207 protein-coding genes and 11 tRNA genes (2 of these 218 only partly in view) are annotated in these 225202 nt (G+C 66.9%); 106 read left to right on the top strand and 112 right to left on the bottom strand.

Annotated features, from left to right (window positions below; genetic code table 11):
• Positions 1–4250, top strand: the 3' end of a protein-coding gene (locus ACFWZ1_RS08840) for a putative Ig domain-containing protein (protein WP_439666131.1). Its footprint begins 9154 nt before the window's first position; only the last 4250 of its 13404 coding nucleotides appear in the window; the start codon falls outside the window, past its left edge; the stop codon is at positions 4248–4250.
• Positions 4240–4782, top strand: coding sequence for a hypothetical protein (locus ACFWZ1_RS08835; protein WP_439666130.1), 543 nt, complete (start codon positions 4240–4242; stop codon positions 4780–4782). The genes ACFWZ1_RS08840 and ACFWZ1_RS08835 overlap by 11 nt, the downstream gene beginning before the upstream one ends.
• A gap of 676 nt (positions 4783–5458) precedes the next feature.
• On the opposite strand, the gene ACFWZ1_RS08830 is transcribed toward ACFWZ1_RS08835, so the two are convergent.
• Complete coding sequence (locus tag ACFWZ1_RS08830) at positions 5459–5917, bottom strand: transposase (RefSeq protein WP_439666129.1); 459 nt, start codon at positions 5915–5917, stop codon at positions 5459–5461.
• A 290-nt stretch (positions 5918–6207) separates the two neighbouring features.
• Between ACFWZ1_RS08830 and ACFWZ1_RS08825 the strand changes: the two genes are divergently transcribed.
• The 27 genes from ACFWZ1_RS08825 (at position 6208) to ACFWZ1_RS08695 (ending at position 26940) form a co-directional block, all read left to right on the top strand.
• Positions 6208–6927 carry a transposase gene (locus ACFWZ1_RS08825; RefSeq protein WP_439666128.1) on the top strand — a complete coding sequence of 240 codons (720 nt, stop codon included), beginning with the start codon at positions 6208–6210 and terminating at the stop codon, positions 6925–6927.
• A gap of 170 nt (positions 6928–7097) precedes the next feature.
• Positions 7098–8228, top strand: coding sequence for a tetratricopeptide repeat protein (locus tag ACFWZ1_RS08820; RefSeq protein ID WP_439666127.1), 1131 nt, complete (start codon positions 7098–7100; stop codon positions 8226–8228).
• Between the two features lie 20 nt (positions 8229–8248).
• Positions 8249–8512, top strand: coding sequence for a flagellar biosynthetic protein FliQ (locus ACFWZ1_RS08815; protein ID WP_439666126.1), 264 nt, complete (start codon positions 8249–8251; stop codon positions 8510–8512).
• 2 nt (positions 8513–8514) lie between these two features.
• Positions 8515–9276, top strand: a complete 762-nt coding sequence (locus ACFWZ1_RS08810) for a flagellar biosynthetic protein FliR (RefSeq protein ID WP_439666125.1) — start codon at positions 8515–8517, stop codon at positions 9274–9276.
• 4 nt (positions 9277–9280) lie between these two features.
• Entirely contained in the window at positions 9281–10354 is a 1074-nt protein-coding gene (locus tag ACFWZ1_RS08805) for an EscU/YscU/HrcU family type III secretion system export apparatus switch protein (RefSeq protein ID WP_439666124.1), read from the top strand.
• The gene (gene flhA, locus ACFWZ1_RS08800) at positions 10351–12414 is read left to right on the top strand and encodes a flagellar biosynthesis protein FlhA (protein WP_439666123.1); all 2064 of its coding nucleotides are present in this window, start codon (positions 10351–10353) and stop codon (positions 12412–12414) included. The genes ACFWZ1_RS08805 and flhA overlap by 4 nt, the downstream gene beginning before the upstream one ends.
• 16 nt (positions 12415–12430) lie before the next feature.
• Positions 12431–13105 carry a flagellar hook-basal body protein gene (locus tag ACFWZ1_RS08795; RefSeq protein WP_439666122.1) on the top strand — a complete coding sequence of 225 codons (675 nt, stop codon included), beginning with the start codon at positions 12431–12433 and terminating at the stop codon, positions 13103–13105.
• A 10-nt stretch (positions 13106–13115) separates the two neighbouring features.
• The gene (locus tag ACFWZ1_RS08790) at positions 13116–13883 is read left to right on the top strand and encodes a flagellar hook-basal body protein (RefSeq protein ID WP_439666121.1); all 768 of its coding nucleotides are present in this window, start codon (positions 13116–13118) and stop codon (positions 13881–13883) included.
• Between the two features lie 20 nt (positions 13884–13903).
• A complete protein-coding gene (gene flgA / locus ACFWZ1_RS08785; RefSeq protein WP_439666120.1) occupies positions 13904–14593 on the top strand; it encodes a flagellar basal body P-ring formation chaperone FlgA in 690 nt (229 codons plus the stop codon).
• 28 nt (positions 14594–14621) lie between these two features.
• The gene (locus ACFWZ1_RS08780) at positions 14622–15173 is read left to right on the top strand and encodes a flagellar basal body L-ring protein FlgH (protein ID WP_439666119.1); all 552 of its coding nucleotides are present in this window, start codon (positions 14622–14624) and stop codon (positions 15171–15173) included.
• Complete coding sequence (locus ACFWZ1_RS08775; protein ID WP_439666118.1) at positions 15170–16288, top strand: flagellar basal body P-ring protein FlgI; 1119 nt, start codon at positions 15170–15172, stop codon at positions 16286–16288. The genes ACFWZ1_RS08780 and ACFWZ1_RS08775 overlap by 4 nt, the downstream gene beginning before the upstream one ends.
• 11 nt (positions 16289–16299) lie before the next feature.
• Positions 16300–16662: a hypothetical protein gene (locus ACFWZ1_RS08770; protein ID WP_439666117.1), complete on the top strand. Its 363-nt coding sequence runs from the start codon at positions 16300–16302 to the stop codon at positions 16660–16662.
• A gap of 5 nt (positions 16663–16667) precedes the next feature.
• A complete protein-coding gene (locus tag ACFWZ1_RS08765) occupies positions 16668–17039 on the top strand; it encodes a flagellar basal body rod protein FlgC (protein WP_439666116.1) in 372 nt (123 codons plus the stop codon).
• Positions 17036–17329, top strand: a complete 294-nt coding sequence (gene fliE, locus ACFWZ1_RS08760) for a flagellar hook-basal body complex protein FliE (RefSeq protein ID WP_439666115.1) — start codon at positions 17036–17038, stop codon at positions 17327–17329. Before ACFWZ1_RS08765 ends, fliE begins: the two co-directional genes overlap by 4 nt.
• 12 nt (positions 17330–17341) lie before the next feature.
• Positions 17342–18721 carry a flagellar basal-body MS-ring/collar protein FliF gene (fliF, locus tag ACFWZ1_RS08755; protein ID WP_439666114.1) on the top strand — a complete coding sequence of 460 codons (1380 nt, stop codon included), beginning with the start codon at positions 17342–17344 and terminating at the stop codon, positions 18719–18721.
• Entirely contained in the window at positions 18718–19167 is a 450-nt protein-coding gene (locus ACFWZ1_RS08750) for a hypothetical protein (RefSeq protein WP_439666113.1), read from the top strand. The genes fliF and ACFWZ1_RS08750 overlap by 4 nt, the downstream gene beginning before the upstream one ends.
• On the top strand, positions 19167–19817 hold the full coding sequence (locus tag ACFWZ1_RS08745; protein WP_439666112.1) for a FliH/SctL family protein: 651 nt from the start codon (positions 19167–19169) through the stop codon (positions 19815–19817). The genes ACFWZ1_RS08750 and ACFWZ1_RS08745 overlap by 1 nt, the downstream gene beginning before the upstream one ends.
• Positions 19814–21142, top strand: a complete 1329-nt coding sequence (locus ACFWZ1_RS08740; RefSeq protein ID WP_439666111.1) for a FliI/YscN family ATPase — start codon at positions 19814–19816, stop codon at positions 21140–21142. Before ACFWZ1_RS08745 ends, ACFWZ1_RS08740 begins: the two co-directional genes overlap by 4 nt.
• On the top strand, positions 21139–21591 hold the full coding sequence (locus ACFWZ1_RS08735) for a hypothetical protein (RefSeq protein ID WP_439666110.1): 453 nt from the start codon (positions 21139–21141) through the stop codon (positions 21589–21591). The genes ACFWZ1_RS08740 and ACFWZ1_RS08735 overlap by 4 nt, the downstream gene beginning before the upstream one ends.
• Positions 21588–22433, top strand: coding sequence for a hypothetical protein (locus tag ACFWZ1_RS08730; protein WP_439666109.1), 846 nt, complete (start codon positions 21588–21590; stop codon positions 22431–22433). The genes ACFWZ1_RS08735 and ACFWZ1_RS08730 overlap by 4 nt, the downstream gene beginning before the upstream one ends.
• Complete coding sequence (locus tag ACFWZ1_RS08725; RefSeq protein WP_439666108.1) at positions 22433–22855, top strand: flagellar hook capping FlgD N-terminal domain-containing protein; 423 nt, start codon at positions 22433–22435, stop codon at positions 22853–22855. The genes ACFWZ1_RS08730 and ACFWZ1_RS08725 overlap by 1 nt, the downstream gene beginning before the upstream one ends.
• Before the next feature lie 11 nt (positions 22856–22866).
• Complete coding sequence (gene flgF / locus ACFWZ1_RS08720; RefSeq protein ID WP_439666107.1) at positions 22867–24030, top strand: flagellar basal-body rod protein FlgF; 1164 nt, start codon at positions 22867–22869, stop codon at positions 24028–24030.
• A gap of 1 nt (position 24031) precedes the next feature.
• Complete coding sequence (locus ACFWZ1_RS08715; protein WP_439666106.1) at positions 24032–24802, top strand: FliM/FliN family flagellar motor switch protein; 771 nt, start codon at positions 24032–24034, stop codon at positions 24800–24802.
• Positions 24799–25113: a FliM/FliN family flagellar motor switch protein gene (locus tag ACFWZ1_RS08710; protein WP_439666105.1), complete on the top strand. Its 315-nt coding sequence runs from the start codon at positions 24799–24801 to the stop codon at positions 25111–25113. The genes ACFWZ1_RS08715 and ACFWZ1_RS08710 overlap by 4 nt, the downstream gene beginning before the upstream one ends.
• Positions 25110–25490: a hypothetical protein gene (locus tag ACFWZ1_RS08705; protein ID WP_439666104.1), complete on the top strand. Its 381-nt coding sequence runs from the start codon at positions 25110–25112 to the stop codon at positions 25488–25490. The genes ACFWZ1_RS08710 and ACFWZ1_RS08705 overlap by 4 nt, the downstream gene beginning before the upstream one ends.
• Before the next feature lie 37 nt (positions 25491–25527).
• On the top strand, positions 25528–26235 hold the full coding sequence (gene fliP / locus ACFWZ1_RS08700) for a flagellar type III secretion system pore protein FliP (protein ID WP_439666103.1): 708 nt from the start codon (positions 25528–25530) through the stop codon (positions 26233–26235).
• Between the two features lie 15 nt (positions 26236–26250).
• Positions 26251–26940 (top strand): sigma-70 family RNA polymerase sigma factor, encoded by a 690-nt coding sequence (locus tag ACFWZ1_RS08695; RefSeq protein WP_439666102.1) that lies wholly within the window; start codon positions 26251–26253, stop codon positions 26938–26940.
• 291 nt (positions 26941–27231) lie between these two features.
• Here ACFWZ1_RS08695 and ACFWZ1_RS08690 read toward each other — a convergent pair whose 3' ends face one another.
• From ACFWZ1_RS08690 to ACFWZ1_RS08580, 23 genes are all read right to left on the bottom strand, one after another.
• Positions 27232–28860, bottom strand: coding sequence for an esterase/lipase family protein (locus ACFWZ1_RS08690; protein WP_439666101.1), 1629 nt, complete (start codon positions 28858–28860; stop codon positions 27232–27234).
• 23 nt (positions 28861–28883) lie between these two features.
• Complete coding sequence (locus tag ACFWZ1_RS08685) at positions 28884–30401, bottom strand: DUF6519 domain-containing protein (protein WP_439666100.1); 1518 nt, start codon at positions 30399–30401, stop codon at positions 28884–28886.
• Positions 30402–30411: 10 nt separating this feature from the next.
• Complete coding sequence (locus ACFWZ1_RS08680) at positions 30412–32655, bottom strand: hypothetical protein (RefSeq protein WP_439666099.1); 2244 nt, start codon at positions 32653–32655, stop codon at positions 30412–30414.
• Positions 32652–35750 (bottom strand): putative baseplate assembly protein, encoded by a 3099-nt coding sequence (locus ACFWZ1_RS08675; protein WP_439666098.1) that lies wholly within the window; start codon positions 35748–35750, stop codon positions 32652–32654. The genes ACFWZ1_RS08680 and ACFWZ1_RS08675 overlap by 4 nt, the downstream gene beginning before the upstream one ends.
• Complete coding sequence (locus ACFWZ1_RS08670; RefSeq protein WP_439666097.1) at positions 35747–38587, bottom strand: putative baseplate assembly protein; 2841 nt, start codon at positions 38585–38587, stop codon at positions 35747–35749. The genes ACFWZ1_RS08675 and ACFWZ1_RS08670 overlap by 4 nt, the downstream gene beginning before the upstream one ends.
• Positions 38584–38943 (bottom strand): GPW/gp25 family protein, encoded by a 360-nt coding sequence (locus ACFWZ1_RS08665; RefSeq protein ID WP_231325598.1) that lies wholly within the window; start codon positions 38941–38943, stop codon positions 38584–38586. The genes ACFWZ1_RS08670 and ACFWZ1_RS08665 overlap by 4 nt, the downstream gene beginning before the upstream one ends.
• 9 nt (positions 38944–38952) lie before the next feature.
• Positions 38953–39276 (bottom strand): hypothetical protein, encoded by a 324-nt coding sequence (locus ACFWZ1_RS08660; RefSeq protein WP_231325596.1) that lies wholly within the window; start codon positions 39274–39276, stop codon positions 38953–38955.
• Positions 39277–39287: 11 nt separating this feature from the next.
• Complete coding sequence (locus ACFWZ1_RS08655) at positions 39288–39794, bottom strand: phage baseplate assembly protein V (RefSeq protein WP_439666096.1); 507 nt, start codon at positions 39792–39794, stop codon at positions 39288–39290.
• The gene (locus ACFWZ1_RS08650) at positions 39791–40927 is read right to left on the bottom strand and encodes a hypothetical protein (RefSeq protein WP_439666095.1); all 1137 of its coding nucleotides are present in this window, start codon (positions 40925–40927) and stop codon (positions 39791–39793) included. The genes ACFWZ1_RS08655 and ACFWZ1_RS08650 overlap by 4 nt, the downstream gene beginning before the upstream one ends.
• Positions 40920–41240 carry a LysM domain-containing protein gene (locus ACFWZ1_RS08645; RefSeq protein WP_439666094.1) on the bottom strand — a complete coding sequence of 107 codons (321 nt, stop codon included), beginning with the start codon at positions 41238–41240 and terminating at the stop codon, positions 40920–40922. Before ACFWZ1_RS08645 ends, ACFWZ1_RS08650 begins: the two co-directional genes overlap by 8 nt.
• Positions 41240–41899, bottom strand: a complete 660-nt coding sequence (locus ACFWZ1_RS08640; protein ID WP_439666093.1) for a hypothetical protein — start codon at positions 41897–41899, stop codon at positions 41240–41242. Before ACFWZ1_RS08640 ends, ACFWZ1_RS08645 begins: the two co-directional genes overlap by 1 nt.
• Entirely contained in the window at positions 41896–42603 is a 708-nt protein-coding gene (locus tag ACFWZ1_RS08635; RefSeq protein ID WP_439666092.1) for a hypothetical protein, read from the bottom strand. The genes ACFWZ1_RS08640 and ACFWZ1_RS08635 overlap by 4 nt, the downstream gene beginning before the upstream one ends.
• Before the next feature lie 227 nt (positions 42604–42830).
• On the bottom strand, positions 42831–43589 hold the full coding sequence (locus ACFWZ1_RS08630; RefSeq protein WP_439666091.1) for a CHAP domain-containing protein: 759 nt from the start codon (positions 43587–43589) through the stop codon (positions 42831–42833).
• Positions 43590–43759: 170 nt separating this feature from the next.
• A complete protein-coding gene (locus ACFWZ1_RS08625; protein WP_439666090.1) occupies positions 43760–45187 on the bottom strand; it encodes an eCIS core domain-containing protein in 1428 nt (475 codons plus the stop codon).
• Positions 45188–45426: 239 nt separating this feature from the next.
• Positions 45427–45714, bottom strand: coding sequence for a hypothetical protein (locus ACFWZ1_RS08620; RefSeq protein WP_439666089.1), 288 nt, complete (start codon positions 45712–45714; stop codon positions 45427–45429).
• On the bottom strand, positions 45711–47873 hold the full coding sequence (locus ACFWZ1_RS08615; RefSeq protein WP_439666088.1) for an AAA family ATPase: 2163 nt from the start codon (positions 47871–47873) through the stop codon (positions 45711–45713). The genes ACFWZ1_RS08620 and ACFWZ1_RS08615 overlap by 4 nt, the downstream gene beginning before the upstream one ends.
• Positions 47870–49105: a DUF4255 domain-containing protein gene (locus ACFWZ1_RS08610; protein ID WP_439666087.1), complete on the bottom strand. Its 1236-nt coding sequence runs from the start codon at positions 49103–49105 to the stop codon at positions 47870–47872. Before ACFWZ1_RS08610 ends, ACFWZ1_RS08615 begins: the two co-directional genes overlap by 4 nt.
• The gene (locus ACFWZ1_RS08605) at positions 49102–49851 is read right to left on the bottom strand and encodes a hypothetical protein (RefSeq protein WP_439666086.1); all 750 of its coding nucleotides are present in this window, start codon (positions 49849–49851) and stop codon (positions 49102–49104) included. The genes ACFWZ1_RS08610 and ACFWZ1_RS08605 overlap by 4 nt, the downstream gene beginning before the upstream one ends.
• A complete protein-coding gene (locus tag ACFWZ1_RS08600; protein WP_439666085.1) occupies positions 49848–50582 on the bottom strand; it encodes a hypothetical protein in 735 nt (244 codons plus the stop codon). Before ACFWZ1_RS08600 ends, ACFWZ1_RS08605 begins: the two co-directional genes overlap by 4 nt.
• Before the next feature lie 5 nt (positions 50583–50587).
• Positions 50588–51115: a phage tail protein gene (locus tag ACFWZ1_RS08595; protein WP_231325572.1), complete on the bottom strand. Its 528-nt coding sequence runs from the start codon at positions 51113–51115 to the stop codon at positions 50588–50590.
• A 10-nt stretch (positions 51116–51125) separates the two neighbouring features.
• Complete coding sequence (locus ACFWZ1_RS08590) at positions 51126–52652, bottom strand: phage tail sheath family protein (RefSeq protein ID WP_439666084.1); 1527 nt, start codon at positions 52650–52652, stop codon at positions 51126–51128.
• A 24-nt stretch (positions 52653–52676) separates the two neighbouring features.
• Positions 52677–52946, bottom strand: coding sequence for a hypothetical protein (locus ACFWZ1_RS08585; protein ID WP_231325568.1), 270 nt, complete (start codon positions 52944–52946; stop codon positions 52677–52679).
• Between the two features lie 178 nt (positions 52947–53124).
• Complete coding sequence (locus tag ACFWZ1_RS08580; RefSeq protein WP_439666083.1) at positions 53125–54231, bottom strand: sigma 54-interacting transcriptional regulator; 1107 nt, start codon at positions 54229–54231, stop codon at positions 53125–53127.
• Between the two features lie 90 nt (positions 54232–54321).
• Here ACFWZ1_RS08580 and ACFWZ1_RS08575 point away from each other — a divergent pair, with 90 nt between their 5' ends.
• Positions 54322–54516 (top strand): hypothetical protein, encoded by a 195-nt coding sequence (locus tag ACFWZ1_RS08575; protein ID WP_231325565.1) that lies wholly within the window; start codon positions 54322–54324, stop codon positions 54514–54516.
• Positions 54517–54611: 95 nt separating this feature from the next.
• Here the strand turns inward: ACFWZ1_RS08575 and ACFWZ1_RS08570 are convergent, their stop codons facing one another.
• From ACFWZ1_RS08570 to ACFWZ1_RS08550, 5 genes are all read right to left on the bottom strand, one after another.
• Entirely contained in the window at positions 54612–55259 is a 648-nt protein-coding gene (locus tag ACFWZ1_RS08570; protein ID WP_439666082.1) for an FMN-binding negative transcriptional regulator, read from the bottom strand.
• Positions 55260–55373: 114 nt separating this feature from the next.
• Entirely contained in the window at positions 55374–56318 is a 945-nt protein-coding gene (zipA, locus tag ACFWZ1_RS08565; protein ID WP_439666081.1) for a cell division protein ZipA, read from the bottom strand.
• Positions 56319–56328: 10 nt separating this feature from the next.
• Positions 56329–59829, bottom strand: coding sequence for a chromosome segregation protein SMC (gene smc / locus ACFWZ1_RS08560; protein WP_439666080.1), 3501 nt, complete (start codon positions 59827–59829; stop codon positions 56329–56331).
• 135 nt (positions 59830–59964) lie between these two features.
• Positions 59965–60210 carry a BolA family protein gene (locus tag ACFWZ1_RS08555; RefSeq protein ID WP_231325968.1) on the bottom strand — a complete coding sequence of 82 codons (246 nt, stop codon included), beginning with the start codon at positions 60208–60210 and terminating at the stop codon, positions 59965–59967.
• A 5-nt stretch (positions 60211–60215) separates the two neighbouring features.
• Positions 60216–60515 (bottom strand): YciI family protein, encoded by a 300-nt coding sequence (locus ACFWZ1_RS08550; protein WP_439666079.1) that lies wholly within the window; start codon positions 60513–60515, stop codon positions 60216–60218.
• 186 nt (positions 60516–60701) lie between these two features.
• Here ACFWZ1_RS08550 and ACFWZ1_RS08545 point away from each other — a divergent pair, with 186 nt between their 5' ends.
• The gene (locus tag ACFWZ1_RS08545) at positions 60702–61340 is read left to right on the top strand and encodes a YidC/Oxa1 family membrane protein insertase (protein ID WP_439666078.1); all 639 of its coding nucleotides are present in this window, start codon (positions 60702–60704) and stop codon (positions 61338–61340) included.
• Between the two features lie 126 nt (positions 61341–61466).
• Here ACFWZ1_RS08545 and lysS read toward each other — a convergent pair whose 3' ends face one another.
• From lysS to ACFWZ1_RS08515, 6 genes are all read right to left on the bottom strand, one after another.
• Entirely contained in the window at positions 61467–62978 is a 1512-nt protein-coding gene (gene lysS / locus ACFWZ1_RS08540; protein ID WP_439666077.1) for a lysine--tRNA ligase, read from the bottom strand.
• A gap of 89 nt (positions 62979–63067) precedes the next feature.
• Entirely contained in the window at positions 63068–63379 is a 312-nt protein-coding gene (locus ACFWZ1_RS08535) for a hypothetical protein (protein ID WP_439666076.1), read from the bottom strand.
• A 24-nt stretch (positions 63380–63403) separates the two neighbouring features.
• Positions 63404–64529, bottom strand: a protein-coding gene (gene prfB, locus ACFWZ1_RS08530) for a peptide chain release factor 2 (RefSeq protein ID WP_231325550.1) whose coding sequence is annotated in 2 segments (ribosomal slippage) — positions 63404–64453 and positions 64455–64529 — 1125 coding nt in all. Because the reading frame shifts where the segments join, the coding sequence is not laid out codon by codon here.
• Between the two features lie 109 nt (positions 64530–64638).
• A complete protein-coding gene (locus tag ACFWZ1_RS08525; protein ID WP_439666075.1) occupies positions 64639–65874 on the bottom strand; it encodes a hypothetical protein in 1236 nt (411 codons plus the stop codon).
• Positions 65871–68204, bottom strand: a complete 2334-nt coding sequence (locus ACFWZ1_RS08520) for a putative bifunctional diguanylate cyclase/phosphodiesterase (RefSeq protein WP_231325546.1) — start codon at positions 68202–68204, stop codon at positions 65871–65873. Before ACFWZ1_RS08520 ends, ACFWZ1_RS08525 begins: the two co-directional genes overlap by 4 nt.
• Before the next feature lie 4 nt (positions 68205–68208).
• Complete coding sequence (locus ACFWZ1_RS08515; RefSeq protein ID WP_231325545.1) at positions 68209–68853, bottom strand: methylamine utilization protein; 645 nt, start codon at positions 68851–68853, stop codon at positions 68209–68211.
• A 167-nt stretch (positions 68854–69020) separates the two neighbouring features.
• On the opposite strand from ACFWZ1_RS08515, the gene ACFWZ1_RS08510 reads away from it, so the two are divergent.
• From ACFWZ1_RS08510 to ACFWZ1_RS08495, 4 genes are all read left to right on the top strand, one after another.
• The gene (locus ACFWZ1_RS08510) at positions 69021–69722 is read left to right on the top strand and encodes a pirin family protein (protein WP_231325543.1); all 702 of its coding nucleotides are present in this window, start codon (positions 69021–69023) and stop codon (positions 69720–69722) included.
• Between the two features lie 59 nt (positions 69723–69781).
• The gene (locus ACFWZ1_RS08505) at positions 69782–70708 is read left to right on the top strand and encodes a formate/nitrite transporter family protein (protein WP_439666074.1); all 927 of its coding nucleotides are present in this window, start codon (positions 69782–69784) and stop codon (positions 70706–70708) included.
• Between the two features lie 4 nt (positions 70709–70712).
• Positions 70713–71447 carry a 2OG-Fe(II) oxygenase gene (locus ACFWZ1_RS08500; protein ID WP_439666073.1) on the top strand — a complete coding sequence of 245 codons (735 nt, stop codon included), beginning with the start codon at positions 70713–70715 and terminating at the stop codon, positions 71445–71447.
• Between the two features lie 624 nt (positions 71448–72071).
• A complete protein-coding gene (locus tag ACFWZ1_RS08495) occupies positions 72072–72506 on the top strand; it encodes a cell wall hydrolase (protein ID WP_231325538.1) in 435 nt (144 codons plus the stop codon).
• Between the two features lie 69 nt (positions 72507–72575).
• On the opposite strand, the gene ACFWZ1_RS08490 is transcribed toward ACFWZ1_RS08495, so the two are convergent.
• Positions 72576–73061 carry a glycine zipper 2TM domain-containing protein gene (locus tag ACFWZ1_RS08490; protein WP_231325536.1) on the bottom strand — a complete coding sequence of 162 codons (486 nt, stop codon included), beginning with the start codon at positions 73059–73061 and terminating at the stop codon, positions 72576–72578.
• 78 nt (positions 73062–73139) lie between these two features.
• Positions 73140–73724 carry a glycine zipper 2TM domain-containing protein gene (locus ACFWZ1_RS08485; RefSeq protein WP_231325534.1) on the bottom strand — a complete coding sequence of 195 codons (585 nt, stop codon included), beginning with the start codon at positions 73722–73724 and terminating at the stop codon, positions 73140–73142.
• A 138-nt stretch (positions 73725–73862) separates the two neighbouring features.
• On the opposite strand from ACFWZ1_RS08485, the gene ACFWZ1_RS08480 reads away from it, so the two are divergent.
• The 21 genes from ACFWZ1_RS08480 (at position 73863) to ACFWZ1_RS08380 (ending at position 91833) form a co-directional block, all read left to right on the top strand.
• Positions 73863–74681 carry a TatD family hydrolase gene (locus tag ACFWZ1_RS08480; protein WP_439666072.1) on the top strand — a complete coding sequence of 273 codons (819 nt, stop codon included), beginning with the start codon at positions 73863–73865 and terminating at the stop codon, positions 74679–74681.
• Between the two features lie 109 nt (positions 74682–74790).
• Entirely contained in the window at positions 74791–75327 is a 537-nt protein-coding gene (locus tag ACFWZ1_RS08475; protein WP_439666071.1) for a MarR family winged helix-turn-helix transcriptional regulator, read from the top strand.
• Positions 75324–76799: an efflux transporter outer membrane subunit gene (locus tag ACFWZ1_RS08470; protein ID WP_439666070.1), complete on the top strand. Its 1476-nt coding sequence runs from the start codon at positions 75324–75326 to the stop codon at positions 76797–76799. The genes ACFWZ1_RS08475 and ACFWZ1_RS08470 overlap by 4 nt, the downstream gene beginning before the upstream one ends.
• On the top strand, positions 76786–77982 hold the full coding sequence (locus tag ACFWZ1_RS08465; protein ID WP_439666069.1) for an HlyD family secretion protein: 1197 nt from the start codon (positions 76786–76788) through the stop codon (positions 77980–77982). Before ACFWZ1_RS08470 ends, ACFWZ1_RS08465 begins: the two co-directional genes overlap by 14 nt.
• Positions 77983–77999: 17 nt before the next feature.
• The gene (locus tag ACFWZ1_RS08460) at positions 78000–79553 is read left to right on the top strand and encodes a DHA2 family efflux MFS transporter permease subunit (RefSeq protein ID WP_439666068.1); all 1554 of its coding nucleotides are present in this window, start codon (positions 78000–78002) and stop codon (positions 79551–79553) included.
• 88 nt (positions 79554–79641) lie between these two features.
• Entirely contained in the window at positions 79642–80118 is a 477-nt protein-coding gene (gene phaR, locus ACFWZ1_RS08455; protein ID WP_209623227.1) for a polyhydroxyalkanoate synthesis repressor PhaR, read from the top strand.
• 303 nt (positions 80119–80421) lie between these two features.
• Positions 80422–81822, top strand: a complete 1401-nt coding sequence (locus ACFWZ1_RS08450; protein WP_439666067.1) for an FAD-dependent oxidoreductase — start codon at positions 80422–80424, stop codon at positions 81820–81822.
• Complete coding sequence (locus ACFWZ1_RS08445; protein WP_439666066.1) at positions 81815–82219, top strand: DUF3293 domain-containing protein; 405 nt, start codon at positions 81815–81817, stop codon at positions 82217–82219. Before ACFWZ1_RS08450 ends, ACFWZ1_RS08445 begins: the two co-directional genes overlap by 8 nt.
• A gap of 158 nt (positions 82220–82377) precedes the next feature.
• On the top strand, positions 82378–83010 hold the full coding sequence (ccmA, locus tag ACFWZ1_RS08440; RefSeq protein WP_231325518.1) for a cytochrome c biogenesis heme-transporting ATPase CcmA: 633 nt from the start codon (positions 82378–82380) through the stop codon (positions 83008–83010).
• A gap of 36 nt (positions 83011–83046) precedes the next feature.
• The gene (gene ccmB / locus ACFWZ1_RS08435) at positions 83047–83733 is read left to right on the top strand and encodes a heme exporter protein CcmB (RefSeq protein ID WP_231325516.1); all 687 of its coding nucleotides are present in this window, start codon (positions 83047–83049) and stop codon (positions 83731–83733) included.
• A 4-nt stretch (positions 83734–83737) separates the two neighbouring features.
• Complete coding sequence (locus tag ACFWZ1_RS08430) at positions 83738–84508, top strand: heme ABC transporter permease (protein ID WP_231325514.1); 771 nt, start codon at positions 83738–83740, stop codon at positions 84506–84508.
• Complete coding sequence (gene ccmD, locus ACFWZ1_RS08425) at positions 84505–84699, top strand: heme exporter protein CcmD (RefSeq protein WP_231325512.1); 195 nt, start codon at positions 84505–84507, stop codon at positions 84697–84699. The genes ACFWZ1_RS08430 and ccmD overlap by 4 nt, the downstream gene beginning before the upstream one ends.
• Positions 84696–85154: a cytochrome c maturation protein CcmE gene (ccmE, locus tag ACFWZ1_RS08420; protein ID WP_439666065.1), complete on the top strand. Its 459-nt coding sequence runs from the start codon at positions 84696–84698 to the stop codon at positions 85152–85154. The genes ccmD and ccmE overlap by 4 nt, the downstream gene beginning before the upstream one ends.
• Entirely contained in the window at positions 85151–87127 is a 1977-nt protein-coding gene (locus tag ACFWZ1_RS08415) for a heme lyase CcmF/NrfE family subunit (protein ID WP_439666064.1), read from the top strand. The genes ccmE and ACFWZ1_RS08415 overlap by 4 nt, the downstream gene beginning before the upstream one ends.
• Positions 87124–87666: a DsbE family thiol:disulfide interchange protein gene (locus tag ACFWZ1_RS08410; RefSeq protein WP_439666063.1), complete on the top strand. Its 543-nt coding sequence runs from the start codon at positions 87124–87126 to the stop codon at positions 87664–87666. Before ACFWZ1_RS08415 ends, ACFWZ1_RS08410 begins: the two co-directional genes overlap by 4 nt.
• Positions 87663–88184: a cytochrome c-type biogenesis protein gene (locus tag ACFWZ1_RS08405; protein WP_439666062.1), complete on the top strand. Its 522-nt coding sequence runs from the start codon at positions 87663–87665 to the stop codon at positions 88182–88184. The genes ACFWZ1_RS08410 and ACFWZ1_RS08405 overlap by 4 nt, the downstream gene beginning before the upstream one ends.
• Complete coding sequence (locus tag ACFWZ1_RS08400; RefSeq protein ID WP_439666061.1) at positions 88181–89212, top strand: tetratricopeptide repeat protein; 1032 nt, start codon at positions 88181–88183, stop codon at positions 89210–89212. Before ACFWZ1_RS08405 ends, ACFWZ1_RS08400 begins: the two co-directional genes overlap by 4 nt.
• Complete coding sequence (gene metX / locus ACFWZ1_RS08395; RefSeq protein ID WP_439666060.1) at positions 89209–90339, top strand: homoserine O-acetyltransferase MetX; 1131 nt, start codon at positions 89209–89211, stop codon at positions 90337–90339. Before ACFWZ1_RS08400 ends, metX begins: the two co-directional genes overlap by 4 nt.
• 76 nt (positions 90340–90415) lie before the next feature.
• Positions 90416–90997: a cysteine dioxygenase gene (locus ACFWZ1_RS08390; protein WP_439666059.1), complete on the top strand. Its 582-nt coding sequence runs from the start codon at positions 90416–90418 to the stop codon at positions 90995–90997.
• 24 nt (positions 90998–91021) lie between these two features.
• Positions 91022–91107 (top strand) — tRNA-Leu (locus tag ACFWZ1_RS08385).
• Between the two features lie 237 nt (positions 91108–91344).
• Positions 91345–91833 (top strand): hypothetical protein, encoded by a 489-nt coding sequence (locus ACFWZ1_RS08380; RefSeq protein WP_439666058.1) that lies wholly within the window; start codon positions 91345–91347, stop codon positions 91831–91833.
• A 40-nt stretch (positions 91834–91873) separates the two neighbouring features.
• Here ACFWZ1_RS08380 and ACFWZ1_RS08375 read toward each other — a convergent pair whose 3' ends face one another.
• The 4 genes from ACFWZ1_RS08375 to ACFWZ1_RS08360 form a co-directional block, all read right to left on the bottom strand.
• Entirely contained in the window at positions 91874–93436 is a 1563-nt protein-coding gene (locus ACFWZ1_RS08375) for an MASE1 domain-containing protein (protein ID WP_439666057.1), read from the bottom strand.
• A 190-nt stretch (positions 93437–93626) separates the two neighbouring features.
• A complete protein-coding gene (locus ACFWZ1_RS08370) occupies positions 93627–94001 on the bottom strand; it encodes a response regulator (RefSeq protein ID WP_439666056.1) in 375 nt (124 codons plus the stop codon).
• Between the two features lie 8 nt (positions 94002–94009).
• Complete coding sequence (locus ACFWZ1_RS08365) at positions 94010–94252, bottom strand: DUF2188 domain-containing protein (protein WP_231325494.1); 243 nt, start codon at positions 94250–94252, stop codon at positions 94010–94012.
• 167 nt (positions 94253–94419) lie between these two features.
• The gene (locus ACFWZ1_RS08360) at positions 94420–96360 is read right to left on the bottom strand and encodes an SUMF1/EgtB/PvdO family nonheme iron enzyme (protein ID WP_439666055.1); all 1941 of its coding nucleotides are present in this window, start codon (positions 96358–96360) and stop codon (positions 94420–94422) included.
• Between the two features lie 115 nt (positions 96361–96475).
• On the opposite strand from ACFWZ1_RS08360, the gene ACFWZ1_RS08355 reads away from it, so the two are divergent.
• Positions 96476–97591, top strand: a complete 1116-nt coding sequence (locus ACFWZ1_RS08355) for a ribonuclease D (protein ID WP_439666054.1) — start codon at positions 96476–96478, stop codon at positions 97589–97591.
• 57 nt (positions 97592–97648) lie between these two features.
• Positions 97649–97724, top strand: a tRNA-Ala gene (locus ACFWZ1_RS08350).
• 64 nt (positions 97725–97788) lie between these two features.
• Here the strand turns inward: ACFWZ1_RS08350 and ACFWZ1_RS08345 are convergent.
• Positions 97789–97962 (bottom strand): hypothetical protein, encoded by a 174-nt coding sequence (locus ACFWZ1_RS08345; protein ID WP_231325488.1) that lies wholly within the window; start codon positions 97960–97962, stop codon positions 97789–97791.
• Positions 97963–98043: 81 nt separating this feature from the next.
• Positions 98044–99660, bottom strand: a complete 1617-nt coding sequence (locus ACFWZ1_RS08340; protein ID WP_439666053.1) for an alpha-glucosidase family protein — start codon at positions 99658–99660, stop codon at positions 98044–98046.
• A 398-nt stretch (positions 99661–100058) separates the two neighbouring features.
• Here ACFWZ1_RS08340 and ACFWZ1_RS08335 point away from each other — a divergent pair, with 398 nt between their 5' ends.
• From ACFWZ1_RS08335 to ACFWZ1_RS08305, 7 genes are all read left to right on the top strand, one after another.
• Complete coding sequence (locus ACFWZ1_RS08335) at positions 100059–102887, top strand: TonB-dependent receptor (RefSeq protein ID WP_439666052.1); 2829 nt, start codon at positions 100059–100061, stop codon at positions 102885–102887.
• A gap of 101 nt (positions 102888–102988) precedes the next feature.
• Positions 102989–104542 (top strand): alpha-amylase family glycosyl hydrolase, encoded by a 1554-nt coding sequence (locus tag ACFWZ1_RS08330; protein WP_439666051.1) that lies wholly within the window; start codon positions 102989–102991, stop codon positions 104540–104542.
• Positions 104543–104829: 287 nt separating this feature from the next.
• A complete protein-coding gene (locus tag ACFWZ1_RS08325; RefSeq protein WP_439666050.1) occupies positions 104830–107166 on the top strand; it encodes a glycoside hydrolase family 31 protein in 2337 nt (778 codons plus the stop codon).
• 107 nt (positions 107167–107273) lie between these two features.
• Entirely contained in the window at positions 107274–109445 is a 2172-nt protein-coding gene (locus tag ACFWZ1_RS08320) for a Six-hairpin glycosidase-like protein (RefSeq protein ID WP_439666049.1), read from the top strand.
• Between the two features lie 101 nt (positions 109446–109546).
• The gene (locus tag ACFWZ1_RS08315; protein ID WP_439666048.1) at positions 109547–111037 is read left to right on the top strand and encodes an MFS transporter; all 1491 of its coding nucleotides are present in this window, start codon (positions 109547–109549) and stop codon (positions 111035–111037) included.
• Positions 111038–111133: 96 nt separating this feature from the next.
• Positions 111134–112804 (top strand): alpha-amylase family glycosyl hydrolase, encoded by a 1671-nt coding sequence (locus tag ACFWZ1_RS08310; protein WP_439666047.1) that lies wholly within the window; start codon positions 111134–111136, stop codon positions 112802–112804.
• Entirely contained in the window at positions 112797–113732 is a 936-nt protein-coding gene (locus ACFWZ1_RS08305) for an alpha/beta hydrolase (protein WP_439666046.1), read from the top strand. Before ACFWZ1_RS08310 ends, ACFWZ1_RS08305 begins: the two co-directional genes overlap by 8 nt.
• A gap of 66 nt (positions 113733–113798) precedes the next feature.
• Here the strand turns inward: ACFWZ1_RS08305 and ACFWZ1_RS08300 are convergent, their stop codons facing one another.
• Positions 113799–114866, bottom strand: a complete 1068-nt coding sequence (locus ACFWZ1_RS08300; RefSeq protein ID WP_439666045.1) for a LacI family DNA-binding transcriptional regulator — start codon at positions 114864–114866, stop codon at positions 113799–113801.
• A 119-nt stretch (positions 114867–114985) separates the two neighbouring features.
• Here ACFWZ1_RS08300 and ACFWZ1_RS08295 point away from each other — a divergent pair, with 119 nt between their 5' ends.
• Positions 114986–116413: a sugar porter family MFS transporter gene (locus ACFWZ1_RS08295; protein WP_439666044.1), complete on the top strand. Its 1428-nt coding sequence runs from the start codon at positions 114986–114988 to the stop codon at positions 116411–116413.
• 64 nt (positions 116414–116477) lie between these two features.
• Here ACFWZ1_RS08295 and ACFWZ1_RS08290 read toward each other — a convergent pair whose 3' ends face one another.
• Both ACFWZ1_RS08290 and ACFWZ1_RS08285 read right to left on the bottom strand, forming a co-directional pair.
• On the bottom strand, positions 116478–118958 hold the full coding sequence (locus ACFWZ1_RS08290) for a glucose/quinate/shikimate family membrane-bound PQQ-dependent dehydrogenase (RefSeq protein WP_439666043.1): 2481 nt from the start codon (positions 118956–118958) through the stop codon (positions 116478–116480).
• Positions 118959–119234: 276 nt separating this feature from the next.
• Positions 119235–119311, bottom strand: a tRNA-Arg gene (locus ACFWZ1_RS08285).
• 251 nt (positions 119312–119562) lie between these two features.
• On the opposite strand from ACFWZ1_RS08285, the gene amaB reads away from it, so the two are divergent.
• The 5 genes from amaB to murB all read left to right on the top strand — a co-directional run bounded on the left by amaB (position 119563) and on the right by murB (position 124450).
• Positions 119563–121098 carry an L-piperidine-6-carboxylate dehydrogenase gene (amaB, locus tag ACFWZ1_RS08280; protein WP_231325465.1) on the top strand — a complete coding sequence of 512 codons (1536 nt, stop codon included), beginning with the start codon at positions 119563–119565 and terminating at the stop codon, positions 121096–121098.
• Positions 121099–121310: 212 nt separating this feature from the next.
• Positions 121311–121613 (top strand): DUF4190 domain-containing protein, encoded by a 303-nt coding sequence (locus tag ACFWZ1_RS08275; RefSeq protein ID WP_231325463.1) that lies wholly within the window; start codon positions 121311–121313, stop codon positions 121611–121613.
• A 1-nt stretch (position 121614) separates the two neighbouring features.
• Positions 121615–122379, top strand: a complete 765-nt coding sequence (locus tag ACFWZ1_RS08270) for an SDR family NAD(P)-dependent oxidoreductase (RefSeq protein WP_439666042.1) — start codon at positions 121615–121617, stop codon at positions 122377–122379.
• 3 nt (positions 122380–122382) lie between these two features.
• The gene (locus ACFWZ1_RS08265; RefSeq protein ID WP_439666041.1) at positions 122383–123420 is read left to right on the top strand and encodes a quinone-dependent dihydroorotate dehydrogenase; all 1038 of its coding nucleotides are present in this window, start codon (positions 122383–122385) and stop codon (positions 123418–123420) included.
• Between the two features lie 10 nt (positions 123421–123430).
• A complete protein-coding gene (gene murB / locus ACFWZ1_RS08260) occupies positions 123431–124450 on the top strand; it encodes a UDP-N-acetylmuramate dehydrogenase (RefSeq protein WP_439666886.1) in 1020 nt (339 codons plus the stop codon).
• Positions 124451–124516: 66 nt separating this feature from the next.
• On the opposite strand, the gene ACFWZ1_RS08255 is transcribed toward murB, so the two are convergent.
• Both ACFWZ1_RS08255 and ACFWZ1_RS08250 read right to left on the bottom strand, forming a co-directional pair.
• The gene (locus ACFWZ1_RS08255) at positions 124517–125272 is read right to left on the bottom strand and encodes a Bax inhibitor-1/YccA family protein (RefSeq protein WP_439666040.1); all 756 of its coding nucleotides are present in this window, start codon (positions 125270–125272) and stop codon (positions 124517–124519) included.
• A gap of 46 nt (positions 125273–125318) precedes the next feature.
• Positions 125319–126563 carry an MFS transporter gene (locus ACFWZ1_RS08250; RefSeq protein ID WP_439666039.1) on the bottom strand — a complete coding sequence of 415 codons (1245 nt, stop codon included), beginning with the start codon at positions 126561–126563 and terminating at the stop codon, positions 125319–125321.
• Between the two features lie 704 nt (positions 126564–127267).
• Here ACFWZ1_RS08250 and ACFWZ1_RS08245 point away from each other — a divergent pair.
• The 3 genes from ACFWZ1_RS08245 to ACFWZ1_RS08235 all read left to right on the top strand — a co-directional run bounded on the left by ACFWZ1_RS08245 (position 127268) and on the right by ACFWZ1_RS08235 (position 130978).
• A complete protein-coding gene (locus tag ACFWZ1_RS08245; RefSeq protein WP_439666038.1) occupies positions 127268–129655 on the top strand; it encodes a DUF3772 domain-containing protein in 2388 nt (795 codons plus the stop codon).
• Between the two features lie 16 nt (positions 129656–129671).
• Positions 129672–130487 carry a helix-turn-helix domain-containing protein gene (locus tag ACFWZ1_RS08240; protein ID WP_439666037.1) on the top strand — a complete coding sequence of 272 codons (816 nt, stop codon included), beginning with the start codon at positions 129672–129674 and terminating at the stop codon, positions 130485–130487.
• A gap of 74 nt (positions 130488–130561) precedes the next feature.
• Positions 130562–130978 carry a VOC family protein gene (locus ACFWZ1_RS08235; protein WP_439666036.1) on the top strand — a complete coding sequence of 139 codons (417 nt, stop codon included), beginning with the start codon at positions 130562–130564 and terminating at the stop codon, positions 130976–130978.
• A 47-nt stretch (positions 130979–131025) separates the two neighbouring features.
• On the opposite strand, the gene ACFWZ1_RS08230 is transcribed toward ACFWZ1_RS08235, so the two are convergent.
• From ACFWZ1_RS08230 to ACFWZ1_RS08220, 3 genes are all read right to left on the bottom strand, one after another.
• On the bottom strand, positions 131026–132657 hold the full coding sequence (locus ACFWZ1_RS08230; protein WP_439666035.1) for an alpha/beta hydrolase: 1632 nt from the start codon (positions 132655–132657) through the stop codon (positions 131026–131028).
• Between the two features lie 193 nt (positions 132658–132850).
• Positions 132851–134533 carry a serine hydrolase gene (locus ACFWZ1_RS08225; protein WP_439666034.1) on the bottom strand — a complete coding sequence of 561 codons (1683 nt, stop codon included), beginning with the start codon at positions 134531–134533 and terminating at the stop codon, positions 132851–132853.
• Between the two features lie 29 nt (positions 134534–134562).
• Positions 134563–135588: a hypothetical protein gene (locus tag ACFWZ1_RS08220; RefSeq protein ID WP_439666033.1), complete on the bottom strand. Its 1026-nt coding sequence runs from the start codon at positions 135586–135588 to the stop codon at positions 134563–134565.
• Between the two features lie 140 nt (positions 135589–135728).
• On the opposite strand from ACFWZ1_RS08220, the gene ACFWZ1_RS08215 reads away from it, so the two are divergent.
• The 4 genes from ACFWZ1_RS08215 to msrA all read left to right on the top strand — a co-directional run bounded on the left by ACFWZ1_RS08215 (position 135729) and on the right by msrA (position 138215).
• Positions 135729–136553 carry a DUF72 domain-containing protein gene (locus ACFWZ1_RS08215; protein ID WP_231325447.1) on the top strand — a complete coding sequence of 275 codons (825 nt, stop codon included), beginning with the start codon at positions 135729–135731 and terminating at the stop codon, positions 136551–136553.
• A 113-nt stretch (positions 136554–136666) separates the two neighbouring features.
• Positions 136667–137053: a PRC-barrel domain-containing protein gene (locus tag ACFWZ1_RS08210; RefSeq protein ID WP_231325445.1), complete on the top strand. Its 387-nt coding sequence runs from the start codon at positions 136667–136669 to the stop codon at positions 137051–137053.
• A gap of 100 nt (positions 137054–137153) precedes the next feature.
• A complete protein-coding gene (locus tag ACFWZ1_RS08205; protein WP_231325443.1) occupies positions 137154–137366 on the top strand; it encodes an RNA-binding S4 domain-containing protein in 213 nt (70 codons plus the stop codon).
• Positions 137367–137516: 150 nt separating this feature from the next.
• Complete coding sequence (gene msrA, locus ACFWZ1_RS08200) at positions 137517–138215, top strand: peptide-methionine (S)-S-oxide reductase MsrA (RefSeq protein WP_231325441.1); 699 nt, start codon at positions 137517–137519, stop codon at positions 138213–138215.
• A gap of 117 nt (positions 138216–138332) precedes the next feature.
• On the opposite strand, the gene ACFWZ1_RS08195 is transcribed toward msrA, so the two are convergent.
• The 5 genes from ACFWZ1_RS08195 to ACFWZ1_RS08175 all read right to left on the bottom strand — a co-directional run bounded on the left by ACFWZ1_RS08195 (position 138333) and on the right by ACFWZ1_RS08175 (position 145525).
• Positions 138333–141056, bottom strand: coding sequence for a putative bifunctional diguanylate cyclase/phosphodiesterase (locus ACFWZ1_RS08195; RefSeq protein ID WP_439666032.1), 2724 nt, complete (start codon positions 141054–141056; stop codon positions 138333–138335).
• A gap of 86 nt (positions 141057–141142) precedes the next feature.
• Positions 141143–141919, bottom strand: a complete 777-nt coding sequence (locus ACFWZ1_RS08190; protein WP_439666031.1) for a TenA family transcriptional regulator — start codon at positions 141917–141919, stop codon at positions 141143–141145.
• A 250-nt stretch (positions 141920–142169) separates the two neighbouring features.
• Positions 142170–143678: an MFS transporter gene (locus tag ACFWZ1_RS08185; protein ID WP_439666030.1), complete on the bottom strand. Its 1509-nt coding sequence runs from the start codon at positions 143676–143678 to the stop codon at positions 142170–142172.
• Between the two features lie 510 nt (positions 143679–144188).
• Complete coding sequence (locus ACFWZ1_RS08180) at positions 144189–144611, bottom strand: VOC family protein (protein WP_231325432.1); 423 nt, start codon at positions 144609–144611, stop codon at positions 144189–144191.
• 104 nt (positions 144612–144715) lie between these two features.
• Entirely contained in the window at positions 144716–145525 is an 810-nt protein-coding gene (locus ACFWZ1_RS08175; protein WP_439666029.1) for an N-acetylmuramoyl-L-alanine amidase, read from the bottom strand.
• Positions 145526–145699: 174 nt separating this feature from the next.
• On the opposite strand from ACFWZ1_RS08175, the gene ACFWZ1_RS08170 reads away from it, so the two are divergent.
• The 3 genes from ACFWZ1_RS08170 to ACFWZ1_RS08160 all read left to right on the top strand — a co-directional run bounded on the left by ACFWZ1_RS08170 (position 145700) and on the right by ACFWZ1_RS08160 (position 149693).
• Positions 145700–147949, top strand: coding sequence for a penicillin acylase family protein (locus ACFWZ1_RS08170; protein ID WP_439666028.1), 2250 nt, complete (start codon positions 145700–145702; stop codon positions 147947–147949).
• An 81-nt stretch (positions 147950–148030) separates the two neighbouring features.
• Positions 148031–148690: a DsbA family oxidoreductase gene (locus ACFWZ1_RS08165; protein ID WP_439666027.1), complete on the top strand. Its 660-nt coding sequence runs from the start codon at positions 148031–148033 to the stop codon at positions 148688–148690.
• Positions 148691–148856: 166 nt separating this feature from the next.
• Complete coding sequence (locus ACFWZ1_RS08160) at positions 148857–149693, top strand: alpha/beta hydrolase-fold protein (protein ID WP_439666026.1); 837 nt, start codon at positions 148857–148859, stop codon at positions 149691–149693.
• Here ACFWZ1_RS08160 and ACFWZ1_RS08155 read toward each other — a convergent pair.
• The 5 genes from ACFWZ1_RS08155 to ACFWZ1_RS08135 form a co-directional block, all read right to left on the bottom strand.
• Positions 149690–150394: a glutathione S-transferase N-terminal domain-containing protein gene (locus ACFWZ1_RS08155; protein WP_439666025.1), complete on the bottom strand. Its 705-nt coding sequence runs from the start codon at positions 150392–150394 to the stop codon at positions 149690–149692. The two genes, ACFWZ1_RS08160 and ACFWZ1_RS08155, sit on opposite strands and share 4 nt — an antisense overlap.
• 169 nt (positions 150395–150563) lie before the next feature.
• Positions 150564–151514 (bottom strand): PLP-dependent cysteine synthase family protein, encoded by a 951-nt coding sequence (locus ACFWZ1_RS08150; protein ID WP_439666024.1) that lies wholly within the window; start codon positions 151512–151514, stop codon positions 150564–150566.
• Positions 151515–151519: 5 nt separating this feature from the next.
• Positions 151520–151870 carry a carboxymuconolactone decarboxylase family protein gene (locus tag ACFWZ1_RS08145; protein WP_439666023.1) on the bottom strand — a complete coding sequence of 117 codons (351 nt, stop codon included), beginning with the start codon at positions 151868–151870 and terminating at the stop codon, positions 151520–151522.
• Positions 151867–152043 (bottom strand): hypothetical protein, encoded by a 177-nt coding sequence (locus ACFWZ1_RS08140; protein ID WP_439666022.1) that lies wholly within the window; start codon positions 152041–152043, stop codon positions 151867–151869. The genes ACFWZ1_RS08145 and ACFWZ1_RS08140 overlap by 4 nt, the downstream gene beginning before the upstream one ends.
• Positions 152044–152246: 203 nt before the next feature.
• Positions 152247–152963 (bottom strand): hypothetical protein, encoded by a 717-nt coding sequence (locus tag ACFWZ1_RS08135; RefSeq protein ID WP_439666021.1) that lies wholly within the window; start codon positions 152961–152963, stop codon positions 152247–152249.
• 211 nt (positions 152964–153174) lie between these two features.
• Between ACFWZ1_RS08135 and ACFWZ1_RS08130 the strand changes: the two genes are divergently transcribed.
• On the top strand, positions 153175–153957 hold the full coding sequence (locus ACFWZ1_RS08130) for an enoyl-ACP reductase FabI (protein WP_231325415.1): 783 nt from the start codon (positions 153175–153177) through the stop codon (positions 153955–153957).
• A gap of 219 nt (positions 153958–154176) precedes the next feature.
• Here the strand turns inward: ACFWZ1_RS08130 and ACFWZ1_RS08125 are convergent, their stop codons facing one another.
• The 16 genes from ACFWZ1_RS08125 to rlmE all read right to left on the bottom strand — a co-directional run bounded on the left by ACFWZ1_RS08125 (position 154177) and on the right by rlmE (position 167071).
• Positions 154177–156084: a SurA N-terminal domain-containing protein gene (locus ACFWZ1_RS08125; protein ID WP_439666020.1), complete on the bottom strand. Its 1908-nt coding sequence runs from the start codon at positions 156082–156084 to the stop codon at positions 154177–154179.
• Positions 156085–156164: 80 nt separating this feature from the next.
• Positions 156165–156241 (bottom strand) — tRNA-Asp (locus ACFWZ1_RS08120).
• A 7-nt stretch (positions 156242–156248) separates the two neighbouring features.
• Positions 156249–156323, bottom strand: a tRNA-Val gene (locus ACFWZ1_RS08115).
• 21 nt (positions 156324–156344) lie between these two features.
• Positions 156345–156617, bottom strand: a complete 273-nt coding sequence (locus ACFWZ1_RS08110) for an HU family DNA-binding protein (protein ID WP_209623098.1) — start codon at positions 156615–156617, stop codon at positions 156345–156347.
• Between the two features lie 329 nt (positions 156618–156946).
• The gene (lon, locus tag ACFWZ1_RS08105; protein ID WP_231325411.1) at positions 156947–159451 is read right to left on the bottom strand and encodes an endopeptidase La; all 2505 of its coding nucleotides are present in this window, start codon (positions 159449–159451) and stop codon (positions 156947–156949) included.
• Positions 159452–159744: 293 nt separating this feature from the next.
• Positions 159745–161040, bottom strand: coding sequence for an ATP-dependent Clp protease ATP-binding subunit ClpX (clpX, locus tag ACFWZ1_RS08100; RefSeq protein WP_209623092.1), 1296 nt, complete (start codon positions 161038–161040; stop codon positions 159745–159747).
• A gap of 119 nt (positions 161041–161159) precedes the next feature.
• Complete coding sequence (gene clpP / locus ACFWZ1_RS08095; RefSeq protein ID WP_231325409.1) at positions 161160–161789, bottom strand: ATP-dependent Clp endopeptidase proteolytic subunit ClpP; 630 nt, start codon at positions 161787–161789, stop codon at positions 161160–161162.
• Positions 161790–161855: 66 nt separating this feature from the next.
• Complete coding sequence (gene tig, locus ACFWZ1_RS08090; RefSeq protein ID WP_439666019.1) at positions 161856–163148, bottom strand: trigger factor; 1293 nt, start codon at positions 163146–163148, stop codon at positions 161856–161858.
• Between the two features lie 66 nt (positions 163149–163214).
• Positions 163215–163300 (bottom strand) — tRNA-Leu (locus ACFWZ1_RS08085).
• A gap of 337 nt (positions 163301–163637) precedes the next feature.
• Positions 163638–163713, bottom strand: a tRNA-Lys gene (locus tag ACFWZ1_RS08080).
• A 15-nt stretch (positions 163714–163728) separates the two neighbouring features.
• A tRNA-His gene (locus ACFWZ1_RS08075) sits at positions 163729–163805 on the bottom strand.
• A gap of 19 nt (positions 163806–163824) precedes the next feature.
• A tRNA-Arg gene (locus ACFWZ1_RS08070) sits at positions 163825–163901 on the bottom strand.
• A gap of 22 nt (positions 163902–163923) precedes the next feature.
• Positions 163924–164000, bottom strand: a tRNA-Pro gene (locus ACFWZ1_RS08065).
• A 165-nt stretch (positions 164001–164165) separates the two neighbouring features.
• Positions 164166–164242 (bottom strand) — tRNA-Arg (locus tag ACFWZ1_RS08060).
• A 238-nt stretch (positions 164243–164480) separates the two neighbouring features.
• A complete protein-coding gene (gene ftsH, locus ACFWZ1_RS08055; protein ID WP_231325405.1) occupies positions 164481–166424 on the bottom strand; it encodes an ATP-dependent zinc metalloprotease FtsH in 1944 nt (647 codons plus the stop codon).
• Positions 166421–167071 (bottom strand): 23S rRNA (uridine(2552)-2'-O)-methyltransferase RlmE, encoded by a 651-nt coding sequence (gene rlmE, locus ACFWZ1_RS08050; protein WP_231325403.1) that lies wholly within the window; start codon positions 167069–167071, stop codon positions 166421–166423. Before rlmE ends, ftsH begins: the two co-directional genes overlap by 4 nt.
• A gap of 81 nt (positions 167072–167152) precedes the next feature.
• Between rlmE and yhbY the strand changes: the two genes are divergently transcribed.
• Together yhbY and ACFWZ1_RS08040 are read left to right on the top strand one after the other, a co-directional pair.
• On the top strand, positions 167153–167449 hold the full coding sequence (gene yhbY, locus ACFWZ1_RS08045; protein ID WP_439666018.1) for a ribosome assembly RNA-binding protein YhbY: 297 nt from the start codon (positions 167153–167155) through the stop codon (positions 167447–167449).
• Positions 167449–167838, top strand: a complete 390-nt coding sequence (locus ACFWZ1_RS08040) for an Mth938-like domain-containing protein (RefSeq protein WP_439666017.1) — start codon at positions 167449–167451, stop codon at positions 167836–167838. The genes yhbY and ACFWZ1_RS08040 overlap by 1 nt, the downstream gene beginning before the upstream one ends.
• A gap of 51 nt (positions 167839–167889) precedes the next feature.
• Here ACFWZ1_RS08040 and ACFWZ1_RS08035 read toward each other — a convergent pair whose 3' ends face one another.
• Genes ACFWZ1_RS08035 through surE form a run of 4 tightly spaced genes read right to left on the bottom strand, consistent with a single transcriptional unit; the run spans position 167890 to position 170903 of the window.
• Positions 167890–168732, bottom strand: a complete 843-nt coding sequence (locus ACFWZ1_RS08035) for a peptidoglycan DD-metalloendopeptidase family protein (protein ID WP_439666016.1) — start codon at positions 168730–168732, stop codon at positions 167890–167892.
• Positions 168733–168784: 52 nt separating this feature from the next.
• Positions 168785–169393, bottom strand: a complete 609-nt coding sequence (locus ACFWZ1_RS08030; RefSeq protein WP_439666015.1) for a YqaA family protein — start codon at positions 169391–169393, stop codon at positions 168785–168787.
• 32 nt (positions 169394–169425) lie between these two features.
• Positions 169426–170115, bottom strand: a complete 690-nt coding sequence (locus ACFWZ1_RS08025; protein WP_231325961.1) for a protein-L-isoaspartate(D-aspartate) O-methyltransferase — start codon at positions 170113–170115, stop codon at positions 169426–169428.
• Positions 170116–170123: 8 nt separating this feature from the next.
• On the bottom strand, positions 170124–170903 hold the full coding sequence (gene surE / locus ACFWZ1_RS08020; RefSeq protein ID WP_231325396.1) for a 5'/3'-nucleotidase SurE: 780 nt from the start codon (positions 170901–170903) through the stop codon (positions 170124–170126).
• Positions 170904–171074: 171 nt separating this feature from the next.
• Between surE and ACFWZ1_RS08015 the strand changes: the two genes are divergently transcribed.
• The gene (locus ACFWZ1_RS08015) at positions 171075–171626 is read left to right on the top strand and encodes a Smr/MutS family protein (protein ID WP_231325395.1); all 552 of its coding nucleotides are present in this window, start codon (positions 171075–171077) and stop codon (positions 171624–171626) included.
• 80 nt (positions 171627–171706) lie between these two features.
• Here ACFWZ1_RS08015 and truD read toward each other — a convergent pair whose 3' ends face one another.
• The 9 genes from truD to ACFWZ1_RS07970 form a co-directional block, all read right to left on the bottom strand.
• Entirely contained in the window at positions 171707–172714 is a 1008-nt protein-coding gene (gene truD / locus ACFWZ1_RS08010) for a tRNA pseudouridine(13) synthase TruD (protein WP_439666014.1), read from the bottom strand.
• A gap of 95 nt (positions 172715–172809) precedes the next feature.
• The gene (gene mgtE, locus ACFWZ1_RS08005; protein WP_231325394.1) at positions 172810–174195 is read right to left on the bottom strand and encodes a magnesium transporter; all 1386 of its coding nucleotides are present in this window, start codon (positions 174193–174195) and stop codon (positions 172810–172812) included.
• Positions 174192–174665, bottom strand: coding sequence for a 2-C-methyl-D-erythritol 2,4-cyclodiphosphate synthase (gene ispF, locus ACFWZ1_RS08000; protein WP_439666013.1), 474 nt, complete (start codon positions 174663–174665; stop codon positions 174192–174194). Before ispF ends, mgtE begins: the two co-directional genes overlap by 4 nt.
• The gene (gene ispD / locus ACFWZ1_RS07995) at positions 174656–175354 is read right to left on the bottom strand and encodes a 2-C-methyl-D-erythritol 4-phosphate cytidylyltransferase (RefSeq protein WP_439666012.1); all 699 of its coding nucleotides are present in this window, start codon (positions 175352–175354) and stop codon (positions 174656–174658) included. The genes ispF and ispD overlap by 10 nt, the downstream gene beginning before the upstream one ends.
• A gap of 1 nt (position 175355) precedes the next feature.
• The gene (gene ftsB / locus ACFWZ1_RS07990; protein WP_231325391.1) at positions 175356–175679 is read right to left on the bottom strand and encodes a cell division protein FtsB; all 324 of its coding nucleotides are present in this window, start codon (positions 175677–175679) and stop codon (positions 175356–175358) included.
• Between the two features lie 19 nt (positions 175680–175698).
• Complete coding sequence (eno, locus tag ACFWZ1_RS07985) at positions 175699–176997, bottom strand: phosphopyruvate hydratase (RefSeq protein ID WP_439666011.1); 1299 nt, start codon at positions 176995–176997, stop codon at positions 175699–175701.
• Positions 176998–177009: 12 nt separating this feature from the next.
• The gene (locus ACFWZ1_RS07980) at positions 177010–177231 is read right to left on the bottom strand and encodes a hypothetical protein (RefSeq protein ID WP_439666010.1); all 222 of its coding nucleotides are present in this window, start codon (positions 177229–177231) and stop codon (positions 177010–177012) included.
• 13 nt (positions 177232–177244) lie between these two features.
• Positions 177245–178078, bottom strand: coding sequence for a 3-deoxy-8-phosphooctulonate synthase (kdsA, locus tag ACFWZ1_RS07975; RefSeq protein WP_231325388.1), 834 nt, complete (start codon positions 178076–178078; stop codon positions 177245–177247).
• Positions 178079–178270: 192 nt separating this feature from the next.
• Entirely contained in the window at positions 178271–179944 is a 1674-nt protein-coding gene (locus ACFWZ1_RS07970; RefSeq protein ID WP_231325387.1) for a CTP synthase, read from the bottom strand.
• A 269-nt stretch (positions 179945–180213) separates the two neighbouring features.
• Here ACFWZ1_RS07970 and ACFWZ1_RS07965 point away from each other — a divergent pair, with 269 nt between their 5' ends.
• The 3 genes from ACFWZ1_RS07965 to ACFWZ1_RS07955 all read left to right on the top strand — a co-directional run bounded on the left by ACFWZ1_RS07965 (position 180214) and on the right by ACFWZ1_RS07955 (position 184828).
• A complete protein-coding gene (locus ACFWZ1_RS07965) occupies positions 180214–182013 on the top strand; it encodes an aminopeptidase P family protein (protein WP_439666009.1) in 1800 nt (599 codons plus the stop codon).
• A 196-nt stretch (positions 182014–182209) separates the two neighbouring features.
• Entirely contained in the window at positions 182210–184099 is a 1890-nt protein-coding gene (gene parE / locus ACFWZ1_RS07960; protein ID WP_439666008.1) for a DNA topoisomerase IV subunit B, read from the top strand.
• 201 nt (positions 184100–184300) lie between these two features.
• Positions 184301–184828, top strand: a complete 528-nt coding sequence (locus ACFWZ1_RS07955) for a 3-hydroxyanthranilate 3,4-dioxygenase (protein WP_439666007.1) — start codon at positions 184301–184303, stop codon at positions 184826–184828.
• Between the two features lie 16 nt (positions 184829–184844).
• On the opposite strand, the gene ACFWZ1_RS07950 is transcribed toward ACFWZ1_RS07955, so the two are convergent.
• Positions 184845–185390 (bottom strand): NUDIX hydrolase, encoded by a 546-nt coding sequence (locus tag ACFWZ1_RS07950; RefSeq protein WP_439666006.1) that lies wholly within the window; start codon positions 185388–185390, stop codon positions 184845–184847.
• Between the two features lie 161 nt (positions 185391–185551).
• On the opposite strand from ACFWZ1_RS07950, the gene ACFWZ1_RS07945 reads away from it, so the two are divergent.
• The gene (locus ACFWZ1_RS07945) at positions 185552–187036 is read left to right on the top strand and encodes an amino acid permease (protein ID WP_439666005.1); all 1485 of its coding nucleotides are present in this window, start codon (positions 185552–185554) and stop codon (positions 187034–187036) included.
• A 73-nt stretch (positions 187037–187109) separates the two neighbouring features.
• Complete coding sequence (locus ACFWZ1_RS07940) at positions 187110–188564, top strand: amino acid permease (protein ID WP_231325380.1); 1455 nt, start codon at positions 187110–187112, stop codon at positions 188562–188564.
• 476 nt (positions 188565–189040) lie between these two features.
• Here the strand turns inward: ACFWZ1_RS07940 and ACFWZ1_RS07935 are convergent, their stop codons facing one another.
• Positions 189041–189376, bottom strand: a complete 336-nt coding sequence (locus ACFWZ1_RS07935) for a high-potential iron-sulfur protein (protein WP_231325378.1) — start codon at positions 189374–189376, stop codon at positions 189041–189043.
• A 170-nt stretch (positions 189377–189546) separates the two neighbouring features.
• Here ACFWZ1_RS07935 and ACFWZ1_RS07930 point away from each other — a divergent pair, with 170 nt between their 5' ends.
• The 4 genes from ACFWZ1_RS07930 to ACFWZ1_RS07915 all read left to right on the top strand — a co-directional run bounded on the left by ACFWZ1_RS07930 (position 189547) and on the right by ACFWZ1_RS07915 (position 192559).
• Positions 189547–190182, top strand: coding sequence for a methylthioribulose 1-phosphate dehydratase (locus ACFWZ1_RS07930; protein WP_439666885.1), 636 nt, complete (start codon positions 189547–189549; stop codon positions 190180–190182).
• Positions 190179–190733, top strand: a complete 555-nt coding sequence (locus ACFWZ1_RS07925; RefSeq protein ID WP_231325374.1) for a 1,2-dihydroxy-3-keto-5-methylthiopentene dioxygenase — start codon at positions 190179–190181, stop codon at positions 190731–190733. The genes ACFWZ1_RS07930 and ACFWZ1_RS07925 overlap by 4 nt, the downstream gene beginning before the upstream one ends.
• A 114-nt stretch (positions 190734–190847) precedes the next feature.
• A complete protein-coding gene (gene mtnC / locus ACFWZ1_RS07920) occupies positions 190848–191534 on the top strand; it encodes an acireductone synthase (protein WP_231325372.1) in 687 nt (228 codons plus the stop codon).
• Positions 191535–191542: 8 nt separating this feature from the next.
• Complete coding sequence (locus tag ACFWZ1_RS07915) at positions 191543–192559, top strand: C13 family peptidase (RefSeq protein WP_439666004.1); 1017 nt, start codon at positions 191543–191545, stop codon at positions 192557–192559.
• Between the two features lie 104 nt (positions 192560–192663).
• Here the strand turns inward: ACFWZ1_RS07915 and hisIE are convergent, their stop codons facing one another.
• The 9 genes from hisIE to ACFWZ1_RS07870 form a co-directional block, all read right to left on the bottom strand.
• A complete protein-coding gene (gene hisIE / locus ACFWZ1_RS07910; protein ID WP_439666003.1) occupies positions 192664–193275 on the bottom strand; it encodes a bifunctional phosphoribosyl-AMP cyclohydrolase/phosphoribosyl-ATP diphosphatase HisIE in 612 nt (203 codons plus the stop codon).
• Entirely contained in the window at positions 193272–194066 is a 795-nt protein-coding gene (gene hisF / locus ACFWZ1_RS07905) for an imidazole glycerol phosphate synthase subunit HisF (RefSeq protein WP_439666002.1), read from the bottom strand. Before hisF ends, hisIE begins: the two co-directional genes overlap by 4 nt.
• Positions 194067–194121: 55 nt before the next feature.
• Positions 194122–194850 carry a HisA/HisF-related TIM barrel protein gene (locus ACFWZ1_RS07900; protein WP_439666001.1) on the bottom strand — a complete coding sequence of 243 codons (729 nt, stop codon included), beginning with the start codon at positions 194848–194850 and terminating at the stop codon, positions 194122–194124.
• Positions 194847–195452 (bottom strand): imidazole glycerol phosphate synthase subunit HisH, encoded by a 606-nt coding sequence (gene hisH / locus ACFWZ1_RS07895; protein ID WP_439666000.1) that lies wholly within the window; start codon positions 195450–195452, stop codon positions 194847–194849. Before hisH ends, ACFWZ1_RS07900 begins: the two co-directional genes overlap by 4 nt.
• 44 nt (positions 195453–195496) lie before the next feature.
• Positions 195497–196561 carry a bifunctional histidinol-phosphatase/imidazoleglycerol-phosphate dehydratase HisB gene (hisB, locus tag ACFWZ1_RS07890; protein WP_439665999.1) on the bottom strand — a complete coding sequence of 355 codons (1065 nt, stop codon included), beginning with the start codon at positions 196559–196561 and terminating at the stop codon, positions 195497–195499.
• A 91-nt stretch (positions 196562–196652) separates the two neighbouring features.
• A complete protein-coding gene (gene hisC / locus ACFWZ1_RS07885; RefSeq protein ID WP_439665998.1) occupies positions 196653–197711 on the bottom strand; it encodes a histidinol-phosphate transaminase in 1059 nt (352 codons plus the stop codon).
• On the bottom strand, positions 197708–199024 hold the full coding sequence (gene hisD / locus ACFWZ1_RS07880) for a histidinol dehydrogenase (protein ID WP_439665997.1): 1317 nt from the start codon (positions 199022–199024) through the stop codon (positions 197708–197710). Before hisD ends, hisC begins: the two co-directional genes overlap by 4 nt.
• Positions 199021–199917 (bottom strand): ATP phosphoribosyltransferase, encoded by an 897-nt coding sequence (gene hisG / locus ACFWZ1_RS07875; RefSeq protein WP_439665996.1) that lies wholly within the window; start codon positions 199915–199917, stop codon positions 199021–199023. The genes hisD and hisG overlap by 4 nt, the downstream gene beginning before the upstream one ends.
• Positions 199914–200246: a YerC/YecD family TrpR-related protein gene (locus tag ACFWZ1_RS07870; protein ID WP_209623028.1), complete on the bottom strand. Its 333-nt coding sequence runs from the start codon at positions 200244–200246 to the stop codon at positions 199914–199916. The genes hisG and ACFWZ1_RS07870 overlap by 4 nt, the downstream gene beginning before the upstream one ends.
• A 580-nt stretch (positions 200247–200826) precedes the next feature.
• Between ACFWZ1_RS07870 and ACFWZ1_RS07865 the strand changes: the two genes are divergently transcribed.
• The 12 genes from ACFWZ1_RS07865 to ACFWZ1_RS07810 all read left to right on the top strand — a co-directional run bounded on the left by ACFWZ1_RS07865 (position 200827) and on the right by ACFWZ1_RS07810 (position 213560).
• Positions 200827–201333 carry a toxin co-regulated pilus biosynthesis Q family protein gene (locus ACFWZ1_RS07865; protein WP_231325351.1) on the top strand — a complete coding sequence of 169 codons (507 nt, stop codon included), beginning with the start codon at positions 200827–200829 and terminating at the stop codon, positions 201331–201333.
• Positions 201333–202205, top strand: coding sequence for a virB8 family protein (locus ACFWZ1_RS07860; protein ID WP_231325350.1), 873 nt, complete (start codon positions 201333–201335; stop codon positions 202203–202205). Before ACFWZ1_RS07865 ends, ACFWZ1_RS07860 begins: the two co-directional genes overlap by 1 nt.
• Complete coding sequence (locus tag ACFWZ1_RS07855) at positions 202202–202969, top strand: TrbG/VirB9 family P-type conjugative transfer protein (RefSeq protein ID WP_425600827.1); 768 nt, start codon at positions 202202–202204, stop codon at positions 202967–202969. The genes ACFWZ1_RS07860 and ACFWZ1_RS07855 overlap by 4 nt, the downstream gene beginning before the upstream one ends.
• The gene (locus ACFWZ1_RS07850) at positions 202966–204150 is read left to right on the top strand and encodes a TrbI/VirB10 family protein (protein WP_439665995.1); all 1185 of its coding nucleotides are present in this window, start codon (positions 202966–202968) and stop codon (positions 204148–204150) included. The genes ACFWZ1_RS07855 and ACFWZ1_RS07850 overlap by 4 nt, the downstream gene beginning before the upstream one ends.
• 8 nt (positions 204151–204158) lie before the next feature.
• The gene (virB11, locus tag ACFWZ1_RS07845) at positions 204159–205208 is read left to right on the top strand and encodes a P-type DNA transfer ATPase VirB11 (RefSeq protein ID WP_439665994.1); all 1050 of its coding nucleotides are present in this window, start codon (positions 204159–204161) and stop codon (positions 205206–205208) included.
• Positions 205209–205224: 16 nt separating this feature from the next.
• Positions 205225–206034, top strand: coding sequence for a lytic transglycosylase domain-containing protein (locus tag ACFWZ1_RS07840; RefSeq protein ID WP_439665993.1), 810 nt, complete (start codon positions 205225–205227; stop codon positions 206032–206034).
• Positions 206015–206563, top strand: a complete 549-nt coding sequence (locus ACFWZ1_RS07835; RefSeq protein WP_439665992.1) for a TrbC/VirB2 family protein — start codon at positions 206015–206017, stop codon at positions 206561–206563. The genes ACFWZ1_RS07840 and ACFWZ1_RS07835 overlap by 20 nt, the downstream gene beginning before the upstream one ends.
• Positions 206556–206864: a type IV secretion system protein VirB3 gene (locus ACFWZ1_RS07830; protein WP_231325344.1), complete on the top strand. Its 309-nt coding sequence runs from the start codon at positions 206556–206558 to the stop codon at positions 206862–206864. Before ACFWZ1_RS07835 ends, ACFWZ1_RS07830 begins: the two co-directional genes overlap by 8 nt.
• Before the next feature lie 48 nt (positions 206865–206912).
• Positions 206913–209393, top strand: coding sequence for a VirB4 family type IV secretion/conjugal transfer ATPase (locus tag ACFWZ1_RS07825; RefSeq protein WP_439665991.1), 2481 nt, complete (start codon positions 206913–206915; stop codon positions 209391–209393).
• A gap of 29 nt (positions 209394–209422) precedes the next feature.
• Positions 209423–210217: a hypothetical protein gene (locus tag ACFWZ1_RS07820; RefSeq protein WP_439665990.1), complete on the top strand. Its 795-nt coding sequence runs from the start codon at positions 209423–209425 to the stop codon at positions 210215–210217.
• A gap of 68 nt (positions 210218–210285) precedes the next feature.
• A complete protein-coding gene (locus ACFWZ1_RS07815; RefSeq protein WP_439665989.1) occupies positions 210286–211410 on the top strand; it encodes a type IV secretion system protein in 1125 nt (374 codons plus the stop codon).
• Between the two features lie 428 nt (positions 211411–211838).
• Positions 211839–213560 carry a type IV secretory system conjugative DNA transfer family protein gene (locus ACFWZ1_RS07810; protein ID WP_439665988.1) on the top strand — a complete coding sequence of 574 codons (1722 nt, stop codon included), beginning with the start codon at positions 211839–211841 and terminating at the stop codon, positions 213558–213560.
• Here the strand turns inward: ACFWZ1_RS07810 and lpxK are convergent.
• From lpxK to sdhA, 11 genes are all read right to left on the bottom strand, one after another.
• Positions 213557–214543, bottom strand: a complete 987-nt coding sequence (gene lpxK, locus ACFWZ1_RS07805; RefSeq protein WP_439665987.1) for a tetraacyldisaccharide 4'-kinase — start codon at positions 214541–214543, stop codon at positions 213557–213559. The genes ACFWZ1_RS07810 and lpxK overlap by 4 nt on opposite strands.
• A 9-nt stretch (positions 214544–214552) precedes the next feature.
• Entirely contained in the window at positions 214553–216328 is a 1776-nt protein-coding gene (msbA, locus tag ACFWZ1_RS07800) for a lipid A export permease/ATP-binding protein MsbA (protein ID WP_439665986.1), read from the bottom strand.
• Positions 216325–216753, bottom strand: a complete 429-nt coding sequence (locus ACFWZ1_RS07795; RefSeq protein ID WP_231325330.1) for an ExbD/TolR family protein — start codon at positions 216751–216753, stop codon at positions 216325–216327. The genes msbA and ACFWZ1_RS07795 overlap by 4 nt, the downstream gene beginning before the upstream one ends.
• An 8-nt stretch (positions 216754–216761) precedes the next feature.
• Positions 216762–217418: a MotA/TolQ/ExbB proton channel family protein gene (locus ACFWZ1_RS07790; protein WP_231325329.1), complete on the bottom strand. Its 657-nt coding sequence runs from the start codon at positions 217416–217418 to the stop codon at positions 216762–216764.
• Between the two features lie 99 nt (positions 217419–217517).
• On the bottom strand, positions 217518–219824 hold the full coding sequence (locus tag ACFWZ1_RS07785) for a DNA internalization-related competence protein ComEC/Rec2 (protein ID WP_439665985.1): 2307 nt from the start codon (positions 219822–219824) through the stop codon (positions 217518–217520).
• A gap of 162 nt (positions 219825–219986) precedes the next feature.
• The gene (gene lolD / locus ACFWZ1_RS07780; protein WP_439665984.1) at positions 219987–220706 is read right to left on the bottom strand and encodes a lipoprotein-releasing ABC transporter ATP-binding protein LolD; all 720 of its coding nucleotides are present in this window, start codon (positions 220704–220706) and stop codon (positions 219987–219989) included.
• Entirely contained in the window at positions 220699–221943 is a 1245-nt protein-coding gene (locus ACFWZ1_RS07775) for a lipoprotein-releasing ABC transporter permease subunit (protein WP_439665983.1), read from the bottom strand. Before ACFWZ1_RS07775 ends, lolD begins: the two co-directional genes overlap by 8 nt.
• A 148-nt stretch (positions 221944–222091) precedes the next feature.
• Positions 222092–222517 (bottom strand): protein YgfX, encoded by a 426-nt coding sequence (locus tag ACFWZ1_RS07770; RefSeq protein WP_439665982.1) that lies wholly within the window; start codon positions 222515–222517, stop codon positions 222092–222094.
• Positions 222489–222728, bottom strand: coding sequence for a succinate dehydrogenase assembly factor 2 (locus ACFWZ1_RS07765; RefSeq protein ID WP_439665981.1), 240 nt, complete (start codon positions 222726–222728; stop codon positions 222489–222491). The genes ACFWZ1_RS07770 and ACFWZ1_RS07765 overlap by 29 nt, the downstream gene beginning before the upstream one ends.
• 232 nt (positions 222729–222960) lie before the next feature.
• Positions 222961–223740, bottom strand: a complete 780-nt coding sequence (locus tag ACFWZ1_RS07760; RefSeq protein ID WP_424682422.1) for a succinate dehydrogenase iron-sulfur subunit — start codon at positions 223738–223740, stop codon at positions 222961–222963.
• 23 nt (positions 223741–223763) lie between these two features.
• Positions 223764–225202, bottom strand: the 3' portion of a protein-coding gene (gene sdhA / locus ACFWZ1_RS07755) for a succinate dehydrogenase flavoprotein subunit (protein ID WP_439665980.1). 349 nt of this gene lie beyond the right edge of the window; the window shows 1439 of its 1788 coding nt (coding positions 350–1788); its start codon lies beyond the right edge, outside the window; the stop codon is at positions 223764–223766.

Genomic DNA, 225202 nt, shown 5'->3' with positions numbered 1-225202 from the left:
TCAGCTACAAGGCAACCGACAGCAAAGGCTTATCGACCACCAAAACGTTCACGATCACGGTGCAGGTGGCCACGCTGCCGCCGGTGTACCACGGGGGTTACACCAACAAGACCGGAACCATCGGCAAGTACCTGAGCATTCCGATGCCTACCGGTGCCTTCACCTCGCCCGGCGGACAGGCGATCACCTACACGGCCAAGGTGCTGATCCCGCAGCATCAACTGACCCAGCTCACCTCAGATCCGCTCATGGCAACCGCCATGACGGGCTCGTCCTCCCTGAAGGGGACGTCGTTCATGGCCAGTCCCTCCATGTTGCCCACCGGCGACACCATTACTGTGCCGGCGCAATGGGTCTCGATCAGCCGGGTGGGCCTGGCCATCAGCGCCAACGGCACGATCAGCGGTACGCCGAAGACGCTGGATTATCTCACCAACGAAATTACCGACACCTACAACCACGACCTCAGCTACCGGATCGAGGTCATTGCGACCAATTCATACGGCACCGCCACCGCGCAGTTCACCCTCAGTAACAGCGCCGGGACCTCGTCCATGATGGCGACCATGTCCACCTCGGACGACATGGCCGTCGCTGAACTCGATCCGGAAATGTCTCTCCAACAGGAATCGTCCGACCCGGGCTATTCGCCCGAGCTTGTGGCTGACGAGTCCCTTCTGGACGCAGATGCAGCGGAAGCCCAGCCCGTAACTGACGACTCCGAGACAGGCACCACGGACGCCGAGATGGCGCTATCGCCCATGATGCTCCCGCCTGACGACCCGGATGATCCGGGCACGGGTGGCGGCTCTACAGGTGGCGGCGGCACGGGTGGTACGGGAACGACGACGCCCACGAGCGCGGACATCGAGTCGTACTGGTTCACGTACGACGAGGACAACCGTGTCGAGATCTCGAACGGCTCGCTCGCTGGTGGCAGCATCGTTCTGACGAAGGATCCGACGTCCTACCGTCTCGCTTACGACGCCGCCGGCAACGCGACGTTGCGAACCATCCTGGACACATCAGGCACCGCTCTAACCCAGGAGTCCTTCTACAACCTCAGGAGCCAGCTGACTCAGGCCAATTATTCGGCCGCGAGCGGGACCTCCCGCGGCGTCGAGGAACTTCGCAGCTACGATGACGCGGGTCATCTTAGGGCGATCGAGCAGTTCTATGCCGCCGGCACCGAGATCGGCGGGTCCAACATGCCCTATTACAAGCGCGATCCGGATCTTGAGGCGGAAGGCGTGTACGACGGCACACCTGTCGGCCAAAAGCTGGCCTCGGCCACCATCTATCAATATGACCACAATGGCCATTTGAAGCAGCAGCAAAACTTTGGGCATGCTGCTTCATGGGATGGAACCGGGGCTTTGGCCACGCCCCCATCCACGCTGCCCGGGGTGAACGCGACTACTTGGGGCGGGATGACGCTACAGAACCAGGTCACCTACAAGACGGAAGCGGGAACCGTCGGGTCGGGTTACGACGCGGTGGGCAACGTCACCGACTACCAGTACTACGACGCCACGACAGGTCGGACCGACTTCTACCACGTCGATTACATGCTCAAGGATGGCTACCTCGAAAAGAGGACGACCAGCCACAGCAGCGATACCAACTACCAGCCCGCCACCGACACGAGCTATTACGACAACTTCGGCAACCGCATCGCCATCCTGCAGCACGTGGAGATGGCAAGCGGATCGATGGCCGATACCGGCCGAGCCTTCGCCTACGACGCGAACGGCCAGATCCTGCGCCGGAGCGACGGCACGGTCTCGGGCGGAACCTATATCCCGCAGGGTGGGGCAGGGATGACGTACTACGCCTACGTCAACGGCCAGCAGGTGGCCAATGTTGACGCGGGCGGCGGCATCCACGTGCTGGAGGGGCTGACGGCGTTCAGCAACAGCGAGACGGGTACGTCGGGGTATGTCACGCAGTTCGGCGACTCGCTGAAGAGTATCGCGCAGGCCCAGTACGGCAATGCGAGCCTGTGGTACGTGATCGCGCAGGCGAACGGGTTGTCGAGTGACGAGGACCTGGTGCCGGGGCAGTCGCTGACGATCCCGCAGGTGACTACGAGCAGCAACGACGCTACGACGTTCAAGCCGTATAACGCTTCGGAGGTCAGTGGTAGTACGACCCCACCGAGTGTGTATGCGCCGCCGCCTCCGCCGCCGAGTAGTCATCATTGCAACACGCTGGCGATGATTGTGATTATCGCGGTTGTCATAGTGGCGGCAGTCATGACGGCCGGTGCGGCTGCGGCTGCAATGGGTGCCACGGGGGCCGTGACCGGCGCGGGCGCGAGTGCTGCAGTCGTTTCGGGCACTGCTGCTGTTGGCGGTGCCGCAATGACGGGCGGCACGCTTGCTTTAGGAGCCGGATCGTTTGCCGCGGCCATCGGCAGCACGGCTACCGGCATGCTTGCCGCAGCGGCAGGCGGCTTCGTGGGCAGTATTGCGGGCCAGGTCGTGGGCGACGCTATGGGCGTATCCCATGGTGTTTCTTTGAAGCAAGCGCTCGGTTCAGGTCTCGCAGCAAGCATTACGGCGGGCTTGTCTGGCTACGTCAGCGGCGGATCAAATCTCGCTGCCCTTAAGGAAGCGGGCAATTACACTGCAATCGCCGAAATGGGAGCCGCCGGTAGCGTAGGCGGCTACCTTGGCAACAGGTTCGTCCATGAGCCCGCACATTTCAGCTGGGCTAACGTCGCGGCAGCAGCCATTTCGACGACCGCGACGGCGGCCATGGGCGTTCCCACTGCGCTGGAAACCCGATGGGGCACCACAGAAGCCGGTGACTATATGGCTAAAGTAGGTGGCAATCTCTTCGATGGGGCTGTCGAGAGTGAAACGGCACGTCTGCTGGGTGGTGACGCCAAAAACGGCAGACAGATCGTTGAGGATGCATTTGGGAATACGCTTGCCAACGCAACGATGGCAACAATCAACGGCTACCAGCACAGACAAGCTCACTCGGCTGCCGGGGGCGGGCTCACCTTCGATCCTGGATCAAAAATTCCTCTGGCGCGGTATTGGGTCGAGCCGGACGAGGATGATTATGTCGAAACACTGAGTACAGTCTCTGTGACTGCGGATCTCAAATCAGACCAGGCGCTACAAGACTCCCTAGCGACCTACGAGACGATCAGTGATCCCTCGTTGCCGAGGTCTGCGCAACCCTTGCCACGCCGTTTTGATGTTACGCAAAAGGGTTTCGAAAGAAACAGAGACACAATTGCCGAGCAAATAATTTACGATAAGGGGTGGCTAAATTATGGCAAGTCGCGCCAACAGGCCGGCGATCTTAAGGACCCTCATTCACTTCAGATGCTTAATGCACTGTGGAAATCCATGCCGTATGGTCGCCAGCTAAGCGTGAGCGAGGTATTGGCGCTCAATAATGCTACAAACGAAATGGGCGAACGTAATGGCTTTTTATTTGGGCCGGAGACCCCTAAGACGTTGGAGACTATCCAGGTAACGGCGCCCGTCCCCCTCGGCCTGCCGGAAGTCGAGATTGCTGCTATAGATGTGAAGTTGATTCCTGTCGAGATCGCAACAGCGAACGCAGGTGACAACAATACCCTCGCGGGTGGCGTCACGCTCCTGCAATACATTACATCTGCTCTACCGAGCTGGGGCGATGTTAACTTGGTTAGCAACGTTACAGGCGGCGTAACCGAAATTGCAGAGGCGTTTGCAAAAAAAGGCGCCTTGAATATCTCTTGGGCATCAAACAGTTCATTGTTCGGAAGTATGGTGGTGTCTGGCAACGGAAACTTACCGAACGGCATTTCGCCGCCAAGAATTACTTCTATCAGCCTTGGCTCCGAAGCCGCGCGTGATGCATCCATTTCTTTCAATGTTGGAAAATACGCGCCGCTTTTGGAGAAAGCGGGTCGATTCGCGGGCGGTGCAGGCATCGTTTCCGAATGGTTGTCAATGGACCACGATGACTCTCTTGATCAGGGGCACTTCTATCTCAGCGCTGGACTGACACTTGCTGGCTTTGCCTTTGAAGGACTCAGCCCTGTCGGGCTTGCCTTTGGCGTGGCGGATACGCTAGTGTCCTTTTACCATTACACGCCTCGCTATATTGGCCCAATTGGTGAAGATCAAAGCGGGTGGCGTGCGCTCTATTACAATGGAGACGATGTAGTCGTGAAGCATTTTTTGGACGCCAAGTCCGCCATCCAAGCGTTCCCGTGGCAATATGGCTCTGGTCATGGAATTTGACAATTTTGCTAGAAAAAAAATGTCATTTCTAATCCGGCCACTTTACTTCGTTTATGCTGCTTTTTCTTGGAGAGAAAAATCGCAGGTACACGACGACTTCTATGGATTTATGGGTCTTTTTTTCTTGGCGAGCACGGTTATTTCGGCCTTTGTTTTTGGATTAAAAATATTCGGGCTCGATTTGCCGGCTTTTTTTTCATCTTGTTGCTCATTCGGTCCAAAAATTCCTAGAAACCCTTTTTCCGATAGGGCTGCAGTTTCTGGGTGCGTTATAGTTCCGCTTGGCTTATTGTTGGCCTGGTGGCTGTCGGGGGTGGCAAAAAAAGACACTGCAAATTTTTCTTTTCTGAGTCGAGTGATGGAAAAGAAGATGGTTGCACTTATTTTTGTCTTTGCTTTTGTGGCGCTGGCCCCATATGCAGTGAATGGTGCTCCGGGCTCTTCTTGGGCAACCATCGGGTGGTATGGTGTTATATGGCTAGTACTTTGCTTCTGGCTTAGATTTCGCGAATATGGCGGAATTTCTGGGTAGGTGTGATGTTATGTCGTCAGCTGTCCGAATAGCCCTTCCCGCTAAAGGGGGGGCGAGCTAACGGGGTCAGGTTCACTTACCTGAGCTAGCTGAGGCGTGGCGGCCGGTGGGCATGGCGAATACCGGCGAGGCGGCGGGTCTTGCGAGGCGGCGGGTCTTGGCCTCGACCATGGCGCGGAAATCATCCCGGACCAACGCGCGCTGTTGTTGGAGATGGGCGCGGATGGCAACCAGGTCGTCGTCGGATAGTGTTTCGCGCAGCACAGCTGAAGGGGACGCAGCTAAAGGGCAGCTAAAGGGGACGGAACTAAAGGGGAGAACTAAGGGGACGGAGGGAATTAATGCAGCCCTGGACCGACTCAGCAGACAGAGCGCCTCCATCTCGTCCCCGCGCCAAAGGGGACGGGGGGTTAATTGCTGCCTCCCCCGCTCAGTAGACACAGAACCTTCGTCTTATCGTTGCAGGCGATCAATGTACTTCAAAAAACCAGGGTCCGAGTGCACTTTTCTGACGCTGGTCGGCCCGACAGCTTAAGCAGACAGGGAGCCTTCACTTCGCCGCTGCAAGCAATCAACGAGTGCCAGCCCCCTAAACTCCCAACCACACAAAAGGACTGGCAACCGTGCCAACCAATAAAAGGGGGCGTGGCTAATTAATCCTCACCCTTGCCACTCACTAGCCGCGGCCGCCCACGCGGCCGGCAGGCGGCAGGTCGCCCCAATGCGGTCTCCACCATCCGCCGGAAGCGCTCATCGCCAAGCGCACGCTCCTGGCTGGCGTAAACGCGCAGGCGTTGCAGGTCATCCGGTGCAATGCCGGCATCCAGCCATCGCTTATAGGCATCAGCCCGTTCCACGTGATCGCGCCCAAGGGCGAGGTAGAGCGGGTGAGGGGTGATGAGTGGGGGGCGCGTGCGCGGGCCAAGTGCGTATGCACGCTCGACCAGCGGTACTCCTCGGGGGGGGAGGCGACCATGGCCGCGCGTACCGGATTGAGCTCGATGTAGCGCATTACCGTCAGGAGGTAGCGCTCGCTCTGCACCAGGCACGACTTGAATCTTCCCTGCCAGAGGGCGCCGCAGCGCTTGTGCCTCGGATTGAATGCCTGCACGTGGGACTGGCCCACGCGGCCCATGGCGCTCGTTAGGTGGTCCGATTCCACTGTGGATGGAAATGCTGCGATACACCTATCAGCGAGAAACTCGGCGTCGGGTGGGCACCGACCTTTTTGTCCATATCGCGCTCTTGATCGATCCGCCTTCTGCCGAACCTAAACTTTTGCAGCTCGCGCCGGACTGGTCTTTCATTTCAAGCCACAGCAGCAAAACGGCTCGAAATGTGAGTCGCTGCAGGGCAGTTCATGTGGGTCGGGCCTTGAGGCGCGACCGTCCGACATCCAAAGGCCTTATGCCTCGCCAGCCACGCTTGGACATCGAAGGGATACCCCAGCATGTGATGCAAGTCGGCGCGGATGACGCTACGGTCTTCGAAAGTGCTGACGATTGCCGGTTCTATCTGGAACTATTGGGCGACGCGAGCCGCGCGGCTGGCTGCGATATCCACGCGTACGCGCTTGCTGCCTCGCGTGTGCAACTGCTGGTGACCGGTCGCGTGCCCGGCGCCGTGGCGCGAGTTATGCGACGAGTGGGCTTGACGTACGCGCGCTATGCAAACGCACGCATCGGCAAGCGTGGTGCCTGCTGGCGTGGTCGCTACCTGTCCTGCCCGGTGGGCGGCCATCGACACATCCTGCTCGCCTGCGGCCACGTCGAGCGAGGCGCGGGGCACCCTTCCTTCCAGGCCATGGATCAGTCCTGGTCCAGCCATGCGTGCAACGCGTATGGGGCGGACGATCGACTCGTCACCCCACATGCTGCGTACGCCGCGCTTGGCCCGAGCGATGGTGAACGCATGCATCGGTATCGGCAACTCGTCGAACGCAGCCGCGAGATCGACGAGGCCCTGGCCATGCACACGCGGCAGGGCAGGGCTTGGGGAAGCGGCGACTTCCTGCGGGAAATCGCCTCGACGTTTGGTGAGCAGGCGCCAGCGCGCCCCCCTGGACGACCGCGCAAGCGGCTTCTGGAGGTCGTTCCGCTGCCCGTCTTTTTCCTGTCCCCTTTTCTCTTGACAGGCTGCATGTAGTCGTCGAGACTTTATGAACAGGGTCCCGAATCGGCTGCTGCGGGCAACGCAGAGGGGCGGCCGGGACAGACAGGGGGGCGTTGGCCGGTGGGTAACGGCGCCATGGATCAGGCGACACCGCAGTGCGCGGCCGCAAGGGCGCGTGTGCGAGAAATACAGTGACGGATTACATGCCTGGGCTGGACCAACTCGAAGCCTTCCTTCGGAAGGACCCCACCAATACGGTGCTGGCTGCCGACCTGCTCGGCCAACTGCTGGCGGCCGGACACACGGAGCACGCGCTCGAGGTCATCGGAGATCTGCCGCCGGCTACGCGAGCGGACCATGGTGTGCTGTTCCTCGAGGCTCGTACGCTGTTGCAGTCCGGTCGGGCTGCCGCAGCAGCGGGCGTCCTGCGCAGTCTGCTCGCTCTGGGTACCGACGCCCCGGCGATCCATCACGACCTGGCCTACGCAGAATTCGCCCAAGGCCATTTCGATATCGCAGCCGAAGCCCTGCAGCCGGCGCTGCAAACCGATCCGCCGTTGCCGCAGGCCCAGCATCTGCAGGCACGTCTGCTCCATTGGCAAGGCCGCCTCGATGAGGCACTCGCGGGTATCGACGTTGCCTTGGCGCAGCGTCCCGGCGATGCGGAGGCCTGCGGCATCCGCGCTCTCGTGCTGCTCGACCTCGACCGTTTCGAGGAAGCAGGGCAGACCGCGCTGGCGGCACTGTCGCATGACCCGACCCAACTGGAGGCAGGCATTACTGCCGGCACACTGGCCTTGTGGAGCCAGCGCGTCGACGAAGCGATCGCCGTCTTCGGCGCGACCGCAAAGCGCCATCCGCAAGCGGGACGTGCGGTGGCCGGGCTGGGGCAGTCGTACATGCTGGGCGGCAATATTCCGGAAGCCTGCCGCCTGCTGGAAGGGGCGGTGGTGCGCATGCCGAGCCACATCGGTACCTGGCACGCGCTGGCGTGGTGCCAACTGCTGCTGGGAAATCTTGCGGGTGCGCAGGCGAGTTACGAAAAGGCCTTCGCGCTCGACCGTGGCTTCGGTGAAACCCATGGTGGATTCGCCGTCCTGCACGCCCTGCGCGGCGAGGTAGCAGAAGCCGAAGCGGCCATCGTCCGTGCGCGCCGACTCGACCCCACTGGCCGCAGCGCGGTCTACGCCCAGGCCTTGCTCCTGCTCGCCGACGGTCGCGACGCCGACGCGGCGGCGCTCGTGGCGCCGATCGTGACCCAGACTCCGGCCGCGCAGGAAACTGACCCACTGGAGTTCCTGCGTCGCCTGCGCGCGCAGATGACGGGCGCCTGAGAAAAGCCACCTCGACCGACATGGACGCCGATACCGCCATGCACCTGCTGGCGCAGACTTTGCTGACGGCAGCTAAGGTCTCCGCACCGATCCTGATCGCGACCCTGGTGGTGGGCGTGCTGATCTCGATCTTGCAGGTAGTGACTCAGATCCAGGAGATGACGCTCACCTTCATTCCCAAGCTGGTGGTGGTCGTTGTCGTGTTTCTGGGCCTGGGCGCCTGGATGATGTCGGTGATCGTGGCGTTCGCGCGCCAGATGATCGCCTCGGTGGCAGGGATGTAGCCGTGGCCGGACTCGAACTCACGCGCACCTGTTTCCTGCTTGCTACGGCGCGGTTCCTGCCGGTGCTGGCCGTGCCGGCGTTGACGCCGTTCGCCTTCGTGCCGGTGTTTGTGCGGCTCGCGCTGCTGCTGGCGCTGGCCTTGCTGACGGCAGGCGTGGCCCCCGTGCATGCGGGTCTGGCCGGCATGGACCAACCGATCGTTTTGGGCATGGCGCTGCTCGGGGAAATGGCCATGGGCCTGACGCTGGCGCTGGCGGTGATGCTGCCGGGCGCGGCCATCGGCATGGCGGCCAAGGTGGTCGATGTGCAGTCGGGCGCATCAGCGGTAAGCATTTTCAATCCGGCGGTCCGCACGATGGAGTCGATGACCGGAACGGCCATGCAATGGGTCGTGTCGCTGGTGTTCTTCTCGCTCGGACTGCACCTGTTCCTGCTGCGCTGGGTTCTGGCCTCCACGCACTTCGCGCCGTTGGGGAGCGCCGTTCTGGCGATCACCCCGGGCACCTTCGTGGGCCTGCTGGGCAGCCAGTTCCTGCTCGGCCTGGCAGTGGTGGCGCCGGTGATCCTCGGCCTGTTCGGCGTCGACCTTGCGGTGGCCTACGCCAGCCGCTCGATGCCGCAGGCCAATATCTATTTTGTCGCGTTGCCGCTGAAGATCGCGGCCGCGCTCCTGCTCCTCGCCGCCGATCTTCGTTACGCGCCCGAGCTGATCGGCCGGGTGTTCACGCAGGCTTTCGGCGCGATCTCGACCGGAGGGCCTTGACGCCATGTCCGAGAGCGAGCAGAGCAAGACCGAGCAGCCGACTCCATTCCGCCTGCAGGAAGCGCGCAAGCGCGGGCAAGTGCCGCGCAGCGCGGAGTTCGGCGGCACGCTGATCCTGCTGGCTTTCAGCGTGACGCTGGTCGTTACGGCCGGCCGGCTCGCCCGTGCCTGCGCCACCGCACTGCGCGACTGCCTGCAACTGGCTGGCAATGCGCCGGTGCCCGGGGGTGCACTGGCGCGCTGGATCGCCGCAGCGTTCGCGCCGGTGGGTCAGGCCCTGGTGCCGCTGGTACTGGCGATGGTGGTCGTGGCGGTAGCCGCCAATGTGCTGCAGACGGGTTTCGTGTTCAGCACGCATCCGCTCAAGCCTGATTTCACGCGCATGAACCCGGCGCAGGCGATCAAGCGCCTGTTCGGCATGCGCACGATGTGGGATCTGGCCAAGCTGGCCTTCAAGGTCAGCGCGCTGGCGCTGCTGGCCTGGTACGCCCTGGGCAAGCTGACGCTGATGGTGGGCTCGATGGCGCTGGCAAGCTCCATGCAGCTCCCGCGTCTGACCCTGACTGTGTTCAGCACGGTCGCCACCTGGCTCCTGGCGCTGATGGTGTTGCTCGCCGTGGTCGACGTGCTCTTCTCGCGAAGAGAATACTCGCGCAAGCTGCGCATGAGCCGTCGGGACATCAAGGACGAATCCAAGCGCCACGAGGGTGACCCGGCGATACGTTCCAAACGCCGTCGGCTGTCCGCCGAACTGCTCAAGCGCACGCGCGCGATCGGCCGCGTGGCCGAGGCCGATGTGGTGATGACCAATCCGACCCACTTGGCCGTGGCGCTGCGCTACCGGCCGAGCAGCATGCGTGCGCCGGTGGTGCTGGCCAAGGGCAGCGACCGCGTTGCCGCGCGCATGCGCAAGCTGGCCGAGCGCCACGGCGTGCCGATGCTGCGCTCGCCCGAACTTGCTCGCGCACTGTTCCGCGAGTGCGGGATCGACGAGCCGGTGCCGGCCGAACTGTTCAGCCAGTTGGCGCCCGTCTACCGCTGGCTCATGTCGCGTCCCGGCAACCGGATCCGCACATGACGCCGCTGCTGCGCCAACTGACCGCGGGCAAGCGCGACCTGGCGCTGGTGTTCGGCATGATCGGGATCCTGGTGATCCTGTTCACGCCGATCCCATCGCCGCTGCTCGACTTTTTGCTGGTGCTCAACTTCAGTGCGGCACTGCTCGTGCTGCTGATCACCTTCTTTACCGAGACGCCGCTGAGTTTCTCGACTTTCCCCTCGTTGTTGCTGATCACCACACTGTTCCGGCTCGCGCTGAACATCTCGGCCACGCGCCTGATCCTGGGCCACGGCGAGGCCGGGCGGGTGATCCACGCCATTGGTTCGTTCGTCGTGGCCGGCAACTACGTCATCGGGTTGGTGGTGTTCCTGATCCTGGTGGTGGTCCAGTACGTGGTGGTGACCAACGGTGCGCAGCGCGTCGCCGAGGTCGCGGCGCGCTTCGTCCTGGATTCGATGCCCGGCAAGCAGATGAGCATCGATGCCGACATGAACATGGGCCTCATCGACGAGCACGAGGCCCGCCGGCGCCGCGCCCAGATCGAGAAGGAAGCCAACTTCTACGGCGCGATGGACGGCGCGACCAAATTCGTCAAGGGCGATGCCATTGCCGGCATCGTGATCATGCTGATCGACATCGTCGGCGGCCTGACCGTCGGCATGGTCCAGCAGGGCATGAACTGGGGTGACGCGGCGCAACGGTACACGCTGCTGACCGTGGGCGACGGCATCGTCACGCAGATTCCCGCGCTGGTGATCGCGGTGGCCACCGGCATCATCATCACGCGCGCCGCCACCGACGCGCAGCTAGGCACCGAGATCGCGCGCCAGGTGCTGTCCAATTCGCGCACGCTCGCCATCGTCGCGGTGGCGCTGGGCGGCCTGCTGGTCCTGCCCGGTCTTCCGGCCTGGCCGGTTGCGGTGGTGCTGGCGGTGGTGGTGGCAGGGGCCTGGCTGGCTTCGCGCAACCGAGACAAGGAAGAAGCCGCACCGGAAGAGCTACCGGCGATACCCGTGAACCGCGAAGAGGATCTCTACCGGCTGCTGCAGGTCGACGCCATCGAACTGCGGATCGGTACCGCGCTGGCCGCCGGCTTCCGCGAGAAGTCGCTCGACGTGACCGAGCGCATCGCGCTGTTCCGCAAACAATTCGCACTCGACTACGGCTTCGTGATGCCACCCGTGCAGGTACGGCAGGATCGCCCGGTCGGCGAGCACGGCTACGAGATCCACCTGCAAGGTGCGCGGGCCGGGCAGGGCGAGCTGCGGCTGGACGCGCTGCTGGCCATCAACCCGGGCGGCAAGCGCGCGAAGCTGGAAGGACGCGAGACGCGCGATCCGGCTTATGGCCTTCCGGCGCTGTGGATCGATCCCGTGCAGCGCCAGTTCGCGCGCGGCGCCGGCTATACGCTGGTCGATCCGGAGACCGTGATGGTCACGCACCTCAGCGAGCTGATGAAGCGCCACGCGGCCGACCTGCTGACGCGTGCCGAGACCGAGCGACTGGTGCAGCGAGTGCGGGAAACGCAGGCCTCGCTGATCGATGAGCTGGTGCCGGGCGTGATGTCCTACACCGACATCCAAAAAGTGCTGCAGCAGCTGCTGCGCGAGCAGGTCAGCATCCGCAACATCGACACCGTCCTCGAAGTGCTGGTCGATGCCGGCAAGTCGACCAAGCAGGGCGACGAACTGGCTGAGCGGGTGCGCGAGCGGCTTGGCCCCGGCATTTGCCAGAAGCTCTGCAACGCGCAGGGCGAACTGCACGTGCTGACGCTCGCGCCGGACCTGGAGCGCGCCATCGTGGCAACCGTGCGCCAGCGCGAAGGCAGCGCGGTGCTGCTCAGCGACGCGGCGCAACTGGAGGCGTTGCTCTCGAGCCTCGCCAGGCAGGCCGAGGCCATGATGGGACGCAACCTGCTGCCGGTTCTGCTGTGCTCTGGCAGCATCCGCCGCCCGCTGCGCCAGCTGATCCAGCGCAGCCTGCCGCACGTGAGCGTGCTGGCGGTCAGCGAAGTGCCGACCCATGCGGTCGTGCGCGCGTTCGGCACGGTCGGCTCCAGTGTCCCGGTCGCGGCCTGAGCAGAGAAGGAGAACCATGGACACCACCATCGCAAGCATCACGCGCTACCTGGGTCAGGACGTCGACGCCCTCAATGTGGCCAGCCAGAACATCGCCAACCTGCGCACGCCGGGCTATCGCGCGCAGAAGCTGGCGCCCGACTTCAGTGGCGCGCTGGCCGGGCCGCGGGTGCGCCTGGACATGGGCAACGGCGCGATCGAGCAGACCGGCCGCCCGCTGGACGTGGCGTTGCGAGGCGCGGGCTTTTTCACGGTGGATGCCGGCGGCAGCACGCTGCTGTTGCGCGCGGGCCAGCTGGGCATCGACAGCCAGGGGCAATTGATCGATCCGGCCGGGCATCCTGTGCTCGGCCAGGGCGGGCCGATCACGCTCGGTCCCGCGGCGACCATCCGCGCGGACGGCTCGGTGGTCGACGGTGGGCGCGTAGTCGACCGCTTGCGCATCGTCGATGTCGCCCAGCCCGAGCAACTGCAGGACCTCGGCGGCGGCCTATACGCCTATGCCGGGCCGACGCGAGACTGGAACGGCACGTTGCATGTCGGCGCCCTCGAGCAGTCCAACGTCGACCCTGGCACCGAAATGGTCCGCCTGATGGAAATCACGCGCCACGCGCAATCGCTGCAACACGCGATGGAGGCCTACGACCAGGTGCTGCAGGCCGGCATCAACCACATCGGCGACAACGGCTGAAGGCACTCCCATGATCGACGCGCTCTATATCGCCGCCTCCGGGCTGCAGGGTTCGCAGACCCAGATCGACACCATTTCCAACAACATGGCGAACATGCAGACGCCGGGGTTCAAGCAGTCCCAGGTCAACTTCGCCAACGTGGCCGCGCTCTCGCCTGACCAGGTGCAGCAGGGCGCATCCACGGACGGGCAGGGCGCCGGCATCGAAGTGCTCGATACGCGTGCCGTGTTCACCGAGGGCGCCCTCGTCCAGAGCGGCAATCCGCTGGATCTGGCGATCCAGGGCCAAGGCTTCCTGGAAGCCATCGATGCCACCGGCAACCATGTCTACACCCGTGCCGGCCGGCTGCACGTGGATAACGAGGGTTACCTCGCCACGGTAGGCGGCAACCGGCTCGCGGACGGCATCCAGGTCCCGCCGGACGCACGCTCGGTGACGATCGGCCGCGACGGACGCATCACGGCGCTGCTCGGGAGCGATACGGAACCGACCGAGCTTGGCCAGATCCAGCTGGCGATGTTCGCATCGCCCGAAGGCCTCGAGCAGGTGGACGGCAACGCCTTCGTGCCGACCGAAAAGTCGGGCGATCCGACGCTCGGCCACCCGCAGGATGCCGGCTACGGGACCATCGCGCAGGGCATGGTCGAGCAGTCCAACGTCAACATGGTGCAGTCGATGACCTCGCTGGTGCTGGCGCAGCGCGCCTACCAGCTCAACGCCAGGGTGCTGCAGGCCGCGGACGAGATCCTGGACACGATCAATAATCTGCGCCGCTGATCGTTATGCGACTCCTGGTCATGCTCGCGCTGTTGCTGCTTGCCCCATTCCTGCCCGCCCATGCAGCGCAGCAGACGGTGGCCGCCGCGCGCGTGGTGGACGCGGCCAAGGCGGCCTTGCGAACGCTGCCATTGGAAGCTGGCACGCGGCTGGACTTGCAGGTGATCGGTACGCCGGCAGACATAGCGGCGCCGGCCGGGACGGTGCGGATCCAGGCCCGGCCGCCGTCCGGGCAGTGGCCACGATCGCGTGTGGCCGTCGCAGTCCGCGTATCGCTGCCGGGGCGCCGCGCGAAGACCGAGACCGTCTGGTTTGCGGTGCACGCCGAACGGTCTTTGGCCGTCTATGCGGCCGATACCGGACAGGGAACGCCCGTCGCGTCGTTGCAGACCCGCCAGGCGGAAGTGGATGTGGCACCGCTGCACGGGCGCCCGGCACATGCGCTGTCCACGCTGAAGGGGCAACGCCTGAGGCGTGCCGTGCTGGCGGGTGCACCCGTGCTGGAGGAGGACTTCGAGCCGATACCCGATGTCGAAGCCCGCCAGCAGGTGACGGTGCTGGTCCGCTATGGCGGGATCCACATGCTGACGCGTGGGACGGCGCTGGGCGCGGGTGACACAGGACAGATGGTGGCCATTCTTGCGACCGGCGCGGACAGTCCCGTGCAGGCAAGGGTGGCGGGCAAGGGAGTGGTCGAAATTGCGCGTTGAATCGTTCTTGCTTGCCGCACTAGCGGTGATGTCTGCCTCGCCTGCGGCGGCGCAGTCGCAGCCATCCGGCTCGATGATCCAGCCGGACAGCTACCGCTCGCTCACCGCCGATCGCCGGGCGCACGCCGTGGGCGACATGCTGACCGTCGTGGTGGTGGAGACGGCCCACGCCAGCGTCAGCGCCAACACCGACGGTTCGCACGACATGCAGTTGGCGGCGCAGGCGCGCACGCCGCGTGGGAACTACCCCTATGGCTTCGGCTTGGGCGGCTCCGACCAGGGCGAGGGCCTGACCTCGCGCGCCGGCACCCTGCAGGCGCAACTGGCGGTGCGGGTAACGGAGGTCGATTCCACCGGTCTGCTGCACGTGCGCGGGGAACAGTCGGTGACCATCAACGGCGAGCAGCAGCACATCGCGCTAAGCGGCTTGGTGCGGGAGGAAGACATCCTCGCCTCCAACCTGATCCCGTCCAACCGCATCAGCGATGCGCAGATCGAGTTCACCGGCCAGGGCGATGTGTCCGAAGCCCAGCGGCACGGTGCCATCTATCGCTTTCTCAAGTGGTTGAGGTTGCTGTGAGAGGCATCCGCATCATCGTTTTTCTTCTGGTCCTGCTGCCGCTGGTCGCCGCGGCGGACAACGCCGGCGTGCGCCTGAAGGACATCGCACGCATCCAGGGCGTGCGCGACAACGCGTTGACCGGCTACGGCATCGTGATCGGCCTGTCCGGCTCGGGCGATTCGTCCAAGAACCGTGTCACGGTCCAGTCGGTGGCGAACACGCTCAGCCATTACGGCATCAACGTGACACCGGACGACCTCTCCACCCGCAACGTCGCGGCAGTGATCGTCACGGCCACGCTGCCCGCGTTCGCCGAATCCGGGCAGAAGCTCGACGTGGAAGTCTCCTCATTGGGCGATGCGCGCAGCCTGACCGGCGGCATGCTGCTGCTCACGCCCCTGGAAGGTCCGGACGGCAAGCTCTATGCGCTGGCGCAAGGTCCGGTCTCGGTGGGGGGCTACGTCGTCGAATCGTTCGGCACCCTGGCGCAGAAGAATCATCCGACGGTCGGGCGCGTCCCCAACGGCGCCACGGTCGAGCGGGCGGCACCGCTTGGCCTGGGCGGCGATGCCGACAGCCTGGACGTGGTGCTCTACCAGCCGGACTTCACCACGGCCGAGCGGGTCGCCGAATCGCTCATGCAAAACATTCCCGGGGTCAGCGCCGTTGCGCAGGATGCGGGGAAGATCACGGTGCGCTTCCCGGGTGCGCCAGCGAACCTCGTACGCGCCATCGCGCAGATCGAGAGCGTGCCGGTGGTGCCCGACCAGGTCGCACGCGTGGTGGTCAACGAACGCACCGGCAGCGTGGTGGCCGGCGGCGACGTGCGCATCGGCGCGGTCTCGATCACCCAGGGCGACCTGCGCATCGAAGTGCAGACCGACTTCCTCGTTTCGCAGCCGGACGGCATCTACGGACGGCCGTCGCGGAGCATCGGCACGGCCGTGGTCCCGCAAAGCACGATCAAGGTCGACGAACCGCCAGCCCGTTCGGTCTCAATGCCCAGCGGGACCACCGTCACCGACCTGGTGGCGGCGCTGCACACGATCCACATCAACACGCAGGGTGTGATCAGCATCCTGCAATCGATCAAGGCCGCGGGCGCGCTGCGCGGCGAGCTGGTCATTCAGTAACAGGGGGAATCATGGACATCACTACCGAAGCGGTGCGCCTCGGCTTGGACTTGGCCCAGGTACGCGCGGAGATCGCCAGCACCAATATAGCCCGCGCCAACCTCCCGGGAGCCACGCTGCAACAGGCCGACTTCGCCGATGCGCTTGGTGCCCTGGGCGCCGCAGCCAGGGGCGATGCCGGGGCTGGAGCCCGCCTGCAGGCCATCTCGCAGGCGTCCTTGCGAGGGCAGGTCGAGCAGTCGGGCGCCGCAGACGCGGCGAGCCTGGATGATCAGGTGGCGGAACTGAGTACCCAGGGCCTGGCCTATCGCGCCCTGACAGACGGATTGAGCCGGCATTTCGCGCTCATGCAACTGGCCATCAGCGGGAAGTAAACGACATGAGCTACGACACCCTGTTTGCCGTCAGCCGAGCCGGTCTGGATTTCGAGCGCACACGGATCGAGAACGCCGCGCGCGACATCGCTATCGCCAATACGCCCATCGCGTCGGGCCAGGCAACCACCACCGGCCGGACTGGCGACTTCGGTGCGGCGCTGGGGCTGGCCGGGGGCCAGGAGCGGCTTGTGCGCGATCCGTCCAATCCGCTGGCCGACGCCAACGGCATGGTGCATTACCCCAAGGTCGACCTCGTCACGGAGATGGGCACGCTGGTCTCGGCCAGCCGTGGCTATGAGGCCAACCTGCGGGCGTTCAACACACTGCGGAACATGCTCGTGTCTGCACTCGAGATCGGCAAGGACCAGGCATGATCGACGCGATCGCTTCCGTATCCGGGGCGCTTCCCGCGCCCGAACTCGCGCCCCGTCCGATCGCCCCGACCGGCGATTTCTCCCGGCTGGTCGGTGAGGGCCTGGGCGCCCTCAACGACAGCCTCGGCGCCAGCGACCAGGCACTGCGATCGATGGCGGCGGGCGAAGCCATTCCGCTGCATGACGTGATGATCGCCATGGAGCGTGCGCGCCTGGACATGCAGTTCGCAGTGGAGGTGCGCAACCGCGTGGTCGAGGCTTACCAGCAGCTGACCCAGATGCAACTCTAAGCGGTGACCGACGTGTCTTCCTTTTTTTCCCAAATGACGGTTCGCGCGCGCTGGCTGTTCGCGCTCGGCCTGCTCGGCATTCTCGCCATCGTCGGGTTCGGCGCCTGGTGGGCGCTGGACCCGGGTTACGCCCCGCTCGCCAGCGACCTGCGGCCGGCGGACGCTTCGGAGATCGCCACCGCGTTGTCCGAATGGGGCATCCCCTACCGGTTCGAGGACGGCGACAAGACGGTGTTGGTTCCGCGCGAAAGCGTGTACTCGACCCGCATGAAGCTGGCCTCCGAAGGTATTCCGCGCGGCGGCAGCGTCGGCTTCGAGGCGTTCAAGGATTCCGATTACGGCGTCACAGAGTTCGCCCAGCGCATCAACTATCAGCGCGCGCTCCAGGGCGAACTCGAACGCACCATCGAGAGCATGCGCGAAGTGCGCTCGGCACGCGTGCACCTGACGATCCACCACGCCGGGTTGTTCGAACAGGACCAGGAAGGCTCGAAGGCCTCCGTCAGCCTCGCCCTGCGCGAAGGACAGAGACTCGGCACACGCCAGGTCGCCGGCATCCAGCGTCTGGTCGCCTCCGCCGTGGAAGGGCTCGATCCGTCGAACGTGACCCTGCTGGACGAGCAGGGCGCGGCGCTGTCGGGTGGTGCCGATGCACTGGCCGCCGGTTCGCTGGGCGATCGCGAGGACCAGGCCTCGCGGCTGGAGAGCTCGCTCCAGGCGCAGGCCTCGGCGCTGCTCGCCCGTGCGCTGCACCGCAAGGATTTCACTGTATCGGTGGCCGTGCAGCTCAACTACGATCGGGTCAAGCGGGTGGGCAACCGCGTGCTCGGCCAAGGCAAGGACGGGCACGGCGTACTGGTTCGCGAAAAGACCGATTCGAACCGGGGCAACGCCCAGGCGAACGCGGCTGGCAACCTCGCTTCCAGCCGGGAAGCCGAGTACGCGCACGGAACGGAGCAGGAGGAGATCGTGCAGGCGCCGGGTCGCGTCGAGCGGATCAGCGTCGGCATCGTGCTGCCGGCGAACGTCCCGGAAGCGCGCTTCCAGGAGTTGTCCGACGTGGTGGCCGCGGGTATCGGCCTGGATACCTCCCGCGGCGACCACGTCGAACTCACGACCGCCACGTCCCTCGCGCCAGCGGTGACGGCCGCGCCCCGTCCGGTGTCGGAGACCGCGGAGGCGCCGAGCACCCAGGCCGCCCGGCAAGTCGAGGCTGTGCGAACCACAGCCGGCAGCCTGGCCTACTGGATCGGTGGCGGCGCCACGGGCATCACCATCCTCCTGCTGTTGATGGCGTTGCGCCGGCCACAGCCGTCGCGGCTGACGGCGGCCGAGCGGCAAGAGACCCTGGCGCGCATCCGCCAATGGATCGAGGCGGAGAAGGCATCGTGAACAGCGACGGCATGCGGCAGGCCGCCGTCCTGATCGCCAGCCTGCATCCGCGCGACCGCGCGTGGATGCGGCGGCGTTTGCCGGGTGGCTGGTGGATCCGGCTCAAGCGCCTGTCCGATCAGGTGCGCGCACTCGGTTCGGTCGACGCGACCGTGTTGCGCGACGCGCTGCGCGAGACGCGCGACGCACGGCCGGAACCGCCTCCGCCCGACGTCCTGCTGGCGGGGCTGGATGGACTTTCACCGACATGGGTCGCGCGCACGCTGACGGCCTGCGCGCCGGATCATCGCGAGATGTACTTGTCCGGACGTTCGCCCGCCGACCAGGCCGCGGTCGAGCGCGCACTGCGCGAAGGCCCCGATTCGCTGCCGCCGAAGCTGGCGGCGACCCTGGCGCGGCTGGTCCGCCAGCGTGGCGAGCGCGCGGCGGCCGAGGAGACTCGCTGATGAGCGGGGTGCGCAAGATCGCGTCCGGGGCGATCGAGCTGGCGCAAGCCCCGCGGCCGCTCGAGCTCCGGCCGGCTGTCCCGGTGGCTCTCGTCGAGGCGCCATCTCCCGGATCTGATGAGGTTTACAGGCAAGCCTACCTCGAGGGCTTTACGGCCGGCGAGGAAGATGGCCGCAAGGAAGCCCAGCGCCAGGCCAGCGAATCGCTGAAGCGGCTCGAAGATGCGCTTGCCGAGACCGAAGCGGCCAAACAGCGCTGGCAGGAAGGGTTGCGCGATGCCGTAGAGCAGTTCGTGCGGACCACCCGGGACCAGGGCGAATCGGTGGAAAGGCTCGCCGCGGACTTGGCCGAGATCGCGGTGCGCCGGATCGTCGGACGCCTGCATGCCGAGCGCCGTGCGGTGGAGGCGGCGTGCCGTGAGACGCTGCGTGCGCTGCAGATCGAATTCGCCCAGGTACGCGTCAGCCCGGCCGACCGCGAGGCGTTCGCCGAGCTGCCGCCGGGCATCGAGCTGGTCGCCGACGCGGCGCTCGAGCCCGGCGACTGCGTGCTCCGTTCGCCGGCGGGCGACATCGAGGCAGGCCTTGCCACCCAACTGGCGCAACTGCGCCAGACCATGGCCGCCGCCTTGCTGGAGGAAGACGCGTGAACGCACGGGCGCAACGCCTGGTCGACGCCGTTGGGAGCGCAGCCTTGCGCGTGCATTGCGGGCGCGTCATGGCCTGCAACGGACTGGTGCTTGAGTCGCGCGGACCGGCCTGTTCGCTGGGCGACCTCTGTTCGGTCGAGCTGGCAGGGAGCGAGCCGCTCGATGCGCAAGTGATCGGCTTCCGCGATGAGCGCGTGCTGCTGATGCCGTTCGGCGATGCGCATGGCGTGTCCCCGGGCGCCCTCGTACGCGCCGCCGGCGGACGACGCGAGGTGCCGGTCTGCAAGGGGATGCTTGGGCGGGTGGTCGACGCGCTCGGACAGCCCATCGACGGCAAGGGTCCGGTGGCGTATGCCTCGCGAGTGCCGCTGCATCGCGCGCCGATCACGCCTTTGGAGCGCGCCGAGGTCGGCGACGTGCTCGAAACCGGCGTCCGCTCGATCGACGCGCTGGCCACGCTCGGCCGTGGCCAGCGCATGGGCATCTTTGCAGGCAGTGGCGTGGGCAAGAGCACCTTGCTCGGCATGCTGACGCGGCAGTCCAAGGCCGACGTGATCGTGGTCGCCATGGTCGGGGAGCGCGGCCGAGAGGTAGGCGACTTCATCGCCGAATCGCTCGGCGCCGAGGGCCTCTCGCGCGCCGTGGTGATGGCCGCCACCGCCGACCAGCCGCCGCTGTTGCGCATACACGCGGTCCACGCCGCCCACGCAACGGCCGAATACTTCCGCGACCAGGGGCTGGACGTGCTGCTGGTGGTCGATTCGATGACGCGTTTCGCCATGGCGCAACGCGAGATCGGCATCGCCGCCGGCGAGCCTCCGGCCTCGCGCGGCTATCCGCCTTCGGTGTTCAACTGGCTGCCGAAAATCCTGGAGCGCTGCGGCCGGCTGCGCAGTGGCGGTTCCATCACCGCGGTGTACACCGTGCTAGTGGAGGGCGACGACATGAACGAGCCCATCGCCGACCACATGCGCGCGATCCTGGATGGCCACATCGTGCTGACCCGCGAACTGGCCGACCGCGGCCACCTGCCCGCAGTGGACGTGCTGCGCAGCGTCAGCCGCTTGATGGGACGCCTGGCGACACCCGCGGAGCGAAACCTGGCGACACGTACCCGTGCGCTCCTGGCAACCTACGAGCGTTCGCGCGATTTGATCGGCATGGGTGCCTACCAGGCCGGACATGATGCGCTGCTGGACGACGCCGTGCGCGTGTTGCCGGAGCTCGAGCGCCTGTTGCGACAGAGCCCGGACGAGCACGACTCGCGAGAGCAATCGCTAGCGGCACTTGCGGCCATCGTAGGAACAGCGGAGGCCACCGCATGAAGGCCCGTGACGCCCGTACGCTTGCGCTGATGGCACGCGTGGCGCGGGTCCGCGAGATTCAGGCTAAACAATCGCTGGCCGAAGCCATCGGTGAGAAAAACGCACAGCTGGCGCGCGCCGACGAGGTACGGGCGCGCGCGGAGCGCTCCGACAAGGCGCTGCATGGCGCGGTCCACGGTCCGCTCGTGGATCTCGCGCGCCTGCCGCTTTGGCAGGCGTTGTCCTCACACGTACAGGCCGCCCTGGCGGACGAGAACGAGCAATTGCGCCAGCGCGAACACCAGGTGCTGGAACAGATCGGTGCTGCGGGAAAGCAGGCGCGCCACCGCGAACGCATCGAGGAGAAGGCCGCCGTGGCGACCGAGGGGCTCAGGCGGGCGCACGACGCCCGTCAGCTCGAGTTCGCCACCGACGCCTGGCTGGCCCGCCGCAACACGGAGGCTGCATGACGCGCATCGACCTGCACACGCCGCATCTGCCGCAGGTTCGGGCAGCGGAAAAGCCTGACGCCGACCGAGGCCATGGCGCAGACTTTCTCGACCATTTGCGGAGCGACAAGCCAGCCGTCGGCGAGCGAGGCAGCCGCCAGAATGCCGGAACGCCGCTCCCTGACAAGCCGCAAGCCAGTGCCGGGTCGGAGAACACGGTCACCCGGCCAAGCGACGCCACCGAAGAAGCGCTTACCGATGACGTCGGCGACGGCGCAACCGCGAAGGTGGACACGCCGTTGCACACTTTCCGGCATGCGCCGGTCACGATTGTCGACGCGGCGACCCGCGCCAGGCTATTCGAGCAGCACTGGTTCGCGAACGGCTACCTGTCCTTCCTCAGCGACACCGACCAACCTCGCGCGTCGACGGCAACCGGAGTGGCGGGCGCCACACCGAACGAAGCCTTCGCAGCCGCCACCACGTCCGAAGCCCTCACGCCGGTGCCATCGGCGCCCAGCGGTGAGCCACGCCGCACGGTGATGGCCCCCTGGCCCGTGGCGCTGGAAAGCCTGGCAAGTACAGCCGACGCCCCCTTGCACTCGATCGAGCGCCTGGCACGCACGCTGGGCCCGCTGGTAGCGGCGGATCAGCCATGGCCCGAGCGCCTGCTCCGCATGAGCCAGCGGCCGGGCGGCAAGGCGGCGATATGGGTACGTGACTACAAGCTGGCGCCGCACTTGGTTGAACCGCTGGTCGCCCACCTTCTGCGACTGGCCCGGCAGGACGGGGTAGCGCTGGAACGGGTGGTGGTCAACGGCACCATCGTCTGGCAGTCGGAATCAATCCAAGGAGAAATCTGATGGCCGTCGACGCAATCGGAAGCGTGCTGCAGACGCAGGACTCGGCCCTTCCCGCCAACTCGAAGATCAACGAACAGGATTTCATCAAGCTCTTCGTCAGCGAGCTGCAATACCAAGACCCGATGCAGCCGATGGACAACGGCCAGTTCCTCACCCAACTGGCGCAGTTTGTGGGCATCCAGCAACAACAGCAGACGGTGCAGGGTGTGAACAATCTGCTCGCGCTGTCGGCCAGCGGGCAATCGCTGGGACTGTTGAACCACACGATCCAGTTCGCCAGCCCGGATGGCATCACCGTGGCGACGGGCAGGGTGACCGCCATCCAGTTTGACGGGAGCGGTGCGTCGCTGTCGGTGGCGGTGTCCTCTTCCAACACGGTGACCGGCATACGCATGTCGCAGGTCCAGCAGATCACGCCCTGAGGAACCAGGCCATGTCATTGCAATCGCTCTACAACAGCCTCTCCGGCCTCTTCGCTTTCTCCAAGAGCCTGGACACGATCAGCAACAACATCTCCAACATGAATACGCCCGGGTTCCGCGGCAAGGATTCGTTCTTCGAGAACGTCATGGGCGACGCCGGGACGCGCATCGAGGGCACCGGTATCCGCACCGCCGAGGGGCAGATCGAGCAGACCGGCAACGCGACTGACATGGCGATCAACGGCGAGGGCCTGTTCATCCTGCGCGATCCCGCCACGGGCAAGTACTTCTACACGCGGGCCGGACAATTCCAGTTCGACGCGCAAGGCTACCTGGTCGACACGGTCAACCAGTATCACGTCCAGGGCATCGACGAGAACGGCAACCTTGCGGACATCAGTATCACCAAGCTGCGCACGCTGCCGGCCGAAGCCACGACTACCGTCAGCTTCACCGGCAACCTCTCGCCGCAGGACACCGACTTCACGATCGACAGCCTCACCGTCTACGACACCGACGGCAACACGCACACCTACAGCGCCGAGCTGACGAACAACGGCTCCGTCACTACAGGCAGCTGGAAGATCACCCTGCTCGATGCAGGTGGGCAGGCCGTGGCCAACGGCGAGATCCGCTTCGATTCGAACGGCACTATCCTGGCGGGCTTCAACACCATCACGGCGTCCCTTCCGGTCGCCGGCGGAACGCAGACGGTCACGCTGGATTTCGGCGCGGCCGGCACGCTCAGCGGCGCCACCAGTTACCCCGGGGTCGGTTCGAACTTGGTCGCGTCCCCAAAGGACGGCCATTCGGTCGTCGGAGTGGCCACATACTCGTTCGACGAGAACGGCGTATTGCAGTTGAAGTACACCAACCAGGAAACGCGCCAGGGGGCGCGCGTCGCCCTGGCTGCGTTCGCGGACGAAAGCTCGCTCGAACTACTCAATGGGCGCCTTTACGAAGTCGGTCCGGACCAGGAGCGGGAAATAGGCGGGGCAGGCGAGGGCCTGTTCGGCAAGATCACCGGCGGTAGCCTGGAGATGTCCAATGTGGACCTGACCCAGGAACTGGCCGACATGATCGTCATCCAGCGCGGGTACCAGGCCAACTCCCGCGTCATGACGGTCACCAACGACATGTTGCAGCAGCTGTATGACTCGACCCGCGGTGGCTGACATGGCGCTTCGCTTTGGCTGGATAGGCGACTCGCGTCGCGCCGCGTTGCGGACAAAGGTCGGCGCCTGCCTGCAGGCGTGGCGGGCTGATTGGTGTGTCGCTCACGACGACGGACCTGCCCACGTCGAGGAGGCACCGATCGTGCCGTATTCCCCGGACGAGGCTTTCGTTTTGCAGGCCGGAGCAGGCGCCGCCTGCGTGATGGTGGCTATCGCCAGGGACGAGCTCGTCCGACTCGGCAATTGGCTCGCCGGCGTACTGGAGAGTACCGCCGCGCTGTCGCAAGAGGTTGCCCGTGCCGCCCTGGAAGACCTCACCCGCCGCATTGGCGAACTGGCGGGGGAGGGTGAGGTGTGGGAGCACGGCCAGAGCGCTTGGCCGCAAAGCCTCAGCCGCGAGGAATTGGGCGCAGTCGGTTTGACCTTCAATGCCGGAAGCGTAGCGGTGACGCTGGCGCTGGCGCGCGACGCCGTCGACGTGGTCTGCCCGGCCGGACCCGCCGCGGCAGGTCCGGTGCTGCACGCCCGCGCGGATGCGGTTGACGTCTCCCCGGTTCGCCTGACGGCCGGGTTCGAGTTCGGAACGATCAGCATGCGCGAGCTTGCCGATCTGCGCGTGGGTGAGGTGCTCGTCGGTGAATGCCCGCTCGACACACCGGTCCGCGTGCTCGCACCCGGTCGGGTACCCCTTGGCCATGCCCGCATGGGACGTATCGGCGGCCGCCTGGCGGTCGCCTTGACTCAACATCCAACATCGCAGGAAAACGTATGACCGCCGCGACTCTCGTCGAAAACATCGAGTTGCCCGAACTGTCCGCCAAGGCGCAGGGGGAGGGCGCGCCCATGGCGCGTCGCGACCTTGCCTTGCTCGATCACGTGTCGGTGAAACTGGAAGTCGTTCTGGGTCAGGCCACCCTCACAGTCAAGGAGCTGTTCTCGCTGGAACAGGGCGATACGCTGGATCTGGAGACCGAACTCGACGCGCCCGTGCTGCTGCAGCTGAATGGCAAGTCGATCGGGCGGGGACATCTGGTCGCGGTCGGCGATCATTTCGGACTCAGGATCACAGAAGTCGCCGGATGAACGCATTCACCCGTTTGCCCGATGCCGCAGGTGTGATGGCAGCGCAGCCCATTCCCTATCGCACCGAGTCGCCCGTCACAGCGGGCCAGACGCTGTCGGTTTTCGGCATCACCATCGCAATGCTGGCGGCCGCGATAGGTGTGTTGCTGTGGACGCACAAGAGAGGCTGGCTGCAACGTTGGTCGATGTCGGTCGGCGTTGGCAAGCCCAGCCGGAGCGCACTCCGCGTTCTTGACCAGGCCCGGCTTGGGCATGCCTCGCACGCCTATGTGATCGACGTCGACGGCTCAAGGTTCGTGGTCGTGGAGTCGTCCAGGCACGTGAGCCTGCATTCGTTGCAGGAAGGAAGCGCAATCCCAGGGGAAGGGCATGAATAGGTATCCGCGCAAGGCGTGGCTGCTGATCGCGCTGGTCGTGCTCTCCATCGCGTTGCCAGCGGCCGCGCTGGCCGACCCGTTACAGGACATGTTGTCCAGGGCTTCATCTGACGATCTGTCGCCCGTGTTGCGATCATTTCTGCTGCTAACGCTTCTGTCCTTCGTCCCGCTGCTGCTGATCAGCATCACCTCGTTCACGCGGATCGTTGTGGTGCTTTCGCTCATCCGCAGTGCGCTGGGACTGCAGCAGACACCGCCCAACAGCGTGCTGGTGACCCTGGCGCTGTTCCTTACGTTGTTCACCATGTCGCCGGTACTGCAAGCCGCCAAGACCGGCGCGCTGGATCCCTACCTGCGCAAGGAAATCACCGTTCCCGTGGCACTAGAAAAGGGCTTTCAGCCGCTCAAGCTGTTCATGATCAGGCAGACGCGGAAGGATGATCTGCTGGCCGTCGCCAAGATGGCTGGCCATCCCGCGCCCCGCAGCATCGACGAGGTGTCGGCGCTGGAGCTCGTCCCGGCCTTCATGCTCAGCGAACTGCGCACGGCCTTCCAGATCGGCTTCGTGATCTTCCTGCCGTTTCTCCTGATCGATCTGGTGGTCGCGGCCATCCTGATGGCGTTGGGCATGATCATGGTTCCGCCCTCCACGGTAAGCCTGCCCCTCAAGATCCTGTTGTTCCTGCTCATCAACGGCTGGTCACTGGTCGCCCAGGCCCTGCTGGCGAGCTTTCACCCCGCGTGACGTATGCCACTTCCAGTGGACATTCCGGAAAAGGAACTCTGGCATCGCTGGACCGGGCAGCGGGAGCGGTGCGCGCGCGACGCTTTGATCCAGTTGCACGCTTCATGGGCGCGACTGGTCGCGAGAGACGTGTACCTGAAGGTCCGCATCCGCGACGCGGAATGGGCCGATTACGTACAGAACGCCACCATCGGCTTGATCGAATCCATCGACCGCTACGAGCCATGGCGTAGCGTCGATTTCCGGACGTATGCCCGTCATCGCGTCCGCGGTGCCGTCTTCAACGGATTGCGCCACCTCGCATCGGATTCGTTTGGCCAGCCTGGCCGGGTTCCCGAGGAGAGATCGGCCTCACTGAAAGGGGATGGTGAGTCCGATCCCTTGCAGGCCTTCGTGAGCTGGACCGTCGGCCTCGGCATTGGCCATCTGCTCGAGGTCGCCTCGCTTCCTGACGATCGTGACCGCCGCGGTGACCCGTATGCGGCAGCCGCACGGGACCAGTTGTCCGAACTTCTGCACGAGGCCATCGAACAGCTGCCCGAGCGGGAAAAACTGATCCTGACTATGCACTACCTCCAACACACCGCCTTCGTCGACATCGCATCCCATATGCAGCTCACGAAGGGGCGCATCTCCCAGATACACCGCCAGGCGATCGAGAAGCTGAGGGACCGCATGCGCATGCATGCGATGGCAGAGGACTGAGGTTTCCGTGCCTCCGGAACCAAATCGCGCGGTAGCGTTTGAGGTCGGTGATGGGTGTGCGGAAAGCCTTGAAGCCAACTTCAGGGAGCCATGCGCTGGCCGGATCTGGTGCAGTAGCGGGACCGACTTCGGGATGTCTGTGATCGACCCGGCGAAGAAGTGCGGAAGCCCAAAAGCGGTACAGGTCCGTGGGGCCTAGACGCGTCCCGGCCGCGCGGTGTGGACAAACACATGATTTTACATAATAGACATTATGCGCAATTAAAGATGCGCCAACGTGGCTTTGGCGGGTTATCCATCGTGCCCCATCGCCACCACCCCTCCTGGCGCTGGCGCGGCGCCCCAATCGTTCCAGGCGCTTACGTTGAACACCAGCGTGCCCGCGATGCCGGGATTGCTTGCGCTGGCGAAGCCGACTTCCAGTACGGCCTTGCCGTCGACCAGCGGCATCGGCTTGTAGTCGTCTTCGATGGGTGCGGCTGCCTGGCTTTGCCAGCGGTAACGCACTTTCCAGCTGTCGTCGGGTGTCGCGGGCGGCAGCAGTTCGACGATCAATGTGTCGCGGTAGAGGTAGCTGCCTTCGTAGTGCTGGTCGAGCCAGAGGATGCGGTCGACTTTGTAGTCCGGGACGCGCGCGCCGAAGGTGATGCTGTAGGAAAGCGATGCGCGGCTCTTGTCCACGCGCGAGCGGTTGGCGAGGAAGACGCTGGAGAGGTACACGGTCCGGCGTGCGTCGCCCGGCGCACCGGTGAGTTCCGCATGGCTGCGGCAGGCGACGGAGTCTTCTTCGGCCACGCGCCGGGTCAGGAACCAGGGTTTGCCCCGTGGGGAGGCCAGCACTTCGAACTGGTAAAGGGCGTCGACGTCCTTGCCCTGGATGGCCGGCGGAAGCGTCACCCGGTCTACCCGGGCGAAGATGTCGACCCGCACGTCGCCGAAGAGGAAGCGCGTGAGGTTCTGGTAGGCCTCTTCGCTGTTGACGATGCCGAAGAATCCCGAGTGGGAGCGGTAGGTGTAGGCGGTCGCCACCGGCGTTTCCATGCCGGTCCGGTCGATGTCGCACAGGCAGGCGTTCTCGATGCGCACCAGGCCGTCGCTGCCGTGTCCGGCGAACGTGCGCGACAGGCCCATGGCGGTGTGGTAGTCGCTGCGGTTGCTGCCGACCATGCAGAAGCACCGCCTTGCATCGAAGTCCTGTCCGTTCCGCAGATAGTCCGAGCGTCCCCTCTTCCGCAATGCCTCGTCGTAGCCGAACAGGCCCATCAGCTTGTCGCGGTTGAAGGTGTTCATGTCCCAGGCGCTGAGCCAGCTGGGCACGTTCATGCCGGCCATGTCGATGCCGTTGTGCGGCGTGGCGTAGGTGAAGAACTTGTCCACCGTCGCGCGTGCCTTGCCGTCGCCGAGGTCGGGGTTCTGCAGGAAGGCGCGGCAGACCAGGCCGCCCATCGAGTGCGCCACCAGATAGCAGCGGAAGTTTTCCGGGGGCATGCAGTTGAGCGCGTTGGCACAGACGTGGTCGCGCAGGCGCAGGATGAGGTCGGACAGGCCCTTGGCGAAGCGCTCCAGCGAGGGCGCCTGCTTGCCGCCCAGCAGCGGCGCGGTGTCGTCGTAATAGCGGTAGATGATGATCGAGGTGGGAGGAATCTGGCCTTCGTATCCGTCATCGAGGATATCCAGGCCATTCTCATAGACGTTGCTGTAGCCGAAGTCCTTCATCAGCCGCACCACCGGCGATTCGAACACGAATCGCTGCGCCGGCTTGGTGCGATCGGAAACGGCACGGTAGACCGTGGACCCTGCATTGAATCCGCAGAACGGGTCGGCGGCGGTTTCGTCCTTTTCGCCGTCGGTCATCGCGTAGCCGCGAACGTAGATGATCGGGTAGCGCGCCTTTTCCGGGTCTTGCGATGGGTTGGGCATGGGTGTGCTCCGCAGCGCGGCATTCAGGGTTCTCTGCGCGGTCTTCCCGCACGGTTGGGGGCAAGACGCCTGGTGTTGCCCTTGAGCAGTGCGCAGAGCGAGTCGAAGCGGCAGCAGCATTCGTGGTACGCGCCGTCGTCGCCGGTCGTGCCCAGTACCGCCCGGTGGTGCATGCCGCGGGATTTCATCGCGGCGGCCGTACCGGCGGTCTGCGGCCAGTCCAGCGTGCCGTTGCCACCGACGCGGGCGGGAATCAGCCAGTAATCGCCCGTGGCGTACTGGCCGCCCGGCTCGAAGGTGATCTGGATGCCGTCCTCCAGGTCGATCGCTTCGCCTTCGGCCAGCGCCACGGTGCCCTGCTCTGTCAGATCGTTGCGCTGGTCCCACCGGCGCAGCAGCGGATGGGCGTCGGCGCCCGGGAGATACGGGGCGAGGTTCTTCGGCACGGTGAGGGTGAGGATGCGGTTGGTCGCGTCGATCGCGCCCACCTGCAACAGCGGCAGTGCGCGCTGGGCCAGCGTGTAGCTGTCGTCGATCAGTTCGACCCAGTCGTTGACCGCAAGCCCCAGGCGCTGGTCGCGGCCCAGGTGGCCTAGCGTGACCGTGAGTTGTGCGCTGCCGTCGGCGTTCTGGCTGGAGGCTGCGCCAAGCACCGGGAAAATCACCGAACCGTTCTCGCGCGACCACTTGAAGCTGGCGCCGCCGGGTGCGTCCTCGCTGCCGGCGAGCCCGCCCTGGTGCACCTCGACCCGGTAAAGCTGGTTCTCGCAACCGCGATAGCGGGCGTCGGCGGCAATCACGCACGGGTCGCTGTCCGCTTCGACCGGCCCCAGTTGCGCACGCATGCGAGGCCAGGCGTAGGACGCGCGGGCACCGAGCACCTGACCGAGCAGCACGCACGGGTCATCCCCTGCCCGCTGTCCGCCAAGTCGATCGCTCAGCTTGTCGAGGTCGGCGAGCTGCTGCTTGCAGATCGCCTTTTCGGCGTCGGTCGCGGCAGCCTGCAAGCGCAGCTCGATGGCGGCGCGGGTGTCGTCCAGCGGCGCACCGACGTGTTCGGCATCGGTATCGAGCAGGCGCGCCTGCCAGATCACCTGGGAACGCGAGGCCGTGTCGACACCGTTCAACGCGATGTCGTTGACGCCGGGAGCTTCGAGCGAAGACAGGTGCCGCTCCCATACATCCAGGTACAGCGCGACGCTTGCCGGCGGGTCGTCGATCAGCCCGGCATCGGGTATCGGCGCGTGGGGTTGGGTCGCCAGGGTGCAGGTGCTTTCGTTCACGCAGAGGATACCGTCCACGTAGAAATGGCCGGCGGCCAGTTGCCAGTCCCCGGCATGCGCCTGCAGGGTGACCACGAAGCCGGAACCCGCTGCCCAGCACGGTCCGACAAGGTCCCTCGCCAGCGTGCGCAGCAGATCGAGCTGGATGCTTGCCTGTTCGTTCCAGTCCGCCTCCAGCAGCACCCTTCCCTGCTGCTGGAAAACCTGGCTGTAGTGCAGCGCGGGGTCGAAGGTGACGCGGGCGAAGTCGCCTTTCATGGTCGATCTCCTAATTGGCGTGGATGACGCCGGCGTCGCTGCCGGCGGGCACGCACTCCTGCAGGCGTGCCGCCGCATTTGCTTCCCGCTGCGGTTCGAACAGATCGTGGTAGACACCCATCGCCGAGCCGTCGGACGCACCGCGCCCGATCTCGTCGCAGCACGTATCGGCCAGGCGCAGGTAGTTCGGCGAGGGGTAGCGCGTGCTGCGGAACCGGGGGAGCACGCGCAGCACCTCGCGCTCGCGTTGCGACACCCCGGCCGCCGCCCAGGCCAGGTCCGGCTGGCAATGGAAGCGCTGCGGCGTACGCGATCCGCGCGGAACGAAGCAGAAGCGCACGCAACCAGCCTGTCGGCGCAACACGCGCAGCGGACTGGCGAAGATCGAGTCCTCGGCGAGTGCGATGCCGTGCGCCTGCACCTCGCCGATCACCGTGCAGCGCAGGAAGCTCGCCTCCACGTAGGCCACCGCCTCGTCCGGTGCGCCCAGGGCGACACGCTCCGGACCGGTGGCATCGAGGATGCTGTCGCACAACTGCACGGCCGGCGGCTCGCCGCGATGCACGGGACTCGTCACCGCGATGGCGCCAAGGATGCTGTGCTCGACGCGCAGTGAGGCGCGCGTGCCATCCAGCGTGATGCTTGGCTCGCCCGGGCGCTTGGGGTCGCAGTCGCAATGCAGCGCCCAGCCCGGTACCAGCGTGCAGTGGCGGATCAGCAGCTCGCACAGGTCCTCGTGTCCGGATCGCTCCTCGTCTTCCTCGGGCCCATGCACCTCGATGCCGCGGCCGACGATCAGCAGGCCGTCCAGCACCAGGCGGCTGCCGGCGCCGCCGCCGACGGAAAGCGCATCCGGCTGGCTGGCGCGCACGTCGAGCAGACGCAGCACCGGTCGCGTGCGCTCGGCGGCGCGCAGTTGGATCGCCTCGCCCGCGTCGAGCTGCAGGTCGAGGCGGCCCTCGTAGACGCCGCTCTCGGCCAGCTCGATGACCAGCGCGCGCAGGCCGGGCGTGGCGGTCCGCGCCTGCTTCCACGCATCGAGTGCGGCGGCGATGCTGGCGAAATGGCCGGGCGGCCAGACGACCGTGGCCGGGTCGCGGGCGGGCAAGGCGACATGCACGATGTAGCGCGTCGCGCCATCCGGTTCGGGCGTCACCCGCGCGTACTCGCCGCCGCCCAGGTTGGCCGCAAAGCCGTATTGATAGGACACCCACACCCCACGCTTGGGACGGTGGCCGGCGGGGAACATCATCCGGCCGCGCTCGGGATCGACCGCCACGCGACCGCGCGGGATCGGGTAGCGCCAGCCTGACAGATCGGCCGGGATCAGCGCCTCGCGCGGCACCGGCACGCCCTGCCCTTTCGCCGGCCAGTCGGGCGCGAAAATCTGCACGCTGCGACCGTCGCCGTAGAGGGCGTCGGAGACCTGGTCCCACCGCGCCGATGGACCGCGCTCGGCGAACCGGTAGCGACGCAGCGGTACCGGAAGGTTGTCTTCCTCGGCGATATGCGTCGGCACGGGCTCGGCCACGGGGCGCTGGAACAACGGCGTGTCGTTGCCCAGCACGCTGAAGCTGAAACAATGCGGTCCGCGCTCTTCCACGCAATAGGCCGGCGTGGTGGTGACGGGGTAGCTGCGCAGGCGGAAGGTGAACACGCCGACGTTGGGAATGTGGTGGCGGCCGCGTCGGCGCGGACTGGCCAGGCGGCGCAGATCGGGACTGTGCGCGCAGGTGTCGAAGGCGCCCTGCTCCCAGCCAAGCAACTGCAAGGCACCCGGGCTGCGCAGATCGGCGGTGCCGCCGCGCGAGGGGTGAGGGTGATCCAGGTGCTGCATCCGGCCGAGCAATCGCTGGAATTCGACCGCGCGCGCAGGCCAGCCGGCGGCGTTGCGCAGCAAGTCCTCCAGCAGCGACAGCGTGCCCTTGCGCCGGCGCGCGTCGATCGTGCCGGCCACGTCGGCGCGCGGCGCCAGCACCCGGCCCAGGGTCCCGGCGCACGTCGTGCCCTGCGGGTCCAGCGTCGCCGCTTCGGGCAACAGCGCGTAGCCCAGCAGGTCGCCGATGTACGGCACGACCCAGTCATCGCAGGTCTCGATGAACCAGTTGTCGTAGAGCCGGGCGATGTCCTGTTCCAGCACGTCCGCCTGGGCGCCGAGTACGCGCAGCAGGTCGCGCAGCGGATAGCCCGCGTCCGCGTCGCGCATGCGATAGATCGCGGGCAGCAGGTCGTAGAGCCGGTCCGGTGCGCTCATGGCGTGGCCTCCTGCAGCAGCAACGTGTCCGGCACGGCGGGCAGGAAGCAGGCAAGTTGTGCCGGCAAGGCCAGCCCATCGGTGCCGTAGCGCGCAGGCAAGGCCTGGATGCGTTGCATCAGCCGCGGCGCGTCGGGCGCCGATTTGTCTTCATCCTGTTCGAACGCCGCTTCGAGTGCGGCGGCGCTCAGGCTGTCGAAGGCATCCACGTCGATCCAGGCGACGCCGGAAATGGCCTGCAGGCACCCCACCACTTCGCTCAGGTACGCATCCTGGGCGAGCGCGCGCCGTTCGAAGCCGAAGCGGTCTAGCAACGCGCCACGCAGTTGCGGCTCCACGTCCACCCAGGCGTAGTCCGCCGCCAGCCCGACCCGCGCGCTCATGGTCAGCGCCAAGCGCTCGCGCACTGCGAGGCTTACCGGCAACGACGGGTCGCCGTAGCGCTGCAACGCCTGCAACAGGTTGCGGTAGAGGTCGGAGGTGGTTTCGACGGGCGCGTCGGCGGCGCCGGCGATGGTCACCAGCACGTGCGCGCCAAGCCGGGTGGCGACCGCCTTGCCCACGCCGCCGAACATGCGCGCGAAATCCGCGTAGTCCGGTACCGAGACCAGCCGGTCCAGCGCCCGCACCGCCAGCGGCACGTTGCCGCGTGCCTGGTCGCGCGTCTCCGCGTCGGCACCGCCGGAGGCGTGCAACGGGTTGATGACCTCCTTCACGCCCAGCGGCCGGGTGCCAAGCAGGCTGATCTGTCGCGCTTGCACATTGCCCGGCAGGCCGATGCCGTTGCGATAGCTCGCCACGACATTCTCGATGCCGGTGGGCAGTCGCGCACCGTGGATGCCGTCGCCGAACTGCACTCGGGTCTTGCCCTCGTCGTCGGTTGCGGTAACGAAACTGCGCGCGCGTGCGTCGGCAAAGGCCAGATTGTCGATCTCGTGCCACTGAAGCGCGTTGACGCGCACCACCAGCGTGCTCTGCACGCCATCGACGGTAGGCGCGGAGACGTAGGTCAAGGGCGGCTGCTTCAGCGCGAATACCTGCATCGCCGCCGCTCCATTGCCGCTGCCGAGCACCTCGTTGCGGGTCTCGCCATGGGTGGCACGCACCACGTTGGCGTACACCAGGACACCGTCGCGGCGATAGCGATAGGCCAAGCCCTGGTTGGCGAACACCAGCGTGCTGTGCACGGTATCGCCAGGGAGCCGGGTGTCCACGCCCTGCTCCACCGCAGTCAGCATCACCGCCTCGGCGGCGCGGACCGCGTCGGTGCCGGGGACATCGGTACGCTGGCCTTCGACGAGGATCCAGCGACCTGGCTTGAGCCCGTCCACGGCGGTATCGAGGGTCAGCCGCGTGGCCGTGTCCGCGCTGCTGCGTGGGCCGGCTTCGTCAGCGCCGACCTTGCCAACCGGCTCGTCGATCACCTGCTCCGCCAGCCGCAGCGGCTCGCTCTGCGCATGGACCTGGACGCTGCGCACCGCCGTCATCGATGGTGCCGGCCAGCTGTCCTCGTCGCCGGCGGCGGGATAGAGCGCGATGTCGGTGGTCTTGCCGCTGATGCCGTAATCGCTGCGCGGATGGATCTGCACGCTTCGCGCCTTCGCGACCAGCGGCACCTCGCCCGCGGACTGGATCACCAGGTAGCTGTCGGCCAGAACGCCCTCGTAGGCATTGTCCAGTTGTACGTGCCCGGATTGCTCATGCGCGGCCCAGTCGCCGTCCGGACGGGATATGTAAGGCACGCTGTCCCTGGTGGCGTCGTCGGTGTTGAGGCCCAGCCCCATAATGCGCGGCGCGTTGTAGCCGAACAGCGGCGCGGCCAGGCGCAGTGCATGGACGCCAGTGAGCGCAGGCGACGGCATGCCGCGCGGCACGCTGGTCCAGGCGCGATAGAAGCTGTCGGCCAGATGCGTGCGAAGGTTGACCAGCAGCTGCGGGCGGGCGTCGCTGGATGGCCCCAGTGCGCCGGCGATCGAGCGGTGCAGGTGGAGGCTGCTTGCCGGCTGTGGCGCGGGCTGCCGCGCCAGCGCTTCGATCAATGACCTGAAACTTCCGCCGCCCCGCGAGGGTGCCGGTGCATCGTCGCCCTGGGCGTGCGCAAGGTCGTCCCAGAACCGCATGCCGACCGGTTGCAGGGCCGGATCGAGATGCGCCACCGACAGCGGCCCTTCCCGCTTGTGGGCGGTGTACCAGCTCTCGGGCAAGCCCAGCAGGGCCTGGTTGCGGTAGGCGACCAGCTCGTCGCGCAACGCGGTGGCCTGGGTGGCCACGTCGCCCTCGTAGGCGCCGCTCTCGATGGTCGCGACGGCGACATGCGCCGCGGTGACGACCGCATGCGCCAGCTTGTCCAGCGGCTGCAGCAGCACGCGGCTGCGCGCGCTGGCCTGTTCCACTTCCAGCGACTGCACCCGCCGGATGGCCGGCACGCCGGCGGGAAGATCGCCGAACAGGAACAGCAGCAGGTCGTTGGGCTTGAGCTGGCTGGCGAGTGTGGCGATCCACAGCTCGGACAGGTCGGCAACGGTTTCGAGCGAGATCTCTTGCGGCCGCGTCAGGCGCGGACGCATGGCGTTCCATTCGTAGCGTGATTCCAGCGGCTCGGCGGTCTCGAAGGTCTGCATCTGCTCGCCGGGCGCGGGAATCGACTGCGCGCGGGCGCCAGCCGGGATGGTTACCGACGGCGAGTCCTTCTCGATGGTGTAGGCGAGGTACACGCTGGCGGCCACGCCAGGACGCAGGCGGTAGTCCACCAGGCGGCCAAGCTCCAGCACCGAGCGCCGTTCGGTGGCCGTGCGCAGGTAGCCCTCGTTGGCGATGCGCTCCTGGTAGAAGCTCAGCACGTCGGCGCCGATCGCCCAGGCGTCCAGCAACGCCAGCGCCGGATCGTCCGGCTCGCGGGTACGCAGTCTGGCCAACGCCGGGCGCGCGCCGTCGCTCAGGTCCATCTGCATGGTGGCGTGGAAGTCGGCCCAGCTGCCCACGCGATAGGCGAGGCTGGCGAGGCCGGGGCGGTTGTAGAGGGAACGCGGCGTGCGGGTGCCGGCGCCGCAACCGCAGGCGCAGGCATGCGAACCGCAGGCACTGCAGCAACTCATCGGCCACCTCCAAGAGTGAAGACGAGGGTTCCGCGGTCCGGATGGTCGGGGTCGTTGTCCAGCTGGGCGATCTCGCGGCCGCCCAGGTGAAGCACGCCATCGGCGGGCACCTCGCCCGACCGTCCACCCTGCATGCGCGCCAGCGTCCGGAGCTCCACGTGCGCCACGCCGGTGATCGCCTGCGCTTCGGCCATCAGCACGCTGGCGAAAACCGGTGCTCCCAGTTGCAATCGGTCGGGATGGAAAAAGCCGGGCGCACCATCGCGGCGCAAGCCCGCGCCGAAGCGGTCGGCAAGTTCCGCCTTGACGTGCGCGACGAGGAAATCCGGCAGCACGCAGACGAACAGATCTACGCGAAGCGGCACGTAACAGGCCGCGCGAACGGCCAGGTCGTGGCCGATGCGCCGATAGCGCTCGAGTTCGCCGGCGATGCGCGCGCCCAGTCCATCGGGCAGGGTCTCGCGGCCTCGCGGGTCGACCACCACATCGGCTTCGTACCAGCTGCCATTCCAGTCCAGGCTGGCTGCGGCGCCCTGCAGTTCCGGCGCGCGTCGGGCGAACATCGCGTAGTCGTCGGCGACGATGGCCCGCAACGGGTTGGCGCGGAACGCGCCAGGTGCATACAGCTTCACCTCGGCCAGGCTTTCCGCCGCCATGCCGCCGCTGGCCGGCAGCGGGTTGCGCGGATGCAGGCCGGCCGGCGCCTCGTCCGACTTGAACGCGAGCCACACGATGCTGTCCCGGCCAACATTGCCAGCCGGCCCGTTGCCCACGCGCACGGCGGCGCGGAAGAACTCGCCCGCCTGCGGCTGGCGCCCCAGCACGCCATCGCCGAAGCGCAGGTGCGCGGCGCCGTCGTCGTCGATCTCGACCACGAAATGACGATCGTCCGGGCCGCTTTGCAGCAGGTCGTGCCGAGCTTCCCAGCGGCACTGCGCCGAAGGCGTGCCGCCCACCAGCACGCCGGCCAGCGTGCCGCCATGGACGCGCAGCTGCGGCAGCGCCGATCGTGGGTCGCGCTCGAACAGGCGGCAGACAGGCGCCTGCGGGGGCAAGGGTTCGGCCCATGTCAGCGGTGCGCCAGGCACCACGTGGCCGGTGTCGGCCGGCACGCGTGTGGTGTCCTGCACTGCCCCTTCGCAACGGCAGCACGCGTACTGCGCAGTGCCGGGAACCAGCCAGCAATCCTCGACCAGCGCCTGGCAGCGTTGGCAGGCATCGGGCATGGCGGCCAGTTCGCCGGCCAGTCCGGGATAGTCGCCGTCGTTGGCGGAGGGTGCGCACAAAGGATCGCAACGGCATTGCCCGGCCACGTGTTCGCCGTGGTCGACCAGCAGCACGTTGCCACGCGCGAGGCTGACATCGTGCAGCCATGCGCAGTCGGGCGCCGGCTTGCGTACCGACAGGCACAGGTCGAACGGCAGCGCGTCGCAGGCGTCCCAGGCGACCTCCAGCAGCAGGCGGCCATCCAGCGGATCGACGTCGGGCTGCACCTGGGTCAGGCGCACCGCGTGCCGGTGCGTGGGATCGGCGTCGGCCGGGTTGCCGGTCCCCGGGCCCAGCACCTCCTCGAAGATCACCAAGTCATCGACGGCGAGCTTGAGTACGCGTTGCGGCTGCCCGGATGCAGCGGCAACGGCGTGGCGCGGGTCGGGCGGCGGGGCGTGGGCGGCGGAGTCCGGTCGCGCATCGGACGGCCGTCCATCGGACGACCGCGAATCGGCGCCGGGCCCGGATGCATCGGGTGACGACGCCTCGGAACCGGACTCGGCCTTCGCATCGAGCGGTGCATCGACCAGTGTGGCGCGGATGCTGCCCCGCGGCAGGCAGCACAGTTCGTCTCCCCACGTGTGCAGGCGGATCGCGCTGTGCGCCGCGACCACGAGCTGCGTGGCGGCACCGTCGCGCGGCATGGGTTCGAACACCAGCGCGCCTTGCCCGCGAGCCGTCTCCAGCTGCCGCGCGTCGATCGCGCCGGGTGCGACGTTGCCCTGCCCCGGCGGTGGCACCAGCAGGAGCAGCTGATCCAGTTGCAGCTCGACTTCGCCTTCGGCCAGCCCCAACGTCACCAGCGCGCGCGCGTTGCAGCCCTCGTGCATGCGGTAATCGACCAGTCGCGCATGCCGCCGCACCGAGATGCGCCGGCGCGCCGTGGCGAGGTAGGCCTCGGTGGCGACGGCGTCCTGGTAGTAGCTCAGATAGTCGGCGGTGTAGGCAAGCACCTCGACCAGCGCCATGCCGATGTCCGGAACGTGGCTTTCCTGCCAGGCGGGCATGTCCAGCGCCATGCGATCGAGGAACAACTGGCGGAAGCTGGCGTAGTCCTTGGCCAGGTAGTTGATCTCGGGCACGGGCGTCGGCGGCTGCACGCAGGGTGCCGGCGTGGCGCAATCGAGGTCTTTCGCGCAATCGAGCCTGAAGCGGAGCGAGGCGCACGCATACCGCGGGTCGAAGCCAGGGTACGCGCGCCAGTCCGACGGGTCGCTGCCGGAGGATGCATCGACCAGGCACAGGCAATACACCGTGTGGTCGCCTTCGCGGTCCAGCCGCACGCGCAAGCAGGCATCGTCGTGCATGTCCGGCTCGTGCTCTTCCTGTACGCTCAGCACGCGCAGGCCGGTGATGCGGTCGCCGCCGCTGACCCGCACGTTGGCCACCCCGATGTCGCCGGGGATGTCGCCGAACAGATGCACGCAGAGGGTGACGCCATCCTCGCCCGCTTCGATGTAGTCGATGCCGTTCAACGTGCCTGACAGGCGCAGCCGTTCGCGCCGCGCGGGAACGCTGCAGGACGGCGGCAGCGTGCAACTGATGCGGGCGGACGGGAGCGTGTTCATGGCAGGCTCCGCTCGAAACTGTCGCTGCGCGCCGCGCCGCTGGCGCGAACGGTGTAGCTGAGCTCCACGCGCAAGGTGGCGTCGTCGGTGCTCACCTGCAGCGTGCCGACGTCGATGACATCGCCCAGCCAGCGCTGCAGCGCCGCCTGCACGGTGAACTGCAACGCGGCAGCCAGCTCCGGGCTGTTCGGTGCGAACACCAGTTGCAGCAGGCCGCTGCCGAAGTCCGGGCGGTTCACGCGCTCACCCGGGCTGGTGAAAAGCAGTTGCTCGATCATGTCGCGCACATGCTCGTCGTCGCCTGTTTCCGCGCTCCGGCCACGGTTGTCGAACTGGAACGGATAGTCGATGTTCATGACCTCGCCTCACATCGCGGTGGCGCGCATCTGGCTGGCGACCACGAGCAACGGCGTGCCGGTGGGCACGCAGATCGCCTGGCTATCGAACAACAGCAACGGCTGCCCGTTGGAGGTGACCCGGGTGGCCGCGGTGACGAACTGCGCGCTCACGCAGGGTCCGTTCGCACCCGGTGGTGGCGGCAGCGCGCAGCCGACGATCAACCACGGCGCGGCGATCGTCACCGTCGGCTGGCCGCTGACCATCACGCGCGGGTTCGGCGTCGTCGGCTGCGCCTGCCCGGCGTGCGAACAGAGCACGCTGGCGCCGACATGGAGGACGAAGCCGGGCATCGTGCATCTCCCTACGTCACGACCAGCGCGCCGTTGTTGATGGTCACCGTCGGCCCGGCGAGCACGATGGTTGCGCCCTTGCCGTTGGAGATGGTGATGCCGATGTCGTTGACCAGGATCATCGCCCCGGTCGTGCTCTTGAGCAGGATGCCGCCGGTGGGTCCGGGCACGTCGCTGATCACCAGTGCGTTCTGCAGTCCGCTCTGCAACACGATGCTCGGGCTGGCCGGGTTGCCGGCCAGCGCCAGCGCCGGCACTTCGGCGGCGAGCCCCCAGAAGCCGCCGGTCCAGATGGGGTAATCCGGATCGCCCTGCTCGAACTCGATCCACACCCCGGCGCCGATCTGGGGCACCACCCAGCTGCCGCTCTGCTTGCCGGCGATCGGCACGCAGGGCATCGCCCAGCTCGAGGGAAGCAGGCCGGCCACGTCCGGCACCATCGCCTGGATGCGGCCGCGCTGTTCCGGATCCACGTTCTGGAGCACCGTACCGCGGTATTTGCCGAAGTAGGTTTTCATGCCGGCACCACCGGCAGCGTCGAGAGCAATCCCTTGCGCGACAGGCTGAAGCTCTGCTTGTACTCGCCGCGCTTGATCGTGTGGCGCACCTCGCTGACGTAGTGCAGGCCATCGAACGCGGGGCCGACGCCGCGCACACCTACCAGCTGCCGCGACCTGAGCACGCGACCGTAGCGGGTGACATCGAGCGTGCCGGTGCCGGTCACGGTATCGGCGGACCTCGCCGCCTCGGCCATGCCCAGCAGCATCGCCCGCAACGGCGAGTACTTCGCGGTCTCGGCAAGCGGATTGAACTTTTGGGGTGGCGGATCGAGCAGGCCCAGCGGCGGATTGAGCGGGCCGACGTCGGGGATCGGCAGCGGCAGCGGAACCTTGGTCTGCTCGTTCTGGATGTAGACCACCGGCAGGCTGCGCGCGTTTCCGTCGTAGGTGAAATTGAGGCTTTCCACGTTGCCGGCCGCGTCCATGTCCGCGTTCAACGCCGGCTGCGGGATGCCGATCTTCACCTTCGGCCCCCAGTAGGCCACGCTCATGCCAGGTGCCGGGCCGGGGTCCAGGTAGAAAACGTAGCCCACGCGCTGCGCCAGCAGACGCACGTAGTCCAGGTCGTTGCCCTGCTGGGTCGGTATGCGATGGGTCGGGATCGGCACGTCGATCGCCACGCTCGGCACGATCATCGGCACGATGCCCAGGAAGGCGTACTTGGCCAGGATCGCCAGCACGATCGCCTCGGCCGGCATCGCCGGATACGGCATGCCCTGGAGACCGGAGAATTCCAGTTTCTGCATCACCGTGGTCAGGTCATCGCCGGTGACCTGCAGCGTCGCGTGGCGCTGATCGGCGCCCGGCACGATCTGGGTGCGGGTCACCACGCCGTCGATCAGCACCTGTGGCATGCCGTTCAAGGTGACTACCAGGATCACCCGCAACAGCGGCACCACACCGCCGCCGCTCAGCAGGAACAGCGTGTGCAGCGGCGAGCGCACGCTCAGGGAAAATTGCAGGGTGAACGCGCCGGCCGCTTCGTCCGGCGCGACCACCTCGACCTGGGTCAGCGCGTCGAGCACGATCTGCGGCACCGGCACCGGCACCACCGGGCCGACCAGCAACGTCAGGTGCACGCCCTTAAGCATGCGGCACCCCCGGGATGCCTTCGGGCAAGGTGATGCGCAACGCCCGTCCGATCGTGCCGGTCAGTTCTTGCGGACGCAGCGCCCGGTTGGCATCGCACAGGCGCCAGAACTGTTCCGGATCGCCCAGGTATTGCGCGGCGATGGTGTCCAGCCGTTCGTTCTGCAGTACCCGGTGCCATTGCAGCGTGGCGTAGTTCTCGGGCGCCGGTACGAAGCGCCGCGTGAGGTAGAGCACCGGCGTGCCGTCGGCGCGCGTCCAGGTGGCGGTCGGCGTCAAAGCGTAGCGGCTGGTGGGCGGGAAGATCGTGTTCATCACGGCACTCCGACAACCCCCAGTGCGGACAGCGGCTGGCTGGCCGCGGTGCCGGCCAGGCGCTCCTTCTGCTGCAGGTAGTTCATGAACAGGGCGGCCGCCTTGTGGCCGGTGGGCACGTCGTTCACCGACAGCACGCGCAGCCCCAGGCTCACCTTGGCGCGGATCGGGTGCAGCGCCGTGTCGAAGGCCTCCTCGGTAATGCTGAACTCGGTGATGCGCACCGGCAGGATGCGCGTGGCGCTCCACACGAACAGCGCCAGCGGTGTTTCCATCGGCACGATCTCCAGCGTGCCGATCCGCGCCAGCGCGTCGTTGGCGTGCAGCTGTGCACTGGTCGGGTAGACCATCGTTTCCAGCGCAGCGAGCTGGGCGAACAGGCCGGACTGGGCGGTGCCGGCGTTCTGGTCCGGCGACTCGAGTTGATCGGTCGCGTCGATGTCCGCTTCCAGCTTCAGCGTTTCCACGGGCGGCCCCTTCAGCCGCAGCAGCTCGGAGCGGTCACCACCGTCGGCGCCCACGGGCTGCACCTGCAGCGAGCGGGTGAGCGAGTCGGGGTTGTACTGCAGTGCGATCACGCGCAGCACCGCCGAGCTGTCGGGGTCGATCAGCACGATGCCGCCCTTGAGGATGCGCGGTGAGCCGGGGAACCCGCTCATGGGCCACCTCCGTCGGGCCGTGGCGGAGCGCCTGCGTCGCCCTGCCCGCCCGAAGGCGGCTGCCCGCTTCCGCCGCTCGTCGCGGGAGCGAGATCGGACTTGGTCACGTCGACGATGGTGACGTCGTGCCCATCGACTTTGCCCTTGCGGAACTGCCGCCGGATGCTGTGCGTTCCAATCACCACGCCGTCATAGGCGTACTCCTGCCGGCACACCGATTCACAGGCGTCGATGCCCTTGGGATTGCGCGCGGCATCGTGCAGGAAGCTCAGGCTCTGCGACTGCGAGGTATGGATGTCGTAGAAGCGGTTGCGCATCGCCGGCTGTTCCGGCCGAACGCCGCGGCCGCGCATCGCACTGCCGATCGGGAAATGCGAATGCCCGTTGCAGGGGCCCGGCTGGGTGAGCGTGTCCGGACAGGTCGAGGAGGTCTGCTGCAACGACTCGACGACCTCCTTGCCGTCCCAGGTCGTGCTGTCGGGCAGGACCTGCATGCGCGCGATGATTCCCAGGCCCGAGAGGTAGCCGGCCTGCAGCGCCGCCTGGGTGTAGCTGGTGGTGGTGTCGACCAGGGTGCTGGCCGGTCGCACGGTCGGCGTTGGCTGCGTACCGCGATCGGTGCCGGGTCCCGGCGCATCGACCGACTCCATGCCTTCGTCATCGGCGGTACCGTCCAGGGTTTCGCGTGACGCGCGCAGCGTCATGCGCGTGAAGTCCTGGGCGAGTGGCGATCGGGGATCGCTGCCCGCCGGTGCGTGCGCCTGCACGGATTGATGGTCGCCAGCGTAGGGCGCGATGGCACGCGAGCGCTGCCGATTCGCCCGGCACCCCGGGCAGCCGCGGCCATGCGGGCCGCAGCCGCACGATCGCTTCAGGCCGACGATCGGCGCGGGAACGTGCGGCAAGGAAAGCCGGCGTGGCGCCAATGCATTCATGGCACGTGTCCGAAGCCGAGCAACCGGTCCATGCGGCTGAGCACATACGAGAAGCCCTGCACACGCGGGCTGCGGTTGCCCTCGATGGTGTAGAGCATGCCGTCGCGCACCGAGTGGACCAGTCCGACGTGGCCAAGCCAGCCCCGCAGGTTCACCCGCCACCACACCACGATGTCGCCCGATTGCGGCGGGTAGCCGCTGCCGGGCGCACGCGCCCAGTCCTGCGCCTTGAATTCCGCGAGCATCGCGCGTGCGCCCGGTACGTAGGCGAACGGCATCGCCGCCGTGTCGCCGCCGGCGGCTTGCAGGAAACACCAGCTCACGAACGAGGCGCACCACGAATTGCCTTCCGCCACGCCCGCCGGCGCCAGGTATTTGCGGATGAAGGCGCCGCAGTTGTTGCCGCCGGATTCGCAGGCGCCCGACTTCAGTTCGCCGATGGCCGCCGCCAGCGCGGCGCGGCCACGGGCGCTGCCGCCGTCCGCGGGCATGGCCGTGTAGTCGACGGCCGAGGGCGTGTCGATCAACGGCTTCGGATGCTCGAGGCTCCACTGCGTCAACGGCCCGACCGCGCCATCGACCACCAGCGGCTGGCCGTGCTGGTCGAGGTTCTGCGCCTGGAAGGCGCGCACGGCGCGCCAGGTCGCCGCATCGAAGCTGCCGCTGTCGGCCACCGCGTAGCCGCGCTGCGCGAGCCGCTGTTGCAGCTGGCGAACCGGCGGGCCGTGATCGCCCTTGCGCAGTGCATCGTTCATGGCTGGATTCCCGGCGCTGCGCGGGTGCGAGCCGCGCGATGCACCTTGGGATGGATCCTGATCCCGGGATCGGTGCGGCGCACGGCTCCCTTGGCACGTCGTCCCGGGACGGGCGATGCCGCGCTGAAGCACTGTCTCTTGTCGGGTAGGCAGGACATCGCGATAACCGTCTATTTGCGCAGCCACGCCTCTTTGGCGAAGTTGGAGTAGGAATCGGCATTGTTGTAGGCGTTGGCAGGTCCCATCGTTGCGCAGGCGCCACCGCCGCCCTGCCAGCAATAGCCCTTGTCGGCCGTGCCGTCGTAGAGATGGCTGGATTCGTGAATGATGGTTTCGGCGATATCGATGTCAGGGTGGGTGAACACCGCTTCGCAAAGGTGGATGTGCAGGGCGAACAGGCTGTTCCTGGTGTATCCCTGCGTGACGACGTCCCCGTCCTTGCAGAAGTGGTCGTAGAACCAGGACCCCTTGCGCTCGCATTCGACCGTGAGGTCCGAGGACAGGCCCATCAGCGTGGCCAGGAGGCCATCGTGGACGTGCTCGAAGGTGGTCTTGCTGTCGTCGCCGAAGTACGCGCGCAGCAGCGACTTGATCTCCTGGTCGCTCTGGTCGCGAAGGCGGAACAGCGCCACCTGCAGCATGTCCTTGGCGATGGGCTGTGCTTGCGCGACGGCCTTCTTCTGCGCGTCGCTGCAATCGACCACGTCCGGGTCGATCGGCTTGGGCACCGGCCGCTTGCCCTGGATGGGATCGTCCTCCTCGAACTGTACCTCTCGGCTGACCGGCGTGATCAGGGCGGCACGGTTCCATTGCCGGGCGACCGCGTTGCCGTTGTCGGTCATGCAGTCATTGAGCGCCGCGCCCGAGGTGGCGGTGATGCCCGGTGCTAGGCTGGCCGGCAGGAACGCACGCACGGCATCGGCGCGCTGCTTGCGCAAGCCGGTGTTGAGCGGCTCGTCGCCGTGGCAATCGGACAGGCCGATGATTTCCCATTGGCTCTTGGGCTCGGAAATCGACTTGACCAGCGTGGGCCATAGCGGATGGCGCTTGAGATCGCTCTTGACCGTGGCCTTGTCGATATCGAAGTTCGCCACCAGGAAGCCCGCCTCGGGCGCGGTGACGTATTCGAGGATCATCGGCTGGGCGCGCGTGGTGCGGTCCTCGTCCGGATCCCGTTTCGGACAGTCCTCGGTGGACAGCCGGGCGCGTGTGCAGGGAACGAAACGCTGCAGCGCCACGCCGGTCTGCGCCTGCTGCACGGTATGGGCGAGTTCGTGGGCCAGCAGCAACCGTCCGTCCCGGGTGTCGGGCGCATAGGCCTGGCTGTCGAAGGCGATGTGATTGCCGACCGTGTAGGCGCGGGCATGCAGCTCCCGGGCCGATGCCGCCGCCGCCTGGTCGGTGTGGATGCGCACCCCGGAAAAGTCGAGGCGTGTTGCGCGATCCGGCGATGACATCCCGACGACGCGGCCGGCCACGGCATCGGCCTCGCGCTCGAGCGGATCGTGCGCCGAACCCACCGTGAGCGCCGACGTCGCGTTGGGTGCCGGATGGTTGACGCGTACCTGGCTCAGGTCGTGCCCGAAGCGGGGTTCCATGAATGCGCGCGCCGAGCTGCCGAGAGGTTGTCCGGGCGAGCCGATGATGTCGTGCACGCTCGCGGGCGCGTCGCCCCCGCCGTCCTGACTGGAGGTTTTGCGCTGAGCAAGCTGGCGCTTCCTGCTGCACTCGGGGCACGCCCCGCCGCCTGGACGGTGGGCACCGCATGCGCACTTGCGCTGCAGGGTCATGCCGCTGCGCGTCGGGGGACTTTCGGCGACTGGCTTGAAAGCCGTTTTCATGGCCGCCGTCCTCCGGCATCGCCAGGGCCGGCCGGCACAAGCGACTGATGGACGGCGTCGGCGATGCGCCGGCCCAGGCGATCACCCGGATGCGACGGCGGCGGCAGCGCGATCGGTCGCCGCGAGGCCGCGTTGCCAAGGCCGAGCAACGCCTGCGCAGTGCCAGGAAGGGCCAGCCGTCGGGACAGCTCCTGCGTGATCGCCTCGCTCACGGCGGCCGGGCGCTCGCCAGCCACGAGTGACTCGTCCAGTACCAGCCGCTCGATGTGCAACCGGGTGTTCATGGCCGGCCTCCGGCGCTTTCCAGCCAGCGGAAGTCGGCTTCGTTGACCGGCTTGTCCAGCTTGCGGAATTCGGCGCGGGCGGCTTCCAGCACGATCGGCATGGTGATCTGGACACCGGCGCTGGCGGCCATGAATGCCGCGTTCAAGGCAATGCCCTGGATGCTGCCGCCGGTGAGCGCGAGCCGCGCCAGGCGTGCGACGTCCAGCGCCGAGGTGGCGGCCTGCGCCGGGAACACCGAGGCCCAGATCGCCTCGCGCTCGGCCATGCCGGGGAACGGGAAATTGACCACGAAGCGGATGCGGCGGAGGAAGGCGCTGTCCAGCGCGCCTTTCATGTTGGTGGCCAGGATGGCCAGGCCGCGGAAGGATTCGAGCCGCTGCAGCAGATAGTTCACTTCGATGTTGGCGTAGCGGTCGTGGCTGTCCTTGACCTCGCTGCGGCGGCCGAACAGGGCGTCGGCCTCATCGAAGAACAGGATCGAACCGCCCTCCTCTGCCGCGTCGAAAAGCTTGCGCAGGTTTTTTTCGGTCTCGCCGATGTACTTGCTGACCACCGCCGACAGGTCGATGCGATAGAGCGAGAGCCCGAGTTCCCGCGCTATCACCTCGGCCGCCATGGTCTTGCCTGTTCCGCTCTCGCCGGTGAACAGCGCGCTGATCGACAGACCGCGGTTCATGCGCTCGCGGAAACCCCAGTCGTCGTAGACGGTGCTGCGCAGGGCGACCTGGTCGGCGATCTGGCGCAGCAGGGCGCGTTCGTTGCCGGGCAGTTTCAGGTCGTCCCAGCCGGCCTTCGGTTCGATCCGCTGCGCGAGCTGGTCCAGCGCTGGCCGCGTGCGGGACAGCGCGCCGTGCCACAGCGCGTGGGCCATCGCGCCCGGGCCGCTCTCCACCGTGGTGCGGGCGGCATGCGCGACCTGTTCGATCTTGCCGGGACCGAAGTCGAAATGGCCGGCCAGATGCTGCGGGAGATCGCCGGCTGCCTCGCCCAGGGCCTGCTGCCAGAGCGTGCGCTGCTCGACCGCCGTGGGTTTGGCGACGTCCACGCTGAGCAGGTTGGCGGTGGCGGGCCATGGCTCGCGGGTGTCGATGAAGACCAGCCCGCCCAGGCGCCCGAGCGCGCGCTGGATCTGCGTGGTCGATGCATCGCCTCGCCCGGTGTCGGCTGCGTCGACGTAGAGCGCAAGGGGCAGCAGTTGGCTTTCGCGCTGCCAGAGCCGGATCAGCGTCTCCTGTTCGGCAATGGCCGCCGGCAGCAGATCGGCGGGCAAGCGATACGCCTGCGCGCCGAATGCGGCGGCGATGGCCTGGGCGATGGCCTGCTTGCTGGCGCTGTCGCTGCCCAACAGTTGCACCGCGGGCAATGGCGCGCCCGTCAGGGGCTTTCGCAGTTCGTCGACGACGCCCTCGACTACGGCCTGCTGTGACGGCGGTAGCGGCCAGGACACCAGGGCGGTGAGCAACGGCGTCAGGCGGTCGTCTAGGTAATTCATGCCCTTGACGAAGTTGACCACGCGCTCGTCGGCGCTCAGTGCGGCGCCGATCAGTGGCTGCGGGCCGGGCTGGTGGATGTCGATCAGGCGCCAATAGCGCAGCGGCCGCTCCGGCGAGAGCGCATCCCAGCTCGGTTGGTCGAGCACCGCGAAGGCCAGCGCGAAGGTCGGCCAGGGTTTGGTCGGATCGCGTTGGGCCTGCGCGCACAACGCGGGCAACCGCGTGTCCAGTTCCATGCCGACGCACAGCAGGAGCAGGTCGCGCTCGAACGGGCTCAGGCCGAGGCGCTGGGCGAGCAGCATCAAGGCCGGCGTATGCGCACCCTCGGCGCCTGGCGTCGCCGCCTGCGGCGCCACGTCGTCCTTGACCGGTGGTTCCGCCGCACCGGCGGACGGCTGGGGTGGCGGCGCGGTCGCCGGCGACCGATGACCGAACATGCGCGACAACCAGGAAGCGTGCTTCGGCGCGACGGGCACGATCGCGGGCATGCGTGCCACCGGTTCGGCGGCGGCAGCCGGCAGCCGCACGGGCGTGTCCGGCGCGGCGCTCGTCGCGACCAGCTCGCCCTGCCGTTCGGCGGCGTGTTGCAGCCGTGCGCGGATATCCGCCAGCGCATCGGCGAGATACTGGTCGTTGGCGCTCAGCCATTGCGCGTAGTCGCTCATGACACCACCACCTGCTGGCTGGCCGCGAAGGCCGGCACGGCACCGCTGAAATCGACCGGGATGCTGTCGGCGCCGTCCACGCGCAAGCGCACCGTGTAGCGTCCGGCGCCGACCGCGGGCACCTGGAAGGTCAGTGCGGTCGGCTGGTGCAGGTCGGCCGGATTGCTGATGGCCTGCGGCGCGACGGCGCGATCGCCGAACAGCAACAGCACGCGCTGGCCGTCGCGGATGCGCGGCAGGCAGGTCAGGGTCAGCGCGAGGTCGCCCGCGGGCGCGGCGAGCGGGCTGACCGTGATGGTCGGCGCCAGCACCAGCGGCAGCTCGTTGCTGAGCAGTGCGGGCAGTCCGGTCGGTTGCACGAGCAGCGCGACCGTGTAGATGCCCGGAGCCCAGCGCGCCGCGGCATCGGCATCGTTGGCCAATGGCACGCGCAAGCTTCCGGCGGCCTCGCCCGCGAGCGGTGCGACATCGACCGGCGCATCCAGCCGCAGGCTGCTGAAGCGGGCGGTCGCATGGTCTGTGGTGAGCTGGCGGCCGCCCAGCACGATGGCCTCGCCCAGCCGCGCCGCCACCTGCGGTCGCGGGTAGGCGAGCGTTTCCAGCACGGGCGCGGCCGAAGCGATCGCGGTGACGCCCTGGTCCTGCGGCCCACGCTTGAGCACCGGCAGCGGCGCACGCGCCGTGGCGTGGCTGTCGATCAGCACCACGGTGGCCTCGTACGCCGACGACACGCGATAGTTGGTCTGGAAGGCGGTCCATAGCTTGGACAGCTCCTCGATGCTCTGCGGCAGCGGCGTGATGCGCACGCGCTCGACCTGGTCGGCCAGGTCGTTGTCAGGCAGCGCATTGCGGATGTCGTTGCCGTCCAGCACGGGGCGGTCGTGCAACGTGCTCATGGCTGCGGCAAGCACGCGATGGCTGGTCGCATCGTTGTCGTTCTCGCCCCGGCCCCAGGCAGTGAGCAGGTAATGCAGGGTCAGCGGCAGCGCCGGCGGCGCGCTTTCGCCGGGACGCACCTGCCCGGGCATGTCGAGGTTGCGCCACGCGGCGTTGTGGACCACCTGGTAAAGGAACAGGTTGAGCTGCGCCTTGCTGATGCCCTTGCGCGCCGTGTCCGGTGGCTGCAGCGTGACTTCCAGGTCGCCGAGGTCCGCGTCCAGCATCGGCATCTGCGCCAGCAGCAGGTTGCGCAGCGTGCGGGTGGTCGCGGCGATGGCCAGCACGCTGCTCATGGCGAGGCCTTGCCACGCTGGCGCAGGTAGTCGTCGAGGCTGCCCGGTCGCGGCTCGTCGCGGCGGGGCCGGGATGCGGGCGCAGCGGGCAAGGCGCGTACTTCCAGCCGGCCGATGCTGACGTGGATGACCGGCTCGCTTGCACCGCCGCGCCCGCTGTCAGCCAGCTCCGGGCGCGAACGCGCGGCGTCGAAACGGGAGCCGCGTGGTTGCACCGGCGCTCCGGCACGCGGCGCGGCGAAGACCGGCGATGTGGGCGGAAGCAAGCTGCCTCGCCGCGGCTGCGGTCGCGGTGGGGCAATGGGGTCGACGGAAACGGCGTGCGCTTCGCGAGCGCGTGCCTGCGGCGGCGCTGCGGCAGCATTCCGGTGTGGCGTGGGTTCCTTCGGCTGCTCCTCGGCCCGGTAAGGGCGTCGCTCAATGACGGCAACGGTTGCCGCCGGTGGTTCGATGGAAGTCGGTCGAGGCGACGGTTCCAGCGCCGGAGCCCCCACTGCGGGTATGGGCGCGGCCGCGATGGCGCTCCCGGACACCGGATGGGAAGGCGCCGATCTGCGTTCGTGGGCGACCGGGGCGGCCTCGATACCTGCCGAAACCACGTCGCGCCGCCCCGGCTCCCCGTGCATCTCGCCCATGGGCGGCATGACCGCCACGCCCTGCGGCTCGAACAACGACGGCAACCGCGGCAGCAGCAGTCCTTCGCCGCCGAGCGCGCGGGTGGCCAGCCGGTCGAGGAAGTCGGTCATGGCTGGCACAACTCCAGATACGCCTGTCGGCGGCGCGGGCTCAACGCCAGGATGTCGGCCTCGGCCCAGTGATAGGCGTGCGCCAGCGTGTCGACGTCGCGCAGCGTGCGCAGCGCCCAGGCATGCAGTTCCTGCCATAGGAAACGGGCGATATCGAACACCGGCTGCCAGCGATGCGCGCACTGCGGGCAGGCCAGCGCGAGCTGCAGATCGGCCTGCGGATCGGCGGCCGCCATGGCCGCCCCGATTTCCGCCTGCAGATCGGCCGGCAAGCCATGCGATTGCCCTCGCCTGCTCTGCACCGCGATGACGCAGCGGTCGAGCAGCATCCGCCGCGCCGCGCCGGCATCGCCGCAGGCCTGCAACGCGATCAGGTCGTTGCTGTCGGGCAGGCGGAAACGCACCCGCAGGCCGTGCGCCGGCGAGAAGTGTTCGAGCACCGCTTCGGGGAGGATCGGCTGGACGGTCAGCAGGTCGCCGCAGCGGAAATTCGCTTCCACCGTGGTCGCGCAGGCCGGGCAGATCGCCACGCCGCAGACCTGCGCACCGAACAGGCGCTCGCGCAGTTCCAGCAACAGCGCATCGCGCCGGCCCAGTGGCAGGTGCGCGAGCGAGTCATCCGTGCAGTCATCACAACTGACAGCCAGCAATGCCAGGCAGCAGGCGGCCGCGGGCGCATCGCCACCGCGCTCCCAGACGTGCAGCAGTTGCGCGGGTGTGGGCGTGCGCATGATCGCTAGCCGGGCGGCACGGCAAAGCTGGGTTCGGTTGGCTCGACCACGCCGACGTCGCGCTCCCAGCCCTCGTTCTCGAGCTTGATGTGCTGGATCGCCACCGCGTTGGCGTTGGCGTCCAGGTCCGGCAGCGCCTGGTATTCGGACACCCAGCAGCGATAGAGCTTGTAGGCGATGGCGAGCTGGCCGGCCTCGTTGTAGACCTCCAGGATGAGGTTCTTGCGGAAGTCCTTCAGCGACACCTCCGCGCCCAGGCCGGCGCCGAAGTTCCACACCTTGTTCGCCCAGCGCTCGAACTCCAGGTCATGGGTGACGCCACGCTCGATGGTGATCGCCTCGTACTCGCTGCGGCCCGGCGACTTGCGGCTGCTGCTGGGATCGCCGCCCTCGCGGTGCTTGACCACCTCGGTGGTGCGCTTGAGGCCGGAAACCTTGCTGACCCCGGCCACGTAGCGCCCGTCCCACTTCACCCGGAACTTGAAGTTCTTGTACGGATCGAAGCGCTGCGCATTGACGCTGAACTCAGCCATGACTTTTTCCTCAGGTCTGGAGCTGGCCGGCCATCTGCTGCAGCTGGATGACCACGAACTCGGCGGGTTTGAGCGGCGCGAAGCCGACCACGATGTTCACCACGCCCAGGTTGATGTCGTTCTGCGTGGTGGTTTCCTTGTCGCACTTGACGAAGTACGCCTCCTGCGGGGTGCTGCCCTGGAACGCGCCCTGGCGGAACAGGTCCTGCATGAACGCGCCCACGTTGAGGCGGATCTGCGACCACAGCGGCTCATCGTTCGGCTCGAACACCACCCATTGCGTGCCGCGGTACAGGCTCTCCTCGATGAACAGCGCGGTGCGCCGTACCGGGATGTACTTCCATTCCGACCCGCGCTCGTCATTGCCTTGCAAGGTGCGCGCGCCCCACACCACCGTGCCGTACACGGGGAAGTGGCGGATGCAGTTGATCGCCAGCGGGTTGAGCACGCCGTTTTCGTCGTTGGTCAGCGTGGTGCTGACGCCGAGTGCGCCGCTGAGGCTGGCCTCGCTTCCGGCCGGCGCCTTCCATACGCCACGGGTGGCGTCGGTGCGGGCGTAGATCCCCGCCACGAAGCCGCAGGGCGGGAACGCGCGGGGACGATTCTGCTGCAGCGGGTCGGCGGCGATCACCCAGGGGAAGTAGAACGCCGCGTTGATCGCGTCGGCGGCGGTGATGTCGCCGGGACCGTCTTCGAGCGTATCGAGCGAAGCCGTTTCTGCGCTGTCGGCGATCAGGAAGGCGCGCCGGTCACGACAGAATTTCTGCAGGCTGGCGATCGTGCCGGGGTTGGTCTGTCCGGGCACGCAGAGCAGGTTGAACAGGTCGATGCGGTCGAGGTTGTACAGGCCTCCCGTGCCCGACACCGGCAACAACGCGGTCTCGAAAGGCGCCTTGTTTGGCTCAAGAACGGCGCCGTCACCGCCCCCGCCGAGCTTGGCCGTATCGGGAATGTTGCCGGGTGCCCCGGGGAAGGTGTCCGCCGGCGGCGTGGCGGGGGTGCCCTGGAGCGCGGCGGTCACGTAGCTGGACTGGCTGGCCAGCACGCTGACGACGTAGCGCGCGTCGGCAGGGTCCATCGACAGGTTGTCGAACGACTCCATCACCTTGCCTGCCGGATCGACTTTCCAGTTGACGACCGTCAGCCGGAACCGGGTCGCATCGAAGGTGGACTTCTTGATGACGATCGCGCAGTCGTTGGCCCACTGGCCGGGATTGCTGGCAGTCACCACCAGTTTCCCGTCGAGCGTGACCGTAGCCAGGTCGGCCTCGCCATCGGCCAGCCGCACGATATAGGCGCGTTGCCCGCCGTTGGCGAAGAACTGGTTCACGGCGTGGCCCAGCACGCTGCGGCTGTCGAGGCCGCCGTACTTGCGCGCGAAATCCGCGAATCCCAGCACCAGCCCGGCCCGGTCCGCCGGGCCGAAGGGTGCCCAGCCGGCGAAGGCCGCGATCGAGGTCGCCACGCCGGCGATGGTATGCACGCCGCTGGAGATCTCTTCGATATAGACGCCCGGATAAGTGAGGGTGGAAGGCATGTCTGTATTCCTCGATCGTGGCGGTCAGTGCAAAGGCGGTTCGGCGCCCCGGCGCAGTCCGTAAAGAACGGCGCCCCCAGGCAATCGGTCGCACCGCAGTTGCCCCCGTGCGACCAGGTCATCCAGCACGCGCCCGATACGCGCACGCGACGTTTCGTAGCGCTGCCGCGGCAACCACCACAGCACGATGCCGTCCAGCGTGTCCGCCGCTTCGGGGTGTTGGTGCAGGTACGCAAGCACCGCCGACTCGACCTCGCGTCGGCTTGCCTCGTCATCAGATAGCCGATCGGTCACGCGGCACCTCCGCGCCTGCGCAGGAGCGAGGCAACACCCATGCCATCGCCGGCGTTGGAAAACACCCGCGCGGTGCGGTTTCGGGGAGGGCTACGGAGGATGCCGGGGCAACGGTGACCCGGGTTCGCCCGCGGCGCGGGTCGACTTCAACCCGGACGGAGGGCGCGCCGGCGAGCCGCTACTGGCAACGGAACTGCTTGGTTTCGATGCCGTGCTTCTTGAGCAGCTTGCCCAACTGGCGGCGTTCGGTACCGGACAGACGCGCGGCGATGCTGACGTTGCCGCCGGCCCGGTGCATCAGCTGCAACAGATAGCTGTGCTCGAAGACGCGAATGGCGTGGCTCTTCGCCACGCTGAAACCGGCCTCGTCGTGTCCCGGGCTGGGGGCCAGGGCGCCGTCGATGGCGGCAAAGGCCGACTCGGCCGCGGCGAGGTCAGCCAGGCCGATGACCACATCATCCGCGCGCATGTAGGCGCGCAGCACCACATGCTCGAGTTCACGCACGTTGCCCGGCCATGCGTGCGCGACCAGCGCTTGCAGCGCGACGCCGCTCCAGCGCTTGACCGGACCGTCCACGCGTTCGGCTGCGATGCCGAGGAAATGCTCGGCCAGCAACAGCACGTCGCCGGAACGTTCGCGCAGCGGCGGCAGCCGCACCGCAAGCGCGTTGAGCCGGTAGTGCAGGTCGCGCCGGAAAAGCCCCGCTGTCACCTGCTGCTCCAGCGGGCTGTTGGTGGCGGCGATGATGCGCACGTCGGCAAGACGTGTCGCACCACCTCCGACGGGGCGGTATTCGTTGTCCTCCAGGAAGCGAAGCAGGATCACCTGCGCCTTGCTGGACAGCGCGTCCACCTCATCCAGGAAAAGGGTGCCGCCGCGCGCGCGATCGACGAGGCCGATCTGTGCACACCTCGCGTCGGTATAGGCGCCACGCTCGTGGCCGAACAATTCGTTTTCGACCAGGCCATCGGGGATCGCACCGCAATTGACGGGCACGAACGGGCGGTCGCGCCGGCGGCTTGCATAGTGGATCTCGCGGGCAGCCAGCTCCTTGCCGGTGCCGGTCTCCCCTTCGATCAGCACTTGGACATCGCAGCCGGCATATCGCTGCAATTGCGCGCGCACCGCCATCAGCGCACTGGATTGACCGAGCATGACCGGCATCGTGCGTTCCCCGCGTTGCCCGTCGAATCGCGCACACTCTATTCCCGCGATGGGCCAAAAAAAAGCGATTGTGTTCATGATCGGCCGGCGGCGGAACCGGGAGGATTTGCGGGCGCGCACCGTGCCTCACGGAGCTTTCACGCCGTTCTCATGCGGCACGAAACGAAGCTCGCGCGTCGCAGATGAAAACCAGGCGGCAGAGGAGAACCCATGACTCCGCTGGACAAACCACTCAAGCGGGAGATCGAGGTCGACGCCGTCCCCTACACGCTGACCATCGATGCGGAGGGATTGAAGTTGACCCGGAAAGGCCGCCGTCGCGGCGTGGAGTTGCGTTGGCAGGATCTGGTCAGCGGTGATGCCGCACTGGCCACGGCCTTGCAAGCGTCGTTGAAGGCGGATTAGCCGCTGCCGGGCGCCGCTGGGTGGCGGCGGTGGAGATGCTCGTGGCCGAAAGTGTCTGGCGCAGGTGCAGCTTCTGCGGGCTGCGCCGTGATGGATCAGCGCGCATCCTTCGGTCGGGCGGTGACCGTGCGGATTGCCTCGGCCATCCGGCGGCTGTCCTCATCCTGCAGACTGTCCAGCCCGGCCAGTACGCCGTCGCGGTCGGCGTCGGTGCGGTTCTGGCTCAGTTTCCATTTGCCTTCGATGCGCCCGATCGGCAGGCGCAGGCCGGTGATGGCTTTGAGGTTGCGGTCGATGTATTCGGCCGGGGCGTCGTCCAGGCGCCAGGGCCTGGGCATGGGACGTTCGTGGCGATCGGTGAGTTTGCGCAGGAGTTCGCGCAAAGCGGCCGGGTCTTCGAATGTTTCCAGGGTGCCATGGGCGTGCACGGCGATGTAGTTCCAGGTGGGCACTTCCTTGCCGTGGCTCTGCTTGCCGGGGTACCAGCCCGCAGAGATGTAGGCGTGCGGTCCAAGGAAGATCGCCAGCGACGTCGTGCCGTTGCAAAGCGCGTGGGCGTTGGCGCGGGCGACGTGGCCGTAGAGGGTGCCGTACGTGCCCTCTTCCGACGCCAGCAGCAGCGGGATGTGGCTGACCTGGAGGCCGCCGGCGGTGGTGCTGATCAGGCTGGCGAAGGCATGCGCATCGATCGCCGCGTGCAGTTCGGGCAGGCGCGTTTCGCGGAAGGCGGAGGGCGTGTACATGGCGCGCTGATCCGGGCGGATGGGCTGTAGGTGAGTACCTGTGCGCGACCGGACGCATGGCGGTCGCGCACGGCGCGCTCCTGCAAGGGTGTTTCCCGCGACGGTGGGCGGGCGTCAACGACCGAAGATGATTTCCTGGCCTTCGTGGTCGCGATCCCAGCCGCGCAGTTCGTCCCGGATGTGCGCGATGCGCTGGCGGCCCAGGGCGTTGCGTTCCTCGTCCAGGACCTGGCCGTCGAGCAGCTCGGCAAGACGCTGGGCCGTAGGCAGCATGGCATCCCAGGCGTCCAGCGCGGACAGCGGGCCCGGCAGGGTCATGAAGAAGCTCAGGCCGGGGGTGCGCAAGGCATCGAGCCGGGTCAGGTCGAAGTTGCCGGGCTTGAGCATGTTGGCGACGCTGAAGATCGGGCCTTGTTCGCGCTTGCCATCGACCAGCCGGTGGTAGATGCCCAGGTGGCCGTACTCGAGGCCGGCCTTTTCGGCCGCGACGATCAGGTCGGCACCGTTGAATACCCCGCCGTCGCGGGCCATGACGAACACCGTGACGATGCGCTCCATCGGCAACTGGGATGGGCGGCGGCCAAGGTCCGAGGGTGGCGGAGCCTTCGCGGCAGCCGCGGGTGCGGGAGCGGCTGCAGGCGTGACCACGGGAACAGGCGCCGGCTCGACCGCTTCGGGTGCGCCGGAAGGCGCGCGCAGCGCGTCGATGATCGAAGCCGCGCGACCGTAGGGCTTTGTCGGCGTGGTCCGTTCGCCGGCCAGGGTGGCGCCGAGCTTTTCCAGTTCCTGCCGCAGGCCGATTTCCAGCTCGCCCTGGTGCGGCATGGGCTCGTCGCGATGCATGCGCGGATCGGTATCGTCCAGCAGCATGTCGTCCGCGTCACCCTCGCCCAGCGTGGGCTCGCGGCGTTCGCCACTGCCCTGCCCGGTCGGCATGCGTCGCCTGCCCTGCTCTTTCCTGGGCTGGCCGAACAACCAGAGCAACGCCAGCGCAATGGCGCCGACGATCGCCAGCGGTATGCCGACGGCAGGGTTCCAGGCAAAGGCAAGCACGGTCATCGATGGATCCTCACGCAGCTCCGGCAAGTTTAGCCGCTTCGGCCAGGTCCACCTGCACCAGGCGCGAAACGCCCGGCTCGCGCATGGTCACACCGCAGAGTTGGCTGGCTGCTTCCATCGTCGCCTTGTTGTGGCTGACGAAGATGAACTGCACCTTCTCGCTCATTTCGCGGACCATGTTGGAGAAGCGGCCGACGTTGGCTTCGTCCAGCGGTGCGTCCACCTCGTCCAGCAGGCAGAACGGCGCGGGGTTGAGGTTGAAGATGGCGAACACCAGCGAGACCGCGGTGAGCGCCTTCTCGCCGCCGGAGAGCAGCGAGATGTTGGACGGACGCTTGCCCGGCGGGCGCGCCATGATCGACACGCCGGTGTTGAGCAGGTCGTCGCCGGTCAGTTCCAGGTAGGCGTGGCCGCCGCCGAACAGGCGCGGGAACAGCTCCTGCACGCCGGCGTTGACCTTGTCGAAGGTTTCCTTGAAACGCTGGCGGGTCTCGCGGTCGATCTTCTTGATCGCGCCTTCCAGCGTTTCCATGGCGCTGGCCAGATCGGCGAGCTGGTTGTCGAGGTAGGTCTTGCGCTCGCTCTGCTCGGCGTGTTCCTGGATCGCGGCCAGGTTGACCGGTTCCAGTCGCACGATCTTCTGCGCCAGGTCGCCCAGCTGCGTGCGCCACTGGTTGGCGTCGGCGGCCTCGGGCAGCTCGGCCAGCAGCGGTTCGAGTTCCAGCCCCGAGGCGGTGATGGCCTCGGCGAGCTGGTCGGCGCGCATCTGCAGGGCCTGCGCGGCCAGGCGCTTTTCCGAGACGCTTTCGCGCAGCGTGGCGAGGCCCTGCTCGGCCAGGTGGCGCTGCTGTTCCAGCTTGCGGAATTCGATGTCGCAGTCTTCCAGCGCGCGGCGCGCCTCGACCAGTTGTTTGTCGACCAGCAGGCGCTGGTCGAGGTAGGTCTGGCGCTCGGCCTCCAGCTCGGCGATGGGATCGGAACCGGCGGCCAGCTGTTCGGCGACCTCGTTGCGGCGCGCCTCGACCTGGCGCAGCTGCGTGTCGAGGCGTGCGAGCGCCTGTTCGAGCGAGGCGAGCGAGGAGCGCTTCGATTCCATCGACAGCGCCAGCGCGTGGGCCTGGTCGGCGGCCTCGCGGGCGTTCATGCGGGCTTCCTCTCGCGCTTCGAGCAGCGCGCGGCGCTCGTTCTCCAGCTCGCGGCGCTGGTCTTCCAGGTCGCCCATGTGGTTGACCGACTCGTCCAGGCGCGCGCGGGCCTCGCGGGTCTGCACCTGCAGATCGTCCAGCTGCTCGATCAGCGTGGACAGCTCGCCGGCCACCTTCTCGGCACGGGCGCGGGCAGTCTCCACCTTGCCGCGGTGACTCTGCAGCTGGCCGGCCAGTTCGGACTGGCGACGGTGCGCGTTGTACAGCTCGCGCTGGGCGTCATCGCGGGCGCGCTCGGCTTCGAACTTGGCGGTGCGCAGTTCGTCCAGGCGGACAGCCGATTCCTCCAGCTGCGCTTCGAGCGTTTCGATCTGTTCGGTCAGCAGGCGGATATCGCGCTCGCGCGCCAGCACGCCGACCTGGTTGCCCTGGGCGCGACGGACGCGCGCCCACTGCGGGGCCAGCCATTCGCCACTGCGGGTGATGATGGACTGGCTTTCGGCCAGCGAGCCGACGCGGTTGCGTGCCTCGTCCAGCGTCTCGGCGGTACGTACCTGTGCGAGCAGTTGCATGGCCGTGGCCGGACCGCGCACCCTGGCCGCCAGCGTGCCTTCGGCGCCCTGGCCGCCTTCGCTGGACGCCAGCAACGCGAGGTCGGCTTCGCCCAGCGTGCCAAAGTCGCCGGCGAGGCTTAGCGGATTGTCGACCAGCACGCCATCGAGCAGGCCGGCCAGTACCGTTTCGGCGGCCGATTCCCAGCCGGCATCGACCTGCAGCGCCTCGCCAAGGCGACGCGCCTTGTCCAGGCCAAGACTGGAAAGCCAACCGCTGGCGGCGCTCTCTTCCTGGCCCAGCGCGGCGTGTTGCAACGCCTCGAGCGAAGCCAGGCGGCCACGGGCGCTCTGCAACTGCTGGCGCGCCTCGTTGAGCGAGGACTGCACCTGGCGCTCCTCGTCGAGCACCTTTTCATGGGTGAGCTTGTGCTGGTCGAGCAGGCTGCCGAGCGATTCGACACGTTCGCGCTGGGTGTCGTGCTCGATGTGCAGCTGTTCGGCAGCGGCGTCCAATGCGGCCACGTCGGTGGCCTTCTGCTCGGTTTCCAGCGCTTCGCGGCGCTTGGACAGGTCGATCGCCTGGCGATCGAGGTAATTGAGCTTGGTGCGCTCGACTTCGGCGGCGCGGCTGGACTCGCCGGCGGTGCGCGTATAGACGTCCCAGCGCTGCTGCCAGTCGGCCAGTTTGGATTCGGTGCTGCGCGCGGCGTCAGCGGTGTCGTCCTGCATTTGCTGCAGGGCTTCGAGCCTGGGCTCGCCTTCGGCCAGCGCCATGCGCAGCGTTTCGATCTGCTCGCGGTCGTTGGCGATATGGGCGGACAGCTCCCCATGTTCGCGCTCGGCCTCGGCCTGGGTCCGCTGCAGGCGGTCGGCGGTCTCGCGGTTGAAGCGCACCTGCTGTTCGACGCGGGCTATCTCGGCGCCGACCTTGTAGACCTCCGCCTGCACTTCGTTGAGGTGTTCGGTGGCGCCGGTGTGGCGCTCGCGCACGGACTCGAGCTGGGCCTCGATCTGACGCTGCCCGGCAAGCTGCTTCTCGATCTCGATCTCGGCGGCGGACAGGCCCTGCCCTTCGCCTTCGTGCTGGCCCTTGAGAGCGCGGTATTCGAGGGCGCGCAGCTCGGCTTCCTTGCGGGTCTGTTCTTCCTTCAGCGCCTTCCAGCGCTCTGCGGCGCGGGCCTGGCGGTTCAGGTGCTCCAGCTGCTTGTCGACCTCGTCGCGCACGTCCTTGACGCGGTCGAGGTTCTCGCGCGTGGACTTGATGCGGCTCTCGGTTTCCTTGCGACGCTCCTTGTACTTGGAGATGCCGGCGGCTTCCTCCAGATGCGTGCGCAGTTCTTCCGGGTGCGCCTCGATGATCTGGCTGATCATGCCCTGCTCGATGATCGAGTAGCTGCGCGGCCCCAGGCCGGTTCCGAGGAACAGGTCGGTGATGTCACGGCGGCGGCATCGACCGCCATTGAGGAAGTACGACGACTGTCCGTCACGGGTGACCTGGCGCTTGACCGAAATCTCCGCGTACTGCGCGTACTCGCCCTGGATGGTGCCGTCGGCGTTGTCGAAGATCAGCTCGACGGTCGCCTGCCCCACCGGCTTGCGCGCGTTGGAGCCAGAGAAGATCACGTCGGTCAGCGAGTCGCCGCGCAGGCGGCTGGCCGCGCTCTCGCCCATCACCCAGCGGATCGCGTCGATGATGTTGGACTTGCCGCAACCGTTCGGTCCGACCACGCCGGTCATGTTGGTAGGCAGGTGCAGCGTGGTCGGGTCGACGAAGGACTTGAATCCGGCGAGTTTGATCGTGGTAAGGCGCATGCGGGCTCAACAGTAGGGACGGCCCGCGGTGGATCGGGCGACAGGTCACTGTGCCAAACGCCGGGCGTCGTCGCAATGCGAACCGGGCGTGACAAGTGACTGGAACGAAACAATACAACTAATTGAAATTGCTAATTATGAGTCCTTGGCATCTATCGAGAGTGCATGGATGCCCTGATCCATCAGCCCTTCCAGCGCCGCGTACACCATGCGGTGCCGCTTGATCGGCAGCACGCCGGCAAAGGCCGGACTGACGATGCGCACGTGGAAGTGGCCCTTGCCGGCGTTGGCGTGGCCGGCGTGCTTGTGGCCCTCGTCGAGCACTTCCAGCTCCACCGGCGCCAAGGCATCGGCAAGGCGCTGGCGGATCTGCTCGACCATCGCGCTCATGGCAGGGTCTTGCGGAACGGTTTGACCTCGACACTGGCGTAGACGCCCGCAGCGACATACGGGTCGGCATCCGCCCAGCGCTGGGCGTCGGCCTGCGAGGGGAATTCGGCAATGATCAGGCTGCCGGTGAAGCCGGCCGGGCCCGGGTCGTCGGAGGGGATGGCGGGGAACGGGCCGGCCAGCAGCAAGCGGGCTTCGGCCTGAAGCTTCTCGAGCCGCGCCAGATGTTCCGGCCGGGCGCTCTTGCGCTTGTCCAGCGACTCGGGGACGTCGGTGCCGACGATGGCAAACCACATGGCGTGATGCTCCAATCGGGAAACCGCCAAGTTTAGCCGACCCGCACCGTTGTCCGTTGGCGTGACTGCCACCGGGATCGTCGCGGGGCTGGCGGTCCCCTGGCGCGCTGCCTTGCACGCGGGTGCTTGAAAACCGGGCACGCTGCGCCCACTTGCTGGTTCGCCATGAAGCAAGGAGCAAGGGGTATGTGGTCGATGTTCGTGGATGGACCTTCATCACTGCTGGCGCAGCTGGCCACGTGGCTGGACGGGAGCTACGGCCTGGCGGTGATCGTGCTGGCGCTGCTGGTGCGTCTGGCTCTGTTGCCAATGACGCTGAAGACCGCAGAGCAGAACTGGTGGCGGCAGCAGCAGTTGCTTGCGCTCAAGCCGAAGCTGGCGCGGCTCAATGAGCGCCACGCCGGCGATCCGGCGGCAAAAGCAGAGGCCATGCAGGCGCTATATCGCGAGCATGGCGTCAGTGGCGGATTGGGCAGCAGCCTGCTGGTTGCGCTGGTGCAGGCGCCGCTTGGCGCTGGCATCTATGCGGCGATCCGCCAGGGTGTCGCGGGGGCCGGATCGTTCCTGTGGATACCGAAGCTGGCGCGGCCGGATGTGATGCTGGCGCTGGTGGTGGGCCTGTTGAGCTTCGCGGCGCTGTTGCTCAATCCGGCGATGTCCGAGCAGGCGCGCACGCTGCTGCACTGGTTGCCGGTGGTGGTGTCGTTCCTGGTGGTCTGGCACCTGGCCGCGGGACTGGGACTGTACTGGGCCGGATCGAGCGGCGTGAACCTGCTGCAGATGGCGCTGCTGCGGCGGCGCGTACGCCACCGTGCGCGGCGATGACCGAGGGTGGGCTTCAGCCCACCATGCCTGATCATCGAGGGAACGGTGGGTTGAAGCCGCCCTACTTTGCGTAGCGTCGCACCATCCGTCGGACACTTTACCCGCGTGACGGCTAAGGGTCGGCGGTCAGGCTTCCGGGCGCATGTACGGAAACAGCAGCACGTCGCGGATCGAGGCCGAGCCGGTCAGCAGCATCACCAGGCGATCGATGCCGATCCCCAGGCCACCGGTCGGCGGCAGGCCGACTTCCAGCGCGCGGATGTAGTCGGCGTCGAAGTGCATGGCCTCGTCGTCGCCCGATTCCTTGGCCTCGACCTGCGCCTTGAAGCGCGCGGCCTGGTCCTCGGGGTCGTTGAGCTCGGAGAACCCGTTGGCGATCTCCTTGCCGTTGATGAAGAGCTCGAAACGGTCGGTGATGCCCGGGTCCGTATCGCTCTCGCGCGCCAGCGGGGAAACCTCCACCGGATGGTCGGTGATGAAGGTCGGCTGGATCAGCGTGTGCTCGACGGTTTTCTCGAAGATTTCCAGTAGCAGCTTGCCCCAGCCGTAGCCCGGCTTGACGTGGACGCCCAGGCGCTTCGCATGCGCCGCCATGGCCTCGCGATCGCGCAGTTCCTCGCGTTTGATCCCGGGGTTGTGCTCCAGCACGGCGTCTTCCATGCGCCAGCGGCGGAACGCCGGACCGACGTCGATCTGCGCGCCTTCCCAGGTCACCTCGGTGGAACCGAGCACGTTCTGCGCCGTCTCGCGGATCACCGCCTCGGTGAGGTCCATGATCTCGTGGTAGGTGGCGTAGGCCTGGTAGAGCTCAAGCATGGTGAACTCGGGGTTGTGCCGCGTCGACACGCCCTCGTTGCGGAAATTCCGGTTGATCTCGTAGACGCGGTCGAAGCCGCCCACGACCAGGCGCTTGAGGTACAGCTCCGGCGCCACGCGCAGGTACAGGCTCATGTCGAGCGCGTTGTGGTGGGTGACGAAGGGGCGCGCCGTGGCGCCACCGGGGATGACGTGCATCATCGGCGTTTCCACTTCCATGAAGCGGCGCGGTTCGGCTTCCAGCCACTTGCGCATGAAGCCGATGATCCTCGAGCGCAGCGCGAAAGTGCGGCGCGCCTCCTCGGTCACGATCAGGTCGACATAGCGTTGGCGGTAGCGCTGCTCGACGTCGGCCAGGCCGTGGAATTTGTCCGGCAGCGGGCGCAGGCTCTTGGTCAGCAGGCGCAGGGTCTCGACCTTGACCGACAGTTCCCCGGTCTTGGTACGCATCAACTGGCCCTCGGCGCCGACGATGTCGCCGACGTCCCAGCCCTTGAACGCCTCGTAGGTTTCCTCGCCCACCGTGCCCTGGTGGATGAACAGCTGGATGCGGCCGGTGAAGTCCTGCATCTGCACGAAGCTCACCTTGCCCTGCACGCGCTTTAGCACGATGCGACCGGCCATCTTCACGCGACGTGCGGCCGCTTCGACAGCCTCGGCGTCGTGGTCGACGAATTCGTTGCGCAGGTCGCCGGCGAAGGCGTCCACCTTGAAGTCGTTCGGAAAGGCCACGCCCTGCCCGCGCAGCGCCTTGAGTTTCTCGCGGCGCTCGGCGATCAGCTTGTTCTCGTCGACGGGCAGGTTTTCGGTGGCTTCGCTCATGGATCGTTCCGTGGCCGCGGGCCGGTGCCGGCAGCGGGTGTCTCGTGATGGGTGAGGTTCGATGAAACGTGTCGCGGGCATCGGTTCTGCTAGTCGAACACCTGCTTGACCGCATGTTTGGTGGCGTTCCAGCCATCACGCGCGCCATGGCCGACGGCGATGCCGGCCTTCTTCGCGCCATGGCCGATGCCCAGGCCCGCCTCTTTCGCGCCGTGGCCCACCTTCCTGGCGACGTCGCGCGTGGCATGGCCGACGTCGCGTGCGCCATCAGCCACGCCATGGCCGACGGCCTTGGCATCCTGCTTGATCGACTGGCCGGCGCCGCTGTCCTGCGCGGCCGCGCCGAATGTGGCCAGCGCGACGCAGGCAAACAGGAACACGCCGATGGTCTTGCCGTTCATTCGGTCACCTCCTCGGGGTCCGGATCAGGCGTCGATGCGCTTGGCGCCCGCATCCAGGCCGGACTTGAGGCTCGCCTCGATGAACTCGTCCAGATCGCCGTCGAGGACCTTTTGCGTGTCGGAGCGTTCCACGCCGGTGCGCAGGTCCTTGATGCGGCTCTGGTCGAGCACGTAGTTGCGGATCTGGCTGCCCCAGCCGATGTCGGACTTGCTCGCTTCCAGCGCGTCCTTCTCGGCGTTGCGCTTCTGCACTTCCAGTTCATACAGCTTGGCCGCCAGCATCTTCATGGCGCGGTCGCGGTTGGCGTGCTGGCTGCGCTCGGTCTGGCAGGCCACCACCACGCCTGAGGGGACGTGGGTAATGCGCACGGCCGACTCGGTCTTGTTGACGTGCTGGCCGCCGGCGCCGGAGGAACGGTAGACGTCGGTCTTCAGGTCCGCCGGATTGATCTCGATGTCGATGTCGTCGTCGACTTCGGGCGAGACGAACACGGAGGTGAAGCTGGTATGGCGGCGGTTGTCCGAGTCGAACGGGCTTTTGCGCACGAGGCGGTGCACGCCGATTTCGGTCTTGAGCCAGCCATAGGCGTAGTCGCCCTCGACGCGGAAAGTCGCGGATTTGATGCCCGCCACTTCGCCGCCGGACACTTCCATCAGCTCGACCTTCCACCCGCGCGATTCGGCCCAGCGCAGGTACATGCGCAGCAGCATCTCGGCCCAGTCCTGCGCCTCGGTGCCGCCGGCGCCGGCCTGGATGTCGACGAAGGCGTTGTTCGAATCCATCTTGCCGGAGAACATGCGCTGGAACTCGAGCTTGCCCACCCGGGCCTCGAGTTTCTGCACGTCGTCAGCGACGGACTGGACAGTGTCCTCGTCGCCGTCGGAGGCAGCCATGTCGAGCAGTTCCTTCGCGTCGGACAGGCCGGCGGTGAGCTCGTCGATGCCGGTGACGACGGTATCCAGGCGGGCGCGTTCGCGGCCCAACTCCTGCGCGCGTGGCGGATCGTCCCAGACGGTGGGACTTTCCAGCTCGCGGCTTACTTCTTCGAGGCGCTCGCGCTTGGTGGCGTAGTCAAAGATACCCCCTAAGCGACTCGACGCGGCCGGTGAGGTCCGCGATCTGCGCATGGATCGGATTGGTCTCGATCATGAAAACGTATGGCCGTGGTTGTGGCGCCCGGACGGGCGCTGGCGAGAACGGCGAAGGATAGCAAAGCGCCGCGGCGGTCGGATACGCGGCGGCTGCGTGAATCCGGCCTTCAGTAGAACAGGCGTGCGCTCAGCTGCGTCTGGGTGCCGCGGATGCGGGGCTGCAACCCGTAATCGGCACGGGCGGTGCGCGTGCTGTCGATGTGCAGCACCTCGAACGTCAGGCGCAGCCAGTCGTGGGGACGCCAGTTGAGGGCGGCGGTGACCGCATTGCCGTGCTCCCCTTCGTGAAGTCCCGGGGTTTCGGGCAGATCGCGCGTACTGAAGTGGTCTAGCCGTAGTGCGGGTCGCCACGCACCGCGATTCCAGCCGGCCAGCAGGTACGCGGCCCGATAGCGGGTAGTGAACACCAGGTTCGGCACCGGCTCGATCACGGTATCGCCGTTCATCGCCTGGGCCAGCCAGGTGATCGGCCCGGTGTCGGCGGTGGCGCCCAGGCTCCAGAAGCGGGTGCGCCAGGCGTACAGGCGCTCGCCGCCTTCGTAGGGTTGCCAGGCCTGGGGGTCGGCGTGGTTGTCGTAGTGCATCAGGCTGAGGCGGCCCCAGCCGCGCGCGCGCCACGTCAACTGGGCGTAGTTGCCCCATTGGTGGCCGATGCGGCGGAACGGGTCGTAGCGCATCGGGGGCTCCTCGCCGTCGTCGCGCACGTAGGCATCGGGTTCGCGCAGACGGCTGCCGATGCCATAGGCCAGGTCGCTGAGCGACCAGCCGCGGACCGCCAGCAGGTTGCCGGCCGGGTCGTTGCGCTGGAACAGCGCGCCGCGCAGTTCCCAGCTGGCGATCTCGCCGCGCCGCTCGATGCGGCCCTCGGCACCGACCGCGCGCAGCTCCTCGCCGACCCAGCTGTTGATCGCCGAAGGCGTGAGCGTCCACGGACTGGTCCAGCCGATCGCGTCGTTCTCCAGCGAGACCGGCGGAAAGAACGCGCCAGCCTGCACCGACCCGCGCCAGCGCGTGGTCGATACCGGTCGCCAACGCAGGTAGGCCTCCAGCATGTCGATGCCGGCGCGGTCGCCATCCTGCAGTTGTAGGCCGGCGAAGGCGAGCAGCGAGGGCGTGAGTTGCGCGGTGCCGGCCAGCGCGGCGCCGCCGAAGCGTGCCTCGACGCCACCGCCGCCGTAACGCGTCTTGCCGAGCCCGCCCTCGACCCAGCTGCGCTCGGATGGCGCGGCCACCAGGCGGCCATCGACGTAGCCGTGCAGGCTGAAATCCTGCGCGTAGCCCGCCAACGGCAGCGCGGCCAGGCAGGCCAGGGCAAGCCGGCGAAGGCCGCGGCCGAGACTCATGCCACCCCGGCCCGCTCAAAGGCGAAGCCCGCCAGTTCCGTCGCCGGCAGCGGGCGCGCGATGAAGAAGCCCTGCGCATGGTCGCAGCCGATCGCCGCGAGTTGTTCCAGCGCTCCCTCGTCTTCCACTCCTTCGGCGGTGACCTGGAAGCCGAGGCGATGCCCGAGTTCGACGATCGAGCGCACGATGGTCTGGTCGCTGGCGTCGCGAGCCAGATGGCGGACGAAGGTCTGGTCGATCTTCAGTTCGCTCACCGGCAAGTGGCGCAGATAGGCGAAGGCGGACTGGCCTACGCCGAAATCGTCCACCGCGATGCCGACACCGAGGTCGGCCAACCCCCGCAGCACGCGGATCGCCGTTTCCGGCTCGCCGATCACGGCGCGCTCGGTGATCTCGACAGTCAGCTTGCCGGGCGGAAGTCCGTGGATGGAGAGCAGACGCCCGATGCGCAGCGGCAGTTCCGGTTCCCCCAGATCGCGTGCCGAGAGATTCACCGCCACATTCAGGTCGAGCCCGCGCGCGTGCCAGCGGCTCGCCTGGGCAATGCCGGAGGCCAGCGCCCAGCGGGTCAGCCGCTGGATGTTGCCCGTGTCCTCGGCCATGCCGATGAAGTCCTGCGGCGGCACGATCCCGCGACGCGGATGGTGCCAGCGCACCAGCGCCTCGACGCCGTCCACGCGACGCGTGTCCAGCGCGAGCTTGGGCTGGTAGTGCAGCAGCAGGTGATCGTGATCGAGCGCCTCGCGCAGCTCGCCCATCAGCGACAGCCGTTCGGTGCGATGGGGGTCGGTTGCCGCGTCGTAGAAGGCCAGCGGACGGGTCGAGCCGGTGGCCGCGAACTGGGCCACTTCGCCGTGGCGCAGCAGCACCGACGCCAGCGCTCCGTCCTCCGGGTACATGGCGATGCCAATCGCCGGCAGGGTGTCGACGCTCACGTCCGCCTCGACGTAGGAGGCGTTCAACGCATCGAGGATGCGCAGCGCCGCGGCGACCGCCTCGGTGCGGTCCGCGTCAGGCAGCCAGGCGACGAACTGGGTATCGGTGGCGCGCGCCAGGTAGGCCCTGGCGGCCACGCGCCCCAGGCGTATGCCGACTTCGCGCATCAGGCGGTCGTAAAGGCCATGGCCCATGGTCTTGATGATGTCGGGCACACGCGTGAGACCGACCATCAGCAGCGCGCCGTGGGTCGTGCCGGCGTCCCGCGCACGATCGATCGCGGCCTCGGCGGCCACGCGGTTGGGCAGGTCGGTGACCTGGTCGTGCAATGCCTGCTGGCGGATGCGCTCCTCGCGCTGGCGGACCGCTTCGGCCATGGTGCCGAAGGCTGCGGCGAGTTCGCCCAGTTCGTCGCGACGGCCGAGGCTGGGCAGCGCACGGTAGTCGCCCGCCTCGATGCGCCGCGCCGCGCCGGCGAGGGATTCCACCGGGCGCGACACGCTGCGCGCGGTCAGCCACGCGCCGATCAGGCCGACCACCAGTCCCAGGCCAAGCAGGAAGCCCCAGGCGATCACCACCGCGCGGAACGGCCGCAAGGCGTCGCCCAGCGAGTAACCGAGCACCGCCACCACCGGGGCGCTGCTGCGCGCCTGGCTCAGCGGCTGCGCCAGCACGAGGTACTCGTGCCCCTGGATGCGGCGCACCGCCGGGCTCGTCGGCAGATCCTGTCCGGCCAGGCTGGCGACCAGTCCGGTATGCCTGAGCCCTTGCGCGGCAGCGATCCAGCCCGACGTGTCCGGCCGCACCGCGAGCTCGATATCGCCAGGCAGCGCGGACAGTTCACGCAGGTGCGCCAGCAGCGCGTCGTCCAGCGGTACGTAAACCACCACCAGCCCGACCGGCTGGGGCGCGTAGATGGGCACCACCACCACCCAGTACGCCTTGGACTGCAGCGCCACCACGGCCGCGACGCGCCGGTCGAAGGCATGCTCGACAAGATCAGGAAAGGCGAAGCGCTTGCCGTTCGCATGCGCGTCGGCCGTATCCACCTCGACCACCCCGTCCAGGCCGACCAGTTGCATGCGCGAGGCGCCTACCCGGCGGCCGTGGTTGCGCAGCACGGAAAACACCGTGCCGTGGTCACGTTCGGCGATCGCCGAGCGCAAGGCGTAGTCCAGCGTCATCACTTCGACGTTGCCGGCCACGCGTGCGGAAAGATCGTCCATCTGCGCCACGAAAGCCTGCGCGTTGACCGCGAGCTGGCGTTCGCCCTCGCTGACCATCGCACGCCGGGTCACGCCGTAGACCAGCGCGGCCGTCAGCAGCTGCACGGTCACCAGGGTGGCGACGAAGAACAGTGCCAAGCGGAGGCGGAAGCCGACGACGGCGCGCATGGGGTCAGTAGTCCAGGTGCTCGCGATCGGTGAACCCGCGCGGGTCGGGAATAAGCGAGAGGGTGAAGTCGGCGTGCTGCGCCTCCGTCCCCTCGCCTACCACGGTCATTTCGCTCGGCTGCATCTGGCCTGGCCGCAGCTGCGGGTGCCATACCGTCACGGTGTAACTCCCCGGCGGCAGTTGTTCGAACACTGCCTGCCCCTGCGAGGGCGTCACCTTGGCCTGTCCGGAGGTAATCAGCAGGTAGGCGATCATGTGGTCGTGGATGTTGCAGCCGACAGCGACCAGGCCGGGCTGATCCAGCGTCACCGGCGGCGAACTCTCGCCCGGACGCAGCAGGAACTCGAACGCCTTGGCTTCGGAAAAGGAATAGACGTGGTGGCGGGTGCCGTCGCTGTTGCGGAACACCACGCGGTCGCCGGGGTGGACCACCTGCACGTAAGGAATGAAGGTCTCGTCCCGCTGGTCGACGTAGCGGGTGACCGGCGAGGGCGGCGGTTCGGTCGAAGGGTTGGCCGGGGTCACGGTCACCACCGCGTCGCCCACGGCATGTCCGCCACTATCGCTGACCCGCACCACCAGTTGGCCGGCCCACGACGTACCCGCGCAGCCGGCCAGCAGCCAAGCCAACAAAAGTCGCCCGCGCATGACGCGCACTCCTGGATGTCCCCGGCGCTAGCCTAACCCATGCATCCGCGCCCCGGTCAATGGGTGTCGGTCCGCGAACGATCCGTTCAATCCACGCCCATTTGGCAGCCGGAAGCGCACCCTTACCTTGCATGCCTGGCCGGCATCACGCGCGGCAGGAGGTCGACATGATCGAACGCAGGGCTTTTGACACCTTGGGTGGCGCCAACCATGGCTGGCTCGACGCCAAGCACCACTTTTCCTTCGCCGGCTACCACGATCCCGCCCGCATGGGCTGGGGCGCGCTGCGTGTGTGGAACGACGACACCATCGCCCCGCGCAGCGGCTTTCCGCCGCACCCGCACGCGGACATGGAAATCATCACCTACGTGCGCGAGGGTGCGATCAGCCATCGCGACAACCTCGGCAACGAGGGCCGCACCGTTGCCGGCGACGTGCAGGTGATGAGCGCGGGCACCGGCATCACGCATGCCGAGTACAACCTGGAGGCCGAAACCACCCGCATTTTCCAGATCTGGATCATCCCCGACCGACCGGGCGGCGCGCCGGCATGGGGCGCGCGGCCCTTCCCCACCGGGGAGCGGGCCGGCCGCTTCGTGGCGCTGGCCAGCGGCTTCCCCGGGGACGCCGACGCGCTGCCGCTGCGTGCGCAGGCCCGCGTGCTCGGCGCGACGCTCCGCGCGGGCGAACAGGCGGACTATCCGCTGGGCGGCAGCCGGCATGCCTATCTGGTGCCGGCCAAGGGTGCCGTGGAGGTCAACGGCGTGCGGCTCGATGCGCGGGACGGCGCAGCGATCAAGAGCGAACCGTCGTTGCGCGTGACCGCACTCGAGGATGCCGAACTGGTGCTGGTCGACGTGCCCGCCTGAAGCGACGCTTCGCATACGGAAGCCGTCGTAGCGTGCCGTGGCCGTCGGAGGACCACTGCATGCCCCAACCAACCGGACGCCAGCGCGCCAGCGCCGCGGAAGATCCGAACGAAGTCGACGCCCGCGACGGTTTCTCGCTCTCGCGCGAAGAGAGGGGCGAAGTCGAGCAGAAACGCCCTCCACGCGTGGCCGTGCTGCACGAAACGATCCGCCTGGAAGGCGAGGAGGAACTCAGCCGGGGCCTCCTCGCCCTGAGCCTCTCCGCGCTGGCGGCCGGGCTGTCGATGGGCTTCTCGATGCTGGCCCGCGGCCTGTTGCACCGGCACCTGGAAGGCGTGCCGGGCGCCTTTCTCGTCGAGAGCCTGGGTTACCCGTTCGGCTTCCTGGTGGTGATCCTGGCGCGGCAGCAGTTGTTCACCGAGAACACGATGACCGCGGTACTGCCGCTGATGACGCATCCGAACCTGCGCAAGCTCGGGTCGCTGCTGCGGCTGTGGTCGGTGGTGTTCGCGGGCAACCTGATCGGCACCGCGCTGTTCGCTTACGGCATCGTGCACATGCAGTTGTTCGACGAGGGTACCCGGACGGCCCTGTCGGCCATCGGTGCCGAGGTCATGGGCAACACGCCATGGCAGATGTTCACCAAGGGCATCGTTGCCGGCTGGCTGATCGCCACGATGGTATGGCTGTTGCCGGCGGCGGAGCACGCGAAGATCGCCGTAATCGTGCTTACCACCTACCTGATCGCGCTGGGCGGCTTCACCCACATCATCGTGGGATCGGTGGAGACGTTCTACCTGGTGTTCACCGGTGGACTATCCATCGAGGAGTTCGCCACGCAGTTCGCGCTGCCGACGCTGGCCGGCAACATCGTCGGCGGAAGCTGCATCTTCGCGCTCATCAGCCACGCCCAGGTGCGCGGCGACGAGGCCGAGGAGGAAGCGCAAGATGCGGAGGGCGCCGGAACACGCAACGGGCAATCCTGAGGGCATGACCGACGACCCGCCCTCCAGCGACCCTCGCGCCGACGCGTTTCACGCCATCGACTGGCCGGCCGTCCACGCCGCGCTCGACGCGCATGGCCACGCCGAGTTGCCTGCCCTGCTGGCACCGCAAATCTGCCGCGAACTGACTGAGCTTTATTGCCATCGCGAACACTTCCGCAGCCGGGTCGTGATGGCGCGGCACGGCTTCGGCCAGGGCGAATACCAGTACTTTGCCTATCCCCTGCCCGCGCAGGTCGAGGCGCTGCGCACCGGCATCTATCCCCGGCTGGTGCCGCTGGCCAACCGGTGGAACGAAGCGATGGGGATAGATGTGCGCTATCCGCCGGCTCATGCCGACTATCTGGCGCGCTGCCACGCGGCCGGTCAGGTGCGGCCCACGCCGTTGCTGCTGCGCTACCGGTCAGGCGACTACAACTGCCTGCACCAGGACCTGTATGGCGAACACGTCTTCCCGCTGCAGGTCGCCGTGCTCCTGTCTGCGCCCGGCATCGATTTCAGCGGAGGCGAGTTCGTACTGACCGAGCAGCGCCCGCGCATGCAGTCGCGTGCCGAAGTGGTACCGCTCGCACAGGGCGATGCCGTGATATTCGCGGTCCACCATCGTCCCATGCAGGGCGCCCGCGGCTCATATCGGGTGAACCTGCGGCACGGCGTGAGCAAACTGCGCGGCGGTGCGCGCCACACGCTCGGCGTCATCTTTCATGATGCAGCCGAGTAGCGTGCACTCGCGCAACCGGCAAGTCCGCGGTGTCGCGTCCGCCTTCCGAGTTACGCCGTGAACTTTCCATGCATGAACGATGGCTTCGACCGCATCAATGCATCGATCGGGTGCAACGCAATGCACACCTCGTTCACGCGATGCACCCTCACAATGATTTTCGTTCTTCACCCGCTCGCGATGCTTACTGGATGAACGTGAGCCAACTTTAAATTGCTCCGATCCGGCACTTGCCAGCAGGCATCACCGCCACTACGCTCCCGCCGAATCAAGAATGATGCCCATCGCTCACGGGCATCTGCACGCGACGAACCGGAGGGGTCCGGATCGGCGCGACCCGGCAGAAAGATTGCCGGATGGAACCACCGCTGTAGGCGGAAACAATCCAAGCAGCAGCCGCAATCGCGCAGACCGCAGCCGGTCGCGATTGACAGTGCGCGCGCAAACGATCACGCCGGCTCCGGACCAGCCGGCTCCAACGCCACACTCCCGTGGCAAAGCGTCGCGACTCCTGTTTCGGTCGCGGCGATCAATCCAGGTGGTAACGGCCTGCCCGCCCGTCCACCGCAACGGCGCTCGAGATGGAAGTTTCATCCCGCGCGTACAGCACGCTGGAGGCAGACAATGAAACTTTCCATGCTGTTGTGGCTGACGTCCGTACTGCCCCAGCCGATCGCCGACCAGGCCTGCCTGGCGACGACCGTGTATCTGGAGGCACGCAGCGAGTCGACCATCGGTCAGCTCGCTGTCGCGGAAGTCGCTCTGCGCCGCCGCGAACGCGGCCGCTGGGGCGACACTGTCTGCAAGGTGGTTGCCGCGCCGCATCAGTTCGCCATCACCGCCACGCCCGGCTCCTACGACATCACGAACTTCAAAGCCTTCACCAAGGCCTGGAAGGTTGCCGGCTATTCGATGGACAACTGGGCCCTGCCGCTGGCCCAGCGCCAGTTGCTCGTACCACATGCGGATCACTTCGCCACTGTGGCTATCGCGCCGGCCTGGTCGCTCAACCACACCAGCACCACGATCGGCGAGCATCGCTTCTACGCGGTCAACTGAAAGGTTTCCGGCAGCAAAAAGGCCCTCGCGAGAGGGCCTTTCTTTTTTGGACGCTTATACGTCCGCAGGCTACATGGCGTAAACGTGGTCACCCCGAACCTGTGCGTAGTCGCCCACGCGAAGGCCAGGATCTTCCTTCTGTGTCACCGTGGCGTACTGCCCGTTATCCAGGCGCACCGTGACCCGCCAAGCCGGAACCTCGCCGTTACCACTGCGCTTGCCGACCTGGTTGCCTACCACGCCGCCGGCCACTGCACCGGCAACAGTGGCGGCCTTGCGGCCGTTGCCCTTGCCCACCTGGTTGCCCAGCACGCCGCCGGCCACCGCGCCGATGACCGCGCCCAGGGTGCCATGGCCGCCATCCTCCACGTAGACCTGCTGGATATCCTGCACCACTCCGCAGCTCTGGCAGCGCGTGCTGCCGTAGCCGGAACTCTGGTAGCCACCGTTGTTGTAACCGCCATTGTTGCCTGGCCCGGTGGCGCAGCCACCAAGGGCGAGGCTGCCCGCCAGAGCGGTGGCGAGAGCGAGATTGCGGGATCGGTTGAACGTCATGGCGCGACTCCTCGATGTGGGGTTGAGTCGATGATCGCGAACGGTCCGTCCATGGACCGCGTAGGGAACGTCAGACCATCAATGCGCGTCCGAAACGGCAACGACGCCTTCCTGCACCTGGACGCGATCGCCCGGGTCGTGGTCCATCCGCACCGTGCGGGTGACGCCGTTGTACTCGTAGCGCACGTTGTAACCGACCACCTTGGTGCTGCTGTCGTTGACCGTCTCGCACTTGCGCTCGGTCGTCGTGGTGACGGTCGGCTGCTGGCGCTTCTCCTGGATCTTCTTGCCGGCATAGCCACCCGCGACCGCGCCAGCCACCGTTGCAAGGGTCTTGCCCTTGCCGCCGCCGACCTGGTGGCCGAGCAGGCCACCGGCGACCGCACCGATTGCCGTGCCGGCGATCTGATGCTGGTCCTTGGGCGGTTCGCTGTGCGTGACCGCTTCGTCGTGACAAACCTGGTGGGGATTGTTCACCGTCTTGCGCACCGGGTCCACGCTCACCACGCGCGCGTACTTGACACCGTTGTCCGCGGCCGTGGCGCTGGACTGGGCGTTGGCCAGGCCGGCATCGGCACTGGCGTCACGGTTGCAAGCCGAAATGCCCATCGCGAGCGATGCCGCGATTCCCACCTGAAGCGCATTGACCATCAACCTGTTCATGACTTGCATCTCCTTCGTTTCATTGCGGCGTGGCGGGCGCGCCATGCGTCCACCATTCACCTGCGGAACCATTGAACCTTCGCCATACTGAATCCGGCCTAGACATTCCTCCCTACGCGCAACCCAGGTGACGAACGCGTGACGGAACACTCACATCCGCCTCTGTCCCGGCCCGGCCCCTGGCTGGTCGACAGCCACGTGCACATCGACGACGCCAGTTTCGACACCGACCGCGCGCAGGTCCTCGCGTGCGCTGCCGCTGCGGGCGTGCGGCAGATGATCGTGCCGGGCATCGACGCCGAGAGCTGGCCGCGCATCGACGCCTTGTGCCAAGGCCACGAGGGACTCTATCCGGCCTACGGCCTGCATCCGCTGTTCCTCTCGCGGCACCGTCCCGAGCATCTGCGACTGTTGCGCGAGCGCCTCGGTCACAGCACCGCCGTCGCGCTGGGCGAGATCGGGCTGGACTTCTACGTGGAGGAACTCGACCGCGACGTTCAGCAGCATTACTTCGAGGAACAATTGGCGCTGGCCGGGGAGCTTGGCTTGCCGGTGATCGTGCACGCCCGTCGTGCGGTCGAGGAGGTCGTGCTCGCCTTGCGGCGATTCCCCGCCCTTCGTGGCGTCGTGCACAGTTTCGCGGGCAGCGAGCAGCAGGCCGAGCGGCTCTACGAAATGGGTTTCATGCTCGGCATCGGCGGCCCGATCACCTACCCCCGCGCCAAGCGACTGCGACGCCTGGTCTCGGACATGCCGATCGATTGCCTGTTACTGGAAACGGACGCGCCCGACCAGCCGAACGCAGGGCGCCAGGGCACGCGCAACGAGCCGGTTCGCATGCTGGAAACGCTGCAGGCGATTGCCGAGCTGCGCGGCGAGACACCCGAGGCCGTTGCCGCTGCCACTACGGCGAACGCCTGCCGCCTGTTCGGCCTCCCGCCCTCGGCGTTGTTGTAGAAGCGCACCTTGTGCGCGCGCGAAGGGTCCATTCCACGGCGCTACCGGCACTTGCCTGTCTTTCGCGCCCGCGCTATTTTTGTTCACTGGTGAAATATGAGCTGGTGAAATGGCACGTCTGGGCGACTGCATCGCAATGATGGACGAGGGGATCGGCCGCGTGAGCCAGGTCATCCCCGACATGCCAGCAACCGAAGCGCGCCTGACCCGTCTGCTGCTCATGGTCGGCCATGCCTTCGACGAAGCCGTGGAAGAGGCGCTCAAACCCAACAAGATCAACCACAGCGATTTCCTCACGCTGATGATCCTGTACAGCCGCCCCGACGGCAGTTCCACGCCGGGCGAGCTCTGCGAATACACCTCGCAGGGCGCGACCAACATGACCCGCATCGCCAACGCGCTGGTCAAGCGCAGGCTGATCACGCGTGGCGCCAGCGAGGAAGACCGCCGCCGCGTGGTCATCCGTATCACCCCTGCCGGGCGGCGCTTCGTGCAGAAGCTGCTGCCGCCGCTGTTCCCGCGCGTCAGCGCGGCATTCGTCGGCTTCAACGAGGCCGACAAGCGCAGTTTCAGCCGCCTGCTGCGCAAGCTCGCCGACAACCTCGATCAGCTGGACGAGACCCCCTCCCCGAAGGACGTTCCATGAAACCTGCCCTGCTCCGCCTTCGCACCGCGCTGGCCGCGGCAATCGCGCTGGCGCTGGTCGCGTGCGCCACGCCGCCGGCGAAGCTGTCCTCGCCGCAACTTCGCGACGACGTGCCGCTCGCTGGCCTGGAAACCGCCATTCGCGCCGGCTGGCCCGATGCGCAGTGGTGGCATGCCTATGACGATCCGCAGCTCGACGACCTGATGGACCGCGCCCTGCGCCAGGCGCCGGATCTCGCGCTGGCGCAGAGCCGTGTACAGAGCGCCGAGCAGTCCGCACGGCTGGCCGCGGCGCAAATGGGGCTGACGGTCAACGGCAACGTCCAGTATTCGCGCCAGCGCATGAGCGAGCACGGCCTCATTCCCGCGCAATTCCTCGGCTTCACCTGGTACAGCCAGGCCGACCTCGGCGTGCAGTTGAAGTACGAATTCGACTGGTGGGGCAAGAAGCGGGCGACGGTGGAAGCGGCGCTGGACCAGGCGCACGCCGCCGAGGCACAGCGCAGCGCGGCCGCACTGGCACTGCAATATGCCGTTGCCAGCACCTACTTTGGCTGGCAGGCCGACCAGGCCCGGCTTGCGCTCGCCGACAGGTCGATCGCCGCCGGTGAACAACTGCTGCACATCGCCCAGTTGCGCGTGCGCCAGGGCGTCGACCTGGCCGACACCGCCGAGCAGGCGCGGGCGCAGCTCGCTCAACTGGGGCAGATGCGCACCGCGATCGAGGGCGCGGCCAAGATCAATCGCGTGGTGCTCGCCTCGTTGCTGGGCGTGGCGCCGGCGCAGTTGCCGGAGCTCACGGCGCGCCCGCTGCCGGCGGTCGCCCCGGGGCTTCCCGGCAACGCCAGCCTCGATCTCGTCGCCCGTCGTCCGGACATCGCCGCCAGCCGCTGGCAGGTCGAGGCGGCCCTCAAGCAGACCGACGTGGCGCGCGCGCAGTTCTTTCCGGACCTCAGCCTCACGGCGCTGGCTGGCCTGTCCAGCATCGACATGGGCAAGCTGTTCACCGCCGGCAGCCGCGTCTTTGCGGTGACGCCGGCGCTGCACTTGCCGATCTTCGAAGGCGGCGCACTCGAGGCGAACTATGGCCTCAGCCGCGCCCAGCTCGACAGCGCCGTGGCGCAGTACCGCAGCACGGTGCTGGCGGCCGCGCGCGACGTCGCCACGCAGGCGCTGGGAGCCGAGCAACTGGCCGCGCAGCGTAAGCAGCAACAGGCGCAACTGACCGCGGACGAGCGCCTGCTCGCCAACGCCCAGGCGCGCCTGCGCCAGGGTGTGCGCGATGGTCGCGAAAGCCTCGCCGCCGAACTCGTCCTGCTGGAGCAGCGCGACGCGCAGACCCAGCTCCACGCGCAGGCGTTGGCCACCGATCTGGCGCTGATCAAGGCGCTCGGCGGCGGCTACCGCAGCGAAGCCCCTTCCGAAACCGCATCCAACACCCCTTCCCCCGGAGTCGACCATGAGCGCCACTGAAGCCGACAAGCACGCCGACAACGACAGCGGCCTGGCCGCCAAGAACCCGGCCAAGCGGCGCCGGGCGCTGATCATCGTGGCCGCCGTGTTCATCCTGGTCGCGCTCATCTGGTTGCTGCTATGGCTGTTCGTGTTCTCGCACCGCGAGAAGACCGACAACGCCTACGTCGGCGGCAACCAGGTGACGATCTCAGCGCAGGTGCCCGGCACCGTGGTGGCGATCATGGCCGACGACACACAGCGCGTGGAGGCCGGCCAGGTATTGGTCAAGCTCGACCCGACCGACGCCCAGGTTCGCCTTGCGCAAGCGCGCAGCGCGCTGGCCCAGGCGGTGCGCGGCGTGCGCCAGCAGACCAGTTCGGCCAGCGGCGCCGATGCGCAGGTGACCGCGCGCAAGCTGGAGCTGGACAAGCTGGAGGCCGACCTCAAACGACACTTGCCGCTGCTGGGCGCGCATGCCGAATCGCCCGAGATCGTGCAGCACCTGCGCGACGGCGTGGCGCAGGCGCGTGCCGGGCTGGATGCGGCCAAGGCGCAGGCCGCAGCCGCGCACGCCGCAGTCGAGGGTACGGATGTGGCCGAGAACCCATCCGTGTTGCAGGCCCGCGCCAATTTCCGCGCCGCCTGGATCGCCGCGCAGCGCAACGCGATTCTGGCTCCGGTCTCCGGCTATGTGGCCCAGCGCAGCGTGCAGCTGGGCAACAGCATCGCGCCTGGCCAGCAGCTGATGACCGTGGTGCCGCTGCACGATCTGTGGATCGACGCCAACTTCAAGGAAGGCCAGTTGCAGCACATCCGTATCGGCCAGCCCGCGACCGTCGAGGCCGACATCTATGGTGGCGACGTCGAGTATCACGGCAAGGTGGTCGGCCTGGGCGCCGGCACCGGCAGCGCCTTCTCGCTGCTGCCGGCGCAAAACGCCACCGGCAACTGGATCAAGGTGGTGCAGCGCGTGCCGGTGCGCATCGCCCTGAACAACAAGGAGCTGGACAAGCATCCGCTGCGCGTGGGCCTGTCGACCGATGTGACCGTGGACATCTCCGACGATCGCGGCCCAGTGCTGGCGCAGGCGCCGGCGCAACAGCCTGTTGCCGAGACGGGCGTGTACGACCGCCTGATGGACAAGGCCGATGACGAAGCCCGGCACATCATCCAGGCCAACCTGCCCCGCGCCGCCAAATAACCTGAAGGCCCCGCCCCATGGCCGCCACGCCCAACGACACCAAGCCGCTGCCGCCCCTCCACGGCAGCGCGCTGGTACTGCTCACCATCGCCGTCGCGTTCAGCACTTTCATGGAAGTGCTGGACATGACCATCGTCAACGTAGCCGTGCCGCACATCGCCGGCAGCCTGGGCGTGAGCCCGAGCGAAGGCACCTGGACGATCAGCTCCTATGCGCTGGCCAGCGCGATCATGCAGCCGTTGACGGGCTGGATCGCGCGGCGATTCGGCGAGGTGCGCAGCTTCGTCGTGTCGGTGCTGCTGTTCGTCACCTTCTCGATGGTGTGCGGACTGGCGACCTCGATGCCGCTGCTGGTGATCGCGCGCCTGCTGCAGGGCGCCGGTTCCGGCCCGATGGTGGCGCTTTCGCTCACGCTGTTGCTGTCCAGCTATCCCAAAGCCAAGCAAGGGATCGCGCTGGCGCTGTGGGCGATGACCGTGGTGGTCGCGCCGATCTTCGGCCCGATCCTGGGCGGCTGGTTGACCGACAACTTCTCATGGCCGTGGATCTTCTACATCAACCTGCCGGTGGGCCTGGCCGCGGCGGTGATCACCTGGGGCCTGCTGCACAAGCGCGAGACGAAGACCGCCAAGACGCCGATCGACGCGGTCGGGCTGGGACTGCTGGTGATCGGCGTGGGCGCGCTGCAGTTCATGCTGGACAACGGCAACGACCACGACTGGTTCGCCTCGCCGATGATCACCACGCTCGGGATCATCGCGCTGGTCTGCCTCACCTTCCTGATCGTGTGGGAACTGCATGCCAAGCACCCGGTCGTGGACCTGGCGCTGTTCAAGGAGCGCAACTTCACCGTCGGCGTCATTGCCCTGACGCTCGGCATGTTCGCCTTCTTCGGCATCAACGTGGTGTTCCCGCTGTGGCTGCAGGTGACGCTCAACTACACCGCCACCTGGGCAGGTCTGGCCACCGCGCCGGTGGGCGTGCTGGCCTTCCTGATGGCGCCCATATTGGGCCGCAATATGCACCGGCTCGACCTGCGCGGCGTGGTGACGTTCTCCTTCATCGTGTTTGCGATCACGTCCTACTGGTTCTCCACGTTCAACAGCCTGGCCTCGTTCTCATCACTGGTATGGCCGCGCTTCGTGATGGGCATTGCCATTCCCTGCTTCTTCATCCCCCTCAACCAGATCTACCTCTCCGGCCTGCCGCCGGAGCAGATCGCCAGCGCCACCGGCCTGTCCAACTTCTGCCGCACGATGGGGTCGAGCATCTCCACCGCGGTGACGGTGACGCTGTGGCAGCACCGCGGCGAAACCCACCACGCCACGCTGACCGAAAACATCGATACCACGCACACGGCCGCCACCGGCTTTCTGCAGCAGGCAACGCACATGGGCATGTCGCACACGCAGGGCCTCGGTCTGCTTAACCAGCTGGTCACCCGCGAATCGCTGACTTTGGCGGTGAACGACGTATTCCTCGCCTGCGCGGTGCTGTTCGTTCTGCTGATCCCGATCCTGTGGTTCGCCCGGCCGCCGTTCGGCAGCGCGGGCGGTGCGGTAGGCCATTGACGCGTAGCGGCATGGGTTTCTTTGCTGCACCGGCGGGTGCAGCATGGATGTCTGGTGCAGCGCAATACGTTCTGCTAGCGTGTGCCGCATGGCACAAAAACTGCGCATCATCAAGAAGTATCCGAACCGCCGGCTCTACGACACGGAGATTTCCAGCTACATCACGCTGGAAGAAGTCCGTCAGCTGGTACTGGACGGCGAAACTTTCGAGGTCCGCGATGCCAAGAGCGGCGAGGACCTGACCCGCTCGGTGCTTCTGCAGATCATCTCCGAGCACGAGGAGAAGGGGCAGCCGATGCTCTCTCCCCAACTGCTCAGCCAGATCATCCGTTTTTACGGTGATTCGTTGCAGGGGTTCATGGGCCCTTATCTGGAGCGCAGCCTGCAGGTCTTCCTCGACCAGCAGCAGCAGTTCCGCGCCCAGCTCAACAGCCTGATGGGACAAACGCCCTGGTCGATGCTCAACGAGCTCACCGAGCGCAACCTGGATGCCTGGAAGACCATGCAGCGCGGCTTCCTGGACGCCGCCGCGCAGACGCCGCCGAACAAGACCCGCAAGGGCTGAGCCAGCTCTTATCAGATAAATTGCCGTCCGCCGGGACGACATTCGCACCTTCTCCCCTCCGGGGAGACGGTTGGGATGAGGGGCCGGGGTTCGCGGGGAGCCATCGCTCCAGGGTTGTCGATCGACAACCTCGTTTTGACCACCTTCTTCCAAGACTTGCCCCTCACCCCAACCCTCTCCCCGGAGGGGAGAGGGAGCCAAAAGGCGCGCCGCACCCAGCCCTTTCTCGGGGGAGGGGAAGCGAGCCATTGCAACCCCGCGCCGCTTGCGGAACAGTTCGGCGATGCCCGCAACGGATCGCCCATGAGCAGCAAACCTTCCCTCACCCTGATTGGCGGCGGCCTGGTCGGCGCGCTGCTGGCCCAGCAGCTGGCGCGCCGCGGTTTCGCCGTGGATGTGTTCGAGAAGCGCCCCGACCCGCGCGTCGCCGGCTTCCTCGGCGGTCGCTCGATCAACCTGGCCCTGGCCGAACGCGGCCTGCAGGCGTTGCGCAGTGCGGGGCTGGCTGAAGACGTCCTGCAGCACGCCGTAATGATGCGCGGTCGAATGGTGCACACCACGGACGGCCGCAGCGGCCTGCAGCGCTACGGCGTGGACGACAGCGAGGTGATCTGGTCGGTCTCCCGTGGCGGGCTCAACATGCTGCTGCTGGACGCCGCCGAGGCGGCTGGCGTGCGTTTCCATTTCGGCCAAGGCCTGGTTTCGGCCGATTTCGATGCCGGCCGCATCCGCGTGGCCGATCTCGATGGCATCGAACGTGAGCTCGATGCTCCGGTAGTGATCGGCGCCGACGGCGCGGGCTCCGCGCTGCGCATGGCGATGAATGCCCACCACCCGCTGGGCGAGCGCACCGAGTGGCTGGGGCATGGCTACAAGGAACTGGAAATCCCGCCCGCTTCCCGGTTGCCGCACGCGCTGCTGCGCGACAGTGGCGGCCACGACCAGTACGCCATCGAGCCCAACGCGCTGCACATCTGGCCCCGTGGCGGCTACATGTGCATCGCCTTGCCCAACACCGAGGGCAGTTTCACCGTCACCTTGTTCCTGCCCACTCGAGGACCGCACCCGAGCTTCGCCACGGTGCCGGATGCGCGCGCGGCCGAGGCGTTCTTCCAGGACGATTTCGCGGATCTGCTGCCCCTGCTGCCCAGCTTCGCCGACGATTACGACGCCCATCCGGTGGGCACGCTTGCCACGCTTTACCTGGAGCGCTGGCACCTCGGCGGCCGCGCGTTGCTGGTGGGTGACGCTGCCCACGCCATCGTGCCTTTCCACGGCCAGGGCATGAACTGCGGATTCGAGGACACGGTGGTGTTGGCCGAGCTGCTGGAGGGCAACGGTCCGGCCGAAGCCTTCGCCGAGTTCCAGCGCATCCGCCAGCCCAACGCCGACGCGATCGCCGCCATGGCATTGGAAAACTACGTCGAAATGCGCGATTCGGTAGCCGATCCCCGCTATCTGGCCAAGCGCGAACTTGCCTCGCGCCTGGCTGCGCGGGCGCCGGAGCACTTCATGGCGCGCTACCGCATGGTTACCTTCACCCACCTGCCCTACGCCTACGCGCTCGAGCGTGGACGTGCGCAGGATGTGCTGCTGGAGCAGTTGCTGCGCGATTCCAACGATGTGGCCTCGGTCGACCTGGACGCCGCCGTGGCCACCCTCAAAGCCACGCTGCCGCCCCTGCCGCCGCTGCGCCATGGATGAGGAACTGCTGAAAGCCTACTGCCGCAGCGCCTATCGCGTGCGCCTGCGCTCGGGCGGCGCCGCCACCATCCGGATCGGCGAGCCGTTGCCGGTCGCATTACGACCGCTGGCCGGCAACCGCGACTGGGGCTTTTTCACCGCATGGAACCCGCGTTCCAGGCCACTGCCGCCGACGGTGAACCGCGCGGCCGAACGGCGCCTGCTAGCCGACCTGCGGGCCGATGCCTCGCTCGAGGTCCATCCGGCACTGGGCATGGGCACCGATGGCTGGCGCGAACCGAGCTTCTGGATCGTGGGCATCGGCCCGGAGGCGCTGGAGCGCCTGGGCGACCGGTACGGACAGAACGCCTGGCTGTTCGGGCACGGGGCGGGGGTTGCGGAGTTGCAGTTGGGCTGATTGCGACCTTCCGGCAAGGCGCTCCCATCCGCCTTTCGGCGCCTTCCCCCGCAGGCGGGGGAAGGCCCAATCAGCGTCCGGGGCCTTCCCCAAGCCTTCCCGGGTGCGCCTCCACACCGCATGGACAAGTTACGCACGCATTGCGGACAATCCCCGGGATGACCTCCGCCCACGCCATCCCGCTGCTGCAAGCGCGGGGCCTGTCCTTTCTGCGCGCCGACGAGCCGGTGTTCGGCCCGCTGGATTTCGCCCTGCACGCAGGCGAACTGGCGCTGGTCGAAGGCGACAACGGGAGCGGCAAGACCACCCTGCTGCGCCTGCTGGCCGGCCTGCTGCACATCGGCGAGGGCGAACTTCAGTGGCGCGGACAGCGCTGGAGCCGCGACGCCTGCGCGAGCGAGGTGCTGTTCCTGGGCCATCAGCTCGGCCTGAAGATGGACATGAGCCCGCGCGAGAACCTGCACATCGTCGCCGGCCTGCATGGCACGCGCGAGGGCCGCAGCGCGGCGTCCGTGCTGGGCGAGGTCGGCCTGGCCGGCTACGAGGACGAACCCGTACGTCGCTTGTCCGCGGGCCAGAAGAAGCGCGCCGCACTGGCGCGGTTGTTGCTGCTGCCGGCGGCCCTGTGGTTGCTGGACGAGCCGTACGCGAACCTGGACCGCGCAGGCATCGCGCTGGTCAACCGGCTGCTGGAAACGCACATCGCCGAGGGCGGCGCGGCGCTCGTCACCAGCCACGGCGCGGTGAGCTTCCACGGCGGCGAACCGAAGCGGATCCGCATGCATGTTTGAGATGGTTGGTTCGTCACCGACACCGGAGCTGCCTGCATGAGCCGGGCCTCGCTTGCGGTCGCCTGCGCGGCCGTGCTGCGGCGAGACCTCACGCTCGCCTGGCGCCGCCGCGGCGACATAGCCATGCCGGTGTTGTACGCGTTGATCGTGGCCACGCTCTTTCCGTTCGCGCTCGGGCCGGAGGATGCCCTGCTTCAGCGCATCGCCGGCGGTGTAGTGCTGGTCACCGTGCTGCTGGCGATGCTACTGGCGCTCGATGCCATGTTCCGCAGCGACATCGAGGACGGTTCGCTGGAGCAACTGGTACTTGCACCCCAGCCGCTGGCGATGATGCTGGCGATGAAGATTCTCGCCCACTGGCTCACCACCGCGCTTCCGCTGATCGTGATCGCACCGCTGCTGGCCGGCATGCTGCACCTGCCCGTGCCGGTGATGGGCGTACTCATGCTGGCGTTGCTGCTGGCCACGCCGATGCTCAGCCTGCTGGGCGCGGTGCTGGTCGCGCTGACGGCCGGAACGCGGCGCTCTGGTATGCTGCTCGCCCTGATGCTGCTGCCACTGTGCGTGCCGGTGGTCATCTTTGCCGCAGGTGCGGTCGCGGCCGCCCAACAGGGGTTACCGTGGGTTGCCCCGATCGCCTGGCTCGGTGCGGCGCTCGCCCTGGCCCTGGTGCTTGCACCGCTCGCCTGCGCCGCCGCCCTTCGCATTGCTTTGGACGCCTGACACCATGTCCAAGTGGATTCCCCTCTGGCTGCACAAGCTCGGCTCGCCGCCGATCTTCTACCGCTTCGCCGGCACGCTGCGGCCATGGTTCCTGGCGCTGGCGCTGATCGCCGGGGCGATCGGCCTGTACGGCGGACTGGTGTTGGCGCCCGCTGATTACCAGCAGGGCGACGCCTACCGGATCATCTTCATCCACGTGCCCAGCGCGTGGATGGGGCTGTTCATCTATGGCGTGATGGCGGTGGCTTCGTTCATCGCCCTGGTCTGGCGCATCAAGCTGGCCGAAGCGGTGGCCATGGAATCGGCGCCGATCGGCGCAGCGTTCACCTTCATCACCCTGGTCACCGGTTCGCTGTGGGGCAAGCCGATGTGGGGCACCTGGTGGACCTGGGACGCGCGACTGACCTCCGAGCTGGTGCTGCTGTTCCTGTACCTGGGCGTGATCGGGCTGTACCACGCCTTCGAGGACCGCCGGCAAGGCGCCCGGGCCGCCGCGTTCCTGGCCATCATCGGCATCATCAACGTGCCGATCGTGCACTTCTCGGTGAACTGGTGGAACACGCTGCACCAGGGCTCGACCGTACGCATCCTTGGCCCCTCCAAGATCAGCATGGACATGTTGTGGCCGCTGCTGACCATGATGCTGGCGACCAAGCTGTACTACGTGGCCAGCCTGTTCGGACGCGTGCGTGCGGACCTGCTCGAGCTCGAAGGCGGCAAGGACTGGGTGCGCAGGATCGCCACCGGCGGACAGGCCTCGGGGGAACAGGCATGAGCCAGTTCCTCGCCATGGGCGGTTACGCCGCATACGTGTGGCCGGCTTATGCCGTGTTTTTCATCGTGCTGCTGGCCGATTTCATTTCCCCGCTGCTGCGCCGCCGCCGCAACTTGCGTGAACTTCGCGCCCGACTGGCGCGTCAAACGGCGCGCCAGCAACGCGCCGCCTCGCCCGCCGTGAATCCATGAACCCGACCCGCAAACGCCGCCTGATCATCGTCCTGCTCGTGCTCGCCGCCGCCTTGGTGGCGGTGGGGCTGACCGTGTTCGCCCTGCAGCAGAACATGAACTACCTGTTTACCCCGAGCCAGGTGCGCGCCGGCCAGGCCGAGGCGTACAAGACCTTCCGCCTTGGCGGCATGGTCAAGGCCGGCTCGATCGAGCGCTCGGGCGAGTCGCTCAAGGTCGGCTTCACCGTCATCGACGCCGACGGCGCGATGCCGGTCGAGTACACCGGCATCCTTCCGGACCTGTTCCGCGACAACCAGTCGGTGATCGCCACGGGACACATGGCTGACGGTCATTTCGTGGCGACCGAAGTGCTGGCCAAGCACGATGAAACCTACATGCCCAAGGAACTGAAGGACGCCATGGAGAAGGCGCACCACGGCAAGACCGTGGCCGCCAACGAGGCCCCGCAATGACTCCCGAACTTGGCCAGCTCGCCCTTATCCTCGCCATGCTGCTCGCCCTGGCGCAGGGCGTGCTTCCGCTGGTCGGCGCCTGGCGCGGCAATCGCGCGCTGATGGCAACCGCGCGCCCGGCCGCCGCAGGCCAGGCGGTATTCGTGGCGCTGGCGTTCGGCCTGCTGGTGTGGGCGTTCCTGACGTTCGATTTCTCGGTCCAGTACGTAGCCGACAACTCGAACCTCGCCCTGCCCTGGTACTACCGCATCGCTGCGGTATGGGGCGCGCACGAAGGTTCGATGCTGCTGTGGGTGCTGATCCTCAACGTCTGGACGGTCGCACTGGCCGCCTTCAGCCGCCAGTTGCCGGAGGAGTTCCTGGCGCGCGTGCTGGGCGTGCTCGGCATCGTGGCGGTCGGCTTCCTGGCCTTCATCGTCTTCACCTCCAATCCCTTCGCGCGCCTGCTGCCGATGCCGCCTGACGGTGGCGACCTGAACCCGGTGCTGCAGGACCCGGGTATGACCTTCCACCCGCCCGTGCTGTACATGGGCTACGTAGGCTTCTCGGTGGCCTTCGCCTTCTCCATCGCCGCGCTGCTGGGCGGCTCGCTGGAACAGGGCTGGGTGCGTTGGGCCCGACCGTGGACCAACGCCGCCTGGGCGTTCCTCACCTGCGGCATCGTCGCCGGCAGCTGGTGGGCCTACGCGGAGCTGGGCTGGGGTGGTTGGTGGTTCTGGGATCCGGTCGAAAACGCCAGTTTCATGCCGTGGCTGGTGGGCGTGGCGCTGATCCATGCGCAGGCGGTGACCGAGAAGCGCGGTTCACTCCGCGCATGGACGATCCTGCTTTCGATCTTCGCTTTCTCGCTGTCGCTGCTGGGTACCTTCCTGGTGCGCTCGGGCGTGCTGACCAGCGTGCATGCGTTCGCCTCCGATCCGCGCCGCGGCCTGTACATCCTGGCCTTCCTGGCGATCGTGATCGGCGGTTCGCTGCTGCTGTACGCGGTGCGTGCCCCGAAAGTCGCCGGCGGCAAGTCGTTCGCGTTGCTCTCACGGGAGACGGTGATCCTGATCGCCAACCTGATGTTCACCGTGGCCGCTGCCATGGTGCTGCTGGGCACGCTGTTCCCGCTGATCGGGGACGCGCTGCACCTGGGCAAGATCTCGGTCGGCCCGCCCTACTTCGGCTTCCTGTTCCCGCTGCTGATGCTGCCGGTGGTCCTGTTGTTGCCGTTCGGTCCGTTCCTGCGCTGGGGCAAGAGCGAGGCCGGCCCGCTCAAGAGCGTGCTGCTGCGGGTGACCATCGCCGCGGTCGCGTGCGCGATCGTGGCCGCGTTCTTCGTGCAGGGTCAGGCGAAGGCGATCGCCGGCGTGGCAGCGGCGGTGTGGTGCGGCGTCGGAACGCTGCTTTACGTCTACAAGCGCTGGCGCGAGATGCCGCGCGGGCGGCGCTACCCCGCCGAGATGGCCGGCATGCTGCTGGCGCATTTCGGCCTGGGCGTGTTCCTTGTCGGCGTGCTGCTGTCCGAGTCCCTGAGCGTCACCCGCGACGTGCGCATGGCGCCGGGCGATACGCAGACCGTGGGCGCCTACACGTTCCGCTTCGATGGCGTGGACGCCACCCGCGGTCCCAACTGGCACGCCGAGCAAGGCACGGTCACGGTGATGCGTGACGGCAAGACGATCGACGTCATGCACCCACAGAAGCGTACCTATCCGCGCGGTCAGGTGCAGACCGAATCGGCGATCGACCCGGGCGTCACCCGCGATCTCTATGTGGCCCTCGGCGAGCCGATGGATCCGAACAAGCTCGAAGGCGCCTGGGCGCTGCGGCTCTACGCCAAGCCGTTCGTGCGCTGGATCTGGGCAGGTGGCCTGTTCATGATGCTGGGCGGTTTCGTGGCCGGCGCGGACAAGCGCTTCCGGGCCAGACGCTCGGCCGCCAAGGTTGCGGCCGAGCCCGTCCTCCCGGTCGAGGAATCACGTGCATGAGCCGTTCGCTGCCGCTGATCGGCTTCCTGATGCTGGTGGGTCTGTTTGGTTTCGGCATCTGGTGGAATACCCGGCATGACCCGCGCGAGGTGCCATCGCCACTGATCGGCAAGCCGGCGCCCGAGTTCGTTCTGCCGTTGCTGGACGACCCCACCAGGACGGTCAGCAAGGCCTCGATGCTGGGCAAGCCTTACCTGGTCAACGTGTTCGCCAGCTGGTGCATCGCCTGCGGCGAGGAGCATCCGGTGCTCATGGCCGAAGGCCGCACTCTGGGGGTTCCATTGGTCGGTTACGATTACAAGGACGCGCCCGAGGATGCCAAGGCTTGGCTTGCCCAGCACGGCAATCCGTACGACATGGTGATCGCCGACCAGCCCGGCCGCACCGCCATCGACTTTGGCGTGTACGGCGCGCCGGAAAGCTTCCTGATCGATGCCAGGGGTACGATCCGCTACAAGCACATCGGGCCGTTCACGCCCGAAGTGATCGAGCGCGAGCTCAAGCCGCTGATCGCGCAGCTCAAGCAGGAGGCGCCATGAGCGTCCTGCTTCCCTGCCGGAGTGCTCTTGGGCGCGGGCGCGCGGCATGCGGGCCGCGCCCGGGGGCGCTCCTGCAGTTGCTCTTCGCGCTGTTCATCGCGTTCTCGGGCGTGGCGAACGCCCAGGCGATCGACCCGCTGCCCTTCAAGGATCACGCCCAGGAAATCCGATTCCAGAACCTGACGCGCCAGCTGCGCTGCCTGGTCTGCCAGAACGAGAACCTCGCCGACTCCAACGCCGACCTGGCGCGCGATCTGCGCCATGAGGTGTTCGGCCTGATGCAGCAGGGCAAGACGGATGACCAGATCAAGCAATACCTGGTCGACCGGTACTCCGACTTCGTGCTGTACGACCCGCCGGTCAAGCCGTCCACCTGGCTGCTCTGGTTCGGTCCCGCGCTGTTCCTGCTGATGGGTGGCGCGGTCGTACTGATGACCATCCGCAAACGCGGCCGCGCCACACGCATCGACAGCCGGCTGGTCGACAACGCCACGATCGAACAAGGGGACGATTGGTGAAGCTCGCGTTCTACCTGATCGCTGCCGCGATGATCGCGGCGGCGCTCGCGCTGCTGCTCTGGCCACTGGTGCGGCACGGTCGGCGCCAGGGCCGCCCTGGCGGCCTGTTCGCAGTGGTGCTGGCGGTCGCCTTCGTCGTGCCCCTGGCCGCTGGCGGGATCTATCTGCTGGTGGGAACGCCGGTGGCACTCGACGGCGTTGCGGCACAGCCGTCGATGGACATCGACCAGGCTGTCACCGAGCTGCGCGACCATCTCAAGCAGCAGCCGGATGACCTGCAAGGCTGGATGTTGCTGGCACAGACCGAGGCGGCCCTTCACCAGAACGCGCAAGCGCGCGAAGCCTACGACCAGGCGCTGCGCCTGGATCCGAAGAATGGCGCGGCGATGGTCGGATGGGCCGAGGCCGATTCGATGGTTCGCGACGACCACCGCATCGAGGGCCGTGCCCTCGATCTGCTCAAGCAGGCGGTGCAGTCCGATCCAGCCAACCAGCGCGGTCTTTGGCTGCTCGGCATCAGCCAGTTCCAGCACGAGGATTACGCCGCCTCGGCCGCCACCTGGCGCCGCCTGCAACCATTGTTGGAGCCGGGCTCCAACGTGGCCAAGGCGGTGACCGAGCAGATCGCCGTGGCCGAAGCGCGTGCCGGCGGGAAACCGGCCTCCGCCACCAACGTTGAAGGCCCCCGCCTCACGGTGCGGGTGCAGCTTGCCCCCGCGTTGCGCGACAAGCTCAAGCCCGGCGCCGCGCTTTTCGTCTACGCGCGCGCCGAACGGGGACCGCCGATGCCGCTTGCCGTGGCACGGCTGGATGCTTCGCAATTGCCGGCCACGGTCACGCTGACCGACGCCATGGCGATGGCGCCGCAGCTGAAGCTCTCCTCGGCGGACAAGGTGCTCGTCGGCGCGCGGATCAGCGCCAGCGGCCAGGCCATCGCCCAGGCCGGCGACCTGGAGGGTGATGCCGGCGTGGTGGCGGTGGACCAGGCCGGGCCGATCCGGATCGTCATCGACAAGGTCCACCCATGACCACGCACGCGCCCGACGCCCGTCGCTACCATGCCCTGCCCTCGCCGTTCGCGATGAAGCGCGGCGGCCAGTTGCAGGCGGCGCGGGTCGCGTACGAAACCTGGGGTCAGCTGAGGCAGAATCGCGACAACGCCGTGCTGATCCTCACCGGTCTCTCGCCCAGTGCGCACGCCGCCTCCAACGCAGACGACCCGACGCCAGGCTGGTGGGAGGAGATGCTCGGTCCGGGCAAGGCGATCGACACCGATCGATGGTTCGTGATCTGCGTGAACTCGCTGGGCAGCGACAAGGGCTCGACCTGCCCGGCTTCGATCGACCCGGCCACCGGCGAGCCCTACCGTCTGCGCTTCCCGGAGCTGGCGCTGGAGGATGTGGCCAACGCCGCCTTCGATCTGGTGCGCCACGGCCTCGGCATCGAACAGCTGGCCTGCCTCATCGGCTGTTCGATGGGCGGGATGGGCGCGCTGGCCTATATGGTTCTGCACCCGGACAGCGTACGTGCGCATGTCAGCGTGGACACCGCGCCGCAGGCGCAACCCTTCGCCATCGCCATCCGCTCGCTGCAACGCGAGGCGATCCGGCTCGATCCGCAGTGGAACGGCGGTGACTACGACATCCATGACAGCGACGGTGGCCGCTATCCCGAGATGGGCATGAGCATCGCGCGCAAGCTGGGCGTGATCACCTACCGATCCGCGATGGAATGGAACGGCCGATTCGCGCGCATCCGGCTGGATCCGGAAAAGCGCGAGGAGGAGCCGTTCGGTTTCGAGTTCCAGGTCGAGTCCTACCTGCAGGGCCACGCGCAACGCTTCGTGCGCAGCTTCGATCCCAACTCCTACCTCTATCTGTCGCGCGCCAGCGACTGGTTCGACATCGGCGAGTACGGTGGTGGCGACATCATGGAAGGCCTCAAGCGCATCCGGATCGAGCGCGCGCTTGTGATCGGCGTCAGCACCGACATCCTGTTTCCGCTCGAACAGCAGGAACAGATCGCCACCGGGCTTTCGGCCGCCGGCGCCCAGGTGGAATTCGTGGCGCTGGACTCGCCGCAGGGCCACGACGCCTTCCTCGTGGACATTCCCAACTACAGCCGCGCCATCGGTGGCTTCCTCGCCCGTGTGTGAATCCCTGACGAGTCCGTCTCGGCTGGCTAACAGTCGTGCGCTAAACTCCGCGTGAAGTCGCACCGCGAGAATCCCCATGCTCACTACGGAATTTCCCGGCTGCCGCGAACTGATCGATGCGATCGATCATGCCGTCGGCATGGAAACCACCTTTGCCGTCACCGACACCCTGCGCAACGGCCTGTGCAAGCTGATGCGCACCGGTGCAGTCAAGCTGCCCGATTGCGTGTTCGAGACCGCCGAAGGCCGCTACGCCCGACGTGAGCTCTACCGCAGCGAGAAACACGGCTACTGCGTCGTGGCGATGACCTGGGGCCCCGGACAGGGGACGCCGATCCACGACCACTGCGGCATGTGGTGCGTCGAGGGCGTCTGGAGCGGCGCGCTGGAGGTGGTGCAATACGAGCGACTCGCCGACGAGGACGGCCATTGCCGCTTCCAGCCGGTCGGCTCGATCCAGGCTGGTCCAGGGTCGGCGGGCAGCCTGATCCCGCCGCACGAATACCACACGATCCGCAACCCCAGCGAAGACGCCATCGCGGTCAGCCTGCACATCTATGCGGGCAACATGACCCGCTGCGCGATCTTCCGGCCACTGCCCGAGGATCACGGCTACGAGCGCTGCGAGCGCCAACTGGGACTCGACCCGGTGCACTGAGCCGGGCATAATCCCCCTTCTTGTGCCGGTGTGGCGGAATGGTAGACGCGGCGGACTCAAAATCCGCTTCTGGCGACAGAGTGTAGGTTCGAGTCCTATCACCGGTACCACAAGATCCGTATCGAAAGAGCCCGCCACGCGCGGGCTTTTTTTTGTCCGGCATTGCGAGAGAACAGTCATCCATCAGTCGACGTGCCGGACGCTGCAATTGGAAACCCGCGGTCCACCACCGCGACAACCGCCGCACAGGTTTGCATTAGCACTCGCGACTTCTCAAAAAGATCACTTTTGCTGCTGATAGAGTGGCGAAGCTCAATCAGTGAGCAATCAACTAGGGGAAAATTGTCATGAGCAAATCTTCGTTTCGTCGCGCCATTTGTGCGAGCCTGATCGCCATGGGGATTGCGGGCACCGCCGTGTCGGCAGCGCCCCTCAATGAAGGTCTGGGACAGGCTTGGCCCAATGCACAGGATGTAAGCGCAAATGGGCATTGGCATGTATATGTATTCGCCAATAACGGAATTCACTACATACAGGTCAACGACACCAGCGGTAATGTTCGTGTCGCATTCGGCACCGCCGGCGGCCAGTTCCTGGTTCTTCCCATGGGGCGCGATGCCCAGCGTGTTTCCACGCCACAGCAATCGTCGGCTGCGGACACCACGGCGGTACCGCTGACCTCCTACACCGAAACCGTGTACAAGGATGGCGATATCCAGCTCGACGCCGTACCGATGAGTGATGGGACCACGCGTTTCTCGGTATCACCGCTTACAACGACCAGCCTTGTGTCCCCGTGCGATAATCCGGCCGAATGCAATGGCCACCTGAATTGACAGCAAAAAAAAACCGCCTCGAAAGGCGGTTTTTTTTGTTTTACGAAATATCGGGATCGTAGAGTATGACGCTGACGCGCTGGCCGCCCCCCAACGCTCGTTCCCGCGCCCTTCCCTCGAAGATGATCGCCCTGTCCTTGATGGCTCCCAAGCCGAGGCCACTGCCCCCCAGTGCGGGAAACAGATCGTCCCAACGCACCTTGCCGAGCTGGGCGTAGTCGACCTGGGCATCCACGCAGAGTACCGCCCAGCGACGTCCTCCAAAGGACCCGCATCGCAGCTGCAAGCTGATGCGGCTGACGTTTCGCTTTGAACAGGCGAGGGTTACGGCCTCGCACGCCAGCCGGTAAAGCGCGATGCGCAGACCGTTGGACAACTCGTCGAGTTCGGCGCCCCTGATGTTGCACCAATAGGCGATGCCCGCCTCGTCCAGCGCGCGCGGCATCGCTCCCTCGCGCAGCGCGGCCCTCAAACCTCGCTCCTGCCAGGCCAAGGGATACAGCGAATCAGCGAGCCGGTACATCTGATGCTGCGTGATCGCCGCTTGCCGACAGTAGCTGCGCTCGTCGGTCCCGGGCAGCAGACAGCGCAGCCTGCCAAGCAGCTGGGCATAGGAAGCCTGGATGAGGCCGCTCATCTGCTCGAGGGCGTGGGAGGTTTGCCGCAGCTGCAATTCACCCAGGGAAATGTTGCGCTGGGCCACCGCAAACGCCATGCGGGCGTCTGTCAGCTTGCGATCCTCTCTTTCGTGTAGCGCTGCAATGCGCCCGCCGAGCATCAGCATGGTGGTGGTGGTAAAGGCAACGAACACCTGCGCGTGCAGCGTGTCGCTATCTTCGACTGCCGGCATCGAAAGCACGACCGCGATACTGGCTACGGTCCCACCTACGGCAGCTCCGCGCCAACCATGTCGCAGCGAGAGCCACGCCACGGGCAGGAACATCGCGACCCTGGCTTCCTCCCCGGCCTCGCCCGGGACACTCGATGCCAGCCAGACCAGCAATGCCAGCGACGGAAGCAGCAAGCACGCCGTATCCATGACCAGACGGCTTTCCGAAAAGCGCGTCCAAAGCCCGGCTCCATCGCTGGTGGCCAATGCCTCGCGCACAAGCAAGACAACTGGCACGAGGGCGAGCATGCCCATGTAGTTGCCCACGAAGTACCAGCCGGCGACCACCAGCATCTTGACCTCGAAATGATCGACCTCCACGCCGCGCATCATCGAATACGTGGCCATGTTCACGGTCGTTCCGATAAGGGCGACCAGGAAGATCGTCAGCAGCAGGACGTTGGTATTCGTCGTGGATGGCGTGGGGAAAAGACGCCGGCGTTCCCGGCACCAGCGCGCGACCGGCATGGCGAACAGCATCGGCGGCACCATGTACGTGCTGCCCCACAGCCAGCCGTACACGCTTGCGCAATCCACGGCGTTGCCGACCAGCGCCGCTCCCTCGCCGACGGCGAGCGCGGGCCAGTAGCGATACGGAACGAACAGCAACGCGCTGAGTCGGACGCCGGCAAACACTGCCCAGTGGGAGAAGGACAGGTGGTGCGCTGCGCTATATGCAAGCGCGTAGGCGGCGGCTACGGCGACCTGGCGCATCCAGGCGCGCTTCCATAGTTCCCGTGGCATCTTCCCTTCCCCCGGCATCCCGAGCCCCACCTGCTCAGAGCGTTCATCCGTATAAATCAACCGAATTCCGCGTGAAATCGCGATGAATCCGGCCAGTCCCGATCCTAACCGAAGCAAGGCTCCGTTGCTTCCACGTATTGGCGGCGACGAGATCGAAGGCCTAGCAAGAATAGGACGATGCGAGCTCGGCCACCATCCGGAACAGGTCGTTTCGGTGGAATGGCTTCTGCAGGGTGGGGCGTTCCTGCCAGGGTTCGCGCAGGCCATGGGCGCCATAGCCGGTGGCGAAGGCGAAGGGGATCTCGCGGGCCGCCAGGGCCTCCGCGACGGGGTACACCTCGTCGCCCCCGACGTTCACGTCGAGGATCGCCAGATCGATCGCTTCCGTGCGAGCGGCTTCCACCGCCTGTTCGATGCGCGCCATCGGCCCGATGATGGTGTGGCCGGCCTCGGAAAGCATGTCTTCCAGCAACATGGCCACCAGCATCTCGTCTTCGACCAGCAGAATCCGCCAGGGGCCGGACGTCTTTTCCATTGGGTTACCTATTGCAACAGAGTCGTGGAGTCCGGATCGGCCAGTTCATGCCAGCTGCCGTCGCTCTCCTGCACGCGCACCGGCGGATGCTGGAGACCCCAGGCGCGCGCCAGCTTGGCACGCACCCGCACGGCCGCCGAGATCGCCTCGGCGCGCGTGGGATAGGTTCCCACACGGGAGGCATCCCCCTTCACGATCCAGGGAGCCTCACCGCTGAACGGCACGAACAAGCGTACGGTTTCCGGATTCATTGCGCCCTCCCCCCGGAAGGCTCCGCCTGCCGGGCATCCGGCGAGCAGCGCGCAACCGCTGGCCGGATATGCAGTCTTGCAGATGTCGCATGGCTTGGGTAGGTCGTTTCGCGCGCCCCTTGCGGGCCCGCGCTCCGGCCGTTGGGGCATCCTCTTCAGGCGCGTGTCTACAGTTCGCGAACGACGCGGAAGCCCACGCGTCCGCTGCGCACGCTGCCGTCCGCGCCCTGCCGGTAGGCCGAGCGCACCTGGTCGGGCGAACTGCCCCACGAACCGCCGCGCACGACGTGCACGCTGCAGCCAGGATTGAGCCAGGCGCTGCCGTCGACGGGTGCGCGCACGTAATTGTCGTGCCAGCAGTCGGCGACCCATTCGGAAACGTTGCCATCGATGTCGTACAGGCCGAACGGGTTCGCCACGAAGCTCGCCCCCGGCGCCGGGCCCCAGTAACCATCGCGGTAGCTGGGAAAGGCGTTGCTCCAGCGCCGACCGCTGGGTGACCGGTCGCCGCTGCCGGTGAGGTTCTCCACCCTGCGCGTGGGCGCCTGTCCGCCCCACCAGAAGCGGGTCTGGGTACCGCCACGCAGCGCGTACTCGAACTCGGCCTCGCTCGGCAGGCGGTAGCGCTTGCCAGTGCGTTCACCGAGCCAGGCAGCGTAGGCCCTGGCATCGCGCCAGGACACGTTGACTACCGGCAGATCGTCCGAGGCCGGGCGGCCGGCGTAATCATCCTGCCAGGTGGCATGCGAGTCGTCGCGCAGGACGCCGCTGCGCTCGTCGTACACGCTGGCGCCCCCCAGCCTGACCGAGTCGGGCTGGTAGCCGCTGGCCCGCACGAACTCGCGGAACTGGCCGACCGTGACCTCGGCACGCGCCATCGCAAAACCCTTGTCCAGCGCGACCTGATGCATGGGCGTTTCCGCGTCCGAATGGTCCTCTTCCCCGTCCGGCGCGCCCATGCGGAAGCTGCCAGTGGGAACCACCACCATCGCCGGCGTATGACCCGGCAGGTCCACGAACCGATCGCTGAACACCTGCCCCGGCTTGTAGCTGGCGTACAGCCGGGCGTTGGTGAGCTGTTGCTGGAACGCGTCAATGCCCTTCAGGTCCGGCTGCAGGGCCTGTGCCTGGCCAGCAAGCCGCTGTGCCAGGTCAAGATTGCCGGCGTCCAGCGCCGAACGCGCCTGCGCCAACAGCCCGCTGGCGCGCTGGCGACGGATGCCCTCGACGCGGTTGCGCACGTCCCTCAGTTGCTGCGCTCCGGGGCGGATGGTTTCCGCTTCCGCCAGCGCCCGGTCGGCAGCAGCGAAATCGTTTTGCGCCACAGCCGCGAGGGCACGGTCAAGCACGGCCCGCTGCACCTGGAAGATGCCTTGCTCCGCCATCGCGTTCTGCGGATCGAGCGCCTGCACCTGGCGGTAAACGTCCAGTGCGCTGTCACCCTGTGGCTGGTCAACCTTGCCCTGCTGAAGCAGCGAGGCTGCCTGGGCGAGCATGGGTCGAACCTTGGCCAGCGTCTTCAGTCCCTGCTCCAACTGGGCCACGTCGCCAGCCGTGTTGGGCAGACCGCGCAGGCCCTCCAGCAGGTCCTGGGCCGAGTCGGCATCGCCGACCGCGATGTCCTGGCCGATCTGTGCAACCACCTGCGCCCGCACCTGGTTGACGCCCTGTGCGGCGGCCCGGCTGTCGGGCTTGTCCTTCAACGCCTGCGCGTAGAACGCGGCGGCGCTGTCCTCTCCGCCGACCAGCCGCCCGCCCTGCATGGCCTTGTCGGCGCGCGCAAGCAATGCCTGCACCTCCGGCGTGTCGGCGCTGAGCTGTTCGGGAAGATGCTGGTTGCCCTTGTTCATCCTCGACGCGATCACCGCGGCCGGGGCCAGCGTAAGTGGTGGGCCAGCATCGGCTTCTGCGTCCAGCGGCGTGCGCGACGCACGCTGCCCGGCAGGCGGGGCAACGCCCATCGAGGCCGGCCGGCGGGTCGTCATCGTGGCGGGGTCCACGTGGAAGACCCGCGGAAAGAAGTGGTAGACCAGCGCCGCGCCGAGCACGAGCACGCCCAGTGCGCCACCGAGAGTGCGCTGGAGGCGGACGGTTTCGTTGCTCGGCATGAAGGTCCCAAGGCTGTTATCGTGCGCCGCTCACCTTATGGCAGGGCCGATGACAGGGCAATGCGCGTCGCGCGCCCGGGACGCCCGCCGAACCCGACACCGAGGAATCTTCCGCATGTCCGTGCCCATCGCGGCCGCCGCCACATGGATCGATAGCCGCGACACGCTGGACGCGTGGCTGGCCGAACTGCCGGCCGACGCGGCATTGGGTGTCGACACCGAGTTCATGCGCCGCAACACGTTCCACCCCCAGCTTGCATTACTGCAGTTGGGTTGGAACGGCCGCTACGCGCTGGTCGACCCGCGGGCCTTCGATATCGGCGATGCGCTGCAGCCGCGCCTGGCCACGGGGCCGACGGTAACGGTCATGCACAGCGCCGGCGAGGACCTGGAAGCCCTCGCCCCGCTGCTGCCCGAAGGCCCCGGCACGCTGTTTGACACCCAGATCGCGGCCGCCTTCGTCGGCATGGGGCTGGGGATGAGTTACCGCGCATTGGTTGCGGAACTGGTCGGCGTGGAGCTGGACAAGGGCGAAACCCGCTCGGACTGGCTGCAACGCCCGCTCACCGAGTCGCAACGGTTGTATGCCACCCTGGATGTGGTCTACCTGGAACCGGTCCATGCACACCTCGCGGCACGGCTCGTCGAGCGTGGCCGCGCACAATGGCACGCGGAAGATTGCGAGCGACTGAAGCGCCGCGCCAACGCACACGAGGGCGACCCTCAGCCGCAGCGCAGCTTCCGCGCCGCCGCGGAATGGTCGCGCGAACAGCAGGCACTGTTGCGTCGCATCCTGCTATGGCGCGACCGCAGCGCACGCACGCTCGACCGTCCACGCTCGTGGCTGCTGGAGGATGCGCTGGCACTCGGTTTCGCTCAGCACCCGCCGTCCAGCCTTGCCGAACTGGACCAGCGCGCCCGCGGCCAGCGGGCGCTGCGTTCGCCCCAACGAGCCGAACTGTTCGAACTGATCAAACCCGCCCTTGATGCGCAGGAACTGGCGACGACCGCCGCGATTCCCATGCCCGTGATGGGCGCGGCCAAGAAGTCGCTCGCCGCGATGAAGGACACCATCGATCGCGTGGCCGGCGAACTCGACCTCCCCGCCGGACTGCTGTGCCCGCGCAAGGTGCTCGAGGAATACCTCGCCACGCGCGAATGGCCCGATTTTCTCGAAGGCTGGCGCCGCGAGGTGCTGCACGGGCCGCTGACGGGGTTGTTGCCGGACTGACGCGCCGGAGCCTCTTGGCGAACGCCACGCGACGCTGCTAACATGCGCGGCTCGCGTGGGGTGGTAGCTCAGCTGGGAGAGCGTCGCGTTCGCAATGCGAAGGTCGGGAGTTCGATCCTCCTCCACTCCACCAATCCGTTCCAGACGAAAGCCCCGGCGGCGCAGGCCTCCGGGGCTTTCTTTTTTTGCGGCGGCAGCTACGAACGGTCGAAACCTTCCTCGCGTTTGGCTTCCCGGTCGGCCTCCGCGGCGTCGCGCGTTTCCTTGGCGTCGCGTTTTTCCTGCAGCTTGTGGTCCATCCGGGCGACGTCGGCGTCGTTGCGGTCGCCGGTGCCGTGCCGATGCTGGGCGGTGGGTTTGGGATTGGGCATGCGGTGGCTCCTGTTTGGAGGAAACAATCGCGAATCTACGCACCGGCCGCTCACTGTCGCGTGATCCCCCGCAAGCGCGGCTCAGGCGGCGCGCGCGAACACCACCCCGTGAGCGGGCAACCGCAGCCGCCCGGAGGCGAAGCTGCCTTCCGGAAGCCCGTGACCGTCGATGGCCTGCCAGCTGCCGTCGAGCGCCAGCTCGGCTTCGAGCGCGGTCGCGCCGAGGTTGAAGGCGACAAGCACAGTCTCGCCCTCGTGGCTGCGCGTGAAGGCAAGCACAGGCTCGGGCGCGTCGAGGAAGACGATGTCGCCCCAGCGCAACGCAGGCTGTCCGCGACGCCAGCGGAGGATGCGACGGAAGCCGTGCAACGCCGAGGCGAGGTCGGTTTCCTGTCGCGCCACGGCCAGCGCACGATGTTCGTCCGGCACCGGCAGCCAGGGTTCGCCACCGCTGAAGCCGGCGTGCGTTTCGTCATTCCAGGGCATCGGCGTGCGACACCCGTCGCGGCCCTTGAACTGCGGCCAGAACGCGATGCCGTATGGGTCCTTGAGCGACTCGAACGGAACCTGCGCCTCGGTCAGGCCCAGTTCCTCGCCCTGGTAGACGCACACCGACCCGCGCAACGAGCAGACGATCGCGGTGAACAGGTTGGCCAGCAGCGCGGTCGGCCGTGCCCTGCCCCAGCGGCTGAGCACCCGCTCCACGTCGTGGTTGGAAATGGCCCAGCACGGCCAGCCTTGCCGCATCTGGGCTTCCAGTTGCTGCACCGTGCCGCGGATATGCGCGGCGCTGAAATCGTCGGTAAGCAACTCGAAGCTGTAGCCCATGTGCAGGCGGCCGGCCCCGGTGTATTCGGCCATTGTCGCCAGCGAGTCCTCGGAAGAAATCTCGCCCAGCGCCACCGTGCCGGGGTACTGGTCGAGCAGTGCGCGCAGCTCGGCCAGGAAGGCCAGGTTTTCCGGCTGCGTGTTGTTGTACCAGTGGTACTGGAAGGCGTAGGGGTTGTCCGGGCTGAAGCCGCGGCCGACGCGCTGGTCCTTCGGCTTGGGCGGGTTGTCGCGCAGTTGCGCGTCGTGGAAGCAGAAGTTGATCGCATCCAGGCGCAGGCCATCGACGCCACGCTCCAGCCAGAAACGTACGCAGTCGAGGATCGCCGCGCGCACCGCCGGGTTGTGGAAATTGAGGTCCGGCTGCGAGGCCAGGAAGTTGTGCAGAAAATACTGCCCGCGCCGCGGCTCCCACTGCCAGGCGACGCCGCCGAAGATCGACAGCCAGTTGTTCGGTGGCGAGCCGTCGTCCTTCGCGTCCGCCCAGACGTACCAGTCGGCCTTGGGGTTGTCGCGGCTGGCGCGGCTTTCCTGGAACCAGGCGTGGTCGACCGAGGTGTGGCTGAGCACCTGGTCGATCATTACCCGGATACCCAGGCCGTGCGCCTTGGCCAGCAGCCGGTCGAAATCCTCCAGTTGCCCGAACAGCGGATCGACATCGCAATAGTCGGCGATGTCGTAGCCGTAGTCGGCCATCGGCGACTTGAAGAACGGCGAGATCCAGATCGCGTCGACACCCAGGCTCGCCACGTAGTCGAGCTTTTCGATGATCCCCGGAAGATCGCCTACGCCGTCGCCGTTGGTATCCAGGAAGCTGCGCGGATAGATCTGGTAGGTGACGGCGCCGCGCCACCAGGGTGCATCACTCATTACCGGTCCCTGTTCCTTTCCCGCACCGCGCAAGGGCGCGCGCCGCAGCGTGGCGGGCAGCTTAACGGCTCCCCGCGCGGCCACCGGCGAACGTGCATACGTATTCATGCCTGCCTGCCATCGCATCGCAGCAATGGCTTCCGCCGAGGCTTGCATGAGCCGGCTCGACCATTGCTGTCCAACGAAAGCAGCCGCTTGGCAGAGGCCGCGAGAAACGCCGCGCCGCCAGGGTTTTCGATGCAAAGCACAACAATGAATACGTATGCATACGGCTGTGCGCTCTTCAGGGGGCGACCTACCATGCCCATCGCGCCGGCTTGCCAGGCAAGCACCGGCCCAGGCCACACACGCATCGGTACAGATGCCAACAGAACAAACGAAGTCCGGGGGAGAAAACGGTGATACTCAAACGCAATGTGCTTGCCTTTGCGCTGGCATCGGCGCTGTGCGCGGCCACTGCCGCCCATGCGGCTGGCGTGCAGGACACGGGCGACCAGGCTACGCCATCGACCGATAGCACCAGCACGCAGAAGGCCAGGCAGAAGAAAGCCAAAGTGCAGGCCACCGAACTGACGGGTGTCACCGTCACGGGCTTCCGCAAGAGCGTGGAAACCTCCATCGACGTCAAGCGCGATGCCGATACCATCAAGGAAGTCGTGACTGCCGCGGACATCGGCGGCTTGCCCGACGTTTCGATTTCCGATGCCCTGACCCGCCTGCCCGGCGTGGCCGCCGAACGCATCGACGGCGAATCGAGCGCGATCAACATCCGCGGCCTGTCCGGCGATTTCGTCGAGACCACGCTCGATGGCCGCGAACAGGCCGCCACCAGCGGCAGCCGCGTGACCCAGTTCGACCAGTACCCGTCGGAGCTGATCAGCCAGGCGGCGATCTACAAGTCGCCCAAGGCCTCGCTGATCGAAGGCGGAGTCGCCGGCACGGTGGAGATGCAGACCTCCAACCCGCTGGACAACGCCAAGCAATACTCCGGCGTGCTCAACGTGCGTGGCAGCTACAACGACCGCGCCAACGAGACCGAGGGCGCCAATGCGCGCGGCTATCGCGTGAGCGCTTCGTTCCAGGGCAAGTTCCTGCACGACACGCTGGGCCTGGCCGCCGGCTTCGCCTCGCTCTACCAGCCGCACGTGGCCGACCAGTTCAACGGCCTGGCCTTCAACGGCACCAAGGACGTCAACGGCGACGGCACCAACGAGTACACAAGCGAGGGCTTCGAGCTGCAGCAGAACGGCGGCATGCTCCGCCGCAACGGCTACATGGCCGTGCTCCAGTGGCGCCCGAGCGACAGCTTCGAGCTGAAGGCGGACGGCTTCTATTCGAAGTTCGACACCACCAGCGAAGGCCACGGCTTCCGCGTCAAGACGCTCAACAACGGCATCATCACCAACCCGGTGATCCTGCCCAACGGCGCGGTAACCGGCGGCACCATCACCCAGGATCCGGCCAATCCCTACTTCGTCGTGCAGACCACCAACGACGACAACTCGCTCAAGAACAGCGTGCTGTCCGGCGGCCTGAACGCAAAGTGGATGCTCGGCGGCTGGACGATCAGTTCGGACGTCTCCTACTCGCACGCCAAGAGCGACTTCAACAACGGCGTGTCCTGGGGCCTGCTCTACAACGACATGAGTGCGACCAACCCGGTGGCGGCCAACGATGAAGTGGTCGACTACCAATTGAACGGCATGCAGCCGGGCACGGTCGGCTTCAACCACGACTACACCGACCTGTCCCGCATGGGCCTGGGCAAGGTGGGCGTGTACCCGTACGTCTACGATGACGAGAGCAAGGCGTTCCGCACCGACGTGCGTTACGACTTCGTGGACAACAGCTTCCTGTCCGCGCTGGAAATGGGCGTGCGCTATTCGCGCCGTACCTACAACGCCGACCGCAGCGCGTTCGAGTACGGCAACGACTTTGGCCAGTACCCGGACGGGCAGCCGCCGCTGGCGCTCGATCCGTCCAACGCGCACAAGGTCTGCTTCGAGGGCAATCTCTCCTCGTTCCCGTGCTTCCTGTCGATCGACACGCTGGCGGTGCTTGCCGCCAATGGCATCACGCCGACGCCGACCAAGAACTGGAATGCGAACTGGACGATGATCCAGAGCGCGGAGGTCGACGAGCACGTCTCCTCCGGCTACGTGATGGCCGACATCGACACCAACGTCGCCAACCACAACCTCACCGGCAACGTCGGCGTGCGCGTGGTGCACACCTCGCAGTACTCCAACGGCCTGCAGCAGATCGGCAGCGGCCAGGGCGAGCCGATCACCGACGAACTGGGCGTCACGAGCACCGACTACATCCACGTGCGCCGCGGCAAGTCCTACACCGACTACCTGCCCTCGCTGAATCTCAACTGGCATTTCGACGAGTCCAACCAGTTGCGTTTCGCGGCGGCCAAGGTGATGTCCCGTCCGCCGCTCAACAAGCTGCTGACCGGCTCGGGTTCGTGGATCGACGGCAACACCTACAACATGTGGGGCAACACCAGCCCGTTCCTCGATCCGTTTTACGCCAAGCAGTACGACCTCTCGTTCGAGCACTACTCGCCCGACTCGAGCGGCGCGTTCGCCGCGGCGCTGTTCTTCAAGCACATCGACTCGTTCATCGAGGACTACACGATCAACCCGTACGACTTCGCGGGCAACGGCATCCAGGTGCCGATCAACCCGGCGACGGGCCTGCCGTACGAGAACGGCCAGTACCAGACGGCCGTGAACAACGACAAGGGCGGCTTCGTGCGTGGCGTGGAGCTTTCCTACTCGCGCGTGTTCAACTTCCTGCCAGGCGCCTGGTCGGGCCTGGGCTTCACGGGCAGCTATTCGTACTCGCAGAGCCAGGTCACCTCGACCTCGACCCTCGGCGGCGCACCGCAGAAGATGGGCCTGCCCGGCCTGTCGCCGCGCGTGATCAACGGCACGCTGTTCTATGGCTACCAGGGCTTCGACACCCGCCTGTCGGTCCGCCATCGCAGCGCGTTCGTGTCCAACCAGATGGCCGTCGACACGCAGATCGTCTACTACGCGCCGGAGACGGTGGTCGACTACCAGGCCTCCTATGCGTTCAAGAACGGCCTGAGCGTACTGTTCCAGGTGAACAACCTGACCGACGAACCGACCCGCACCTACTTCGGCAACGAGGCGCAGACGGGCACGCTGCAGTGGTTCGGCCGGCAGTATCTGGTCGGCTTCACCTACGCGCTGTAAGCCTCGCGCCGGGCATGCACCTCCCCGCCCGCCCGGCGCGTCATTCTCCCCGGACCCGCGCGACCTGGCGGGTCCTTTTTTTTTGCCTACGGGAAGCCTGCATGAAGCCGAATCGACTCCCGATCCGCCTCGCGACCGCCTGCCTGGCCCTCCTCTGCGGCATCGGCGACCTCCAGGCCGCCGCGCCCCCGGAGAAGGTGGCGCAGCCGGCCGCGCGCAGCGGCGTGTGGTACGAGATTTTCGTGCGCGCCTGGTACGACACCGACGGCGACGGCGTGGGTGACCTCAACGGCGTCACCGCCAAGCTCGACTACCTCAAGTCGCTGGGCGTCGACGGTATCTGGCTGATGCCGATCAACCCGTCGCCCAGTTACCACGGCTACGACGTGACCGATTACCGCGCGATCAATCCCCAATACGGGACGCTGGACGATTTCCATCGGCTGGTCGATGCGGCCCACGCGCGCGGGATCCGCGTCATCATGGACCTGGTGGTCAACCACACCAGCGACCGGCATCCATGGTTCCTCGCGGCCCGCGATCCGGCCAATCCGCACCACGCCTGGTATACCTGGGCCGGGCCGCGCACCACGCTGCAGGCGACCAGCGCCACCGGCGGCCCGGCCTGGCATGCGCTGGGCAAGCAGCGTTACCTGGGCACCTTCACCGGCGCCATGCCGGACCTCGACTTCGACACGCCCGCCGTGCGCGAGGCAATCGACGACGTGGGCCGTTACTGGCTGGCGCAGGGCGTCGACGGTTTTCGCCTCGATGCGGCACAGCACGTCTATTACGACTTCGCGACGCAAGCGGACGACCCGGCCGTGCTGCGCAAGAACCTTCAATGGTGGTCGTCTTTCCACCGGGCGATGAAGGAAGCCGATCCGGACGTCTACCTGATTGGCGAGGTCACGCGGGAGCAGCCGGGCGAGCTCGGCCCCTGGTTCGGCCCGCTGGATGCGGTGTTCGATTTCCCGCTTGCCAGCCGCCTCGTCGCCAGCGCGCGGGACGAGCGCTCCGGAGCGTTGGCCGCCCTGCTCCAGCGCGTGGCGGCCGCCATCCCGGCCGGGAAGGATGCCCCGTTCCTGTCGAACCATGACCAGGAGCGGGTGATGAGCCAGCTCGCCGGCAACGCACAGCACATGCGCATGGCCGCCGCGATGCTGCTCACCCTGCCCGGCGAACCCTTCGTCTACTACGGCGAGGAGCTTGGCATGCGCGGCACCAAGCCCGACCCCGACCTGCGCGAACCGATGCGCTGGCATCGTGACCCGCGCGCTGCCGGCGAGAGCCGCTGGAAGCGCTTCAGTGCCGGCGATGGCCCCGGCGTATCGGTCGAGGCCCAGCAGGACGATGCGCATTCCCTACTCGCCCGCTACCGCATGCTGATCGGCTGGCGCCAGGAGGTGCCTGCGCTCCGCGAGGGCGTCCTGAGCGTCCCGGCCGTGTCCAATCCCCACCTCGCGACCTGGGAACTCGCTCACGCCGGCACTGACGTGCTGGTCGTACACAACCTTTCCCGTGAACCGCAGACACTGAAACTGGCCGGCACGCTCGCGCGATTCAGCCGGGTGCGCCTGGCCAGCATGCCGGACGCTCGCATCGACTCCGGACAATTGCGATTGCCGGCCTACGCATCAGTGGTGCTGCAGTGAGGCGCCGTGTCCGCCCGCGCCGGCCGACGTCCACGGAGTGTGAAATCACCCGGCACCGCAGTACGGATGAGTCCGTTTTTACGCCCGCCGCCCGCACGTCCGGATCGTGCACCGCACCATCGGAAAACCGCGCCATGTCACAGATGAATACGTATGCAACCGGGTGTCGCGACGTGCGTAAAGGCCCCTACTATGGGCCCGGCCCCGGTCGCCTGCACGCGCTTTTCACAAAGCTCAAGCGCGCGTCGATGGGGCCGATCACGTTGTTTGTTGTCGGAGTATTGCTGGTGTCCCCTTCTTCCGCTGCTGCATCGTTTTCCCAGGCCCGGGCGCACGCTGCGCTGGCCAGGCCCGCTTCCATCGCGCCCGCCGCGCCGGGCTTCGATATTCCGCTCGGTGCCGACACAGTTCGCGTCGAACTGACCGCCCCCGGCACGCTGCACGTGCAGATGCGCAAGGCCGGCCACGCGGCGACGCCGACGATCGTCATCGATCCCGCGCTGCACGCTTCGGCCCGGCCCAGCGCGGACATCTCCCAGGATGCCGCTGGCGCGCGGCTGCAGTCGGCCCAACTGGAAGCAGTGTGGGACAAGGAACACGGCGAGCTGCGCATCGGCGTGCCGGGCCAGGCGCCCCTGCTGCGCCAGTTCGCCCTGCCCTCGCTGGGCCACGGACGCCTGAGCCTGATCCACGCCAAGGGCGAGCCGATGTACGGCATCGGCGGCTTCGATGCCACCGAGGCTGCCACCGCAGGCCTGCTGCGTGATGGCTACCGCCCGGTCACCGCCGGCGAGCAGGGCCATGCCGGCGCGCCGTTCGTGTGGACCACCGCCGGCTATGGCGTGCTGATCGACGGCGTCGGCGGGCAGATCGCGCTGGGCGACACCCGCATCGACGCGCGCATGTTCGATGGCGGGCTGGACTACTACGTTTTCGTCGGCGGGCCGCACGCGATCTTCGGCGCACTGGCGCAGGTCAGCGGCCGCAGCCCGTTGTTCCCGAAATGGGCGATGGGCTTCACCAACAGCCAGTGGGGCATCGACCAGAAGGAACTGCTCGACATCGTCGAGGGCTACCGCGAACGCCACATCCCGCTGGACAACTTCACCCTCGACTTCGACTGGAAGGCCTGGGGCGAGGACAACTACGGCGAGTTCCGCTGGAACGAGCACAAGTTCCCCGACGGCGACAGCGGCAAGCTCAAGACGCTGCTCGACGCCCAGGGCGTTCACCTGACCGGCATCATGAAGCCGCGCATTCATGTGGACACCGTAGAGGGCCGCGAAGCCAGCGAGCACGGCTACTGGCTGGCACAGAGCGACCCGGCGCCGGACTACTTCTCGCACCAGACCGTGCGCGAGATCGATTTCGCCGACCCTGCCGCGCGTGCCTGGTTCTTCAACAAGGCGCTCAAGCATTCGTTCGAGACCGGCATGGTCGGCTGGTGGAACGACGAGGCCGATGACGTCGCCGTCGACCTGCAGCACATGGACATGCAACGCGCGCTCTACGACGGACAGCGCGCGATCTCCGACCTGCGCGTCTGGTCGCTCAACCGCAATTTCTACCTGGGCGCCCAGCGCTACGCCTACGGCCTCTGGTCGGGTGACATCCTCACCGGGTTCGAAAGCATGGCCGGGCAGCGCCAGCGCATGCTGAGCGCCATCAACGTCGGTGCGATGCAGTGGGGCATGGACGGCGGCGGCTTCAAGAAGGGTCCGCCGTCGCCGGAAAACTACGCACGATGGATCCAGTTCGGCGCGTTCACGCCCGTCTTCCGCGTGCATGGCGATTTCAACCAGAAACGCCAGCCATGGGTGTACGGCCCGGTCGCGGAGAAAGCCGCAACCGACGCGATCCGCCTGCGCCAGTCGCTGATTCCCTACATCTACAGCTACGAGCACCAGCGCCGCGCCACCGGCGTCGGCCTGGTCCGCCCGCTGATGTTCGACTGGCCGACCGACGCCAACCTGCGCAACGACGTCGACGCCTGGCTGTTCGGCGACAGCCTGCTGGTATCGCCCGTTGTCGATCAGGGCCAGACGACCAAGCCGGTCTACCTGCCCGCCGGCGAATGGATCGACTGGTTCAGCGGAAGGCACTACGCCGGCGGCCAGACCATCGAGCACCGGGCCGATGCCACGCACTGGAGCGACATCCCGCTCTACATCCGCGAAGGCGCCATCATCCCGGTCGCCCCGGTGATGGATTACGTGGGTCAGCAGCCGCTCACCGAGCTGACGGTGGAATTGTTTCCCGCCGACCATGCGACCGGCTTCGACTACTACGACGACGACGGCAAGACCTACGGCTACGAGCAGGGCGAATATTTCCTGCAGTCGATGCAGCTGGAGGCGCACGGGGACAGCGTGGCCTTCGCCATCGCATCGCCCCAGGGCAGCTACCAGCCTGTCCTGAAGTCCTGGCTGCTGAAGTTCCACGGCAAACCGGCGCATGCCGTGCGCAGCAACGGTCGCGCGCTGGAGGCATTCGCCAGCGCCGACGCCCTGCGCGCCTCCGCAGACGACGGCTGGGCCGTGGGCGAAGACCGCTTCGGCCCGGTGACCTGGGTACGCGTGGCTGCCGGCAAGGGCCAGACCGTCACGCTTGACGTGGTGAAGTAAGCGACGTATCGCTGGACGGGCCGTGTTCGCACGGCCCTTTCACCGGGCGCTCTCTCCAACGGAGCGGCGCCGAAGCAACCCCACGCCTGCCGGGAGCCTCGAACACCATGCTGAGCCTTTTGCTGATGGCCTCGATGGCAGCCGCCCCGAACGTCCCCGAATCCGCATGGCGCGACGGTTTCGACTGGCACGGCGTGCACGTGTCGATGCAGAAAAGCGACAAGGGTAGCTACGTGCTCGGATGGCCGACCGGCCAGCGCGTGATTCCCGCGCCCCCGCTCGAGGCCGCCACCGGCAGCAGCCTGTTCGACGGCCTCTACGCGATGGCCCAGGACGACCTCAAGCGGGACTCGGTGGAGGCCATCCGCGACGGTGCCTTCGACCACGGCCAGCCGATCCCCTGCGTGTGCTTCGAGACGGGCGAGAAATGGCCCTACGTGTGGACGCGCGATCTCTCGTACGCGATCGACCTGGGGTTGTGGCGCTTCGATCCCGCACGCTCGCGCAACGGACTGGAGTTCAAGCTGTCCGAGGTGCGCGCGCCGTCGGCGCCGCAAGGGCTGTACGTGATGCAGGACACCGGCTCGGGCGGCAGCTGGCCGATCAGCACCGACCGCATCGTGTGGTTCCTTGGCGCGAAACACCTGCTGGATGACGCCGGCTTCGCCACCCGGGTGCGGCAGGCGCTGGGCGACACGCTGGCGCAGGACCGGCAGTACGCCTTCGACCCGGCGCTCGGGCTCTATCGCGGCGAAACGTCCTTTCTGGACTGGCGCGAGCAGACCTATCCCGTCTGGACGGCGGACAACGTGGTGTTCATCGCCCAGTCTTTCGCGCTTTCCACCAATGTCCTGCACTACCAGGCGCTCGAGCTGGCGGCCGACCTGGCCGATCGGCATGGCGACCCGCACGCGGCCGACTACCGCGCCCAGGCTGGGGCGCTGAAGACTGCGATCAACACGCATTTCTGGCGCGCCGACCGCGGCCTCTACATGAGCTACCTCGGTGGCGACGGCCTTCCGGTGGAGGCCTATGACCTGCTCAGCCTGTCGCTGGCGATCACCAGCGGCGTGGCCGATCCGGCGCGCGCACGCCAGGCGCTGGCCAACTACCCGACCTGGCCCTCGGGCAGCCCGGTGATCTGGCCCGAGCGCGCCGACCAGCCGATCTACCACAACCGCGCGATCTGGCCCTTCGTCAGCGCCTATGCGCTGCGTGCGGCGCGGGCGGTCGACGATCCGCTGCGCATTGCACACGAAATCCGCTCGGTCATCCGTGGCGCGGCGCTCGCCGGTTCCAACATGGAAAACTACGAGCTCGCGACCCAGGGCGTCCACGTCGACGATGGCCCGCTGAGCGGCCCGGTCGTCAATTCGCCGCGCCAGTTGTGGTCGGTGGCCGGTTTCCTGGACGTGGCGATCGAGGGGGTGTTCGGACTGACCGACGACGGTCGCGTGGAACCCAAACTGCCCGTGTCGCTCGTTCCCATGCTGTTCGGCGAGGCCGACCACATCGACCTGCAACTGCACGACCGCCGCATCACCCTGCGCCGGCCGGCTGCGCTTGATGGCAACCTGCTGGTGGCCGGCTCGACGCAGCAGGACGGTCGCCACACCATGGTGATGCTCAAGGCGATCAAGGTTCCCGAGCGCCCCCTGCGTACCGACGCACCGCTGTACGCGCCCGCCACGCCGGCGGCGCCCACCGTCGAGGCGGATGGCGACCACTGGCGGGTACGCAGCCCGGGCAAGGGCGTGCTCTACGTCAACGGCCGCCGCCATGGCGAAATCGACGGCAGCACGACGCTTGCGCGCAACACCTCGCTGCAATGCATCCGCGTGACCCGGGTGGACACCCATGGCATTGAATCGCTGCCCAGCCCCGAGGCCTGCCCTGGCGATCGCGCGCACGTCACCGGCGCGTGGCCGCGCCACTGGACGGCGCCGGCGAGCGGCCGGTACCGCGCCCTGCTGGACTACGCCAACCCGCACGGCCCGATCAACACCGGCATCACCGCGGCGGTGAAATGGCTGCTGGTCGATTGCGGCGACGGCGCGCCGCAGCGCCTGCCGCTGGTGATGCCGCACAGCGACGGCCGCCAGCATTCCACCTGGGGCGAGTTCAGCGCGAAGGCCGGCGCAAGCTGCCGTTTCAGCCTCGAGGACGGCTTCAACATGAGCTACCTGCGCCACAACGCGCACTACACCGGCGGTGAAGGCGGTGCGTCAGGTCCGCTCAACGAAGCCGACGTCGGTGATCTGCTGATCGCGCCGCTTTGACCATGAATCCTCATAGGAGCGCACTCCGTGCGCGGTAGCCGTGCTGCCGGTCGCGCACGGGGTGCGCTCCTGCAGAAAACCTTTGCTGACGGAAGCCCCGGATGAGCAACAAACCCACCCTGTCCTTCTGGCAGATCTGGAACATGTGTTTCGGCTTCCTGGGGATCCAGTTCGGCTTCGCCCTGCAGAACGCCAACGCCAGCCGCATCTTCCAGACGCTGGGCGCGGACGTGGCCGACATCCCGATCCTGTGGGTGGCCGCGCCGCTGACCGGCCTGATCGTGCAGCCGATCGTCGGCCACCTGTCCGACCACACCTGGAACCGGCTGGGCCGGCGCCGGCCCTACTTCCTGGTCGGCGCGGTGCTGACCACGCTGGCGCTGTTGTGGATGCCCAACGCGCCTTCCCTCTGGATCGCCGCCGGCCTGCTGTGGATCATGGATGCCTCGATCAATGTGTCGATGGAGCCGTTCCGCGCTTTCGTCGGCGACCAGCTGCCGCCGCGCCAGCGCCCGCTCGGCTATGCCATGCAGAGCTTCTTCATAGGCGTGGGCGCAGTGGTCGCCTCCGCCCTGCCCTGGCTGCTGGCGAAGCTGGGCGTGGCCAACGTCGCCCCCGCCGGCGGCGTCCCCGACACGGTGAAGTACGCCTTCTATGCCGGCGGCGTGGTGCTGCTCGGCGCGGTGCTGTGGACGATCGTCACCAGCCCGGAATACCCGCCGCAGCAGCTCCGTGAGCAGGCCGACGAGGCCCCCACCGAAACGCCGGCCGATACTTCCGGCGCGTGGCGCTTCGGCGCGTTGTTGCTGGCGCTGGGCGTCGCGCTGCTGTTGGCCATTGCGCACTTCGGGTTGGAGAAGGAGCTTTACCTCCTGGGCGCTGGCCTGGCCGTGTTCGGCCTGCTGTTCGTCTGGGTCGCCTTCACCCGCGGCCACGGCATGGCGCAGCAGGTGATGAGCGACCTGTATGCGATGCCCGCGCCGATGCGCCGGCTGGCCTGGGTGCAGTTTTTCTCCTGGTTCGCGCTGTTCGCGATGTGGATCTACACCACCCAGGGCGTCGCGCAGAGTTTCTTCGGCAGCACCGACACGACCAGCGTGGCCTACAACGAAGGCGCCAACTGGGCCGGCGTCCTGTTTGCCGTCTACAACGGCGTGACCGTCCCGGCGGCCCTGCTGATCCCGTGGATGGTGCGCCGCTGGGGCTTGCGCGTCAGCCACCTGGTGAACCTGTGCCTGGGCGGCGCCGGGCTGCTGTCGTTCGTGGTGCTGCATGACGCACGCTGGCTCGTCGGCTCGATGATCGGCGTGGGCTTCGCCTGGGCCTCGATCCTGTCGCTGCCCTATGCGCTGCTGTCGGACAACCTGCCGGCGGCGAAGATGGGCGTGTACATGGGCATCTTCAATTTCTTCATCGTCATCCCGCAGCTGCTGGCCGCCAGCGTGCTCGGGCTGCTGCTGAAGACCTTTTTCCACGGCCAGCCGATCTGGGCGCTGGCGCTGGGCGGCGCCAGCCTGATCGTCGCCGGCCTCTGCACGCTGCGCGTGCGCGAGCCCGAAGCTGCACCGCAACCCGTCGCCTCGCCGCTGTAGGTGCCCACGTTCGGGCGATGCCCTCAAGTGCATCGCCCGCCAGCGGGCGCCCGCAGGATTGAATCCTTTGCACAGGGCTTCAGACACATGAAAGTCATGTACGCATCCATCGGTCCGGTCCTCACGCTGGTCGTCGGCCTGGCCCAGGCCGCCACGCCGCAGCCGGACTTCTATGGCACGGCCGCGCCGTTCGCATCCGACGCGATCTACTTCGTGATGACCGATCGTTTCGTCGACGGCGACCGGACCAACGACTACCGCGACCAGGGCGGCGTCCACCCCACCTTCGACATCCCGGTGTCCGGCGCGCCCAGGGGCCAGAGCGCGAACATCGGCTACCTCGGTGGCGATTTCAGGGGTGTGCTGGACAACGCCGGCTACATCCGCGGCATGGGCTTCGGCGCCGTGTGGATCACTCCAATCGTGGACAACCCCGATCAGGCCTTCACCGGCGGCGACCCGGTCTACTGGGGCTCGAAGTTCTCCGACCGCGGCAAGACCGGCTTCCACGGCTACTGGGGCACCAACTTCTACAAGCTCGACGAACACCTGCCGAGCAAGGACCTGGACTTCGCGCAGTTCACCGCCGGCATGCACAAGGCGGGGCTGAAGGTGGTGCAGGACATCGTGCTCAACCACGGCTCGCCCGCGTTCACCATGCCGGTGCGCCAGCCGCAGTTCGGGCAGATCTTCGACGAACACGGCAAGCTGGTTGCCGACGAGCAGAACCTGCCGCCGTGGCAGCTCGATCCGCGCCACAACCCGCTGCACCGCTTCTACCACGCATACGAAGACCTGGCGCAGCTGTCCAACAACGACGAGTCCGACCCGGCGGTGCTGGATTACTTCACGGGCGCGTATCTGAAGTGGATCGGCCAGGGGGCGGACGCTTTCCGCATCGACACCATCAGCCACATGTCGACCAGCTTCTGGAAACAGTTCTCGGCGCGCATCCGCGCGAAGCATCCTGGCTTCTTCATGTACGGCGAGGCGTTCGACTACAGCCCGGACAACATCGGCAAATACACCTGGCCCGAGAACGGTGGTATCAGCCTGCTCGACTTCCCCCAGCAAGCGGCGATCAAGGCCGTGTTCGAACACCCCGGCAGCGATTACGCGCAGCTGCAGTCGAAGCTTTACCTGACCAACGGGCCGTACGAAAACCCATACGAGCTGGTGACCTTCTACGACAACCACGACATGGCGCGCATGGACGCCAGCGACCGTGGCTTCATCGACGCCAACAACTGGCTGTTCACCACGCGCGGCATCCCGGCCGTGTACTACGGCTCGGAGACCGGCTTCGAGCGCGGCCGCGCCGAGCACCAGGGCAACCGCAACTATTACGGCCAGGGGCGCATCGATGCTGCCGGCAAGAGCCCGATCTATCGACAGCTCAAGCGCATTGCCAACCTGCGCGCGCGCACGCCGGCATTGCAGCGCGGATTGATGCTGGTCGAGCACATGGGCGGCGACCAGGCGGCGTTCTATCGCGTGTACCAGAAGGCAGGCGCGCACCAGATCGCGCTGGTGCTGCTCAACAAGGGCGACAAGGCCGCGCGGTTCCATGTGACGAAATACCTGCAGCCGGGTCGCTGGCAGGCGGCGCTGGGCGGTGCGGCGATCGCCGTGGCGGACGATGCGCTGGATGCGAGCGTCGGGCCGCACGACGTGGCGGTCTATCTGCTCGACGCGCCAGCCACCCGCGCCGACCTCGTCGCCGAACTCACCCGCCTGATGAGCGACAAGGGCCACGCGCATGACTGAGCGTTTCGTAGGGTGGGTTTGGTGGTTGGCCGTGCTGCTGCTTCCCTGCGCCGTGCATGCGCAGGGGCAGAAGCTCGCACTGGATGCCCCGGCCTTCGCGCCCGAGCGCATTCAGGTCACGGTGTATCTCCCGCCGGGCTATGCCCATTCGACCGCACGCTACCCGGTGCTCTACGCCAACGACGGCCAGGACATGCAGGCGGTGGGGCTCGAGGCTACGCTGGCCTCGCTGTATCGCGAGAAGGCCATCGAACCGGTCATCGTCGTCGCCATCGACATGCTGCACGACCGCGCCAGTGGCTACGGGCTTTCCGACCGCCAGCGCGGCCAGAGCGTGGTCGGCGGATCGCGGATCGGTGCAATCGGCCTGAAGGCCGCGGACTACTCGGCCTGGGTCGCCACATCGCTGGTGCCCTACATCGATGCGCACTACCGCACGCGCGCCGCTGTCGGGCAGCGCACGGTGATGGGCTGGTCGCTCGGCGCACTCAACGCGTTCAACCTGGGTTGGGAATATCCGGACGTGTTCGGCAAGGTTGGCGCCATGTCGCCCTCGTTCTGGCTGGCCGGCGATCGCGGCGACGCGGCAGCGGTGCAGCGCAGCCGGCTGCCGCAGGCGATGGTGGATCGGGGACCGAAGCGCGAAGGGTTGAAGTTCTGGTTCGCCGCGGGAACGGCCGAGGAGACCAACGATCGCGACCATGACGGCGTGATCGACGTGATCGACGACCTCAACGACCTGGTGGATGGCTACCAGGGCGACGGCGTGCAGCTCGGTGGCCTGCGCCAGCTCGGCTACTCGACAATGGGTGCCGATGCCGCCGTGACCGTCTTCCTGCTGCGGGGCGGGCACCACCAGCAAGCCTCGTGGGCGAAGATGCTGCCGGTGTTCCTGCGCTGGGCCTTTCCGGTTTCGGCGCGGCCCTGACTTCCCGTGGACCCTGGCCCTCACACCAGCCGCCGCCGCGGCAGGGAGAGTGGGCAGAAACCACGCTTACGGCCGCACGCTCGACTGCCGCACCATCAGCTTCACCGGCAGCATCACGCTTTCGGTCGGCTCCCCGCGGATCATCTTCAGCAGGTTTTCCACCAGCACTTCGCCGGCACTGCGCGTGTCCTGCAGCACGGTGGTGAGCGGCGGGCTGGCGAAGCGCGCCATCGGGATGTCGTCGAAGCCGGCCACGGGCACGTCCGCCGGCACCTTGTAGCCGTGCTCGACCAGGGCGCTCATGGCGCCAAAGGCGATCAGGTCGCTGGCGGCGAACACCGCGTCGAACGCCACGCCCCGGGCGATGAGTTCGGACATGGCCGTGTGCCCGCACAGCTGCGTGCTTTCGGCGTCCACCTGCAAGCTCTCGTCGACCTCCAGCCCCGCCTGCTGCAGGGCCCGGGCATAGCCGCGGTAGCGCTCGAAAAATTCGGGATAGTGGCTTGAGGCATCGCCCAGGAACGCAATCCGTCGGCAACCCTGCCCGATGAAGTGCCGCGCCACCGCCTCGCCGCCGCTGAAGTTGTCGCAGCCGACCGAAACGCCCGGCTGGTCCGACTGCACCGCGCCCCAGCGCACGAAGCGGGTACCGATCGCCACCAGCTTTTCCAGCCGCGCGCGGTAGGCGAGGTAGTCGCCGTAGCCGAGCAGGATGATGCCGTCGGCTTTCTTGCTGTCGGCGTAGTCGGCATGCCAGTCGGTGGAGAACTGCTGGAACGAAACCAGCAGGTCGTAGCCCTGCTGGGCGCAGGCGCGGGTGATCGACCCCAGCATCGAGAGGAAGAACGGGTTGATGTTCGAGCCGTCGGTGGTCGGGTCCTCGAACAGCAGCAACGCCAACGTGCCCGAATGCTGCAGGCGCAGGTTCGAGGCGTTCTTGTCGACCTTGTAGCGCAACTGTTCGGCGGCGGCGCGAATGCGCTCGCGGGTTTCCTCGCTGACCAGCGGGCTGCCGCGCAGGGCGCGCGAAACCGTCGCCTGGGAAACCCCCGCCAGGTGGGCGATGTCGATCGACGTCGCTTTGGCCTTGCTCACTGCTGCGGAAACCTCTGGTACGGCCGACTCGGACAACATTACCATCGGGCGGCCGCGGCGTGCCGGCTCGCCATGCATACGTATTCAGCCGGACGGCGACCGCGGCAGCAGCCAGACTCGCACCATTGTCGTCCTGGGGACCTTCGGGGGAAGAACGGATGAGTACGCAGCAGACGCCAGTCGACCTGGCACTGGAACAACGTGCGACGGCACGCATCGTCCTGATCGCCGCCGCAGCGGCGCTGGGTGGCTTTCTCTTCGGGTTCGACACAGCCGTCATCAATGGAGCGGTGGAGGCGATCCGCGGCGGCTTCCAGCTGGACGCGGGACGGATCGGCCTGGCCGTGTCCTGTGCCCTGCTCGGCTCGGCGGCCGGTGCATGGTATGCCGGCACGCTGGCCGACCGCCTGGGCCGCGTGCGTGCCATGCAGGTGGCCGCCCTGCTGCTGGCGGCCAGCGCGATTGGCTCGGGACTGGTCACCGGAATGTGGGACCTGATCCTGTGGCGCGTGGTCGGCGGCATCGGCGTGGGCATGGCATCGGTGATCGCGCCGACGTACATCGCGGAAGTGTCGCCGGCGCACGTGCGCGGACGGCTCGGTTCGCTGCAGCAGCTGGCGATCGTGCTGGGCATCTTCGCCGCGTTGCTGAGCGATGCATGGCTTGCCGCCACCGCCGGCGGCGCCTCGGCGAAACTCTGGTTCGGGCTGGAAGCCTGGCGCTGGATGTTCCTGGTGGCGGTCGTGCCGGCGCTGGTCTACGGCGCACTGGTGCTGGGCGTGCCCGAGTCGCCGCGCCACCTGGTCGCCCGCGGGCGCATCGCCGAAGCGCGCGAAGTACTGCGCCGGGTGCTGGCGATGCGCAGCGACACCGCGCTGGACTACAAGCTGGGCGAGATCGAGCGCAGCCTGAAGATGGAATACCGCCCGCGCCTTCGCGACCTTCGCGGCGCGAGCTTCGGGCTCCTGCCCGTGGTGTGGGTCGGCATCCTGCTCTCGGTGTTCCAGCAGTTCGTCGGCATCAACGTGATCTTCTATTACTCCTCGGCGCTGTGGCATTCGGTCGGCTTCAGCGAGGCCGATTCGTTCTCGATCACGGTGATCACCTCGATCGTCAACGTGCTGGTGACGCTGGTCGCCATCGCGCTGGTCGACAAGGTCGGCCGCAAGCCGCTGCTGGCGATCGGCTCGGCAGGCATGACGGTCACCCTGGCGTTGATGGCCTGGTGCTTCTCGCAGTCGATCGGCGTCGGTGCGAACCTGACCCTCCCGGCGCCATGGAACATGGTTGCGCTGGTCGCGGCCAACGCCTACGTGGTGTTCTTCGGCCTGAGCTGGGGCCCGATGGTGTGGGTGCTGCTGGGCGAGATGTTCCCCAACCGCATCCGCGCCGTCGCGCTGGCGGTGGCGGCCGCGGCGCAGTGGTTGGCGAACTTCCTGATCACCTCGACCTTCCCTGCTCTGGCCGAGATCGGACTGAGCTTCGCCTACGGCCTGTATGCCGCGTTCGCACTGATCTCGCTGCTGTTCGTGGTGTTCGCGGTACGCGAGACCAAGGGCATGGAGCTGGAGGACATGCCTGGCTGACGAAAACCCTGTGCGCGACCGCCCATGCGGGGGTCGCGCACAAGGCGCGCCTGGGCGGGAAACCTCACTTCGGCAGCGCGTAGGCGATCAGCGAATCGCCGATCTTCGTTCCCAGCGACCGGTGACCGCCGGCCATCACCACCACGTACTGCCGTCCCGTGCGCTCGGACACATAGGTCATCGGCGTCGCCTGGCCGCCGGCCGGCAGGCGCGCCTGCCATAGTTTCTTTCCGGTGCGCACGTCGTAGGCGCGCAGGTAGGAGTCCAGCGTTCCGCTCAGGAACGCCACGCCACTCGCCGTCACCATCGGCCCGCCGAGGCTCGGTACGCCCAGCGGCAGCGGGATGCCGAACGGCGCCTGGTCTTCGATGGTGCCGTTCCTGTGCATCCAGACCTTCTTCATGGTGGTGAGGTCCACCGCCGCCAGGTAACCCCACGGCGGCGCCTGGCACGGCACGCCAACAGGCGACAGCAAGGGATGCAGGTCGACCGCGAAGGGCGTGCCTTTCATCGGCTGCAGGCCCTGCTCGCTGCCTCCGGCCTGCACCGCCTGCGCCTTCTCGCGCGGGACGAGCCTCGACACGAAGGCCATGTAGCTCGGATTGAGGATCGCCACCTGGCGCACCGGGTCGACCGCGATGCCGCCCCAATCGAAGATGCCGTAGTTGCCGGGATAGATCAGCGATCCCTGCACCGACGGTGGCGTGAAGATGCCCTCGTAGCGGTATTTGCGGAAGGTGATGCGGCAAACCAGCTGGTCGAAGGGCGTGGTGCCCCACATGTCCGCTTCGCGCAGCTTGCGCTCGGGCATGAAGGTGAGCGCCGAGAACGGCTGGGTCGGCGAGACATGGTCGCCCCGGGCGGCCCCCTGCGGCACCGGGCGCTCGGGTGCGGGCACCAGCAGGTGCCCGTCGCGCCGGTCCAGCACGTAGATGTCGCCGCGCTTGGTCGAGGCAACCAGCGCGGGCACCTTGCCTTGGGGCATATCCAGATCGACCAGCGTAGGCTGGCCGCCAACGTCCATGTCCCACAGGTCGTGGTGCACGGTCTGGTAGGCCCAGCGCGCCTGCCCGGTGGCGATGTCCAGCGCCACGATCGCGCTGCTGTATTTCTCGGCATTGGGGTCGCGGCGGCCGCCCCAGATATCGGGCGTCTGGTTGCCCGTCGGCAGGTACACCAGCCCCAGCTTCTCATCGACGCTGAACACGCTCCACGCATTGGGCGAATTGCGGATGTAGGTCTGGCCCGGCGGCAACGGGTTGGTCTGGCGCGGCTCCGACGGATCGAAATTCCACAACAGGCGGCCGGTATCGATGTCGTAGCCGCGGATCACGCCGGAAGGCTCGTTGGTCGATGCGTTGTCGGTGACGCTGGCGCTGGCAATGAGTACATGCCGCGTCACCGTCGGCGGCGAGGTCGGGTTGAGGAAGCCCGGTTTCTTGACGGGCTGGTCGTTGTACAGGTGGATGACGCCGTCGACGCCGAAATCGCGGCATGGCTGCCCGTTGTCGGCATTGACCGCCACGATGGTGGCATCCGCAGTGGGGACGAAGATGCGCCGCGGGCAGGTATCGACCTTGATCGCGGTGGGTGCGACCGCGCCCGGCGGCGTGGGAGCCGATGCCGCGGCCGCCACTTTCGGGTCGGCGGCCAGCCCCATCGCCGCAGCCTGCGCGGCATAGGCGCCGGAGTCGTAGTAGGCCACGCCCCGGCAGATCATGTGCTGGTAACCCTTCGCGTGGCGATCGATCTTCGGGTCGAAGCGCCAGATCTCGCGGCCGGTGTCGGGGTCCAGCGCGATCACGATGTCATGCGGCGTGCACAGGTACAGCATGCCGTTGGCGTTCAGCGGCGTGACCTCATTGGCGATCTCCTGCGGATCGCCGGGGCCGGGAAAATCGCCGGTGTGGAACGTCCAGGCCACCTGCAGCTTGTCGACGTTCTGCGGCGTCACCTGCGAGGCAGGCGAGTAGCGGTCGCCGTAGCCGGAGTGTCCATAGGCCGTCCAGTCGCCCGGTTTGGCGAGCGGCGCCGGCGCGCTGCCGGTGGCGTTCATGCGGGCGGCGGCGATCTCGCCCGGATGGTCGTGCGGGGAACGGAACAGCGAGATCACCCCGACCATCAGCGCGAGCGCCACGGTCATGCCTAGCGCCCAGCGTCCGCCACGCAGCGAGCCGTCCGGCACCGCGCGGTGTGCCGCGTCGACGGGACCCAATCGACGGTTGACGAACGGCAACCACAACCACAGCGCCAGGACGAACCACACGTCCAGCCGGGGCAGCAGTTGCCACCAGTCCAGCCTTACCTCGATCACGGCCCATACCGTGCTTGCCAGCAGCACCAGCGCGTACAGCCACAACGCCAGCGTGCGCCCCAGCACCAACAGCACGCCGGTCGCCCCCAGGGCCAGTCCGGCGAGCAGGTAATACCAGGAGCCGCCGAGCGCGATCAGCCAGATGCCACCGATGGCGAGCGCCAGGCCCAGAAGCATGAAGACGGCGCCAGTGACGAACAGCAGCGGGCCGGAACGCGACAGGCGAGCCAAGGGCTTTCTCCCGGGAGCGCGGCAAAAGCCGCAATGGAAGTCCCGATATAACACCGGCTCCGCCTAGGCTTTGTTGATTAGGGTCGACCGTGTGCGGGAATCCACGAAAAAAGTTCATCAGCGATGGTTTGCGGGAGCCAACCTGCGGGCGATGCCCTTTCTGGCGACACCGGAGCACGGCATCGCCCCACCAGGTGCGTTTCTACGGGGCTTGGGCGCGGGCGTCATGGCCCGTTTCGGACGCGAAAAAAAAGGCCGGCGATGCCGGCCTTGAAATGGCGCCCCCGATACGATTCGAACGTACGACCTTCCCCTTAGGAGGGGGACGCTCTATCCAACTGAGCTACGGGGGCGAGGCGCGGATTCTGGCATGGATGGCCGTGCGGCGCGATTCCCGTGATCGGAACTCCAACCCGCGGAGGCCCGGACACACCGCCTCGCTTTTGTAGGAGCGAACCGGGGCGCGACCGGGACGCACGGCAGTCGCGCACGCGCGCGCTGCTACAGCGAATCCGCCCAAGGGAGCCCCCGGACCCACCCTGCTAGAATGGCCGTTTCGCAATAGTCCGGCGCCCCCACGTCGCCCGACCACAAGGAGTCACGCATGTCCCACGATATTCTCAAGGCGCTCGGCCTGGGCGATTCGCAGTCCGGCACCTACCTCGGCAATGGTGAATGGGCCAAGACAACCGACGCCGGCACGCTCAAGCCGCTGAATCCGGCCACGGGCGAGGTGATCGCCAGCGTGCACGCCTCCAGCGCGGCCGACTACGAGACCATCGTCAAGCGCGCGCAGGATGCCTTCAAGGTCTGGCGCACCACGCCGGCGCCGCAGCGTGGCGAGGCCGTTCGCCTGTGTGGCGAGGCGCTGCGCAAGCACAAGGATGCGCTGGGTTCGCTGGTCGCCCTGGAGATGGGCAAGATCAAGCCCGAGGGCGACGGCGAAGTGCAGGAAATGATCGACATCGCCGACTTCGCGGTCGGCCAGAGCCGCATGCTGCACGGCTACACCATGCATTCGGAGCGCCCCGGCCACCGCATGTACGAGCAGTACCAGCCGCTGGGCCTGGTCGGCATCATCAGCGCGTTCAACTTCCCGGTCGCCGTGTGGGCCTGGAACGCCATGCTGGCTGCCATCTGCGGCGACGTCTGCATCTGGAAGCCCTCGCCCAAGACCCCGCTCTCGGCGGTCGCCACGATGAAGATCTGCAACGAGGCGCTGAAGGCCGGCGGCTTCCCGGACATCTTCTTCCTGTTCAACGACGCCGGCACCGAGCTGTCGCAGGCGTTCGTCGACGACAAGCGCATCCCGCTGATCAGCTTCACCGGTTCGACCAAGGTCGGCCGCATGGTTGGCGAGCGCGTGGCGCGCCGCCTGGGCCGTTCGCTGCTTGAGCTCGGCGGCAACAACGCGATCATCCTGGACGAGAGCGCGGACCTGAAGCTGGCGATCCCGGGCATCGTGTTCGGCGCCGTCGGCACGGCCGGCCAGCGCTGCACGACCACGCGCCGCCTGTTCGTGCACGAGGCGATCTTCGACAACGTGCTGGACACGCTGGTTGGCGCGTACAAGCAGGTCGAGGGCAAGATCGGCGACCCGACCCAGGCCACCACGCTGATGGGACCGCTCAACAGCCCCGAAGCCGTGCAGGGTTACCTGGCCGCGATCGAGAAGGCCAAGGCCGCCGGCGGTACCGTGCGTACCGGCGGTGCAGCGCTGACCGACCGCAAGGGCAACTTCGTGCTGCCGACCATCATCACCGGGGTGAAGAATTCCGACGAGGTGGTGCAGACCGAGACCTTCGCGCCGATCCTCTACGTGATGCCGTTCAAGACGCTCGACGAGGCCATCGAGATGCAGAACGACGTGCCGCAGGGCCTGTCCTCGGCGATCTTCACCAACAACCTGCGCGCGGGCGAACAGTTCCTGTCGTCGGCCGGTTCGGATTGCGGCATCGCCAACGTCAACATCGGTACCTCCGGCGCCGAGATCGGCGGCGCCTTCGGCGGCGAGAAGGAAACCGGCGGCGGTCGCGAATCGGGCTCCGATGCGTGGAAGGCCTACATGCGTCGCCAGACCAACACCATCAACTACTCCGACGCGTTGCCGCTGGCGCAGGGCATCAAGTTCACGGTGTAAAAGGTCACCTTCCCCCTGGCCCTGCCGGGGGGAAAAGGTTTGACAGCAACCTTCGCCCACCAGCGGGCCGGGCCCGGGAACGGACGGCATTCCCGCGATAGCGGGAATCCATCTTCGCTACTTCGGGTTCCAGAGCACAATGGATTCCCGCTTTTGCGGGAAAACGCCGGCGGTCTTACCGTCAAGCCGGCACAACAGCGAGGACCGACGCCATGAACGCACTGCCTCCCGTCCAACGCACCACCAGCGCCATGGCCGTGGTGAGCCTGGTTTCCGGCATCGCCTCCTGGTGCGTGCTGCCGCTGGTCGGCGCCATCGTGGCGGTCGTCTGCGGCCACCTCGCGCGTGGCGAGATCCGCCGCTCGCAGGGCCAGATCGAAGGCGACGGCCTGGCGGTCGTCGGCTTGGTGCTCGGCTACGTGCAGTTGGCTTTCGGCTTCATCGTGCTGCTGTTTGCCATCGCCGCGATCGTGCTGGGCCTGTCGATCGGCTTCGGCGCCTCGCTCTTCCACTGACATGCGCGACAGCGCCTTCGACTTCACCGGCTACCGCGTGCTGGTCGCCGGCGGCAGCAAGGGCATCGGCCGCAGCATCGCGCTGGGCTTTGCCCAGGCCGGCGCGGCGGTGTCGATCTGTGCCCGCGGCGAGCAGGCGCTGGAAGCGACGCGGCAGGAGCTGGCCGCCTTCGGCCACGCCACGCACGCGGCCCGCTGCGACCTTTCCGACGCGCAAGACATCACCACCTACGTCGCCGGTGCTGCCGAAACCCTGGGTGGCATCGACGTGCTGGTCAACAACGCCAGCGGCTACGGTTTCAGCGACGACGACGACAGCTGGGTCCGCGGCTTCGAAGTCGACCTGATGGCCGCCGTGCGCACCTCGCGCGCCGCCCTTCCCCATCTGCAAGCCTCGCCGCACGCCTCGATCCTCCACACCAGCTCCATCGCCGCCTTTCATCCGCGACGCAACGGTGCGCCCTACGCGGCGGTGAAGGCGGCGCTCAGCCAGTACACCACCTCGCAGGCGCTGGCCCTGGCCGGGAAGCGCATCCGCGTCAACGCCATCGCCCCGGGCTCCATCGAGTTTCCGGACGGCTTGTGGGACCGTCGACGCCACGAAGAACCCGAGACCTACCAGGCCACGCTCGCGAAGATCCCGTTCGGCCGTTTCGGCGCGCCGGAAGAAATCGCCCACGCCGCCCTGTTCCTCGCCTCCCCCTACGCCGCCTGGATCACCGGCCAGACGTTGTGCGTGGACGGTGGCCAGGGCCTCAACGGATAAGCCATGTACGACCACGTCCGCCCGCTGCTGTTCGCGCTCGATGCCGAGACCGCGCACCGTCTCACCCTGTACGCGCTGGGCGTGGCCCACCGCAGCAACCTTGGCCGCTTCGTCGCCACGGCACCGGAAGACCTGCCGGTCACCGCGTTCGGCGTCCGTTTCCCCAATCCGGTGGGACTGGCGGCGGGGCTGGACAAGAATGCCGCGCATATCGACGAGCTGGGCGCGCTGGGTTTCGGCTTCCTCGAGGTTGGCACGGTCACGCCGCGACCGCAGCCGGGCAATCCGAAACCACGCATGTTCCGGCTGCCCGCCCACGAGGCGATCATCAACCGGCTGGGGTTCAACAACGAAGGCGTCGATGCGCTGGTGCGCAACGTGGAGGCGTCCAGCTACCGCGGCGTGCTGGGCATCAACATCGGCAAGAACAAGGACACGCCCAACGAACGCGCGGTCGACGACTACCTGTTTTGCCTCGAACGCGTGTACCGCCACGCCACCTACATCACGGTCAATATTTCCTCGCCCAACACGCAGGGCCTGCGCGACCTGCAGGAAGAGGCCACGCTGCGGCGCTTCATCGAGACGCTGCGCGAGGCGCAGGAGCGATTGGGCAGCCAGTCCGGCGCGCGCAAGCCGATGCTCCTGAAGATCGCGCCCGATCTCGCCGAGGCCGAACTCGACGGCATGGCCGAAGTACTGCGCACCGCCGGCATCGACGGCGTGATCTGCACCAACACCACGATCGACCACAGCGCGGTGGCGGGCGATCCGCACGGGCAGGAGGCGGGTGGCCTCTCCGGCAAGCCGCTGTTTGCCCGCTCGACCGAAGTGCTGCGCGGCATGCGAGCCCGGCTGGGCCCGGGCGTGCCGATCGTCGGCGTCGGCGGCATCCTCGATGGCAGCGACGCGGTGGAGAAGCTCGATGCCGGCGCAAATCTCGTGCAGGTCTACTCGGGACTGATCTACCGCGGTCCGCGCCTGGTCGCCGAGTGTGTCGATGAAATCCGTCGCCAGCATGGAGCATTCCATGCCGGCTGAGCGCGTCGACATGGGCGGCTACACGCTGATCGAGAACGCGCCGCTGGTCACGCGCAACACGCTGCGCGTGGCAGCTCGCGCGCGGCTGCTGGCCGAGGTCCGCGACGCCGCCAAGCTGCCCGAACTGCTGGATTTCCCGGCCGTGCGAAACGGCCCGCTGCTGGTGCTGGGCGAAGGCAGCAACCTGCTGCTCACTAAGGATTTCGACGGCACGGTCATCGCCATGGCCACCCGCGGCGTGCAGGTCGAACAGGACGGCGAGGTCGCGCGCATCGCGGTCGCCGCCGGCGAGCGCTGGGACGACTTCGTGCGGTGGACGCTGGGCCAGGGTTTCGCGGGCCTGGAAAACCTCATCCTGATCCCGGGCACGGTCGGCGCCGCGCCGATCCAGAACATCGGCGCCTACGGCACCGAGGTTGCCGAGTTCATCGAGAGCGTGGAGGCCTGGGATCTCGACGAGCGCCGTGTCGTCTCGCTCGACAACGCCTCCTGTGCCTTCGCCTACCGCAATTCGCTGTTCAAGCGCGAGCCCGGCCGCTACATCGTCACCGCCGTGCGCTTCGCTTTGCCGCGCGCGCACGCCCTGCGGCTCGACTACGCCGGCATCCGCGAGGAGTTGGCCCGCATGGGCGTGGACAAGCCCGCGCCGTTCCACGTGGCCGAAGCGGTGGTGCACCTGCGCACCCGCAAGCTGCCCGACCCCGCCGTGATCGGAAATGCTGGCAGCTTCTTCAAGAATCCGGTCGTCGAGGCCGCGCTGGGCGAATCGCTCAAGCACGAGCATCCGGAACTGGTCGCCTGGCCCGGCAGCGACGGTCGCTGGAAGCTCTCCGCCGCCTGGTTGATCGAAGCGGCGGGCTTCAAGGGTTGCCGCGACGGCGACGCCGGGATCTCCAACCGCCACGCCCTGGTGCTGGTCAACCACGGCCACGCCAGCGGCGCCGAACTCTGGACACTGGCGCAGAAAGTCATCGCGGGTGTCGAGGCGACATTCGGCGTACGGCTGGAGCCGGAGCCTGTCGTCGTTTGAGGCGGTCTTCCACGGAAAACAAAAGGCCACGCAATGCGTGGCCTTTTTGTTGCCTATGGCGCACGTTTACCGGCGCGCCTTGGACAGCAACCGCAGGATCTCCATGTACAGCCACACCAGGGTCACCATCAGCGCAAACGCGCCGTACCACTCCATGTACTTGGGCGCGCCCGCCTGCGTGCCGCGCTCGATCAGGTCGAAGTCCAGCGTCAGGTTGAGCGCCGCCAGGCCGACCACCAGCAGGCTGAAGCCGATGCCCAGCAGGCCGGATTCGTGGATGAAAGGCACCTGGATGCTGGTGAACGCGCGCAACCCGATGTCCACCAGGTAGAGCAGCACGATCGCACCGGTCGCCGCGACCACGCCCGTGCGGAACCGGTCGGTGACCTTGATCACCCGCGTGCGGTAGAGCACCAGCATCACCGCCAGCACGCCCGCGGTCAGCATCACCGCCTGCAGCACGATGCCTGGATAGCGCAGCTCCATGAAGGCCGAGATGCCGCCGAGCGCGAAGCCCTCGGCGATCGCGTAAAGCGGCGCGGTGATGCCCGACCACTGGCGCAGGAAGGTGCTGGCAAGTGCCAGCACGAAGCCGACGATCAACCCGCCCCACATGAAGGGCGCGATGGCCGCGAAGGCCGCGGCGACGTCGCCCGTCGCCACCAGCGTGTCGAAGCGGTGCCAGGTCCAGCCACCGGTGACCACCGCCAGCAGGAGCAGCAGGCCGGTCTTGGCCACGGTGCCGTTCAGCGTCATGCGATCGCCTTCGGCGAACAGGCCCTGGAAGGTGTTCTCGCGCAGTACCGGGTTGCTGGAGCGCATGGATTCCCTCGTTCGTGTGTTCGCGCGGTGCGCGGATGCCATCATCCTAGCGCGCCGGAAGACCTCCGCGCTGCGCGTCCCGCGGCTTCGGCCGGTCCAGCTCCGGCAGGAACACGGTGATCAGGCCCATCAGTGGCAGGAACGCGCACAGGCGGTAGACGTACTCGATGCCGTGCACGTCGGCCAGCTGGCCCAGCACCGCCGCGCCGATGCCGCCCATGCCGAAGGCGAACCCGAAGAACAGTCCCGAAACCATGCCCACGCGCCCGGGCAGCAGTTCCTGCGCATAGACCAGGATCGCCGAGAACGCCGAGGACAGCACCAGTCCGATCACCACGCTGAGTACCCCCGTCCAGAACAGGCTCGCGTGCGGCAGCAGCAGAGAGAACGGCGCCACGCCCAGGATCGAGATCCAGATCACCGACTTGCGCCCGATGCGGTCGCCCACCGGGCCGCCGATCAGCGAGCCGGCGGCTACCGCAGCAAGGAACACGAACAGGTGCGTCTGCGCGCTCTGCACCGACACGCCGAAACGGTGGATCAGGTAGAAGGTGTAATAGCTGGAAAGGCTCGCCAGGTAGAAGTACTTGGAGAAGATCAGCAAGCCCAGGATCAGCAGCGAGAGCACCACGCGATTGCGCGAAGGCAGCACCAGCGCATGGTGCCGGCGACTGCCATTCCGGCTGGCATGGTGGACGCGGTACCAGCCACTCACGCGCAGCAGCACGACGATGGCCAGCAGTGCCGCCAGCGAGAACCAGGCCACGCTGCCGCGCCCGTGGGGAACGATGACCCAGGCGGCCAGCAACGGCCCCAGCGAGGAGCCGGTGTTGCCGCCGACCTGGAACAACGATTGTGCCAGCCCGTGCCGGCCACCCGAAGCCATCCGCGCCACCCGTGAGGCTTCCGGATGAAACACGGACGAGCCGGTACCCACGAGGGCGGCGGCGGCGAGCAGCATGGGGAAGTTGGGCGCCACGGCGAGCAACAACAGGCCGCACAGGGTGAAGCCCATGCCTACCGGCAGCGAATACGGCATTGGCCGCCGGTCACTCGCCACGCCCACCAGCGGCTGCAGCAGCGAGGCGGTGAGCTGGTAGGTCAGCGTGATCAGGCCGACCTGGCCGAAGCTCAGCGCGAAACCGCTCTTGAGGATCGGATAGATCGCCACGATCAGCGACTGGATCATGTCGTTGAGCAGGTGCGAGAAGCTGATGGCGCCGAGCACGGCAAAGGCGGTGCGCGGCTCCGCGGGCAAGGCGGCGGCGACGGGTTCGGCGCGGGTCTGCATCGGGTGGGGTCCGGGGAGCGCGGCCTGGAGCCGCGGCGCGCACTCTAGAGCCTGAAGCGGTCGTTCGTATACCGGCTTGCGGCCGATTTGGGGCGTTATCGGCGGTTCCGCGCAAGCTTCCCCATGGGCCCTTCGGGCTTTCTCCGCACTCCGGGGGAACGGATCGAGCCGCGCGGCGGGTCATCGAGCCCTCGCTCGCCCGGGAAATGTGTCACGCGCAGGTGGGGGAAGCCTCGCCCAAGCGCGCCGAAGCGAACAACTAACGCCTCAACCCGAACTCCTCGGCCGCCCGCCCGGCGCGCAAACGCGCGGTACGAATCGCCGCGGCCAGGCGCCCGCCAAGCAGGCGCGTCTGCTTGCCCTTGCGCGGTCTCCTGGCATCGGACGCCACGCCGCGCCGACGCGCCGACGCATGCATCGTCGGGAGCGTGGCGCGAGGCGCGCCCTCGCCCGGCGGCAGATGCCGGCCGTCCGTCCCCCGACGCGCTCGCCCGCCGATGCCGATCACCTTTCGGCCCGGATCGCCCGCGCGTTTCGAACCTGCCTTTGCCGCCATGCGATGCCACCCTGTGCTGGTTGGGAGGGGCATGCTGCGCAGCGCAGCGTGAAACGACGGGCAAGGCTTCGTTGGATGTGCATTCGACGCAACCGCGGCCGCGCGGCTTCCGATTGACCGCCTGCGGACGCCACCGGATCATGGCCGGATGCCTCTTCTCCGACGTCTCCTGCTCTGCCTGCTGCTGACCGCCCTTCCCGCGCTCCATGCGCAGGACACCCCGGCCAGCGCCACGACGCCCGCGATCTCGCCGGCGCAGGCGCTGGATGCCCTGCGCGACCAGCTCGATTCGATCAAGTCCGAACTCAAGAAGAAGCCGGACGACCGCGCGTTGGCCGCTCTGCGCACCACCGCGCTGTCCGTGCAGGACCAGGCCGAGCAACTGGCCGCGACGCTGGCGCCGCAGATGGCCAGCCTCGATGCGCGGCTGGCCGTGCTCGGTCCCACCCCCGCCAAGGGTGCGCCACCCGAAGCGGCCGAGGTGGCCGCGCAACGCCGGCAGCTGGACAAGTCCAAGACGAGTCTGGATGCGCAGATCAAGCAGGCGCAGCTGCTGGGCGAGGAAGGCATGCAACTGGCCGCCCAGGTGTCCGGCCTGCGCCGCGACCAGTTCCAGGCGCAGCTCGCCTCGCGCACCGCGACGCCGTTGAGCGGCGCGTTCTGGTCCGAGCCTGCGCGCTCGCTGCCGGACGACCTGGCGCGACTGAAGCGACTCAGGGCGCACGTCGCCGATGCATGGCAGGACGCCTGGCAACCGCCCAACCGCCTGCCGCTCCTGTTCTGCCTGAGCGCAGCACTGCTGTTGCTCGTCACCGGCCGGCTCCTGCTCGAGCGCTCCCTGATCTTTCTTGCCGCTCGCGTGATGCCCGACAGCCACCTGCGCCGCAGCGCCACCGCGTTCGGCATCGCGCTCGGCGCCGTGCTGGTATTCGGTCTGGCCGCCCAGCTGGTACGGCTGGGGCTGGACTGGAACGACACGCTCGACCCGGGTCTGGATGAACTGGCCCTTTCGCTGGTGCGGCGCGTGAGCTTCGCGGCCTTTGTCGCCGGACTCGGGCGGGCGCTGCTCGCGGTACGACATCCATCCTGGCGCCTGCCGACGCTGTCCAACGCCGCGGCCCGCCGGTTGCGCCTGTTCCCCGGCCTGCTGGCCGCCGCGACCCTGCTGCTGAGCGTGGTCGAACGTATCAACAGCACGATCGGCGCCAGCCTCCCGGCGACCGTGGCCACGCGTGGCGTGATCGCGCTGGTGGTCAGCGGCCTGGTCGGCGCCGCCCTGCTGCGGCTGGGCCAGGCCCGGCGCGCCCTGCTCGCCTCCGGCACTGCACCGGCGCAGCGACCGCTGTGGGTCGGACTGCTTGCCGGAGCGGCTGCGCTGGGCGTGGTGCTGAGCTGGATTGCCGTGGCGCTGGGCTACATCGCGCTGGCGTTCTTCCTGGCGACTCAGATGCTGTGGATCGGCGTGCTGATCGGCTCGCTCTACCTGCTGTTGCACCTGGTGCACGACCTGATCGCCACCCTGCTCGCCCCGAACGGCCGCAGCGGACAGCGGCTGCAGGCGGCCTTCGGGCTACCACCCCGCACGCTGGAACAGGCTGCCACCGTGCTCTCGGGCATCAGCCGCGTACTGATCCTGCTGCTGGCCATCGGCGCGCTGCTGGCGCCCTTCGGTACCGACCCGCAAGAGCTCGCCGCGCGGATGGGCCAGCGCTTCGGCAACCTCACCCTGGGCCAGCTCACCATCGACCCCAGCACGGTGTTCGAGGCACTGGCGGTGTTCGCCCTCGGGTTGATTGCGGTGCGCGTGCTCAAGCGATGGCTAGGCGACCAGCTGCTGCCCAAGACCACGCTCGAACCGGGCATGCAGAACTCGGTGGTGACATTGCTCGGCTACGTTGGCGGCGTGCTGGTGTTCGCGCTGGCGCTGGCCGCGCTCAACGTGAGCCTGCAGAGCATCGCCTGGATCGCCAGCGCGCTGTCCGTGGGTATCGGCTTCGGCCTGCAGGCGATCGTGCAGAACTTCATCTCCGGCCTGATCCTGCTGGCCGAGCGGCCGGTGAAGGTCGGCGACTGGGTGAGCCTGGCCGACGTCGAGGGCGACATCCGCCGCATCAACGTGCGCGCCACCGAGATCCAGATGTGGGACCGCTCGACGGTCATCGTGCCCAACTCGCAGCTGATCACGCAGAACGTGCGCAACGTGACCCTCGCCAATGCGCAGGGGCGCGTGCAGATCAAGTTGCCGATGCCCCTGGATACCAATGCCAGGCGCGCGCGCCAGATCATCCTGGACGCGTTCCTCGGCCATCCGACGATCCTCGACACGCCCGCGACCAGCGTGCAGCTGGAGCACGTGGACGCACAGGGCATCCACTTCGTCGCCACCGGCTACGTGCCCAGCCCCCGCGAAGTCGGCGGCGTGCGCAGCGAGCTGCTGCTGGCGATCCTGGAGCAGCTGCGCAGCGAGGGCTTGTCGCTCATCCGACCGCAGGACATGCGCATCCACCGCCTGCCCGACCCGGGCGAAACGGGCTGAGCGGGGGGCGGCGGTCATGGCATTCCACCAGCGCCTGCCTGCCCCGCCGCTGGATGTCCTGGTTGAAAAGCTGTGGGACTGGGACATGCCGCCCGCCGCGCACCAATTCGAGCGGGTGCTGCCGCAGCCCGGCGCGCAGCTGATCATCAACCTCCACGAGGACCAGACGCGCGTCTACACGGACGACGCCGAACGCCGCTGTCTGGCTTCCGCGGGCAGCGTGCTGGGTGGCCCGCAGTTGTACAGCCAGATCATCGATACCGCCGAGCAGGTGCGCGTGATGGGCGTGGTGTTCCGCCCGGGCGGCGCCGGTGCATTTACCGGCGAGGACATGGGCGCGATCGCCGGTTGCGACGTCGACCTGGCCAGCCTGTTCGGTAGCGATGCGACCGCACTGCGCCAGCGCCTGCTGGAAACGGCCGATGCAAGTGACCGTTTGGCCATACTGGAACGATGGCTGCAGGGGCGCATGCGCCTGTCACGGCTCGAGTCCTGCGTCGCCCACGCGCTGGCCTGGCTTGAGCGGACGCCGCAGGCGGTACGCATCGGCTGGCTGGTGCGAGAGGTCGGGGTATCCGAGCGGCGGCTGGCGCTGCTGTTCCGTCGGCAGGTCGGCTACGGTCCGAAGGAGTACGCGCGGCTGCTGCGCTTCCGCGCCGTGGTGGCCAGGGTGCATGGGCTTGCGCGCGTCGATTGGGCGGGCGTGGCGGCCGACGGCGGCTATTGCGACCAAGCCCACCTGGGGCACGAGTTCCGCCGCTTCGCCGGCGTCACCCCGGGCGAATTCCTGGCCCGGCGGGGGCCCTACCCCAACCACCTGCCGCTCGACTGAGCGCTCGAAAATCTACAAGACCGCGCTGGCCGCGCGAGGCTAGATTCACGGCTCCCAACCTGGAGAAACCCGTGATGAGCCAAGGAACGAGCAGCATCATTCCATGCCTGCGCTACCGCGACGCCCACCGGATGATCGACTGGCTGTGCCATGCGTTCGGCTTCCAGAAGCATGCGGTATACGAGGACGACCACGGTGGCGTGGCGCACGCCCAGCTGGTCTACGGCGGCGGCATGCTGATGCTCGGCAGCGTGCGCGAGGACGGCTTCGGCCGCTTCCTGGCCCAACCCGATGCGCTGGGCGGCCGCGAGACCCAGTGCGCCTGCGTGACGGTGGCCGATTGCCACGCGCACTACGAGCGGGCGAAGGCGGCCGGTGCCGAGATCGTGGACGAGTATGCGGAGAAGGATTACGGCGGGGCCGGCTATGGCTGCCGAGACCCGGAAGGCCACCTGTGGTGGTTCGGCAGCTACGACCCCTGGGCGGGATAAATCCCAGCTCCCTCTCCCCGGACGGGAGAGGGAGCAGATCGCGCCAGCTATGGATTCACGGCGACGCGCTTGAGCTCCGACTGCGGCCGCGCCACGGCGTACATCTCCCAGGCCATCTGCTTGAGCAGGCCCTGGTGGTCCTTGCCTTGGGTGTAAAGGTCCATGTGCGTGCGACCGGGCAGGAAGTGGAAGTCCGACTTCGCGCCCAGGCCGTCGAGCACGGCCTTGAGCCTGTGCGCGGCGCCATCGAGGTAGAACGTGTCCGCGGTGCCGACGACCAGGTGGATCTTGCCGTCCAGGTCTCCCTTGAGCTCGGGCCAGTGCGCCTTCAGGCGACGTGCGATGTCGTAGTGCTCGCTCCAGTAGTCAACCACCGCCGGGTCCACCGCGCCGGTGTCGCGATCGAACATCGGCACCGGGCGGCCATCCGTGCCGCGCGGCGAGAACACCCATTCGAACGAGGCCATCTGGCCGCCGTAGGGGCCCAGCACGCGCTCCAGCCTCGCGAAGGTCTCGTAGGTGGCCAGCACCTTGCCCTCGTCGCGCACCAGCGGGTACGCGGCGCCGTCGGCGCGGTGGTAGACGTTGGCATGCGGGGCGTACAGGTCGACGCCGGTGAAGTCGTGGAAGTCGCTCGGATCGGGCGAAGTCGACCAGGTGCCGCCGAACACCTTCGGATAGCGCGTCTGCAGCCACAACGTGGCCCAGCCGCCGGAGGAATGGCCGGTGAGGAAGCGGCCCGAGGGGCGCGCATCCATGCGGTATCTGCCTTCCAGTGACGGGATCAGCTCGGTGGTCAGCGCCTGGCCCCACGGGCCGTTGTTGACCGAGTCGGCGAACTCGTGGGTGCCCGTCGCACTGGATTCGTCCAGTACCACCCAGATCATCGGCGGCAGCTGCTTCTCGGCCATCGCGCCGAACACCATCGCCGCGGTACCGGCCTGCGTGTGCAGGTCACCGCCGTAGCCGTGGGTCTGGAACACGGTCGGGTACGTGGTCTTGCCCGACGTGTCGTAACCCGGAGGCAGCACTACCCAGCCGCGCATGTGGATCGGCCGCCCCCAGAAAGCACTCAGCGCCGGACTGACGAAATCGATCGGCTGCACCTGCTCGCGTGCCTGTGCCAGGTGCTTCTTCGTCGTCTCGCTCATGTAGCGCGTGGGGAGATCCCACAGCGCGGGCGTGGGCAGGGTTTCGGTGAGCACCAGCGCCGGCGCTGCAGCGCTGGGCAGGTGGACTTCCATCACCGGACTCACCAGATCGCCACCGTTGCGCCCGTGGTAGTTGTAGTCGTGCTGGGTATCCAGGACGGCCTGCACGAGGTAGTCGCCCGGCGGCAGCTTTGAAAACGCCGACGGAAAGGCCTGGTCGTCCGCGTCCAGCAGCACTCCGCCACCGGGCGCCAGGCGTTCGACCTCGCGCGCGGCGACAGCGGTGTCCTTTGGCGCGAACGGGCTGCTCTCCACCTCGGTGACCTTGCCGTCCTTGGCGGCGGCCCTGGCGGCTTTCGCCTCGGTGGCGAACAACAGCAACCGCCCGGTCGTCGGCTTGCCCGCCGACGCCGGCAGGTTGACCTGGAAGAACTGGTGGGTGACCGGTGCCGCCTCGCGCGCGCAGGCGCCGGATGCAAGCAGGCCGGTGAACAGCAGCGCCAGTGCGCCGCGGATGGGGTTCGACATGGCAAGCGCTCCTTGGAAAAGCGATCCGTCGCAGGTTAGCGGGAAGTGCGCGATCTTTTACAGGGAGCGCCCTTGGGCGCGACCGCCATGCCTGGCACAGACGGGATGGTTGGCATTCCGGTCGCGCCCGAGCGCGCTCCTGCAGGACGAGTCCGCGGTGAACAAAAGGGCCGGTTGCCCGGCCCCCTGAAGGTCAATCGTCCGATCCCTTGCCGCCCTTCGCCACCGGCGCCAGGCGCAGGTCCTGGAAGTCGAAGCTGAAATCGGTCAGCGGCGAGATCGGTTCCATGCGTGCCTCGCGCACGTGACCGTCCTCGTCCAGCGCGAAGGTCACGAAGGCATCGGCGTTGAGCGTGCGGTCGTCCCAGCGCACGGTGAAGGTGTCGTGCTGCCAGGGCGTCATCGTGCCGACCAGCTGCGGCGTGTGGCTGAAGCGCATGCGCAGCTTGCCGCCCTCGCGACTGACGATGACGTCGCCGTACCACGGATCGCGGTAGGTGCCGGCGTAATCGGCCAACGGCAACGACGGCTTGCTGTCCTTGTCGCGCGCGGCCTCGTGCTTGGCCATGCTGTCGTCGGCCTTGGCCTGTGCTTTTTTCACCGCCTTGTCGTAGACGGCTACCCAGTCGGTCTTCTTGCCAGCGTTGAGGTAAGCGTCGAGCACGCGATAGGTCACCGCATTGAAGGCCGCACCCGACTCGGCGTTGGTCAGCACCACCACGCCCAGCTTGAGCTCAGGCACCAGCGTCACGCGCGAGACCATGCCCGGCCAGCCACCGGTGTGCCAGACCAACTTTCTGCCCTGGTAGTCGGACAGGAACCAGCTCTCGCCGTAACCGAAGAAGTTGGGCGTCAGCGAGGCGAGCTCGGGCACCTGCGCCTTGTGGATCTCGATCGGCGTGAGCATCGACCACATCTGGCGCTGGCTGTCCTCCGAGAACAGCCGCTTGGGCTTGCCGTCGGCGCCCGTCGTGGGCAGCTCGCCCCCGGCAAGCTGCACGTTCATCCACTTGGCCAGGTCGTGCACGCTGGAATAGATGCCACCGGCGCCCGGGTCGTTGAGCCAGGCCATCGGCGGCACGGGCTTCAGATCCTTGAAGTCGGCCTTGGCATGGCCGGTGGCCACGTCCATGCCGGACATGAGGTAGGTCTTGTCGATCAGCGACTGGTCCATGCCGACCGGCTTGAAGATGTGGTCGCGCACGTAGTCGGCGTAGCTCTGGCCGGAGGCCTGCTCGATCACCAGCGTGGCCACCGCGAACAGGATGTTGTCGTAGGCGTAGCCGGCGCGGAAGCCGTTCTTGATCGGCACCTTGGCCAAGCGCTCGACGACGTCCTTCGTCGTGTAGTTGGTCGGCGGCCAGTACAGCAGGTCGCCGGCACCCAGCGACAGGCCGCTGCGATGCGCCAGCAGGTCACGGATGCGCATCTCGTGCGTGACGTAGGCATCGGACATGCGGAACCACGGAAGGTGTTCGATCACCCGGTCATCCATGTCCAGCTTGCCCTGCTCGGCCAGCTGCTGCAGCGCGGCGGCGGTGAAGGCCTTGGTGTTGGAGGCGATCGCGAATAGCGTGTTCGCATCCACCTTGTCGGTCTTGCCCAGCTCGCGCAGGCCAAAGCCCTGCTCCATCACGACGTGGCCGTCCTTGACGATGGCTACGGCAATGCCCGGCACGTCGAAGGTCTTGCGCGCGCTGTCCACGTAGGCACCGAAGTCGGCCAGTTGCGCAGGCAGCATCGGTCGCGCGGTGTCGCCGGTGGACACCGGTGGCGGCAGCGGCCGCTGCGCCGGCGTCTGCGCCAGCGCTCCGGTGGTCGCGATCAACAGGGCGCAGGCGACCGCCAGGCGGGTGGAAAGAACAGGCTGGGTCATCGAACGGGCTCCGCTTTGAGAACGCCCCACTATCGCGGCAAAACCGGCACGATGCCAGCCTGCCGCGTCCGCTCGACGCCGTGGGCATGGGCTTCGATCCAGGGCGCCAGGGAGATCGACCAGAGGTTGTCCAGGCCGTTGTCCCAAGCATCCATGCGCGCCACGTCGCGGTGGCCCTGTGCCTCGCTGCGCGGGTAATGCACGGGTACGCCGCGCGTGCTGGAGAAATACAGCGTGCGGTGGTCCGGCCCCAGGTGCGAACCCCAGGGCGAGCCCTTGTTCACCTCGTTGCCCAGGTCGGCCGGCGTGCCCCAATGGTCGCCTTCGCGGAAGGCGATCTGGAGCCGGTCGGGCTGATCCTTGTCGGCGTAGTTGGCGTCGAACACGATGAACGATTCGTCCGGCGCGACGGCCGGGTCGAGCTTGTGCGCTGCCTCGTCACCCAACCGCACCTCCACCGGGGCCTGGTAGCTGCCGCCGCGGTACTGCGACCGATAGAGCCGGAAATCGCCATCCGCGCCCGGCGCCTGGAAATACACGCTGCCGTCCGCGACCACGCTCGGCGCGTAGGTCCGGCTGCTGGCGTTGACCGCATCGGGCAAGCGCACCGGCTCGCCCCAGCCATTGCCCTTCCGGTCGACCCGCCACAGATGCCCGCCGGAACCCGGCGCGACCTTGCCGTTGGCCATCACTGCATCCAGCGCCTTGCTGCCCGGTCGATCGGGACGGTTGGAGGTGAAAACGAGGAACGAGCCGTCCGGCGACATCGCCGGATCGTGGTCCAGCCAGCGGCCGGAAAACGGTGCGATCTCGGGCGTCGACCAGCCCGTCGCGGTCCGGTGCGACACCAGGATCGCGGCGTTGGGCCAGCGGATGCGATCGAAGAAAACGGTTTGCCCGTCGGGCGCAAACGCCGCCGAGTCTTCGGCGGCCGGACCGGAAATAATGCCCGGGGCGAAAATTTCGGGTGGCTGCGACGATGCGGCTCGAAGCGGAAACGGAACCAGGCCACAGACGAGGAAGGCGGCCAGCACACTACCGGTCACACGGGACATGCTCGATCCTTGTAGCGCGGGGGAGGAAGCCCCGCACAGATACGCCGGCCCATGAACACCTGCGCGTGCCGCAAGTCACGACGCTCACATGCCTGGCCACGGTGGCATGCCAGGATGGGCGTCCGCCGAAGGAGCACCCCATGACACCGTCCCGCACCGCATCGCCCGCTGGGCCCATCCGCGTCGGCATTGGCGGCTGGACCTTCGCGCCCTGGCGCAACAACTTCTACCCTGCGGGGCTGGTGCAGCGGCGCGAGCTGGAATACGCCAGCCGCCAGCTCCGCGCGATCGAGATCAACGGCACGTTCTACGGCGCGCAGAAGCCGGCCACCTACGCAAAGTGGGCGGCTGAGACGCCCGAAGGCTTCGTGTTCGCGCTCAAGGCGCCGCGTTACGTGGTCGAAAGCAAAAAGCTCGCCGGGGCCGGCAAAGGCATCGAGGCGTTCGTGTACGGCGGCATCGCGGAAATGGGCGATCGCCTCGGGCCGATCAACTGGCAGCTTGGCCCCTCGCGGCCGTTCGACGAGGACGACATCGCCGGCTTCCTCGACGCGCTGCCCCGCGAACTCGACGGCCGGCCGCTGCGCCACGTGCTGGAGGTGCGCCACCGCAGCTTTGCCTGCGAACGCTATGTCGAGCTCGCCCGTGCGCATGGCGTGCCCACCGTGTTCACGGATGCGACGCGCTACCCCTCGTTCGCCGACCTCACCGGCGATTTCGTCTACGCGCGGCTGATGCGCAGCGCCGCCGATGAGCCGGACGGCTATCCTGCCTCGGCGCTGGACACATGGGCCGAACACGCACGCGGCTGGGCGCAGGGCAAGGACCTGACCGAGCTGCCGCACGCCGGTTCGTTGCAACCAGACGCTGCACTGCGGGAAGTGTTCATCTTCTTCATCAGCAGCGCCAAGGAACGCAACCCCGCGGCCGCCATGGCTTTGCAGGCACGTGTCGACGCGCGCTGAAGAGTGGCCTGAGAGGATGTTTACAGTCGCTTGCCCCTCGCGTCACGGCGCTTGAGGCAGGCTGGAAACTGTCGCAACGACGACGATTTCCCCCACTGCCCAGGAGGTCCCCCATGACCATTCAATCGACCGGCATGAACTCGACCAACACTACCCGCGCAGGCATGGGCACCGGCCCCGTGCTCGCCTCGAGCACGCTCAGTGGCGAGAACGTTCGCAACGCCTCCGGCGAGGATCTGGGCGAGATCAAGGACCTCATGATCGACACCGCCAGCGGCACCATCCAGTACGCCGTGCTGACCTTCGGCGGCGTCTTGGGCATGGGCAACAAGTTGTTCGCGGTGCCGTGGAACGCGATGCGCCTGGACACCGAGAACCATTGCCTGGTGCTTGATGTTCCCAAGGAACGCCTGAAGGACGCACCGGGTTTCGATCAGGACAACTGGCCGGACTTCGCCGATACCACGTTCACCAACCGCATCAGCAGCTACTACCACTGAGGCGTCGAGCCTGGCTCCATACGAGGGCGTCGCGATCGCGGCGCCCTCGTCGCGTGCGCTCCCCATTACACTGCCCGCCCCAGCCAGTCGCACGCCATCCATGCAAACGCTTACCTTTCAGCTCGACCGGGACCACGTCGAGCTCAACCAGCTGCTGAAACTCGTGGGGCTATGCGACAGCGGCGGCGCCGGCAAGATGCTGGTGGCCAGTGGTCAGGTCCATGTAGATGGACAGCAGGAACTGCGCAAGACCTGCAAGATCCACGCGGGGCAGACCGTGAGCCTGGGCGACGTGGAAATACACGTGTCCTGAGGACCTCCGTGCAGGGGCCCACTCGTGGGCGACGCTTCACGGGCACAACCTGTAACCACGGCGCCCCCTCCAGCGAACAACCGGTAAGCCACGCGCATCCGTTCCCGGCATGCATCCGTAGCTTCCCCTGACCCGTTGCGAGGTGTTGCCATGCCAGCTCGATGGATTGCCCTGATCTCCCTGGCCGGCGCCATGCTGGCCGGCTGCAGCGTTCCCGGTTCGGCATCGGCCGATGCCGCTCATCTACCCGATCCACGCCTGGATCCCGCACCGTCCCGACCCGGCGAGCAGATCGCGGTGTTTGCAGGCGGCTGTTTCTGGGGTGTCGAGGCGGTGTTCGACCACGTTCGCGGCGTGCGCGAGGCCTGGTCCGGTTACAGCGGCGGGGCCGCCGACACCGCCACTTACGAGCAGGTCAGCGACGGCGATACCGGACATGCCGAATCGGTCAAGGTGATCTACGACCCGGCCAAGGTCAGCTACGGGCAGCTGCTGAAGGTGTTCTTCTCGGTCGCGCACGATCCCACCCAACTCGACCGCCAGGGACCGGACGTGGGCAACCAGTACCGCTCGGTGGTTTTCTACGCCACGCCCCAGCAGCAACGGGTGGCCGATGCCTACATCGCCCAGCTCACCGCGGCGCATGCCTTCGCTGCGCCGATCGTCACCCAGGTCGTGCCGCTGAAAGCGTTCTACGCGGCCGAGGGCTACCACCAGAATTTTGCCGCGCAGCATCCGGACAACACCTACATCGTCTTCAACGACGCGCCCAAGGTGGCGCACCTGAAGCAATGGCTGCCGACGCTCTACCGGCCGCAGCAGCAGATGGTCCAAGTGCGCCTGCGCTGACGGGTGATCGCCGGCGGCCATGGCGCCGCTCACCGATGCCCCAGGGTGGGCTTCGGCCCACCGCTCTTACGTGCATCGGAGCCGGTGGGCTGAAGCCCACCTACGGGAACGCACAATTCAGTGCGCGGGGGGCACGAGCCGCAGCTTGGCCGAACCAGGGCGGTGGCCGGGGCGCAGCATACGCTCGATCTCCTGCACCTCCAGCGCGCGCGCATAGAGGTAGCCCTGGCCTTCGGTGCAACCGGCGCGCAGCAGGAACTCGTGCTGCGCCTCGGTCTCGATGCCTTCGGCAATGGCGCACAGACCCAGCCGCTTGGACAGGGCCAGCATCGCCTCGACGATGGCCGCGTCGTGTGAACTGCCCGGCAATCCGTCGACGAAGCTCTTGTCGATCTTGAGGAAGGCGATCGCCGGCAATTTCAGATAGGCCATCGAGGAATAGCCGGTACCGAAGTCGTCGATCGCCACGCCCACGCCCAACGCATGCAGCGCGTTCATGGTGCGCTCCATCTCGTCGCCCAGGCGCAGGATCGCGCCCTCGGTGATCTCCAGCAGCAGGCGCTGCGGCGCGACCTGCTCGGCGACCAGCCAGCGACGCACGTCCTCGACGAAATGCGGCGCACCATAAGAGCCGGCGGAAATATTCACCGCGACGCGGATCGGCGGCATGCCCTCCGCATCCCATTGGCGCATCTGCCGGGCCACGGCCTGCAGCACCCAATCGTCGACGTGGCGGATCAGGCCCAGCTTCTCGGCCATCGGGATGAATTCGGCCGGCGACACGTCGCCGCGTGCCGGATGACGCCAGCGCAGCAGCGCCTCGACCGCGACCACTTTGCCGTTGCGCAGATCCACGCTCGGCTGGTAGACCAGCCGGAACTCGCCACGCGCCAGCGCCTGGCGCAATTCCGCCGCCAGCGCCAGGCGCTTGCGCGCATCGGCCTGCATCATCGGCGAGTAGAAACGGTAGGTGTTGCGTTCCTGCGTCTTGGCCGCGTACATGGCGGCGTCGGCGTTGGCGATCAGGGTGACCGGATCGCTGCCGTCGAGCGGATAGCCGGCGATGCCGATACTGGCGCTCAGCGCCACTTCGTACTCGCCCACCTTCATCGGTTCGCCCAGCACGGCCAGCAGCCGTTGCGCCAGCGTGCTGGCCTGTTCGCGCGAAACCAGTTTGCCGATCAGCACGGTGAACTCGTCGCCGCCGATGCGCCCGGCGACGTCGTGTTCGCCCAGGTCGCGGCTGATGCGCTCGGCCACGTGCACCAGCAGGCGGTCGCCGATGGCGTGGCTGTAGCTGTCGTTGACGACCTTGAAGGCGTCCAGGTCGATGAACAGCACCGCCACCGCGCCGTGCTCGCGGTCGGCCGTGTTGAGCGCGAGCGCGCATTGGCGCTCGAACTCGGCGCGGTTGGCCAGCCCGGTCAACGGGTCATGGGTGGCAAGGTGCTCCAGCCGGCGCTGGTTGGCCTTGGTGGTGCTGATATTGGTGAACACCGCGACGTAGTGCTGCACGCGTTCGTCCATGTCGCGGATCACGCTGATGCTGAGCAGCTCGGGATAGACGCTGCCATCGGCACGCTGGCTGTGCACCTCGCCGAGCCAGTTGCCGCCCCCTTCCAGGGTTTCCCATACCGACGGCGGCAGCGGACTGTCGTCGGGCAAACGGCGGGTTTCGTCGAAGCGGCGGCCCAGCATCTCCTGCAGCGACAGCCCCGTAATGGCTACGTGCGCCGCGTTGACCGAGAGTACCCGGCGCGCGGCATCGGCGATGATCACGCCCTCGGCAATGCTGGCCAGCGCCTCGGCGGCAATGCGCCGCTCCTGCTCCAGGCTGATGCGTTCGGAAATGTCGCGGACGATCGCCTGGCGCACTTGCCGTTCGCCCCAGCGCACCAGGCTGCTCTGGGTTTCCACCGGCCGGGAGGATTCTCCGCCGCCGCGCAACGCGCCCTGGGTGATGCCCTCCCCGTGCGGCTGTCCACGCTCGAACAGCGCGGCGAAGGGCATGCCCAGGAGTTCCTGTTGCCCACGCCCGGTCCATTCGGCCGCCTTGTGGTTGGCATCCAGGATGCGGCCGCCCTGCTCGTCCACCATGACGATCGCGTCCGGTGCCCGATCGAACAGCAGCCGGTAGCGCTCTTCGGTGCCGCGCATGTTGGCCAGCACGCGCCTGGCCATCCACAGCCACAGCAGCGTCGCCAGGCAGGTGGCCCCGAAGATGGTCGAGTACAGCACCCGGCCCATCCACACCGCACCGTGGGCCACTTCCTGCGAAAACACCTTGGCGCGGGGTTCGATGTAATCGTTCAGCGCGCGGATGCGCGCCTGCTGGCGCGCGATGCTGGCCGGATCCATCGCGCCGCGCGCGTGGGCCGCCTGCAATTCGCGGGCGATCGTGTCCAGTTCGGCAACCTGGCGGTCGACCGACCGCCACGCCGCGAGCGCCTCCTTCATGTAGGGCCCGGAGGCGAAATGGTCGAGCATGAAGATCACGCCGGGCACGGCGGACTGCATGGTGTTGACCCGCACCAGGGCGTCGGCCACGGCGGCGCGGTCATAGTCGCCGGTGGCCACCACGTCGCGCGTCCAGCGATCGATGCGCAGGATGTCGTAGTTGCGGCGGTAGGCGGCAAGGTCCGCCGGACTGCCACTGGCGGCATAGTTGCGCAGGTCGATGACCGACTGTTTCTGCGCTTTCGACCAGATGCTCTCGCCGTTGAGGAACCCGGCGAGAGCAACCTGGACCTGCAACGCACCCCAGGTAAAGGCCAGGATCAAGCCGATGACGGCCGCAAGTCCCCATGCCAACGGCAACAGACGCCGGGGCAGTGAGGACAAGCTGGGCACGGCAGCAGGCATCTGGTCCCTTATCCTGTGGCTGACCCGCGCAATTCTACGGGTGATTGTTCAACTTTCATGCGCCATCAAGCCGCTGCCTCGTTCACGGTTCCGTAAACGCGCGCCCGGCCGATGCAGCGATCGGCAAGGATCCGCATGCCGACGTAACTGCGCTTGACGCACTCGGTCAGGTGGTCCACTTCATCGGCAGCCGGGGCCGTTCCCTTGAGGGTACAGACGATCTCCAGCGCCTCCCAGGGGTGGGTGTCGTCATAGGCGGCGTGCAACTGCAACCAGCGCAGGCTCTGCACGCGCTTGTCCGAAGGCATGCTCTGGGCATAGGTGGCGCTGTCGTAGATCAGCTGCGACCACTCGCCGGTGGCGCCTTCGACCGCATAGTTGGTCGCCACGATGCCGGCGGCCAGGCTGTCATGCTCGCTGACCTCCTCGCACCAGTCGGCCAGGACCTGGGTGCCCTGCGCGCGCTCGCCGTAGAGCACGTCCCAGCGCGGCACGCCGGCACCCTCGGACCAGTTGAGCCAGTGGTCGGCGTGGTTCTGCTCGACGCGGATGTTGCGCACCAGCCAGCGCCTGGCCATGTTGTCGCCGGGACTGCGCCCGTACTGGGTCTTGAGCAGGTTGCGCGCCATGTAGGCGGGGAAGCGCTCGATCACCGGCCAGATGCCTGCCATGAAGTCGCGGGTGCCCTGCCGGTCGAGCTTGACCTCTCGCATCAGGTCCCACAGCTCGTGGCGGATGACGCTCTGCTTGGTCTCCTCGCAGGCGCCTACCATGTCCTGCGCCCACTGCGGATAGCTGGAAATTTCGGTCAGGGGGCCGGTGCGTTCAAAACGATTATTCATTGCGTTGCTCCTCTCGGGGTGTGCTGCGAAGCGTTCGATCCAGGTCGCCCGGGCACGGGCACCCGCTCCCCCGGTTCGCAGCGCGCCGGGGAAATCCATGGTTTCAATCGGTCGTCTCATGAATGGCGAATGCGCACGCGCCCGTGTGGGCCGTTCACGCCCGAGAAGGAATCAACATTGCCATATCCCGATCTTCGCGCCGAACGCCGGCGCTTGCGTCAAGACGGTGTGCTTGGGTGGATGTCCGGGATCAATGGCGGGTGCGCTGCTCGGCGGCAAGCGCCGAGGCCACGTCGCGCGCGTAGGTGCGGGAGGTGCGCACAAGGAGCAGCAGGCCCGCAACAGCGAGCGGCGCCAGCATCGCCAGGAAGGCGAGGCCCAGCCCCGCCGCGCCGCCGGCCTGCACGTGGCCGGCAAAGCGGGCCGACACGTAACCGAACAACGGCGGCGCGACCGCTTCCAGCGCAAAGCGGAAGGTCGCCCGCACGCCTTCGGCCCGCCCCCACAGTGCCGAGGGCATCACGTCCAGGCGCGCGGCGTCCACGGCGGGGTTGGCGCCGCCGATGCCCGCCGCTGCGAGGAAGAAGAATGGCGCGGCCAGCCACAACGAGCCGATCAGCAGGCCAGGCAGGAAGGCAGCCGTCGCCAGCAGGTAGGCTCCGGCCGCCACCAGCACCCGCCCGGTCAGGCGACCGCGATCGATCAGCCGGTCGCCCAGGCGCCCGGCCAGCAGCACGCCGACGATGGCGCCCAGACCGAGCAGCACCGCCAGGCTGCTGGCCACCGACTGGCCGAGTTCGAAACGCCCACGCATGAACACGATGGCGAAGGTGCGCAGCCCGGTGAAGTAGAAGTAGCCCAGCGCCGAGGCGACGATCAGCGTGCGGTAGGTCGGCACCGCCAATACGTAGCGCACCGCGCGCCAGAGCGAGGCGGAGGCCGGGTTCATCGTCATCAGCGCGTGGCGGGGACGCACGCCCCGCCAGCGGATCACCCGCCGCAGCGAACCGCTGTCCGCCGCACTGCCGGTCGATGCCTGGCCGGGTTCGTCCTCGACGGGCACGCGGCGGGCGCCGACGGGGATGCGGCTTTTTCCGCCGCGCGAGGGTTCGGGCAGGCAACGCCACAGCACCACTGCCAGCACGAAACCTAGCCCGGCCAGCACGAAGAACGCCGCGCGCCAGGACCACCAGGCGGCGACGTTGCCGCAGACGAGGAAGCCGAACGCCACGCCCAGAAGTTCGCCCGCGAGCACGTAGCCGAAGATGCGCCCGCGCTCCCCGGGCCGGAAGAAATCGCCGGTCAGCGAGGTCACCGCAGGCGAGGCGGCCGAGGCGACCACGCCCAGCGCCAGGCGGCTCAGCAACAGCATCGAATAGGAACCCGCCAGGCCGCTCAACAGCATGGCCGCCGACCACACCACCAGCGTGATCGCCAACAGGCGCACGCGCCGCACGCGGTCGACCAGTGCGCCGAATGGCAGCGTCACCACGGCGGCGATCGCGGTCGAGGCGGTCACCAGCCAGCCGATCTGGAGATTCCCGATATCCAGCGCCGACTTCATCGGCGCGGCCACCGCGCCCACGGTCGCCTTGTCGGCGGCATCCAGCGACAACACGCAGGCCAGCAACACGATCACTTTCAGCCGTGCGCGGCCGCCTGCCAGCTCGTCCAGAGGCCGCTCGATGTCCTGGCGCAACCACCGGCGCAGCCTGCCTGCCGGCGCGGCGGCGCGCGCGTCGCTGTTCGATGGGGCCATGCCGTGATCCTGTGGATTACGCGGGCGTCCACCCTCGCGCGCCTCACGAAACATTCTCGAGCGGGCGCCCGCCCGACCCGGCGCGATTTCCGCCGCGTGTGCGGCCGGCCGATTCCGGCACCTGTGCCGCCAAAGGCGCGTCAACGGCTCGGACGCGCTCGGGCCCCGTGGCGTGTGCTGGCTGGGCCCCACGCGCTGGCGCCCCTGGACCACACCGGCGATACCGGCCATCGCCACCATCGACGGCGGCCGCGGCGGCCTGCTGGGCGCGCCTTTGATTGCCGACGGTCCGGCGATCAGCCAGATGGTCCGAGGCCGCTGGTCGACCGCGTCGGGACGACGCCGCTGATGCTCGGCGGCATCCCCACGCGGCAGGAACGGAAGCGTGGATCATGTCGTCTGCGAAAAGGCGATCCGGCGCCGTGCCCTGCCCTGTCCGGCGGCACCGGGTTTCGATCGCGGACCTCGCGGCAGTGCGCTGCAGCGGGGGCGACGGTGCCGTCCCCGGGTTCAACCCTGCACGCCGGCCACCACCATCCAGGACACGCCGAACCGGTCGACCACCATGCCGAAGCTGGAGGCGAAGAAGCTGGGGCCCAGTGGCTGCTGCACCTGGCCGCCGGCGGCCAGCGCGTCGAACAGCTTGCGCGCCTGCGCGTCGTCGTCGGCGGCGATGGAAAGCGACACGCCTTTGAACTCCGGTCGACCGTTGGCGAAACCGTCCGAGGCCATCACCACGGTCTGGCCGATCTGCAGCGCGGCGTGCATCACCTTGTCCGCGGGCGGCATCTGGCCGCCGGGGCAGCCAGCGTCGCCCGGCGGCGCGTCGGCGTAGTGCATCAGCGCGATCACCTGCGCGCCGAGCGAATCGCGGTAGAACGCCACGGCTTCTTCGCAGCGGCCATCGAAAAACAGGTAGGGCTGGACTTGCATGGGCATTTCCTCGTCGGGAATGAGTGGGCCTGCGTCATTCCGACGAGCGGGCCGGCCGGATTTCGACACCCGCGCCAAGCCAGCCCTTCAAGGGAAAAAGCGGCCTAGCGGGTCGAGACCGGCACCCGTTCCTTTGTCCCTGTGAGTTGGCACGACAGCGCGTAAAGCACGCGCAGGTCCTGCGCATCCAGCGTATCGCCGTCCATGCCCCGGAAATGATGGTGGAACGAGCGCACCGCCGCCGGACGATCGTCCAGCGGATAGCCCACCAGTGCCAGCGCCATCCACGGATCGAAGCCAAGCGGCGGGTCGATCAGCAGCCCTTGCGGCCACAGGCCGAAGCCCGCCTCGGCCAGGCGCTGCCAGGGAAACAGCGGGCCGGGGTCGTCCTTGCGGCCGGGCGCGAGGTCTTCGTGACCGATGATCTGCGTGGGCGGGATGTGCAAGCGCGTGGTGAGGTCGGCCAGCAGGCGCAGCAGGCTGTCGATCTGCGCCTGAGCGAAGGGCGAATGCCCGTTGTTGTCCAGCTCGATGCCGATCGAGGCCGAGTTGAGGTCGGTGATAGTGCCCCAGTGCCCCGGTCCGGCCTGCCAGGCGCGCTTGTCGTCGGCGACCAGCTGGTAGATCCCGCCATCGCTGCCGATCAGGTAGTGCGCGCTTACCGGCCCGCCGCTGTTGGCCGTGCGCAAGGTGTGCAGGCTCTCCTGCACCGAGCCCTGGTCGGTGAAGTGGATGACGATCGCCACCGGTCGGCGCTGGTCGTAGTTGGGCGAGGGCACCCAGTGCGCCATCGGGTTGCGTACGGGGCCGCAGGCGGCCAGCAGCACGGCCAGCAACAGAAGACAGCTCACGCGAAACAGGGGCGCGCGCCCGAAGCGGATGAAGGACACGGCAGTCGCCAGTGGGGAAGGCATCGCCCGAACCTGCCGCAGCAGCTTGGTAGGCGTCAAGAGCGGAGGGCCCCGATTCGTGATGGCCGACCGGTCATCGGATTCGTACGGCGACCGTGCCTGCTATGGTTGCCGGCGACGTCCGGCGGACCCGGTTGCTCGCGGCCCCCCCGGCCCAGCCACGCAAGGGAGCCCCTGATGCCTGCCACCATTTCGTCCACGCCGGTCCGCCCGACGCTCCATCACGCGCTGCGCGCCCTGCCGCTGGCCACCTTGCTTGCGCTTGGCCTGGTCGGCACCGCGCATGCCGATTCGGGCGAGCAGGCACGCTGGAAACAGGAAGCCCAGGCCGTGACGATCACCCGCGACGACTGGGGTATCGCCCACGTACACGGCAAGACCGACGCCGATGCCGTGTTCGGCATGGTCTACGCGCAGGCCGAGGACGACTTCAACCGCGTCGAGACCAATTACCTCAACTCCATGGGGCGACTGGCCGAGGCCGAAGGCGAAAAGGCGATCTGGTCGGACTTGCGCCAGAAGCTCTTCATCGACCCGGTCGAGCTGAAGAAGCTCTACGCGCAAAGTCCCGATTGGCTCAAGCAGCTGATGAACGCGTGGGCCGACGGCCTCAACTATTACCTGGCAACTCATCCGGACGCGCACCCGCGGGTGATCACCCACTACGAACCGTGGATGGCGCTGAGTTTCACCGAAGGCAGCATCGGCGGTGACATCGAGCGGGTTTCCCTCGAGCAACTGCAGGCGTTCTACGGGAAGCCCGACGATGCGCCGGCACCGGTGGCCATGACCCAGGCGCATCCGAGCTGGGTCGAACCGACCGGCTCCAACGGCATTGCCATCGCCCCGAAGCTCACCGCCGACGGTCACGCGCTGCTGCTGATCAATCCGCACACCTCGTTCTTCTTCCGCTCCGAATTGCAGATGGCTTCCGATGCGGGGCTGGACGCCTATGGCGCGGTGACCTGGGGCCAATTCTTCGTCTACCAGGGCTTCAACCACCACATCGGCTGGATGCACACCTCCACCGGCGCCGACGTGGTGGACGAGTTCGCCGAAACCATCGTGCGCAAGGACGGCAAGCGGTATTACCGCTACGGCAAGGAGCTCCGTCCCGTCACCGAGCGCGAGATCACCGTGCCCTACCGCGCTGCGGACGGCTCGATGGCCAAACGCAGCTTCACCGCATACTTCACCCATCACGGCCCGATCGTGCGCGAGGCGGGTGGCAAATGGATCGCCATGGCGCTGATGAACCGGCCGATTCCCGCGCTGGAGCAGAGCTGGTTGCGCACCAAGGCGCACGACTACGCCAGCTACATGAAGGTGGCCGAGCTCATGGCCAACTCATCCAACAACACGCTGTTCGCCGACGACAAGGGCGAGATCGCCTATCTGCACCCGCAGTTCATTCCCCGGCGCGACGACCGTTTCGACTACACCAAGCCTGTCGACGGCTCCAACCCCGCCACCGACTGGCACGGCCTCACGCCGCTGGACCAGGCGCCGCGCGTGGTCAACCCGGCCAACGGCTGGGCCTACAACACCAACAACTGGCCCTACTCCGCCGCCGGCAAGGACAGCCCGAAGAAGGACGACTTCCCGCGGTACATGGACACCTTCGGCGAGAACCCGCGAGGCCTGCACGCCATCCGGGTGCTTTCCGGGAAGGACGACTTCACTCGCGCCTCGCTGATCACGGCCGCGTTCGACTCCTACCTGCCGGCGTTCGCGCGGCAGATCCCGATCCTGGTCGCCGACTACGACGCACTGCCGGCGAGCGATCCGCTGAAGAAGAAGCTGGCAGGCCCGATCGCCCTGCTGCGCCACTGGGACTATCGCTGGGGCATTGCCTCGATGCCGACTTCGCTGGCGGTGTTCTGGGGCGACACGTTGTGGGATGAAGTGAGCAAGGCCGACACCGCCGAGGGACTGTCGATCTACGATGCCATGGCCGAGAAGGCCGGCTCGAAGGCGCGCCTTGGCGCGCTGGTGGAGGCGGTCGACCGGCTGGAAAAAGACTTCGGCCACTGGGGCGTTCCCTGGGGCGAGATCAACCGTTTCCAGCGCATCAACGGCGACCTCGTGCAGCCATTCGACGACAGCAAGCCGAGCATTCCGGTGCCCTTCACCTCCTCGCGCTGGGGTTCGCTGGCCTCCTTCGGCGCGCACCGCTGGCCTGGCACCAAGCGCTACTACGGCACCAGCGGCAACAGCTTCGTGGCCGTGGTGGAGTTCGGCCCCAAGGTCAGCGCACGGGCGATCACCGCCGGCGGCGAGAGCGGCCATCCCGAGTCGCCGCACTTCAACGACGAGGCCGAGCGCTACACCACCGGCAACCTGCGCGAGGTGTACTACTGGCCCGAGCAGCTCAAAGGCCATACCGAGCAGGTCTACCACCCGGGCGAGGGCAAGAACGTCCTCTGACGCGGCATTGGTAGGAACCCGCGGCGGTTGACATGACCACGGCGGGCTCCATGTAACTTCCACGCCACCGCTGGAACCGCCATGACCGCTCCCACCCCGCTCCGCATCGACTTCGTCTCGGACGTTTCCTGCCCCTGGTGCGCCGTCGGCCTCGCGTCGCTCGAGCAGGCCCTCCAGCGCCTGGACGGCACGGTGCAGGCGGACATCCACCTGCAGCCGTTCGAACTCAACCCGCAGTTGCCGGCGGAGGGCGAAGATGCCACCGAGCATCTGATGCGCAAGTACGGCATCGACATGACGCAGGTGGAATCCAACCGGGCGGTGATCCGCGAGCGGGCGGCGGCGGTGGGTTTCGCGTTCAACATGGGCGTGGGCAGCCGCGTCCACAACACCTTCGATGCCCATCGCCTGTTGCACTGGGCCGAGCTGCAAGGCCACCACCTGGCGCTCAAGAAGGCACTGCTGCGCGCCTACTTCACCGACGGCGAGGACGTCGCATCGCACGAGGTGCTGGTGCGCCTGGCCGGCGAGGCGGGTCTGAATCGCGACGAGGCCCGCGGCATCCTGGAAAGCGGCGCCTATGCCGACGACGTGCGTGCGCAGGAGCGCTTCTTCCAGCAGCGCGGCATCCGCTCGGTACCGGCCACGATCGTCAATGGCACGCACCTGATCCCTGGCGGGCAGCCGCCGGAGGTGTTCGAACAGGCGTTGCGCGAAATCGCTGCGTCCGCGAACCGCTGATCAGGCGCCGGTAGCGCGGACCTCGCGGCGGCGACCAAGGCAGGGCAAGCATCCACCGAGCCTTCTGTCACGTACAGGGCTCCAGGAGGATCGTTTCCCCGTCAGGGCGCGCCCTTCATCTCCGCCGGCGCACGCTGGTGCCTTGCCGCTCATTGGACATACTTCCATGCGCCTGCATCCGTCGTCCCTGTTGGGTCCCCTGGTCGCCCTGTTGCTGGCCGCCTGCAGCGCTGGCGGGGACATCACCCGTCCGATTCCGACCCGATGGGTACCTGCTGCGCAACCGCCGCACCGGCTGGTCGTGATGCTGCCCGGACGCGGCGACGACCTCCAGTCGCTGGGCAAGCGCGGCATCGCGCAGACGATCCATGAGCAGTGGCCCGACGCCGACGTCATCCTGACCGGCCTCACCATGCCCTTCTATCGCGAGGGGCGCGCGGCCGAGCGCCTGCATGAGGAGGTCCTTCTCCCGGCCCGCGTGCGGCACTACGACCAGGTCTGGCTGGCTGGCATCTCGCTCGGCGGGCTGGGCGCGCTGATGTACGACCGGGCGTATCCGGGCGAGATCGACGGCATGCTGTTGATCTCGCCCTACCTCGGCGACAAGCCGCTCTATCGCGAGATCCGCGCCGCGGGCGGTCTGGATCGCTGGCAACCGGGACCACCGCAGCGATTCACGGCGCAAACCTACCAGCGCGAACTGTGGCGCTACATCCAGAGCTGGTCCGGCGATCCCGGGCGGGCCGGATCGATATGGGTGGCCTACGGCGACAAGGAACGCTTTCGCGACCGCATCGGCCTGCTGGCCGCGCAGCTGCCGCCGGGCCACGTCTTCGAGCTGCCGGGACACCACAACTGGACGTTGTGGTCTCCGGCGGCGACCACACTGCTGGAACATGCGCGACTGGACCGGACCCGAGTGAACCCGGCCCGGGTGGAACCGGCCCGCACGGAAACTGCCGTGCCGAAACCGGCTCACGCCAAAGCATACATCGGAAACTAGCCGCGGCCGGGGATCTGCAGGCCGCGCTCCACGGCCGGACGGGCCAGCCCTCGCTCCAGCCACGCAGGCACGTTCGACAATTCGTCGAAATGCACCAGGTCGCGCGCCTCGTAGAACCCGACCAAATTGCGCACCCAGCCCAGCGTGGCGATGTCGGCGATGCTGTAGTCCTCGCCCATCAACCACGGTCGCTCGTCCAGGCGCGCTTCCAGCACGCCGAGCAGCCGCCGCGATTCGACGACGTAGCGCTCGAGCGGACGCTTGTCCTCATACTCGCGCCCGGCGAATTTATGGAAGAAACCGACCTGCCCGAACATGGGTCCGATCGCCGCCATCTGGAAAAACACCCATTGGATGGTCTCCCAGCGCAACGCCGGATCGGCGGACAGGAACATGCCCGTCTTCTCCGCAAGATAGAGCAGGATCGCACCGGACTCGAACAGCCCGATCGGCTCGCCGCCCGGCCCGTCCGGATCGATGATCGCGGGGATCTTGCCGTTCGGGTTGAGCGAGAGAAACTCCGGCGTCTTGTTCTCGTCGCGCATGATGTCGACCAGGTGCGGCTCGTACGCCAGTCCGGTCTCCTCCAGCATGATCGACGCCTTCACGCCGTTGGGCGTGTTGAGCGAATAGAGCTGGATGCGGTCCGGATGACGTGCCGGCCAGCGCGCGGTGATCGGGAAAGCGGAGAGGTCGGGCACGGTGGTTTGCTCCTTGGGGCCAGCCGCACAACATGGGGATTGACCGCACCCAGTGCAACGGCCCGCGCGGCCGCAGGAGCGCACCCCGCGCGCGCTGTTTTATCTCCGCTACCAGTGACGCCGGCCGCTATTCGGCGCGGCGCCTACAACCGTTTTTGGCCTGCGAAACTCATCCGAACTGCGGTGTCGTCGACGCCGCTCCCTGCCCCGGCATGAAGTAATCGTGCAGGTACTTTTCGCCCTCGTCGCAAAAGGCGGTCACCACCGTCGTGAGCTCCGGGAAACGCTCTCGCACCCGCTTGGCCGCCAGCAGGTGCGCGCCCGAGCTGGGACCACACAGCAGGCCGTGGTGGCGGGCCAGGTGGCGCATCGCAGCCACGGCATCCTCGCTGGACACGCTGAGCACGTCGTTCACCAGGCCGGCGTTGCGCTGGAAGATGCCGGGAATGAAGCCGTCGGAGATGCCTTCGATGGTGTGCGCGGCGATTTCGCCGCAAAGGATGGTTCGCGACTCGCTGGGTTCCATCGCGAACAGACGCACCCGCGGGTTGGCCTCACGGAAGGCCTGGCCGACGCCAACCAGCGTGCCGCCGGTACCTACGCCCAGCACCAGCGCGTCGGGCAACCGCCCTGATGGCAATTGGGAAAGGATTTCCGGCCCGAGGATCAGCCGGTTCTCCTCCACGTTCCACTCGGACTCGAACTGGCCGGGGAAGAAGAACCCCGGCTGCCGCCCCAACTCCCGCGCCCGCTGCAGCGCCTGGTCCACGTGGAAGTTGCCGCAGAACAACACATCGGCACCATAGGCACGCGAAATCGCCACCCGCTCGCTGGACAGGCCCTCGGGCATCACCACCAGCATGCGGTAGCCCTTGACCGCGGCGACCATCGACAAGGCGTTGCCGGTATTGCCGCTGGTCGCCTCGACGATGGTGTCGCCAGGCTTGAGCAGGCCTTCCTGCTCGGCCCGCTCGATCATGTACTTGGCGATACGCGCCTTGATCGAGCCGGACGGATTGAGAAACTCGAGCTTGGCGTAGATGCCTTCGACCTCGATCAGGGGCGTGTCGCCCACCGCATCGAGCACGTTGGCCGAGACGCCTTCGAACCGCGTCGCCATGGCAGTCAGGCACCCTTGCCCGGATGCGTGTGCTGCTGCATGGCGTCCAGCGCCAGCGCGGAATGCGCGTAGGCGCCGCCGGCGCGCATCTCGGCGGCCACCCAGATGGCCTCCATGATCTGTTGCTCGCTGGCACCATGCTTGAGCGCCTCGGCGGTGTGGCCCTTGATGCAATAGGGGCATTGGGTGACGTGTGCCACCGCCACTGCGATCAGCTGCTTGGTCTGCGCCGGCAACGCGCCCTCGGCGAAGACCGCCGCGCTGAAAGCCTTGAAAGCCTGCAAGGGTTCCGGTGCGAGTTCCCTGCGCTTGCGCGCGAGCGCGGCAGTGGATTCGGGGTATAGCAGTTGCGTCACGGTGTCCTCCTGTCGGTGTCGCTGGCGTCGTCCGGATCCGCGGCGCCAAGGGTCCAGCTGGGTGGATCGCTGGCCGGGAAGCTCTGCGCCAGTTCGTCGTCGATCCTGCGCTCGGCGACCTGGCGCAAGCCGGTGGTGTCCGTGGACGGCGTGCGTTTGACGGGCTTGTTCATGGCGGGCTCCTCGCGGATGTGGCGGATGCGCGCCAGTCATCGACGGCGGCCGCATGATGTTGGCCGGCCCGGTGTTACCGCGTCGCAACGGAGTCACGATGCGCGCGATGGCGGGACTTTGCATTGATACAGGTCAGCGGGCGCTGCGCCGGGTCAGGAACGCCCGGGGAAGATCTGGCAGGAGAGAGCCGCGAGGATCGCCCTCAGGGCACGCCGACGCGGGATCTGGCCCCCGCGACCCTGCCGACGGAGGCGTCCGCCCCCTCCTGCACCGACGCCACCGCACGCGCCTGCCAGCACAGGCTTTCCCAGCGGATCCAGCCGGCCGCCAGTGCCATGCCACCGAAGGTAAGTGGTCCGCCCGGCCAGGAATGCGACTTGAACACGTTGATGCCGAAGCTGGCGACGGCCAGCAGCAGCACAGGCAGCCAGCCGTGTCCCGCCCGCTTGAGGGAAATCGCGCCGGCCACCGCGCCGAACGACAGCGACAGTCGGCCGATCAGGCCCATCAGCGGCGCATCGGTGAAGCCTTTGCCCCCGAGTACGGGGTCGAACCACAACGCATCGATCATGTCGCGCCACGATTCGGGATGACCGGACGCCACCGCTCCTTTGACCAGCAGGCCGATCGCCAGCCCGGCCGCCGTGTCGAACGAGGTGAAGGCCACTGCGAAGACGAACATGCCGGCCTTGCACAATCGCGCCGCCCAATCGGTGCGGTCGCGCACCAGCAGCGCCATCGACAGCGCGGCAAGCGGGAACAGCGGGATCTGCGCGTAGTGAACGAACATCCACCGTTGCACGTCCAGATCGAACAGATCGTGGGGATGCGGGTGGAAAATCTCGACGATCGCCAGCAAAAGCGGTGCGGCAGCGACCGCTGCAATGGCATTCCAAAGCCGCAAGGCGGACACGCTCATGGGTTTCCCTGGGGAAGGTGGCGTGCTGGACGGCAGGCGCATGCGGCCACCCTATCCCGGCCCTGGTCTACGCCATGTGGGGAAAGAGACAAGAACCGCCGCGGCCGGTTGCGACCGATCACGCCACCTGCGGTGGACCTATGGGAGCCGGCACGCTGCTAAAATCACCCGGCTGCGCCGTCTGGCGCGCCATCAACTTCTTGGAGGACGCATGGGATTCCTGCACGGCAAGCGTGCCCTGATCGTCGGCATCGCCAGCCAGCGCTCGATCGCCTGGGGCATTGCCAACGCGATGCATCGTGAAGGCGCGCAACTGGCCTTCACCTATCAGAACGAGCGGCTGAAGGACCGCGTCGACGAAGCCGCCAATGCGTTCGGCTCCAACATCGTGCTGCCCTGCGACGTCGCCCAGGACGGCCAGATCGAACAGATGTTCGGGGAGCTGGGCAAGCACTGGGACGGCTTCGACATCCTGGTGCACTCAGTCGGCTTCGCGCCGCGCGAGGCGCTGCAGGGCCAGTACCTGGACAACCTCACGCGCGAGAACTTCACCATTGCGCACGACATCTCCAGCTACAGCCTGGCCGCGCTGGCCAAGGCCGCGCGTCCGATGATGGCCGGCCGCGGCGGCGCCATCCTCACGTTGACCTACCTCGGCGCCGAACGCGCGCTCAACAACTACAACGTGATGGGTCTGGCCAAGGCAAGTCTCGAAGCTAACGTACGCTACCTGGCGTTCAACCTGGGCCCTGAGGGCACGCGCGTCAATGCGATTTCGGCGGGTCCGATCAAGACCCTGGCCGCCGCGGGCATCTCCAATTTCCGCAAGATGCTCGACCACGTGGACGAGAATGCACCGCTGCGCCGCAGTGTGACCATCGACGAGGTCGGCAACGTCGGCGCGTTCCTGTGCTCGGACCTGGCTTCGGGTGTTACGGGCGAGATCACCTACGTGGACGCCGGCTACAACATCCTGGGCATGACCGGTATCTGACACCGACCCGGATCGCAAACGAACAAGGCGGCCTTCCGGGCCGCCTTTTTTTTTCGATCGGAACATGGGCATCCGCCTCGCACCTGCAGCGATGCCGCCAGCGACAGGACAACGCGATCTGCCCTCTCCCACGCCGTGGGCACCCTCCCAGGCGGCAAAGGCCAAAAGCAAAGAGGCGGCCCGGAGGCCGCCTCTCTGGTTTGCAACGGTGGCCGGCGCCTACATCCGGTCCTTGGCGATCTTGATCTCGGTCTTCGCCTTCAGGGCGTCGATGAAACCTTCGGTGGCCACGTTGCCGTACGCGGCCATCATGCTCTGGCGCAGCATCTTGCGCTGTTCGGGCGTCACCTTCGACAGGTCGCCGTCCTGCACCTTGTCCACCGCGAGCAGCGCGTAAGCGCCCTCAGGCAGGGCCACCGCGGCGAACTGTGGCTTGCCATCCTTCGGATGCGGCAACAGGAAGGCCTCGTCGCGCAATTGCTCGGGCAGGCCTTCCTGCACGCGCAGCGCCTCCGGCACGTTCTGGACGGCGGCCCCTGCCGAAGCGGCCACGACGTCCATCGGCTCGCCCTTCTGCAGGCGCGCCAACAGGCCATCGGCACGCTGCTTGGCCGCCGCGGCGGTGCGCTCGTCGAGGATGTCCTTTTCGATGGCGTCGCGCACTTCGGCCAGCGGCTTCACCGCCGCGGGAACGTGCTTGTCGACGTGAATCACCAGCGAGTGGTCATTGCCCAGGTCGATCAGGCCGGAGTTGTTGCCCTGCACCAGCACGTCGTCAGAAAACGCCGCCTTGGCCACCTTGGGGTCGGCGGCGATGCCGCTCTTGTCACCCTCGCGGGTGAACAGGCCGGTGCTCTTGACCGGCAGGTCCAGTGCCTGCGCCGCGGGCTCCAGCGAGGTCGGGTTCTGGTAGGTCTTGTCGGCCAGCTTGCCGGCCACGTCGTTGTACTTGCGTTCGCGCTCCGCGGCGACGGCCTCTTGCTCGAGTTGGCCGCGTACCTCCTCGAACGGCTTGGCCTGGCCACTGCGAACGTCGCGCAGCCAGATCACGTGGTAGCCCTCGTCCGACAGCACCGGCTTGGAAATCTGGCCTTTCTGCAGCGAAAACAGCGCTTCGTCGAAGGCCTTGTTCGTGACACCCTGCTCCAGCCAGCCGAGGTCACCGCCCTGGCGCCTGGAGCCCAGGTCGGTCGAGTCCTTCTCGGCCAGCTTGGCGAAGTTCTGCGGGGTCGCCTCGGCGGCGATCTGCTCGGCCTTGGCCAGCGCGGCCTTCTGCTGCTGCGGCGTGGCGTTCTTGGGGACGTCGACCAGGATGTGCGAAACCAGGCGCTGCTCCGGCTGCACGAAACGCTGCTTCTCGTCCTCGTAGCGCTTGCGCAAGTCGTCCTCGGTCGGCGGGTTGTCCGCCTTGAGGCCGGCTGCACTCACCTCGACGTAGCGAATGGCTACCTGTTCGGGCGCCATGAATTCGGCCTGGTGCTGCTTGTAGTAGGCCTGGACCTGGGCGTCGGTGACCTTGCTGTCGGTAAGCGCCGGGCGCGGCAGCATCGCGTAGCGCACGTCGCGGCGCTGCAGGCGCAGCTTCAGGAAACGGTCGACCTCATCCCCGGTGACGATGGTGCTGGCCGTAAGCGCATCCGGCACCAGGCTGATCGCCATCGAGGAGCGCACCTCGTCCTCGAACATCGCCGGCGACTTCCGCTGGGCGGCAAGCACGGCCTGGTAGGTGGCCGCATCGAACTGCCCGTTTACCTGGAAGGCGGGGATCGCCGCGATGGCATCGCGCACCGCGCCATCGGAAACACGAAGTCCCAGATCGTCGTTGGCCTTGAGCAGCAACTGCTGGTCGACCATGGCATCGAGCACGCGCTCCTTCGTTTCCGGCTGCTCGTAGACGCTCGGATCGAACTGGTCGCCCATCTGCTCGCTGGCCTGCTGGCGCAGCTGGTTCATGCGGTTCTGGAAATCCTGCTGGCTGATCTCCTGCTTTCCGACCTTGGCCACGAAGGTCTCGGTGTTGGCAGTGAAATAGCCCTCGATGCCGAAGAAGGACATGGCGAACACCGCCACGCCCAGCACGACGATGGACGGCCAGCCGTGCATCTTGTCTCTCAACGACTGCAGCATATGGATTCCCGCGATTCGAAAGCTTTGCAAGCGGCAAAGCATAAACGACAAGGGCGCCACGCGGGCGCCCTTGGAACTACTGGCGGAGTGGACGGGACTCGAACCCGCGACCTCCGGCGTGACAGGCCAGCATTCTAACCGACTGAACTACCACTCCGCGATTCTGGTGGGTGCTGTAGGGATCGAACCTACGACCCTCGCCTTGTAAGGGCGACGCTCTACCGCTGAGCTAAGCACCCGAAACCGAGCGAACTAGCCGCTCAGTTTAGGGCATCCTTGAGCGTCTTGCCAGCCTTGAACGCCGGCACCTTGGAAGCCTTGATCTTGATCGTCTCGTTGGTGCGCGGGTTGCGACCGGTGCGAGCGGCGCGCTTGCGCACGGTGAACGTGCCGAAGCCGACGACCGACACATCGTCGCCCTTCTTCAGCGCCTTCTGCACCGTCTCGAAGAACGCTTCGAGGGCACGGCCGGCGTCGGCCTTGGTCAGCTCGGCCTTTTCGGCGACGGCATTGATCAGATCGGTTTTATTCATTGAGACACTCCCTTAAACGGTTTGCTGCCCGCGTGATCGGTCTGGGACGGGGAACGCCGCCATAAAATGGCATGACCGGCATCCCCCGCAACCCCGCATCGCTACGCCAAATGCACGGCGCTTTGACTGCGGTGTCGTCTTTATACCAGCGCCTCACGGCGGTCCGCAACACAAGCAATACCAACGGTTCCGGCGGTTCCTCGCCAACCCGGACCACTTGCAAATGGCGGCCGGAACGGCTACGGCCGGAAGCCTCCCGAAAGGCGCTCCGTGAACATGAAAAAAAGGCCGCCCGGGGACGGGCGGCCTTGGGGAAAAAACCTTGCGTATCAGTGTGCGCGAGTACGGTTCTCAGCCGTTTCCTCAGTCGCCGGCTCGACCGGCGCATGTTCCTCGCCCGCACTCTCTACCGCCGGCTTGGCCGGACGCAGCGGTTGTTCGAGCGCGATGCCGAGCACTTCGTCGATCCAGCGCACCGCGTGGATGTCCAGCGAAGAGGTGACGTTGGCTGGAATGTCTGCAAGGTCCTTCTTGTTCTCCTCGGGAATGATCACCGTGGTGATCCCGCCGCGGTGTGCGGCCAGCAATTTCTCCTTGAGGCCGCCGATCGGCAGGACGCGGCCGCGCAGCGTGATCTCGCCGGTCATCGCCACTTCCGAACGCACCGGCACCTTGGTCAATACCGAGACGAGCGCGGTGCACATGGCAATGCCTGCGCTCGGGCCGTCCTTGGGTGTCGCGCCCTCGGGCACATGGATGTGCACGTCCAGGTTCTGGTAGAAGTCCGGGTCGATGCCAAGCTGGTCCGCGCGGGCTCGTACGACCGACATGGCCGCCTGGATCGATTCCTTCATGACGTCGCCGAGCTGGCCGGTGTGCACCAGCCTACCCTTGCCCTGGACCACTGAGGCTTCGATGCTGAGCAAGTCGCCGCCAACGGAAGTCCACGCCAGGCCGGTCACCAGGCCGACCTCGTTCTCCTGCTCGGCACGACCGAAGTCGAAGCGGCGCACGCCAAGGTAATGCTCGATGTTCTCGGGCGTGACGGTCACTTGCGTCGCACCCGGCTTCTTCTTCGTCTTGGTCGCGGCCTTCGCGGCCGGTTTGGCCTTGGCCTGCTTGACCTGGCCGAGGGTGAGTTCCTTGACCACCTTGCGGCAGATCTTGGCGATCTCGCGCTCCAGATTGCGTACGCCGGACTCGCGCGTGTAGTAGCGAACGATGTCGCGCACGGCCTCGGAGACGATGCTCAGCTCCTCCGGCTTCAGACCGTTGGCCTTCAGCTGCTTGGGCAACAGGTAGCGCTGTGCGATCGCAAGCTTCTCATCCTCGGTGTAGCCGGGCACGCGGATGACTTCCATACGGTCCAGCAGCGGGCCGGGAATGTTGAGCGAGTTGGCGGTGGCGATCCACATCACCTCGGAGAGGTCCAGGTCGACTTCCAGGTAGTGATCGTTGAAAGCGTGGTTCTGTTCCGGGTCGAGTACCTCGAGCAGCGCCGACGAAGGATCGCCGCGGAAGTCCATCGACATCTTGTCGATCTCGTCCAGTACGAACAGCGGATTGCGCGTGGCGACCTTGTTGAGGTTCTGTACGATGCGCCCCGGCATCGAGCCGATGTAGGTGCGCCGGTGGCCGCGGATCTCGGCCTCGTCGCGCACGCCGCCCAGGCTCATGCGGACGAACTTGCGGTTGGTCGCCTTGGCGATCGACTGGCCGAGCGAGGTCTTGCCCACACCGGGCGGGCCGACCAGGCACAGGATCGGACCCTTCATGGTGTTCACGCGCTGCTGGACGGCCAGGTATTCGAGGATGCGGTCCTTGACCTTTTCCAGACCGAAGTGATCGGCATCGAGCACTTCCTGCGCGACGGCGAGGTCCTTGCGCACCTTGGTCTTCTTCTTCCACGGTACGCCGGTCAGCCAGTCGAGGTAGTTGCGCACCACCGTGGCTTCTGCCGACATCGGCGACATCTGCTTGAGCTTTGACAGCTCCTGCTTGGCCTTGGCCAGCACCGGCTTGGGCATGCCGGCATCCTCGATCTTCCGCTGGAGTTCTTCCAGCTCGTTGACGCCTTCCTCGCCTTCGCCCAGTTCCTTCTGGATCGCCTTCATCTGCTCGTTGAGGTAGTACTCGCGCTGGCTCTTTTCCATTTGCGATTTGACGCGGCCGCGGATGCGCTTTTCGACCTGCTGCAGGTCCATCTCGCCATCGACCAGGCCGATCAAAAGCTCCAGTCGCTGGCCGACGTCGGCCGTTTCCAGCACTTTCTGCTTTTCGGACATGCGCACCGTCAGGTGCGCTGCGATCGAATCGGCCAGGCGCGAGGGATCGTCGATGCCCGATAGCGTGGCGAGCACCTCCGGCGGCAGCTTGCGGCTCTGTTTGACCAACTGCTCGAACAGCGAGACCAGCGTGCGCGAGATGACGTCGAGTTCGCGCTCCTTGGCACTGTAGACCGGCTCGATCACGCGCGAGCGGGCCATCAGCATGCCGCTCTCGTTGCGGTATTCCTCGATGGACACGCGTGCCTGGCCCTCGACCAGCACCTTGACGGTGCCATCGGGCAGCTTGAGCAATTGCAGCACGCCGGCGAGGGTGCCGACCTCGTGCAGGTCGTCGGACGCAGGGTCGTCGATGTCGGGGCTCTTCTGCGCCACCAGCAGGATCTGCCGCTCGCCTTCCATCGCGTGCTCGAGCGCGCGCATGGACTTGTCGCGTCCGACGAAAAGCGGGATGACCATGTGGGGGTAGACCACCACGTCGCGCAGCGGCAGCACCGGGAGTGCGTCGAGCGTGGCGCCGGTAGCGGTAACGGAGGCGTGTTTTGCCATCGAAAAATCCCCGAGGGTTTGTAAGGTTTACCTCGACACTGCGCCGAGGCCTCCGACAGGTCAAGTGGAGTCGACCCGCGCCGCCGTCAAGTCAACTCGACCTTCCGGAGCGGCTGTCATGCGATCTTGCAGTTTCCAGGCCAAGGCTACGCAGCACGTGCCGGACTCGGTGAGAACCACGGCTCAACGCGTCCTGCGCAATCCAGCCTGAGCAGGCGCCTGTGTGCCTGCCGCCAAAAAACAAACGGCCCCGGCAATTGCCGGGGCCGCTGTTTTTTGACGCTTCGCGTCGGTCAGGCGGCGTCGCCGCCCTCACCCGCCACGCGCTGCTGCTGCAGATTGCCGCGATAGATCAGGTAGGGCTCCGCCTGGCCTTCGATCACAGCGTCATCCACCACCACCTTGCTGACGTGCTCCAGCGACGGCAGCTCGTACATGGTGTCCAGCAACACCTGCTCAAGGATGGTGCGCAGGCCGCGAGCACCGGTCTTGCGCTTGAGCGCCTTCTTGGCGATCGCCTGCAACGCCTCCGGGCGGAACTCGAGCTCCACGCCTTCCATTTCGAACAGGCGGCGGAACTGTTTGGTGACCGCGTTCTTCGGCTCGGTGAGGATCTTCACCAGCGCCGGCTCGTCCAGTTCGTCCAACGTCGCCACGACCGGCAAGCGGCCGACGAATTCCGGGATCAGACCGAACTTGACCAGATCGGACGGCTCGACTTCGGCCAGCACTTTGCCCAGGTTCTCGGTACGCTCCTTCGAGCGGACCTCGGCCGAGAAGCCGATGCCGGTGGTCTCCGAACGCTGCTGGATCAGTTTTTCGAGGCCCGCGAACGCACCACCGCAGATGAACAGGATGTTCTTGGTGTCCACCTGCAGGAATTCCTGCTGCGGATGCTTGCGTCCACCCTGTGGCGGCACCGACGCCAGCGTGCCCTCGATCAGCTTGAGCAGCGCCTGCTGCACGCCTTCACCGGAAACGTCGCGGGTGATCGACGGGTTCTCGCTCTTGCGCGAAATCTTGTCGATCTCGTCGATGTAAACGATGCCCGACTGCGCCTTGTCGACGTCGTAGTCGCACTTCTGCAGGAGCTTCTGGATGATGTTCTCGACATCCTCGCCCACGTAGCCCGCTTCGGTCAGCGTGGTGGCGTCGGCGATGGTGAACGGCACATTGAGCAGGCGCGCCAGCGTTTCGGCCAGCAGCGTCTTGCCCGAGCCGGTCGGGCCGATCAGGAGGATGTTGGACTTGCCGAGCTCGACCTCGTCGCTCTTCTGGCGCGATTCCATGCGCTTGTAGTGGTTGTACACGGCCACCGCCAGCGCCTTCTTGGCGCGGGTCTGGCCGACCACGTACTGGTCGAGGGTTTCCATGATCTCGCGCGGCTTGGGCAGATGGCTGCGCCCGGAGGCGGCCTTCTCCTCCAACTCCTCGCGGATGATGTCGTTGCAGAGCTCCACGCACTCGTCGCAGATGAACACGGATGGACCCGCGATCAGCTTGCGCACTTCATGCTGGCTCTTGCCGCAGAAGGAGCAGTAGAGAATCTTGCCGCTGTCGTTGGAACGGCCCTGCCGCTCGTCGCTCATATCAGGTCCTGCTGTGTTTCGGTTGCGGCGCCAGAATAGCACAGGGCTCCGCGCCTGCTTGCGCCTGCGCGGAGCATGCTTCCTGGCGATCTAATCGGCCAGAATCAGGCGGACTGAAGTCAGGCAGACTTGACGGTTTCGACGCCGCGGCGGTCGAGCACCTGGTCGATCAGGCCGTAATCCCTGGCCTCCACCGGATTCATGAAACGGTCGCGCTCCATGTCGCGCTCGATCTTCTCCAACGGCTGACCGGTGTGGTCGACGTAGAGCTGGTTCAGGCGCTGGCGGATGTACAGGATCTCGCGTGCCTGGATCTCGATGTCGGTCGCCTGGCCCTGGGCACCGCCGGAGGGCTGGTGGATCATGATGCGCGAGTTGGGCAGCGAGAAGCGCTTGCCCTTGGCGCCAGCCATCAACAGCAGCGAGCCAGCGCTGCACGCCTGGCCGATGCACATGGTGCTGACGTCGGGCTTGATGAACTGCATGGTGTCGTAGATCGCCAGGCCCGCAGTGACCGCGCCACCGGGGCTGTTGATGTACAGGTGGATGTCCTTGTCCGGATTCTCCGACTCCAGGAACAGCATCTGCGCGATCAGCACGTTGGCGACCTGGTCGTTGACCTCGCCGACCAGGAAGATCACTCGTTCCTTCAGCAGGCGCGAGTAAATGTCATAGGACCGCTCACCGCGAGCGGTCTGCTCGACGACGATCGGCACCAGGTTGAGGTTCTGGATCGGGGCCATGGCCATGCGTGCTTGTTCTCCGGATGAGGCCCGCCTTCAGGCGGGCCTGATGATGGTGCCTGGCAGTGTCGCTCAGGCGCCGGCCGGGCGCATCACTTCGTCGAAGCCCAGATGCTTTTCGGTGGTCTTGGCATGTTCCGCCACCCACTCGGCCACCTGGTCTTCCATCACGCGGTTCTGCAGCCCAGACATCAATTGGGGGTCGGCGTTGTAGAGTTCAACGACCTTCTCCGGTTCCTCGTAGGTCGAGGCGATGGCGGCCAACTGCTCGGCCACGCGCTTGCGATCGATCTTCAGCTCCTGCTTGCGGGCGATCTCACCCATCAGGAGACCGGCGATCACGCGCTTGCGGGCCATCGGCACGGCCGCCTCGACGAGCTGCTGCGGCGGCTGCTGACCGCGCGGCACGCTACCGGCGGCGAGGTTGCGCGCCTCGGACTGCACCATCAGGTGCGGGACGTCGAGGCTCCCATGGGCGTCGGCCAGCTTTTCGGCCACCTCGGCCTTCAGGCGGCCCATAAGAGTGGCCTTGAGCTCACGCTCGAGGTTGGCGCGGACTTCCTTGCGGAAGGTGTCCAGGTTGCCGTCGGCGATGCCGAACAACTGGGCGAACTCCTCATTCACCTCGGGCAGCTGCGGCGCCTGCACCTTGATGATCTTGAAGCTGACCTGGGTGGTCTTGCCGGCGAGCTGGGGATTGCCGAAGTCTTCCGGGAAGGCGATTTCGCTCTCGAACTCATCGCCTGCCGTGCGGCCGGTGAGCGCCTCATCCAGCGCCTTGAACAGCGTGCCCGAACCGAGCACGCTGCCGGCGCGCTCCAGGCCCTCGGCCGGGAAGCGGTAGTCGCCCGCGGTGGCGGCATACTCGAACATCACGAAGTCGCCCTCGGCCGAGGCGCGTTCGACCTCGTCGAAACTGCGGCGCTGCAGGCGCAGGGTTTCGATCATCTTCTCGATGTCGGCGTCCGTCACTTCGGCGACCGGGCGGCTGACTTCCAGCGCGGCAACATCGATCTCGGGGAATTCCGGCATCACCTCGAAGGTGGCGGTGTAGGCGATCTCGCCGTTCTCCGGCTTGCCCGTGGTGTCGATCGAAGGGTTGGCAACCGGACGCAGGTTCTCCTTCTCGAAGGCCTCGCGCAGCGTGCTGCCGATCAGGTCGGACAGCACTTCGCCGCGTACCTGCGAGCCGAAACGCTGCTGGATCACGGTCGCCGGCACCTTGCCCGGGCGGAAACCCTTCAGGCGCACCGTGCGGCCCATCTCTGCGATGCGCGCACTGACCTGCGACTCCAACTGGTCCGCCGGGAACCGCACCGTGAGCTTGCGCTCGAGCTTGCCGACGTTCTCAACCGAAAACTGCATGACGACTCCTGGTGACTCTCGTGATGGGCCGGCGTGCGGGCCGGCCTTGCATAAATTGAAAGGGAATGGTGCGAAAGGAGGGACTCGAACCCTCACGGGGGTTACCCGCCAGAACCTAAATCTGGTGCGTCTACCAGTTCCGCCACTTTCGCGTCGCGCCCCGCGGACTGGAAGCGGCGGATTCCGAACGGAAATCGGCCCAAGCGCCCCGCCCCGCTAAGTCGATGATTCCCTTGCGCCAAAGCGGGGCATTTTACGGTTGCGCGGCGGGGCAGCACAAGCGCGGCCTTGGATGATGGCGCCCGCCCACAGGGCAGGATCCGCCGTCCTCACCGCCCGGACGCGAGGGCTGGCGGGGGCAGGGTCAAGACCTGGCCTGTTGCCATAGCGAAGCGTTCGATAGAGAGCCCACCGGTCCTCTCGCCAGGCGAGACGAAGAAGCGCTCAAAAGAAAACAGGCGCCCGGTTTCCCGGGCGCCTGTCTTGTATTGGTGGGCCGTGTAGGATTCGAACCTACGACCAATTGATTAAGAGTCAACTGCTCTACCAGCTGAGCTAACGGCCCGTGAAACTTTCAAATTGGGGTGAGCGATGGGATTCGAACCCACGACATCCGGAATCACAATCCGGGACTCTAACCAGCTGAGCTACGCCCACCATAAAACTCTAAGGAAGCTGGCGCGCCCGACAGGAATCGAACCTGCAACCGTCGGCTTAGAAGGCCGATGCTCTATCCGGTTGAGCTACAGGCGCATGTCGAAAGCATAACGCCTGCTGGTCGGGGCAGAGGGATTCGAACCCCCGACATCCAGCTCCCAAAGCTGGCGCTCTACCAGACTGAGCTATACCCCGTAGCAGATCCGTGGAACGCTTTTCGCGTACCGAAGCCCTCGAATGCTACGGGCGACGCTTCACCTCGTCAATCCGTATCCAGCGCACCGGAGATTCCTTTCCGGTCCCATCCGTGCCTTCGGCGCCGATGGACAGGTCATATCGAAACATGACCTGCGGTACAAGTGGCGCGCCCGGAGAGATTCGAACTCCCGACCACCAAGTTCGTAGCCTGGTACTCTATCCAACTGAGCTACGGGCGCGCATTAAAACTGGTTCGCCGTGGCACTGCCGCCGAAGCGGTGGGTGCCGAAGCAAGAAGCGGAATTATTCAGATTCGGCGCGGTTGCGTCAACACCTTTTTCAAAAAATCTTCGCGTTCATCGACGCCAGGATTTCTCGCCTCTCGCCAGCCCGCAAATGTTTGGACGTCCAAACTGAGCGGGCTCGCGCGCCAGAAACACCCCCGCCCCTGCCACGCAGGACAGGAAGCGATTGCCGTCAGCCGTGTGGCTGCGTGGCCGGGTCACCGAGCTTGGGCGAGCCGGCGTCGCCGCGCGGCGGCAGGTTCGGCGGCACCGGGCCACCGGAGGTCGGCTTGGACCAATCGGCGGGCTCACCCGGCTCGCGGCCGGCCATGATGTCGTCAATCTGGCGTGCGTCGATGGTCTCGTACTGCAGCAGCGCGTCAGCCATCACATGGAGCTTGTCCAGGTTGTCGGTCAGCAGCCGCTTGCTGCGTGCGTAGGCGCGATCGAGGATATCGCGCACGACCTCGTCGATGCGCCGCGCGGTCTCGTTGGAAACGTTCTTGTGTTGCGTGACCGAGCGCCCGAGGAACACTTCGTCCTCGTCCTCGCCGTAGGTGACCGGGCCGAGCTCGTCGGAAAGACCCCATTTGGTAACCATGTTGCGCGCCATCTTGGTGGCCCGCTCGATGTCGTTGGAAGCGCCGGTGGTGACCTTGTCGGCACCGAAGATCAGCTCTTCTGCCACGCGACCACCATAGAGCGAGCAGAGCTGCGATTCGATCGCCACCCGATTGATCGAGTACTTGTCCGCCTCCGGCAGGTACATGGTCACGCCCAACGCGCGACCGCGCGGGATGATGGTGACCTTGTAGACCGGATCATGCTCGGGCACCAGGCGACCGACAATGGCGTGGCCGGCCTCGTGGAAGGCAGTCAGGCGCTTCTCGTCCTCGCTCATGGCCATCGAGCGGCGCTCGGTGCCCATCAGGATCTTGTCGCGAGCCTTGTCCAGATGGCTCATGCGCACTTCGCGCGCGTTCTCGCGCGCGGCGAACAGGGCCGCCTCGTTGACCAGATTTGCCAAGTCCGCGCCGGAGAAGCCTGGCGTGCCGCGCGCGATCACCATCGGGTTGACGTCGCTGGCGGTCGGCACCTTGCGCAGGTGCACCTTCAGGATCTGCTCGCGGCCCTTCACGTCCGGCAGGCCAACCACCACTTGGCGGTCGAAGCGACCCGGGCGTAGCAGCGCCGGATCGAGCACATCGGGGCGGTTGGTAGCGGCGATGACGATGATGCCCTCGGTGCCCTCGAAGCCGTCCATCTCGACCAGCAACTGGTTCAGGGTCTGCTCGCGCTCGTCGTGGCCGCCGCCCAGGCCCGCGCCACGATGACGGCCGACCGCATCGATCTCGTCGATGAAGATGATGCACGGCGCATGCTTCTTGGCCTGCTCGAACATGTCGCGCACGCGGCTGGCGCCCACGCCGACGAACATCTCGACGAAGTCCGAACCGGAAATCGAGAAGAACGGCACCTTGGCCTCGCCGGCAATGGCCTTGGCCAGCAGCGTCTTGCCGGTGCCCGGCGGACCGACCATCAGCACGCCGCGCGGAATCTTGCCGCCAAGCTTCTGGAACTTGCCCGGATCGCGCAGGAACTCGACCAGTTCGCCAACTTCCTCCTTGGCTTCATCGCAACCGGCGACGTCGCTGAAATTGACCTTGACCTGGTCCTCGCCCTGCAACTTGGCGCGCGAACGACCGAAGCTCATCGCCCCGCGTCCGCCGGCACCGGCCTGCATCTGGCGCATGAACCAGATGAACACGCCCACGATCAGGATGATCGGCAGCCAGTTGACCAGCAGGCCCAGCAGCGAGAAGCCGTTGTTCGACGGCTCCTGGGTCACAACCACGTTCTTGTCCTGCATCTGCTTGACCACCCCATTGGTGGAAAAGCCGAGCACGGGTGCGACGGTGCGGAAGGCGCTGCCGTCTTTCAGCTTGCCGGTGATGGTGGCGGGATTGTCGGCGCTGATCGTGGCGCTGGCGACATTGCCGCTGTCCACGCTCTGCACGAAGCTCGAGTACGGCAGGTCGGAAGAGGAGCCGCCGTGCGGATTGAAGCTCTGGAAGACCGTCAGCAGGACCACCGCGATGATCAGCCAGAGCAACAGGTTTTTCGCCATTTCGTTCATGCGCGGGTCTCGTCCGTTTGCCCGCCGACGGCCTTCTTGCCGGTGGCGAGCGCATAAACCTCGCGCGAACGCGCGCGCGAAGCCTTGGGTTTACGCATGGTTACGCGCGCGAACTGCGCGCGCAAGTTGCGCAGGTAGTCATCGAAGCCGGCGCCCTGGAACAGCTTGATCAGGAACGCGCCGCCCGGCTTGAGCCACTGCCGGGAGAAATCCAGCGCCAGTTCGGCCAGGTCCATCGCGCGGATCTGGTCGGCCAGCGCCACGCCACTCATATTGGGGGCCATGTCTGACAGTACAAGATCGAGCGGCTGGCCGCCCAGGCGTTCTTCCAGTTGGCGCAACACCGTTTCCTCGCGGAAGTCGCCCTCGATGAAATCGACTCCGGCAATGCCTTGCATCGGCAGGATGTCCAGCGCAATCACCGTGCCGTTGTCGCCCAGGCGCTGGCGCACGAGCTGGGACCAGCCACCCGGCGCCGCGCCCAGGTCGACCACGCGCATGCCCGGCTTGAGCAGGCGGTCGCGGTCGATCAGCTCCTCCAGCTTGAATACCGCGCGCGAGCGCAGCCCTTCGGCTTGCGCCTTTTTCACGTAGACGTCGTCGAAGTGCTCCCGGAGCCATCGGGAGCTGCTTTTGCTGCGGGACATGCGGCAGGGGCACCGATGGGGGAAGACGCCCGCATGATACCCTTTACGGCCCCCCGACCGCGAACTGTGGACGCTTCCCGCATGCCGATCTCCCCTTCCCAGCGCCGCTACCTGCGCAGCCTCGCCCACGACCTGCACCCGGTGATCCTGCTCGGGGCCAAGGGGGCGACACCGGCCGTGGTCAAGGAACTGGATCTGGCACTCAGCCATCACGAGCTGGTCAAGGTGAAGCTCTCCGGCGGGGACAAGGAAGAGCGCGAGGCGCAGATCGTCTTCCTCACCGAAGGCACCGGTGCCGAATGCGTGCAGCAGATCGGCCATACCGTCACTTTGTTCCGCCGCAACGAGGACGAGCCCAAGCTCGCCCTGCCCCGCTGATGGACCTTTCGCTCGAGCGCCCCGAGGGTTACCTGTTCATTCGCCGCGTGAGCGAGCGGTCGATCACGGTGATGGACCGGGAGCTGGATGCGAGTTTCCTGCTGGCACCGGATCGGGTGGTCGAGACCTGGCCGATAGACGATGTCATGTCACTGGACGAAAGCGCCGGCGAAGCCGTACGCGATCTCCAGCCTGAGGTAGTGCTCCTTGGCACCGGCAATCGGCAGCGATTTCCGCCGGCCGCGTTCATGGCCGGATTCCTGCGCAAGGGAATCGGCATCGAGGTGATGGACAACGCCGCGGCGGCACGCACCTACGACCTGCTGGCTGGCGAGGGGCGGCGCGTGGTCGCTGCGTTCATCCTGCCAGGGACCAGATCGGCGGGCTGAAGCCCGCCCTGCGAAGCCGCACATTGCAGGTGGGCTTCAACCCACTAACAGTTACCTCGCCGGCAGATAGTCGAGCGGGTCGACCGGATTCCCATCCCGCCGAATCTGGAACTGCAACTCGTCCCGCGACGCCCCGGTCGAACCCATTTCCGCGATCAGCTGCCCTGCGCTCACCCGTTGCCCTTCCTTCACCAGCCGCTTGCGGTTGTGGCCGTATGCCGACAGGAAGTCGTCGTTGTGCTTGATGATGATCAGCTCGCCGTAACCAACCAGCCCGTTGCCGCTGTAGACGACCACGCCATCGGCGGCGGCGCGCACCGGATCGCCTGCCTTGCCGGCCAGCTCGATGCCCGGGATGGCATCCCCGCCCTGGAACTTCTTGATCAGCGTGCCATCGGCCGGCCAGCGCCAGTTGACCCCGCTCGCCGTGCGGGTCGCTCCCTTGGGGGCCGGCACGACCGGCGGCGCAGGAACGGCGGCCACCGGAGCCGGCGCGGCTACGCTCGCGCTCGGATGCGAGGGTGTGGGAACCGGCTTGGCCACCGATGCCGGCATGCGCGTGGGAGCGGAGGTGACCGGGCGTCGCGTGCCCGCAACACGATCCCTGGCGGGCGAAAGCCGTAGCACCTGGCCCGGCCATATCGTGTACGGCGACGCGATCCCGTTCCAACCGGCCAGGTCGCGGAAATCCACCCCATGGCGGAAGGCGATCGAGTAAAGCGTGTCTCCGCGCATCACCCGGTAGCTGTCCCTGTCCGAGGCCGCCCGAGCCGGTGCGACCGGCGTGCGCGGGGTCGTGGCGCCGCGATTGGGCTGGACCACGACCGACCGTCCACAGGCGGCAAGGAGAAGCGCGGCCGAGCATGCCGCCGCGAAGCGCGTCCATTTCGTCATGTCACCAGCATACCCAGCCGACACACCGATTTCACGAAAAGCGCCACGCCGCTCAATGCAGCCAGATCCACCACACCAGCAGCAGCGCCAACACGACGATCGCCGCCCAGCCGATGCGCTCGATGTGCTTGTGCAACACCCGCTCGGCGCGCTCGCCGAACAGGCGGATCAAGAGCGCCAGCAGCCACACGCGCTTGCCGCGCCCGACCGCCATGCAAAGCAGGAACGGAATCACCGGCACGCCCACGATGCCCGACGCCCAGGTGACGAACTTCATCGGCACCACCGGCTGCAGCGCGGCCAATGCCAGCACCAGCAGCAGGCCCAGCCAATGCTGGTTCATCTGCGCGCGCAGGCTGGCCACACCCTGTTCGATCGGCTCGAGCAAGTGCAGCGAGGCCAGCAGCGGCTGCAGCGCCTGGAACGCCCAATGGCCCAGCGCGTAACCCACCAGCGAGCCGAGCAGCGAAAACAGCAGGCTGACGTTGGCGTAGAAGAATGCCTTCTGCCGCTTGCCCAGCATCATCGGCGCAAGCATCACCTCCGGCATGATCGGAAAGATGAAAGCTTCGACGAAGCTCAGCCCGCAGAGGTAGTACACAGCCCGCGGGTCGCGTGCCCAGGTCAGCGCACGCGAGTAGAGCGCTCCAAACAGACGCATCTAGTGGATTCCTTGTCGCCGGAGGAGTGGCATCAGCCGATGCCGCCGAGCAGCGGCACGAAACTGACCGCACCGAGTTCTTCCTGGATGAAGTCGCCCTGCCCGTTGCCGCGAATGCGCAACAGCATCTGGCTGCTGGGCGACCCGACCGGAGCGACCAGTACGCCTTCGGGCGAAAGCTGGTCGAGCACCTGGCTGGGGATCGCGTCCCCTGCGGCAGTGAGGATGATCGCGTCGAAGGGCGCCTGGTCCGGCCAGCCCAGCTTGCCGTCGTCGTGGCGCGAGCGAACGTTGGCCAGGCCCAGCTGACGGAAGCGCCGGCGCGCCTGGCGCAGCAATTCCTCGATGCGTTCGACGGTGAACACCTGCCCAACCAGCGCCGCCAATACGACCGCCTGGTAACCCGAGCCGGTTCCGATCTCCAGCACCTTCTGCGGCACGCCGCCGTTGAAATGTTCCAGCAACGCCTCGGTCATGCGCGCGACCACCCACGGCTGCGAGATGGTCTGGCCGTGGCCGATCGGCAACGCGGTGTTCTCGTAGGCGCGCGAGTGCAGCGCCTGGTCGATGAAGTGATGGCGCGGCGTGTTGCGGATCACCTCGATCACGCGCGGGTCGCGAATGCCGCCTTCCTTGAGTGTGGCGGCGAGGCGGTCGCGCGCGCGTTGGGAGGTCATTCCCTCGCCCTTGAACGCCGACGGCGGCAGCGGATGGATGTTCATCGTCATCGTCAGGCCGCCTTCTCGTCCATGGCCTCGGTCATCGCCTGCATCCAGCCGCTGATCTTCTCCAACGCCTGGTAACGGGTGAGGTCCACGTGGATCGGCGTCACCGAAACGTAGCCGCGGCGCACCGCATCGAAATCGGTTCCGGGACCATCGTCTTCGGCGCCACCGGAAGGACCGATCCACCAGATTGGCTTGCCGCGCGGATCGGTCTGCGCGATGCAAGGTGCGGAGCGGTGCCGTTTGCCCAGCCGCGTGACCTCGAAACCCTGGATTTCGTGCCAAGGCCGGTCAGGCACGTTGACGTTGAGGATGGTGTCCGCCGGCAACGGGTCGACCAGCAGGCGGCGCATCAGGATAAGCACGGCCTGCGCGGCCGAGTCGTAGTGCTCGCCCTTGTGATCACGGCTGGCCAGCGACACGGCGATCGCAGGCAAGCCGAGGAAACGGCCTTCCATCGCCGCCGACACGGTGCCCGAATAGATGACGTCGTCACCAAGGTTGGCGGAGTTGTTGATGCCTGACACCACGATGTCCGGCTCGTGGTCGAGCAGGCCGGCCAGCGCCAGGTGTACGCAATCAGTCGGCGTGCCGGCCACGCGGTAGCGTCCATCATCCATCTTCAACGCACGGATCGGCGCATCCAGGGTGAGCGAGTTGCTGGCGCCGGAACGGTCGCGATCAGGTGCCACCACCGTGACCTGCCCCACCGCTGCCAGACAGTCGGCCAATACGCGGATGCCGGGGGCGTCCACGCCGTCGTCGTTGCTTACCAGGACTCGCATGATGTTCCGTCGACAGATGCACGAACGCGGCCCCGAAGGCGCGCTCCGAATCCTCTGGAGTCTACCGGAGCGGGCCCCCTCTTTCACGGCCGTGCGATATGACACCCCGTGGCTCCAGCGACAGACAGGGAGTGTTTGCCGGAATCGCGTGCAAGTCTCTAGCATGACCTCATGAAGAAGCGCCGTGTCCCCGCCGAACCCGACGAAGACGACATCCGCCTGTTCCGCGATGCGATCGGGCCGGTGCGCGAGATCCGCGTGGATGCGCCTCCGCCGCCCGCGCCCCGGCCAGAGCCGCGCGCGCACATGTTCGAAGCGGACGAGGCCGCCGTGCCTGGCGAATTGCTGGAGCTGGCCTTCGATCCCGCACTGATGGAAATCGGTGAGGAGCTCAGCTACCTGCGCGAGGGCTATCCGCCGCGCCTGCTGCGCCAGCTCAAGCGCGGGCAGTTCAGCATCCAGGACGAACTGGACCTGCACCACATGAATGCCGCCGCCGCACAGGCCAGCATCGCCAGCTTCCTTGCCGAAGCCCGCCAGCATGGCCTGCGCTGTGTGCGCATCGTGCACGGCAAGGGCCTGCGCTCGAAGGCCGCCGGGCCGGTGCTCAAGGTGCTCACCGACCGCCTGCTGCGCCGGCGCGACGACGTGGTGGCGTTCGCTTCGGCCAAACCTGCCCAGGGCGGCACCGGTGCCGTCGTCGTCCTGCTGAGAAACGCCTGATCCCCGCAGGGGCGCATCTGTGCGCGACCGCGGTGTCGCGCGCAGGGGCGCCCTGCATCGCGACCGGGGATCAGTCCGCCTCAGGCCTGCGCCAGTTCGCGCACCACGACGGTGGCGTAGGCGCCGGCAGGCAACTCGAAAGCCAGTTCCAGAGCATCCTCGCCCAGCCAGCGCCAGGACAGCTGGCGGGGAATCAGGCGCAAGGGGCGCCGTTCCTGGTCCATGCGAGCGGCCGCCAGGCCTTCCGCCAGGTCGCTGTCGCGCGCGGCAACCTCGCGCTCCAGGGCGCCGGCGTCAGCGGCGGTCGGCGGTTCGCCCTGGCCCCAGAGCGGGCCTGACGGGTGGATATCGCCGCTGGCCAGGCGCCCTGCCAGCGCGGCATCAAAGGGCTCCGGCCCGAACCACGAGCGCGAGCCGGCGAGCGACCATATCTCGCCCTCGATAGGCGTGTCCCACGTGCCCTGTTCCACCCGCGCCGCAAGCACGCCATTGAAAATGTGCGAGCGTGCCGCCGAAAGCAGGAAGCTGCGCTTGTCCCGATCCACGCGGCGGCCGGCGAACATCGCCCGCGCCTGCGCCACGTTGCCGCCCTCGCGACCGAAGCGTTGTTCACCAAAGTAGTTGGGCACGCCGCGTGCGGCGATGGCGGCCAACACTTTTTCAGCCGCCGTGCGATCGCCCTGCACCTCACGCAATACCAGCACGAAGCGGTTGCCGCGCAACGCGCCGCGCTTGAGTTTGCGGTTGTGTCGAGTGGCGGCCAGTACCTTCACTTCCGCGTGCGGAAAGGCCGACCAATCAGGGTCGGGCTTGCCCGCGAGCTGCACGGTGAAGGCCTGCCGGGTCACCGCATGACGGTCCTTCAGGCCCGCGAAACCCACGGCCACCGGAGGCACGCCGGCGAAACGCGCCAATTCCTTGGCCACCCAATCGGTGTTTGCGCCGCGTTTCTCCACCCATAGCAACGCATGCTCGCCGGAACCCTCCGCGTCATACCCAAGGATTTCCTCGACGAGGAAATCCTCCGGCGCCGCACGCAGGCGGGCGGTGAGCGGTGGCATGCCGTGGGCGTAGGGAAGTTCGTGCACTGCGGTCCTTTGATCGATGGGCTCTTCCGGCTCTGCCGGAGTCACTTGTGGGCGATGCTTGTGGGTCGCCAGCAGATAGGCTGCTGCAAGGGCCGCTACATGAGAAAGAGCGAGGCGAGCCCGAGGAAGATGAAAAAGCCACCGCTGTCGGTCATCGCCGTGATCAGCACGCTCGATCCCAGCGCCGGGTCGCGACCGAACTTCATCATCAGCATCGGGATGCCGACGCCGCAGAACGCGGCAAGCAGCAGATTGAGCGTCATGGCCGCGGTCATTACCACGCCAAGGGCGATGTTCTCGTAGAGCAGCCAGGCCACCACGCCGATCACCCCGCCCCAGACCAGGCCGTTGAAAAGCGACACGGCCAGTTCCTTGCGCCACAGCCGCTTGGCGCTGTCGGGCGTGATCTGGTTGAGCGCCAGCGCGCGCACGATCATGGTGATGGTCTGGTTGCCCGAGTTGCCGCCGATGCCGGCGACGATCGGCATCAGCGTGGCCAGCGCCACCAGCTTCTCGATCGCGCCTTCGAACAGCCCGATCACGCGCGAGGCGATGAAGGCCGTGACCAGATTGATCGCCAGCCACGACCAGCGGTTGCGCAAGCTGGCCCACACCGAGGCGAAGATATCCTCCTCCTCGCGCAGACCGACGCGGTTCAGGGCGTCGCTCTCGCTTTCCTCGCGGATCACGTCGACCATCGCATCGACGGTGATGCGCCCGATCAGCCGGCCACCGTCGTCCACGACCGGCGCAGTCACCAGGTCGTAGCGCTCGAATGCCTGCGCCACCTCGTAAGCGTCGTCGGCGGGGTGGAAGGTGTTGACGTCCGGCGCCATCACCTCGCTGACCATCTTCTCGGGCGGATTGACCAGCAGCCAATGCACAGGCAGCACGCCGGTGAGCAGGTTGTCGTGATTGATCACGAACAACTTGTCGGTCTGCGCGGGCAGCTCGTCGAACCGGCGCAGGTAGCGCAGCACGGTCTCCAGGCTCACATCCTCGCGGATCGTGACCATCTCGAAATCCATCAGCGAGCCGATCTGGTCCTCTTCCCAGGACAGCGCCGACTGCACCCGCTCGCGCTGCTGCGCGTCGAGGCTGGCCATCAGCTCGGGCAGCACCTCGGTCGGCAGGTCCTCGACCAGGTCGGCCAGTTCATCCGCATCCAGCGGCTCCACCGCGGCGAGGATCTCGCGTTGGTCCATGTCCGCGATCAGCGATTCGCGAACCGCATCGGAGACTTCCAGCAGGATTTCGCCGTCGCGGTCGGCTTTCACCCGCTGCCAGACGGCCAGGCGCTCATCCAGCGGCAGCGATTCCAGCACGAAGGCGATGTCGGCCGGGTGCAGTTCATCGAGCCGCTGCTGCAGTTCGGCCTGGTGCTCGGGCGTCGGATCCTCGACCAGCCGCGCCAGCAGCTCGGTAATGGCTTCCAGCTGCTCGTGCAGCCGGTTGGCGCCGCGGGCTTCGGCCTCGCTCACGCGCGCTCCAGCAGCACGCAGGCTTGCGCCGCGATGCCTTCGCCACGGCCCGTGAAACCGAGCCTTTCAGTGGTAGTGGCCTTGATACTGATACGGGCGACCTCGCAGGCGAGGTCTTCGGCAAGGTTGGCGCGCATCGCCTCGGCGTGTGGCCCGACCTTTGGCGTTTCGCAGATCACCGTGATGTCGGCATTGCCGAGCCTGTAGTTGTGCTGCGACATCAAGAGGGCTGCGTGCCGCAGGAACTGGCGACTGTCCGCATCGCGCCAGCGATCGTCCGAGGGCGGGAAATGCCTGCCGATGTCGCCCAGCGCCAGGGCGCCGAAAATGGCATCGCACAAAGCGTGGATCACCACGTCCCCATCCGAATGGGCGACCACGCCCCGACGGTGCGGGACGCGCACGCCGCCGAGCACGACGACATCGCCCTCGCCGAATGCGTGCACGTCGAAACCCTGCCCTATCCGCATCGCGCCGTCCTCGTCAGCAGGAACTCGGCCAGCGCGAAATCCGCGGCCGTGGTCACCTTGATGTTGTCCTCCGCGCCTTCCACCAGCCGCGGCGCGTAGCCTGCCCGCTCCATCGCCATCGCCTCGTCGCTCACCACTACGCCCGCGCGGGTGGCCGCTTCCAGTGCCGCCACAAGCTGCCCGCGTCGGAACATCTGCGGCGTGAAGGCGCGCCAGCGCTGTTCTCGTGGCTCGGTAGAGATGCTGCGCTGGCTCTCGTCCGCGCGCTTGAGGGTATCCCTCAGCGGCGCACCAAGCAGGCCACCGTCGCCCGCGGAGGCGTGGTCGACCAACCGTTCGACGTCGGCGGCGCGAATGCAGGGACGCGCCGCGTCATGCACCAGCACGAAATCCTGCTGGGCGACTTCGGTTGGCAGCGCGCGCAAGCCTGCCAATACCGAGTCGGCGCGCTCCCCACCACCGATCGTCGTGAGCACCATCTTGCCACCCAGGTTGTCGATGCCGGGCCAGTGCCCGTCGTCGGCCGCCAGGGAGACCATCAAACCGGCGATGCGCGGGTGCGCCGCCAACCGCTCCAGCGTGTGCAGGATCAGTGCGCGCCCCGCCAACGGCAGGTACTGCTTGGGGCAATCGCCGCCGACCCGGGTGCCGCGTCCGGCGGCCGGTATCACGCACCACAGCGGGGCCATGTCAGTGCCCGCCGCCGTCGCTGGCCGGTGGGGCACTGGCGCTGCCGGCCGGTCGTTCGACCACCTGGTAGAAGGTCTCGCCGGGCTTGATCAGGCCCAGCTCCGCGCGGGCGCGCGCCTCGACCGCCTGCTCGCCATGCTTGAGGTCGCTGACGTCGGCCGCCAGCGCCTGGTTGCGCTGGAGCAGCTTGTCGTTCTCGCCGGTCTGCTTCTGCACGGCGGCGCGCAGCGTCTGTACTTCGTGCATGCCGCCGCTGCCGGTCCACAGTTTGAGCTGCAGACCGATCAGGATCACGAGCAAGACCAGGGCGATCCAGCGCAGCATGGACGTTGCAGACTCCGCGTCAGCCCGGCAGGCGGGCGAGGTTGGGGAATGCGTCGCGACCGGCGTAGCGGGCGGCACTGCCCAGAGCCTCCTCGATGCGCAGCAGCTGGTTGTACTTGGCCACGCGGTCGGTGCGGCATAGCGAGCCGGTCTTGATCTGGGTCGCGGTGGTCGCGACGGCGATGTCCGAGATGGTCGTGTCCTCGGTCTCGCCCGAACGATGGGAGACCACGGCGGCATACTTCGCCGCGTCGGCCATGGCGATGGCTTCGAGCGTCTCGGACAGCGTGCCGATCTGGTTGACCTTGATCAGGATCGCATTGGCGATGTGCTTCTCGATGCCCTCGCGGAAGATCGACGGGTTGGTGACGAACAGGTCGTCGCCGACCAGCTGCACTTCCTTGCCGATCCTGTCGGTGAGCAGCTTCCAGCCGTCCCAGTCGCCCTCGGCCATGCCGTCCTCGATGGTGACGATGGGATACTGCTTCGCCCACCCGGCCAGCAGATCGACGAACTGCTCCGGCGCGTAGGCCTTGCCCTCGCCTTCCAGGTCGTACTTGCCGTTCTTGAAGAACTCGGAGCTGGCCACGTCCAGGCCCAGCAGGATCTCGCTGCCGACCTTGTAGCCGGCCTTGCCGACCGCCTCCAGGATGGTGTCCAGCGCCTCGATGTTGGAGCGCAGGTTCGGCGCGAAGCCGCCCTCGTCGCCGACCGCGGTGTTGAGGCCCTTGCCCTTGAGCACGGCCTTGAGCGCGTGGAAGATTTCCGCGCCGGCGCGCAGCGCCTCGGCGAAGTTCGGCACGCCCACCGGCAGCACCATGAACTCCTGCACGTCGACATTGTTGTCCGCATGTGCGCCGCCGTTGATGATGTTCATCATCGGCACCGGCAGGCTGCCAGGCTTGTCATGCGAGAGGTACTTCCACAACGGTTCGCCGCGGGAGGCGGCCACCGCGTGCGCCGCAGCCATGGAGACGCCCAGCAGCGCGTTGGCACCCAGCTTGCCCTTGTTCGGCGTACCGTCCAGTGCGATCAGCTTGTCGTCGAGGCCCTTCTGGTCGGCCGCGTCGAAACCCTTCAGCGCAGTGGCGATCGCGCCATTGACGTTGGCGACCGCCTTGGTCACGCCCTTGCCGCCGTAGCGCGCCTTGTCGCCGTCGCGCAGCTCGACCGCCTCGCGCGAACCGGTCGAGGCGCCGCTGGGCACCGCGGCCCGGCCGAACGCGCCCCCGTCCAGGGTGACTTCGGCTTCCAGCGTGGGGTTGCCGCGCGAGTCGAGGATTTCACGGGCGTGGATGCGGGTGATCTGAGTCGTCATTGGGTGATGTCCCTAATCGATGTACTTGGAAAACCAAAACAGCAAAGCCGTGATACCAGCGAACAGCACAGCGACCACCAACCGGTAGAACCCCTGGAAGCGCCGGGTCACGTCCAGTGCCTGGTTCTGCTTGGCGATCGCCGTCTCGCTGTTCTTCCGGTAAAGCTCCAGGTGCTCGCGCTGGACGTCGCGGATTTCCGTCAACAGCCGGACCAGCGAGTCTTCCGTGGACATGCTCGTCCCCCGGTCAGAGTGTGTTTTCGAGAAAGCCGTGACGCTTGGTCGCGGCGTCCAGTTCCATAAGGGTTTCCAGCAACGCCTCCATCTTGTCCAGCGGCCAGGCATTGGGGCCGTCGGAGAGCGCCTTGCTCGGGTCCGGATGCGTCTCGGCGAACAGGCCGGCCACGCCGACCGCGACCGCCGCGCGCGCCAGTACCGGCACGAACTCGCGCTGGCCACCCGAGCTCGCGCCCTGGCCGCCGGGCAACTGCACCGAATGCGTGGCGTCGAAGACCACCGGGCAATCCGTCTCACGCATCACGCTCAGCGAACGCATGTCCGAGACCAGGTTGTTGTAGCCGAAGCTCGCGCCGCGCTCGCACACCATGATGTCGTCGTTGCCCACGGCCTTGGCCTTGGCGACCACGTGCTTCATGTCCCACGGCGCCAGGAACTGGCCCTTCTTGATGTTCACCGGCTTGCCGGCGCGCGCCACGTTCTGGATGAAGTCGGTCTGGCGGCACAGGAAGGCGGGAGTCTGCAGGACGTCGACCACCGCGGCCACTTCGTTCATCGGCGTGTACTCGTGCACGTCTGTGAGAAGCGGCACGCCGAGCTGGCGCTTGACCTCGGACAGTACACGCAGGCCTTCCTCAAGCCCCGGGCCGCGGAAGCTCTGGCCCGAAGAACGATTGGCCTTGTCGAAACTGGACTTGAAGATGAAGTTCACGCCCAGCCGGCCGGTGATTTCCTTGAGCTTGCCGGCGGTGTCCACCTGCAGTTGCTCGGACTCGACCACGCAGGGGCCGGCGATCAGGAACAGGGGCTGGTTGAGACCGATTTCGAAACCGCAGAGCTTCATAGGTATTTCCTGTCGGTGCATCGCCTGGCCGGCGAGCCGCTACCCCTCGGGACGTCATTCCCGCGAAAGCGGGAGTCCATCTCCAAAGGAATAACCAAGAGCAAAGTGGGTTCCCGCTTTCGCGGGAATGACGCCCGCGCTCTGTTGGGCGCCACACCGTTCATCTGGAACGAGGCACGTGGGGCAAGGCCATCATGCCCTCGCCTGCGCGCTCGCCAGCTTCTCTCCCTCGCGCATCGCCTTGTACTCGCGCGCCGCCTCGACGAAGCCGATGAACAGCGGATGGCCGTCGCGCGGCGTGGAGGTGAACTCCGGATGCGCCTGGCAGGCCAGGAACCACGGGTGCTTCTGCTGCGGGAGCTCGACGATCTCGACCAGCAGGTCGTCCATGGACTTGCCGGACACCACCAGGCCCAGATCCTCGAAATCCTGCCGGTAGCGGTTGTTGAATTCGTAGCGGTGGCGATGGCGCTCGCGCACCACTTCCTGGCCGTACGTCTCGCGCGCGAGCGTGCCGGTCTTCAGGCGCGCCTCCTGCGAGCCCAGGCGCATCGTGCCGCCCAGGTCCGAGTGTTCGCTGCGCTGCTCGGTCTCGCCGGCGGCGGTGGTCCATTCGGTAATCAGCGCGATCACCGGGTTGGCGGTGTTGCGATCGTTCTCGCTCGAATCGGCATCCTTCAGGCCCGCCACGTTGCGAGCGAAGTCCACCACCGCCGCATGCATGCCGTAGCAGATGCCGAAGTACGGCACGCCGTTTTCGCGTGCGTACCTTGCCGACAGCACCTTGCCCTCGAAGCCGCGCTTGCCGAAGCCGCCCGGCACCAGGATGGCGTCGGCCTTGCCCAGCACCTTCTGCGCGCCCTCGGCCTCGACCTGTTCCGAATCGATCCAGTCCAGGTTGACCCGGGTCTGCTGCTTGATGCCGCCATGGCGCAGCGCTTCGCCGAGCGACTTGTAGGCGTCCTTATGTTCGACGTACTTGCCGACGATCGCGATGGTGACCTCGTCCTTCGGGTGCTCGACCGCCTCGACGGTGCGGCGCCAGCTGGAAAGGTCGGCCGGCTTGGCGTCGAGCCCCAGCCGCCGCACCACGATGTCGTCCAGCCCCTGGCTGTGCAGCCACAACGGGGTCTTGTAGATCACGTCCACGTCGATCGCGCTGATCACCGCGTTCTCGGGAACGTTGGTGAACAGGGCGATCTTTCGCCGTTCGCTATCCGGCAGCGGCTCCTCGCAGCGGCACAGCAGGATGTCAGGCTGGATACCGATCGAGCGCAGCTCCTTGACCGAATGCTGGGTCGGCTTGGTCTTGATCTCGCCGGCAGCCTTGATGAACGGGACCAGGGTCAGGTGCATGAACAGGCACTTTTCCGGCCCGTGCTCGATGCGCAACTGGCGGATTGCCTCCAGGAATGGCAGCGACTCGATGTCGCCCACCGTGCCGCCGATCTCCACCAGCGCCACGTCGAAGCCACGGGTGGCCTCGTGCACGCAGTGCTTGATCTCGTCGGTGATGTGCGGGATCACCTGCACGGTGGCGCCCAGGTAGTCGCCGCGGCGTTCCTTGCGGATCACGCTCTCGTAGATCTTGCCGGTGGTGATCGAGTTCTTGCCGGTCAGTCGCGTGTGGACGTAGCGCTCGTAGTGACCCAGATCCAGGTCGGTCTCGGCGCCGTCGTCGGTGACGTAGACCTCGCCGTGCTGGAACGGACTCATGGTGCCCGGATCCACATTGATGTAGGGATCGAGCTTCATCAAGGTGACCGAGAGCCCACGCGCCTCGAGGATGGACGCAAGCGACGCCGCCGCGATGCCCTTGCCGAGCGAGGACACCACACCGCCGGTGACGAAAATCAGGGGGGTCATGGAATGCAGCCGTGCTGGAAATTCGGCATTTTAGCGGGTGACGGGCCCGGCGGCGAGACATTCCGGTGGTGCGGTTCACGCTTGGGCCTCTCCGGCGGCGTGGAACCACGGTGCGGGTCCCTCATAACCTCACATCGTTCGCCCGGCGCAGGCGCGCCGCGCCCAAGTCGAAGGCGCCCCCGAAAAAGCCCCGGCAGCGTTTTCCACCCTGGCGCCGCACGCCTAGGTAGGCGTGACCGGTCGAGGATGGAAGGCGATAGCATGGGCGAATGACCAACCCCATCCCTTCCCGCCTGGTCGCCCTGCGCCAGGCCATGCAGAAGCACGGCGTCGCCGCCTGCCTGATTCCTTCCGCCGATCCCCACCTGTCCGAATACCTGCCTGCCCACTGGGCCGCGCGGGAGTGGCTTTCCGGCTTCACCGGCTCGGCCGGCACGCTGGTGGTCACCGCCGACACGGCCGACCTGTGGACCGATTCGCGCTATTTCTCCCAGGCCGAACAGCAACTGGCCGGCACGGGCGTGGCGCTCAAGAAGCAGAAGGTCTCGCACGCCCCCGAACACCTGCAGTGGCTGCAGCAGCACCTGAAAGGCGGCGACGTGCTGGCGGTGGCTGGGGACAGTCTGTCCGTCGCCGCCCGCAAGCAGGTCGAGGGCCTGCTGGACGAGGCCGGCGCACACGTTCGCACCGACCTGGACCTGCCCGGCGAGGCCTGGACCGACCGCCCCGTCCTGCCCAAGGCGCCGGTGTTCGAGCACCCGCCCGGCTACCCTGGCAGCACCCGCGCGGAAAAGCTGGAGCGCCTGCGCGCCAGCCTGCGCCGCCAGCAGGCTACGCACCACCTGGTCTCCAGCCTGGACGACATAGCCTGGCTGACCAACCTGCGCGGCAGCGATGTGGAATGCAACCCGGTATTTCTGGGCCATCTGCTGGTCGAAACGGACGGACCGGCCACGCTGTTCGTCGACCGCGGCAAGCTTTCCGATGCCCTGGTGGCCGCACTCAAGGCCGACAATGTGCGCATCGCCGACTACGCCACCGTCACCGATGCCCTGGCCGAGTTGGGCAAAGGCGCACGCCTGCTGCTTGATCCGGCGCGGGTCGTCTGCACTGTAGCCGAAGCTATCGGACCGGCGGCCGACCGCGTGGAGGCGCCCAACCCGTCGACAGCCCTCAAGGCCCGCAAGACCGAAGCCGAGCTCGAACACATCCGCGAGGTGATGCGCCGCGATGGCGCCGCGTTGGTACGCGCCTTCCGTCGGCTGGAAGAGCGCCTGGCCGCGGGCATGACCCAGACCGAGCTGGACGTCGACGTGCTTCTGCGCGAAGAGCGCTCGGCACAACCCGATTTCGTCGGCGAAAGTTTCGCCACCATCGCCGGTTACCAGGCCAATGGCGCCCTGCCGCACTATCGCGCCACGCCCGAGGCGCACAGCACCTTGCAGCGCAAGGGCCTGCTGCTGGTCGACTCGGGCGGCCAGTACCTGGGCGGCACCACCGACATCACGCGTGTGCTGGCGCTGGGCGAAACCTCCGCGGAGCAGCGCCGCGACGCCACGCTGGTGATGAAGGGACTGATCGCGCTCTCCCGCGCGCGCTTTCCCAAGGGCGCCAGTGGCCCGCAGCTCGATGCGCTGGCGCGTGCACCGCTGTGGGCCAGCGGCCTGGACTATGGACACGGCACGGGCCACGGCGTGGGCTACTTCCTCAACGTGCACGAAGGCCCGCATTCCATCCGCCCGCCCTCGCCCAACGGCGCGCTGGTGCCGCTGGAACCGGGGATGATCACCTCGATCGAGCCAGGCCTCTACAAGCCCGCGCGCCACGGCATCCGGCACGAGAACCTGGCGGTGGTGGTGCAGGCGGACCAGACCGAGTTCGGCGAGTTCTACGCTTTCGAAACGCTGACACTGTGCCCGTTCGATCGCCGCGCACTGGAACCGGGCCTGCTCAATCCTGAAGAACGCGCCTGGCTGGATGACTATCACGCCACCGTGCGGGCGGCGCTGGCACCGCTGCTGGAGGATGCGGACCTGGCGTGGCTGGAGCGGCATTGCGCACCGTTGTGATTCCGTCAGGAGCGCTTCCGTCGCCGATGAATGGGGCCAGTGCACCACCGCTCCAGTGCCTCCTATCGCGCCCTCGCCCGCAACGGGGGGAGGGCGCAGAAGACGGATGGCCGCGCACTTCGCGGCAAGCCCGCTTGACCACCCCGCCCGCCTCTCGCCATCCTGCAACGTTTCCGTCCCCTGACCGACCCCACGCATGAGCAGTCGCTACAACGCCGCCGACATCGAAGTCCTTTCCGGCCTCGATCCCGTCAAACGCCGCCCCGGCATGTACACCGACACCTCCCGCCCGAACCATCTGGCGCAGGAAGTCATCGACAACTCCGTGGACGAGGCGCTGGCGGGGCACGCCAAGGCCATCGAAGTGGTACTGCGCGCTGACGGCTCCGTCGAGGTCAGCGACGACGGCCGCGGCATGCCGGTGGACATCCATCCGGAGGAAGGCGTGCCGGGCGTGGAGCTGATCCTCACCCGCCTGCATGCCGGCGGAAAGTTCAACGGCAAGAACTACAACTTCTCCGGCGGCCTGCACGGCGTGGGCGTATCGGTGGTCAACGCGCTGTCGCAGCGCGTGGAAGTGACCATCCGCCGCGACGGCAACGAATACCGCATGGCCTTCGAGCATGGCGACCGCGTCAGCGAACTGGAAGTCATCGGTTCGGTGCCCAAGCGGAAAACCGGCACCACCGTGCGTTTCTGGGCCGACCCGAAGTATTTCGACTCGCCGAAGATCTCGTTGCCGAAGCTCAAGCACCTGCTGCGCGCCAAGGCCGTGCTCTGTGCCGGCCTGAGCGTGAAGCTGGTCGACGAAGCCAGCGGTGAAACGAGTGAGTGGTACTACGAGGATGGCTTGCGCGATTACCTGCGCGGCGAGCTCGATGGCGCCGAGGCGATCCCGGCCGACCTGTTCGTCCACCACGTCGCCCGCGACACCGAAGGCCTGGATGTCGCCCTCACCTGGCTGCCCGAAGGCGAGCTGGTGCAGGAGAGCTACGTCAACCTGATCCCCACCGCGCAGGGCGGCACCCACGTCAACGGCCTGCGCAGTGGCCTGACCAACGCCATCCGCGAGTTCTGCGACATCCGCAACCTGCTGCCGCGCGGCGTCAAGCTGGCGCCCGAGGACGTGTGGGAACGCCTGGCCTTCGTGCTCTCGGCCAAGCTGCAGGATCCGCAGTTCGCCGGCCAGACCAAGGAACGCCTGTCCTCGCGCAACGCCGCGGCACTATGCGAGGGCGTGGTGCACGATGCCTTCAGCCTGTGGCTCAACCAGCACGTGGACCTGGGCGAAAGGATCGCCCAACTGGCGATCGAGCGCGCCAGTGCGCGCCTCAAGGCGGCCAAGCAGGTGGTGCGCAAGAAGATCACCCAGGGCCCCGCCCTGCCCGGCAAGCTGGCCGACTGCACCGCCACCGACCTCACCCGCACCGAGCTTTTCCTGGTAGAGGGCGATTCGGCCGGTGGCAGCGCCAAGCAGGCACGCGACAAGGAGTTCCAGGCAATCCTGCCATTGCGCGGCAAGATCCTGAACACCTGGGAGGTCGAATCCACCTCCGTGCTCGCCTCCGAGGAGGTGCACAACCTCGCCGTGGCCATCGGCTGCGACCCAGGCAAGGACGACCTCTCCGGGTTGCGTTACGGCAAGGTGGTGGTCCTAGCGGATGCCGACTCCGACGGCCTGCACATCGCCACCTTGCTCTCGGCATTGTTCCTGCGTCACTTCCCCTCGCTGGTGCGCGAGGGGCACGTGTTCGTGGCGATGCCTCCGCTGTTCCGCGTGGACGTGGGCAAGCAGGTCTTCTACTGCCTGGATGAGGCCGAGAAACAGTCGATGCTGCAGAAGATCGAGCGCGAGAAAATGAAGGGCGCGGTCTCGGTCACCCGCTTCAAGGGCCTGGGTGAGATGAACCCGGCGCAGCTGCGCGAATCGACCATCCATCCGGACACGCGCCGCCTCGTGCAGCTGACCGTGGACGACAGCGAAGGCACGGCCAGGCTGATGGACATGCTGCTGGCCAAGAAACGCGCCGGCGACCGCAAGAGCTGGCTGGAAGAAAAGGGCGACCTGGCCACGCTGGAGGTCTGACCGCTCGCTGGCAGGCGCCACGGCCAGCATGCTGCAAGGCATGCCGGTCCTGTGCCGCGCAGGCGACATGGGCGCGGCCATTGCGAAGGGCAGCTTGAGACGCCGGCTTTTCGCTCCCGGCCCAACAGCGACCGGATTAGCCATCGCGCGCGCCCCGCCCTCCGGCGCTAAGGTAGGCTTTTCCACACGCCGAGCTCAGCCATGGCCCTGCTTCCGCCCATCGACCTGCAACGCTGGATCGACGAACACCGTCACCTGCTCAAGCCGCCCGTCGGCAACAAATGCATCGTGGACGGCGACTTCATCGTCATGATCGTCGGCGGCCCGAACGCTCGCACCGACTACCATCACGACGAAGGCCCCGAATTCTTCTACCAGCTCGAGGGCGAGATGGTGCTCAAGGTGCAGGACGAAGGTGTCGCGCGCGACATCCCCATTCGCGCGGGCGAAGTATTTTACCTGCCGCCGCGCGTGCCGCATTCGCCGCAGCGCATGCCCGAGTCGGTCGGCCTGGTGATCGAACGCCGGCGCGTCACTGGGGAGCAGGATGGCCTGCTGTGGTTCTGCGAACGCTGCAACCACAAGCTGTACGAGGAATATTTCACCCTGCAGAGCATCGAGCAGGACTTCCCGCCGGTGTTCAATCGCTTCTATGGGTCGCGCGATGCCCGCACCTGCGACGCCTGCGGACATCTCAATCCGGCACCTGCGCGCTACGAATCGGCCTGATCTTCCATGGTGGCTTCTAGCGGGCGAGCCATCGCTGCGCCATGCGCCGCAACGATGCGTCCGCCTGCGGGTCCTGTGCGATGGTCCGGATGGATCGCCAGGCCAGATCCAGAGACTCCTCGCTGACGGCAAACGCTTCGCTGCCTGTCGCGCGCACGACGTAGCGCACGTCGAAGTGCCAGTGCGCCGGTACCTCGCCACGAGCGGGAATCAGGTGGCGATCCAGATCGAAGATCTCCGGTTCCACGACGAGGTTGCCCAGACCGGATTCCTCCTCCGCCTCGCGCAACGCGACACGCGCGAGGTCGCGATCGCCGTCGGCATGGCCGCCCAGTTGCAACCAGCGGCCGAGCTTGCGGTGATGCGTCAACAGCACGCGCTCGCCATCGGCGCTCACCAGCCAGGCCGAACCGGTGAAATGCCCGGGCGGGTGCGAGCGCTCGAACACCTCATCCGCGCTGGCCAGGAACCGCAGGAACCCGCTCACACACGGGTCATCCGGACAGGCCAGTCCATGCCGGTGCAGCGCGTCGCCAAGCCGGCAGGTCGATGTTTCGGGCATGATGGTTCGGGCGGTGGTCAAACGGCAATTCTAACGGCGTCCACGCATGTCTCGTGGCGCTTGTACCCCCAGTCACGCTCGGCTAAGGTTGCCCGTCACATCGGCTCGACGCGTGGCTAACGCAAGGGTCGGGGAGCACGCCGTCTTTCATGGGGAACGCTATGCTGTTTAAGCGCGTCAAGCCGCTCGACCAGATTCTCGCTACCGCCGAAAAGAAATCCCTCGTCCGCCAGCTCGGTCCGTTCCAGCTCACCATGCTGGGCATTGGCGCGATCATCGGCACCGGCATTTTCGTGCTCACCGCTGAAGCGGGCCAGAAAGCCGGCCCCGGCATGATGATTTCCTTCATCATCGCCGCCGTCGTCTGCGGCCTGGCCGCGCTTGCGTACGCAGAGCTTGCCTCCATGGTGCCGGTCGCCGGATCGGCCTACACCTATACCTATGGCGTGATGGGCGAAGGGCTCGCCTGGGTCGTGGGCTGGGCGCTCGTACTGGAGTACACGATTGCCGCCAGCACCGTGTGCGTGGGTTGGGCCGGCTATTTCAACGGGCTCCTGGCCAGCCGCGGGCTCGGGTTGCCGATGTTCCTCCGCGTCGGTCCGCTGGATGGCGGCGGCTTCAACCTTTTTGCCTGCCTGATCGGCCTGGTCATCACCGCCCTGCTCGTCGTGGGCACCAGCAAGTCGGCCAAGGTCAATGCCGTGCTCGTGCTGGTCAAAGTGATCGCCCTGACGGTCTTCATCATCATTGCGCTGCCGCGCGTCCAGGACGCCAATTTCCAGCCCTTCACGCCCAACGGCTGGGGCAGCCCGATGGGCGGCATCGGCGTGCTTGGCGCCGCGGCTTCGATCTTCTTCGCCTACGTCGGATTCGATGCCATCTCCACGGCGGCCGAGGAAACCAAGAATCCGAACCGCAACATCCCGATCGGCCTGCTCGGCGCACTCGGCGTATGTACGGTCTACTACCTGCTGGTGAGCTATGGCGCTATCGGCTCCGTCGGCGCGCAGCCGGTGGTCGCCCCGGACGGGTCCGCGATCCAGCCGGGCACCCCCGCCATGGCCGCTGCGTGCCAGGCGTCCCAGGCGCTTGTTTGCAGCAAGGAAGCGCTGGCCCATGCGGTGCGGCTGCTCGACCATCCGTGGTGGGGCAACTTCATCGGCGCGGCGGCCAGCCTCGCGTTGCCCTCGGTCATCCTGACGATGACCTACGGCCAGACCCGCATCTTCTTCACCATGGCCCGCGATGGCCTGCTGCCGAGCTCGCTGGCGAAGATCCACCCGCGCTACCACACGCCTCACGTGATCACGATGATCACCGGCGTCTTCGTGTCTCTGTTCGGCGCGATGTTCCCGGTGGGCGCGCTGGCGGACGTGACCAATTCCGGCACGCTTTTCGCGTTCATGATGGTGGCGCTGGGCGTGCTTATCCTGCGCGTCAAGCAGCCTCATCGTCCGCGGTCGTTCCGCACCCCGTTTGCCTGGATCGTCTGCCCTCTCGCCGTCCTGGGCTGCCTGCTGCTTTTCCTGAACCTGTCGAAGGTGACCATGTACGTGTTCTTCGGCTGGGCGGCTGTGGGTCTGGTCGTGTACTACCTCTACGGGTACCGCAAGAGCCATTTGGCCAACGGCACCGAACCGGTCTGACGTTGGCGTCGCCTCTCCAGTGAAACCCTGCCGGCACGGTGAAAACCGTGCCGGTTTCATGTCCGGAATGCCCATGCTGAAGCAACTGCTCGCCCGCAAGACCGATTTCTCCGACGTCGACGACTCGCACGGTCCCGGCCTTCGCCGCACGCTGGGCCCCTGGGGGCTGACCGCACTGGGCATCGGCGCGGTGATCGGCGGCGGCATCTTCGTGATCACGGGGCAGGCCGCGGCCGAGCACGCCGGCCCGGCGGTGATCCTCGCCTTCGTCATCGCTGCAGTGTGCTGCAGCTTTACCGCGCTGTGCTATGCGGAATTCGCCACGCTGATCCCGATGTCGGGCAGCTCCTATTCCTATGCCTACGCAACGCTGGGCGAACTGGTCGCCTGGTTTATCGGCTGGAACATGGTGCTCGAGTACGGCGTTTCGGCCTCGGCGGTCGCGGTCAGCTGGACGGGGTATTTCGTCAGCCTGCTCGACCATGTCGGCATCCACCTGCCCGCCGCGCTCACGACCGCGCCCCTTGCCTACACGGGCGGACACCTGGTGAGAACCGGCGCCTTGTTCAACCTGCCCGCGGTCGCGATCGTGCTGGCGCTGACCTGGCTTTGCTACGTGGGCATCCGCGAATCCAGCGGCGCCAACGTCGCCATGGTGCTGCTCAAGGTCGGCCTGATCGTGGTGGTGATCGTCGCCGGCTGGCGCTACGTGAATCCGGAGCTGTGGCACCCGTTCATCCCGGCTAACGAAGGGCCGGAAACCTACGGCTGGTCAGGCATCATGCGGGCGTCCACCCTGGTGTTCTTCGCCTACATCGGCTTCGAGGCCACCTCGACCGCGGCACAGGAAGCGAAAAACCCGCAGCGCGACCTCCCGATCGCCACGATCGCCTCGCTTGCCATCTGCACCGTGCTCTACGTGGGCATGGCAGCGGTGATCACCGGCCTGCTGCCATTCAAGCTGCTGGGCACGGCCGAGCCGGTGGTCACGGCGGTCAAGGCGCATGCCGAACTGGAATGGCTGCGCTGGCTGGTCGAGGTCGGCGCGTTGATCGGCCTGTCATCCGTGGTACTGGTAATGATCATCGCGCAGCCGCGCATCTTCATGATCATGGGCCGCGACGGCTTGTTGCCGCCGGTATTCGCGAAGATCCATCCGCGCTACCGCACGCCGCACATCAACACGGTGATCACCGGCCTGGGCATCGCCGCGCTGGCCGCGGTATTCCCGCTCGACATCCTGGGTGACCTGGTCTCGATGGGCACGCTGATCGCGTTCGTTGCGGTCTGCGCGGGCGTGCTGATCCTGCGCCATACCCAGCCGGAACTGCCGCGCACGTTCCGCGTGCCGTGGGCGCCAGTGGTCTGCACGCTGGGCGTGCTGAGCTGCCTGATGCTGCTGTACTGGGAGAACTGGTATCAGTGGCTGATGTTGGGCATCTGGACGGTGATCGGCATGGTCATCTACTTCGCCTACGGCCGTCGGCACAGTCAGTTGCGAAAGGCATCGAGCTCAGCCGCCAACTAAGTGGCGGTAAGTACCGTCCCCCATCGCAAGGGCGGCTTCTGTCCTTCCTGCGCCCCAGTGCGTGAGGTCCTGCACTCGCGTCGCATCGATCGCGGCGCGTCCCGACGGATTCACGAACCCGACCGTTGAACGACGTTCGCAGGCGGACGCAACATTTAATAAAATTATTACAACTGCCCGAGTTGCGGACCGCAAACAATTTTTCTTCCTAAGTCCTTGAAAAAAAAGGCTTTAACGGAAGTTTTCCGAGAAAAAATCCGGCACCGATCGCCCGAACCGCCCCTCACGGGAGTATCATCCGTGCTCCGAGGGTTGATCACTTGGCAGTGGGCCCCGGATCGCCGCCCGGCGCGTCAGGCGGGTCAGCTCCTCAGCCTGACGCGTCTGGGCAGCATTTTTCAGACAGGCCATTCGGCCAATCTCCACGCACGCAAATCTTTCAGTGCGCCTCGCGCATCGAACGCGTGTGTGCGTGCTCAGGCCTTCCTGGTAGTGTGCGAGACACACCAGCCCTTGGCGTTCACCGCCTTGCCGGGGAACAACTGGCAAGGACCGTAAGCCTTGGCGGTCGGGTCAGTGAAGAACTGACAGTTCGAACACACGGCGCCCGCCGTATGCTTCGGGTTCTTCGACTTGCTGGCGTCCTCGACATAATCGAGCGCCTTCGCCGTCGGATCGGACTCGGCCACATGCGGCAGATCAGCGGCGCGCGCGAAGCGTGGCATGCCACCGACCACCGCGGCGGCCGCCGCCGTGCCGGCCGCGACCTTCAGGAAGCGTCGACGCGATTCGATGTCTTTTTCTTGCGACATAGTTGAACCTCCGTTGTTTCCGCCACCGCGGACGCGGCAGCCTGTCGCGATGGTACGCCGCGAACGTCAATTCCACCTGACTTGCGAGAACGACTCGCATTTGCCGTTGGTCGCACAGGCCGGCGTGTTATAGTCGCGCACCGTTTGGACGTCCAAATACCCATGCAGGAATTGCCTCTTCCGTCGATCCATCCCGTTTCGCGCTTTGCGCGGACGCCGTCGCCGAGGCCGCGCGCGAGCTCGCGTCACTGGGCTGGACGCCGGCGACCAGCAGCAATTTCTCCATGCGCGTGAACGAGGAGGTGGTTGCCATCACCATCTCCGGCCGCGACAAGGGTCGCCTGGGGCGCGAGGACATCATGCTGGTCGACATGGCCGGCCATGCGGTCGGCACGCGCGCGCGCCCCAGCGCCGAAACCGAGCTTCACACGCAGGCCTACCGTCGCCTGCCCCAGGCGCAGGTGGTCCTGCATACCCATTCGCGCACGCAGAGCGTGGCCTCGCGGCTGTTCGCCCGCGAGGGCGCGGTGCGGCTGGAAGGCTGGGAACTGCAGAAGGCGATCACCGGCTACACCACGCACGATAGCGTGCTGGAGATCCCGGTCTTCCCCAACACGCAGCACATGCCCGAGCTGGTCGAGCGCATCGACGCCTGGCTGGATGCCGGCAAGCCGCTGCATGCCTACCTGATCGACGGCCACGGTATCTACACCTGGGGCGCCGACATGGCCGAGGCGCGCCGTCATCTCGAGGCGCTCGAATTCCTGCTCGGCTGCGAACTCGACCTGAGGAGACTGTCCGCATGAGCCGCCTGCGCATCTTCGAGGACACCCAGCCGTCCACGCCGGTTTCCGTGCATACCGCACCGGCCGAGATCGCCCGCGAGCTCGGCCAGGTCGGCGTGCGCTTCGAGCAGTGGGAGGCCAATGCGCCCATTGCTCCGGGGGCCAGTCAGGAAGAAGTCGTCGCCGCCTACCGCGATGACATCGACCGCCTGATGCGCGAAGAGGGCTACCAGTCGGTCGACGTCATCAGCCTGGCGCCTGATCACCCGGACCGCGCGGCGCTGCGAAAGAAATTCCTGAGCGAACACACCCACAGCGAGGACGAGGTGCGCTTTTTCGTCGCCGGCAGCGGCCAGTTCACCCTGCACCTCGCAGGCAAGGTGTACGACGTGCTGTGCGAGGCAGGCGACCTGATCGGCGTACCTGACGGCACGCCACACTGGTTCGACATGAGCGAATCGCCCTACTTCGTCGCCATCCGTCTGTTCACCAACAAGGACGGCTGGGTCGCCAACTTCACCGGCACCGACATCGCCGAACGCTTCCCGCGGATGGATCCGGGCTCTCGCTAAGCCTCGCGAAGCGGGCGTCAGCCCGCCGTGGATTCGCAGCGAGGCTCCCGTGGGTTGAAGCCCGCCATGCGGGAGCTCGGCTATCCTTGCCGTCTTTCCGGACACGTGCCGCCCATGACCACCATCCGCGCCATCGTCACCGACATCGAAGGCACCACCAGTTCGATCGATTTCGTCAAGGACGTGCTGTTTCCGTACGCCCGCAAGCGCCTGCCGGCCTTCGTCGAAACGCACGCCGACCGGCCCGAAGTGCAGCACTGGCTGCACGAGGCGGCCAAGGAAGCGGGCATCATCGAGGCCAGCCGCCAGGAAATCATCGAGCTGTTGCTGGGCTGGATCGACCAGGACCGCAAATCCACCGCGCTCAAGGCGCTGCAGGGGATGATCTGGAAGGAAGGCTACGAGGCTGGCGAATACCGCGCGCACGTCTATCCCGAAGTATCCGCACGCCTGCATGGCTGGCGCGCCGACGGCCTGCACCTGTACGTCTATTCCTCCGGTTCGGTACCGGCGCAGCGATTGTTCTTCCGCTACAGCGACGCGGGGGACCTGACGCCGCTGTTCGCCGGCTACTTCGACACCGAAACCGGCCCCAAGCGCGAATCCGACTCGTACGCGAAGATCGCCGAAGCGATCGGCGAACGCCCGGAGCACATCCTGTTCCTGTCCGACATCGTCGAGGAACTGGATGCCGCAGGCACCGCCGGCATGCAGACCGGCTGGCTCGTCCGTGCACCACAGGCGATGCCGTCCGAGCCGCGCCATCGCGCCTACGCGGATTTCGACGCCATCGAACCCTGAGACCTGCAATGCGCGCAAGCCTGATCGCCCTGCTCGCATTTGCCGCCGGCATTCTGGCGATGCTGCTGGCCCAGGGCTGGCTCCCTCACCACCCGGCCGGCCAGGCATCGCGCGTGCCGGCGATCGCCCGGGTCGCCACGCAGCCGCCGCTCGACGACGCCGAAGCCCCGGCGTTGCCGCAGGATGACTGGCCGGAACAGGCACCGACGCCCGAGCAGGTGCTCTACACCCAACCACAGCTGCTGGATGCCGCGCTCGCCCGGCTCGGTCCACGCGTCCCGGGCAGGCCAAATCTCTACCTGCTCGCCTTCGCCGGCGACGGCAGCGAGGACGTCTTCCACAACGAAGCAGAGTACGCCGCGCGCCTGTTTACCCGGCGCTTCGGCGCCACGGCGCACGCGCTGGTGCTCGAGAACTCCCCGGACACGCTATCCACCCGGCCGCTGGCCACCTGGAGCAACCTGGAAAGCGCCCTCGATGGACTGGCCGACGCCATGGACCCACGACAGGACGTCCTGCTCCTCTACCTTTCCACTCACGGCAGCGAAGACCATACCCTGCTCGTGGACATGGACCCGCTGCCGCTGGACCAGATCGGCGCGCAGGACCTTGGCGCGATCCTCGCGGCGCGCCCATTCAAGTGGAAGGTGGTGGTGGTCAACGCCTGCTACTCCGGCGGATTCATCCCCTCGCTGCAGGGCGAGGGCACCCTGGTACTCACCGCTGCGCGCAGCGACCGCAGTTCGTTCGGCTGTGGCAACGATTCGGCGGCAACCTACTTCGGCCGCGCATGGCTGATCGATGCGCTGAACCACACGCCCGACTTCATCGCCGCCTTCGCGCAGGCAAAAGGCGAGATCACGAAGTGGGAGCGACAGGAGCGACTGCTGCCGTCCGAGCCGCAGATGGCGATCGGCAAAGGCATCGCCGAGCAGCTGGCGCGATGGCGCCAGGGCCTGAAGCCGGGCCCGGCCGTGCCCTTCCAGCAACCACGGCAATCCGCTCCGCTGGCTGCCCATCACTGAGCCCCCGTAGGAGCACACCCCTGCGCGACCGATAACGGTGGACGCCTGGGCGGATGCATGCATGACGGTTGCGCACAGGGTGCGCTCTTGCAAGGTGGGGCCGATCACTTCACCGACTGCTGCGCGTGCCGATCTGACAGCAGGGCAGCGACGTGCGAGAGTCCCAGTCCACGCGCATGCAGGGCCACCGTGAGGTGGAACAGCAGGTCGGCAGCTTCGCCTAGAAACTCCGCATCGTCCTGCGCGACAGCGGCAAGTGCTGTCTCCACGCCTTCCTCGCCAACCTTCTGGGCGATGCGGCGAATGCCACCCTCGAACAGTTGCGTGGTGTAGCTGCCGGCGGGCCGCTCGACCGCCCGCCGGGCGACCAGCGCATCGAGTTCGGCGAGAAAACCCAAGGGGAGCCGTGCTCCGTCGAAGCAGCTGGACGTGCCGCGATGGCAGGTCGGCCCGGCCGGCTCGGCGAGCACCAGCAGCGTATCCGCGTCGCAGTCGACATGCAGGCTCCTCATCCGGAGCACGTTCCCCGAACTCTCGCCCTTGGTCCACAGGCGCCCCTTGCTGCGGCTGTGGAAGGTCACCAGGCCGCTCGCTTGCGTGGCCGCCAGCGCTTCGGCATCCATATAACCCAGCATCAGCACTTCGCCGGTCAGCCAATGCTGCACGATCGCGGGCACCAGGCCGCCGCCCTTGGCGAAGTCGAGCGCCTCGGTCATCGCACACCTCCGGTTTCCGTCGTCACGCGCACCGCAATGCCATGCCCGGAAAGCCACTGCTTCAATGCCGACACCTCGATCGCGCCGGAATGGAACACACTGGCCGCCAGCGCGCCATCTACATCGGCCTGGGCGAACACCTCGCGAAAATGCTCGGCTGCGCCGGCACCGCCGGAGGCGACGAGCGGCACTCCACAGACCGCGCGCGCCTCGGCCAGTTGCGCCAGGTCGTAGCCGCCACGCACGCCGTCGCTGCCCATGCAATTGAGCACGATCTCGCCGGCGCCCAGGCGCTGCGCCTCCACGATCCAGTCCAGCGTGCGCCGCGGCAGCGCCTGCGTGCGCGACGGATCGCCGGTGTACTGGCGCACCCGCCACTGCCCATCGGCATCGCGCAGCGAATCGATGCCGACGACGACGCACTGCACGCCGAACGCCGCGGCCAGTTCGGCAATCAGCGCTGGCCGCTCCAGCGCCGGCGAATTGATCGATACCTTGTCCGCCCCGGCGTGCAGTACCGCGCGCGCCTCATCGACGCTGCGGATGCCACCGGCCACGCAAAAGGGGATGTCGATCTCCCGCGCCACCCGTTCGACCCAGGCTCTGTCGACGGCGCGCCCCTCCGGGCTGGCGGTGATGTCGTAGAACACCAGCTCGTCCGCCCCCGCGTCGCGATACCGCAGCGCCAGCTCGACGACGCCGCCGACCACCGCGTGGTCGCGAAAGCGCACGCCCTTGACGACCTGACCGTCGCGCACATCCAGGCAAGGAATGATGCGTCGGCTCAGCACGGAGACCTCCCGCGTGACCGTCGCGGCGCTCTGCCGTCCATTCCGAGGGAACGACTCATGCGGCCATCGCCTCCGCCAACCCGAAGCAGCCTTCCAGCAGCCCTCGCCCGAGAATCACGCCGCTCGCGCCGGCCATCCGCGCATCGCGGATGTCGTCGATCGAACGCACGCCACCGGACGCCTGCACGGCAAGAGCCGGGGCAATGTCCGACAGGTGGCGGTACAGCGCCAGGTTGGGGCCCGCCAACATGCCGTCGCGGTCGATGTCGGTGCACAGCAGGTGGCGGGCGCCACGTGCCGCGAACCATGGCGCCAGGTCATCGAGCGTGCGCGCCTCGGCCTGGGTCCAGCCGGCGCTCGGCAACGTCCAGCGATCCTCCTGCCAGCGTGTATCCAGCGCGATCGTGAAGCGATCCGCACCGTGACGCCGCAGCCAGTCGACCACCCGTTCCGGATCACGGATCGCCACGCTGCCGACCACTACCCGCTCCACGCCTGCGTCCAGCAGCCGATGCACGTCGGCGATGCCGCGCACGCCGCCACCGGCCTGTACACGCAGACCGGTGCGTGCCAAGGCTTCGATCACCGGCAGGTTGGCGAATCCGCCCGACTTCGCCCCGTCGAGGTCGACCACATGCAGCCAGCGCGCACCGGCCGCCGCGTAACCGGCAGCCAGCGCAACGGGGTCATTGGGGTAAGTCTTCTGGCGGGCGTAGTCGCCTTGCGCGAGGCGGACGACACGGCCTTCGCGCAAATCGATGGCGGGGAGGATTTCAGCTTTCATAGGTCCAGGAAATTACGCAGCAGGCGGGCGCCCACTGCAGCCGAGCGTTCTGGATGGAACTGCATGCCGAAGAAATTGCCGCGTGCCACCACGGCCGAGAACACCTCGCCGTGGTGGGTTGACGCAAGCGTGTAATCGCCTGCCGGCACCGCATAGCTGTGCACGAAATAGGCCTGCGCGTCGGCCGGCACGCCCTCGAGCAGGGGGTGATCGGCGCACGCATGCAGCCGGTTCCAACCCATGTGCGGAACCCTCAGGCCAGGCGCGGCCCGCAGCCGCTGCACCGCGGCCGGGATGACGTCGAGGCAATCCACCTCGCCCTCTTCCGAGCGCGAGCAAAGGAGTTGCATGCCCAGGCACACGCCAAGCACCGGCTGGGTGAGCCCGCGCAGCACGTCGACCAGGCCCTGCGCACGCAATCGCCCCATCGCCGGACCCGCCGCGCCAACGCCGGGAAGGATCACCTTGCCGGCTGCGCGGATCGTCGCTGGATCGGAGGTCAGCGGCGCTTCAACGCCCAGTCGCTGCAGGGCATAACGCACGGAGCCGATATTTGTACCGCCGGCGTCGACCAGCACGACGGACGGACTGGCTACGCCCACGGACTGTTCCGTCAGGGCTCGGGCGGACGTGGCGATGGCAGCGCTCACAGCGCCCCCTTGGTACTGGGCAATTCGCTGCCCTCCCTGCGCACGGCCTGGCGCAGCGCACGGGCGACGACCTTGAAGCAGGCCTCGACCATGTGGTGCGCGTTGTCACCCCGCACCGACAGGTGCAGGTTGGCGCCCAGCGTCTCGCACAGCGAGCGGAAGAAATGCACCACCAGTTCCGTGGGAAGGTCGCCCACCCGCTCGCGCGGGAAGCGGCCGTCGAACTCGAAGCAAGGTCGGCCGGAGAGATCGAGCGCCGCACTGGCGAGCGCCTCGTCCATCGGCAAGGTGAAGCCGTAGCGGCCGATGCCGCGCTTGTCGCCCAATGCCTGGCGCAAGGCCTGGCCCAGCGCGAGCGCGCAATCCTCCACCGTGTGGTGCTCATCCACCTGCGTGTCGCCCGCACAGGCGAGCGTGAGCGCGAAGCCTCCGTGCTTGCCGATCTGTTCAAGCATGTGGTCGAAGAAACCCAGCCCGGTGCGCACCTGTGGCTCGGCCGGGCGATCCAGGTCCACGCCCACTTCGATGGACGTCTCGCGCGTACGCCGACTCACTGCCCCGAGGCGCGGCGCGTCCAGCAGGCGATGGGCGATTTCCTCCCAGGCAAAACCTGACGGACCGACCCGCAACCCGCGCACGCCCAGATTGGCGGCAAGCTGCATGTCAGTCTCGCGGTCGCCGATCACCGCGGACGCGGCGCGGCTCCAACCGTCGTCGGCGAGGTAATGGCGCAGCAGGCCGATCCCGGGTTTGCGTGTATCCAGCCCTTCGTGCGGGAAGCTGCGATCGACCAGAACCTCGCCGAACACGATGCCCTGCGAAGCGAGGACGCGCAGCAACAGCTCCTGCGGCCCGCGAAACGCCTCCTCGGGGAAGCTGGCGGTACCCAGGCCGTCCTGGTTGGTCACCATCACCAGCTCGTAGCCGGCCGCGACGCAACGCTGCAATGCGCCGATCACGCCCGGCAGCAGATCGAGCTTGGCGTAGCTGTCGATCTGCTCGTCCGGCGGTTCGACGATAAGGCAGCCGTCGCGATCGACAAAAAGGATTTTCCGGCTCATACGGCTCCACCGCCGGAGCGCGCCCCGGGCACGACGGCCATGCCGCGCCCGACAGGGCGCCGTGCAGAGGATTCCTCGCAACGGGCAACGCTCACGCCTCACCCCCGAGCACGGCCAGCACCCGGCTGTTTTCTTCCGGCGTACCGACCGTGATGCGCAGGGCATCGTCCAGCCCCGGGTAACGCCGCACGTCACGTACCACGATCCCGGCCCCGGACAGCCGCCGGTACGCACTGCCCGCGTCCTCGAAACGCACGGCAAGGAAATTCGCCTGCGACGGAAGCACCGCGCGCACACCCGGCATCGCGGCCAGCGCGGCCGCCATCCGCGTACGTTCGGCGCGCACCACACCAATGCGTTCACGCGCCGTCGCCTGCCCCGCCGACGACAACGCGTCCAGCGCCGCGGCCACGCAAGGGCGCGGCAGCGGATAGGGCGGCAGGATGCGTCGCAACAAGGCCACCACATCGGAATTGGCCAGCAGGCAACCGATACGCGCACCGGCCAGCGCCCACGCCTTGGACAGCGTGCGCAGCACGGCCAAGTGCTCGTAGCGATCGAGCAACGTTGCGGCGCTGGCGCTCTCGGCGAACTCCACGTAAGCCTCGTCCACCACCAGCAGCGCACGCCCGGCCAGTCGTCGCGCCAGTTCTTCGACCGACTCCAGGGACACACCCGCCCCGGTCGGATTGTTCGGTGCACAGACAAAGACCAGCTTGACCGCCGGCGTCACTGCCGCCAGCAGCGCGTGGACATCGAGTGTGAAATCCGCCGACAGCGGCACTTCGACCACCGCGGCGTCCTGCACGCGCGCGCAGACCGCATACATCCCGAAGGTCGGCGGCTGCACCAGGATCGCGTCCTCGCCGGCGCGGCAGAACGCGCGCACCAGCAGGTCGATCGCCTCGTCGCTGCCGCGCCCGACCAATACCTGATCGGGTCTTACGCCATACAGTGCGGCCAGCCGTTCGACCAGCGCCGCCGGCTGCGGGTCCGGATAGCGATGGCAATCCAGTCCAGCATCGCCGAACGGCGCCCACGCCGATTCGTTCGCGTTGAGCATCAACGCGCCACCGGTTGCCTCCATGCGCGCGGAGGAATACGGCACCAGCGCGCGGATCTCCGCGCGCGCGAGTTCCAGCACGCTCATGCGATGGATACCTCCGCATCGAGCGCCGCCAGCCGCAGCGTCACCGCGCGGCGGTGCGCCTCCAACTGTTCGGCGGCGGCCAGCGTGGCGGTGCACGGGCCGATCGCCCGCAGGCCTTCCGGGGTCAGCTCCTGCACGCTGATCTGCTTCTGGAAACTGGCCACAGATACACCGCTGTGGCTGCGCGCATAGCCGTAGGTCGGCAGCACGTGGTTGCTGCCGCTCGAATAATCGCCGACCGACTCGGGCGTCCATGCACCCAGGAACACCGAGCCGGCACTCTCCACCCGCGCCAGCCAGGCACGCGGCTCGATGACCTGCAGGATCAAATGTTCCGGCGCGTAGCGGTTGCTCACCTCGATCGCCTGCTCCAGCGAGTCGACCTCGATCAACCGGCTGTTCGCCAGCGCCCGGCGCGCGACATCTGCTCGCGGCAAAGCCGTGCACTGGCGCTCGACTTCGGCCGCCACGGCATCCAGCAAGCCGGCCGACGGGCTTACCAGCACTACCTGCGAATCGGGTCCGTGTTCGGCCTGGGACAAGAGGTCTGCCGCCACGAAGGCGGGCTCGGCGTGCGCATCGGCGACCACCAGCACTTCCGATGGACCGGCCGGCATGTCGATTGCCGCACCTTGCGGATCGGTCGAAACCTGCACCTTGGCCTCGGTGACCCACGCGTTGCCCGGCCCGAACAGCTTGTCGCAGCGGGGCACGCTTGCCGTGCCGTACGCCATTGCGGCAATCGCCTGCGCGCCGCCGAGCTTGAACACCCGATGCGCACCGATGACGCGCGCCACATGGAGAACGGCCGGATCGCAACGACCATCCGCGCGCGCCGGGGAACACAACACAACCTCGGCGCAGCCGGCGATGCGCGCCGGCACGCCCAGCATCAACGCCGTGGACGGCAACGGCGCTGTGCCGGCCGGCACGTAAAGCCCGACGCGGCCGATTGCCCGCAACACGCGTTCGACGCGCACACCTGGCGCGGTTTCCACCGCCACCGGTCGAGGTGCGGCGGCGCGATGGAACGCCTCGATGCGCGCGGCCGCCTCGCCTATCGCCGCCTTCAACGCCGGATCGAGCGCCGCCTCGGCCTCGTCGAACTCGGACGGCTCGACCTCCAACCGCTGGAGCGCGCAGCGGTCGTACCGAGCGGTGAAGCGCAGCAGCGCCGCATCGCCCTGCCCGCGCACGGCTTCGATAATCCCAGCGACGCCTTCGCGCAGCTCGTCGCTGCGCGCCTGCACCGGCCGCGCCAGAGCCGCGGCGCGCCCCTGTTCGTCCAACGCATTCCACGCCAGCCGCTTCATGCCAGCATCCTTTCCACCGGCAACACGAACATCTCGCGCGCACCGGCCTTCTTGATCTCTTCGAGCTGGCGCCAGCTCACCTCGCCGGCGCACAGCGCCTGCAGCATCACCTGGTCCGGCTGGCCGGCCAGCGGCAGCAGCGTCGGCTGCGGTCCGCCCGGCAACAGCCGGGTGATCGCCTCCAGCGAACCGCGCGCGGCCTGCAACAGCAGCAGCCGCGACTCGCGCACCTGGATCACGCCATCGATGCGTTTGAGCAGCAGCTCGACCAGGTCGCCGCGCTCGTCCGCCGGCAGCACCTTCGGGCCCACCAGCAGCGCCTCGGTGTCCAGCACCACCTCGACCTCGCGCAACTGGTTCGCCACCAGCGTGCCGCCGCTCTGCACCAGGTCGCAGATGGCCTCGGCCGTGCCCAGCCGCGGCGCGATCTCCACGGAACCGGCCAGCGTCACCACGCCGGCCTCGATGCCCTGCGCGCGCAGCCAGCGGCCGAGCAGCCCCGGATAGGACGTCGCGATGCGCCGCCCGGCAAGGTCCGCGGCGCCGGCATAGTCCATCTCCTGCGGCACCGCCAGCGAAAGCCGGCAGCGCCCGAAGCCCAGCCCGCGCCACTCCGCCAGCGCCATGTCATCCTCGCGCCCGGCGGTGAGCTCGTACTCGTTGAGCACGTTGCGCCCGACTATCCCTAAGTCGCACACGCCTTGCGCAATCAGCCCGGGAATGTCGTCGTCGCGCACCAGCAACAGGTCCACCGGCTCGCCCTCGCCAAAGCAGAACAGCTTGTCGCGGCTCTGCCGGAAGGTGAACCCGCAGCGCGTCAGCAGGTCCTGCGCCGGCTCGGTAAGCCGCCCGGACTTCTGCATCGCGATGCGAAGTCGATCGCGCGGCCTCATGCCGGCGCCTTGGCGGTCTTGCGCTTGCGTGCCGCGCGCGCCGCCGCGGCGAGATAGCCGCCGTTGCCCTGGTTGAGGTACCGCGCCACCCGCCCGATGGTGGTGATGCTCACCCCCGTGCGCTCGTGGATCTCCCGGTAAGGCAGCCCTTCCTGCAGGTACGGCACCACCCGCCAGCGATCCACCATCGCCTCCAGTTCCGCCGGCGTGCACAGGTCATGCAGGAACGCCTGCATCTCGTCCACGTCGCGCAGCGCCAGCAGCGCCTCGCACAGGCTGCGCTCCACCGACTCGTTCGGGGTCTCGGGATCAATCGCTCGTCGCTTCATAATGTACTAACGCGCTAACACATGAGTTGCGCAATATAGACGCACTTCAACCGCGGCGCAAGACCACGGCAAGCGGCTAGTCGCCAACACGAGAAGCCTGGGCGAGCACGCTGACAGCGGCCCACCCAACCATTCGTAGGTCTTCACCCACAGCGAGGATGTCACGTGGATGACGCCACGTACTGACGCATCGGGCTTGTCGCTCGTAGCGGGCCGCGGCTCTAATAAGCACCGCGTTCAAGTGACGTGAACGCTACTGCCAACAGGTCTCTCGCCTTGCATCCGAAGACCTGCTTGAAGACGGAATAGACAGGGAGTCGGAATGGAATCGCCAACTAGTGCAGCGTGGGCCCTGCAAATTTTGTTGCTCGGCGCGCTGATGCCGGCAAGCAAGTGCCTACACGCCTTCCGCGCATGCGGACGGAGTGTCGTGCGCGCGCCATCGCACCGGCTCCAAGGCTTTCTCCACATCTACTGATTTGCCCCGGCATCGAACAGGGTGCGGCGCCGCGCCGTGCCGGTGCGCGCGTACGCGCCCCACGCCACGCGGCTGACAACTACCTCGACCTGCGAGCTCCACGTGAACAAGGTTTTTCCGAACCGGATTCTGAGCGCCCTGTTGCTGCCAGCACTCCTGCTGGCCGGCTGCGGAACGCCTGCCGCCAAGGATTTCGGCGGGCGTTGGAAACCAGTCAATCGCTTCCAGCCGTCTACCACCGAGATTCCGCTCAATCAGCCCTATACCTACTACGCCGCTCCGATGGACGAGACGCTGCGCAACATGCTGGTTCGCTGGACCACCGACACCGGCATGACGCTGGTCTATCGCATTCCTTCCGATTACACGCTGTTCGCGCCAGTCAGCAAGTTGCGCACGACGGACATCCAGCAAGCGGTTAGCGAACTGAGCGCGGTCTACGCGGCGCAGGGCGTGTCGGTCACCGTTGCGGGTGAAAGGCTTCAAGTCGACCGCGTAAAGAGCTTCGGTTCCAGCATCACGCCTTCAGGGATGCAGCAGCCATCGATGCCTCCGACCGGCGTAGCTACGAAGCCGGGCTCTACCGACACCGTCGGCGGAGTGCGCTGATGCTTGCCAGGAAAGCCAGCTCCCGCAAGGTCGAGGAAGCCGTCGCCAAGGCGGTCAACTACGAACTCTCGATCGCAGACATCGCGCGCCGCAGCGAGCGGCGCGCGTGGTGGGTGGCATTTTGCGCGCTCGGCATGTCGCTGATCCTCGCTGGCGGCTATTTCTACATGCTTCCGCTCAAGCAAAAAGTGCCCTACCTGGTGATGGCTGATGCCTACACGGGCACGAGCACCGTGGCCCGGCTGACCGGGGACTTCACGCATCGCCGAATAAGCACCAGCGAGGCGATCAACCGCAGCAACGTCGCGCATTTCGTCATGGCCCGCGAGTCCTACGACCTGGCGCTGCTCAACCTCGGCGACTGGACCACCGTACAGACCATGGCCTCGCCTGGCGTCAAGGCGGACTACACGCGGCTCTACTCGTCGATGAACCCGGACAGCCCTTACAAGGCATACGGAAAGGACAAAGCCATACGAGTGAGGCTGCTCAGCATCGTCCTGATCGGCGGCGGCGCGGGCCGCACGCCAACGGGCGCCACCGTCCGCTTCCAGCGCAGCCTCTACGACAAGCAGAGCGGCGCCACGCAGCCGCTGGACAGCAAGATCGCCACGATGGAATTCATCTACAAGGCGAACCTGGAAATGGACGACCGCAACCGCATCGAGAACCCGCTGGGTTTCTGGGTCACCAGCTACCGCGTGGACAACGACTACGCCACGCCTGCGCCTGCCGAGATCCCGGAAGCCGCCAATGCCCAGGCGATGACGCAGTCCTCCACGCCAGCCTACCCGCCCGCGCCTATCCAAGGTCAGGGCTCTTCACCACGGCTCGATGCGGCAGCAGATGCCCCAACGGGAGCGGCTCGATGACCCGGTACCACCTTGCGTTCGTGGCGACCCTGATGTGCGCGGCCGCCATTGGCATACCAAGCCAGGCACAAGCACAGGTCGTGCAGCAGTACGAGTACCAGCCGGACCACATCTATCCAGTGCGCTCGGGCCTGGGCATTACCACGCAGATCGAGCTCAGCCCGAACGAGCAAATCCTCGATTACAGCACCGGCTTCAGCAGCGGCTGGGAACTCACCCGTCGCGACAACGTGTTCTACCTCAAGCCCAAAAACGTAGACGTGGACACCAACATGATGGTGCGTACGGCCACGCACTCCTACATCTTCGAACTGAAGGTAGTGGCGACCGACTGGAAGGTACTGGACCAGGCCAAGCGCGAGGGCGTGCAGTACAAGATCACTTTTGCCTATCCCGCCGGCACCAGCTTCTCGACGGAAAGGAAGAAAGCCGCCGAAGCACCTCCGCTGGATACCCGGTTGATCCCGGGACGCAACTACAACTTCGACTACGACTACGCCACGCGGAGCAAGCGCGCGCCCTGGCTGGTCCCGGCGCACGTCTATGACGATGGCCGCTTTACCTACATCCGCATGAGCGACCTCAAGCGCTTTCCCACCGGCAACTTCCCGGCGATCTTCATGCGCGAGACGGAGCACGGCGACGATTCCCTCGTCAACACGACCGTCGAGGGCAACACCATCGTCGTCCACGGAACGTATCCCTATCTCGTCATCCGCCATGGCGACGACGTCATCGGCCTGCGAAGGAACGCCGCCAAGTGAGCACGCACACCCCCTACCAGTCCGTCGATAGCGCGGACGCCGGTCATGGCGAAGCGTTAACGCACAATCCTTACTCCGCGCATTACCAGCAGTCCGCCTCGCCCGACTTGGACGCCGGCGCGCCACTGCTGAAATCGCATGAACTGCGACGGATGAACCGGCGCGTGCTGCTGATGCTAGGTTCTGCAGTCGCGCTGTTGTTGTTCGTCTCGTACTGGATGATCAGCAGCGCCACCTCGCGTCGCGAACCGAACAAACCGAGGGAAGAAAAAGTCACCGTGGCCGATGCACCGCCGGCCTTGGCCCTGCCGCCTGCCCGCCACCCCGGGCCCGAACCGATTCCTCTGGCCACGCAACCCGCCTTGCCGCCGCTGCCGCTACCGCAACCGCCCGCCAAACAAACCCCACAGGCGTCTTTGGCTTATACGCCCCGCGAACCCACGCTGATCGAGCGCCGCATCGCCGGCACATCGGACCCGATGGGCAACCTTTCGGCGACACCTGCCGGCGCACCGTCTCCAGGCCTAGGCGGGGCCTCGCTGTCCGGCCGAGCGACGGCGACCCAAGCCGAGCCGCTGGAGCACGCCGATGCGCTGATGCAGCGCGGGACCTACATCCGCTGCGTGCTGGAAACCCGGATCGTCACGGACGTGCCGGGCTACACCTCCTGCCTGGTCACCGAGCCGGTGTATTCATTCAACGGCCGCAAGCTGCTGCTGCCTAAGGGCTCAAAGGTGCTCGGCGCCTATTCGAGCGGCCCGAAAGGCCGGCGCGTCGCCGTGGTGTGGGATCGCATCATCACGCCAACCGGCATCGACGTGGACATGAGCAGCAAGCCGAGCCCCGGCATCGACAATCTGGGCGGCGCCGGACTGCCCGGGCACTACGACGCGCACTGGGGCAGCCGCATCAGCGCCGCATTGCTCATCAGCATGCTCAGCGACGCTTTCAAGTATGAGGCCGCCGAGCACGGCCCCACGACTTCCTCGATTGCCGCAGGCGGCGTGATCGTGCAGGAACCTTTCGAGAGCAATACCGCCCGCACCGTCCAGAACCTGGCCGACATGGCCGTGCGCGAGGCCGCCAACAGGCCGCCCACGGTGACCATCAACCAGGGCACGGTGATCTACGTCTACGTCGCCCGCGACGTTGACTTCAGCGACGTCGTCGCGCGCTTCTGAACAGGCTTATGGAAGATTCCCTCGCCCTTGTCTCGAACGAGTTCCTCGACTACCAGTACGAGGTGCTGGGCGTGCGCGAATTCATGGCCTCATCCGAGGTCACCGAGATTTGCATCAACCGGCCTGGCGAGCTCTACCTTGAAAGCCGTGCCGGCTGGCAGCGGGTGGAAGTCCCGGCGCTGACCTTCGAGCGCGCGCGCCAGTTCTGTACGGCCGTAGTCAACGAAAGCAATACCGGGCAGCGCATCACCGACATCGATCCCGTCGTCTCGCTGACCTTCCCGACCGGCCAGCGCGCCCAGTTCGTCATCCCGCCTGCCTGCGAGGCGGGCAACGTGTCGATCACCATCCGCCTTCCCGCGAAGCAGTCCAGGACGCTGGACCAATACCAGGCAGATGGCTTTTTCGATCACATCCTGGACGACGCGTGCGACCTCGGCGACGAAGATCGCCACCTGCTCGACCTGCGTGCCGGGCGCCGCTATGCCGAATTTTTCAAGGCGGCCGTACGCAGCAAGAAGAACATCGTGGTATCCGGCGCCACCGGCAGCGGCAAGACCACCTTCATGAAGTCGCTTGTCGACCACATCCCGCCCGAGGAACGGCTGGTCACCATCGAGGACGCCCGCGAGCTTTTCATCAGCCAACCCAACGTCGTGCACCTGCTCTATTCCAAGGGTGGCCAGAGCGCCAGCAACGTCACGGCCAAGAGCTGCATGGAAACCTGCCTGCGCATGAAGCCCGACCGCATCATCCTGGCCGAGTTGCGCGGCGACGAGGCGTTCTACTTCATCCGCAACTGCGCATCGGGCCATCCCGGATCGATCACCAGCTGTCACGCGGGCAGCACCGAGCAGACCTGGGACCAGCTTGCGCTGATGGTCAAAGCCTCGGCAGAAGGTGCCGGGCTCGAGTTCGCGACCATCACACGGCTGCTCCGGCTGACGATCGACATCGTCGTCCACATCAAGGCGCATGCAGGGCAGCGGCACATCACCGGCATCGACTTCGATCCTGCACGCAATTTCCTGCAGGACCCGCGGTCGCAAGCGTGCTGACGACGAGGAACCAAGGATGGTCGCCGTATTCAACCCGATGTCCTGCCCTCACCTGGCGGTCCCGGCCGAGGTAATGGAGCATGTGATCAAAGCCGAATCCGGCGGCAATCGCTTCGCCATCGGCATCGTCGGGGGCCGTCTGGAGCGCCAGCCGCGCAACCTCGGCGAAGCGGTCGTTACCGCGCGCATGCTCGAAGCGAAGGGATATGACTTTTCGCTCGGCATAGCCCAGATCAACCGCAGCAACCTACCCCGTTACGGGCTCGACACCTTCGAGCAGGCCTTCGACGCCTGCGCCAACCTCACCGCGGGCGCACGCATCCTGGCCGAGTGTTATGGCCGCTCGGGTGATGACTGGGGCAAGGCTTTCAGCTGCTACTACTCGGGCAACTTCACCACGGGCTACCGCGATGGCTACGTGCAACGGATCTTCGCCTCGCTGCACGTCGACCCGCCTGGGACCTCCGAGCCGATAACCGTCCGCCCGCAGACGACCGAACATCCTGTCGACAAATCGGTTCCGACGGCGCTCCCTACCGCACCCGGCAGCTCTGCCTATCGCGTGTCGATCCGTTCGGTGGCCATAGATGCAGGTGGGGGCGCGCTGGTTGCCGCTGTGTCAGGGACGCCGGGCCCCGACAAGACGGCCGACAGGCAGCCGCTACCTGGGACCAAGGAGCCCGCCGAGACCACCGCGTCGGCGTTCGTGCCGCGCGTGAGCGGTCCCGGCGATGCGCCAAGTAGCGAGCCCACGCCAGCCACCTCCACCACTGGCAGCCAGACCGCCTCCGACCAAGAGACTCCTGATGCTGCGTTCGTCTTCTGACCGACCGCGCCGGCAAACGCTGGCGCTTCCGCCAAATCCGGCTGCCTTCCGTGCGGCCATCCATGAAGCGCCCATTGCCCGATGGCCGCTGCTTTCCAACCGTCCAAAAGGAAAAACCAAGATGGCCAAGAACCTGTCTTCAAACCCGAACGCTCGCCACCCCATCCGCAGCGGGACCGCCGTGTTCATCACACTGGCGATGTGCCTGGCGCTCGTGCTGCCGAGCATCGCGTTCGGCCAGGATGTCACCGATACCATCGCCACCACTTGCGGATTCGCCAGCAACGTCAACAAGATCCTGAATGCCATCTCGATCATTGTGGTGACAATCGCGATCGTCTTCTCCGGTTACCAGATCGCCTTCGCGCACAAGCGCATCTCGGATATTTCGCCGGTGCTGATCGGCGCCGTCCTGATCGGCGCCGCGGGGCAGATCGCCAAAATGTTCCTGGCCGGCAGCACCAGCGCTTCGGGCGCCACAGCCTGCACCGCGAGCCTGGTCACCCACGTGCTCAATTTCTATGCATAAGGACGCACTGTTCCGTGGCTGCACCCGACCGCCCATGTTCATGGGCGTGCCCTACGTGCCGTTTTTCATGGCCGCAGGCGGATGCCTGCTGCTGGCGATGTATTTCAACCTGTTCTTTCTGCTGCTGATCCCGCCGGTGATCTTCGGGATGCGCCAAATGGCGCGACGCGACGAAATGATCTTCCGCCTGCTCGGACTGCGCCTGCAGTTTCGCACCCGGGTCAGGAACCTCGAGGAAAACGACGGTATGTGGGTATTCACGCCCAACATTCACCGCGGCCAGTCCAAGGCCAATCCGTAACGCCACAGCCCCCTGGCCCTATCCCAGGGTGGTTACCGGAACCTGCGCATGTCCAAGCCCGTCTTCCTGCCTGAGACCCCGATCAGCGAACTCGTGCCGCTGTCCACCCACGTCTCGCCCACGGTGCTCAAAACCACCGGCGGCGATTTCCTGATGGTTTGGCGCCTGGGTGGCCTGCCGTTCGTGGGGCGCGAGGAATGGGAACTCGAACATCGCCACGCCACCTTCAACCGCATGCTGCAGACCCTTCGCGCGCCCGATTTCGTCAATGTCGCGTTTTGGGTCCACGACGTACGCCGCCGTCGCCGTATCGCCAGCGGGGCCCGTTTCGCCCAACCGTTCAACCAGGCCCTTTCCGAGGCGTATTACGAGGCGCTGTCGAGCCAGAAGCTCATGCAGAACGAGCTTTACCTCACCATGCTCTACCGCCCGGTTGTCGGCGGGAAGAAGCTGGCCGAGAAGTCGGGCGACGTCACACGGCTCGAGGCGGAGCAGCACCAGGCCGTAAGTACAATCCTGGAGCTGGCGGCCAACGTCGAGGCGGTGCTCAAGGACTACGCGCCACATCGCCTCGGCATGTACGAGGCCGCCAACGGCGTGGTGTTCTCCGAAGCGCTGGAATTCTACGGCTACCTGCTCAACCGACTGGACGAACCGGTGCCCGTGCTGCCGGCGCCGGTCTACAACTACCTGCCGCTAAGCAAGCAGCGCTTTTCCGCCAGGACTGGGGATTTCGTCATCACCACGCCGCAAGGGGTCAACCACTTCGGCGCGATCCTCAACATCAAGGAATACACCGACGGCACCTACCCCGGCATTCTCAACGGCCTGAAGTATCTGGGCTTCGAGTACGTGATCACGCACTCCTTCAGCCCGATGGGACGTCAGGATGCGCTCAAGGCGCTGGACCGCACCAAGGGCATGATGGTGTCTTCCGGGGACAGGGCGTTCAGCCAGATCGCCGAAATGGACCTCGCGATGGACCAGCTGTCTTCAGGTAATTTCGTGCTTGGCGAGTACCACTTCACCATCGCCATCTACGCACCGAGCCAGGAAGCGCTGTCGCAGCAGATCGCAGCAACCCGCGCGGAGTTGTCCAACGCCGGTTTCGTATCGGTCAAGGAAGACCTCGCCGTCACCGCTGCCTTCTACGCGCAGCTGCCAGGCAACTGGAAGTACCGCACCCGCCTGGCCAATGTCAGCTCGCTCAATTTCCTGGGCCTGAGCCCACTGCAAAATTTCGCCATGGGCAAGCGGGAGAACAATCCCTGGGGCGACTGCGTCACCACCCTCCAGAGCACTAACGGGCAACCCTACTACTTCAACTTCCATGCCACCCACCCGGCCGAGAACTCGCTAGGCGAGAAAGCCATCGCCAACACGATGGTCATCGGCAAATCAGGCACCGGCAAGACTGCGCTGATCAACTTCCTTCTGAGCCAGGCGCAGAAGTTCGAACCCGCGCCGACCATCTTCTTCTTCGACAAGGACCGCGGCGCGGAGATCTTCGTGCGCGCCTGCGGCGGCAACTACCTTGCGCTGGAAAATGGCAAGCCCACCGGTTTCAACCCGTTCCACTGCGAGCGGACCGAGGCCAACGTCCAGTTCCTGGCCGATCTGGTCAAGGTGCTGGCGGGCAAGAGCGTGTACAGCCCTCGCGAGGACGAGGACATCTTCCGCGCCGTCGAGAACATGCTCGACACCCCCATGCGCCTGCGCAACATGACCAACTTCCAGAAGAGCCTGCCCAACCTGGGCGACGAAGGCCTGTTCATCCGCATGCGCAAGTGGACCGCCGGCAATTCGCTCGGCTGGGTGTTCGACAACCCGGTCGACACGATCGACCTGGAGAAGGCCAACATCATCGGCTTCGATTACACCGACATCATCGACAACCCGGAAGTACGCGCGCCGGTGATCAACTACCTCCTGCATCGCCTGGAAGCGCTGATCGACGGTCGGCCACTGATCTACGTGATGGACGAGTTCTGGAAGATCCTCGATGGCAAGGGCGGCCTGAAGGAGTTCGCCAAGAACAAGCAGAAGACCATCCGGAAACAGAATGGCCTGGGCATCTTCGCTACGCAGAGCCCGGAGGACGCGCTCGCCAGCGACATCGCCGCCGCCCTGATCGAACAGACGGCCACGATGATCCTGCTGCCAAATCCCAACGCAAGCCGCGAGGACTACATCAACGGACTGAAGCTCACCGAGGCCGAATATCAGGTGGTCGTGAGCCTCGACGAGCGGTCCCGCTGTTTCCTGATCAAGCAGGGCCATGCCAGCGCCGTCTGCCAACTCAACCTGCGCGGCATGGATGACGCCCTGGCGGTGATCTCGGCGTCCACCGACAACATCGAAATCATGCATCAGGTCCTGCGCGAGTGCGCCGCTGTCGAGGGCTTGCCCGTCGATGCCTTGCGCCCCGAACAATGGCTCGACCGGTTTTATGAAAGTCGCAAGGGCAGCGGCAAATCCCGCTCCATCGCGCCACCCGCTGCCCGCGCGACGTACGCAACGGCAGGCTAACTCAACGTCGCTCGCCAGAGGAATACGCCATGACCCATGTGCTCCGTTACCCGATGCGCCCGCGCCTTTGGAGCCAAGTCGCGCTCATCGTGGCCTTGCTCGGCATTTGCGTTGCGTCTACCCAGGCCCAGGTGCTGGTCACCGACCCCACGGCCATAGCAACGAGTGAAGAAGGGTTCAAGTCACAGCTTGCGCAAAGCATGGCGCAATACGCCAGGCAAGGGATGGAGTACGCAAAGCAGCTTGAACAATATTATCAACAAGTCGAACAGTACAAACAGTTGCTCATGACCATAAAGGGTCTCGGCATCAATGTTTCCTTGTCGTCGAACAAGCTCGAGCCAATCGACGACCCGACTGAGCTCATCGACCAGAATTGTCCGAGCACGCCAGGCGGTTCGATAGTCTTCAAGCTTGTGACATCGGTTGCATCGTCTTTCAGCCCTGACACGCCCATTACCGTCGCTCAACAACAGGTCTGTGCAAATATCACGATGCTCCATATTGATGAGTACAACCGTACGGTGGCTATCCTCGGCAAGCTCGATCAGTACGGCCAAACTTTGCAAAAGCTGAACAAGCTGGCAAACGAAGTGAAAACGCTAGGCACGACAAGCGGCGCCACTACGCAGGCTGCCACTTACAGCGCGACCGCCGCCTACGCCATGCAGGGATGGCAGACAGCCATTGCCGGAGACGAGGCGCTTATTCAGGCCCTCAACCAGCAACAATCCATCCTGGCAAAAAAAGCGCTAAAGGGAAGCAGCGTGATTGGGACCGTCGTTCAGGCGGCAGCCTTGAAAGCGGCATTCTCGATCGACTGACGTATTCGGGCGGCCTCCCAATGCACAAGGGGTGAGTCGCCAAACGCGCAAGAAGGGAATCACGCGCAATGCCAACAAACCTCGCCGATTTCGTTTACTTCAGGCTGGTGTACGACTACCTGAGCAAACAAATCAACACCTTTGGAATGGACCTCATGGCGTCCTTCATGACCTGGGCAAGCGCACTAGCGCTGCTCATGGTCACGTTGTGGATCATGATCCAGGGTTATCGGCTGATTACCGGGCACTCGCGCGATTCACTGATGGCGATGGTGATGAACATGACGCGCATCGTCATCATCGTCAGCGCCGCAACCACGATGTCGGTGTTCGGCTCCAATCTGCAGCAGCTGTTCACGACTGACCTGAGTACAGGCATCAATCAGCTGTTCACCGGCAGCGACGACACGGCTGCGGAGACCATCGACCAGAACCTGGCCTGGACACAACTCGCACTGGGCGCGATCGATGCCGTGCAGGTTGCCCCCGGCGACATCGAGAACGCCGAACGCAAGGCGCACGCCATGCTCATCGCTGGACTGGGCACGGCCAGTCCACCGATGGCTGCCGGTGCCATGTTGTTGCTTTACCAGGCCACCATCGCCCTGTTCATCGGTATGGGACCGCTGTTCATCCTTTGCCTGATCTTCGACCAGACCAAGGATCTCTTCCGCAAGTGGCTGCTCTACGGCATCGGCACCATCTTTTCCATGGCCGCGCTCAGTTTCATCAGCTCCCTCGTGTTGCAGCTGACATTACGCGTAGCAGCAGCACTCTGGACGGCGAACTTGATTACCCAGATGACCGGTTTCGGTGCTGAAGGCCTCTCCAACCAGGCACTGCAGCAAGGTGGCATCGGCCTGTTGATGACCGTCCTGATCGTCAGCGTGCCACCACTGGCCGCCGCTTTTTTCCAGGGCACCGTGGGAAGCTTCATGCACTACTCCGCCTTCGGCGGCGGCACCGGCAATCGCCCAGGGCCGCAGGGACAACCGCCCGGGTCCTACGGTGGATATAGCGGATCGCTTGCGCAGCGAGCTGCGCAGGCAGGACAGCAAAGTCATCACCTGCATGCCGGCAGTGGTCCGCACGGCGTTGCGCTGTCCGTATCCGGCGCACGCACGACGGCCATGTCGGCCCCGCAGCAGGCGGAAGCAATCCCGATTCGTCCGCATCCGAGAGACCGCACCTGAGCACGCGCCAGGTTCGCGTAAATGCCTTGCCAACCCGATGGAGGTCGCCTTGATACGACACGCCCGTTCTGCCCTTCTTGCGTTCACCGTCGCTGCCTCAGGCCTGACCGTAGCGCCCGTTCATGCTCAGAGCGTGGACCCCTGCAGCGTCTACACTTGCATGGCTGGCGTCTCCGGCGCAGGCGCAAGCGGCGGCGCTGCCTGTGTCCCCGCGACCACCTACTTTTTCAGCCTCGTCGTATTCGACCCCTGGTTCGATGCCGCGGCGACCTCCCAGCTGCGCAGGATGTATCTGATGACTTGCCCTGGCGCGGACGCCGCGACCAACGCTGTCCTACTGAACGCCATCATTGCCGAATGGGGTTCGGTGCCCTGACCACTGGCGAGATCGGCCGGATCCACAACTCACACGGAAAGGTGGGCCCACGATGTTCCGCAACAAGGCGATCGCCGCCTTCTTGGCCCTGCTACTGGCCTTGAGCGCGGGTGTTTACGCATCCGGTTGGCTGGTGTTGGCCCTCCTTCATCTGCAGGCGCCCCTTGACCCTGCAACCTACGGACGTTACCTGGCCGCTGCCTCCAGGCCGGAGGTTCGGCCCTACATGGCCCAGATCAAGCTGGCCGGGGTTGCGGGTTTCGGCCTGCCCGTGGCCGCTTGGGCCGGACTGCTCTATTGCATGTTCAGGACGCGCGCGCGCTCCACCCACGGTGACGCCCGCTTCGCCACCCGTGGCGACCTGGCCCGGCTTGGGCTGCTCAACGATGACCCTACCGGCATCATAGTGGGCAGGCTCGGACGTAGCTTCCTGCGCCTCCGCGGCACGCGGCACGCCTTGCTCGCCGCGCCAACCCGAAGCGGCAAGGGTGTCGGCGCGGTCATTCCCAACCTGCTCAGCTACCAGGGTTCAATGGTCGTGCTGGACATCAAGCAGGAAGCCTTCGACATCACCTCGAGATGGCGCTCGAAGCTAGGGCCGACGTTCCTGTTCAATCCATTTGCCGAGGACCTTCGGACCCATCGCTGGAATCCGTTCGCGTATGTGCGGACCGAGGCGACCTATCGCACGTCCGACCTGCAGGCCATTGCCGATTGCCTATACAAGGACCCGCCGAACCAGGACCCGTTCTGGGTAAACATGGCGCGCTCGGCATTCGTTGCATCCGCCAGCCTCCTTTTCGATTGCTGGACCGATGGCTTGGACAAGGGTTTCGCCAAGGACGATGGCTATCCCACGCTCGGCGCGATCTATCGCCTGCTTTCCGGGTACGGGAGCGATTTGAAGGCTCACTTGAAGTCCGTGCTCCAGCTACCCCATGTCAGCCACGAGACGCGCACGGCCTTTGCCAACATCACCGCGTTGGCGGAACAGACCTTCACCTCCGTGATCGCCAGCACGCAGGCTCCTCTCCTCCTCCTCGCCAACCCGATCCTGGACAAGGCCACTTCGGGCAACGATTTCTGGCTACCCGACCTGCGCCGCCGGGTGCAATCGATCTACGTGGGCATCTCGCCGAGCAAGCTCAGCGAAGCGTCCGGCCTATTGAACCTGTTCTTTAACCAGGCGATCAAGCTCAACGTGGACGTCACTCCGGACAAGGACGCGACCCTCCGGCATCCCTGCCTGTTCATGCTGGACGAATTCACCGCGCTGGGACGGATCGACGTGATGGTCGACGGCGTCGCCTACTTCGCAGGCTACAACGTGCGCGTGTTCTGCGTGATCCAGTCGCTCTCACAACTGGACGCGGTGTACGGCCCGGACAAGGCCCGCAGCATGATCACCAACCTGGCCTGCCAGGTGATCTACACGCCGCGCGAGCAGCGCGATGCCACCGAATACAGCGAGATGCTCGGCTACACCACGGAACGCAGACGGCAACGCACTCGCTCCAAGGGAGGATTTAGCCAAGGTAGCAGCGTGTCCCTGGCCGAAGTGGAGGAGAAACGCGCGTTGATGCTGCCGCAGGAACTGAAGGCACTCGACCCGAAGAAGGAGATCGTGTTCATCGAGGGCACGCCGCACCCGATCCGCTGCAACAAGATCCGCTACTACGAGGACAGCTACTTCAAGTCGAGGCTGCTAGGCGCTGCCAGCGTGCCCCGACTGGAGATGGGCCAGCCGCGTAAGGGCTCCGCCGAAACCAGCTAGCCCCGCGCCCCGTGGGCCGCCCGGATACGGCTCGCCAGCGCGTCAAAGAATTCTGCAGGCAACTCCGCGCGCACGGGCACCCGCCACCAACCCGGTTGCGCAAAGCGTCGGCACTTGATCGCGTCCTTGTCGGTCATCAGTACCGGCAGGTCCTCGCCCAGGTTGAAGTCCGAGGGGACGAAAGCGTGGTGGTCGGGAAACGCATGCTCGACCGGCAGGATGCCGTAAGCGCGCAGGCTGTCGAAGAAGCGGGCCGGATGGCCAATGGCAGCCACCGCGTGCACGCGCTGTCCAGTGAAGGCGGTCAGGGGCTGACAAGTGTCGTCGGTGAGCGAACAGGCATCGCCACCGCGCAATTGCATGGGATAGGCACCCATGCGCTCACCGCCGTTGCACACGCGGATGTCCGCGGTGGCCAGGCGCATCAGCGGTTCGCGCAGCGGGCCGGCCGGCAGCAGGCGGCCGTTGCCGAAGCCGCGCACGGCGTCGATCACGCACACTTCCACGTCGCGGGCGAGGCGGTAGTGCTGCAGGCCATCGTCGGCGATGACCACGTCGCAGCCGGCATTGACGAGCAGGCGGGCGGCGGCGGGGCGGTCGCGACCGACTGCAACCGGGATGCCCTGGGTGCGGATCAGGCTGGGTTCGTCGCCCACCTGCTGCGGGTTCGGTGCGTCACCAAGTAGCAGCGGCTCGCGCTGGGTGCCGCCGTAGCCGCGGCTGACCACGCCGGGATTGAAGCCGCGCTCGCGCAATGCCTGGGCGACGGCAATGGCCAGCGGCGTCTTGCCGGTGCCCCCGGCGGTGATGTTGCCGATCACCACCACTGGCACGTGCAGGCGTACGCTGCGCCGCCAGCCATGGCGATAGAGAAAACGGCGAAGGCCGGTCACGCAGGCGTAGAGCCATGACAGCGGATGCACCCACAGCGGGGTGCGGCCATCGCTGTACCAGGCTTCTTCCAGCTTCTGCGCGAGCGCCATGAGGACGCCTCAGCCTTCTTCCTGTTCGTGGAACTGCATGCGGTGGAGCGCGGCGTACTGACCGCCCAAGGCTACCAACTCCGCGTGAGTGCCGCGTTCAACGATGCGTCCCTGGTCCATCACGGCGATCTGGTCGGCGTGTTCGATGGTGGACAGCCGGTGCGCGATCACCAGCGTGGTGCGGTCGCGCATCAGGCGCTGCAGCGCCTGCTGGATCAGCCGCTCGGACTCGGTGTCGAGCGCGCTGGTGGCTTCGTCCAGCACCAGGATCGGGGCGTTCTTCAGGATCGCGCGGGCGATCGCGAGGCGCTGGCGCTGGCCGCCCGAAAGCATGCCGCCGCCCTGTCCGATCGGGCTGTGGATGCCTTCGGGCATGCGCTGGATGAACTCCATCGCGTTGGCTGCCTCGGCTGCGGCGATGATGTCCGCCTCGCTGGCACCGGCCAGTTCGCCATAGGCGATGTTCTGGGCGATGGTTCCGTCGAACAGCACCACGCTCTGTCCGACCCAGCCGATCTGGCGCCGCAGCGATGCAAGCGTGTACTCCTGATAGTTCTGGCCATCGAGCACGATGCGCCCGGCGCTGGGTTCCTGGAAACGTGGCAGCAGACTGACGAGGCTGCTTTTGCCGCTGCCGGAGCGGCCGACCAGGGCGGTGACGGTTCCGGGCGCGCAGTGCAGGTCGATGCCCCGCAGGGTGTCGACCTCGCTACGTGGATAGCGCAGGCGTACGCCTTCGAAACGCAGGTCGCCACGGGTGCGCTCGATCTCGAGCCGGCCGGTGTCCTGTTCCGGCGGCAGGTCGATGACGTCGAACAGGTCCTCGGCCGCCGATATGCCGCGCTGGATCGTGCCCTGTACGTTCGCCAACCGCTTGAGCGAGGGCATCATGGCGCCCATGGCGGTCAGCACGGTCACGAACACGCCGGGGGATATCCCGTCGATCACCTGCGGCCGTGTGGCCAGGTAAACCAGCAGCGCGAGCGCGAGCGCGGCGACGGTCTGGATGGCCGTGCTTGAACTGGCGGCCGTGGTGGCGATCTTCATGTTGAGGCGGCGCGCCCGGTGCGACACCTCGCCAAAACGCGCGGCCTCGTGCTGCTGTCCACCGTAGACGCGCACCTCGCGGTGCGCGTGGACCGATTCGTCCACGGCGCCGGTCACCGAGCCCATCGAACCCTGGATGCGCCGGCTGATCTCCCGGTAACGCCGGCTGACCATCGTGGCGACCAAACCGATGCCCGGGGCCATCATCAGCAGAGTGAGCGAGAGGTAGGCGCTGTTGGTCAGCATCACGTACAGCATCCCGATGACCGTGACGCCCTCGGTCACCACGACCTTCAGTGCATCGGTGGAAGCCGATGCGACCTGCTCGCTGGTGTAGGTGATGCGGGAGATCTGCTGGCCCGAAGGCTCAGTGCCGAAGAACGCAGCCGGCAGCCGGAGATAGGCCGCGAATACGTCGGCCTGCATCGCTTGCACGACGTTGCGGCCGACGTACGAAATGCCATAGCTGCTGATGAACGTCCCGACGCCGCGCGCGGCGAAGATCAGCACGATCCAGATCGGCATCCAGAAGATCAGGTAAGCGTCCTTCTTGGCGAAAAGCTCGTCGATCATCGGACGCAGCTTCTGCGTGAAGGCCGCCAACGCCCCGCCGTCAACCGCCATGCCGACGATGGCGATCACCCCCACTACCCACCATCGCCGTGTGTAGCCGAGCAGCCGTTTATAGACGCGCAGCGTCTCGGCGTCCCAGACGGCCGCCTTGCGGGTGGGTGTCAACGTGCAGCTTCCTGGCTTGGCGTGGTCGCGATCGCCAGCCGGGTGAAGCCGAGCTGGCCGAGCGCGTCCATGGCGGTCACGACGTCCTGGTGCGCCGTCTTCGCGTCGGCGCGGATCGTCACCGGGCGGTCGCGGTCGTCGCCGGCCACACGTGCGATGGCCTGCTTGAGCGGATCGACGCCCTCGCCCGTCACCGCATCGCTGCCCACATAGAAATGCCCGTCGCGGTCGATCATCACCGTCAGCGCGGGCGCCTGCATGTCGCGCTCTTCGGCGCTGGCCTGCGGCAGCGTGACCTGCAGGCGCGAGTGCTGCACGAAGGTCGTGGTCAGCACGAAGAACATCAGAAGCGTCAGCAGCACGTCGATCAGCGAGATCACGTTGATCTCGAAGTCGTCCTGCCGACGGTCGGAACCGATACGCATGCTTACCCTCAGGCGCTGGTCGCGGCGGTCGTCGCCGTGCGGCGCGGGCGGGCCGCCGGGGCCGGCGTGCCGGTCAGGTCATCGAGCAGCGCGGTGGCCTGCTTTTCCATGTCGACGCAATAGCCGGCCACTTTCGAGCGGAAGTAGCGGTGCAACACGTAGGCCGGGATCGCCACCACCAGGCCCATGGCCGTGCAGATCAGCGCCTCGCCGATGCCACCGGCCATCTTGGTGGGGTCCGCCATGCCGCCGGCCATGACCTGCATGAACATGCGGATCAGGCCGATCACCGTGCCGAGCAGGCCCAGCAGCGGACCAATCAGGGCGATGGTGCCGAGCGTGTTGAGATAGCGCTCCATGCGGTGCACGACGTGGCGACCGGTGTCCTCGATGCGTTCCTTGATCTGCTCGCGCGGACGGTTGCGCACGGCCAGGGCGCCGGCGAGCAGCTCGCCCAGCGGCGAGCCGGCGGCGAGGGCTTCCAGGTGCGCGGGATCGAGCTGGCCGCTGCGCGCCCACTTGCGCACTTCTTCGCCCAACCCGTCAGGAAGGACGGCCTTGCGGCGCAGGGACCACCAGCGCTCCAGCACGATCGCCAGAGCCACCGCCGAACAGATCAGGATGGGGGCCAACGCCCATCCGCCAGCCATCAGAATTTCAAGCACTGCCTAACTCCCGCCAGGGCAACTTCTCAGGGGACGCCGAATCATAGCAGTCCCTTCACATCGTTCCGCGGTGCGCTTGGCAGTTGCAAAAACACCCGTTCATTCGCGCCAGTAGCGGGGTCTGCGCTGCCGCCAGGTGACCTCGATGGCGGGCTCGGCAGTGGCTGGCGCGTCGACCTCGATGGCGCCGCGCGTGGCGGTGTTCAGCAGCGGCACGCCCGCCTGGGCGTAGCGCCCGAGCACGAGCGGGTGTGGATGGCCAAAACGGTTGTGCCAGCCGGCCGACACCAGCGCCAGACGCGGTGCGATCGCGGCGATGAACGACGGGTCGGACGAATAGCGACTGCCGTGGTGCGGCACCACGAGCACCGTGGGGCGAGCGCTTCCGAGGGCAGAGGCCACGGCGGGTTCCACCTGGCTGCTGATGTCTCCAGTGAGCAGCAGGCGCCCGCCCTCGCCATCCACGACCAGCACGCAGGAACGGTCATTGCGCCGCGCTGTTCCGTGAGGACCGGGCGACAGCACGCGGAAGCTCACCCCATCCCAGCGCCAGGCCTGCCCTGCCCGGCACGGCTGCATCGGGAGCGGCATGCGTGCGGGCTCGCCTGCATAGCGCGTGGCGTGCGGAAAGGCCTCCGCCACCGCCGAAGCGCCGCCGGCGTGGTCGTTGTCGGCATGGCTGATCATGAGAACGTCCAGCCGGTCGACCCCGAGTGCGTGCAATGCCGGCACCACCACGGCCTCGCCCAGGTCGAAACCCGACGGATAGCGCGCACCGGCGTCGTAGACCAGCGCATGCCCGCGGGTGCGCACCACCACCGAGAGCCCCTGCCCCACATCCAGCACCCAGGCCTGGAACCCGCCAACCGCCGGCAGCGGCGACACTGGCCAGGCCAGCGGCAGGAACAGCAGCAATCCCACCCCCCGCAGCGGAAGGCCACGCGGGGCGAACAGCCACAACGCTCCCAACGTGGCCAACACGAGCGCCGCTGGCCCTACTTCGGGCAGGTACCAGTGCGCGCCGGGCCAGGCCGCCATCCGCTCAAGCAACCACCATTGGGCATGCGCGAAGAGCGCGGCCAGTTTCAGCACGGGCGTTGCCACGCCGGGCGCGAGCAGGAGCAGCAACGTACCCATCAGCGCGCAGGGGACGATCACGAAACTGACGAACGGCACCGCGATGAGGTTCGAGAGCGCGCCGACCAGGGACGCTTCGCCGAAGAACCACAGCGTCAGCGGTAACAAGGCCACCGTCATCACCAACTGGCCCGCGGAGAGCTCGTGCAGGAAACCGCGCAGGCCGCGCGGGCGCGCCTCCAGGCACAGCATCAGGAACGCCACGCCCACAAATGAGAGCCAAAAGCCCGCCGACAACACCGCGAGCGGGTCGGCCAGCAACATCGCGATCAATGCCAGACCGAGTGTCTGCGCGCCGCCGATCGCCCGTCGGCTGCATCGGGCCAGCGCGACGACCGCAATCATCAGCAAGGTACGCACCGTTGGCAGCCCGAAGCCAGCCAGTGCGCCATACAGCCCAGCCGCCACCAATGCTGCAGCCGCCTGCGCGGGCAGCCGCGGCAGGCGCAGCGCCAGACCGGGCCAAACCCAATACAGCAAGCGCAAAAGCGCTACGCCGAACAGCGCGGCCACGCCCACGTGGAAACCTGAAATGGCGATCAGATGCGGCACGCCGTTGGCACGGGCGACTTCCCAATCGTCCTGGTCCAGCCCACGCGTATCGCCGATGGAAAACGCCTGCAGCAGCGCGGCATCGTGCGGATCGGGCACACGGGCAGCGATGCCACGGGAAATCCGGTCGCGTATGCCGTCAACGCAGTGGCCCGCCTGCAACAGGTGATTGGCGCCGTCTTCGCGCACGTAGCCTGTGGCGGCGATGCGTTTTTCCAGGGCGTTCCGCTCCCCATCGAAGCCGCCAGGGTTGAGCAGGCCGCGCGGCCGGCGCAGTCGCACGTGCAATCGCCAGCGCGAGCATGCCGGTAGCGCCGGCGCGTCGTCGTACCAGCTCAGGCGCACGTGACCATGCAGCGGCACCGGCTTCCCGCCGAGGGTGGCATGGTCGACGTCGAACACGACGCGGGTGGCGTCGCTGCGCACCTGCGGCAACCCGGACAGCGTGCCGGTCACGTCGAAGTCGCGACCATCCAGGTCACGCGGCAGGCGCAGATCGAGCGCGAGCGTGCCGCGCCAGATCGCCCAGCCGGCGCCGAGAAGCACCAGCGCGGGCAGACGCAGGCGCGGCCAGCGCAGGCTGGCCCACAGGACGAGCAGACCGGGCAACGCGATCCACGTCGATGGCGGCAAGGCGGGCAGCCATTGCACGGCCGCCACGCCGCACAGCAAGGCCGCGCCGGTTGTCGCCGCACCGGGCCTCCGTGCCTCGTGCATTCCACCCTCCCGTGGGAAGGAGCCAGTTTAAATGGGGCCTGCCGGTGGAGTGGCTGAAATGCGTGTAGGGATACGGCGCGAACGAACGCTCTGGCAGGCTGGGCTTCACCCCATCGCCGCTGGCATGTGATGGGCTAAAGCTCCCCTGCGGCGTGCTGGCTGTCAGCCCAGCGTTGTGCGGGCTTTTTCCTGCAGCACGCCATTGTGCAGCTCGAGCGTGCGATCCATCTTCGCGGCCAACCGGTGGTCGTGCGTGACCAGGATGAAGCTGGTGCCGACTTCACGGTTGAGTTCGAGCATCAACTCGTAGACGTGTGCCGCATTGCCCTCGTCGAGGTTGCCGGTCGGCTCGTCGCCGAGCACGCAGGCCGGGCGCGTGACCAACGCACGCGCCACGGCACAGCGCTGGCGTTCGCCGCCGGAGAGTTCGGCCGGCTTGTGCTCTTCGCGCTTGCCCAGCCCCACCCGTTCCAGCAGCACGCGTGCCTGGCGCTGCGCATCGGCGATCGACACGCCGCGGATCAACAGCGGCATGCACACGTTCTCCAGCGCGGTGAACTCGGGCAACAGGTGATGGAACTGGTAGATGAAACCCAGCGAGCGGTTTCGCACCCGCCCGCGTTCGGCATCGGAAAGCTTGGACAGGATGCGCCCGTCCACCTCGACCTCGCCACGGGTGAGCGTGTCCAGCCCGCCGATGATGTGCAGCAGCGTGCTCTTGCCCGAGCCGGAGGCGCCGACGATGGCCAGCGTCTCGCCGCGTTTGAGGGTGAAGTTGACGTCGGTGAGCACTTCGGTCTTGAGGTCGCCTTCCTCGTAGGTCTTGGCGATCCCGCTGGCACGCAGCACGACGTTCTTGTCCATGGTCGAAGGCTTATTCATAGCGCAGCGCCTGTGCCGGCTGGGTCCGCGAGGCGCGCCACGCGGGATAAAGCGTGGCCAGCAGCGAGAAGAGGAAGGTGACCAGCGTGACCCAGCCCACGTCGCTGGCGACCAGCTTGCTCGGCACTTCGCTGATGTAATAGACGTCCGGCGAGAGGAAGGTCACGCCGGTGACGTGCTCGATCCATTTGACGATCGCCGGCAGCTTCCACGACAGCAGCGAGCCCAGGCCCACGCCGAAGCCGATGCCAACCACGCCCACCAGCACGCCCTGCACCATGAACATGCCCATGATGCTGCGTGGCGTCGAACCGAGCGTGCGCAGGATGGCGATGTCGGCCTGCTTGTCGGTCACCAGCATCATCAGCATCGAGATCAGGTTGATCACCGCGACCAGGATGATCAGCGACAGGATGATGAACATCACGTGCTTCTCCATCGAGATCGCCGAGAAGAAGTTGGCGTGACTGTCCATCCAGGTCTGCACCATATAAAACTGGCCGAGCGTACTGGCCAGCTCCTTGGCGACCGGGCCTGCGTTGAACATGTCGTCGAGCTTGAGGCGGATGCCGCTGGGGCCATTCAGACTGCCGAGCTTCTCTGCATCGCGCATGTTGACCAGCGCCAGGCCCGAGTCGAACTCCTGCATGCCCAGCTCGAAGATGCCCACTACGTGGAAGCCACGCAGGCGCGGCACGCTGCCCATCGGTGTCGCGCGGAACTCCGGCACCGCCATGGTCACGCGGTCGCCGACGGTCACGCCGAGCGTCAGCGCCAGTTCCTTGCCCAGCACGATGTTCCAGCTGTCGGGCTTGAGCTCGTCCAGGCTGCCCTCGACCATGTGCGTATTGATGTCCGAGACTTTCGGCTCCTGCGACGGATCGACGCCGCGCACCAGCGCACCGCTGGGGCGACGAGCCTGCAGGAAGGCCTCCATCTCGACGTAGGGTGCGGCCCCCTTGACGTGCGGATTGGCCTCGGCGATCTGCACCGCCCGAGGCCAGTCGCGCACTGCTTCACCCGGCAGGCCCGACACGGTGGCGTGCGAGATGGCGCCCAGGATGCGCGTGCGCAGTTCCGAGTCGAAGCCGTTCATCACCGACATCACGGTGATCAGCGCGGTGACGCTGATGGCGATGCAGACGATGGAAACGGTGGAAATGAAGGAGATGAACTGGTTGCGGCGCTTGGCGCGCGTGTAGCGCAGGCCGATGAACAGTTCGAGCGGTCGGAACATGGGCGGTCGCTTCTTCCAGTCGGTGGGCGGGCCGCCCTGTCGGAGCATTATCGGGTATTCGCTCGGACAGTGCCCATGAGGAAAAGTGCCGCGTGGTATCGGCAGGAGCACCCTTGGGCGCGAAGACGGCGGTCGCGCGCGGGCGCTTCTACAAGGCCTCGGCAACCGCGGATTGCGCGGCCAGGCGCATACGCAGACGGCGACGGATGTCGGCGTCGCTGTTGTCAGGTGCCAACAGCAGGACTTCGGTCGCGTGATCGGTCTTCAGTCGCAGCAGCACGCAGCCGCCGATCACTCGATGGGAGAGCAACCTGGCCGGGAGCGGGGTGCGGTCGGCCTGGTAGAGGGTCCAACCATCGGGACCGTAGCCTACGCCGGCAATGCGCGACAGCGTCAAGCGCCGCGTGGCGACGAACGCCAGCGCCAGCGAGCCGGTCGCGATCACGAGCTTGAGCCAGAGGGGTGCACCGCTGAGTGCGACGGCAACGAGGCCCAGCGCCGTGACGATGCCCAATAGCCCACCCGTCAGCCGCGATGGCCGGTAGTCAAAGCCGATGGCGGGCGCGGATGTCATCGATGATCGCCTGCCAGTCGGCGCGCGGGGGCTGCGCGTGGCCCATGATCCAGTCCCACAGGTCCGGATCCTGGGTGCCCAGCAGTTCGTCGAAGGCCTGGCGGGTGGCCTGGTCCGCCGCGTCGTAACGCTCGTCCAGCCAGCCACCCAGCAGCGCATCGAGTTCGCGCGTACCCCGACGGGCACGCCAGCGCAGGCGGGCGAGGCTCATGCAGGTGCATCGCCTTTGGCCCCCTCTCCACCTCGGGGAGATGGCTTGGGTGAGGAGCTGGTCTTGCGGGAAAAGCGGCGCACGGCCTCACCGCACGTTGCCGGATGTCCGTGTGTGGAGCGCTTCATCTTTCCCGGCTGCGCCACGACGGTCCTGGTGAAACTTTGTCGCAAGCGTGTCCCCTCACCCCAGCCCTCTCCCCGGAGGGGAGAGGGAGCTTGATCTTCGGCTCTTACGAACGCCGCTCCACCATCAGCTTCTTGATCTCCGCGATCGCCTTGGCGGGGTTAAGACCCTTCGGGCAGGTGCGCGCGCAGTTCATGATTGTGTGGCAGCGGTAGAGCTTGAACGGGTCTTCCAGGTCGTCCAGGCGCTCGCCGGTGGCCTCGTCGCGGCTGTCGGCAATCCAGCGGTAGGCCTGCAGCAGGATGGCGGGGCCGAGGTAGCGGTCGCCGTTCCACCAGTAGCTCGGGCAGCTGGTCGAGCAGCAGGCGCACAGGATGCACTCGTAGTAACCGTCGAGCTGCTTGCGGTCTTCCGGCGACTGCAGGCGCTCGCGCGCCGGCGCCGGGCTCTGCGTGCGGATCCACGGCTTGATCGAGGCGTACTGCGCGTAGAAGTGCGTCAGGTCCGGCACGAGGTCCTTGACCACCGGCATGTGCGGCAGCGGGTAGATCTTCACCTCGCCCGAGGCGCAGTCGTCGATCGCCTTGGTGCAGGCCAGCGTATTGGTACCGTCAATGTTCATCGCGCAGGAACCGCAGATGCCTTCGCGGCAGGAGCGGCGCAGCGTGAGCGTCGGGTCGATCTCGTTCTTGATCTTCAGCAGGGCGTCCAGAACCATCGGGCCGCACGCGGCCATGTCGACCTCGTAGGTGTCGATGCGCGGGTTCTGGTCGTCGTCCGGGCTCCAGCGGTAGACCTTGAAGGTGCGCGGCTTCTTGGCGTCCTTGGCCGGATAGTGCTTGCCGGACTGGATCTTGGAATTCTTCGGTAGCGTGAACTCTGCCACGATGTGTTCTCCGGTCCGGTTGCTCAGTAAACGCGCTTCTTCGGCGGCACCACGTCGACCTCGTCGGTCAGCGTGTACATGTGCACCGGGCGGAAGTCGAAGCTGGTCTGGCCCGCGTCGCTCAGGCTGACCAGGGTGTGCTTCATCCAGTGCTCGTCGTCGCGCTCGGGGAAGTCCTCGCGGGCATGCGCGCCGCGGCTTTCCATGCGCTGCTCGGCCGAGTGCATGGTGACCACCGCCTGCGCGAGCAGGTTGGACAGTTCCAGCGTCTCGATCAGGTCGGAGTTCCACACCAGCGAGCGGTCGGTGACGCTGACGTCCTTGAACGCGTCGAACACCTCGGAGATGCGTCGCTTGCCCTCGCCCAGCGTCTCGCCGGTGCGGAACACCGCCGCGTCCTTCTGCATCGTCTTCTGCATCTCGGCGCGGATCTGCGCGGTGGGCTTGCTGCCCTTGGCATAGCGGAGCGCGTCGAAACGGCCCAGCGCGTTATCCAGGATGCTGGTCGGCAGATCCTTGTGCAGCGTGCCCGGCTGGATCAGCTCGGCGCAGCGGCCCGCGACGGCGCGGCCGAACACCACCAGGTCCAGCAGCGAGTTCGAACCGAGGCGGTTGGCGCCGTGCACCGACACGCAGGCCGCCTCGCCGATGGCGAACAGGCCCGGCACCACGGCGTCGACGTCGTCACCCTTCTTCTGCACCACTTCGCCGTGGTAATTGGTCGGGATGCCGCCCATGTTGTAGTGCACGGTCGGAATGACCGGGATCGGCTCCTTGGTTACGTCCACGCCGGCGAAGATGCGCGCCGACTCGGCGATGCCCGGCAGCCGCTCGTGGATCACGTCGGCGCCCAGATGCATGAGGTTGAGGTGGATGTGGTCCTTGTCCGGACCGACGCCCCTGCCCTCGCGGATCTCGATCGTCATCGCACGGCTGACCACGTCGCGCGAGGCCAGGTCCTTGGCGCTCGGCGCGTAGCGCTCCATGAAGCGCTCGCCCTCGGAGTTGGTGAGGTAGCCGCCTTCGCCACGCACGCCCTCGGTGATCAGGCAGCCGGCGCCGTAGATGCCGGTCGGGTGGAACTGCACGAATTCCATGTCCTGCAGCGCGAGGCCCGCGCGCAGCACCATGCCGCCACCGTCGCCGGTGCAGGTGTGCGCCGAGGTTGCGCTGAAGTAGGCGCGGCCGTAGCCGCCGGTCGCCAGAACCACGGCGTGACCGCGGAAGAAGTGCAGCGTGCCCTCGTTCATGTCCAGCGCGAGCACGCCGCGGCAGACGCCGGCCTCGTCGAAGATCAGGTCGATCGCGAAGTACTCGATGAAGAACGCCGCGTCGTGCGCCAGCGCCTGCTGGTAGAGCGTGTGCAGGATCGCGTGGCCGGTGCGGTCGGCGGCGGCGCACGTGCGCTGCGCAGTGCCCTTGCCGTAGTGCGTGGTCATGCCACCGAACGGGCGCTGGTAGA

It is taken from the genome of Frateuria sp. GZRe14 (assembly GCF_051900395.1).
In the GTDB taxonomy this organism is placed as follows: Bacteria; Pseudomonadota; Gammaproteobacteria; order Xanthomonadales; family Rhodanobacteraceae; genus Frateuria_A; species Frateuria_A edaphi.
This window is presented reverse-complemented; position numbering and strand designations above follow the sequence as displayed.

What these genes read in the sequence shown, in the direction of transcription:
- ACFWZ1_RS08835 (WP_439666130.1), top strand. Translation starts at nt 4,240, where the DNA reads ATGGAATTTGACAATTTTGCTAGAAAAAAAATGTCATTTCTAATCCGG.
- ACFWZ1_RS08830 (WP_439666129.1), bottom strand. Translation starts at nt 5,917, where the DNA reads ATGGGCCGCGTGGGCCAGTCCCACGTGCAGGCATTCAATCCGAGGCAC.
- ACFWZ1_RS08820 (WP_439666127.1), top strand. Translation starts at nt 7,098, where the DNA reads ATGCCTGGGCTGGACCAACTCGAAGCCTTCCTTCGGAAGGACCCCACC.
- ACFWZ1_RS08815 (WP_439666126.1), top strand. Translation starts at nt 8,249, where the DNA reads ATGGACGCCGATACCGCCATGCACCTGCTGGCGCAGACTTTGCTGACG.
- ACFWZ1_RS08805 (WP_439666124.1), top strand. Translation starts at nt 9,281, where the DNA reads ATGTCCGAGAGCGAGCAGAGCAAGACCGAGCAGCCGACTCCATTCCGC.
- flhA (WP_439666123.1), top strand. Translation starts at nt 10,351, where the DNA reads ATGACGCCGCTGCTGCGCCAACTGACCGCGGGCAAGCGCGACCTGGCG.
- ACFWZ1_RS08795 (WP_439666122.1), top strand. Translation starts at nt 12,431, where the DNA reads ATGGACACCACCATCGCAAGCATCACGCGCTACCTGGGTCAGGACGTC.
- ACFWZ1_RS08790 (WP_439666121.1), top strand. Translation starts at nt 13,116, where the DNA reads ATGATCGACGCGCTCTATATCGCCGCCTCCGGGCTGCAGGGTTCGCAG.
- flgA (WP_439666120.1), top strand. Translation starts at nt 13,904, where the DNA reads ATGCTCGCGCTGTTGCTGCTTGCCCCATTCCTGCCCGCCCATGCAGCG.
- ACFWZ1_RS08780 (WP_439666119.1), top strand. Translation starts at nt 14,622, where the DNA reads ATGTCTGCCTCGCCTGCGGCGGCGCAGTCGCAGCCATCCGGCTCGATG.
- ACFWZ1_RS08770 (WP_439666117.1), top strand. Translation starts at nt 16,300, where the DNA reads ATGGACATCACTACCGAAGCGGTGCGCCTCGGCTTGGACTTGGCCCAG.
- ACFWZ1_RS08765 (WP_439666116.1), top strand. Translation starts at nt 16,668, where the DNA reads ATGAGCTACGACACCCTGTTTGCCGTCAGCCGAGCCGGTCTGGATTTC.
- fliE (WP_439666115.1), top strand. Translation starts at nt 17,036, where the DNA reads ATGATCGACGCGATCGCTTCCGTATCCGGGGCGCTTCCCGCGCCCGAA.
- ACFWZ1_RS08745 (WP_439666112.1), top strand. Translation starts at nt 19,167, where the DNA reads ATGAGCGGGGTGCGCAAGATCGCGTCCGGGGCGATCGAGCTGGCGCAA.
- ACFWZ1_RS08735 (WP_439666110.1), top strand. Translation starts at nt 21,139, where the DNA reads ATGAAGGCCCGTGACGCCCGTACGCTTGCGCTGATGGCACGCGTGGCG.
- ACFWZ1_RS08730 (WP_439666109.1), top strand. Translation starts at nt 21,588, where the DNA reads ATGACGCGCATCGACCTGCACACGCCGCATCTGCCGCAGGTTCGGGCA.
- ACFWZ1_RS08725 (WP_439666108.1), top strand. Translation starts at nt 22,433, where the DNA reads ATGGCCGTCGACGCAATCGGAAGCGTGCTGCAGACGCAGGACTCGGCC.
- flgF (WP_439666107.1), top strand. Translation starts at nt 22,867, where the DNA reads ATGTCATTGCAATCGCTCTACAACAGCCTCTCCGGCCTCTTCGCTTTC.
- ACFWZ1_RS08715 (WP_439666106.1), top strand. Translation starts at nt 24,032, where the DNA reads ATGGCGCTTCGCTTTGGCTGGATAGGCGACTCGCGTCGCGCCGCGTTG.
- ACFWZ1_RS08710 (WP_439666105.1), top strand. Translation starts at nt 24,799, where the DNA reads ATGACCGCCGCGACTCTCGTCGAAAACATCGAGTTGCCCGAACTGTCC.
- ACFWZ1_RS08705 (WP_439666104.1), top strand. Translation starts at nt 25,110, where the DNA reads ATGAACGCATTCACCCGTTTGCCCGATGCCGCAGGTGTGATGGCAGCG.
- ACFWZ1_RS08690 (WP_439666101.1), bottom strand. Translation starts at nt 28,860, where the DNA reads ATGCCCAACCCATCGCAAGACCCGGAAAAGGCGCGCTACCCGATCATC.
- ACFWZ1_RS08685 (WP_439666100.1), bottom strand. Translation starts at nt 30,401, where the DNA reads ATGAAAGGCGACTTCGCCCGCGTCACCTTCGACCCCGCGCTGCACTAC.
- ACFWZ1_RS08680 (WP_439666099.1), bottom strand. Translation starts at nt 32,655, where the DNA reads ATGAGCGCACCGGACCGGCTCTACGACCTGCTGCCCGCGATCTATCGC.
- ACFWZ1_RS08675 (WP_439666098.1), bottom strand. Translation starts at nt 35,750, where the DNA reads ATGAGTTGCTGCAGTGCCTGCGGTTCGCATGCCTGCGCCTGCGGTTGC.
- ACFWZ1_RS08670 (WP_439666097.1), bottom strand. Translation starts at nt 38,587, where the DNA reads ATGAACACGCTCCCGTCCGCCCGCATCAGTTGCACGCTGCCGCCGTCC.
- ACFWZ1_RS08665 (WP_231325598.1), bottom strand. Translation starts at nt 38,943, where the DNA reads ATGAACATCGACTATCCGTTCCAGTTCGACAACCGTGGCCGGAGCGCG.
- ACFWZ1_RS08660 (WP_231325596.1), bottom strand. Translation starts at nt 39,276, where the DNA reads ATGCCCGGCTTCGTCCTCCATGTCGGCGCCAGCGTGCTCTGTTCGCAC.
- ACFWZ1_RS08655 (WP_439666096.1), bottom strand. Translation starts at nt 39,794, where the DNA reads ATGAAAACCTACTTCGGCAAATACCGCGGTACGGTGCTCCAGAACGTG.
- ACFWZ1_RS08650 (WP_439666095.1), bottom strand. Translation starts at nt 40,927, where the DNA reads ATGCTTAAGGGCGTGCACCTGACGTTGCTGGTCGGCCCGGTGGTGCCG.
- ACFWZ1_RS08645 (WP_439666094.1), bottom strand. Translation starts at nt 41,240, where the DNA reads ATGAACACGATCTTCCCGCCCACCAGCCGCTACGCTTTGACGCCGACC.
- ACFWZ1_RS08640 (WP_439666093.1), bottom strand. Translation starts at nt 41,899, where the DNA reads ATGAGCGGGTTCCCCGGCTCACCGCGCATCCTCAAGGGCGGCATCGTG.
- ACFWZ1_RS08635 (WP_439666092.1), bottom strand. Translation starts at nt 42,603, where the DNA reads ATGACGCTGCGCGCGTCACGCGAAACCCTGGACGGTACCGCCGATGAC.
- ACFWZ1_RS08630 (WP_439666091.1), bottom strand. Translation starts at nt 43,589, where the DNA reads ATGAACGATGCACTGCGCAAGGGCGATCACGGCCCGCCGGTTCGCCAG.
- ACFWZ1_RS08625 (WP_439666090.1), bottom strand. Translation starts at nt 45,187, where the DNA reads ATGGAACCCCGCTTCGGGCACGACCTGAGCCAGGTACGCGTCAACCAT.
- ACFWZ1_RS08620 (WP_439666089.1), bottom strand. Translation starts at nt 45,714, where the DNA reads ATGAACACCCGGTTGCACATCGAGCGGCTGGTACTGGACGAGTCACTC.
- ACFWZ1_RS08615 (WP_439666088.1), bottom strand. Translation starts at nt 47,873, where the DNA reads ATGAGCGACTACGCGCAATGGCTGAGCGCCAACGACCAGTATCTCGCC.
- ACFWZ1_RS08610 (WP_439666087.1), bottom strand. Translation starts at nt 49,105, where the DNA reads ATGAGCAGCGTGCTGGCCATCGCCGCGACCACCCGCACGCTGCGCAAC.
- ACFWZ1_RS08605 (WP_439666086.1), bottom strand. Translation starts at nt 49,851, where the DNA reads ATGACCGACTTCCTCGACCGGCTGGCCACCCGCGCGCTCGGCGGCGAA.
- ACFWZ1_RS08600 (WP_439666085.1), bottom strand. Translation starts at nt 50,582, where the DNA reads ATGCGCACGCCCACACCCGCGCAACTGCTGCACGTCTGGGAGCGCGGT.
- ACFWZ1_RS08595 (WP_231325572.1), bottom strand. Translation starts at nt 51,115, where the DNA reads ATGGCTGAGTTCAGCGTCAATGCGCAGCGCTTCGATCCGTACAAGAAC.
- ACFWZ1_RS08590 (WP_439666084.1), bottom strand. Translation starts at nt 52,652, where the DNA reads ATGCCTTCCACCCTCACTTATCCGGGCGTCTATATCGAAGAGATCTCC.
- ACFWZ1_RS08575 (WP_231325565.1), top strand. Translation starts at nt 54,322, where the DNA reads ATGACTCCGCTGGACAAACCACTCAAGCGGGAGATCGAGGTCGACGCC.
- ACFWZ1_RS08570 (WP_439666082.1), bottom strand. Translation starts at nt 55,259, where the DNA reads ATGTACACGCCCTCCGCCTTCCGCGAAACGCGCCTGCCCGAACTGCAC.
- zipA (WP_439666081.1), bottom strand. Translation starts at nt 56,318, where the DNA reads ATGACCGTGCTTGCCTTTGCCTGGAACCCTGCCGTCGGCATACCGCTG.
- smc (WP_439666080.1), bottom strand. Translation starts at nt 59,829, where the DNA reads ATGCGCCTTACCACGATCAAACTCGCCGGATTCAAGTCCTTCGTCGAC.
- ACFWZ1_RS08555 (WP_231325968.1), bottom strand. Translation starts at nt 60,210, where the DNA reads ATGGTCGAGCAGATCCGCCAGCGCCTTGCCGATGCCTTGGCGCCGGTG.
- ACFWZ1_RS08550 (WP_439666079.1), bottom strand. Translation starts at nt 60,515, where the DNA reads ATGTGGTTTGCCATCGTCGGCACCGACGTCCCCGAGTCGCTGGACAAG.
- ACFWZ1_RS08545 (WP_439666078.1), top strand. Translation starts at nt 60,702, where the DNA reads ATGTGGTCGATGTTCGTGGATGGACCTTCATCACTGCTGGCGCAGCTG.
- lysS (WP_439666077.1), bottom strand. Translation starts at nt 62,978, where the DNA reads ATGAGCGAAGCCACCGAAAACCTGCCCGTCGACGAGAACAAGCTGATC.
- ACFWZ1_RS08535 (WP_439666076.1), bottom strand. Translation starts at nt 63,379, where the DNA reads ATGAACGGCAAGACCATCGGCGTGTTCCTGTTTGCCTGCGTCGCGCTG.
- ACFWZ1_RS08525 (WP_439666075.1), bottom strand. Translation starts at nt 65,874, where the DNA reads ATGAGTCTCGGCCGCGGCCTTCGCCGGCTTGCCCTGGCCTGCCTGGCC.
- ACFWZ1_RS08520 (WP_231325546.1), bottom strand. Translation starts at nt 68,204, where the DNA reads ATGCGCGCCGTCGTCGGCTTCCGCCTCCGCTTGGCACTGTTCTTCGTC.
- ACFWZ1_RS08515 (WP_231325545.1), bottom strand. Translation starts at nt 68,853, where the DNA reads ATGCGCGGGCGACTTTTGTTGGCTTGGCTGCTGGCCGGCTGCGCGGGT.
- ACFWZ1_RS08510 (WP_231325543.1), top strand. Translation starts at nt 69,021, where the DNA reads ATGATCGAACGCAGGGCTTTTGACACCTTGGGTGGCGCCAACCATGGC.
- ACFWZ1_RS08505 (WP_439666074.1), top strand. Translation starts at nt 69,782, where the DNA reads ATGCCCCAACCAACCGGACGCCAGCGCGCCAGCGCCGCGGAAGATCCG.
- ACFWZ1_RS08500 (WP_439666073.1), top strand. Translation starts at nt 70,713, where the DNA reads ATGACCGACGACCCGCCCTCCAGCGACCCTCGCGCCGACGCGTTTCAC.
- ACFWZ1_RS08495 (WP_231325538.1), top strand. Translation starts at nt 72,072, where the DNA reads ATGAAACTTTCCATGCTGTTGTGGCTGACGTCCGTACTGCCCCAGCCG.
- ACFWZ1_RS08490 (WP_231325536.1), bottom strand. Translation starts at nt 73,061, where the DNA reads ATGACGTTCAACCGATCCCGCAATCTCGCTCTCGCCACCGCTCTGGCG.
- ACFWZ1_RS08485 (WP_231325534.1), bottom strand. Translation starts at nt 73,724, where the DNA reads ATGAACAGGTTGATGGTCAATGCGCTTCAGGTGGGAATCGCGGCATCG.
- ACFWZ1_RS08475 (WP_439666071.1), top strand. Translation starts at nt 74,791, where the DNA reads ATGGCACGTCTGGGCGACTGCATCGCAATGATGGACGAGGGGATCGGC.
- ACFWZ1_RS08470 (WP_439666070.1), top strand. Translation starts at nt 75,324, where the DNA reads ATGAAACCTGCCCTGCTCCGCCTTCGCACCGCGCTGGCCGCGGCAATC.
- ACFWZ1_RS08465 (WP_439666069.1), top strand. Translation starts at nt 76,786, where the DNA reads ATGAGCGCCACTGAAGCCGACAAGCACGCCGACAACGACAGCGGCCTG.
- ACFWZ1_RS08460 (WP_439666068.1), top strand. Translation starts at nt 78,000, where the DNA reads ATGGCCGCCACGCCCAACGACACCAAGCCGCTGCCGCCCCTCCACGGC.
- phaR (WP_209623227.1), top strand. Translation starts at nt 79,642, where the DNA reads ATGGCACAAAAACTGCGCATCATCAAGAAGTATCCGAACCGCCGGCTC.
- ACFWZ1_RS08450 (WP_439666067.1), top strand. Translation starts at nt 80,422, where the DNA reads ATGAGCAGCAAACCTTCCCTCACCCTGATTGGCGGCGGCCTGGTCGGC.
- ACFWZ1_RS08445 (WP_439666066.1), top strand. Translation starts at nt 81,815, where the DNA reads ATGGATGAGGAACTGCTGAAAGCCTACTGCCGCAGCGCCTATCGCGTG.
- ccmA (WP_231325518.1), top strand. Translation starts at nt 82,378, where the DNA reads ATGACCTCCGCCCACGCCATCCCGCTGCTGCAAGCGCGGGGCCTGTCC.
- ccmB (WP_231325516.1), top strand. Translation starts at nt 83,047, where the DNA reads ATGAGCCGGGCCTCGCTTGCGGTCGCCTGCGCGGCCGTGCTGCGGCGA.
- ACFWZ1_RS08430 (WP_231325514.1), top strand. Translation starts at nt 83,738, where the DNA reads ATGTCCAAGTGGATTCCCCTCTGGCTGCACAAGCTCGGCTCGCCGCCG.
- ccmD (WP_231325512.1), top strand. Translation starts at nt 84,505, where the DNA reads ATGAGCCAGTTCCTCGCCATGGGCGGTTACGCCGCATACGTGTGGCCG.
- ccmE (WP_439666065.1), top strand. Translation starts at nt 84,696, where the DNA reads ATGAACCCGACCCGCAAACGCCGCCTGATCATCGTCCTGCTCGTGCTC.
- ACFWZ1_RS08415 (WP_439666064.1), top strand. Translation starts at nt 85,151, where the DNA reads ATGACTCCCGAACTTGGCCAGCTCGCCCTTATCCTCGCCATGCTGCTC.
- ACFWZ1_RS08410 (WP_439666063.1), top strand. Translation starts at nt 87,124, where the DNA reads ATGAGCCGTTCGCTGCCGCTGATCGGCTTCCTGATGCTGGTGGGTCTG.
- ACFWZ1_RS08405 (WP_439666062.1), top strand. Translation starts at nt 87,663, where the DNA reads ATGAGCGTCCTGCTTCCCTGCCGGAGTGCTCTTGGGCGCGGGCGCGCG.
- metX (WP_439666060.1), top strand. Translation starts at nt 89,209, where the DNA reads ATGACCACGCACGCGCCCGACGCCCGTCGCTACCATGCCCTGCCCTCG.
- ACFWZ1_RS08390 (WP_439666059.1), top strand. Translation starts at nt 90,416, where the DNA reads ATGCTCACTACGGAATTTCCCGGCTGCCGCGAACTGATCGATGCGATC.
- ACFWZ1_RS08380 (WP_439666058.1), top strand. Translation starts at nt 91,345, where the DNA reads ATGAGCAAATCTTCGTTTCGTCGCGCCATTTGTGCGAGCCTGATCGCC.
- ACFWZ1_RS08375 (WP_439666057.1), bottom strand. Translation starts at nt 93,436, where the DNA reads ATGCGCCAGGTCGCCGTAGCCGCCGCCTACGCGCTTGCATATAGCGCA.
- ACFWZ1_RS08370 (WP_439666056.1), bottom strand. Translation starts at nt 94,001, where the DNA reads ATGGAAAAGACGTCCGGCCCCTGGCGGATTCTGCTGGTCGAAGACGAG.
- ACFWZ1_RS08365 (WP_231325494.1), bottom strand. Translation starts at nt 94,252, where the DNA reads ATGAATCCGGAAACCGTACGCTTGTTCGTGCCGTTCAGCGGTGAGGCT.
- ACFWZ1_RS08360 (WP_439666055.1), bottom strand. Translation starts at nt 96,360, where the DNA reads ATGCCGAGCAACGAAACCGTCCGCCTCCAGCGCACTCTCGGTGGCGCA.
- ACFWZ1_RS08355 (WP_439666054.1), top strand. Translation starts at nt 96,476, where the DNA reads ATGTCCGTGCCCATCGCGGCCGCCGCCACATGGATCGATAGCCGCGAC.
- ACFWZ1_RS08345 (WP_231325488.1), bottom strand. Translation starts at nt 97,962, where the DNA reads ATGCCCAATCCCAAACCCACCGCCCAGCATCGGCACGGCACCGGCGAC.
- ACFWZ1_RS08340 (WP_439666053.1), bottom strand. Translation starts at nt 99,660, where the DNA reads ATGAGTGATGCACCCTGGTGGCGCGGCGCCGTCACCTACCAGATCTAT.
- ACFWZ1_RS08330 (WP_439666051.1), top strand. Translation starts at nt 102,989, where the DNA reads ATGAAGCCGAATCGACTCCCGATCCGCCTCGCGACCGCCTGCCTGGCC.
- ACFWZ1_RS08320 (WP_439666049.1), top strand. Translation starts at nt 107,274, where the DNA reads ATGCTGAGCCTTTTGCTGATGGCCTCGATGGCAGCCGCCCCGAACGTC.
- ACFWZ1_RS08315 (WP_439666048.1), top strand. Translation starts at nt 109,547, where the DNA reads ATGAGCAACAAACCCACCCTGTCCTTCTGGCAGATCTGGAACATGTGT.
- ACFWZ1_RS08310 (WP_439666047.1), top strand. Translation starts at nt 111,134, where the DNA reads ATGTACGCATCCATCGGTCCGGTCCTCACGCTGGTCGTCGGCCTGGCC.
- ACFWZ1_RS08305 (WP_439666046.1), top strand. Translation starts at nt 112,797, where the DNA reads ATGACTGAGCGTTTCGTAGGGTGGGTTTGGTGGTTGGCCGTGCTGCTG.
- ACFWZ1_RS08300 (WP_439666045.1), bottom strand. Translation starts at nt 114,866, where the DNA reads ATGTTGTCCGAGTCGGCCGTACCAGAGGTTTCCGCAGCAGTGAGCAAG.
- ACFWZ1_RS08295 (WP_439666044.1), top strand. Translation starts at nt 114,986, where the DNA reads ATGAGTACGCAGCAGACGCCAGTCGACCTGGCACTGGAACAACGTGCG.
- amaB (WP_231325465.1), top strand. Translation starts at nt 119,563, where the DNA reads ATGTCCCACGATATTCTCAAGGCGCTCGGCCTGGGCGATTCGCAGTCC.
- ACFWZ1_RS08275 (WP_231325463.1), top strand. Translation starts at nt 121,311, where the DNA reads ATGAACGCACTGCCTCCCGTCCAACGCACCACCAGCGCCATGGCCGTG.
- ACFWZ1_RS08270 (WP_439666042.1), top strand. Translation starts at nt 121,615, where the DNA reads ATGCGCGACAGCGCCTTCGACTTCACCGGCTACCGCGTGCTGGTCGCC.
- ACFWZ1_RS08265 (WP_439666041.1), top strand. Translation starts at nt 122,383, where the DNA reads ATGTACGACCACGTCCGCCCGCTGCTGTTCGCGCTCGATGCCGAGACC.
- murB (WP_439666886.1), top strand. Translation starts at nt 123,431, where the DNA reads ATGGGCGGCTACACGCTGATCGAGAACGCGCCGCTGGTCACGCGCAAC.
- ACFWZ1_RS08255 (WP_439666040.1), bottom strand. Translation starts at nt 125,272, where the DNA reads ATGCGCTCCAGCAACCCGGTACTGCGCGAGAACACCTTCCAGGGCCTG.
- ACFWZ1_RS08250 (WP_439666039.1), bottom strand. Translation starts at nt 126,563, where the DNA reads ATGCAGACCCGCGCCGAACCCGTCGCCGCCGCCTTGCCCGCGGAGCCG.
- ACFWZ1_RS08245 (WP_439666038.1), top strand. Translation starts at nt 127,268, where the DNA reads ATGCCTCTTCTCCGACGTCTCCTGCTCTGCCTGCTGCTGACCGCCCTT.
- ACFWZ1_RS08240 (WP_439666037.1), top strand. Translation starts at nt 129,672, where the DNA reads ATGGCATTCCACCAGCGCCTGCCTGCCCCGCCGCTGGATGTCCTGGTT.
- ACFWZ1_RS08235 (WP_439666036.1), top strand. Translation starts at nt 130,562, where the DNA reads ATGAGCCAAGGAACGAGCAGCATCATTCCATGCCTGCGCTACCGCGAC.
- ACFWZ1_RS08230 (WP_439666035.1), bottom strand. Translation starts at nt 132,657, where the DNA reads ATGTCGAACCCCATCCGCGGCGCACTGGCGCTGCTGTTCACCGGCCTG.
- ACFWZ1_RS08225 (WP_439666034.1), bottom strand. Translation starts at nt 134,533, where the DNA reads ATGACCCAGCCTGTTCTTTCCACCCGCCTGGCGGTCGCCTGCGCCCTG.
- ACFWZ1_RS08220 (WP_439666033.1), bottom strand. Translation starts at nt 135,588, where the DNA reads ATGTCCCGTGTGACCGGTAGTGTGCTGGCCGCCTTCCTCGTCTGTGGC.
- ACFWZ1_RS08215 (WP_231325447.1), top strand. Translation starts at nt 135,729, where the DNA reads ATGACACCGTCCCGCACCGCATCGCCCGCTGGGCCCATCCGCGTCGGC.
- ACFWZ1_RS08210 (WP_231325445.1), top strand. Translation starts at nt 136,667, where the DNA reads ATGACCATTCAATCGACCGGCATGAACTCGACCAACACTACCCGCGCA.
- ACFWZ1_RS08205 (WP_231325443.1), top strand. Translation starts at nt 137,154, where the DNA reads ATGCAAACGCTTACCTTTCAGCTCGACCGGGACCACGTCGAGCTCAAC.
- msrA (WP_231325441.1), top strand. Translation starts at nt 137,517, where the DNA reads ATGCCAGCTCGATGGATTGCCCTGATCTCCCTGGCCGGCGCCATGCTG.
- ACFWZ1_RS08190 (WP_439666031.1), bottom strand. Translation starts at nt 141,919, where the DNA reads ATGAATAATCGTTTTGAACGCACCGGCCCCCTGACCGAAATTTCCAGC.
- ACFWZ1_RS08185 (WP_439666030.1), bottom strand. Translation starts at nt 143,678, where the DNA reads ATGGCCCCATCGAACAGCGACGCGCGCGCCGCCGCGCCGGCAGGCAGG.
- ACFWZ1_RS08180 (WP_231325432.1), bottom strand. Translation starts at nt 144,611, where the DNA reads ATGCAAGTCCAGCCCTACCTGTTTTTCGATGGCCGCTGCGAAGAAGCC.
- ACFWZ1_RS08175 (WP_439666029.1), bottom strand. Translation starts at nt 145,525, where the DNA reads ATGCCTTCCCCACTGGCGACTGCCGTGTCCTTCATCCGCTTCGGGCGC.
- ACFWZ1_RS08170 (WP_439666028.1), top strand. Translation starts at nt 145,700, where the DNA reads ATGCCTGCCACCATTTCGTCCACGCCGGTCCGCCCGACGCTCCATCAC.
- ACFWZ1_RS08165 (WP_439666027.1), top strand. Translation starts at nt 148,031, where the DNA reads ATGACCGCTCCCACCCCGCTCCGCATCGACTTCGTCTCGGACGTTTCC.
- ACFWZ1_RS08160 (WP_439666026.1), top strand. Translation starts at nt 148,857, where the DNA reads ATGCGCCTGCATCCGTCGTCCCTGTTGGGTCCCCTGGTCGCCCTGTTG.
- ACFWZ1_RS08150 (WP_439666024.1), bottom strand. Translation starts at nt 151,514, where the DNA reads ATGGCGACGCGGTTCGAAGGCGTCTCGGCCAACGTGCTCGATGCGGTG.
- ACFWZ1_RS08140 (WP_439666022.1), bottom strand. Translation starts at nt 152,043, where the DNA reads ATGAACAAGCCCGTCAAACGCACGCCGTCCACGGACACCACCGGCTTG.
- ACFWZ1_RS08135 (WP_439666021.1), bottom strand. Translation starts at nt 152,963, where the DNA reads ATGAGCGTGTCCGCCTTGCGGCTTTGGAATGCCATTGCAGCGGTCGCT.
- ACFWZ1_RS08130 (WP_231325415.1), top strand. Translation starts at nt 153,175, where the DNA reads ATGGGATTCCTGCACGGCAAGCGTGCCCTGATCGTCGGCATCGCCAGC.
- ACFWZ1_RS08125 (WP_439666020.1), bottom strand. Translation starts at nt 156,084, where the DNA reads ATGCTGCAGTCGTTGAGAGACAAGATGCACGGCTGGCCGTCCATCGTC.
- ACFWZ1_RS08110 (WP_209623098.1), bottom strand. Translation starts at nt 156,617, where the DNA reads ATGAATAAAACCGATCTGATCAATGCCGTCGCCGAAAAGGCCGAGCTG.
- lon (WP_231325411.1), bottom strand. Translation starts at nt 159,451, where the DNA reads ATGGCAAAACACGCCTCCGTTACCGCTACCGGCGCCACGCTCGACGCA.
- clpX (WP_209623092.1), bottom strand. Translation starts at nt 161,040, where the DNA reads ATGAGCGACGAGCGGCAGGGCCGTTCCAACGACAGCGGCAAGATTCTC.
- clpP (WP_231325409.1), bottom strand. Translation starts at nt 161,789, where the DNA reads ATGGCCATGGCCCCGATCCAGAACCTCAACCTGGTGCCGATCGTCGTC.
- tig (WP_439666019.1), bottom strand. Translation starts at nt 163,148, where the DNA reads ATGCAGTTTTCGGTTGAGAACGTCGGCAAGCTCGAGCGCAAGCTCACG.
- ftsH (WP_231325405.1), bottom strand. Translation starts at nt 166,424, where the DNA reads ATGAACGAAATGGCGAAAAACCTGTTGCTCTGGCTGATCATCGCGGTG.
- rlmE (WP_231325403.1), bottom strand. Translation starts at nt 167,071, where the DNA reads ATGTCCCGCAGCAAAAGCAGCTCCCGATGGCTCCGGGAGCACTTCGAC.
- yhbY (WP_439666018.1), top strand. Translation starts at nt 167,153, where the DNA reads ATGCCGATCTCCCCTTCCCAGCGCCGCTACCTGCGCAGCCTCGCCCAC.
- ACFWZ1_RS08040 (WP_439666017.1), top strand. Translation starts at nt 167,449, where the DNA reads ATGGACCTTTCGCTCGAGCGCCCCGAGGGTTACCTGTTCATTCGCCGC.
- ACFWZ1_RS08035 (WP_439666016.1), bottom strand. Translation starts at nt 168,732, where the DNA reads ATGACGAAATGGACGCGCTTCGCGGCGGCATGCTCGGCCGCGCTTCTC.
- ACFWZ1_RS08030 (WP_439666015.1), bottom strand. Translation starts at nt 169,393, where the DNA reads ATGCGTCTGTTTGGAGCGCTCTACTCGCGTGCGCTGACCTGGGCACGC.
- ACFWZ1_RS08025 (WP_231325961.1), bottom strand. Translation starts at nt 170,115, where the DNA reads ATGAACATCCATCCGCTGCCGCCGTCGGCGTTCAAGGGCGAGGGAATG.
- surE (WP_231325396.1), bottom strand. Translation starts at nt 170,903, where the DNA reads ATGCGAGTCCTGGTAAGCAACGACGACGGCGTGGACGCCCCCGGCATC.
- ACFWZ1_RS08015 (WP_231325395.1), top strand. Translation starts at nt 171,075, where the DNA reads ATGAAGAAGCGCCGTGTCCCCGCCGAACCCGACGAAGACGACATCCGC.
- ispF (WP_439666013.1), bottom strand. Translation starts at nt 174,665, where the DNA reads ATGCGGATAGGGCAGGGTTTCGACGTGCACGCATTCGGCGAGGGCGAT.
- ispD (WP_439666012.1), bottom strand. Translation starts at nt 175,354, where the DNA reads ATGGCCCCGCTGTGGTGCGTGATACCGGCCGCCGGACGCGGCACCCGG.
- ftsB (WP_231325391.1), bottom strand. Translation starts at nt 175,679, where the DNA reads ATGCTGCGCTGGATCGCCCTGGTCTTGCTCGTGATCCTGATCGGTCTG.
- eno (WP_439666011.1), bottom strand. Translation starts at nt 176,997, where the DNA reads ATGACGACTCAGATCACCCGCATCCACGCCCGTGAAATCCTCGACTCG.
- ACFWZ1_RS07980 (WP_439666010.1), bottom strand. Translation starts at nt 177,231, where the DNA reads ATGTCCACGGAAGACTCGCTGGTCCGGCTGTTGACGGAAATCCGCGAC.
- kdsA (WP_231325388.1), bottom strand. Translation starts at nt 178,078, where the DNA reads ATGAAGCTCTGCGGTTTCGAAATCGGTCTCAACCAGCCCCTGTTCCTG.
- ACFWZ1_RS07970 (WP_231325387.1), bottom strand. Translation starts at nt 179,944, where the DNA reads ATGACCCCCCTGATTTTCGTCACCGGCGGTGTGGTGTCCTCGCTCGGC.
- ACFWZ1_RS07965 (WP_439666009.1), top strand. Translation starts at nt 180,214, where the DNA reads ATGACCAACCCCATCCCTTCCCGCCTGGTCGCCCTGCGCCAGGCCATG.
- parE (WP_439666008.1), top strand. Translation starts at nt 182,210, where the DNA reads ATGAGCAGTCGCTACAACGCCGCCGACATCGAAGTCCTTTCCGGCCTC.
- ACFWZ1_RS07955 (WP_439666007.1), top strand. Translation starts at nt 184,301, where the DNA reads ATGGCCCTGCTTCCGCCCATCGACCTGCAACGCTGGATCGACGAACAC.
- ACFWZ1_RS07950 (WP_439666006.1), bottom strand. Translation starts at nt 185,390, where the DNA reads ATGCCCGAAACATCGACCTGCCGGCTTGGCGACGCGCTGCACCGGCAT.
- ACFWZ1_RS07945 (WP_439666005.1), top strand. Translation starts at nt 185,552, where the DNA reads ATGCTGTTTAAGCGCGTCAAGCCGCTCGACCAGATTCTCGCTACCGCC.
- ACFWZ1_RS07940 (WP_231325380.1), top strand. Translation starts at nt 187,110, where the DNA reads ATGCTGAAGCAACTGCTCGCCCGCAAGACCGATTTCTCCGACGTCGAC.
- ACFWZ1_RS07935 (WP_231325378.1), bottom strand. Translation starts at nt 189,376, where the DNA reads ATGTCGCAAGAAAAAGACATCGAATCGCGTCGACGCTTCCTGAAGGTC.
- ACFWZ1_RS07925 (WP_231325374.1), top strand. Translation starts at nt 190,179, where the DNA reads ATGAGCCGCCTGCGCATCTTCGAGGACACCCAGCCGTCCACGCCGGTT.
- mtnC (WP_231325372.1), top strand. Translation starts at nt 190,848, where the DNA reads ATGACCACCATCCGCGCCATCGTCACCGACATCGAAGGCACCACCAGT.
- ACFWZ1_RS07915 (WP_439666004.1), top strand. Translation starts at nt 191,543, where the DNA reads ATGCGCGCAAGCCTGATCGCCCTGCTCGCATTTGCCGCCGGCATTCTG.
- hisIE (WP_439666003.1), bottom strand. Translation starts at nt 193,275, where the DNA reads ATGACCGAGGCGCTCGACTTCGCCAAGGGCGGCGGCCTGGTGCCCGCG.
- ACFWZ1_RS07900 (WP_439666001.1), bottom strand. Translation starts at nt 194,850, where the DNA reads ATGAAAGCTGAAATCCTCCCCGCCATCGATTTGCGCGAAGGCCGTGTC.
- hisB (WP_439665999.1), bottom strand. Translation starts at nt 196,561, where the DNA reads ATGAGCCGGAAAATCCTTTTTGTCGATCGCGACGGCTGCCTTATCGTC.
- hisC (WP_439665998.1), bottom strand. Translation starts at nt 197,711, where the DNA reads ATGAGCGTGCTGGAACTCGCGCGCGCGGAGATCCGCGCGCTGGTGCCG.
- hisD (WP_439665997.1), bottom strand. Translation starts at nt 199,024, where the DNA reads ATGAAGCGGCTGGCGTGGAATGCGTTGGACGAACAGGGGCGCGCCGCG.
- hisG (WP_439665996.1), bottom strand. Translation starts at nt 199,917, where the DNA reads ATGAGGCCGCGCGATCGACTTCGCATCGCGATGCAGAAGTCCGGGCGG.
- ACFWZ1_RS07870 (WP_209623028.1), bottom strand. Translation starts at nt 200,246, where the DNA reads ATGAAGCGACGAGCGATTGATCCCGAGACCCCGAACGAGTCGGTGGAG.
- ACFWZ1_RS07860 (WP_231325350.1), top strand. Translation starts at nt 201,333, where the DNA reads ATGCTTGCCAGGAAAGCCAGCTCCCGCAAGGTCGAGGAAGCCGTCGCC.
- ACFWZ1_RS07855 (WP_425600827.1), top strand. Translation starts at nt 202,202, where the DNA reads ATGACCCGGTACCACCTTGCGTTCGTGGCGACCCTGATGTGCGCGGCC.
- virB11 (WP_439665994.1), top strand. Translation starts at nt 204,159, where the DNA reads ATGGAAGATTCCCTCGCCCTTGTCTCGAACGAGTTCCTCGACTACCAG.
- ACFWZ1_RS07840 (WP_439665993.1), top strand. Translation starts at nt 205,225, where the DNA reads ATGGTCGCCGTATTCAACCCGATGTCCTGCCCTCACCTGGCGGTCCCG.
- ACFWZ1_RS07835 (WP_439665992.1), top strand. Translation starts at nt 206,015, where the DNA reads ATGCTGCGTTCGTCTTCTGACCGACCGCGCCGGCAAACGCTGGCGCTT.
- ACFWZ1_RS07830 (WP_231325344.1), top strand. Translation starts at nt 206,556, where the DNA reads ATGCATAAGGACGCACTGTTCCGTGGCTGCACCCGACCGCCCATGTTC.
- ACFWZ1_RS07825 (WP_439665991.1), top strand. Translation starts at nt 206,913, where the DNA reads ATGTCCAAGCCCGTCTTCCTGCCTGAGACCCCGATCAGCGAACTCGTG.
- ACFWZ1_RS07820 (WP_439665990.1), top strand. Translation starts at nt 209,423, where the DNA reads ATGACCCATGTGCTCCGTTACCCGATGCGCCCGCGCCTTTGGAGCCAA.
- ACFWZ1_RS07815 (WP_439665989.1), top strand. Translation starts at nt 210,286, where the DNA reads ATGCCAACAAACCTCGCCGATTTCGTTTACTTCAGGCTGGTGTACGAC.
- ACFWZ1_RS07810 (WP_439665988.1), top strand. Translation starts at nt 211,839, where the DNA reads ATGTTCCGCAACAAGGCGATCGCCGCCTTCTTGGCCCTGCTACTGGCC.
- lpxK (WP_439665987.1), bottom strand. Translation starts at nt 214,543, where the DNA reads ATGGCGCTCGCGCAGAAGCTGGAAGAAGCCTGGTACAGCGATGGCCGC.
- ACFWZ1_RS07795 (WP_231325330.1), bottom strand. Translation starts at nt 216,753, where the DNA reads ATGCGTATCGGTTCCGACCGTCGGCAGGACGACTTCGAGATCAACGTG.
- ACFWZ1_RS07785 (WP_439665985.1), bottom strand. Translation starts at nt 219,824, where the DNA reads ATGCACGAGGCACGGAGGCCCGGTGCGGCGACAACCGGCGCGGCCTTG.
- lolD (WP_439665984.1), bottom strand. Translation starts at nt 220,706, where the DNA reads ATGAATAAGCCTTCGACCATGGACAAGAACGTCGTGCTGCGTGCCAGC.
- ACFWZ1_RS07775 (WP_439665983.1), bottom strand. Translation starts at nt 221,943, where the DNA reads ATGTTCCGACCGCTCGAACTGTTCATCGGCCTGCGCTACACGCGCGCC.
- ACFWZ1_RS07770 (WP_439665982.1), bottom strand. Translation starts at nt 222,517, where the DNA reads ATGACATCCGCGCCCGCCATCGGCTTTGACTACCGGCCATCGCGGCTG.
- ACFWZ1_RS07765 (WP_439665981.1), bottom strand. Translation starts at nt 222,728, where the DNA reads ATGAGCCTCGCCCGCCTGCGCTGGCGTGCCCGTCGGGGTACGCGCGAA.